The sequence below is a fragment of the Pseudomonas sp. W5-36 genome, from assembly GCF_046540455.1.
Classification (GTDB): Bacteria; Pseudomonadota; Gammaproteobacteria; order Pseudomonadales; family Pseudomonadaceae; genus Aquipseudomonas; species Aquipseudomonas graminis_B.
This window is the reverse complement of sequence record NZ_JAXCIQ010000004.1, coordinates 230,687-461,372: the sequence shown is the minus strand read 5'-3', so window position 1 is coordinate 461,372 and position 230,686 is coordinate 230,687. Positions and strand designations below refer to the sequence as shown.

Genomic DNA, 230,686 nt, shown 5'->3' with positions numbered 1-230,686 from the left:
TCGGGCGGGGCGCAGCCGGCGAATTACCGCTCCATCGTCATCCTGCTCAACACGGCCCTGGCCGGCACCAGCCTGACCGTCGACAGCCCGCAGCCGTTGCGGGTCGGCAGTCTGCTCAGCGCCCAGGTGCAGAACAGTCAGGCGCTGAATTTCGTCGCCCTGCCCAATCGTCTGGATGAACTGGCCCTGGCGCAGCAGTTGTCGACACAACAAAGCCGCCAGGGCTCGCTGCAGGGCCTGATCACCTCCCTGCAGAACCTGCCGCCACCGGCCGATGGCGACAACCTTTCGCCGTCACTGCGGGCCAGCATCGAGCAACTGTTGGCCGATCTGCCGGACGTCCCACAGATGACCACTGCCAAGGGCGTGGCCCAGGCGCTGAATGCCAGCGGCCTGTTCATGGAACCGCGTTTGCTGGCCGGGCAGAACCCGACGCTGGTGCCGGACATGAAAGCCAACCTGCTGCGCCTGATCACGCAAATTCTGCCGGGCCTGCCGGACAGCGTCAGTTACAGCGCTGCCGCCGCCGGCAACACCCTGGCGCGGGCGATGCCCAGCGTGTTGCGCAGCGCCTTTGGCACTTTGGGGCTGGTGGCGCCGCCGAGCGAAACGATCAACTTCCCATTACCACCGCGCACCCTCGGCCATCCGGAAAACAAAGACGACCTGGAGATGCTGTTGAAACTGGCGGCGGGGGCGATATCGCGGCTGCAGAGCCATCAGTTGGGTGGCCTGGAGCAAACCCGCACCCATGCCGACGGCACCCAGGTGACCACCTGGCAGCTGGAGATCCCGATGCGCAACGCCCACGACATCGTGCCGTTGCAGGTCAAGGTTCAGCGCGAGGAGACGCCCGAGCGCGACGAGCATGCCGATGCGCCGGCGCAGGAAGCCAGGGAGCGAGAAAAACTCTGGCGGCTGGAGTTGGCGTTCGATCTGGAACCTCTCGGCCCGTTGCACGTGCAGGCGCAACTGATTGCCGGCAGCATCGCCAGCCAGTTATGGGCTGAACGCGAAGGCAGCGCCGAGCTGATTTCCAGCGAGCTGGGCAATCTGCGCGCGCGCCTGGTGGCATGCGGTCTGAACGTCAAGGAACTGGAATGCAATCGCGGCGTACCGCCCCAGGGGCCACGCGCCGTGCTCGAACAACGCTGGATCGACGAGAACGCCTGATGAGCAGACCCGAGCAGACACCGCGTCAGGCCATTGCCCTCAGCTACGACGGCCACCAGGCCCCGACGCTGACGGCCAAGGGCGACGACACCCTGGCGGAAGCCATTCTGGCGATTGCCAGGGAGTACAAGGTGCCGATCTACGAAAACGCCGAACTGGTGAAAATGCTCGCCCGCCTGGAACTGGGCGACAGCATTCCTCAGGAGCTGTACCTGACCATCGCGGAAATCATCGCGTTTGCCTGGCACTTGAAAGGCAAGTTTCCGGTGGGCTTTGACCCGAATGCAGGGCCGGTGGAGCGGGATGTCACGCCGCGTTGAAATATGCACGGCGCCTTAACGGACGCCTTTCCGGCTAAAGCCGGTCCCACTAAAAACCGCGTACCCGGCAGGAGCGGCTTCAGCCGGGAAGGCGTCAGTCGCAGCACCCGGAACCCGCGGTTTCCCGCCATTCAGGCGCCCCGATTGCCGCCATGCATCTTGGTCATCAGCTGCGCTTCGGCCTGGGTCAGGCCGCAGGATTGGGTGAGCTCGTCGATGCTGGCGCCCATCCCGACCAGGCGGGCGGCCTGGGCGAAGGACAGCGTGGAAGGATCGCGCTGCTCGAGGGCAGTGATCTTGTCCGGCAGCAGCGCGATGATGGAACGCAACTCGTGCAGTTCCTCACCCATTTTCACCGTGCCACCCTGGTAATTTTCCAGGCGCCGGGCCAGCTCACGGATGCGCTGATCACGCAGCGAATCCGCTTCCAGCTGCTGCACGGCCAGCGTGCGCAAGCGTTTGGTGTGGGCCATGAACATCGCGACGCTCGCGACCCACAACACCGCCAGAAAAATGACCGCTACATCAAGAATCAATCAGATGTTCTCCAGCTCGGACCACTCTTCCTCGGACATCATCTTGTCCAGTTCGACGAGGATCAGCAGTTCGCCGTTCTTGTTGCACACGCCCTGGATGAATTTGGCGGATTCGTCGTTGCCCACGTTCGGCGCGGTTTCGACTTCCGACTGACGCAGGTAAACCACTTCAGCCACGCTATCGACCAGGATCCCGACCACTTGCTTGTCGGCCTCGATGATCACGATACGCGTGTTGTCGCTGACTTCAACCGGCGGCAGACCAAAGCGCTGACGGGTGTCGATGACAGTGACGACGTTGCCGCGCAGGTTGATGATCCCCAGCACGTAGCTTGGCGCGCCCGGGACCGGTGCGATCTCGGTGTAGCGCAGCACTTCCTGAACCTGCATCACGTTGATGCCATACGACTCGTTGTCCAGGCGGAAGGTGACCCATTGCAGAATCGGATCTTCGGAACCCTGTGCTGACGACTTCTTCATACCCCTAACCCCTTGCGTGTTGTGCCGTGCGGTCGACGATTCGTACGCCGGCCTGTGTTTATGTGATGTGCGTGATGACTGATGCTATTTGCGCGTGTGCATGTGCTTGACCGCGCCACTGGCGATCAGCTCGGCCAGCTCGGAAACGTCCAGCAGCGCACACATGTGCTCGATCACCGTCCCGGCAAGCCAGGGCCGCTGACCACGGTGGGTGCGCCATTTGATTTCATTGGGGTCCAGGCGCAACGAGCGGCTGACCTGGTGCACGGCCAGCCCCCATTCATAGCCCTGAACCGAGATCACGTATTGCAGGCCCTGACGAAAATCATCGCGGTACCGGTCCGGCATGATCCAGCGCGCGGTGTCCAGTACCTTCAGGTTGCCCGCCTGGCTGGGCAGGATCCCGAGGAACCAGTCCGGCTGGCCGAACAGCGGCGTCAGATCATGGCCCGCCAGTGGGTAAATCGAACCCAGACACACCAGCGGCACCGCGAGGGTCAGACCGGCGACGTCGAACAGCAGGCATTCGAACGGCTCGGCAGCCCAGGCCGGGCGCTCATCGCCGGTGGGCGGAGGCGTCGGTGTGCGCTGGGCAGACAGATGCACGTCAACCACCGGCTCGACCAGGGCCACTGGTGGTTCTTCCACCACCCGGGCCTCAAGGGCCGGGCTCTCAACCGCAGGCTCGACCTCCGGCATGATAACCGGCGGCAGAATCACCGGTGGCAGCACCACTGGTCGTTCCATCACCCGCGCGGCGACCGGTTCAGGCTGAGCCGTATAGGCCAGCGATACCGGCGCAGGCCGGCTCATCGGAGCAGGCTGGGAGGCAGGCAGCGCAGGGGGCAACGCGGCAGCCACCGCCGCCGCTACCGCGGAACGCATGCGTGCGTCATGGGCCTGCTCTTCGAGCACGGCCGCTTGAAATTCATCGACGGACTCGACGACCTGCAACTCCTCGGTCGCGTCAAACAGCAACGCGTCCAGGTAGTTCTGCAGCGCCAGTTGTGGTCGTGTAGCGATGTCCAGGGGGCGGTTCATACGGGAGCCCGAAAAGTAGTGATGCGATTGCCGCCTGAAACAGATATCGGCTGCATAGCCGATGGACTTGAGCGTGCAGACGCGCCGCTCGACAAATAATGATCAGCGGACACTCAGGCCACCTGCCCGACAAGCTGTTCGGTGAGCATGTGTTTGAGCAACGCGCGGTAGGCCAGCACGCCACGGCTCTTGTTGTCGAACTGCGAAGGCGTCACGCCGGCGCGGCTGGCATCGCGCAACCGCGTGTCCACCGGAATGAATGCATTCCAGACGTGGTCCGGGTAACTGTCACGCAGCAGCTTGAGGGTGCTCATCGACGCCTGGGTGCGGCGGTCGAACAGCGTCGGGACGATGGTGTACGGCAGCGGCACCTTGCGCGAACGATTAATCATCGCCAGCGTATTGACCATGCGCTCCAGGCCCTTCACCGCCAGGAATTCAGTCTGCACCGGGATCGCCAGTTGCTGGCTCGCCGCCAGGGCGTTGACCATCAACACGCCAAGCAACGGCGGGCTGTCGATGATCGCGTAATCGAAGTCCTGCCACAGCTGCGCCAGACTCTTGGCAATCACCAGCCCCAAGCCGCTCTGCCCCGGCGACTGGCGCTCAAGGGTGGCCAGCGCGGTGCTCGACGGCAGCAGGGAAATACGTTTGTCACTGGTCGGCAGCAGCAACTGGCCAGGCAAGCCTTCAGGCACCACGCCCTTGTTGAGGAACAGGTCGAAGCTGCTGTGTTCCAGCGTATCGGGATCTTGCCCGAAATAGCTGGTCATCGAGCCATGGGGGTCGAGATCCACCACGACCACGCGCTTGCCCGCCTCTGCCAGCAAGCCGGCTAAAGCGATGGAGGTGGTGGTCTTGCCGACCCCGCCTTTCTGATTGGCTACTGCCCAGACTCTCATGTACTCGTTTTCCCCCCGACCAAAGCGACGACCGGGTTTAAGGGGCAGATGACGAAGATTTGACGCCTTGCGGCGGCTTGGCCGGGACCGGTGCAGTTTGTGTGCCAGCACGGCGTAGCGCAGCATCCGGTTTTGCATTGGCCGTGGTGCCCGAGCCCGTGAGGCTGCGGCGCACGTCCAGGTTGCGCGAGATCACCAGCACCACGCGGCGGTTGCGCGCGCGGCCGTCAGCGGTGGCGTTGGAGGTCAGCGGCTGAAATTCGCCGTAACCGACCGAGGCCAGCCGCGCCGGGTTGATCCCGTCCATGGCCAGCATGCGCACGATGCTCGATGAACGCGCCGACGACAGCTCCCAGTTGGTCGGGAACTGCCCGGTGTTGATCGGCTGGTTATCGGTGAATCCTTCGACGTGTACAGGGTTGTCGAACGGATTGATGATTTTCGCGACCTTGTCGATCAGGTCGAACGCCTGATTGCTCGGCATCGCGTCGCCGCTGCCGAACAGCAGGCTGGAATTGAGCTCGATCTCGATCCACAGCTCGTTGCCACGCACGGTCATCTGCTTGGAAGCGATCAGGTCACCGAACGCCGCGTTGACGTCATCGGCAATCGATTTCAGCGGGTCGTCCGCAGCCTGACCCAGGGCGGCGTCGGTCTGGTCGCTGTCCTGAACCAGCGGGTCGGCGGGTCGTACGGTCTGCGGTTTCTGCTCGCCGATGGGGATCGGCCTGACACTGCGCTCAGGCTCATTGAAGACCCCGACCAGCGCCTCGGAGAGCACCTTGTATTTGCCTTCGTTCAGCGACGAGATGGAATACATGACCACGAAAAAAGCGAACAGCAAGGTGATGAAATCCGCGTAGGACACCAGCCAGCGTTCGTGATTTTCGTGCTCTTCGTGGCGACGTCGGCGGGCCATCAGTCCATCACTCCATGAAGCCTTGCAGCTTCAGTTCGATCGAGCGCGGGTTCTCGCCTTCGGCAATCGAGAGCAGGCCTTCGAGGAGCATTTCGCGGTAGCGCGACTGGCGGATCGCCACGGCCTTGAGCTTGTTCGCCACCGGCAGAAGAAACAGGTTGGCAGACGCTACGCCATAAATGGTGGCAATAAACGCGACAGCGATACCGCTGCCCAGTTGATTGGGGTCGGCCAGGTTGCCCATCACATGGATCAGGCCCATGACCGCGCCGATGATGCCTATCGTGGGCGCATAGCCGCCCATGCTTTCGTAGACCTTCGCGGCCTGAATGTCGCGGCTTTCCTGGGTGATGAAGTCCACTTCCAGAATGCCGCGAATGGCCGCCGGTTCAGCGCCGTCGACCAGCAGTTGCAGGCCTTTGCGTGAATAGGCATCGGGCTCAGAGTCCGCCACGGCTTCGAGGCCCAGCAGGCCCTCTTTGCGCGCAGTGAGACTCCAGGACACGACGCGATCAATGCCGCCGGCCAGGTCGATGCGTGGCGGAAACAGAATCCAGATGAAGATCTGCATCGCCCGTTTGAACGCGCTCATAGGCGTCTGCACCAGGCAGGCCGCCAGCGTACCGCCAAGCACGATCAGCGCGGCCGGGCCGTTGAGCAAGGCGCCCAGATGCCCGCCTTCCAGGAAGTTGCCGCCAATGATCGCGACGAACGCCAGGATGATCCCTATTAGCGTCAAGACATCCATCAGCTGCAGGCCTCCACCAGGTGGCGCCCGATGTCGTCGAGGCTGTAAACGGCGTCGGCCAGTTCGGCTTTGACGATCGCCATGGGCATGCCGTAGATCACGCAGCTGGCTTCGTCCTGCGCCCAGATCTGGCTGCCGCTCTGCTTGAGCAGACGCGCGCCTTCACGGCCGTCAGCGCCCATCCCGGTGAGGACGACGGCGAGGACTTTGTCACTGTAGGACTTCGCCGCCGAGCCGAAGGTGATGTCGACGCACGGCTTGTAGTTCAGGCGCTCGTCGCCCGGCAGGATTTTCACCGCGCCGCGACCGTCGACCATCATCTGTTTGCCACCCGGGGCCAGCAGTGCCAGACCGGGACGCAGGATGTCGCCGTCCTCGGCTTCTTTAACGCTGATGCGGCAGAGCTTGTCGAGGCGCTCGGCGAAGGCTTTGGTGAACGCGGCCGGCATGTGCTGGATCAGCACGATGGGCGCCGGGAAGTTGGCCGGCAGTTGGGTCAGCACCCGCTGCAAGGCCACCGGGCCACCGGTGGACGTGCCGATCGCGACCAGTTTGTAGGCTTTGCGCTTGGGCGCAGCCGACGTCGGCGCGTGGTGATGGGACGCCGGTGCATGATGCTGCGGCGCTGGCGCGGCTGTACGTGCAGGCGCAGGGGCTGGCGCCGAACGTGACGGGCTCGGTGCGGCAGACGTGCTGCGCGGTGCCGGCGTTGAGGCGGAAGGTACCGCTGCCGGCGTTGCGGCAGGCGTGCTGGTGTAACCACCGAAACGACGGTTGCTGCGGGAAATGCTGTGTACTTTCTCGCACAGCATCTGTTTGACCTTCTCGGGGTTGCGCGAGATGTCTTCGAAGTTTTTCGGCAGGAAATCCACGGCGCCAGCGTCCAGCGCATCGAGGGTGACTCGGGCGCCTTCGTGGGTCAGGGAGGAGAACATCAACACCGGGGTCGGGCAGCGCTGCATGATGTGACGGACCGCGGTAATGCCATCCATCATCGGCATTTCGTAGTCCATGGTGATCACGTCGGGCTTGAGGGCCAGGGCTTGTTCAATGGCTTCCTTGCCATTGGTGGCGGTACCGACCACCTGAATCGTGGGATCTGAAGAGAGAATTTCCGAAACACGACGTCGGAAAAAACCCGAGTCGTCCACGACGAGAACCTTGACTGCCATAAACACTCCAAAGAGCGCGCGCCACCCCTGAGGGTCGGCGCGCCCTGAATCACGTAGCTTGGGTCACATTGGCGATACGGGACAGGCCAGTGAGACCGGTTTTCGCGCTTAAAACAGGACCGGGTCTATTTGTAGGACCGGCTTTAGCCGGGAAGGCGTCGGGTTTCACACCGATAAATCCACAGTGTTCATACCGGCCCTTTCCCGGCTAAAGCCGGTCCTACTGAGAAGGCGTCGGGTTTCACACCACAAAATCGAGGGTGTTCACCCTGCCCTCTTCCCGGCTGAAGCCGGTCCTACAGAACATCGAAAGCCGCCTGCCTAAGCCGATCCTGCCTAACCAATCCGTCGTGCCGCGTAGCGCTTGAGCATGCTCGGGACATCGAGAATCAGTGCAATGCGACCGTCACCGGTGATGGTGGCGCCCGACATGCCCGGCGTACCTTGCAGCATCTTGCCCAGCGGCTTGATGACCACTTCTTCCTGGCCGACCAACTGATCCACCACGAAGCCGATGCGTTGCGTGCCGACCGACAGGATCACCACGTGACCTTCGCGCTGCTCCTCGTGAGCCGCCGAACTGACCAGCCAGCGCTTGAGGTAGAACAGTGGCAGCGCCTTGTCGCGGACGATGACCACCTCCTGACCGTCGACGACGTTGGTGGTCGACAGGTCCAGGTGGAAGATCTCATTGACGTTGACCAGCGGGAACGCGAAGGCCTGATTGCCCAGCATGACCATCAGCGTCGGCATGATCGCCAGGGTCAGCGGGACCTTGATGACGATCTTCGAGCCCAAGCCCTTGGTCGAATGGATGTTGATCGAGCCGTTGAGCTGGGAGATCTTGGTTTTCACCACGTCCATGCCCACGCCACGCCCGGACACATCGGAAATCTCGGTCTTGGTCGAGAAGCCCGGTGCGAAGATCAGGTTGTAGCAGTCGGTGTCGCTGAGGCGATCCGCTGCGTCCTTGTCCATCACGCCACGCTTGACCGCGATCGCACGCAGGACCGCAGGGTCCATGCCTTTGCCGTCATCGGAAATCGACAGCAGGATGTGATCGCCTTCCTGTTCGGCCGAGAGAATCACACGACCGTTCCGGGCCTTGCCCGACGCCTCGCGCTCTTCAGGCGACTCGATACCGTGGTCGACCGCGTTGCGCACCAAGTGGACCAGCGGGTCGGCCAGGGCTTCGACGAGGTTTTTGTCCAGGTCGGTTTCTTCACCCACCAGTTCAAGGCTGATTTCTTTCTTCAGCTGACGGGCCAGATCGCGAACCAGTCGCGGGAAGCGACCGAACACCTTCTTGATCGGCTGCATGCGGGTCTTCATGACCGCGGTCTGCAGGTCAGCAGTCACCACGTCCAGATTGGACACGGCCTTGGACATGGCTTCATCGGCGCTGTTGGCGCCCAGGCGCACCAGGCGGTTACGCACCAGCACCAGTTCACCGACCATGTTCATGATTTCGTCCAGCCGCGCGGTGTCGACGCGCACGGTGGTTTCGGCTTCAGCCGGCGGTTTTTCGCTGGCCGCCGGAGCAGCAGCACGCGCCGGAGCAGGCGCAGAGGCAGGCGTCGCTTTGGCCGGTGCCGCCGCAGCAGGCGTCGGTTTGGCGGGTTCGGCTTTGGCCACGGGCTCAGGCTTGTTAACCGGTGCAGCAGGCGCAGCCGGTGCCGCGGCGGCCACCGCAGGTTCGAACTTGCCTTTGCCGTGCAACTGGTCCAGCAGGTCTTCGAATTCGTTGTCGGTGATTTCGTCCGAGGCCGCCGCTTTCGACGGGGCCGCAGGTGCAACCGGCGCGGCAGGCGCAGCGGCAGCAGGAGCAGCATGAGCCGCGGCGTCAGGAGCAGCAGTACCAACGGCATCCGGCGAGAACGAGCCTTTGCCATGCAACTGATCCAGCAGCGACTCAAATTCGTCGTCAGTGATTTCGTCACTGGCCGGTGCGGCAGACGGCGTCACGGCCGCCGGCGGTTGCACGGCATCGACGGCGAACTGGCCTTTGCCATGCAACTGATCGAGGAGTGATTCGAATTCAGCGTCGGTGATTTCATCGCTGGCCGCAGCGCCCGCCGGTGCAGCGGGAGCCGCTGCCGCCGGTGCTGCCGCGACAGGTGCGGCTGCCGCAGGGGCAGAGGCAACCGGTGCAGGACCGCCCGCCGCTTGGGCCTTGACGGCGTTCAGCGAATCCAGAAGCTGTTCGAATTCAAGGTCAGTGATGTCTTCGGACGGCGCTTCTGCCACCGGCTCTTCGACCACCGGGGCTGCAGCCACTTCCTCTTGCGAAGCAGGCTCGGCCAGGCGAGCCAGCGCGGCCAGCAATTCAGGTGTGGCGGGGGTAACGCTGGAGCGCTCGCGCACTTGACCGAACATGCTGTTGACGGTGTCGAGTGCTTCAAGGACCACGTCCATGAGCTCCGAGTCGACGCGGCGTTCACCCTTGCGCAGGATGTCGAACACGTTCTCGGCGATGTGACAGCATTCAACCAGCTCATTGAGCTGGAGGAAGCCGGCGCCCCCTTTTACAGTGTGAAAACCGCGAAAAATTGCATTGAGCAGGTCCGCATCGTCCGGCCGGCTTTCCAGCTCGACCAACTGCTCTGACAACAGCTCGAGAATCTCGCCGGCCTCTACCAGAAAATCCTGAAGGATTTCTTCATCGGCGCCGAAGCTCATTGGGGGGTGCTCCTAAAATTAACCGTCAAACCGATCCGGAGGCTGCACTGACGGCCTGCGCGCATTGCTTTCGTCGAAGCATTGGCGCGCGGGTCCAGCAGCCACTTTCACAGAAAACCTGAAGACCGAGACAGAATGACCGAATCAGAATCCGAGGCTGGATAGCAGATCGTCAACATCATCCTGTCCGGATACAACGTCTTCACGTTTATCGGCATGAATCTGCGGACCTTCACCCTTGGAGTGAAGTTTTTCTTGTTCTTTTTGCTGACGGAACATTTCCTGGTCGTGCTCGATGCCCGCGAAGCGGTCCACCTGGCTCGCCATGAGCACCAGCTTGAGCAGATTGCGCTCGACTTCGGTGACCAGCGTGGTCACGCGCTTGATCACCTGACCGGTGAGGTCCTGGTAATCCTGAGCCAGCAGAATGTCGTTCAGATGCGCGGAGACTTCGGTGGTCTCTTTCTCGCTGCGGGTCAGGAACACATCGACGCGGCGGGCCAGATCACGGAACTCTTCGGCGCTGATTTCGCGGCGCATGAAGCGTCCCCAATCGGCGCTCAACGCCTTGGCGTCATCACTGAGCCCGTGCATCAACGGCGTGCTCTGCTCCACCAAGTCCATGGTCCGGTTGGCCGCGTTTTCGGTCAGCCTGACCACGTACGACAGCCGCTCGGTGGCGTCGGTGATCTGGGAGACCTCCTCGGCCTGCGGCATGTTCGGGTCGATCTGGAAGTTGACGATCGCGCTGTGCAGCTCGCGCGTCAGTTTGCCGACTTCCTGATACAGGCCGCGGTCGCGGGTCTGGTTAAGCTCATGGATCAGTTGCACGGCGTCGCCGAACTTGCCTTTTTCAAGGCTCGCGACCAGCTCTTGTGCGTGTTTCTTCAGGGTTGACTCAAAGTCACCCATTGTCGAATCTTTGGAATCCATAGCGCCCTCGCAGCGGACATCAGCTATTGACGCGCTCAAATATTTTTTCGATTTTTTCTTTGAGCACTTGCGCGGTGAACGGCTTCACCACGTAGCCGTTCACACCGGCCTGAGCGGCTTCGATGATCTGCTCGCGCTTGGCTTCGGCAGTCACCATCAGCACCGGCAGACTGCGCAGACGCTCGTCGGCACGCACCTGACGCAACAGGTCGATGCCGGACATGCCCGGCATGTTCCAGTCAGTGACGAGGAAGTCAAAGGCGCCGCTTTGCAGCATGGGCAATGCGGTGAGTCCGTCATCTGCTTCGGCCGTGTTGGTGAACCCAAGGTCACGCAACAGGTTTTTTATGATCCGCCGCATCGTTGAGAAGTCATCAACGATGAGGATTTTCATGTTCTTGTCCAATTCGACCTCCAAGCAGTCTTTAACGCGTTCAGCACCTGAACGCGCGTCCAATCAATACCGTCTGTGCCGAACATGAAAAGGGGTTTCAATCGACCGGAACGAGCGCAGCGAAACCGGATCATCTACGACCCGGTTCGACCGACTCCTGCCGTGTCTCTTTTGCTTCCCGCTCACGTCTTGCACAGCCGGTCTTACAAGCAAAACACGCAGGCCTCATGGCCTGCGCCTGATTCACGAACGTGCGCGCCACTCGCCAAGACGACCGCGCAGCCGCGCCGCGCATTGACTGTGCAGCTGGCTGACACGCGATTCGCTGACCCCCAGGACCTCACCGATTTCCTTGAGGTTCAGCTCTTCGTCGTAGTACAGCGACAAGACCAGGCGTTCACGTTCGGGCAAGTTGGCGATCGCCTCGGCCAGCGCGGCCTGGAAGCGCTCGTCTTCCAGATCCCGCGACGGTTCGAGGGACTGGCTCGCGCCGTCCTCGTGCAGCCCTTCGTGTTCGCCGTCCTGCAACAGGTCGTCGAAACTGAACAGGCGGCTGCCCAGGGTATCGTTCAAAATCCCGTAGTAATCGTCGAGACTCAATTCAAGTTCGGCAGCAACCTCGTGATCTTTAGCGTCACGGCCGGTTTTTGCTTCGATTGCACGAATCGCGTCGCTGACCATGCGCGTGTTGCGGTGGACCGAGCGCGGTGCCCAGTCCCCCTTGCGCACTTCGTCGAGCATCGCGCCACGGATACGAATACCCGCGTACGTCTCGAAACTGGCCCCTTTGGTGGAGTCGTATTTGGTCGAGACTTCGAGCAAGCCAATCATGCCCGCCTGAATCAAATCCTCGACCTGCACACTGGCCGGCAGACGCGCCAGCAAGTGGTAGGCGATTCGTTTGACCAGCGGTGCATAACGCTCGATCAGCTCATACTGGGAGTCTTTGGACGATTTGCTGTACATGCGATAGCCACTTGCTGTCATGAGACGGGCCCTGCGCTGGTGTGATGCACGAGGCGTTCTACGAAAAATTCCAGGTGACCGCGCGGGTTCGCCGGCAGCGGCCAGGTGTCGACTTTCTGCGCGATGGCCTTGAACGCCAGGGCACATTTGGAACGCGGAAACGCTTCGTACACGGCGCGCTGTTTCTGCACGGCCTTGCGTACGCATTCGTCGTACGGCACGGCGCCTACATACTGCAGGGCCACGTCGAGAAAACGGTCGGTGACTTTCGTCAGCTTGGCGAAGAGGTTGCGCCCTTCCTGCGGACTCTGGGCCATGTTGGCCAGGACGCGGAAGCGGTTCATGCCGTAATCGCGGTTGAGCAGTTTGATCAGGGCGTAGGCGTCGGTGATCGACGTGGGCTCGTCGCACACCACCAGCAGCACTTCCTGGGCGGCGCGGACAAAGCTCACGACCGACTCGCCGATGCCGGCGGCCGTATCAATGACCAGCACATCGAGGTTGTCGCCGATGTCACTGAAAGCCTGAATCAGCCCGGCATGCTGCGCCGGGGTCAGGTGGACCATGCTCTGGGTGCCCGATGCCGCCGGCACGATGCGTACGCCGCCCGGGCCCTGCAGCAGGACATCGCGCAGCTCGCACCGCCCTTCGATGACGTCAGCCAGGGTGCGCTTGGGGGTCAGACCCAACAATACGTCGACGTTGGCCAGACCCAGATCGGCGTCCAGCAGCATGACGCGACGTCCCAGCTCGGCCAGCGCCAGTGAAAGATTCACTGAAACGTTGGTCTTGCCTACGCCACCTTTGCCACCGGTCACCGCGATAACCTGTACGGGATGCATGCTGCCCATGTTAATTGTTTACCTTGTCTTGCTTAGACCTAAGCCACATGTCGGGCTGCACGTTCAGTGCCTGAACAATGCCTGGCAGACCATCGATGCAGGAAAATTCCACTGTCATTTCTCTACCTAGCCCGCACGCTTGCCGGTGCTGTGATAAAGATCCGCAAACATATCCGCCATCGCTTCCTCGCTAGGCTCCTCCTGCATCTGCACACTCACAGCCCGGCTCACCAATTGGTGCCGACGCGGCAAATGCAGATCATCCGGTATCCGTGGGCCATCCGTGAGATAGGCCACAGGCAGTTCGTGTGTCACGGCCAGGCTGAGCACTTCGCCGAGGCTGGCCGTTTCGTCGAGCTTGGTCAGGATGCACCCGGCCAGGCCGCAACGTTTGTAACTGTGATAAGCCGCTGACAGCACCTGCTTCTGGCTGGTTGTTGCCAGCACCAGGTAGTTGCGCGCCTTGATGCCACGGCCGGCGAGGGTTTCCAGTTGCAGACGCAGTGCCGGATCGCTGGCTTGCAGGCCGGCGGTGTCGATCAACACCACGCGCTTGCGCAACAGCGGCTCCAGCGCCTGTGCCAGGGACTGGCCCGGGTCGACGTGGGTGACCGGTACATTGAGGATCCGGCCCAGGGTTTTAAGCTGTTCCTGAGCGCCAATGCGGAAACTGTCCATGCTCACCAGCGCGATATTTTGCGCGCCGTATTTCAACACATATCGGGCCGCCAGTTTAGCCAGCGTGGTGGTTTTACCCATGCCGGCAGGGCCGACCATGGCAATCACACCGCCCTCTTCCAGCGGCTCGATGTCCGGCGTGGCAATCATGCGGGCCAGATGGGCCAGCAGCATGCGCCAGGTGTGAGCCTGATCACCGGATTCCGGGACCATCGCCAGCAGATCGCGGGACAGTGGGCCGGAGAGGCCGACACGCTGCAGACGGCGCCACAGGTTGGCCTGTTGCGGACGGCTGCCTTGCAGCTGGTTCCAGGCCAGCGAGCCCAGCTGGACTTCCAGCAGTTCGCGCAGGCCGTTCAATTCGGAGCGCATCGCTTCGTAGGCACGGTCGCCGACGGCAGGCTCGGCGTTGCGTTCGGCACGCTCGGCGGCAACAGCGGCGTGGACCGACGGGCGAAACGGTTCTTCCAGGGTCGGTTCGATCTGCTTGCTGTCATCCATCGCCAGACCGACGAACAACTGGCGATTGGCGACAGTGTCCAGTTCGCTGCGGTGGGTCAGCTCCGCCTGAGCGGTGACGATGCGCGACTGAGTCTTGCGCAGCTCTTCTTCGAGTTCGATGTTCGGCACACGGGGGGCCAGCGCAGACAACTTGTAGTCCAGGGCCGCGGTCAGTTCCACGCCGCCGGCGATCCGCCGATTCCCGATGATGGCGGCTTCAGCGCCCAGCTCATCGCGAACCAGTTTCATGGCTTGTCGCATATCGGCGGCGAAAAAACGCTTAACTTGCATGACTCACTACCTCAGCCGTTAGGCCCGACAGTCGCTACGATGGTGACTTGCTTATTGTCAGGAATTTCCTGGTAAGCCAAAACATGCATATTCGGTACAGCCAACCGTCCAAAGCGGGACAACATGGCGCGAACCGGACCTGCGACCAACAAAATAACCGGCTGCCCCTGCATCTCCTGACGCTGCGCCGCTTCAATCAACGAGCGCTGAAGTTTCTCAGCCATGCTCGGTTCGAGGAGAACGCCTTCTTCCTGACCCTGACCTGCCTTCTGCAGACTATTTAGCAATATCTGTTCCAACCTTGGTTCAAGGGTGATCACAGGCAGCTCCGGCTCAATGCCGACAATGCTTTGGACGATTGCGCGGGACAATCCGACCCGTACTGCAGCCACCAGCGCGGCGGTATCTTGACTACGCGCAGCGTTGTTGGCGATAGCCTCGGCGATGGAGCGGATGTCGCGAACCGGTACCTGTTCGGCGAGCAGCGCCTGCAGCACCTTCAGCAGGGCCGACAGCGACAGCACACCCGGGACCAGCTCTTCCGCCAGTTTTGGCGATCCCTTGGCCAGCAGGGTCATCAATTGCTGGACTTCCTCGTGGCCGATCAGTTCATGAGAGTGCTTGTAGAGAATCTGGTTCAAGTGGGTCGCCACCACGGTACTGGCGTCCACCACGGTGTAACCGAGGGATTGCGCCTGGGCGCGCTGGCTGATTTCGATCCACACGGCCTCCAGGCCAAACGCCGGGTCTTTGGCAGTGATGCCGTTGAGGCTGCCAAATACCTGGCCGGGGTTGATGGCCAGTTCGCGGTCGGGGTAGATCTCGGCTTCGGCCAGGGTCACGCCCATGAGCGTCAGGCGATAGGCGCTGGGCGCCAGGTCGAGGTTGTCGCGAATGTGCACGGTCGGCATGAGGAAGCCCAGCTCCTGGGAGAGCTTCTTGCGTACGCCCTTGATCCGCGCCAGCAGTTGCCCTCCCTGGTTGCGGTCCACCAGCGGAATCAGGCGGTAACCGACTTCCAGGCCGATCATGTCGATCGGGGTGACGTCGTCCCAGCCCAGCTCCTTGGATTCCTGCGCGCGGGTCGGCGATGGCAGCAGCTCTTGTTGACGCTTGACCTCCTGCACCGCCGCGAGCTTGACCTGGTTCTCTTTCTTCCACAGCAGGTACGCGCCGCCGGCGGCGACCAGGCCGAGGCTGATGAAAGAGAAGTGCGGCATGCCCGGGACCAGGCCCATGACGATCATGATCCCGGCGGACACAGCGAGTGCCTTGTGGGAGGCGAACATCTGGCGGCCCACCAGCTTGCCCATTTCTTCCGAACCGGACGCACGGGTCACCATGATCGCGGCTGCGGTGGACAGCAGCAGTGATGGCAATTGCGCCACCAAACCGTCACCGATGGTCAGCAGCGCGTAGACCTTGCCGGCGTCGCCGAAGGTCATGCCGTGTTGCAGGATGCCCACCAGCATGCCGCCGATGAGGTTGATGAAGAGGATGAGCAGGCCGGCGATGGCGTCACCGCGGACGAATTTGCTGGCACCGTCCATGGAGCCGTAGAACTCGGCTTCCTGGGCGACTTCGAGGCGACGGCGTTTGGCTTCGGGCTGGTCGATGAGGCCGGCGTTGAGGTCGGCGTCGATGGCCATCTGTTTGCCGGGCATGGCGTCGAGGGTGAAGCGCGCGCTCACTTCGGAGATGCGCCCGGCACCTTTGGTGACGACGACGAAGTTGATGATCATGAGGATGGCGAAGACGACGATACCGACGACGTAGTTGCCGCCGATGACGACTTCACCGAACGCCTGGATGACTTTACCGGCGGCGGCGTGGCCGTCCTGGCCGTGGAGCATGACGACGCGGGTGGAGGCGACGTTGAGGGCCAGTCGCAGCAGGGTGGCGACGAGGAGGATGGTCGGGAATACGGAGAAGTCGAGGGGCCGCAGGGCGTAGATACAGACGAGCAGGACGACGATGGACAGGGCGATGTTGAAGGTGAAGAAGACGTCCAGGAGGAACGGCGGCATGGGCAGCATCATCATGGCGAGCATGACGAGGAGCAGTAGCGGTACGCCAAGTTGTCCACGGCCCAGGCCGATCAATCCGGTTCTGGCGTGGGAGATGAGTTGTGAGCGTTCCACCGATGGGCACCTGCGCGTTAAATCAATCTTTTGACGCCGAAGCGTTGTATCGGGGTTATTGCAAGAAGGGGTCCAACATTTGACAGTAGGTTGAAAATATCAGAGTGCCAGTATTTAGATTTGTGGTCGTCCGACGGTTTTGCATCGCTGCGGTGGGGATCAAGATCAAGAGCGTCGGCCTAACGGCCTCGGTTTCGCCTTCGGCGAGTTACTTGCAAAAGCACCCCAAGTAACCAAGGGTGCCTGCTCCTGGCTAGGTCCCTCCTCCGTCGGGATTCCCTCACTCCGACGACGCTCCGTGGGCCCGCGCCGAACGGACATCCATGTCCTGACGGCGCTCTCGCCGCATCCATGCGGCTCGGCCCACTGCGCGTCGTCTGCGTTCAGCCTGCACCCAAGTCGCGATGGGTGGTGTCTGGACTTTTTGTGCATGAAGATCAGAAGCGCGCTTACGCTTGGTAGGACCGGCTTTAGCCGGGAAGGCGCCAGGTGGGACACCGCAAGCCTGGCGTCCCGCACCCACGGCTGATCGCCTCGAAGGCGCCTTGAGGGGACTGATTTATTTACAGCGCTTCACCGTAAATTAATCTGTCCCCGCCAAGCGCTTGTCCCCACCAAGCGCTAGATCACTTTCACGGCCCGCCCGATGAATTGAATCGGCCCGGTGGGCTTGCCGGTCGGGGAGCCGTTGGGGGGCTCGAGGGGACTGATTTATTTACAGCGCTTCACCGTAAATTAATCTGTCCCCGCCAGGCGCTTGTCCCCACCAAGCGCTAGATCACTTTCACAGCGCGCCCGATGAATTGAATCGGCCCGGTGGGCTTGCCGGTCGGGGAGCCGTTGGGGTTTTCGAGGGTGAGTTCGAAGAGTTGGTTGGGTTGCAGGGGCGGCAGTTTGTTTACGGGGACGGAGAGGGTCTGGCCGGGTTTGACCAGGCCCAGGGACACGGGGCCCTGCCAGCCGTCGGCCTTGGTCCAGAACTGGAGGGCTTTGTCGGTCGGGACTGGGGTGGCGCCCAGGGGTATCAACTGGATTTCTTCCGGGTTGCTGGCCTGAATCACCCAGCCGGGGGCCTGGTTCTGTGGGGCGACGAGGACGACGAGGTAGGTCGTGGGGTTTACCGGTGCTGTCCGGGTCACCAGCATGGTGGCCAGCAGCAGCGTGGCAAAAAGACCGGCGCCGGCAAGTCCGCGCCACAACGGCAGAAGATCCCACCATGAATGCGGTTTCACGGGAGGCGCTACTTCAGGGGCTCGGCGGTCGTGGCTACTGACGCTGCGCGCGATTCGATCCCACAGTCGTGGGCTTGGGCTTTGCGGTTCGGCCAGCTCAGTCAAGGCCAGCAGGCGCCCTTCCCACGCGTCCACCGCTGCGCGCAAATCGGTGTCCGTGGCGAGGCGGCTCTGGACGTCGAGTCGTTGCTCGGCCGGCAGTGTGCCTAACACGTACTCGCTGGCCAGTGCGTCCAGTTCATTGGCGCTGTCTTTCGACGGATAGCCTGTCATCCCATGCACTCCCGCAATGCCACCAGACTGCGTTTGATCCAGGCTTTCACCGTGCCCAGCGGCGCGCCCACTTTCTGCGAGATCTCCGAGTGCGAATAGCCGTCGACGTACGCATGAAGAATGCAGTTGCGACGCGCCGGTTCCAGTTGTTCAAGGCATCCATAGACGCGCCCTGAGCGGGAGCGGTATTCAAAGGTGTCGACATCGGTTGTGACGTCCAATGCGGCGTCCGCCAGCAACGCGCTTTCGCTCTGCTCGCTGACCTGAACAATGTGCGCGCTATCACGCATGAAGTTCAGCGCCAGGTGCCGGGTCACGCTGAAGATCCAGCCACGGGCCGTGCCTCGCGCCGGGTCGAAACTGCCGGCGCGGGTCCAGATTTTGAGGAAGGCGTCGTGCACGATGTCCTCGGCCAGCGCGTCGGTGCGGACGATCCGCATGGCGACGCCGAGCAGGCGTGCGCTCTCCTGGGTGTAGAGGTCGTGCAAGGCCTGCTGCTCACCTCGGGCGCAGGCCGCCAGACAGGCTTCGTAGTCAAAACAGTCTTCAGGTAAGGACAAAATGCTCAACCGCCAACGAAAAGAAATACCCCGACCCAGAGGCCGGGGTTGCGTCGGTGCAGCGTAGATGACTTTGTGCGCCAGCGACGCTGCATGACGTGGGACGTTGGTCTACTTGGCAGCCCAGAAAATATAGTCCGCCTGGTATTTCACGATTTCTTGCTTGCCCTTGGTCGCCATCGAGCACTCCATCTTCGGCGCGACACCGCCTTTGGTCGCCACTCGCTGGATGTAACTGACCTTGCTCATCGCGCCCTTGCCTTCTGCAGGGTTGGCTTTCACCAACTGATACGGAATGTCGCCAGTGCCGGCGGGGGCCACGGCGAGTTGCGTACCGGTGATCTTCGAACCGTCAGCGGCCTGCCAGGTCGCCGGTGGCCCGAAGTACGTGCCGACCTGCTTGCCGCTGCGATCATTCAACACCGCTTTCGGACCGACAAACGTCCATTCGGTCTGGCCGGCAGCGTTGGGCTTGTCGCGGCACTCATAGGTGATCTCGCCCACGCCCACCGTCTCCATCGCAATCTTGTGACCGTCCGGAACCTTCACCGCGTCCGGCAACGCCATCTGTGCGTACGCCGCCGGCGCCGTGGCCAGCAGGCAAGTGGCTGCCAATGAAACACCGAACGAACCCAGCAATTTTTTAGCGTTCATGCCATCTCTCCATTAGATAAACAGGTCAGCAGCCATCGCCACTTCTTGTACTACCCGGGGGAGAACGAACTGGATGCAGGGATTTGAAAAAAAATTATCTGAGCGAGGATGAAAGTGTCCGCAAAGCGAGTGACGCGGAGCGTCAAGGGATGCATGCCCACGCGGAGCGTGGGAACGATCTGAATCAAAAGCTTCCCGGCTGAAGCCGGTCCTACAACGCGCGCTTTTGATCTGCTTTTGATCTGCTTGCGCAAATAGCTCAAACGCCGCCAAACGCGACTTGGGTGCAGGCTGAACGCAGGTTTCGCGCAGTGGGCCGAGCCGCAGGGATGCGGCGAGAGCGCCGTCAGGGCATGGATGCCCGTTCGGCGCGGGCCCACGGAGCGAGACCGGAGTGAAGGAACCCTGACGAAGGAAGGGCCCAACCAGGAGCAAGCACCCTTGGTTACTTGGGGTGCCTTTCCAAGTAACTCGCCGAAGGCGAAATGTCTGCCGTTAGGCAGACCTCTCCCAGCCGCTCCGCGCAATCGGGGACAGATTAATTTACGGTGAAGCGCTGTAAATAAATCAGTCCCCTTTACGTATGCCCTTTACGGTAATCCCCTTTACGAATCACGCCTCAAATCCGGCGGAATCGGCAAATTATCCCTCAACGGATCAGGCCGCTTGCCACGCCCCGCCCGGTACTGCCGAATCTGATACACATACGCCAACACCTGCGCCACCGCCAGATACAACCCCGCCGGAATCTCCTGATCCAACTCCGTGCTGTAATAAATCGACCGCGCCAGCGCCGGCGACTGCAACAACAAAATCTCATGCTGCGCCGCAATCTCCCGAATCTTCAGCGCCATGAAATCACTGCCCTTGGCCAACAGAATCGGCGCCCCGCCCCGCTCAGCGTCATATTTGAGCGCCACCGCATAATGCGTCGGGTTCGTGATAATCACATCCGCCTCCGGAATCGCCGCCATCATCCGCCGCTGCGACATATCCCGCTGCAACTGACGAATCCGCTGCTTGACCTCCGGCCGCCCCTCACTGTCCTTGTGCTCATCGCGCACCTCCTGCTTGGTCATCAGCAGCTTCTTGTGCGACTCCCACAACTGCACCGGCACATCGATCGCCGCGATGATCAACAGGCCCATCGCCATCCACAGCGTGCTCCAGCCCACCAGCTGCAAACTGTGCACCACCGCCATCTCCACTGGCTCCTTGGAGATGGACACCAGGTCGGCCTTGTCCTTCATCAGCACCACCAGCGCCACCGCCAGCACAATCAAAAACTTCGCAAACGACTTCAACAGCTCAATCAGCGCCTTGGGCGAGAACATCCGCTTGATGCCGGCGGCCGGGTTCATGCGGCTGAACTTGGGTGCCAGGGAGCCGGCGGCAAACAGCCAGCCGCCGAGGGAAATGGGGCCGACGAATGCCGCCACGGTCAACGCCAGCAGAATCGGCTGCACCGACAGCAACGCGGCTTTGCCCGAAGCCATCAGCATGATCGCCATGCTGCGCTCGTCGAGAATCGCCTCGCGGGTGATGGTGAAGTTGTCGCGCATCAGCTGCATCATCATTTCCGCCATGGAGCCGCCAAACGCCAGCAGCCCCGCCGCGCCCACAATCATCACCACAACCGTGTTCAGCTCCTTGGAGCGGGCGATCTCGCCCTTCTCCCGGGCGTCGCGTTTGCGTTTGTCCGTGGGGTCTTCTGTTTTGTCCTGACCACTCTCGCTTTCGGCCATGTCAGCGCGCCTTGACCAGGTCTCTGAGCAACTGCAGGGCGTCGACCGCCAGCGGTTGGTATTGATTGAGAATGTCGCCGAGGGTGATCCACAGAATCACCATGCCCAGCACCAGCGTCAGCGGAAAACCGATCGAAAAGATATTCAGCTGTGGCGCCGCGCGGGTCATCACGCCCATGGCGATGTTCACCACCAACAGCGCCGCGATGGCCGGCAGTACCAGCACCAGTGCCGCGCCGAGCACCCAGCCCAGACGCATCACCAGCAGCCAGATGTCCGAGGTACTGATGCCTTGCCCCACCGGCAAGGTGGTGAAGCTCTCGATGAGGATTTCGAACACCACCAGGTGGGCATTCATGGCCAGGAACAACAGGGTCACGAGCATGGTGAGGAACTGCCCGATGGTCGCCACCGACACGCCGTTGACCGGGTCGACCATGGACGCGAAGCCCATGCCCATCTGAATCCCGATGATCTGTCCGGCGATGACGAATGCCTGGAAAAACAGCTGCAGCGACAGGCCCATGCCGGCGCCGATGAGGATCTGCTGCGCGATCAGCAGCAGCCCACTGAGGTCCAGCGCATGCACGGCGGGCATGGGCGGCAGGCTCGGCGCGACAACGACCGTGATCGCCAGCGCGAAATACAGCCGAACCCGCTTGGGCACCAGCGTGGTACCGATGATCGGCATGGTCATCAGCAGCGCGCCGATGCGAAACAGCGGCAGCATGAACGCCGCCACCCATGTGCTGATCTGGGTGTCGGTCAACGCCAGCACAGGTTCCATCGAGGGGTCAGCCGATCACTTGGGGAATGCTGGTGTACAGATTGGTGATGTACTCCATGAAGGTGCGCACCATCCACGGGCCGACCACGATCAGCGTGACCAGCATGACCAACAGGCGTGGCAGAAAGCTCAAGGTCTGTTCGTTGATCTGCGTTGCGGCCTGGAACATCGAGACGATCAGGCCGACGATCAGGCTCGGCACCACCAGAATGGCGACCATGGTCGTGGTCAGCCACAGCGCTTCGCGAAACAGGTCGACAGCTACTTCCGGGGTCATGCTGCGCACTCCACGTCAGACGAATTCATACACCACCAAAGCTGCCGGCCAGGGTGCCGATGATCAGCGCCCAGCCATCCACCAGCACGAACAGCATGATTTTGAACGGCAGGGAAATGATCAGCGGCGACAGCATCATCATGCCCATGGCCATCAGGATGCTCGCCACCACCAGATCGATGATCAGGAAGGGGATGAAAATCATGAAGCCGATCTGGAACGCGGTTTTCAATTCCGAGGTGACGAACGCCGGCACCAGAATCGTCAGCGGCGCCGCATCAGGGGTCGCAATGTCGGTGCGCTTGGACAGGCGCATGAACAGCTCCAGGTCGCTGGAGCGGGTCTGCGCCAGCATGAAATCCTTGATCGGCACTTCGGCCTTGGCCACGGCGTCCTGGGCGGTGAGTTTTTCCGCCAGGTACGGCTGCAGGGCATCGTTGTTCACCCGGTCGAACACCGGCGCCATGATGAACAGGGTCAGGAACAGCGCCATGCCGGTGAGGATCTGGTTGGACGGCGTCTGTTGCAGGCCGAGGGCCTGCCGCAGGATCGAGAAGACGATGATGATCCGCGTGAAGCTGGTCATCAGCATGACGAACGCCGGGATGAAGCTCAGCGCGGTCATGATCAGCAGGATCTGCAGGCTGACCGAATATTCCTGCTGGCCGTTGGCGCCGGTGCCCAGCGTGATGGCCGGGATCGACAACGGATCGGCGCCGAACGCCAGCGGCGCTGCAAGCAACAGCAGCAGCGTCAAAACAATGCGCATCAGTTCGTGTCCTTCTGATCCGTAGTACGTGTCGCGCCCGTCGTGCCTGGCGTACCTGCTTTCTTACCTGCGCCACCGAAAATATTCTTGCCTGTGCGTTGCCCCGCTCCGCCCTTGTTGCCCAGCGCTTCCAGCAGGCGCTTTGCGAATTCCGGCTGGACGCTTTGTGGGTCAGGCACGTCAACCGGCTCGTTCATCACGTGCAACGCAGTGATGCTCCCGGGGGAGACGCCGAGCAGAACCTGTTCGTTGCCGACCTGCACCAGCACCAGCCGATCGCGAGTCCCCAGGGCGCGGGAGCCCACCAGTTTGATCACCTGATTGCCCGCCGGCCCGGCGCGCTGCACCCGACGCATCAGCCAGGCCAGTACGAAGATCAGCCCGATCACCAGCAGCAGACCCAGCACCAGCTGCAGCAGCTGGCCGCCGATCCCGCCGTTCAGGGTTCCGGCCACCGGCGCGGCGACCGCTGGCGTGGTGCTCGCCGCCGTCGTCGCTGTCGTCGCAGCAGGCGCGGCCGGCGTCGCCGGATCGGCCGCCATCACCGCCCAGGACAATGCCAGCAGCGGCAGGCTCGACAGGGTTCTGAACAGGCCGCGCACTTAACGCAGCTTCTTGATACGTTCGCTCGGGCTGATCACGTCGGTCAGACGGATGCCGAACTTTTCGTTCACCACAACCACTTCGCCGTGGGCGATCAGGGTGCCGTTGACCAGCACGTCCAGCGGCTCGCCAGCCAGACGGTCCAGCTCGATCACCGAGCCCTGGTTGAGCTGCAGCAGGTTGCGGATGTTGATGTCGGTGCTGCCCACTTCCATGGAAATCGACACCGGGATATCAAGGATCACGTCCAGGTTCGGGCCGTCCAGGCTGACCGCGCCGTTGCTTTTCGGCAGGCCGCCAAACTCTTCCATCGTCATGCGATTGGCGTTGTTGCCGGCGTCGGCCGCCAGCAGCGCGTCGATGTCCGCTTGCCCGTCCCCGGCCTCACCCAGTGCAGCCGCCCACTCGTCGGCCAGAGCCTGGTCGTCAGCGGAGTTCATTTCGTTGTCATTAGCCATGGTTGTCCTCGGGGAACTGTGATTCGTTTACGCAGCGCATTCGTTTTGCCGGCGACGGAGGGTCACCGGCGTTCTATGGGTTCGACGACTTGCAGGGCGAGGTTGCCCTTGTGCGAACCCAGTTTGACCTTGAAGGACGGCACGCCGTTGGCGCGCATGACCAAGTGTTCCGGGAGATCGACCGGAATCACGTCGCCCGGCTGCATGTGCAGGATGTCGCGCAGTTTGAGCTGACGCGTGGCGACTGCGACGCGCAACGGCACCGACACGTCGAGCACGTCCTGCTTGAGCGCGTTGACCCAGCGTTCGTCCTGATCGTCGACATCCGACTGGAAACCGGCATCGAGCATTTCGCGCACCGGCTCGATCATCGAATACGGCATGGTCACGTGAAGATCGCCGCCACCGCCGTCCAGTTCGATATGGAACGTGGACACCACGATGGCTTCGCTCGGGCCGACGATGTTGGCCATGGCCGGGTTCACTTCCGAGTTGATGTACTCGAAGTTGACTTCCATGATCGCCTGCCAGGCTTCCTTCAAATCAATGAAGGCCTGATCCAGCACGATGCGCACCACGCGCAGCTCGGTCGGGGTGAATTCACGCCCTTCGATCTTGGCGTGACGGCCGTCGCCGCCAAAGAAGTTGTCCACCAGCTTGAACACCAGTTTGGCGTCGAGGATGAACAGCGCGGTGCCACGCAGGGGTTTGATCTTGACCAGATTGAGACTGGTCGGCACGTACAGCGAGTGCACGTATTCGCCGAACTTCATCACCTGCACGCCCCCCACGGCCACATCGGCCGAGCGACGCAGCAGGTTGAACATGCTGATGCGGGTGTAACGGGCGAAACGCTCGTTGATCATTTCCAGGGTCGGCATGCGCCCGCGGACGATGCGATCCTGACTGGTCAGGTCGTAACTCTTTACGCTGCCGGGGTCGGCAACGCTATCGGTCTGTACCAGACCGTCGTCGACGCCATGCAACAGCGCGTCGATCTCATCCTGGGACAGCAGGTCTTGCACGGCCATGTCGTGGTCCTACTGCAGTACGTAGTTAGTGAAAAGTACCTGTTCGATCACGCTCTTGTTCAGCTCTTTCTGGCCCACTTCCTGGACCACGGCTGCCGCCTTCTGGCGCAGCATTTCCATGCCCACCGGCGTTGCGATGGTATCGAATGGCTGACCGGAGAACATCATCACCAGGTTATTACGGATGACCGGCATGTGCGCTTTCAACGCTTCGAGGTCGGCCTTGTCACGGGCCAGTAAGGTGATGCTGACCTGCATGTAGCGCTGACGGCCATTGACGTTGTAGTTGACGACGAAGGGTGGCGTCAGAGGTTCGAAGATCGCCTCTTTTTTGGCATTCGCCGCTTCGGCAATGGCAGCTGCATCCGGCTTGCTCTCGGCCTTGTGCATGATGAACCAGGTCGCGCCTACCGACACACCAACGGCCAGCAGCAGCCCCACCACGATGAGGATGATGACTTTCAACTTGCCCTTTTTTGCAGGGTCCGCCACTGCTGCGTCGTCACTCTTTGCCATGCCAATAATCCGTCACTATCCAAGGGGTTCGGTGTTGCGTGACAGAGGAAGAGCAAGGGTTGTGCCACATGGGCGGCTTCAAGCTGCAAGTAATGAGCGGCAAGTAACAGCAAAAAGCGGCAGCGCCCGAGAAACCGGGGTCTCCCACGCACTACCGCCTTTGATCTTGCCTTTACTTGCCGCTTGCCGCTAACCACTTGCCGCTACTGACAACGCCCAAGCGTTGGCAGGGCGTTTTCAAGCGTAGTAGTCGACCGCGCTGGACCCCACGACAGTCAGCGGTGCGTTGGCAGCGGCCGAAGCGGCATCCACCGGAGCTCCGTCGGCGATGAGGTCGCTGCCGCCGACACCGCTGCTGCGGTCACTGCCGCCGTTGCGTTGCCCGTCACCGCCCGACTGCTGTTGAGCCTGTTGCTGCCAGCCCTGGGACTGGTCGGAGACATTGACGTTGACCTGACCCATGCCCTGCTGAACGAAGGAATCACGCAGGCGCGACATCTGGCTTTCCAGCGCTTCGCGCACGCCGACATGGGCACTCATGAAGGTGACCTGGGTCTGCTGGTCCGCCGCCATATTGACGCGGATGTCCAGACGGCCCAATTCAGCGGGCTCCAGCTGAATGTCCGCCTGCTTGAGGTTCTGGCTCGACAGGTACATCACGCGGTTGACCACGCCTTCGGTCCATCCCCCCTGATTCATCGCCAGTGGCTGATTGAGCAGTGGCGTGGCCGGGGCCGACGCCGAGGTGTTCTTCACCTGAGCGGCCTGGGACAAGGCCGCCAGTCGATCGGCGAAGTTATCCATCCGCGTATCGCTGGTGGCGCCCTTCACGTCTTTCAGACCGTCAGCCAGCAGGCCGCTGAATGCTTTGTCGCCGCCGCCTTCGGTGGTGCTCTTGTCCACGGGCTGGTCACCCAGCGCCGCCAGGTTATTGGCCAGCAGCTGCGAAGGATCGGCGTTCGGGTCTTGCTTGCCCCCGCCTTTGCCGTCGCCATGCACGCCGTTATTCTGCGCCGTCTGCTGCGCCTTGTTTTCCAGGGCAACTTGCACGGCGGTCAAGCCTTCCAGCGGATCGGCAGAGGGATCGAAATCGTCGCCGGCTGCGTCGGTCGCGTCGGTCGTCGCTTGCACCGCAGGAGGCGGCATCACGGGCAGCGCGGAGGCGAGAAGCGCCGGATCCACCACGGGCTCAACGGCAGGCGCGACGGCCACAGGCTCTTGAACCGCCGGCGTCACGGCCAGTGTCGGGTCAAGCACGGGATCGACCGAAGGCGCATCCGCCACCGTCGGATCCTGGCCGGTGTCGGAGGCGTCGTCCTTATCGTCGGCGTGGCCCTTGCCCGCGCCGGGCTCATCGTCCGCTTTGCCGTTCACCGGCTTGGCAGGCAACCCATTGCCGTTATCGGCAACGGTCTTGTCATCGGCGGCAGACGTATGGCTGACGGCGGGCTTGTCGTCCGCTGCCGAACTCTTGGCGCTTGCCGCTTTTGCCGTCGCGTTGTCCGCGCTGTGGGACTTGACCGGCGCCTGCTTGGCGAACACGTCAGAGAAGCTGGAAGTGTTGTGCTTGACGGGGTCCGGCGCCTTTGCCGCCGAGGTATTCCCGGCTTTCTGGACTTTGGCCGCTGTCAAAGCCGTCAGTAATGGGTTGTTGGCGAGGGCCATGTGAATCTCCGCAAGAGCGCAATTACACAGAGACAAAGCAAATGGCGGGCCAAGTGCGCCGACTGGCTGGATTAAAGGTGGGTCAGAGGTTGAAAGCCGGGTTGGGGATACCCGGCTCAGTGGCTGGCATGGCAGAGCTGCAGTTCGTCTTCGAAAATCTTCCTGACGGCGCAGAATTCCTCCTTGATCTCGGACACCAGCCGCCTTATCCGGGCGTCGTCCGCGGCCACCAACCCGCGCCCCTGTTCTTCCAGTTGCAGGCAGAGTTCGGACAAGTGCGTGGCGCCCATGTTGCCGGTGCTGCCTTTGAAGCTGTGGGCCATGAGGCCGAGGCGTTGCAGCGAGGCGGTGGAGGCGGCAGTGAAGGAAGGGTCACGCAACAGCAGGGTCATGTCGTTGACCCGATTGACGGAATCGGAAATGAACACCTGCAGCAGCGCCGGGTATTCCGCTTCCATCACGTCACGCAGCGTGCTGAGCACGTTGAAGTCCACAGGATTATTCGACACTTGTTCACTCCTTGATCAAGACGCGCGGATTATGCCAGACCCTCCCACGCAAATTCCACGCTGGCCGTCCGCCCCTCATCGGACCACTGGCAGCGGTCGCTGAGCTGCCGGACCAGCGCAAGGCCGCGCCCGGACAATTGGGTGACCGCAGGCGGCAGCGCCAGCACCCGATCGGAATCGAAACCCGCACCGCTGTCCTGCACCCGCACTGTCAGGCGACCGCCCTCGCCGTCCGGGACGATCTGGAAATCGATGCGGATAAAACCCTCCACCAGACAATCCAGGCGTTCGGCGCGCTGCTGGTAGTAAAGCCCAAAACCTGCGGCGTCGCGCTTCAACGCCGAGTCGAGCCCGAGCACTCCGTGTTCCAGCGCATTGCTGTACAGCTCCGACAACACGATATACAGCTCGCTGCTCTGCATGCGCAAGCCATGGACTTCCTGCAGCAGTTGCAGCAGATAAGGCAGGGGATTGAAGCGCTTGAGCGTTGCCGCGCGGTACTCGAACGAAGCGCACCAATCCAGCGGACTGGAATCGCCGCTGTCGGTATAAATGACCGAGGGCGGGCCGAGCAAGTCAGGCTCGGTGAATGCCACCTCGACCATGCTCACGTCGTCCCGCGCCTGGCCGCGAAACCGCGCCAGGGCCCACTGCACTTCTTCGATCAGCAGCGCCGGGTTGCGATTGCTCACCAGCACATTTTGCAGACGCCGGGCGCCGAACAGCTCGCCGTCCTGACCGGTGCTGTCGACAACGCCGTCGGACAGCAGAAACACCCGACCCCCCGGCCCGAAGGGATACACCTGGGTGTTGTCGTCGAAACTGCCGGCGCTCAACACACCGAGGGGCACGTTCGCCGAAATCAGCGGCGTGTGCGGCCGGCCATCGCCATGCAGCAGGTAACCATCCGGCAGGCCGCCGTTCCACACCTCGACCAGCTGCTGCTTGAAGTTCAGGCACAGCAGCGCGGCGCAGCAGAACATGTCGACCGGCAGGATGCGTTTGAGCTTGGCGTTCATCTCCCGCAGGGTTTCGGGCAAACCGTACCCTTTGGCGGTCATGCCGTAGAACACCTCGGCCAAGGGCATGGCGCCTACCGCAGCGGGCAAGCCATGGCCGGTGAAATCCCCCAGCAGCAGGTGCATGTTGCCGGACGGCGACCACGCGGCCAGCAGCAGGTCGCCGTTGAACAGCGCGTAGGGCGATTGCAGGTAGCGGATGTTGCGCGAGCTCAGGCACCCGGAGTGGGCAATCTGATCAAACACGGCCTTGGCCACGCGCTGCTCGTTGAGCAGGTATTTATGGTGGCGGGTGATCAGGTCGCGCTGGTGCAGCACAGTTTCCTGCAACACGCGCAGGCGGTTCATGGCGTTGATCTTCGCCGCCAGCACCACTTGGTTGTAGGGCTTGGCAACGAAGTCGTCGCCGCCGGCGTCGAGGCATCGGGCGAGGTCTTCGCCTTCGGTCAGCGACGTCAGGAAGATGATCGGCACCAGCGCGTCACCCGCCAGCGTCTTGATCTGGCGCGCCGCTTCGAAACCGTCCATGACCGGCATCATCGCGTCCATCAGCACCAGTTGCGGCCGCCGACGCTCGAACAGCCCGACGGCTTCGGCGCCGTCACTGGCGGTCAGAACGTCGTGGCCCTGGCGGCTGACGATGGCGGACAGGAGCATCCGGTCGCTGACGTTGTCATCGGCGATGAGGACCGTCAGGCGATCGGAGGCAGACGAGATCATCAGGCGGTTATGACGATGTTGAAGAGTTTGGAGAAGTTGGAGATGTCGAGGATTTTCTTGACGTCGTTGTTGCAGTTGACCAGTTGGATATCGGCTCGTTCGCCGCCGGCGTGGTCACGCAGCAGCAGGAGCATGCCCAGCGCGGAGCTGTCGAGGTAGTGGGTGTCTTTCAGGTCGACCTTGTAGCGGCTGGCCTGTTTTTCTTTGGGTTCGTAGGCGCTCCGGAATTCCTGGTGCGTCGAAAAATCGAAGCGTCCTTTGATGGTGATGGTCAGTTCTTGGCCATCGGCGGAGCGTTCGGAGGTTACTGACATTGGCAAATTCCTTGTATGAAACAGCGCCAGACGCTTGAGTTTTAGCAGCCCTTGTGAGGCGTTGCAAATCGTTAGCTTTTACTTGGGTTTCAGGGGCTCTAGATCAAGAGCGTCTGCCTCACGGCAGACATTTCGCCTTCGGCGAGTTACTTGGAAAAGCACCCCAAGTAACCAAGGGTGCTTGCTCCTGGTTGGGTTCCTCCTTCGTCGGAATACCCTCACTCCGACGACGCTCCGTGGGGCCGCGCCGAACGGACATCCATGTCCTGACGGCGCTCTCGCGGCATCCATGCCGCTCGACCCACTCCGCGTAGTCTGCGTTCAGCCTGCACCCAAGTCGCGATTGGCGGTGTTTGGGATTTTTGTGTACGAAAATCAAAAGCAGATCAAAAGCAGATCAAAAGCTTCCCGGCTAAAGCCGGTCCCACTATGTCGTTGTCCTCGCCGTTGCCGTTGCCGTTGCCCTCGCTTTTGCTCTTCCTACACAAAAGGTCCAAACACCACAAAACGCGACTTGGGTGCAGGCCGAGCGCAGGTTTTGCGCAGTGGGCCGAGCCGCATGGATGCGGCGAGAGCGCCGTCAGGACATGGATGTCCGTTCGGCGCGGGCCCACGGAGCAAGACCGGAGCGAGGGAACCCGACGCAGGAGGGCCAAACCAGGAGCAGGCACTTTTGGTTACTTTTAGTGCTTTTTAAAAGTAACTCGCCGAAGGCGAAACAATCTGCCCCCAGGCAGATGCCCTTAAAACTGCTCGGTCCTAGGGAGTCGCTGAACCAACTCATCCAGCAATTTCTGCTCGCGTTTATCTTCCAGCGCGCGCGCCTCATCGATATACCGCTGCACCAACTTACGCAGCCCCTCCACCCGCGCATACGCCTTCTGCCACTCTTCGCGCGCCTTGTTCAAATTATTCTGATGCCACGCCAGACTCTGACGCTGCTGCGCCACCGCCGTCTCCAACTGATTGAGAAAGCGCTGATAATTCATCAGCCACTGACCCGACACCCCATGGGCGCCCTTGTCGATCCACTGCTGCTGATAATCAGAACGAAATTTATCCAGCTCACCCAACTTGGTTTCAGCCAGCCGCACCTGCCCCTGAAAATGCCCCAGACGCTGGACGGCAGCCTTCTCGACCTTTTCGGCCATCTCGACCACCGGCGCCAGACGGCCTGCGCGACTCAGAGCCATGGCCGATTAACCGCCGGCCTGAGGATTGAAAATCTTCGCCAACTGCTCCTCACTGCTCTGCATGCTCTCGTTCTCCTGCAAGCCCTGGCGCAAATACTTCACCAGCTGCGGCTGCAGCGAAATCGCCAGATCCGTCTCGCGATCGCCGCCGGCCACGTACGCGCCGACACTGATCAAATCGCGGCTCTGCTGATAGCGCGACCACAACTGCTTGAAATACTGCGCCTGCACCATGTGCTGCGGATCGACCACAGACGGCATCACCCGGCTGATCGACGCTTCGATATCGATGGCCGGGTAATGGCCTTCTTCGGCCAGCCGCCGCGACAGCACGATGTGGCCGTCGAGCACGCCCCGGGCCGAGTCAGCGATCGGGTCCTGCTGGTCGTCGCCTTCGGACAAGACGGTGTAGAACGCGGTGATCGAGCCACCGCCCGCCTCGGCGTTACCGGCGCGCTCCACCAGCTTGGGCAGCTTGGCGAACACCGACGGTGGATACCCTTTGGTCGCAGGCGGCTCGCCGATGGCCAGGGCGATTTCCCGCTGGGCCTGGGCGAAACGCGTCAGCGAATCCATCAGCAACAGGACGTTCTTGCCCTTGTCGCGAAAATACTCGGCGATACGCGTGCAATACATCGCGGCGCGCAGACGCATCAACGGCGCATCATCCGCCGGAGAGGCCACGACGACCGAACGCTTGAGGCCCTCCTCGCCCAGGCTGTGCTCGATGAATTCCTTCACCTCGCGGCCCCGTTCGCCGATCAGCCCGACGACGATGATGTCGGCCTCGGTGAAGCGGGTCATCATCCCCAGCAGCACACTCTTGCCCACGCCCGTACCGGCGAACAGGCCCAGACGCTGGCCGCGCCCGACCGTCAACAAACCGTTGATGCAGCGAATGCCCACGTCAAGCGGCTGGCTGATGGGGTTGCGCTTGAGCGGGTTAATGGTCGGGCCGTCCATCGGCACCCAGTCTTCGGCTTTCATCCCGCCCTTGCCGTCGAGAGGACGACCGGCGCCGTCGAGGACGCGGCCGAGCATGGTCATGCCCATCGGCAGACGGCCGGTGTCCGGCAGCGGCACGACGCGGGCGCCGGGCGCAATGCCGGAGACGCTGCCGACCGGCATCAGGAACACCTTGCTGCCGGCAAAACCCATGACTTCGGCTTCAACTTCGACCGGGTGATGACTGCCGTCATTGATCACCATGCAACGGCTGCCCATGGCGGCGCGCAGGCCCTCGGCTTCGAGGGTCAGGCCGACCATGCGCAGCAGCCGTCCTTCGACGATCGGCTGCGTAGGCAGGGAGATCGCGTCAGGGTACGTGCTCAGGCGCTTGGCGAAACTGGTGCGTTCAAGGCGCATCGACAGCACCCAGTGGGTAAGTGGTTTTCTCGGCGCTCTGGAGCGCCTCTTCCAGTTCGATCGTCACATCGGGCGGCGCCGGGTGCAGGGCCTGCTCGTGCAACTGGTCGAACATTTTGCCAAGGGCCTGACTGATCCGCGCCTCGACCGTGGCGTCGATGCGGCTGTGCTCACTCTCGACCCGGCAACCACCCGGCTGCAGCGTCTCGTCCTCGAGAATGCGCCAAGTTTCTTCGTGACGCTCGCGCATGGCCTTGACCAACGCGAAGTCCTGCGGATTGACCAGAATGCGCACGTTGGCCGCGCCCATCGGCAGCAGCCGCAAGGCTTCGCGTAGCACCGTGCCGATCTGGCTGGAGTCGGTTTTGAGCTCGCGCTGAATGACCTGGCGGACCACATGCTCGACCAGCGACACCATCGATTTCTCGATCTGCGCATCCTGATCGGCGATGGGTTCGAACAGATGCCCCATCAGGACTTCCATGCTGTCGAGCTTGGCCGCCAGCGCCACTTCCGCTTCCTGACGAACCTTGAGCTGAGTGCTGTGAAAACCCTCTTTTTCGCCGATGGCAAACCCCTCGTTGTAGGCGTCCTGACGGATGCTTTCCAACTCTTCCAGGGTCATCGGCTGGACTTCTTCCAGCGGTACTTCTTCGCTTTCGGCGAGCTCGGCTTCCTCGATAACCGGTTCCGGCTCGGGTGCTTCCACGTGCGGGTCGAAGCTGGGCAAGGCCCAGACGTCGATCCCGCGCAAATCCTGGGCGCGGATGAGCTCACTGGGTGGTGCTTTATCGGAGCTGGACATCAACGGCACCTACGCTTAAATCATTTCCTCGCCACCTTTGCCGCCAAGAACGATCTCCCCGGCCTCCGCCATACGACGGGCAATGGTGAGAATTTCTTTCTGGGCGCCTTCCACATCGCTGACGCGAACCGGGCCTTTGGCTTCCAGGTCGTCGCGCAGCAGTTCGGCGGCACGTTTGGACATGTTCTTGAAAATCTTTTCTTTGATGGCGTCGTCCGAGCCCTTCAGTGCCAGTACCAGCACATCGGAGGAGACTTCGCGCAGCAAGGCCTGAATCCCGCGGTCGTCGACGTCGGAGAGGTTGTTGAAGACAAACATGAGGTCTTCGATCTGCGTCGACAGGTCTTCGTCCACTTCGCGGATCGAATCCATGAGCTGGCCTTCGATCGAGCTGTCGAGGAAGTTCATGATATCCGCCGCACGCTTGATACCGCCCAGGGTAGTACGCGATGTGTTGGCGTTGCCCGAGAACTGCTTCTCGAGGATCTGGTTCAATTCTTTCAGCGCCGCCGGCTGCACGGTGTTCAACGACGACACGCGCAGGATGATGTCCAGGCGCACTTTGTGGTCGAAGTGGCTCAGCACTTCACCGGCCTGATCGGCGTCCAGGTAGGCGACGACGATGGCTTGAATCTGCGGGTGCTCGAAACGGATGACGTCGGCCACCGCGCGCGGTTCCATCCACTTCAGGCTGTCGAGACCGCTGGTGTTGCCGCCCAGCAGAATCCGGTCGATCAGGCCGTTGGCCTTGTCCTCGCCCAGTGCCTGGGTGAGCATCTTGCGGATGTAGCCGTCCGAGCCGATGCCGACACCGGTCTGATCGCCGACCACGTCGACGAACTCGCTCATCACCTGTTCGACCTGCTCGCGGTGCACATTGCGCATCTGCGCCATGGCCACGCCCACCCGTTGAACCTCTTTGGGTCCCATGTGACGCAAGACCTGCGCGGCGTCCGTCTCACCCAGGGTGAGGAGCAGAATCGCGGCCTTGTCCACGCGGGTCAATTTAAGTGCAGCAGCTCTATCACTCATCAGCGTTGATCCACTCTTTGACGACCTGGGCTACACGCGCCGGATCCTCGGCCACAAGGCTCTTGATTGCGTTGAGCTGTGCGTCATAACCCTCGGTAGGGCTCGGCAACAGAATACTTTGCGGACCGCCCAGACTGACGCGGTCGTTTGCCAATTCACCGTCCATCCCGACCATACCGCCCAGCTCGGAGTCGCCGTCGAGGCGCTTGCCTTGCGGATTGGTGATGCCCTTGAGCACCGGACGGAGCACACCGAACACCAGCACCAGGATGAACAGCACGCCCATGGCCTGTTTGACGATGTCCCAGAACCACGACTGCGAGTAGAACGGAATATCCGGGATGACTTCGCCGCGATCGGTGGAGAACGGCACGTTGATCACGCTGACGCTGTCGCCACGGCTGGCATCGAAGCCGACGGCGTCCTGCACCAGACGGGTGAAGCGCGCCAGTTGCTCGGCGGTCCACGGCACCATGGTGGTTTCGCCATTGGCCGGGTTGACCTTGACCTGATCATCGACCACCACGGCGACCGACAGGCGATTGACCTTGCCCTGCTGCTGCTTGGTGTGGCTGATGGAACGGTCGAGCTCGAAGTTCTTGGTCGACTGGTTACGCTTGTCCGCCGGGTACGGCGCCAGCATCGGCTGACCGGTGGCCGGGTCCATGATCTGTTGGCCGTTGGCGTCGAGCAGCGGTTGGCCCGGGGCGATGGCGCCCGCGGCTCCGGCAGCACCGGCGGCGGCGTTCTGTGGCGCCGTTGCCGGGCCTGGCGGCTGGTTGCTCAGCGCACCGGGTACGCCCCCTGAACCGCTGCTGCTGGAGCGCTGTTCGTTGACCGTCTGCTCACTGCGCAGCGCAGGCGTGTCCGGGTTGAAGCTTTCGGCGGTGGATTCGACGGCGCTGAAATCAACGTCTGCCGACACTTCTGCCTTGTAGCGGTCATTGCCCAGCACCGGCTGCAGAATGTTCTGCACGCGCTGAGTCAGCATGCTTTCCATGCGGCGGGTGTAATCGAATTGCTTGCCGGCCATGGACAGCTCGGAGTTCTCGGCCTGATCGGAGAGCAGATTGCCCTTCTGATCGACGACAGAAATCTGCGACTTGTTCAGTTCCGGGACGCTGGTGGCGACCAGGTTCATGATCGCCAGCACCTGACCCGGCTCCAGCGAACGGCCGGCATACAGCTCAACCAGAATCGAAGCGCTGGGTTTGCGATCGTCACGCACGAACACCGAGCTCTTCGGAATCGCCAGGTGAACACGAGCGCCCTTGACGTTGTTCAGGCTGGAGATGGTCCGCGCCAGTTCACCTTCGAGGCCACGACGGTAACGGGTGGCCTCCATGAACTGGCTGGTCCCCAGGCCTTGATCCTTGTCGAGAATTTCGAAACCGACGTTGCCGTCGGTCTGGGCAATACCGGCACCCGCCAGCTTGATGCGGGCACGGGAAAGGTCCTCGGACTTCACCAGCAGCGCGCCGGAATTGGGCTCGACGGTGTAGGGAATGTCGGCCTGGGCCAACGTGTCCATGACCTGCTTGGTATCGACACCCGACAGGCTGCCATAGAGCGGCTTGTAATCGGGCTGCTGCGACCAAAGCACGACGGCAAAACCAATCGCCACGCTGGCAGCCAGACCGACCATGAGGCCGACCTGACGCAGCATGGTCATCTCGGAGAGATTTTGCAGGAAGGCCAGCCCGAACATTGGCGGCTTGCTTCCTGGCGCACCCGTTTTGGCGGGTACGTTATCGACGACGGCTTCGGCCATGACTTAAATCGTCCTCAAACCGGCATTTGCATGATGTCTTGGTACGCCTGAACCAGCTTGTTGCGTACCTGGGTCAGCGCCTGAAACGACACGCTGGCTTTCTGCGAGGAGATCATCACGTCGGTGAGGTCCACGCCGCTCTTGCCCATCTCGAAAGCGGTCGACAGCTGATTCGACGCCTGCTGGGTGTCGTTGACCTTGTTCACCGCCATGCCGAGCATGTCAGCGAAACTGCTCGCACCGGCCTGTTCTGGCGCTGCGATGGCCTTGGGCTGAGCCATGGCGTCCATCTGCATGGAGCGCATGTCCAACATCAAGCGATTAAATTCAACACCTTGGGTCATGACGTTTCTCTCAAAAGGGCCGCAAATTTTTGACACGGATTCAGCGGTTACCTAAGCATTAGCAACAAGGGTGCCAGACCAATAGCGGCGATATGCCACGTTTGATGAAAGTGTTCGGATGGGTATTTAAACGGACACGTAAACGAAGAGGCGCTTCACGCATTGACACCGCGCGATGCCCTATCAGGCGCAGTCCCTGCGGGAGTGAGCTTGCTCACGAAGACGGCATCACACTCTCTGGAAAATCAGCAGGTTGTCGAATATCTGTCGTCAGCTCCAGTCAGGCAGGCATCCATCTCACCGACACGCGCGCCTGCTCAGGATGCAAACAGAAACCCTTCGACATCCATCCCCGCATCACGCATCTGCGCCAGCTTGTAGCGCAACGTACGCGGGCTGATACCGAGGCGTTCGGCGGCCTCTTTGCGACGGCCGCGCTCGGCACGAAGGGTGTCGATGATCATCTGGAACTCACGGCGACGCAGGTCTTCACCCAGGGCGCCCGCCCCTTCCCCGCTGCTCGCCTCGGGCGACGCTTCCATGGCGCCAGTCGCAACTGGCACCACCTGAGGCGTCGGCGCGGCGGCGAAGGTTACCGGGCCGGCCAGGCAGAAATCCTCAGCCTGAATGACACCGCCCTGCTGCAGGATCAGCGCCCGCTGCACGGCGTTATCCAGCTCGCGAACATTGCCAGGCCACGCATAGCTGATCAGACACGCCTGCGCCTCGGCCGACAGCCGCACCGGGGCATGCTTCATTTTATTGACGTGTTTGGCCAACAGACGCTCGGCCAGCGGCAGAATGTCGGCGGGACGCTGGCGCAAGGATTGCCACGCGAGCGGGAACACCGAGAGACGGTAAAACAGGTCTTCCCTGAAGCGCCCAGCGGCCACTTCGCCCGCCAGATCGCGGTTGGTGGTCGCCAGCACGCGGATGTCCAATTCGATGGGCTTGCGCGCACCAACCCGCTCCACTTCCCGCTCCTGCAACACACGCAACAGCTTGGCCTGCAAGCCCATGGGCATTTCGGAAATCTCGTCGAGCAGAATGGTGCCACCTTCGGCCTGCTCGAACTTGCCGGCCTGGGACGCAATGGCACCGGTAAACGAACCCTTCTCGTGGCCGAACAGCGTGGCCTCGAGCATGTTGTCCGGAATCGCCGCGCAGTTGATCGCGATGAAAGGCTTGCCGGCGCGGGGCGATTGCTCATGAATGAAACGCGCCAGCACTTCTTTACCGGTGCCGGACTCGCCTGAAATCAACACCGTCGAATCACTCTTCGCCACGCGGCTGGCGAGGCTGAGCAACTGCACGCTGGCAGGCTCGACCGCAATCGGACCCTCGCCATCGGCCGGGCCGAGGCGGCCCAGTGCATGGCGAGCCACCAACGCCAGCAACGCCTTGGGCTCGAAGGGCTTGACCATGTAATCAGCCGCGCCCTGACGCATCGCCTCCACGGCGCGGTCCACCGTGCCATGGGCCGTCATCAACAGCACCGGCAACTGGGGGTAGCGGCTGCGCAACTGGCCGAGCAATTGGTGGCCGTCCATGCCGGGCATATTGACGTCACTGACCACCAGGCTGAACGGCGAATCGGCAGCGGCAACCAACGCCTCTTCCGCCGACCCGACCGCCTGATAGCCATGCCCGGCCAGCGCCAGGGTTTCGCCCAGCGCTTCACGCAGAGAAGGGTCGTCCTCGACCAGCAGCACCTTGATGCTCATGAGCGCTCACCTGAAGCAATCGTCAACGGACCGGCCTCACTGCCAGTGGACGGCTCATTCCCAGCCCCCGGAACCAGCGGCAGCGACACGATGGCGCAGGTGCCACGACCCGGACGCGAGCGGAATTCGACACGGCCCTGATGCGCCCGCGCCACCGCAGTGACAACGGCCAGCCCCAGGCCGGTGCCGGTGGTTTTGGTGGTGAAGAAGGGCTCGCCGATGCGAGCCAGGGCCGCCGGCTCGATGCCGCTGCCACTGTCGCTGATACACAGACGCAGCGTATTGCCGCGGTTGTACGCATGAATCTTGATGCGCCGACGCCCGTCACGCTGGCCGGCACTGGCCTGGACGGCATTTTCAATAAGGTTGAGCAGCGCGCCGACCAGCGTGTCGCGGTTGCACAGCAATTCCCCCGCCGGGCTGTCGCACTGCCAGCGCACGGCCACGTCACGGACATGGGTCTGGGCGGCGGATTCTAGGGCAGCGACCAGCGCAGTCGGCGTCACCCGATCGGTGAGCGGCAGTTCGCCACGGGCAAACACCAGCATGTCGCGGACCTGATGCTCGAGCTCGTGCAGGCGCTCCTTGAGCCGGCCGGCGAAGCGCTGTTGGGTCTCGACGTTCAACGCCTGTTCGGCCAGATGGCTGGCGTAAATCATGGCGGCGGACAGCGGCGTGCGGATCTGATGGGCCAGTGATGCGACCATGCGCCCCAGGGACGACAAGCGCTCATGACGCGCCAGCTGACTTTGCAGATGGCGGGTTTCGGTCAGGTCATTAAGCAGCACCAGCTGGCCCGGCTCGGCGTCCAGGGAACGGGTGGCAATGGACAGCCGGCGCCCGTCCTTCAGGGAGATTTCGTGGCCGTCGTCTTCGCGCGGGGCAAAGCAGCGGGCGATGACGTGGCGCCAGAGCATGCCGATCAACGGTTCGCCCAGCAGATCCAGCGCGGCAGGATTGGCCTCACGGACCCTGCCGGTGCCGTCGATCACGATGACACCGCCGGGCAGCAGGTCGAGCAGGTTTTGAAGGCGATTCGCCAGACGCTCTTTCTCAGCAAGCTCCTCCATGCGCTGGGCACTGACCACGGCCAGCTCGCCCTTGAGCTCGGTGACCCGTGCTTCCAGCAGGCCGTAGGAATCGGTGAGCTGAGTCGACATCTGGCTGAACAGCGCGAAGGCCTGTTCAAGCCCTTGCCTGCTCGCCACTTCCGGGGACTGCTGCACTAACGAACCAATGGATGAACCGGGTTCGGAAGACATCTGAGCGGCCTGGGGCATAGTTGATCTCTCGGGTAGCGAACCGTCAGTAAACGGTATGTTCCCAGAGACATAGCAATCCTCGTGCCGAAAAAAAACCGCTGAGAAATCAGCGGTTTATTTTTGACGCGTCAAACGACAGTCAGTCGTCGACCTGCTCGTCGCCTTCGCGACGGCTCATGCCGTACTTGCGCATTTTCTCCACCAGCGTGGTGCGGCGTATACGCAGACGTTCGGCGGCGCGTGCCACGATCCCGTTGGCATCGTCCAGCGCCTGCTGGATCAAGCCCTGCTCCAGACCGCCGAGGTAGTCCTTCAAGTCCAGACCTTCAGGCGGCAGCAAGGCGCTGCTGGCGAAGTTCGGCGTATGGCCGTTGATGGCCACGCGCTCTTCCAGATCGCTGCGCAGGCTGTCGACCAGTTGCTCGTCTTCGTCGTCGACGTAGCGGAATTTTTTCGGCAGCTCCGAGACACCGATGACACCGTACGGGTGCATGATCGCCATGCGTTCGACGAGGTTGGCAAGCTCACGAACGTTGCCGGGCCAGCCGTGACGACACAGGGACATGATGGCGGCGGAGTTGAAGCGAATCGAACCGCGCTTCTCGTGTTCCATGCGCGAGATCAGCTCGTTCATCAGCAGCGGAATGTCTTCCACACGCTCACGCAGCGGCGCCATTTCGATCGGGAACACGTTGAGGCGGTAGTAGAGATCCTCGCGGAAACTGCCGATCACTATCATGTCTTCAAGATTTTTGTGCGTCGCGGCAATGATGCGCACATCAACGCTCTGGGTCTTGTTGCTGCCCACGCGCTCGAAGGTGCGCTCCTGCAGGACGCGCAGCAGCTTGACCTGCATCGGCAGCGGCATGTCGCCGATTTCATCGAGAAACAGCGTGCCGCCGTTGGCCAGTTCGAAGCGCCCTGCCCGGCTGGTGATGGCGCCGGTGAAAGCACCCTTCTCGTGGCCGAACAGTTCGCTTTCGAGCAACTCGGCCGGAATCGCGCCACAGTTGACGGGCACGAACGGCGCATCGCGGCGCTTGGAATGGTAATGCAGGTTACGGGCGACGACTTCCTTGCCGGTCCCGGACTCACCGAGGATCAGCACGCTGGCGTCGGTGTCGGCAACCTGCTGCATCATCTGGCGGACGTGCTGAATGGCACGGCTGGTGCCGACGAGGCTGCGGAAAAGATTGGGTTCGCGCTGACGCCCACGTTCACGGGCCTGGTCGTACATCTCGCGATAGACCTGGGCACGGTGCAGGGAATCCAGCAGTTTGCTGTAGCTGGGCGGCATCTCGACGGTGGAGAGGACCCGGCGACGCAGATCGTCCGCCAGTTCGGACGAGGAGTTCTCGCCCATCAGCAGGACCGGGAGAAACTCGTCCCACGCGGCCACGGTTTTGAGCAGGCCTTGAAGGCTGCCCGGGGCGTTCACGCTGCCGACCAGCACGCACAGCACTTCTCGGGTAGAGGTCAGTGAACCCACGACTTGCTGCCAGTCTGTGCTGGAGCAGGACAGGTTCTCATCACCCAGAAAATTCAGAATCACCGCCATGTCACGGCGGCGCTGGCTATCGTCATCGATCAGCAGGATTTTGATTTCACGCCACATGCAATAGCAACTTCCCTAGTCAACTCGATGCCCGATCACGGGCAAGCTTTGGCTTTTGTTTCGTCCGTTGAGACGTGTCAATCACCAGAAATTAGTGAACTTCACTAGTTAAGTCAAAAATCCGTACACAGTCAATTTTATGGCGTACATATTTTGGCTACCGACCAAGTGTCAACCGAACAGATGGTAAACCTTTGCCGCGCTTTTCGCTCGCTGGATCTGGGACATTTCGTCGACGATCGCCTGACGTTCGCCCACAGCGACGTCGATAAGCTTGCGATAGACGCCTAGCAGCTCTTCCAGATTTGTTCGCAACTCAGGCTCATCGTTGCTCGCCTGACTGATGACCTCATCGACGCAGGCCCGGCAGGCCATATCGAGCTGGCCGATTGCCTCCCAGTCACGCTGCTCGAGGGCATCGACCAAGGCTTCACGGGTTTCTTCGATTCGCTTGAGTGCAACGCTCATGGGGTTCTCCTTCAGAGCACGGGTTGCTGGTTGCCGATCCCGTCCCAGCCTTCCTTGACCGTGGTCAGCAGGCCGCTGACTTCATCGAGGATCTTCGGATCGGATTTGATGTTCGCTTCTGCCAGACGCTTCATCAGGTAGACGTAGAGGTTGTCGACGTGGGCCAGGGCTTCAGCCTGCTTTTCCATGTCCAGGCCTTCACGCAGGCCACCGACGATCTCAATCGCCTTGCCAATCAACAGCCCTTTGGCGGGGATGTCCTTGCGCTCGATGGCGCCCTTGGCCTGGGCGATACGGTCCAGGCCGGCTTCCATCAGCATCTGCACCAGACGGTGTGGCGTGGCCACGGCGGTCTGGGCTTGTGAGTTGACCTTCTGATACTGCCGAAGGGCTGCCATACGGTTCATTGTCTTACCTCGCGCAACGAAGTTTCTATAGTGAGGGTATCGACACGGCCCGGAAAAACTTTAAGGCCAGATGCCAAAAACCCGGCACTGGGAGCCGGGTCTTGATCAAGTCGTCAACGGTCAGCCACTTTGCTGGGCATTGAGCGAGTCGAAGAACGAGGTAATGCTTGTCGCGGAGGCTTTCAACTGCCCCACCAGCAAGTCCATCGCGTTGTATTTGGCAGTGAGCGTGGCGGTCAGCGTGGTCACACGCAGGTCGAGGGCTGACTGTTGGGCCGTCAGATCGGTCTGCTGCTTGTTGAGGCTGGTGGTGCGCGTGTCGAAAATACCGCCGGTCTGGGTGTAAGGCGTGATGGCAGCCTTCATCCGCGAGAGCAAGCCGTTGGTGCTGTCCGTGCCGCTGAAGAGTTGCTGCACGTCGCCCGCCAGGCCCTGATTCATCGCGGCGGTGAACTTGGTGGCATCCAGGCTGAGCGTACCGTCGGACTGACCGGTGGTGATGCCCAACTGAGAGAGCACGGAAAGACCGCCTGGCGCACCGGTTGTCACCAACTGGTCACGGATCGCCGAGAGGATCGAGCGCGGCATCGCATCGCCGGTCAATGCCGCAGCCGTCACAGTTGCGCCGGTGGTTTTGTCCGGGGTGTCGCTGACCGTCGCTTTGGTGACGCTGGACACGGCTTTGACGACGTTGTTGTAGGCATCCACGAAGGTTTGCAGCGAGGCCTTGAGGCCATCGTTGTTCGACGACACCGTCACAGTCGAAGTACCCGTTCCCCCCACCAGTGTCATGGACACGCCGCCGAGGCTCTTGTCGATGGTGTTGCTGGCACTGGTGATGCTCAGGCCGTTGACCGTCAGGCTAGCGTCGACAGCTTGCTTATCGATGTAGCCGGCGCTGGTGGTGCTTTTCGGGTCAAGCGCAGCGCCGGCGACAATGTTGAATTCGCTGGACGTCGTGCTGGAGGCCGTGATGTCCGTGCCCTTGCCCGTCACCGTGGAGCTGAATACCAGGCGTGAGCCGTTGTCATCGGTGATGATGTTGGCGCTTATGTTCGACGTCGCGGATTGCGCATTGATCTGCTTGGCGACCGACGCCAGCGTAGCGCCGGACGGAATGGTGATCTTGGTGTCAATGCCATTTTGAGTGAGGGTCAAATCGCCACTCGGAATAGCACTGGTGGACCCGCCTGAGAACGAAGCGCTCGCGACACTGGAGCTTGTGGCGAGGTTGCCTACTTTGATGGTGTAAGTACCGGGCACGGCCGAGTTGTCGGACGTAACGGTGAGCATGCTGGCGTCAGACGCTTTTGCCGCATAGCCGGCGAATGCAGGCGTATCGGTTTTGCCGAGGTTGGTCAGCGCGGTCTGGAATGCATTCATCGCACTCTGCAGCGTGCCGATGCCGGAAATCTTGGTGGTAACCAGCTTGGTCTGGGTGGTGATCTGGGTCTGCTTCGCCAGCTTGTCTGAGCTGACCAAGGCATCGACGATTTTGCTGATTTCCAGGCCCGAGCCGAGGCCGGTGGAGGGGGTGATTGGACTAGCCATGTGAGTCTCCTTTCAGTTGTAGTCGGCATTTTGACGAGCACGCCACACCGAAGTGCAGTGTTCACGTTTCATGCCATTTAAACTTTCGCTTCGAACAACAGGCTGTTTGCGTTCTTCAGACTGTCGGCGAGTTTCAACGCCTCAGCAGACGGCAGTTGCCGCACCACTTCTCCGGTTTCCGTGGCGATCACTTTCACTACCACTTTGCCCGACTTGTCGTCGATGGAAAATTCCAGGTTGCGATGAACCGACTGAAAAAACTTTTCCATTTGCTTGACGGCCGCTTGCAACTCTTCGGTTTTCTTTTCCGGATCTGAGTCTTTACTTGTCGATGTGCCTGACGGCGATGAATCGGCCGGAGCAGGAACGACTTGAGGCGCCACGGCTGGCTTGTCAGCAACCACAGGCACCGCGGGCAACGACTGGATCACTGGATAAGACACATTCATCCTGTTGCTTATGTCCATGTCCACTCACCTCTTGAAAGTAAAAAGCGGGAGAGCACGCAAGCATACTCCCCCGCCAAAACTCTAGCCGTTATTACTGAAGCAGTTTCAGAACAGCGGATGGCAGCTGGTTAGCCTGGGCCAGAACAGAGGTGGAAGCTTGTTGCAGAGTCTGTTGTTTGGTCAGGTTAGCGGTTTCAGCGGCGAAGTCGGTGTCTTGAATACGGCCCAGTGCAGCAGTGGCGTTTTCGTTAACGTTTTGCAGGTTGGAGATGGTGCTGGTCAGACGGTTTTGCGAAGCACCGAGGCTCGAACGGGTGCTGTTGATCGTTGCCAGAGCCGCGTCGATTGCCGAGATAGCGGCGTCAACGTTGGTGTGAGCAGTGGTGTTGTCGCCGCCGCTGATCGAGCTGCTGCCGCTGGAAACGCCCAGAGCCGAAGCAGTGAAGCTGCCAGTCAGAACCAGGTCGATGTGGTTAGAAGTACCGGTGTTCGAGCCAACTTGCAGAGTTACGGTGCTCGCCGAGCCGTCCAGCAGGTTCTTGCCGTTCAGGTTGGTGGACTGAGCGATACGGGTCAGTTCGTCGGACATCTGGCCGTATTCAGCGTTCAGCGAAGTACGGTCAGCAGTGCCGTTGGTGTCGTTTCGGGACTGAACAGCCAGTTCACGCATACGCTGCAGGATGTTGGTCGATTCTTGCAGAGCGCCTTCAGCGGTCTGAGCGATCGAGATACCGTCGTTGGCGTTCTTGATGGCAACAGTCTGGCCGCGGATTTGCGAAGTTTCGCGAGTTGCGATCTGCAGGCCGGCTGCGTCGTCTTTAGCGCTGTTGATTTTCAGACCGGAAGACAGACGAGTCATCGAAGTCGACAGTGCATCGGAAGCTTTGGACAGGTTCTTCTGAACAGCCAGGGAAGCTACGTTGGTGTTTACGCCTAAAGCCATGATGAATTCCTCGTGAGTTGTTTGCTGCGGCTATCCGGCCCTGGCAAGCGCCGGGTGTGGCCTAGAGAACCTACGTAATGTTTATCGTCGCGGTTGCCAGGAGCTTGAGGGCTTTTTCAAATTTATTTGCCACCAGAGCGCCACCCCCGCAGTTTGTTGTCCGGGGATACACAGCGTTTCGGCGCAACCCCTGGAAGCTTTAACCTGACCCGGCGATTTGTTAACCAGTTCTCAAAAGAAGGGCGCGCCCTGCGGCGCGCCCGGGTTTTGGTTGCTCCTATCTATAGAGGCGTGTGGGTTATTGCAGCAGCTTGAGGACGGCTGCCGGGAGTTGGTTGGCTTGGGCCAGGATGGCGGTGGAGGCTTGCTGGAGAGTCTGTTGCTTGGTGAGCTCGGCGGTTTCGGCGGCGAAATCGACGTCTTCGATTCGACCACGTGAAGCCGTCACGTTTTCCACGATATTGGAAATGTTAGAAATAGTAGATGTCAGCCGGTTTTGCTTGGCCCCAAGCTCAGCAGTGGCTGCAGAGACCGTGGCCAACGCCTTATCAATTTGAATAATCGCGTCATCGATATTTTTGGCCGTTACAGCGGACTCCAACTCAAGCTCTTCCTTGGTGGGCTGCAATGGGTTCGCTCGCGCCAGCCCTTCATAGATGCCGGTTCCATCAATTTTGGGGGTGATGTTATCTCCAACCTTTACATCCCTGTTACCCACCACCAGAGGCTTATTATTGGTGGGATCCGGGAGTGCCGCTGCAAGCACTGGAAGGTCTGCCTTTGCAGTAAACAGCGCTTTACCGGAAAAGTCTTCTGTAAGAGCGATATCAATCTGCTCATCAGGTCCAGTGTTCGCCCCTACATGGAAGGTGAGGATACCTGCACTTCCGTCAAGCAGCTTCAAGTCCTGCCCAAACTTCGTACTGCCGGCAAGACGATTGAGCTCGGCAACTTTCTCGTCAAATTCCTTATTGGATGCAGCACGATCGCTCGAGCTGTTTGTGCCATTTTTCGCCTGAACGGCTAGTTCGCGCATGCGCTGCAAGATCCCAATCGACTCTTGCAATGCACCCTCGGTTGTTTGAATTACCGAGATCGCATCATTCGCATTTCTCGCTGCGACAGTGAGCCCTCTAATCTGGGTTGTAAGCCGGGTCGCAATCTGCATGCCAGCTGCGTCATCTTTGGCACTGTTGATACGCAAACCCGAGGAAAGCCTAGTCATGGCAGTGCTTAGGGAGTCGGAAGAGCGGCCCAGATTCCGCTGAACAGACAGTGATGCAATATTGGTATTTACGGTTAAAGCCATTTTGAATTCCTCGTTGATAGAAACGGAGGGTTCTCTAACTTCGGGGAAGTCCATTTCTCCCGGAGAACCTACAGTCCAGCTATCGACGAACTGCAGAGTGGCTTTAACAACAAACAACGCACGCAGGCTGCGCCATCACGACAGTTGAAGGGTAATAAATTAGCTAAGTTATTAAATGGACTGGACATAAAAAAAAACTAAAAAAAAGGCCCATGCGGGCCGCTTGATTCAGATCAAACTGAAACTAATGTAGGAGTTTTCTTCAACTTCCCGACAACAGGAAAATGTTAGATTTCAAGAAACTCGACTTCAAGCCAATCCGCCACCCCCAACCAATCCTGCCGCTCCTGGCACGAGAGAATCGCACCCAGCACCCTCCCCCATTCAGCCTGTCTTTCCACAGAAGCCCCGTCCATCAGCGGCAGCGACCGGTCAATCAGTTCGACCATTTTCAAGGCCCCTTCAATATCGCGGCCCAGGCGAAACAGCTTCGCGCATTCGCGCGCTTCATCTACAACGTGTTCAGGCAGGGTCATGGCGCGGTCCAGTCAGGGTCGAAGTCGGCGCCGGCGATCAGCGCACCGTCGCGGCTGGTGTTGAGGAAGGTGACCTCGGGGTGGCGGGCGATGAAGCGTTCGAGTTCGATGAGGTAGCTGCGGAAATTGAGCTGCGTCTTGACCTTTTGGCCCCGCCCGTCGCGCACCCAGTGTTTGGCGATGCTCAGGGCAGGCCCCAGGTCGCCGTCCTGCCAGCCGGTGTGGGTCTTGCCGCCGGGGAAGGCGAAGTCGGCCCCGAACAGGGTGATCCGCGCGGCGCCCATTTTGACGGCGAGATCGACGGCGGGATGAATGACACTCCCGCCCACGTGCAACGTGGCTTTCGGGATTTCTTCGCGCAGCCGGGCATACAGCGGGCTGGTGGAATAACCCACGTAGCGCGGGCCTTGCCATGCCTCCAGCATTCCCGCGTCTTGGCCCGGCACATAGACCAGCGCGATGTGCGCCGAATCCTCGGTGGGGAGATGCCGGGGGGTGATGCGGTGGTCGATGCTCACCACCACGTCCGGCCTGATGCCTTGGTTGCGCAGGGGCACGTAGGCGGTGTCGACGCAGATAATCAGCTGCCGGTTGGCGCTGTTTGACGTGCTCAACAGGCGCGGCAAATGCTGTTGCAGACTCGGCCCCGTCGCGATGACGAACACGTCACACCCCGACTGCGTGGCAAACAACGCAGCGACATCGGTGTCCCGCTGCACAAGCGCCCTGCCCTGCTCCAGCAGGCGCGCGTTGTCGGGGGTGTCGGCGGCGAACGCCTGATTGTTGAAGTTGACGTGTACTTCGCTGACCAGCCGATCGCGGATCCGCGCGCTGCTGTCGTCGGCCAGCACCAGTTCGGCCGGCAGTGCGAAGAATGGCAGCTGAATCTCGCTGCAGGCGTCGGCATAGGCGAGGCTCACGCGGGGGTCGGACAGCCAGTCATCCTGTTCCAGCAGTTGCAGCACCAGGGCAAACAACGCGCCGTTGAGGATGTGGACGTGCAGCGGTTGCAGGGAAGCGTCGGCCAGCAATACCCGCTGCAGATCGCCGAGGGCGGTGCCGTAAAGATGAACGACGGGGCTGTTGGCGGGGAGGCTTTGCGCCTGGGTTTGCGCTTCGGCGAGGCGATCATGGCGGCTGGTGAGCTGAATGCCGCCAATGCTGAGGGTCGATTGTCGGCCTTCGATCAACTGCGCGGGAATGGATTCGACGTTTTCGGCCCGCAACCGCTGGGCCACGTCCGGCCAGCGCTGTTCGATCACGGCGAGGTTGTGCTGGAGAATCTCGCTCATGACGGCAATCCTTTTCCTGGGGGAAGTGCAGAAAGCAAAACGGCGACCTGAGTCATCAGCGTCGCCGTTGTGCAGGCTGGAGGCAGCCCGGTGATTCGCTGTCAGGGACGATAAAGGATCGCCGAGCCCCACGACAAGCCCACGCCGAAACCGCTGACCGCGATGCGCTTCCAGGTGGCGTTCATGACGTGTTTTTCCAGCAGCAGCGGAATGCTGGACGACACCGTGTTGCCGGTCTCGAGCATGTCCTTGACGAATTTCTCCGGCGACTTGCCGTCCTCGAACCGACGGGCGACCGCATCGACGATGGCCGCGCTGCCCTGGTGGATGCAGAACGCATCGACGTCGGAGGATTGCAGGCCGGAGTCTTCGAGCAATTCGTTGAGGTGCGAGGGCACTTTGACCAGCGCGAAGTTGAACACCTGACGCCCGTTCATGTAGAACGCGCCGTCGGTCGTCTTGAGGAACTCTGCGCCGGAGCCGTCGGTGCCAAACTTGGATTTGCCCAACTGCCACGGGGCGTCGTCGCTCATCCAAGTGGCGGTGGCGGCGTCGCCGAAGAGCATGGTGGTGTTGCGGTCTTCCGGGTCGACGATCTTCGAATACGGGTCGGCGGTGACCAGCAGGCCGTTTTTCAGGCCGGTCGCTTCCATGAAGCCTTTCAGCGCATAGATGCCGTAGACGTAGCCCGAGCAACCCAGGGAAATGTCGAACGCGGCGACGTGGGTCGGCAGGCCGAGTTTGTGTTGAACGATGGCGGCCGTGTGCGGCAGGCCTTCTTCGTCACCGTTTTGGGTGACGACGATCAGTGCGTCGATGGCGTCCCGCGAGAGACCGGGGTTGTTGGCGAACAGCTGGTTGACCGCTTCGACGCACAGGTCCGAGGTTTCCTGGGTGTCGTCTTTGCGCGGCAGAAAAGCAGAACCGATCTTGCCAAGGATGAAGTCTTCATCCTTTCCGAATTTGGCACCCTGGGCGTAATTGTCGACGCCGGCCGTGGGCACATAACTCGCTATGCTCTTGATGCCAATCATCATGGCTTCCCAATAAAAAACTGCTGAACATCACCCGGCGCGGTTAGGCGGGGCGTTGAAAATCCGGGGCTTGCGGCCTGAAAAAAAGGCAACGTACAGGTCAGGGCGACACCAGAATCGCTCTGGAATCAGCCCGAGGACGTCACGGACCGCCAACACGATACAGTGAAGATGCCCGTTATGACCCACAGGTCACCAAAAGTTTTACAAGCTTTTAGCTGACCGACGGGTGCCGCGCAACATCAGATCGCTGCTCAGACAGGTGATTGACATGAAGATGTCACGGGAATGTGGCGTGTGGTCGAGCTTCAACGCGCTGTTTAGTAGGACCGGCTTTAGCCGGGAAGAGGCCCTGATGTGCACTCTCAATTTTGCGGTGTGACGAATGCCGTCTTCCCGGCTGAAGCCGGTTCTACATTCGTGTTCACAGCCAATCTCACTGGCTACACGTTTAGTAGGTCTTCTCGGCTAAAGCCGGTCCCACATTCGTGTTCACAGCGCAATTCCCAAGTGATGCCGGTCCAGCCTTCACTTAACCCACCACATCCCAGCTCAACGCGGTCCCGCGGTTCAGTGCGTGTCGGGCTTCGCGCCCCAGCACGGCATCGATATGTTTCGGGGCCAAACCGAGGCCGGGGCGGATGGCGCGGATGTTGTCCGGGCTGAAGGCCTCGCCCTCGGCGATGTCTCGCACCACGTACAACGAGCGGCGATATTGCAGCGATTTCTGCTCGGCTTCGGTCGCGCCGTACTGCACGTGGCCCATGCCCTGCCAGGCCCGCTCGGTTTCGATGACCAGGCTGGCCATTTCCGCCGGTTCCAGGGAAAAACTGGCGTCGACCCCGCCATCAGCGCGGTCGAGGGTGAAGTGTTTTTCGATCACCGTCGCACCCATGGCCACTGCCGCCACCGACACGCCGACGCCCATGGTGTGATCCGACAACCCCACCTGGCAGCCAAATAAGCCGGCCATGTGCGGAATCGTGCGCACGTGGCTGTTGGCCGGGGTCGCCGGGTAGGTGCTGGTGCATTTCAGCAGCACCAGATCCTTGCAGCCCGCCGCCCGCGCGGCGCGCACGCTTTCATCGAGCTCGGCGATGCTGGCCATGCCGGTGGAAATGATCATCGGCTTGCCGGTGGCCGCCACTTTGCGGATCAGCGGGATGTCGGTGTTTTCAAAGCTGGCGATCTTGTAGGCCGGCACGTCGAGGCCTTCGAGAAAGTCCACGGCGGTCTCGTCGAAAGGCGTGGAAAACGCCAGCAGCCCTAATTCTTTGGCCCGGGCGAAGATCGGCGCGTGCCACTCCCAAGGCGTGTGCGCCTGTTCATACAGCGCATACAGCGAGGTCCCGGCCCACAAACTGTTGGGGTCTTTGATGAAGAACTCGCCGTCGGCGATGTCCAGGGTCATGGTGTCGGCGGTGTAGGTTTGCAGTTTGAGGGCATGGGCGCCCGCCCTGGCCGCCGCCTCGACGATGCGCAACGCCTGATCCAGCGACTGGTTATGGTTGCCGCTCATCTCGGCGATGATGAACGGCGGCGCGTCGGGGCCGATGGTTCGGGAACCGATCTTGAAAGAAGTCATCGTTGCTCACTCGCTGCTGTGACGTCGGTCGGCCCAAGGCCGGACGATAAAAATAGGAACGGGCAGCGGCTCATGCGCCCTGCCGCGTTACGACGGTAGCTGGAATGTCTGGGTTGACCAGGGCCGCCAATGCGTCAGCGATGCGCCGGGCACCACGGCCATCCACCAACCACCTCGACTGTTCGGCGAACGACCGGCGTAAAGCTGCATCACCACACAGCTGCCCGATCGCATCACGCAAACGCCCGGCCTCAAGCTGCACATGGGGCCCGAGGTACACATGCACACCGGCCTCGGCCAGCAATTGCGCATTGAGCTGCTGATTGTTCGCCACCGAAATACAGATCGTCGGCAACCCCAGCGCCGCGCGCTCCCAGGTGGTGCCGCCCCCGGCGCCGATAAACAGATCGGCCGCCTGCATCAGCGCGAAAAAATCACCGGTCAGCGTGTGCAAATGCCACTCAGGCCGAGAGGCTGCGAGATCGCTCATCGCCTCCCAGTGGGGGTTATGCAAACCGGCGACGAAATCCACCTGCAGATCATCGAAGCCTTGAAGCGCCAGCATCGTGGCGTACACCTGCCCGGCCGCATCGAAGCCACCGAAGTTGACCAGCACCCGTTCGACACGCGGCTTGATCGCGATGGGGTCGCACTGAAACTCGTCGCGCAGCAGGGCAAATCGCGGCCCCAGAAACGCCTGGCACTCACGGTCGATCCAGGGGGCGTAGGGCTGATTCAGCGCCTGCGCGCTGTAATTCTGGTCGAGCAACACTTCAACCGAATGGGGCCGGTTGGCCAAGTCGTCGATCGCCATCACTCGATCGGCGAGACCGCGCGCCGCCTTTTCCCAGCGTGCATCCAGGCCGTAATGATCAACGATCAGCCAGTCAAAGAGGGGCTCATCCTCAAGCTCTTCGGCCAGGGCAGACAGGTCCGCCTGCCAAGGCAACGCTGCTTCGATGTCCTGGTCTTCCTGCGCGCCATAGCGTGCCGGCAGGGCGTAGGCAACATAGCCCTGATCCGCCAGCCGCTGAAGCAGATGCCCCGGCAATTCGCGGCAGGCAAAGCGCACATCGGCGCCATCTGCACGCAGCGTGTTGGCGAGCGTGAGGCAGCGGGCGATGTGGCCGCTGCCTATGGTCACCGAGGCGTCGGCGCGGATCAGTACGCGCATCATTGCAGCTCCCCACCGGCCTTGAGCGCGGCGTACAGGTATTCCGCGTGCAACCAGTCTTCCGGGCTGTCGATGTCCTGCACCAGATGCCGGGGCAGAATCACCGGCAGGCTGAGCTCGGAAAACACCGTGTCGCCGCGCCGCCAGGCGTCGCTGCGGCCCCAGTAGAACTGGCCGGCGTCCTGATAGGCGACGGGCAGGTCCTGGGAGCGCACGCTGCTAAATTCCGGGTGCATCGCGCACAGGCTGCCGTCGCTGTCGATCAACAACGCACGCTGCACCGGGAAGCCAAAGCTGCACACCGAGAACGCATAGGATTTTGCCGCAGCGGCTTCGAGTACTTCCAGGCCATGACGCAGATAACGCGCCTGCAACAGCGGCGCAGTGGCGTAGATACAGCAAGCGTAATCAAAGCGCCGATCAAGTGCGCAAAGCGCGTGTTGAATCACTGCCGCCGTGCCAGTGAAAGCGTCGGCCAAGTCCGCCGGGCGCATGAACGGCACGTCAGCGCCACAATCGCGGGCAACGTCAGCGATTTCTTCGTCGTCGGTGCTGACCACGATCTGATCAAACACTCCGCTCGCCCGCGCAGCACGAATGGAATACGCGATCATCGGCTCGCCGTTGAACAGCTTGATGTTCTTGCGCGGGATGCGCTGACTGCCGCCCCGTGCGGGGATGATGGCGACGGCGCTCATGCTCGTGGGCCTGTCATGGGTTCGTCCGCATCAAGTGGCCGCCGGGCGCGTTTCGCCGAGCAAACGGTGAAGCTGTTCAACAACGTAATCCTGCTGCGCTTCGGTCAGCGCCGGGTACAGCGGCAGGCTGATGGCTTGGGCGTAATAAGCCTCGGCTTCGGGGAAATCACCGGGGTTGAAACCCAGGACGCGGTAATAGGGCTGCAGATGGACCGGGATGTAGTGCACGTTCACGCCGATGCCTGCCCCACGCAAACCTTCGAAGACTTGACGATGGCTCAGCGCAAGCAGGTCGGTCTGCAGGCGCACGACGTACAAGTGCCACGCGGAATCGGCCTCAGCCTGAAGGGTCGGCAAGGTCAGCGGCAGGTCGGCCAGCAGAGTCTGATAGCGCGCCACCAACTGCCGACGCCGGGCCAGAAAACCGTCGAGTTTGTTCAGCTGCGACAGCCCCAGTGCCGCCTGCATGTCGGTCATGCGGTAATTGAAGCCCAGCTCGACTTGCTGGTAATACCAGGGGCCGTGGCTGGGCTCGTCCATCTGCCCCGGGTCACGGGTCATGCCGTGGCTGCGCAGGCGGCGCAAATGTTCGGCCAGTTCAGGGCGATTGGTCAGCACCATGCCGCCTTCGCCGGTGGTGACGATCTTCACCGGATGAAAGCTGAACACCGTCATGTCGGCGAATTCGCCGCAGCCCACCGGGCGCCCGGCATAGTGCGCGCCCACCGCGTGGGAGGCGTCTTCGATCACCACAAAACCGTAACGCCGGGCCAGTTCGCCGATGGCGCGCATGTCGCAGCTCTGGCCGGAAAACGCCACCGCCACCAGCACCTTGGGGAGCGTGCCGTTGGATGCCGCCACTTCTAGCTTTCGCGCGAGGGCGTCGGTGTCGAGGTTCCAGGTCAGCGGGTCGATGTCGACAAAGTCCACATCGGCGCCGCAATAGCGCCCGCAGTTGGCCGAGGCCAGAAACGTATTCGGGCTGGTCCACAGCCAGTCGCCCTGCCCCAGTCCCGCCGCCAGACAGGCAATGTGCAGCGCCGCCGTGGCGTTGCACACGGCCACCGCGAAACCGGCTTCACAGCGCTCGGCCATGGCCGATTCGAAGCGCTCGAGGGTTGGGCCCTGGGTCAGCCAGTCCGATTTCAACACCTCGACAACGGCGTCGATGTCGGCCTGATCAACGCTCTGCCTGCCGTACGGAATCATGGCTGAACGTCAGCGTGCAGCTCGCCGATCTGGCGGATCGACAGGAAGTCCGGGTTGGTGTCGGAGCGGTACTCGAACTCGTCGTGAACCGCTTTGCCCTGCGCGCCGGTGGCGTCGACGGCGAAGTCGGTGTCGACGTTGTTGAAGCGAATCGACGGCACGATGGTGTAGTGGTCGTCGAATTCCAGGGTCATGCGCGCGTCGTCCTGGGGCACCATCAGCTCGTGGAGTTTTTCCCCGGGACGGATGCCGACGATCTTGTGCGGCAGGTCGGGGGCCATGGCCTGGGCCAGATCGACGATGCGCACCGACGGAATCTTCGGCACGAACACTTCGCCGCCGTGCATGCGCTCGAAGCTCTGCATGACGAAATCCACGCCGTGGTCGAGGGTGATCCAGAAGCGCGTCATGCGCGAATCGGTGATCGGCAATTCAGCCGCCCCACCCGCCAGCAGCTTGTTGAAGAACGGCACGATGGAGCCCCGGGAGCCGGCCACGTTGCCGTATCGCACCACGGAAAAACGCGTCTGCTCCTCGCCGCCGATGTTGTTGGCGGCGACGAACAGTTTGTCCGACAGCAGCTTGGTGGCGCCGTACAGATTGATCGGGCTGGCGGCCTTGTCGGTCGACAGCGCCACGACCTTCTTCACGCCGTTGGCGATCGCCGCCGAGATGATGTTTTCCGCGCCATTGACGTTGGTGCGGATGAACTCGGTCGGGTTGTATTCCGCCGCCGGCACATGCTTGAGCGCCGCCGCGTGGACCACGTAATCGATGCCGCGCATGCCCTGCTGCAAGCGATCGGCATCGCGCACGTCGCCGAGGAAATAGCGCATGCAGGGCGCGTTGAATTCCTGCTGCATTTCGTACTGCTTGAGTTCATCGCGGGAGAACACCACCACGCGCCGGGGCTGATAACGCGCCAGCAGCGTGCGGATGAACATGCGGCCGAACGAGCCGGTCGCGCCTGAGATGAACACTGATTTGCCGTTGAACATGACGTAGTCCTTTAACCCGGAGGCCTTAAGCGAGCAGCTCGGCCCAACTGGAACCGTCGGCCTGAGCGAGGGTGAAGCCCTTGCCGGTCAGTTGCAGATTTTTGTTGTACGCCAGGTCGTGCGCAAACGCCCCGGACCATTTGTCTTGCAGCGCGGTCAGCGCCTGTGGCGCGTCGGGCAATGCGCCCGAATGCACGAACTGCACGTGAGGCGTCCACACCGTCAGGTACCCGGCCTGGGCCACCTTCAGGCACAGGTCCACATCGGCGAAGGCGTCGGCAAAATGCCCTTGATCCAGGCCGCCGACGTCATCGAACAGCGACGAGCGCACCATCAGGCAGGCGTCGGACACCGCCGAATAATTCTGATCCAGCAACAGTCGGCTCATGTAGCCCGCGGCGTCTTTCGCTTCGCCGATGAAGGCCGAACCCACACCGCCGTCCATGCCGAGGATCAAACCGGCCTGACTGACCGTGCCGTTGCGTTCGATCAACTTGGCGCCAACCACACCGACTTCCGGGCGCATCGCCTGATTGAGCAAGGCGTCGATCCAGTTCGGGCTGATGACTTCACCGTGGGCCGAGAGCAGCGCCAGGTATTCGCCGGTGGCCTGTTCGCGCAGGGCGTTGACCCGCGCTGAATGACTCAACGGTTGATCCATGGCGATGACCCGGACGCGACCTTTGTGCTGGCGACCCAGCCATTCGCTGAGCTCCGCCGAGACACTGTGATCGTCCGCGATCAGCACTTCGTAATTCGCGTAGCGCGTGCGCAACAGGACACTCGCCAGGCAACGCTGCAGCACGGGCAGGTCGTCAACGCCATGGACGAGGATCGACACCAGCGGGCGCTGGATGTGGCGGTAGTCGATGCGCCAGGTACCCGGTGCTGCCGGACTGATCTGGGCCTTGAAGCCGCGATTGTTCAAGTGCCGGGTCAGGGCCAGGCGCTGCTGGGCGTTTTCTTCCAGCGGTTGCGCGTCGGTGACCAGCAGCGGCTCGTCCAGATGCGCCAGCCAGCCCATGCCGCCCTGCTCGATGATGCGCAGCAGGAGTTCGAATTCGGCGGCCTGGGCGAAGTCGGCGGAGTAACCGCCGGCCTCGACCAGCACGTCGCGGCGGACCAGCCAGTGGCGGGACATCAGCGTCGGGTTGCTCAGCAACAGGTCGAGGTTGAAGCCCGGGCGCATGACGTGGGTCAGCGCACCGCTGGCCTCACGTTGAACTTCATCGGCGAACACCGCGCGGCAGTCAGGCGCGGCCTGCAGTTCCAGCGAGGCGCGCAGCAGGCCGCCGGCGGTGAACGCATCACCGACTTCGGCCAGCATCAGCCAGTTGCAGGTGGATTGGCGGGCGATCTGATTGACCTTGTCGACCCAGTTGCTCTTGCTGACCTTGACGAAATGCAGGGTGTTTTGCGCGCTGGTCGCCGCCGGTGGCTCGCCGCTGGTGAACACCACGACCTTGAAGGTCTTGCAGTGGCCTTCGACCAGGCTGTCCAGGGTGACCTGAAGTTTGTTCATGTCATCGTCGAGGTCCAGCAACAGAATGCCGAACTGCGGTCCGCCGCCGAGGCTGTCGATGCGGCTGAGGATGGCTTGTGCGTCGCTCGGGCTCGGCTGGCGTGCGTCGAGCCACTGCAACAGCTGACCCGATGGCATGTTGGCGAGGGTCACACGATGGTCCTGGCGCTGGACCGAATTGAGGCGCTGCAACCAGCGCGACATTTCCAGCGCTTCTTCGGGGTCACCCTGGCGCGCCATGAGACCGGCGAGGGGCTCGACGATGTACGGGTTGAAGATGTTCAGGGCCATCGCTTCCCACATCCGGTTGGCGATGGTTTCGGGGTTGTCGTTACCGTGGCTGCGCAGCAGCACTTCGTGCTGAACCCAGGTCCCTTCGAGCTGTTCCATCTGCAGCTTGCCGGCCGGCAGCGCGTGGATCAGAAACTCGATCTCGGTCAGCACGTCGAAGAAGGCCTGGTTGTAAAACGGCATTTCGACGAACTGACGGGGACCGAACTGGCGGTCTGCGGGTTTGAACACATCGTTCCAGCGCGACACCACGATGCTGGTCAGGCCCAGGGAACGCTGGTCTTCGAGACAGGCCTGCAGGGCGGCGTAGGCCTTTTTGACCTGCTCGATGCCGTCGACTGCATTCAGCTCACCGTGGGTGGTGATCAGGGCTGCCAGAAAACTGGCGAATTCGTGGCGCTCGAGGACAGCTGACGGATCGCTGTCACTGAGCTTTTTCAGCATGTGAGTCGGGCGGTCGGAGAGCCGGTGGTTGAGCTCGCGGACCACGTAGGGGATCGGCAGGGTCCGCGCCTTGGCGGCCGAGAGCAGGAAGTAGGCGTGACCGAACTCTTGCAGCTCGCCACTGACGCCTTGGGGCAGCGCGGCGAACCATTGTTGTAGCAGCGCCGTGCGAGTGACGGCGTAGAACGGCGGAATGTAGTGGTCCATGAAGCTCAGGACGCGCTCGCCGCTGTTGTCGGCGGCGAAGTCTTCCTGGCCCTTTTTGTCGCGGCGGAAGTATTCGACCTTGTCGCCGTGGGCCTGGTACATCAGGCAATAGCCGTGGCAGAGGCCGTAGTCCGGGTGGGTAGCCAGAAATTCCACCGACTGGGCCAGCGCGTCATGCATCAGAAAATCTTCGTCGCCCACGAACGCCATGAACGGCGTGGTCACTTGGGTCACGCCATGGGCGATCCTGCTCAGGACCCCGGTTTCGGCGAACTGCGGCACGTGGCGGTAATCCACCTGCGGGAACAGCGCGGCGATGTCGGCGGCTGACTGCTGCGAAGCATCCAGCACCAGCACGTGGGCCGACGAGGAACTGTAGTACTGCAATGTCCGGCGCAGGAGTGCGGGCCGGTCATGGGTGAGGACCACAAGCGTCAGTTGGGCATCGAGCGGCATGGTGTTTCCCGGAGATGAATGAGGGTGCATTACGTTTTCCCTGTGATGCGGCCAAGCGTCAAAAAGATGATCAATGGCGATATCGGGGAGACGAAGCAGGAAGCACGCCAACTCTGGATGGCGGGGCTGCGCGCAATGGGCAGGATGGGCTTTAGCCGGGAAGGAGGCTGGCGATGATGCGGCGGACACCGGTCATGTGGGAGTGAGCTTGCTCACGAAGGAGACATCTCTACCGATGGATATTCGGCGGATGTGCCGGCTTATTCGCGAGCAAGATCGCTCCCACAAGTTCTTGACCTGCCGAAAGATCGGCGACGTCTGGATGTTCGACAAGCGCTGGTGGCCGTCCAGGCGTCACGCCGCGCAATTGAGGGTGCACATGCCGGCCCCTACCCTGCTGAAGCCGGTCCCACTAAAACAGCGCAGTTAATCCGCCAGCCAGCCGTTGACCCAGTGCTGAAGGTTGTCGCCGCGCAGGACGTAGTCGCGCATGACCACTTCTTTCAGCTCATCGCCCATGCGGTAGCTGGCGTCGGGGTCGGCCAGGTGCATGCGGATCGCTTCGAGCCATTCGGCGGTGCTGTTGGTCATAACACGAGTACATGGCAGGTAGCCGTCGTAGGCCCGGGTGTCGGTGCAGATCACCGGGTAGCCGCAGGCGCCGTATTCCAGCAGGCGCAGGTTGCTCTTGCAGTCGTTGAAAATGTGGTGCTCCAGCGGCGCCAGCGCGAGGTCGAGGTTCAACGCCGCCAGTTTCGCCGGATAGGCCAGCAAGCCCACGGACGGATGGAACTCGTGCACGTACGGGCGCAACGACTCGGGGCACATGCCGAAGAACACCCACTCGACCTGATCGGCGAGCTCGCGCACGACCTCGGCGATGATCTCCAGATCCCCGGCGTGGCTGGTCCCGCCACCCCAACCGACCCGAGGCTTTTTCGAAGTGCGGCGCTGGCTGCGCAGGCCGGTCCAGAGTTGCGACGCCAGCATGTTCGGCACCACGCGGATGTCGTGGTGCATCCCCGACAGTGCATCGGCCAGCGTCACCGTCGAGACCACCACCCGATCACAGAGGCTGATCCCCAGACGCACCATCGCTTCCATGTTCGATGGCATGCTGCGCAGATGGCCGTTCTTTTTCGGCACGCTGATCACGTAGTCGTCCAGCTCGTAGATGCGCCGGGCGTTGGAGTACGCCTTGAGGCTGGCGACCTGATCGATGGAATTCTGGCTGTAGCGGCACTGCACAATGATCACGTCGGGCGACTGACGCTCCAGCTCGATGATCGACGGCAGGTCGTAGCTCATCCGCCCGCCGATTCGGCCGTCGGCCTCCAGTTCCAGAAACGGCTGGGACACGCGGTAGTGACCCACCGCCGTGCTGTTGACCGGGATCGCCAGCACATTGGGCAAACGTCGCGATGAATAAGGGTTCCAGCCTTTCTTCAGGCCGGGTTCCAGGCTGTAAAACGAACCGGTCAGGCGCAGGTTGGGGTTGTAGGCCGGGTCACGGGCGAGGATCGGCAGCCAGCGTTTGTAGAAGGCATGCTGATCGTCGACCTGGGATTGTTTATCGCGCAGCTGTTCCGCCGGCGTAGAGGCGCCGATCGCCAACACCGCACGCGGTGCCCAGACCACCAGATGACCGGACTCCCGCACGCGCAGGCAGAAATCCACTTCGCTCAGGCTGCCGCTGAATTCGGTGCTGTTCAGGCCGCCGAGTTGCTCGAACAAGGCGCGGCGCACCAGTAGGCAGTGGCCGCCCACCGCGCTCAGGTCCTGGGCCGCTTGCAACCGCAGCAGATGACCGGGCGCGTGCAGCGGCTCGCCAAAAAACGCAGGGCCGGCAGGGCCGTGGTAACCCAGAATCAGCCCGGCCTGGAGAATGTAGCCTTCGGGGGTGAACAGCTTGGCGCCGACCACGCCCACTTCTTCGCGCCGCCCGTGATTGACCAGTTCGCCCAGCCACGCGGAGTCGGCGACCACCGCATACACACTGAGCATCAGCAAGTGCTCGCCCCGGGCATGGCCAGCGGCGAAGTTGCGCACGTCGGCGCCATTGCCCTGCCCTTCGTAATGCAGGACGCGCAGGGTGTCGCCACCGATCTGCTGCATGTCCGCCAGCCAGGACCGAGCCTCCGGCTGTTGACTGGCGCAGTCGACGATCAGCACTTCGAAATGATCGTAAGGGGTCTTCGACAGCAGCGACTCGACGCAGCGCTGCAACGCCGCCAACTGGTCCTGATGGACGATGATGATCGAGACGAGCGGACGCGCGTCACTCAGGTATTCCACGTGATTGAGCCACTGCCCTTCCACCTCGTGCAGCTGATGAGCAATGCCCATGCGCTGCAGATGTGCGCGGAGCACCGGGGCGTTTTGCGCCATGACCTCATCCAGCGCCAGCCACGCCTGAAACGGGAACTGCGACTCGACGAGGATTTCCGAAACGTGCTGAACCACCACGCCGTGGGCTTCAGTCAGGCGCCAAATGGCGTCATGGGCCGCGAGTTCGCCGTAGGCCGAATCGAAACCGCCGAGCCTGACCAGCGCATCGATCTGAAACGCCAGAACGCGACCGACGTAGGGATAACTGCGCAGCAGGTCGAGGTTGAAGTCAGGCCGGAACACCGGCTCGGCCGATTCGCCTTCGTGCAACGCGCCTTCGTCGCCGTACAGGCACAGCACGTCAGGCGAGTGGGCCGCGCGTTCGGCAAGGATCAGCAACGCACAGTCGGTCAGCCGATCCCCCGCCCGCAGCAGGTAACACCAGTCGCCGCGCTCAAGCTGGGGCAACAGGTCATTGAGTTGCGCCAGCCAGTCGGGCTGCAGCGGCAAAGTGAACACGCGGCCGTCGAGCACGGGCGTCTCGCAGGCGCTGGACAGCACCAGGGTCAGTTCGGCGGCATACAACTGTGCGTCGAGACTGCCAAGGGTCATGGCGACTCCGGCGGCGCTGGCATGCTCGTCGAGCACCACCGCCACCATCTTCGGCTGCGACGGCCAGGTGGCGACGTTATCCGCCACGCGCAGCCGATCGGCGCCAAACAGGGTGCGGAAGCTCAACCACTGCTGGTACAGCTCGGCAAAACTTTCGCTGTCGGTGCCGACTCGCCACGGCAAGGAGGCCTGTCGGTCACCGAGCATGCGGCTGAGGGGCAGCTCTTGCCAGACGCGAGGCTGCACCAGCGCCTCAGTCAGCGGCACAAAGCGCACCCAGCCATATTCGGGGGCGTCTTCGCCGGTCCGCGCCTTGAGCATCTTGCCCAGCCATTGCCGCTCGTCGCTGATCAGGTCCCTGACCCACTGCTGGCGGCTCAAACGGTCCGGGTGCAAACGTTCGGCGCTGAGGACATCGTTGAGCATGACCATGTTGCCGCGCTTGAGCAGGCACACGTAGAGCACGAAATCCACCAGCGCGGTGAAGCCATCGCCGACTTCCCTGAGCGCCGGCAGAATCACCTGCACGTCGCTGCGGCGCATCAGTGAGCTGCTGAACCCGCCGAGAAAGTTGGTGGGCGAGATATCGAACACCGAGAGCAGGTCGGCGCCGTAGAACACCGAACTGGACTCGGCGAGCGGCGCGTTCTCGATGCGCACCGGCAACTGAACGTCCTGGGGGTCGCAGAAATAACGCTGGGCCAGCACCAGGCTGACGTCGTCATGCTCCACCAGAATGCTCGCCTGACGCGCGACGGCCGCCGGAAACAGCCGATCGTCGTCGCAGAAAAATTTGATGAACTCACCCTGCGCTTCCTGCAGGCACATCAGCAAATTGCCGACGAAGCCCTGACGCTTGGGGTTGCGCACATAACGCAGCGTGACCGCGCTTGAGTCGAGGTATTTTTCGACCGTGCGCTGGATCTCGTCGGTCGCGCTGTCGTCGCAGACCACCACTTCAAGGGGCCGATAGGTCTGGGCCAGGGCGTCCAGCAGGGCTCGCTGGAAAAAGCTCGGGTTGTAGGCGGGAATGACGAGGCTGACGAGGGGAGCTGAATTCACGGGCGGGACTCACGAGCGGCGCCGCACCCCGGGGAGAGGATCGGCATAACCGCTGACAATACGGTTGACGCTCAACGGTGGCGACACCTGTTGGTCAGGTGTCGCGCGCCGCTGGGCCGATTACAGCTTGCTGAACAGGTTCAGCGCGGACAGTTGGGTGAACACCAGCTGCGAGGCTTGCAGCATGGTTTTCTGCAGGGTCAGACGGGCGATGGCATCGACCGGGTCGGACGCGGTGATCGTGCCCGATTCGGTGGTGCCGTTGTCGATCATGGTCTGGTTGGTCACGCTCTGATCGGTCGCGGTCTTGGCCCGGGCACCGCCTTCGCTGGTGGCATTGATGATCTGCTCGGCCGCACTTTTCAGGTTGCCGATGGTGGAGGTCATCGTCGCCTGCAGTTTCTGCTGGGCAATCGGGTCGCCATCGACCTTGCCGTTGAGCGCCGTGATGACCTTGGACAAGGTGTTCAGCACGTTCTGGCTTTGCTGGGTCGAAGACTGCGCGGTGAACTGGTCACCTGCCGCCATCGCCGGCGGCGTGCCGCTGAAGGTGAAGGTCACGCCGGAGGCCGTCGCCGTGTTACCGCTCAGCGTGCCGGTGGACACCGCTTTGCTGGTCGCCGGGTCATAGGGCGCTGCGTACAGATTGAAGTTGGTGGCATCCGTGAAGCGCACGACAGCGCCGCCCGACGGGAAGGTTTTGTCGAACGCGGCCTGATCGGTCACCACCGAGCTGGTGATCACATCGGTCGAGGTGTTGGCCGGCAGACGCGAAGTGCTCACGGTGCTGGGGGAAACACCCAGCTGGAAGGTGTGGTCCTTGACGGCCGCGTCGGCGGCGCTGGTGCTTGCGTACTGATCTTTGGTCAGGTTGATGTTCAGGTTCAGTTCCAGGCCCCGGAAGGTGATGGCCTGGTTCGCCGAATTGGTGGACGCAAACTTGCCCGCAGCCGACGCCTCACCTGTCACATCCTGGTTGTTCTTGTCCAGGATGGTATAGGCCGTGCTGCTGGTGAAGGAGATCTTGTAAGGCTGACCGGCGGTGAAACTGGTGTCGTAGGTGGCGGCATTGCTGACGCTGCCGCCGGACAACGAGATCACGCCGTCATCCGCGCCAGCGACCAGGGTCGTTGAGGTGCGCGTGGTGTTGGTCGCTTGTTCGAATGCATCCCAGCCGGTGGTGTTGCTGGCCATGGAGATGCCGGTGCCAACGGCCAGCAGGTTGCGCGTCTGGTCGCCCTGATAGCTGTAGGTGCCGTCGGAGCTGACGGCGTATGGCGCGGTGGTGCCCTTGGACCCGGAGAACAGGTAGGTGCCGTCGGCGTCCTGGCTGTTCATCAGGCCAAGAATCTGCCCCTGCAACTCCTTGAGCTCGGAGGCGTTGGCCTGGCGGTCCTTGTCGGTGAACGAGGTGTTCGCAGCGCCCAGTACCAGCTCTTGCGCGCGCTGAATCGCCGAGGTGATCGACGTCAAGGCCGTCTCGGTCTGCACGACGGTGGTATTGATCGTGTCGATGTTGGATTTGTACTGATTGAGCATCGTGCCCTGCTGCTGCAACTGCAGCACACGGCCCGCGCCGACCGGATCATCGCCGGCGGTGTTGAGCTTGACCTGGCTGGCCACTTCGTCACCGGTTTTGGTGACGTTGGCGTAACTGCGCGAGTAGTTCGTGGCGCTGGTTTCGTAAAACTGGGTCGTTGAGATACGCATGGATTACGATTCCTTAAAGACTGTTGATCAGCGTGCTGAAAATGGCTTGAGCGGCTTTGATGATCTGCGACGAAGCGGTGTAGTACTGCTGATACTTGACCAGGTTGGCGGCTTCTTCATCCAGCGAAACACCGGAAACGCTGTCGCGCGCACTCTTGGCCTGGGTAAGGACGGCGGTGGTGGCCGTCGAATCATTCTTGCCCTGCGCCGCCTTGCTGCCGACGGTGGTAATCATGTTGGCGTTGGCGCCGCTCAGGCTCATACCCGTGCCATTGCCGGCTGCGCTGTCGAGGGTCTGTTTGGTCTGCAGGGTACCGACCGAGGTCGCGTTGCGGTTGTCCAGAGACCCGGCGCCAGTCATGGCGATGCTGTAGGTGTCGCCACTGTTGGCCGAGCCGGCGAGGGTCATGCCGAACTTGAACGACTGCGCGGTGCCCGACGAGTCGGTGTAACCCACTTCCAGACTGATGTCGTTGGACTGGCCTGGAACAATTGAACCCTTGATCGCATTACCAGATTTGTCTTTGACCTCCGCGCCCTGTGCATCGACCAGCGAATAGCTCTGAGCACCATTGGTGACATCGCCCATGAGCAAACGCATCGGCGTCGAGGCCGTCAGCGCGTTTCGCAGATCGGCCGTCGCGGTCGGGTTGTAGATGTCGGCCTGGGTCGACAAGACAGGCTGGGTGAACGTGCCCGAGCCTTTGCTCACGATGGAGCTGCCGGTCAGCGGACTGGCCGAGGCGATGGCTTTCGGGTCGGTCATCACCACCTTGATACCGTCGGCACCGGTCTTGGTCGGGCTGATCTTGAAGCTGTCACCCTCGGTGGAGGTGCCATTGAATTTCAGCGAGAAGCCGTCGATGACCGGCGCAGTGGTGGCGCTGGTGTTGTACGAACCCATGTCCCTGCCGTCCGGCAGCCGCTTGACGCTGTACTGGCCGCTGGCATCGGTGAAGGTCACCTGATAATCGTTGGTCTGCAGCGCGCCGCTGTTGGCAATGGACACCGCGAAGTTGCCCGAAGACTGATCGTTGGTGGTGTTGGCAAGGCTGCGCTGGCTGGTCAGGCTCGGGTCATTGACGCTGATAAACAGGTTGCTGCCGAAGTTGCCGTTGGCGTCCACACCCTGGTTGAGCTGGCTGTTGATCTGGTCGGAAGCGACCACCGCCAGACGGCCCAGCTCGCTGGCGGCCGGCTGCAGCACGTCGCTGCGATAACGCAGCAACCCGCCAAGCGAGCCACCGGTTACCACACTGGAGACATCAACTTCGTTGTTCTGATATTTCAGTTTCAGCGCATACACGCTGGGGTCGCTGTCACTGGGCACGGCGCTCAGGGTATTGGCGGTGGTGCCGGTGACCAGCGGCTGGCCGGTGCCGATGTAAACGTCATAGCTGCCGTTGTTTTCAACGACCTTGGCGCCGACCAGTTCATTGAGCTGACGTACCGCTTCGGTGCGCGAATCGAGCAGCGTGTTGGGCTGACCGCCGGAAGCCTGGGTCTCGGTGATCTGCTTGTTGAGGACGGCAATGGACGACGCCAGTGCATTCACCTGCCCTGTTGCCGTGGTCAGCTGGGTATTGATGCTGGCGTTCTGGTCCTTCATCTGCGCCGAGATGGTGTTGAACTGACCGGCCAACGCCGATGCACTGGTCAGAAATGTCGTGCGCGCAGCCGTGTCAGTCGGCCCGGACGCCAGAGCGCTCAGGTCAGTGAAGAACTTCGCCAGCACCGTGCTCACGCCGGTCGAGCTGTCGGACAGCATCGAGTCGAGCTTGCTGGCCTGGCTCAGGTACGCGGTGGCGTCGGCGTTGAGCGATGTGCTGGTCTGCAATTGGTTATCGAGGTAGCCGTTGTAGATGCGGCGCACGTCGGACAACGTCGTACCGGTGCCGATGAAACCGACGCCGATGTTCTGCTGAGCCCCGGCGGCGGTCATCACTTGCTGACGCGAGTAGCCCTGCGTGTCGACGTTGGCAGTGTTGTTGCCGATCGTCGTCAATGCTGCGCTGCTGGCGGTGAGTCCCGAAAGCCCGATTGAGATCAGTGACATGGTTCAAACCTTATAAAGTCGTGGAAGAGCCCGAGGCGGATGCGTAGGTCTGGTAACTCTTCATCTGTTTCGCTATCTGAGAAATCTTGCTGGCATAAGACGGGTCGGTTGCGTAGCCGGCCTTCTGCAGCTCTTTCACAAACTGTTCCGGGTTATCGGCGGATTTCAGGGTTTCTTGATAGCGATTGTTGTTCTGCAGGAAGCTCACCAGGTCGTGGAAGCTGCTGGCGTACGAGTCGTAGGCGCGGAAGTCCGCGGTCTCCTTGACCATCTGGCCGTCGCGGAACTCGCTGGTGATCGCGCGGGCTTCCGGCCCTTTCCAGCCGCCCAGGGCCTTGATGCCGAACAAGTTGTGGCTGCTGCCGCCATCGGACTGACGCATGATCGATTTGCCCCAGCCGGTTTCCAGCGCCGCCTGGGCCACCAGCACGCTCGGATCGACACCGATGCGCGCAGCGGCGTCCTTGGCCAGCGGCATCATCGTGGCGACGAAGTCATCACGGTTGGCGAATGCACTCTTGCCCGGCGCGAGCGGCGTCTGCACGCGGCTGCGCACATAAGCGTCGGCGTCGGCGGCGTACTGCGGCCCGACCGTCCAGTCGCCATTTTCCTTGGAACCTGCGCTTTTCGCGGCGGCCACGGCATTGGAGACGGCAATGCGGTTCTTCAGTGTGGTAGCGCTGGTGCTCGCGTCCTGGCCGGCGGCGGTGGCGGTGGCGGTGTTCGGGACGATGCCGGCCATGATGCGGTCGCTGAGTTTGCTCGGCAGCGACAGGCGACGGGAATTGAGCGCCGCCACGTCGCTATGCACGGTACCGTCGCCGGCTTCCGGCGCGGTCACCGAACGGGTGGCCCACAGCGGACGCTGGGCAATGCGCGTGGCCAGGCCGGCCTGTGCAGGCGCGTCGGCTTTGCCGTCGGCCTTCGCCTCCGTTTTGCCGCCGGCGACAAGCCCGGTGCTGGCTGGGGCGATTTCGGCGCCTTTGTTTTTCGACAGCTGACGCATGAGCACGTCCTGCAGACCAATACCGCCACCCTCGCGTGACATGCTCACCGACAGTTGCTGGTCGTACATGTCCTGATACTGCCGCGTCGCCGCGGTGTTCATCGGGTTGTCCTTGGCCAGCACTTCGTTGGCCGAACGCATGGCCTTGAGCATCTGGCTGACGAACAGCGACTCGAATTCCTGCGCGACTTTCTTGAGGTTGCCCTCGCTGTCGCGATCACCGGTTTTCATGGCAGTCAGACGGTTGAGGTCGGTATACGCCCCTGAATCACCTGAACCTGCCTTTGAGACAGTCGTGCCGCCGCTTGGAATGCTCATTCAGTCTGCCTCTTAAATCACGATCAGGTCGGCTTGCAACGCGCCAGCCTGTTTCAGTGCTTCGAGAATCGCCATCAAGTCGCCTGGCGCTGCGCCCACCTGGTTAACCGCTCGGACAATTTCATCCAGCGTGGTGCCCGGACCGAACTTGAACATCGGGTGCATTTCCTGCTGGGCGTTGATCTTCGAACGCGGGACCACAGCGGTCTGGCCGTTGGAAAACGCGCCCGGCTGGCTGACCACCGGATCTTCAGTGATGGTCACGGTCAGGCTGCCGTGGGTGACGGCTGCCGGCGAGACCTTGACGTTCTGGCCGATAACGATGGTGCCGGTCCGCGAGTTGATGATGACTTTGGCCGAGGTCTGGCCCGGATCGATTTCCAGGTTCTCCAGCACCGACAGGTAATCAACACGCTGGTTGGGGTCCAGCGGGGCGGTCACCCGCACAGAGCCGCCGTCCAGCGCTTGAGCAACGCCAGGGCCGAGCATGTCGTTGATCTTGTCGACGATGCGCTTGGCGGTGGTGAAGTCGTTGCGATTGAGGTTCAGGGTCAGCGAGTTGCCCTGGTTGAAGCCACTCGGCACGGCACGTTCAACCGATGCGCCGCCCGGGATACGCCCGGAAGACGGAACGTTGACGGTGATCTTCGAACCGTCGCGGCCTTCGGCATCAAAGCCGCCGACCACCAGGTTGCCCTGGGCCACGGCATAAACGTTGCCGTCGATACCCTTCATCGGGGTCATCAACAGGGCACCGCCGCGCAGGCTTTTCGAGTTACCAATGGACGACACGGTGATGTCGATCTGCTGGCCCGGTTTGGCGAACGGCGGCAGGTCGGCGTACACGGCCACGGCCGCGACGTTTTTCAGCTGCACGGTGCCAGAACCTGACGGCACCTTGATGCCGAACTGCGAGAGCATGTTGTTGAAGGTCTGCAGGGTGAACGGCGTCTGGGTGGTCTGGTCACCCGTGCCGTTGAGCCCCACCACCAGACCGTAACCGATCAACTGGTTGGTCCGTACGCCGGAAATGCTGGCGATGTCCTTCAGGCGCTCGGCGTGGGCGCCCAGTGCGGTGGTGAACAGCAGCGCTGCCGCTATCAGTTGCTTGAACGTGATCATGGCTATCCCGCTATCAGAAAGGGAACAACGGGCTGAGGAAGAATCGGTCGAACCAGCCTGGCTGACTGGAATCGGCAAACGCGCCTGTACCGGAATAAGTGATGCGTGCATCGGCGATACGGGTCGACGACACGGTGTTGTCGGTGGCGATGTCGTCGGCGCGAATCAGGCCGGCGATGCGCACCAGTTCGTCACCGGTGTTCAGGGTCATCCACTTCTCGCCGCGCACCAGCAAAATGCCGTTGGGCATGACGTCAGCGACGGTCACGGTGATCGAGCCGGTCAGGCTGTTGCTCTGCGCGGCCTTGCCGTCGCCCTTGGTGGCGCGGTCGCCGGTGTAGCCGGCGTCCAGGCTGAGATTGCCGCCACCGACCGGGTTGTTGGTGCTGACGCCAGCGCCAAACAGCGAGGTCAGGCCAAGGCTGGTTTTACTGGACTTGCTGATCCCGGAGCTGGCGGCTTTGCTGGCGGCCATCTTCTCGGAGAGCGTGATGGTGATGATGTCGCCGACCCGATAAGCCTTGCGATCGCCATACAGGTTTTGCTCGAAACCGGCCTGATAAATCGATCCGTTGCTGGCCGCTGAAGGCAGCGGCGTGCGCGGCAACACCGGCGCGTAATAAGGGTCATTGGGTTTGGCCGCAGGCGCAACGCAGCCGGTCAGCAGCGCGATACCGCACACAGGAGCTGCCAACAGGGAAAGCCGCAATACAGAGAGCCGTTTCATGACACTTAAAACCTCGCGGTGTAGCAGGCGTTTTTCAGGCGCCCCTCGTAATTGATCAGGTGTTTCACAGCAGGACATCAGGCGTTTCAAGAGCGGCTTACAGGTTCTGGGTCACGTACTGGAGCATCGAGTCAGCGGTCGAGATCACTTTGGAGTTCATCTCGTAGGCACGCTGGGTGGTGATCATGTTCACCAGCTCTTCAACGGTGCTGACGTTGGAGTTTTCCAGGGTGTTCTGCTTGACCACGCCCAGACCGTTGAGGCCCGGAGTACCGACCTGCGGAGCGCCGCTGGAAGCGGTTTCCAGGTACAGGTTGCCGCCCTGGGATTGCAGGCCGGCCGGGTTGATGAAGTCGGCGGTCTGCACGTTGCCGATGATCTGTGGGGTCGCGGTGTTGGCCGAGGTGGTGATCGACACGGTGCCGTCTTCGCCAACGGTGAAGGTCTGCGAGTCTTGCGGCACGACGATCGCCGGCTCCAGCGCGTAGCCGTTGGCGGTCACGATCTGGCCGTTGCTGTCCAGGTGAAACGTACCGTCGCGGGTGTACGCCAAGGTGCCGTCAGGCTGACGGATCTGGAAGAAACCGCGGCCGTTGACCGCCATGTCCAGCGGCTGGTTGGTGGTCTGCAGGCTGCCGGCGGTGAAGTTTTTCTGGGTGCCGACGATGCGCACACCGGTACCCAGTTGCAGGCCCGATGGCAGCTCGCTGTCCTGAGTGGACTGGGCGCCTGGCTGACGCTTGATCTGGTAGAGCAAGTCCTGGAATTCCGCGCGGTCGCTTTTGAAACCGGTGGTCGAAACGTTGGCCAGGTTGTTGGAAATGGTCGTCAGGTTGGTGTCCTGGGCGGCCAGACCGGTTTTAGCAACATAGAGTGCCGGAAGCATGTTTGAATCTCCTCGAGCGCCTGTTTATCGGCGCAAGCTGTCAGTCATTAGCCCATTTGCAAGACGCGAGCCATCGACTCGTCATCCTGCTCGGCGGTCTTCATCATCTTGATGTGCAGTTCGAATTGGCGGGACAGCGCCAGCACCGAGGTCATCTCGTCAACGGCGTTTACGTTGCTGGCCTGCAGAAACCCGGACTCGACCTGCACGTCGGCATCGGCCTGGGCCGGCCTGCCGCTCTTGGTGTGCATGAGACCGTCAGGGCCTTTTTCCATGGTGGTCTGGTCGCCCTTGACCAGCTTGATGCGGTCAATCTGGGCCATGACCTGCGGGCTCTCGCCCAGCGAGCGAACGCTGATGATGCCGTCGGCGCCGATCTCGATCTGCTGCTGCGGAGGCACGGCAATCGGCCCGCTGTTGCCCATGACCGGCAAACCATTGCCATCACGCAACACGCCGAGGGCGTCGATGTTCATGCTGGAGGTGCGGGTGTAGGCTTCACCGCCGTCGGCTGTCTGCACCGCCATCCAGCCATTGCCTTTGACGGCGACGTCCAGATCACGACCGGTGTCGACCATCGCGCCCTGGCTGAAGTCGGTCCCGGGACGTTCGCTCATGGCGTACGCCCGGGACGGGTTGACCTCGCCGAACACGGGCATTGAGCGCGCCTGCTCGAGGTCGCGCTGAAACCCGTTGGTCGAAACGTTCGCCAGGTTGTTGGCATGGGCCTTTTGGGCGATGGCGTTTTCCGACGCTCCGCTCATGGCCACGTATAGCAACTTGTCCACAGTCTTCCTCCTCCGACAGACGCTTGCCGCCTGTAGCTGTACTGAACAGGTCATAGCAATAATCGAACCAGTTTTTCAGCAGTGATACAAAGCGTTGATTCTTCAATGATTCCGGCCGGATTTGGCGGACTGGGATCCGGTTTGAGCCGCTGCGCGACAGCGGACCGCCGGTTTCCTGCAAATCGACGGCAGCGAGCGCCAGAAAACTCTCCATGGGGTGCGAAACTTGCAGCGTTTTGTGAATTCGCTTCAGTCGCTACGGAAAACCGTCATGGGTCTGCGCACCGCCCTGCTCCTTACATTGATTGCCTGCTCGTTTGCCGCCTGGGCGGCGCCGGCACCTTATTTCCTCTGGCAAGGCGCCCACCGCACGGTCTGCGCCCAGACCAGTCCCGGCGAAGGCTGGACCCGGATCAGCGCCGCATATGTGAAGTCGGATTGCTCGATTTGAGTTGTTTCGTTTGGACCGTGACGGACTGATCGTCTGACACGCCGCCTTCCCGGCTAAAGCCGGTCGTACATTCGCGTTCACACCCAATCCCACTGACTGCGCGCATCGCTCTTGTAGGACCGGCTTCAGCCGGGAAGAGGCCGGTGAGGCTGCCGAGGTTCATTCCAACATCGTGATTTTCGGCGGGCGCGCAATCAAGTTGCGCGTATCAACGTCTGCATCAGTTCCGCCTCCGTCGACAGGGTTTTCGAGTTCGCCTGATACGCCGTCTGCGCCTGGATCAGCTCGACCAGCTCATTGGTCAACGTGACATTGGAGCCCTCCAGCGAGTGCCCGATGACACTGCCCAAGGTGCCGACACCCGGCATGTCGTAATTGGCCACGCCAGAGGCCAGGGTTTCGACCCAGCGCGTGTCGCTCACCGGCTGCAGCCCCTGGTTGTTGGCGAAGCTGGCGAGCATGACCTGACCGACGTTGCGGTGCAGGCCATTGCTGAAGCCGATCATCAGCATGCCGCTCTTGTCGATTGTCAGCTGGTTCGCCTGCCCTGCCGTGTGGCCATCGATCACGATGTTGCTGCTGCCGGTGGCGGCGTTGTGCTGACTGATCTTGTTGAAGTCCATGACAATGCCGTCGGCATTTCCCACCGCGCCATTCGCGCCCCAACGCCCGCCCGGTTTGTTGCCGTCCAGCGGTTTGGCCGGCACCCAGCCTTCGAGGGTCAGGGTGTTGTTGGCGGCGGTCAGCCATTGACTGCCGATCAGCGATTGCAGCGAGCCGCCGGAGTCGAACAGCATGCTCGCCGTCGAGGGCGCCGTGCTGGTCGGGTCCTGCGGGTTGCGCCCGTCAATCAGCGTATGCATCTTCCAGCTGTTGCTGCCATCTTTGACAAAATACTGGGTCATTTCGTGGCGCATGCCGAGGCTGTCGAACACGCCATAGGTGGACGCCTTGGTGTAGGTGGTGATGTCCGCAGGATTGAAGGTCGGCACGGGCCGCGGCATGAGCGGATCGGCCGGGTCGAGCACCGGCAGGCCGCCGTCCAGCAACGGCAGTGAGATCGGTCCTGGAGACGGCGCGGGGCTGGCAGTCCAACTGCCGTTGACGTTCACCGCCGGGCGCCATGTCTGCAGGGACAACTCGGTGTCGGAAATCATCTTCACCGCCGCCGTCGGGCCGGTGAGCGAAAGCCTCCCCGCCGCAGACACCTGCAAACCGATCTCCAGCGGCGCGGTGCTGGTCGGGTCCAGCGGATTGACGCCGTCGACGAGAATGTACGACGTCCAGTTGTCGTCTTCAGTCTTGACGAAGTACTGCTTGAGCTCGTGATCCGTTGGCGGAACGCCGGCATCCTGAATCAGCCGTCCCGTTACCCGCGTGTAGGTAGTCGGGTCGCCAGGGTCGAAGCGCGGAATGGCGCCAAGTGACGCCGACGCCGCGTTCAGGTTGAGGGTCTGCTCCATCTTGCCCGTGGCCTTGGGCGACATGTCGGCCGCGTCGATCTTCAGATCCGTACGAACGCCGCTGATCACCTCCCCGGCGTCTGTCACCCCGTAGCCTTGCAAGCGGCTGCCGTGGGCGTCGACGACAAAATTCTGCGCATCCTTGATGAACGCCCCGGACCGGCCGTAACTGATGGAACCGGCGTCACTCATGACAAAAAAACCGCTGCCCTGAATGCGCATGTCGAGCGCCCTGCCCTCGCTGGTGATGACCCCGCCGGGGGCAAAATTCTGCGAAACGTTGGCCACTTGCACCCCGTCGCCTGAGGCCGTGCGGCTGCCACCGAGCATAGAGGAGGAATAGACCGCCGAGAACTCGGCGCGAGAGGATTTGAAACCGGAGGTGTGGACGTTGGCGATGTTGTTGCCGGCCACTTCCATGCGCTTGTGCGCCGCGTGCAAACCTGAAACCGCTGTGTTGAATGACATGAACACTCCCTGAGTCGTTGTTCAACGACACGCTCGTCGATGCATCGAGATCGCGGGCAAATGAATGCAATCGAACGGGCCGCGTAAACGGCGCCGCTCAATGGCATTTATTTGTCAGCGAACTTGATTCTCGCAAAGACGAAAGTAGGAAGTTTCCAGTTGTAGAGTGGGATGGCTCTCGATATTTCCGTCAAAAAAAAACCATAAAAAAGCCCCTCAGAGAGGGGCTTCGTTGACCGTGTCCAGCGACCGTTATCAGGTCATCTGAATGATGGTCTGCATGATGGTGCTCTGGGTCGAAATGGTCTTGGCGTTTGCCTGGTAGTTGCTTTGCGCCTTGATCAGGTTGACCAGCTCACCGGTCAGGTCGACGTTGGATTCTTCCAGCGCCTGCCCGGTCAAGTAACCCAGCGTACCCGACTGTGGAGCGCCCGTGACCGGGATGCCCGACGAAGCCGATTCGCGCCAGTTGGTGCCGCCCGCCGGGGACAGGCCCTGAACGTTGGCGAAGTTGGTCAGCGACACCTGACCGATCACCTTGGACTGACCGTTGGTGTAGGTCGCGAACATGTTGCCGGTGGCGTCGATGTTCATGGCCGTGATCTGGCCGGTGGCGTAACCGTCCTGGGTCTTGCTGATCGCACCCGACACGGCGTTGGTCTGGGTGGTCGCCAGCATGTTGAGCTTGATCCCGCCCGCGTTCGCGGCCGCACCATTGCTCGCCCAGGTGGTGGTGCTGCCAACAGTTGTCTTGGCGGCCGGCACCCAGTTGTTGATGGAGAAAACACCGTCCGTACCAATGCTCACGTTGGGCGAGTTGGTGGTGTCCGGACTGCCGGTACCGCTGGTGATCAAGCCACCCGACGAATCGAAGGTCACTGCGGTCGCGTCAGCGGTAGTGGACGTTGGATCGTTGATGCTGCGGCCATCGACCAGGCTGTACATGGTCCAGGTATTGGTGCCCGTCTTCGCGAAATACTGGTCGAGGGTGTGCTGGTTACCCTGACTGTCGTACATCGGCGTGCTGTAGGTCGTGGTGTAGCTGCTGGTGTCCGACGGCGAAAATGTCGACACCGTCGGCACGGTCGACGAGGAGTTCAGGTTGGAGGCGACGGTGATCAAACTGGTGCTTTTCGGCGCAAGGTTCGACGAATCGACGCGCAGGTTGCTCAGCACGCCCGTGGCGACATTGCCCTGACCGTCAACGCTGTAGCCCTGCAGATTGTTGCCCGATTCGTTGACGATGTAGCCATCGGAATCGGTGTGAAATGCACCGGCGCGGGTGTAGAGCTTCTCGCCGTTGTTGCTCATCATGAAGAAGCCGTTGCCGTTGATCGCCAGGTCCAGGCTGCGACCGGTCCCGGTGTTCAGCGTGCCCTGGGTGAACTGCTGAGAAACGGCGGCGGTGGTGACGCCACTGCCGGTGTTGGTGCTACCGGAGGTGCCGCGAATCGATTGGGCGTACTGGTCAGCAAACTCCGCACGGGAAGATTTGAAACCGGTGGTCGCGACGTTGGCAATGTTGTTGCCGGTGACGTCCAGACTTTTGTTTGCGGCGTAGAGCCCACTAAGACCAACATTGAAAGACATGATTAACTCCTGCGCCGTCTAGTCGGCTCTAAATTCCGATTTGCTTGATTTTTGCCAGTGCCACCTGGGTGCCGCCGGCGAGGTTCAACGTCATGTCAGAGCCCGTTGTGCCCATGGTCACGCTGTTCACTGTCGCCGGCAGATAGGTGCTCAGCTGAGTGGCGGTGCCGTTGAGGCTGCCGTTGGCGACGAAACTGTAATTGCCCGCTGCCACCGCTGCGCCGCTGTCATCCGTGCCATCCCAGCTAAAGGAGGTGGTACCGGACGCTTGAGTGCCCAGGTCGATGGTGCGCACGACGTTGGTACCGGTGCTGTCGTAGACCTTCACCGTGGTGTCGGTGCTGGACGATGGCAGCACCACCGAACCTGTCATCGCCTTGCTGGTGTCGACGTAGGTAGAACCGGCGTCCACGGTCACCGAGCGGCCAACCAGGGACGAGGCCTGCAACGCCTGGGACGACTGATACATGGTGCTGATCGAGTCGACCGAGGTGCTCAGGTTCTGCATGGTTTCCAGGCTGCTGAACTGAGCCAGCTGGGCCACGAACTCGCTGTTGTCCTGGGGATCGAGCGGGTTCTGGTTCTGCATTTGCGTCACGAGCAATTGCAGGAATGAATCCTTACCCAGGGAACTTGAGCCGGTGAGGCTGCTGGTGTCGGTGCTGGATTTGGTGCTAGTGCCTGTGGTCCCGGGGGTCGTGCTTTGCAGCCCTTTGAGGAACGTCGAGGTAGCGTCTGTGCTTGAGACCGTCATGGATTTCGCCCTTTATCACTGACCCAGGGTCAGGACCTTCTGCATCATTGTTTTCGCGGTGTTCATGATTTCCGCGTTGGTCTGGAACGAACGGCTGGCCGAGATCATGTCGGCCATCTCGTTGACGACGTTGACGTTCGGGTAATAGACGTAGCCGTTTTTGTCAGCCGAGGGGTGGTTTGGCTCGTAACGTGCTTCGAGGTTTGAGGCGTCTTCGATGATGCCGGAAACCTGTACGCCGGTGCCGGCCTGGCCCTGGTCTTCGAACAGCGAGGCGCTGCCGCCGGATTCCTGACCCTGGAAGACCGTGGCGAACACCGGATGGCGGGCGCGGTAGGTCTTGTCCATGCTGGAGGACACGGTTTCGGCGTTGGCGATGTTGCTGGCCACGGTGTTGAGACGAGTGTTCTGGGCACTCATGCCGCTACCGGCAATATTGAAAACACTGGACAGGGACATGGATTACTCTCCGCGCAGGGCTGCAACGAGCCCTTTGAATTTGCTGTTGAGCAAGGTGAAGCTGGCCTGAAAACCGATGGCGTTTTCGGCGTAGTTGGCATTTTCGACCTGGGAGTCGACGGTGTTCTGATCCAGCGACGGCTGCGACGGGGTGCGGTAGAGCAGGCTGGCTTCGCCATCGCTCATGCCTTCGGCTTCGATGTGACGGCTGTTGGTCATGTCGAGGGCGAAGTGGCCGTTTTTGCTTTTGTCGCTTTCGGCGGCCAGGACTTTGGAGAAGTCGAGGTCACGGGCCTTGTAGTTGGGGGTGTCGGCGTTGGTGATGTTGTTGGCCAGCACTTCAGCACGCTGGGCGCGGAAGTTGAGCGCTTTTTCGTGGATGCCGAGGGCGTTTTCAAAACTGATGCTCATGTCGGGACCTTTGAGGGCTGACCAGATGTACGTGCAGGAGTTATAGCAAGGTGCGTGCCACTTGCTGAAAGTGCCGTTTTTAGCGGGCTGCAGGGGTCTTGGTGATGGGGGATGACAGAAAAGCGGCAAGGGATTTCCGCTCGATGGGAGAAAAGCGGCAAGGACGGTGCCGTTTTTTTGCCGTATTACGCGTCAGCCTCAGCTTGAGAAGATCAACAGCGTCTGCCTGGGGGCAGACCGTTTCGCCTTCGGCGAGTTACTTGGAAAAGCACCCCAAGTAACCAAGGGTGCTTGCTCCTGGCTTGGCCCTTCGTTCCTCAGGGTTCCCTCACTCCGACGACGCTCCGTGGGCCCGCGCCGAACGGACATCCATGTCCTGACGGCGCTCTCGCGGCATCCATGCCGCTCGGCCCACTCCGCGTCGTCTGCGTTCGGCCTGCACCCAAGTCGCGATTGTCGTCGTCTGGGCTGGCTGTGCACGAAGATCAAGAGCAGATCAAAGGCTTCCCGGCTGAAGCCGGTCCTACTAATACACCGCGTGCAGTCAGTGATGATCGTTCCCTCGCTCCGCGTGGGAATGCCGCTCCGGACGCTCCGCGTCCCGCAGACGACGCACATTCAGGCCGTGGAAGTGACGCAGAGCGTCACGGGATGCATACCCACGCGGAGCGTGGGAACGATCAGATATCTCTGACACGGCGCGCACGTCGTAGGACCGGCTTCAGCCGGGAAGCCTTTGATCTGCTTCTGATCTGCTTTTGATCTTGATCTTCATACGCAAAAGGCTCAAACACCGCAAAACGCGACTTGGGTGCAGGCTGAACGGAGGTTTCGCGCAGTGGGCCGAGCCGCAGGGATGCGGCGAGAGCGCCGTCAGGGCATGGATGCCCGTTCGGCGCGGGCCCACGGAGCGAGGCCGGAGTGAAGGAACCCTGACGAAGGAAGGGCCCAACCAGGAGCAAGCACCCTTGGTTACTTGGGGTGCTTTTCCAAGTAACTCGCCGAAGGCGAAATGTCTGCCACTAGGCAGACCAAACTCAGCGCCACCACAATTAACCCGCTGCCAAAAATACAAGCGCCAACACAAAACAAAAAACCCCGCCTAAGCGGGGTTCTCATCAAATCAAAAGCGCAGCCAATCACTTGGCCTGATAAATAATCCCGGGACTGCACTGCACCATCTGATAGTGATCCGGCAAGCCGTTCAACGCCTCAGACGCCCCAAGGAACAAATACCCCCCCGGCTTCAACGTCGAATGAATCCGCAACAGAATGTCCTTCTTCACATCCGCCGAAAAATAAATCAGCACGTTCCGACAGAACACGATATCGAACTTGCCCAACGCCGCATAACTGTCCAACAAATTGAACGAACGGAACTCCACACGGCTCTTGATCGGCGCCTTCACCGTCCAGCGCCCTGGCGTCTTCTGATCGAAAAAACGCTGCAGACGGTCCGGCGACAAACCCCGGCCGATGGCCAGACTGTCGTACTCACCCGTCTTGCAATTGTTCAACATCAAACCCGACAAATCCGTCGCCACAATCTGCACACCCGACTTCAACTGCCCCGGGTTACTGCGCTCGAACTCATCGATCGACATCGACAGCGAATACGGTTCCTGCCCCGAAGAACAGGCCGCCGACCAGATGCGCAAACGCTGGTTGGGGCTGGCCTTCATCGCCTCAGGCAAGACCTTGTTCTTCAGCACCTCGAAGGGGTACGTATCACGAAACCACAACGTCTCGTTGGTCGTCATCGCATCGACCACCTGCTCGCGCAAACCACTGCGCGGCTGGGTCTGAATACGCTGGATCAGCTCGCCCAACGACTTGATGGACTGCTGCTCCATCAACTTGTTGAGGCGGCTGGAGACCAGATACTGTTTATTTTCACCCAGCAAAATGCCACAGGCTTTTTCCAGGAATACCCGGAACTGATCAAAATCCAAATTACCTGTAGACATGCCGCCCCTCAAATCATGTGAACAGCAAGGAGGAAAATCCCTCCTCAGCTGATATCCGCCGCCTTGATACGATCCACTACCCTCGCCGCCAGATCATCCGGCCGGAACTTGGCCAGGAAATCATCAGCGCCGACCTTCTTGACCATCGCCTGGTTGAACACGCCCGACAGCGAGGTGTGCAACACGATATGCAGCTTCTGCATGCGCGGGTCGCTGCGAATCTCCGCAGTGAGGGTATAGCCATCCATCTCCGGCATTTCAATGTCGGAAATCATCATCAGGAATTCTTCTTCAGGCTTCTTGCCCTCTTCCACCAGTTTGCGCAGGTAATCGAGTGCCTGACGACCGTCATTCAACGCCGTGACTTCCACGCCGACGGTTTGCAGGCAACGCGTCACCTGTTTGCGCGCCACGGAAGAGTCATCGACCGTCAACACGCGCAAGGACAACGCCTTGTGCTGCACCTCCGCCGTGACCACGCCGACCGAGATGTTCTCGGAGACCGGCGCCACTTCGGCGAGGATCTTCTCGACGTCGATGATCTCCACCAACTGATTGTCGAGACGCGTCACCGCCGTGAGGTAGTGATCGCGGCCCGTGCCCTTGGGTGGCGGATGAATGTCTTCCCAGTTCATGTTGACGATGCGTTCCACCGCATGCACCAGGAAGCCCTGAATCTTGGTGTTGTACTCCGTGATGATCACGAATGAATTGGCAATGTCAGACAGCGGCTTGCCGCCGGTCGCCAATGCCAGATCGAGGATCGGGATGGTCCCGCCACGAATGTTTGCCACTCCGCGCACAATCGGACTGGATTTGGGCATGTGGGTAAGTTTCGGGCACTGAAGCACCTCTTTTACCTTGAACACGTTGATCCCATACAACTGCTTGCCATCCAACCGGAACAGCAACAGTTCAAGGCGGTTCTGCCCTACCAGTTGAGTGCGCTGGTTTACTGAATCCATCACACCAGCCATGCACCACTCCTCCCAAAACGACCAATTGCGCTACCGGATCGGTAAGCGGCACGGGCCTTGCTATTTACTCATCATGAACACACAAACGACAGTATCCCGACGCCCGGCACCCGCAACCCGCAGCTTTCTCTGCGTGCTGGTCGCGCTGTGTCTGTTGTGTGCTGCCAGCCTGAGCCGCGCAGACAACATGACCCTGCCTGAAACACTTATCGGCGTGACCCAGGGCTTTCTTGAATTCACAGTTGAAGACTACATGTCGACCAACCAAACCGCCGGCCGCTACGAGATCGAAGTCAAGCAGCTGGATCCGCGTCTGCGTATGCCGCTGTGTGACAAGGATTTGACAGCATCACTGGAAAGCCCGGCCCAGCCCATCGGCCGCGTCACCGTGAAGATACGCTGCGAAGGCACCTCGCCGTGGACGGTGTTCGTGCCGGCCCAGGTCCATCTTTACCGCAATGTGGTCACGGCCGTGCGGCCAATGAAGCGCGACGCGATCGTGACTGAAAACGATGTGGCGCTGCGCGAACGTGACGTAAGCCTGTTGGGGCAAGGCTTCCTGGATTCAGTCGATCAGGCAGTCGGGCAGAAAGTTGTCCGACCAACGGTCATCGACCAGATCCTGACGCCCGTCCACCTCGACCAACCGCAAATGGTCCACAAGGGCGATCAGGTCGTCATCAGCGCGCGCAGCGGTTCAATGAGCGTGCGCATGCCGGGCGAGGCGTTGTCCGACGGCGGTTTCAACGAGCAAATACGGGTGAAGAACCTCAATTCGCAACGGGTGATCAAGGCCAACATCGTTGCGCCCGGGCAAGTTGAGGTCGCTATGTAACTGACATGTATAGGTAAGACCTCTGGCGCTGCGCTTGCGCTTTTCCTACACTCGGAACCCCAGTGCTCCGCGCGACGTCCATTCGAGACTGTTTTCGCGCGAGCCCTAAAGTTATTCCGGGTATGGCCGAAACCAAGGCAAGCGTCCTAGAACCCAGAGGTTTTTCAATCATGGTCATCGACTTCAATCGTTTGAATAGCTCCACTCCCGTTGGCGGTACAGCACGTACTGCCAGCACCAAGGAAGCCAGCAAAACCGAAGCTACGGCAGCGGTCAGCGGCACCTCGAGCGTGCCCGGCAGTGGTGAGGCAGTACATTTGAGCAGCGAAGCTCAACAGTTGCAGAAGATCAGTGATTCGTTGCGTGATCAGCCTGTCGTCAACAGCGCCCGTGTGGCTGAGTTGAAGCAGGCGGTCGCCGACGGCAGCTATAAGGTCGACAGCAATCGTGTTGCTAGCAAACTGCTTAACTTCGAAGCCCAGCGCTAGCCCCAGGTCTGCGCAGGGGCTTCTGGACGCTTAAACACCAGGGCATGCGATGCAAGACACTACATTGCTTCAACTGATCACGGACGACATTGCGCCAACCCGGCATCTGCTGGACATCCTGAAGGCCGAGTCAGTGGCGCTTCATGGGCGCAATATGGTCGAGATGGAACACATCCTGGCGCAGAAACAGGCGCTGGTGATCGTGCTCGAGCAGCATGGACGCCGACGTACCCAGCTGATGACCAGCCTGGGTCTGCCCGCCAATCGTGCGGGACTCGAAGAAGTGGCGAAACATTCGTCAGTGGGTGAAGCCCTGTTAACCGCAGGTGATGAACTCAGCACACTGATGAGTGAATGCCAGGCCGCCAACGAACAGAACGGCAGCCTTATCCAGCTCCAGCAACTCACCACGGCACAGCAGTTGAGGATTCTCAACGGCGGCGATACCCCGACGCTGTATGACAGCCGCGGTTCGACGTCGGGCAAGGCCAGGCCACGTCCGCTCAGCCAGGCGTAAGTTCTTGTATCAAGGTGCGCACCGTGGTGGCAATATGCCGCACGCTGAACGCTGCCGTTATTTGCCTGGAGATGGATAGACCGTGAATGCCTCAAGCGCGGAAGATGTTCCGCAGCCCCCGAAGGTACTGACCACCCCGTTGGAAATCGCCGCCAATCTGCGGCTGCTGATGGAAAGTCATGACCCGTTGATCATCACGTTTCACGAGCGCACCCAGCGGTTTCAGAGCTACGTGATCGACGTCAATCGCGACACCAACGAGATGATTTTCGACGAGATGATCCCCCGTGACGGTGAGCGTTTCCTCGCCAGCGGTGAGCCCTTCCGGGTCGAAGGTTTTCACGACGGCGTGCGCATCGCCTGGGAAAGCAAAGACCAACTGACCGTCATTGCAGAGCCGCGCAGCTATCGCGGGCCTCTGCCCCAAGAAGTCGTTTATCACCAGCGCCGCAACGCGTTCCGCGCGGCGCTCAAACTCGCGTCCCTGATCGATGTCGAGATCGGTGGCGACCGGCTTAAATTCCCGTTGCGCGGTAAGCTGCTGGATGTCTCCGCCACCGGCTGCAAGCTACGGTTTGAAGGCGATGTCTCGGAGCGCATGCAATTGGGTCAGGTCTATGAGCGGTTCATCGCTTCCCTGCCCTTCGGCAACATGACCACCCCGGTGGAACTGCGCCATCTGCACTTCGAAGAAAGAATCAACACTACATTCGCCGGTGTGCGCTTTCACAACATGAGTGGATTGGTGCAGCGCCAGGTCGAGCGTTTTGTGTATCAACTGCAGCGCGAAGCGCGACGCTTCGACAAAGACGACGATTTCTGACCGTTGTCGGTGGCTCGGCTGGCGTGTTTCAGGGCGTGCCGGCGGGTGAAGCAGGACCGTCCTCAGACGGGAATAGACGCTTGAGTACACCCTCAATTTTGCGGTGTAAAGAAGGATGCCTTCCCGGCTAAAGCCAGTCCTACTGAGGGGACGCGGTGTGACAGTGGGACCGGCTCAGCCGGGAAGACGTCCTCGTGGCCACCCTCGGTTTTGCGGTGTCGCGGCGGTCTCGGGAGGGACCGCCCCCCCATCACAAAGGCCGATCCACCCCAACATCCCGACGCACCTCAACCGCCTCCTCCGGCCCAGCCGCACTAGGTTCAGCAGCCACTTCCTCATCCATAATCGCCACCGGCCGCACAACGCCCTCACCCGACGCCACAACCCGCTCCACCATCTCTGGCTGTACTTCTGCATCGGCCGCCGCATCCGGCGCAACCTCTGACGAAACCTCTGGCTCGGGCTCAACGTCCTGCATCTGATCCTGCACCACCTGTTCATCCACACGCGGGTCAAGGGCGACCACCAGGGGCGAGCTGGACATGCTGTCGGGCATTGCAATGTGGTGCAGCGGGGCGTCTTCGACCTGGTGCAGGTTGGTGACGGCTTTCGGACGGATACGCAGCACTAGCACCAGCGCCACGAAGCAGACAAAGGCATAGAGCATGTTGCTGCCGAACATCTTCATCAGCACGCCGGACACCAGCGGGCCGATACTCGCGCCGACGCCATAGGTCATCAGCAGCATGGCGGTCAGCGACACGCGCCGCTCGCCTTCGACGTGGTCGTTGGAAAACGCCACGGCCAACGGGTACAGCGAAAACTGCAACAGGGATGCCAGGAAACCCACCGCCAGCAGCAGCTCCATGGGCACACTCGGGAGGATCGCCAGGGGCAGCGATGCCAGCACCAGCAAGCCGGCCACGCCACGGATCAGCCAGGCACGGTCATAGCGGTCTGACAGCTTGCCCAGCGGGCCTTGCACGATAAGGCCCGCGCCGATGCAGCTGGCCATGAACAGACCGACATGCTCGGTGGACAGTCCCTGTTGCGCGGCATACAGCGGCGCCAGGCCGTAGAACGAGCCGATGATCATGCCGGCGCTCAACACCGTGGTCAGCGACTGCGGCACGCGGCGCATGAAGAACAGCGGCTCCAGCGGTGCCGGGTGCATGGGCGCCGGGTGAATGCTGCGGGTCATTGCCACCGGCACCAGGCACAGCGCAAAGCACATCGCCACGAGCATCAGCAGTTCAGGGCCGAGCTGCGGGTGGATGACCAGAATCAGCTGGCCGAGCACCAGCCCCAGGTACGAGGCGATCATGTAAAGGCTGAACACGGTACCGCGCTGCTTGGGCGAGGCCTGCTCGTTGAGCCAGCTCTCGATGACCATGTACTGACACATCATGCCCAGGCCGACGATCATCCGCAGGAAGATCCACGCCGGGAGATAGTCGAACAGCCCGTGGCCCAGCACCGCGGCGCCGACGATACCGGCGCACGTGGCGTACGCACGGATGTGCCCGATCCGGCCGATCAGCCGGTGGCCGATCTTGCCGCCCAGGGCCAGACCGACATAGTTCGCCGCCATCAACGCACCCACCCACAGGCCATCGACCTGATCGGCGGCCAGACGCAAGGCAAGGTAGGTGCTGAGCAGGCCCGAGCCGATCAACATCATCAGCGAGGCAAAATACAGCGCTCGAAAGGACTTCCAGATTTGGCGCATAGCTTTCCAAAAGACGGAAACCCTCGATTTCAGAGGATTTCCGAACAGCGATTCTTAAGCCTGAGCGGCCAGAACGCGGCGCTCCCAGGGGGTGATTTCGTTGAAGAAGCTGGTCAGTTCCAGGGTCTTCGACGCGACGTAGCCTTCGATGAATTCGGCACCAAACAGTTCCTTGGCCAGCGAGCTGCGAGTCAGACGTTCCAGAGCAGCGTGCAAGGTACATGGCAACGACAGATTATCGGGCACGACGAACTCACCTTGAATCGGTGGCGACGGTTCGAGCCTGTGCTCAATACCATGAAGCCCCGCAGCCAGACTGGCCGCAATGGACAGATACGGGTTGGCGTCGGCGCCGGGCAGACGGTTCTCTACCCGACGGGCGACCGGTGCGCTGGCCGGAATGCGCAGGCCCGCCGCACGGTTGTCGTGGGACCAGCAAGCATTGTTCGGCGAAGCAAACGGATGGCACAGGCGCTGATAGGAATTGACGTTCGGCGCGAACAGCGCGGTGAAGTCGGCCATCGCCGCCTGCTGCCCACCGATGAAGTGATGGAACAGCTCGGTGGCCTCGCCCTGATCGTCGCTGAAGATGTTCCGGCCGGTGACGGTCTCGACCACGCTCTGGTGGATATGCATTGAGCTGCCGGGGGTGTGCGCCAGCGGCTTGGCCATGCACACCACGATCAAGCCGTGCTTGAGCGCGACCTCCTTGAGCATGTGCTTGAACAGGAACGTCTGGTCGGCCAGCAACAACGGATCGCCGTGCAGCAGATTGATCTCGAACTGGCTGACGCCCATCTCGTGCATGACGGTGTCGCGGGGCAGACCCAGCGCCGCCATGCATGCATAGACCTCTTTGAAGAACGGCCGCAGGCCATTGTTGGAACTGATGCTGAACGCCGACTGGCCGTCTTCGCGACGACCGTCCAGACCGACCGGCGGCTGGAAGGGCTGGCTCGGATCGGAGTTGGGCGCGAAGACAAAGAATTCCAGTTCGGTGGCCACCACCGGTGACCAGCCATGGCGGGCATAGCGGGCAATCACCGATTTGAGCTGACCGCGGGTGGACAGCGGCGACGGTTGGCCGTCCAGCTCGTCGGCGTCGCAGATTGCGAGGGCGCGCGGCTCGTCGCTCCACGGCAGACGATGGGTCTGCTGCGGGTCGGCGATCAGGGCCAGATCGCCATCGTCGCTGCCGTAGAATTTCGACGGCGGGTAGCCGCCCATGATGCACTGCAGCAGCACACCCCGCGCCAGCTGCAACCGACGGCCTTCGAGAAAGCCCTCGCCGGACATCACCTTCCCTCGTGGCACGCCGTTCAGATCCGGCGTGACGCATTCAATCTCATCAATGCCCATCAGTCGCTGCGCGAGTGAATGGTGGTCATCGCTGCTCATGACTCAAATCCTTTTTCGTGGGGCACGCCGCAGTGCGGCAAGGCGTACAAAATAAGCGTCGGGCGTTCGGAATATCAAGCGCATCTTTGCAGCACGGCGGGTTGGCCGGGTTCTTGCTTTTTCGGTGCCATAGCGCCGCAAACGCCATTTCGATGACGGCGAGCGTTCGACGACGCCAGCCATCACAGCGCGGGCGTTCCGCCGTGCGTCCACGAGCACAGCCCGCAGCGCGTCAGAGAGCACAGGAAGCTTATGAGTAAAACGATCCCGGTCACCCAGCCTTTGCTGCCGCCGCTGGAAGAGTTCATGCCTTATCTGCAGCAGATATGGGACAGCAAGCGCCTGACCAACGCAGGCCCGTTCCATGAAAAGCTGGAGAAGGACCTGGCCGCGTACCTGGACGTCGATCATTTGTGCCTGTTTTCCAACGGCACACTGGCGCTGCTGACCGCATTGCAGGCCTTGCGCGTGACTGGCGAAGTCATCACCACGCCCTACTCGTTTGTCGCCACCGCCCATTCGCTGCTGTGGAACGGGCTCAAACCGGTGTTCGTCGACATCGCGCCGGGCACCTTCAACCTCGACCCAGACCGCATCGAAGAGGCCATCACCCCGGCAACCACCGCGATCATGCCGGTGCATTGCTATGGCATGCCGTGTGACGTCGACCGCATTCAGCAGATCGCCGACCGTTATGGCCTGAAAGTGATTTACGACGCCGCTCACGCCTTCGGTGTGCAGCACCAGGGGCAGAGCCTGTTGCGCAACGGCGACCTGTCGGTGCTCAGCTTCCACGCCACCAAAGTCTTCAACACCTTCGAAGGCGGCGCGATCGTCTGCCCGGACGCTAAAACCAAAAAACGCATCGATTACCTGAAGAACTTCGGTTTTGCCGATGAGGTGACCGTCGTCGCCCCCGGCATCAACGGCAAGATGAGCGAGATCAACGCCGCGTTCGGCCTGTTGCAGCTCAACTACATCGACGGCGCGCTGGAACGCAGAAAGCAGATCGACACGATGTACCGTGAAGCCCTGACGCAGATACCCGGCATCGATTTGCTCTGGAGCCCCGGCGAGCACCACAACTATTCCTACTTCCCGGTGCTGGTGAGCGACGCCTTCCCCATCAGCCGCGACGCCTTGTTCGAGCGCTTTCGCGAGCAGGACATTCTGGTCCGGCGCTATTTCTATCCGCTGATCTCGTCGTTCCCGATGTACCGCAGCCTGGAGTCGGCCAAACCGGACCGCCTGCAGGTGGCGAGCGATGTGTCGAATCGGGTTCTATGCCTGCCGATCTTCGATAGCCTGACCCCGGATGAATTCGCCCGCATTATCGCGATCATGCAGACGGTGCTGGCCGAGCACCGCTGAGCCGCGCCCACATTCACATCGCCGGTCCGCACCCATGAGCGCAAACCGGCGCCCGTCATCCGTCGCAAGGTAACCCGATGAGCGCTTCACGCCTGGTCAGCATCGTCATTCCCGCCTACAAACCCACTTACTTCGAGTTGGCGCTGCGCAGCGCATTTGCCCAGGACTACGATCAGCTGGAGATCGTGATCTGCGACGACTGTCGTGACGGCGGCATTCGCGCGCTGGTGGATCAGTTGACGCCGGAAAGCCCGTTCCCGATTCGTTATTTCTTCAACGAACATTCGCTGGGCGAAGCGCTGAACGTCGCGCGCGGCATCAAGGAGGCACGCGGGGCGTACATCAAGTTTCTCTACGATGACGACCTGCTGGAACCCGAGTGTGTCAGTGCGCTGGTCGAGCTGCTGCATGGCCATCCGGACATCACCCTCGCGGCGGCAACCCGTCGCCTGATCAACGAAAACGGCGAGTTCCTGCGGGAGAACATGCTGACGGTGTTCCCGTTCAAGGAAGACGTGGTCATCCACGGCCCGGAGCTGGTGGCCCTGCTGTCGGAACTGCCGTTGACGTTTATGGGCGAACCCAGTTCGGTCATGTGCCGGCGTGACAGCGCGCTGGCCTATGGTCAGGACCTGATGGCGCTCAAGGGTCTGCCGATCCATTGGCTTGGCGATATCACCCTGTACGTCAAACTGTTGCGTGAGGGCAATCTGGCATTCATCGGCCGCCCGCTGTCGCGCTTTCGCATGACCGACACCCAGAGCAGCAGCATTGTCAGGTCAACGCCGCAGATCGCCAAAGAAGGCCACGCCAACTATTACCGCATCACCAAAGAGCTTGAGTGGCTTCGCCCGCTGGCGGACAACGGCGACGTCAAGGTCGCGCCGCTGCATGATCGGGAGAACTTCGTCCCCTTCAATCTGCGTGCCTGGTTCTTGCAGAAGTCGGCAACGGAGGTCCGCCACGACCAGATCCAGGAGTGGGCCTGGCAGCGTCGCCCCGCCGGGCCGCAGAAGCCGCACATCGTGCAGTACTTCCAGCAGCACAACGGCGCGCCGACCTTCGCGATCATCGTCTCAGATCTGCATAACCGCCAGCAGGCACTGGTCAAGACCCTGGTCAGTGTCGAGGCGGCCACCCGCGGCTGGATGCCGCCACGGGTGTTCGTGCTCTACGACGGCAGCCGCGAGACGCCGCAACAAGTGGCGGACAACCCGGCTGTGTATGTGCCGGTCACGGGGCGCAACTGCGCGGCGCCGCTCAACCGGCTGATGGATGAGCAAGGCTTCGACTGGTTTCTGATGCTCGATGCCGGCGCGACAGTCAATGTCGCCGGGCTGTTCAAAGCGGCGGTCAAAATCAGCGAAGGGGCGACCACCCGCGCCCTGTTCGCCGATGAAATTGCCCAGACCCAGGACGACACGTCGGAAGTCATGCTGCGGCCGGACTTCAGCCTCGATTACCTGCTCAGCTGCCCGGGGGTGACCAGCAAGCACTGGATCTTCAACCGCTACTCGGTCATTGATGCCGGGCGGTTCGATGCGCACTACCCCCAGGCGCTTGAACTGGACCTGATCCTGCGCCTGATCGAGCACGATGGCATGGGTGGCCTCGAACACATTGCCGAGCCCCTCGTCACCCATCGACCGCAAGCGCGGGAGTCGAACCTCGATGAAGCGCGAACGCTGCAGCGCCACTTGCTCGCTCGAGGCTATGAAAACGGCCAGGTGATCGAGACACGCCCTCGGCAGTACCAGATCAAGTACGGCCACGCGGGTCAGCCCAAGGTCTCGATCATCATTGCCACTCGGGACCAGATCCTGCTCCTGCAGCGTTGCGTCGAGAGCATTCTGGAGAAAACCACGTACCCGAATTACGAGATCCTCATCGTCGACAACGACAGCCATACGTCTGAGGCCATTGACTGGCTGAACGGCGTCGCGGCCATGGGCCTGGAGCAGGTGCGGGTGTTGCGCCATCCCGGCGAATTCGACCGTTCGGCCCTCTACAACGGCGCCGCACGGCAAGCGACCGGCGAGTACCTGTTGCTGCTCGATAACAGCACCGCCGTGTTGCACGGGGACTGGCTCGACAACCTGCTCAATCACGCGCAACGGCCCGAAGTCGGCATCGTCGGCGCAAAACTGCTGGCGCCGGACAACACGATCCGCCACGCGGGCCTCATCCTCGGTTTACACGAGCCTGTCACCCCGATCTTCAGCGGCCAGAGCGGCGCCAGCGAAGGCTATATGCAGCGGCTGGCGGTGGATCAGAACTACAGCGCGGTCAGCGACGCCTGCCTGATGATCAGCCGGGCGCTGTTCGAAGCGGCGGACGGGCTGGACGAGGGTGAGCTGAACAACACTTATCGCGGCGTCGACCTGTGCCTGCGGGTGAAGGAGTCCGGGCGGTTGATCGTCTGGACGCCCCACGTGGTGCTGCTTCACGAGGCCGCGCAAATTCCAGAAGCGGTCCCGCCCGAAGCGCCAGACGACGAGGCCAGCGCTGCGCTGTACCGCAAATGGCTGAAGTACATCGCCCATGACCCGGCGTACAACGACAACTTTTCGGCCCGCGCCCAGGGCTTGCAGCTCGAAATCAATACGGCGTTGACCTGGCGGCCGCTGTCATGGCGGCCCGTGCCGATCGTGCTCTCGCACCTGAACGACCTCTGCCCGGCGAGCCAACGCCTGAACGGTGCGCTGGACACCCTCGCTGACGCACTGCTGATCGAGCCTGTGTCCGTGCCTGATGTCCTGACCCTCGGCGAGTTCGCCCGCCTGCGCCCGGAAGCAGTGATCCTCCAATGCCCCTTGAGCGAAGCGTCCCTTGACGACATCCGCACGATCAAGGCGCACACCCAGGCGCTGCGCCTCTGCGACATGGATCAATACCCGCCGTCAGCCGAGCGATTGCCCGGCGCGCCTTTAGCCCAACAACTGCGTGACGGTCTTCAGACCAGCCTTGCACTGATGGACAAGGTGGTGGTGTCCAGCCCAGGGCTGGCCAATGAACTGAGCGCGCTCCATCCGCACATCGAGGTCATCGAAACCCGCTTGAGCGAACGCTGGCAGCGGGTGCAGTGCCATTCGCTGCCCCATGACAAGCCACGGGTCGGCTGGGTCGGCACGCAGGCGGAAGTAAACGATCTGGCGCTGATTGCGGACGTGATCGAAGCATTCGCCGACCGGGTCGAGTGGATCATCATGGGCCCGTGCCCGCAGGCCCTGCGCCCTTATGTTCATGAATGGCGCAGCCCGGTGGAAGGTGTCCTGTATCCCGGCGTGCTGGCGTGTCTGGACCTGGACGTCGCCCTGATTCCCGCTGACCACGATGTGTTCGGCGAACACAGAAGCTGCCGCCTGGCGCTGGAGTTCGGCGCCTGTGGCTACCCGGTCATCGCCACCGACGTGCAGGGCCTGCGCAACCACCTGCCGCTGACGCGGGTGCAAAACACAACGGCCGCCTGGACCGACGCCATCGACCAGCACCTCAACGATCTGGACGAATCAAAACGACTCGGGCAGGCCTTGAAACAACGCGTGATGAGTGACTGGACGATGGATGAGGCGTATCTGCAGCGCTGGCGCCAGGTGTTGCTGGACCGCTGAATAAAAAGGGCTCCTTCGTGGAGCCCTTTTTGTACCGGTGACCAGGCACTTTACGCGCTTGAGGGTGACCCATTCGCTCACCAGCGAATCACGCACCCACCCCACGAATACCCCACGCCGAAACCCACCGCCGTGATCACGCTGCCGGGTTGCACCTGGCCTTTCTTCAGCGCCTCTTTCAGCGCGATGGGAATGCTGCACGACACCGTGTTGCCGCAGTGCTTGAACTCGGTGATGAATTTCTCCGGCGGCAGCTTCAGCCGGCGGCGCAGGGCTTCGAGCATGAACTGGTTGGCCTGGTGAAAAACGAACAGGTCGGAATGTTCGACCGTGAATTGCTCGTCGAACAGGGAGGCGAACAACGCCGGGACCCGCGTCATGGAGAATTCGAAGATCGCCGGGCCGTTCATGTACAGGTCCGCGTCCGAACGGACATTGCCGCTGTCGTCTTCGTACTCGACGGGCATGTGTTCCGCGTCGAACGGCCGGCGGGCAGCGCCCATGGGCACGATCAGGTTGTTCGCCCCGCCGCCGTCGCTGCCATAGCGAAAACGATCGAGGCAAGGCCCCTCCTCGTCCGACGCCTTGATCAACGTGGCGGCCGCCGCATCGCCAAACAGCGTGCGCACGCTCTTGTCCCGGGGGTTGATGTAGCGGCTGTAGGTTTCGGCGGTGATCAGCAGCACGTTCTTGCACTGTCCGGATTCGATGAAACCTTTGGCAATGCCCAGCCCGTAGATAAACCCCGAACAACCCTGATTGAAATCGAACGCGGCGCAGTGCTGCGGCAGTTGCAGCCGATGCTGCAGGATGCAGGCGGTGGCCGGGAGCATGTGATCGGGGCTTTGGGTGCAATAGATCAGGCAGTCGATCTGCTCGCGCGGCGTGGCGCTGGTGGCGAAGAGTTTTTCGCAGGCGCGAAACGCGAGGTCCGAGGCGGTCTCGTCGTCGGCAACGATGTGCCGCTGACTGATCCCGGTCTTCTGGAAAATCTTGTCGACGTCCCACTCCGGAAATGCGTCGGCCAGCATCTGGTTGTCGAGCACGCGCTCAGGCAGTTCGTATTCGATCTCGGCGATTCGAGCGTAGGTAGGCATGTCGTTTTTATCCTGAGATGCACTTGGCCGGCACACCGAAAACCACGCTGCCGGGTTTGACCGCCCGCAGCACCACGCTGCCGGCGCCGACCACAGCCCCTTTGCCGACGCGCACCTTGGGCAGCACGGAGGCGCGCGAACCGAGGAACACTTCGTCTTCCAGCACCGCGCCGCCGGTCAGATCACAGTGCCCGCTGAGGGTCGAGAACTGGCCGATGACGGTGTCATGGCCGACGGTACACAGCGAATTGATCGTGACGAAATCGCCAACGACCAGGTCCACCGACAACACTGAAAACGGGCACACCAGCACGCCCCGCCCGATGGTCACGTTCTCGCCGACGATCGCCGTGGGGTGAATCAGCGTGAAGAACGCCGCGCCTTTGACCAGCAGCTTTTCCACCACGTATTTCTTGTCAGCGGGCTTGCCGATGGCGCAGAGCAGCAGCTCATCGTCGGCCGGTTCGTAGGCGTCGATGGTCGAGATAATGTCGGCGTAATGACTGAAGCGATTGAGGGACAGGCTGCCATCATCGATGAAGCCGCCGATGACGTAATCCGGGTTGTGCTCGACCCAGTCCTTGAGCCAGGAATGGACCTCCCGGCCCAGACCGCCTGCGCCAACGATAAGGAGTTTTTTGGTGTTCATTCGGCCAGGTAACCTCCATCGACAACCAGCGAAGTACCCGTGACCCAGCGCGCGGCCGGTGACAGCAGATAATTGACGGCGTAGGCCACGTCCAGCGGATGACCGAGCCCCAGCGGATGTTTGCGTTCGATGGCGGCCATGGCGTCTTCGCCGACCAGGCCTTCGAGCTTCTGCGCCATTTCGGTCTTGATCACGCCAGGTGCGATGGCGTTGACGCGGATGCCTTCCCGCGCCAGCTCAAGGGCGGCGGCGCGGACCATGGATTCGACCGCGCCCTTGCTCGCGCAGTAACCGATCAACGCGGGTTGAGCGACCTGAGCCATGACCGAGGACAGCATGACGATGCTCGACGGGTTGCGGCACACGCCTTTTTGCCGGAACGCCTTGATCAGGGAAAACCCGGACGTGACGTTGGTGGCAAAGATGGTTTCCCAGTGGTCCAGGCCCATGGCCCGAATCGGCAACGGTAATTGCACGCCCGCGGCATGCACCAGACCGTCGAACGGCGAGCCGTTGCGGGACAGGCCTTTCAGCCAGGCGGAAACATCGCCGCCACCCAGAAAATCGAACACCTCGACCGAGTGACCTTCGCCGTGCAGCTGGCTGAGGGTTTCCTCCAGGCGCTGAGTGTCACGGGCCACGGCGACGATGCGCGCGCCCTGCCGGCTCAGCCAGATGGCGACTTCACGGCCGATCCCGGAGGACGCGCCCGTGACCAGGATGGACATGCCATCCAGTGAGAAAGGATTGCTCTGCACTTACGCCTCGCTACTGTCTGTGCCGACCAGGGTCAGCGGGCTGATCCACGTGTTGTCGAGATCGACGACGCACCCGGCCCACGAATACCCCACGCCGAAACCGGCGAGCAGGTGCTGGCCGTGCAGGGTCGATCCGCTGTCGGCCGTGGCCGCGTTGGCGCTGAGACTCAACGCCAGGGGAATCGACGCGCTGCTGGTGTTGCCGACGTTCTGCAGATTGAGCACGACCTTTTCCGCCGGCAATTTAGTCTTCTTCGCCAGGTGCTCGAGCATGAAGCGGTTGGCTTGGTGGAACACATAGTTGTCGATGGGGCGTTGCTGCTCCTCGGCGTGTTGTTCCAGCGTACGCACCAGCCCCGGCACGCGGGCCAGGGTGAAGGCGAAGATCTCGGTGCCGTTCATGTACAGGTCGAACGGCCCGCGCACGTTGTCTTCACGGGTGGAGCCATCGGCCCCCTTGCGGTCACGAAACCCGCCGCCGGGGACGATGAGGTTCTTCTCGCCACGGCCGTCGGTGCCGAGCACGAACGGTACGCCCGCAACAGTACTGTCGTGGTCGAGCAACGTGGCGGAACCGGCATCGCCAAACAGCGCGGCCACCGAGCGATCACCCGGCGCCACCAGTTTGCTGATGGTGTCGCCGACCAATAGCAACACCCGTCGGCTGCCGCCACCGGCGATCATCGCCGAGGCCATCCACAGCCCGTAGACGTAACCCGAACACCCCATGTTCACGTCGAGCGCTGCGGTGGTCACCGGCAATCCAAGGCGCCGCTGCAAGGTGCAGGCGGTGGCCGGGAGCACGTAGTCCGGGGTCTGGGTGATGAAGATCAGCGTGTCGATGGACGACTTGTCGATGCCCATATCAGCCAACAGACGCTCGGCCGCCTCGACACACAGGTCCGAGGTGCACTGGTCCTGCACCACATGCCGGCGTTCGATGCCGGTGCTGGCCATGATCTTGGCGATGCTCTCGTCGCCGAAGCGCCCGGCCAGGTCAGCGACATCTGCCACGGCCTTGGGCAGCGCGCAGGCGATGCCCCTGATTTTGACGTTGGCAATGCTGCGCACTGCGTCAGCGTTACTGCCCGTGACGCTACTCATACCCGTTCCTCGCCAACCGTTGTAGCGGCACCGGCCTGTCGTGCCCACTCCGCGCAGGACGCCCGAAAATGCAGAAGCTTGGCTTCCAGCGAGCTGTAATAACGCGGGGCATGCCAGGACCAGGTGTCGCCAGGAATTCTCTTGCAGATAGTGTGATCTTCTTCAAACACGGTCCGGTTGTTGTCGGCCGTGGAGGTCATGAACGTGGACACGATCTCGTCGTATCGCTCGGACGCGGCCCGCAGCGGGTACAGCTGGCTGGTGAACCAGGTCCGGTCGGGTTGGCCAGAAGGAAAGAAATTCTGCATCGACCACGAATAACCGTAGGTCGAGGACAGCATCGAAAACGGATACAGAAAAAGGCTCACGTACCCAGCGTAGACGTCCCGAGGGGCGAAAAAGCGCGACAGGCTTTCCAGCCGTCGGGCGACTTTTTCATTCTCTACCGGGGCGTACCAGATGGAGTTCTCGCCGTAGAACACATTCTCGCCGATGCCCAGTTTCAGGGTCGCCAGGGTGTCCCGGTGCACGAGGGGGATGTGGTACGGCTCGAGGGCGTTTTCCAGGGAAATCGGCCAGTCGGCTTCGAAAACGTAGCGATTGAAGTCCGCAGGCTTGTTCAAATTCGGCGTTGTCTGCTCAAGCAGCGTGAAGATGTGCTGACCCAACTGGTCAAGCAGCGACGCCCGAGGTTCGATGGCAAAAAACACCAGTTCGCCGCAAGTCGCCAGCTTGAAGAAATTCAGGCTGGCGCTGCCGATGTCACAGCCGACAAAACGCTTGGCATCCGGGATGCGCAGCTGTCCGGCGGCGTAGTTCCAGCCGTGGTAGGGACACAGGATCCGCTGCTGGCCGGCGTCTTCGGTGAAAAACCGCGTCCCTCGGTGGGGGCAGCGGTTGTCGAAGGCGATCAGATTGCCCGCATCGTTGAACACCACGACTTCGAAATCCAGCACGTTGAAGCGCACAAAATCCTTGTCGTCGGCCACTTGCGACTTCAGGCAAAGCGGATGCCAGTAGGCTTTCACCAGGTCCGGCGCGATCCGTTGTGAGGCTGTGCACGTCATGAGTCTGTCCAGAAAACGGGGCCACGCCGGGGGAGTTCCAGACGCAGAGCCCCATGGGCTGCCCTGCGTTGAAGCGCTTTCGAAAAACGAAAGACTTACTCGGAAACCAGCGTGATGACGTCCCGGACGGTTTCGCACTTGTTCAGGCGCGAAGCCGAAATGGTTTTCTCCAGGCGCTCGTCGACCAGGGCCATGAAGGTGACCAGGGCAATCGAATCCCAGTCCAGCGGCTGGTCAACCTTGAGGGTGCCCTCATCGGCTTCCATCGCTTCTTCGATCAGCGCGACGACTTGCTCTTCCAGTGCCACTGCTTGCTCTACCATCTCTCGCCACTCCACAGAACTTGATCGGACGCCTTCGCCGATGCGTGATGGGACTGAAGCAAGTTCCGAACCAGAACCCGAAAAGCAGGCGGCGGAGCCCTGAATACAAGGGCTGCAGGCCATGTGAGGAAAAACGCGGAATTCGGGCGAGACAAAAAAACGGCGCGCTCGATATGCGACCAGGCCGTTGTATCTGGATTGACTGCAGCCAACGACGTAGGTCAGGCGTTCTGCGATCAATTGTGGGAGCCAGCTTGCTCGCGAAGACGCCGGTACACCCCGTCAATCTCCAGCGGCGAAATGCCGTCTTTGCAGGCCACTATTGTGGCCCGCGCTGGATCAGCGCCCACCGTCATTACTCTGCAGTTCTTTCGTCACCGATTGTCCCGCCACGCATGTGGAACACCAGCATCGTGCCTTCGATGTGATACAGCTCCAGGCTGCTGGCCAGCTCTTCCAGGTAGCGAGTCAGCTCCGGGAATTGTGGGTTACCGTAGTCGTGCCAGACGATGCAACTGTTGTCGCCGCCCAGCATCTTCAGCGAATTTTCGGTGTCGCGCTTGACGTACTCATACTCGTGGTTGGCATCGACGAAGATGAAGTCGAACTTGCCCGCGTAGGGCGACGGATCGAAGGTCATGGAGTCCTGCAGAATCTGCCGAACCATTGCCTTCTTCGGCGACTGATTGTACTTGCGGCTCGACAGCACGGCCTTTTCGGCAAGCAGTTTGTCATCACCCTGGAACACGATGCCGTCGGTGTCCGGCAGGTCCAGCGTGTAAATGCGTGGCTCGCTGTCGCCGTTGTCCGGCAGGTCTTCCAGCACCAATCGGGTGGTGCGCCCGTCGAAGGTGCCGAACTCGAAGACGAACTCCGGGTTGATGGCGCGGACCAGCTTGAGCAGCATGACCGACTCAAATGCCGTCAGGCTGCCTGCGCCGTCGGCGGGGGGCATGAAGAATTTGACCTCTTCTTCCCGGCCGTCCTCGATGCTCAGCACACGGTAGGGCCGAATGTGCATCAGCGCTGAAGGGGCGTACGTCCGGGTCGCGAGACAGGTATCCATTTTCTCTCCTCAAGTCGGGTCTGGCGCTGAGCAATGCGCGGTGCGCAGAGGCCGATAAGCCTCGTCAGCTTTAACAATGTTCGGGGTCAATAACGACTGATCACGGCAACGCGCGAACCGTACGCCGCATTGAGTCATTCGGTGGTACCGCTCGCCCTGTGTACGGCGTCGGCCTTCAACTGCGCCAGTTCTTTCTCGTAGTTAACGATTTTCAGAATGCGCGAGTTAACGAAGTGGCGGGTGATGTCCTTCGGCGAAAAAAAGACATCGGTCTGCCATTCGCCGCAGATGAGTTCTTGCCCGGTAGGGTCGTCGGCCGGCTGAATAATCATGTCGGCCAAGATGCGATCAACCCCTGAAATGTTCGGTCCCGACTCATGCCACAGGCGACTGTCCATGATCACGAAATCGCCCGGCGCCAGTTCGGGGGTGACGGTCGGCCACTGCACATCGAAACTCGCTGGATTGATTTCACCGGCATCGCCGAGCGAGCCCAAGGCATGGGAGCCCACATGAAAAGTCATGCCGCCGTTGTCTTTGTTCACCGCACTGATTGCCACAAAAACGCTGCACTTGTTGCTATTGCCAGCGTGATAACAACTGTCCTGGTGCAGGAACACTTTGTTGGCACTCAGCGCGTCTTTGATGACAAAGCGATGGTTATACAACGCGATGTGCTCGCCCATGAGCGGTTTGAGCGTCGAGGCAAAAACCGGCTCGCGGTACATGTGCGCGAGGCCTTCAGGCAATTGTTCGTTGAGCGACACCGGGTTGGCGCGATTGACGTCCCGCCCCTTTTCCAGCACCTCCCTGTAAAAACGTTTCCACTCGTTCTGCCATGCATCAACCACGTCCCGGGGCACGGCATTACGCACCACAAAAACGCCCGTCTTGCGAAACACGTCAACGTCGAATGCCTCGGACGAGAGCCGGGGAATCAGCGCGTCGAGGGATTTCACGCTGTTGTGCACGGCGCTGTTCATATGAAGCGGAACGTCAGTTCGCTGTCTTTGGTTTCCTTGAACTTGTTGCAACGGGCAAGGACGTTATACCGAATCGGGAACAGTTCACGGTCCGGGGATTCAAGGATATCGATCTCGACGATATCGAAATCGCGCAGCAACGCATTCCAGCCATGTTCGGTGATGCGCCAGCAGTCCGGGCTCGGGCCATGGATGCGCCAGTTCAGCGGTGCGGAAATCAGCAAATAACCCTCGTGTTTGAGGATGCGGCGAATTTCCTTGATGGTGTCGAACGGGTTCAGCGTGTGCTCGATGACTTCCATACAGACGACGCAGTCATAGGCGCTGTCGGCAATGAATTCGTTCTTGCGGGTTATATCGCCAACAAGGGTCGGGCCATAAGTGTCAACGATGTCGAAGGTATCAACGGCAAACTGGGTGAAGCTTTCCCTGACCAGCGAACGTTCCTGGGGGCCGACTTCCAATAAACGTCCGGTCTGTTCGTGGAGCGACTCGGCGGTCTTCTTGACGAAGTGCTGCAGGTGATCACGGGCCAGCTGGAAGGTGTCGTTATCGAATTTCGAAGGTGTCGCCATGATAAGTCCCGCTGTCTGCCTGGGGCAGTGATTGGAAGATAACCGGCGTTAAGCAAAGACGCCTGTCTTTCGAGTATCGGCATGAATCCGACGATCATTAATCTACTCAAGCACGCTTTCCATCAGGCCTCAAGACCTATCACGCGAGCACAACTGGCCACCCCCACAGGGCCACTAATTGGCCAGTAACTTCGAGTTTTACGGCGAAACCTGATGCCCATCCGTTGGCCGGGATATTGCTTCACCGGATGTTCATGCCCGAGGCGTCATTTTCATGACGGGTCGCTTGCGCCCCCCGTTCTCCTGTCAATGCGCCGATGTTCGAGGCACGTTTTTTAACTACCGGATACCCCCATGGATTCTCAACGACTGGTTAGCGTCGTCATCGCCGTCTGCCGCACCGAGTTTTTTGAAACCGCGCTGAGAAGCGTGATCGGGCAGACCCACGATGCCATTGAAATCGTGATCTGCGACGACGCCACCGACGGTCTGGCAGAAACCGTGACGGATCTGTACCGGGCGTCGTGCCAGTGGCCGATTCGCTACCTGCGCAACGAATCTCCACTGGGCGCTGACGCCTGTTTCAACCGCGCCGTTGCCGACGCTTGCGGGCGGTACATCAAGTTCATGGCCGGTGACGCCGTGCTGGCGCCGGACTGCATTCAGCAGATGGTCGCGGCGCTGGAGGTCAATCCTCAGGCCTCACTGGTGGCGGCGCACCGCCAATGGTTGAACGCCGAGGGCGCGCCGCTGCAAGAGAATCTGGCGACCCGTTTTCGCGTCAGCGAGCCCACGGTATTCAACGGGCCTGACATCGTCGGGCTGCTGGGGGAGTTCACCTGCCATTTCATCGGTGAGTTGAGCAGCGTGCTGTGTCGCCGCGACGACCTGCTGGCGTTGGGCGCCGACCTGTTCGCCCTCAACGGCGAGTCCGTGGGTCCGCTGGGCAATCTGGCGCTGTACGCCACCTTATTGCACGACGCCGAATTGATCATGCTGCCCGCCACGCTGACGGGCACGCGCATCGCGCCGCAGCAGTTGACCCAGCAGGGCATCGAAATTGTTGGCACGGACAGCGATCATCTGCCCGCGTTTCACCGGCTGATCCGTGAAGCCGGGTGGGCCAGCACCTCGCTGGACAACGGCTGGGTCGGCGCTCGCCCGCTGTCGGCAACCCAAAGCTTTACCGATTTAAATCTGCTCGCGCAGTTGTCTGCGCCGTTGCCGCAACGGCTCAACCCGCAACAGGTCGAGGCCTGGCTCGGTCATCGCGTCCCGACGCCCGAACAGCAAACGCAGATCGACCGGCACCTGGCCGACGTCGGCGCGCCTTCGCTGTTGGTGGTGATCAAGGATTTTGGCGACGCCCCGGAGAAGGTTCAGCGCAGCCTCGACAGCCTCGCTTCCCACGGCGCCCTGCACGCCGCGATGAACGTGGTGGTGTTGACGGACGCGACCGTGCTCCCGACCCTCGCCCTCGGAGTTCGATTGAACACGGTGGCCATCGGCAACCTGAACACCGCCGCACTGCTCAACCAAGTGATTGAAACCCAGCGTTTCGACTGGCTCATCGTGATCGATGCGGGCACCCAATTCACACCGTTCGGCCTGACTGCCAGCGCGCTCAAGCTGCTCGAGTCCCCTGACGCCCGTGCTGCCTTCGCCGACGAAATGCACCGGCGGCCTCGGGGTGGTCTGAGTTCGGCCATGCGCCCGGACTTCAACCTCGACTACCTGCTGAGCTACCCGCTGCTGACGGCGGGTCATTGGCTGTTCCGACGGGAGACGCTGCTGGAGCTAGGCGGGTTCGATGAAGGCTTCGCCGATGCCGCGGAGTTCGACCTGATTCTGCGTTTATACGAGCGTGAAGGCGCCGGGCAGATCATCCACATCAGCGAACCCCTGCTGGTCTGTGACCTGCCGGAAGCGGTGGACAATCCCGACGAAATCGCGACGCTGCAGCGCCATCTGCAGGTGCGCGGCTACCCCCAGGCGACCATCGAACACACCCTGCCCCGCCGCTACCACGTGCAGTACGGCCACACCGATCAACCGTTGGTGTCGATCATCGTCCCGACCAAGGATCAGCTGCCGTTTTTGCAGCGTTGCGTCGAAACCCTGCTGCACATCACCCGCTACCTGAATTACGAACTGCTGATCGTCGACAACAACAGCGAAACCCCCGAAGCCCTCGAATGGCTGGCGCGCATCGACGCCCTGGGCTCGGCGCAGGTGCGCGTGCTGCGTTACCCGCACCCGTTCAACTATTCGCGCATCAATAACGTCGCCGCGGCCCAGGCCAGGGGCGAGTACCTGGTGCTGCTGAACAACGACACGGCCATTGTCCACAGCCGTTGGCTGGACGAATTGCTCAATCATGCGCTGCGCCCTGAAGTCGGCGTGGTCGGCGCCAAGCTGCTGTTTCCCAACGGGCGGATGCAGCATGCCGGCGTGCGCCTGGGCATGGACGGCCCGGCCGGTCATCAACACATCGGTGAGCCCTCGCACATTCAGGGCTACATGCAGCGCGTGCAGGTGGATCAGGATTTGAGCGCGGTGACGGCGGCGTGCCTGATGGTCCGCCGCTCGATTTACGAGGAGGTCGGCGGGCTGGATGAAGAAGCCTTCGTCGTGTCCTACAACGACGTCGATCTGTGCATGAAAGTCGGCGCCCGCGGCTACCTGAACGTCTGGACGCCCCATTCGGTGCTGATCCACGAAGGCAGCGTCAGCCAGACCCACGTCGACACCGCCACGCAGCAGGCCAAGCGCAAGCGCTTTGTCGGCGAGCAACTGGCGATGTACCGCAAATGGCTACCGACCCTGGCGAACGACCCCGCCTTCAACACCAATCTGTCGTTCGACCTGCAATCGGTCGAGCTCGAACTCAACATGCCGCTGGTCTGGCGGCCAATGGCCTGGCGCCGTGACCCGGTGGTGCTGGCCTACCCTGAAGGCCTTTGGGCCTCGCCCCACGAACGGGTGATCGCGCCGTTCGAGACGCTGCACGCCACCGGATGGGTGGACGGCATGCTCAGCAGCCAGCCGCTGTCGATTCCTCAGGAAGGACGGCTCAAGCCGAATGTCGTGGTGTTTCAGGCCCGGCTGGACGCCGACCACCTGCAAACCATCGCCCGCGCCCAGCTGCTGCCGGATGCCTTCGTCGTGCTCGACATCAATGACCTGCAACTGGGCTCCCGGACGCCGGGCGAAGACCCGTTCGCCTTCGATGCCGAGTGCGTTGACCTGCTGCAGAAGAGCCTCCATCAGGCCCATCGCGTAATCGCTTCGACCCAAGTGCTCGCTGATATCGCCGGGGAGTTTCACGCGGACGTTCGATTGCTGCCTTCGCGCCTGTCGCCGCAGATCTGGGGCAACCTCGTCTCGAGCCGTGGAGTGGGTGGCAAGCCGAGGGTCGGTCTGGTCAGTGATCGCTGGCAGCCACAGGATCTGCATATGATCCTTGCCGTGGTCGAGGCGCTGGCAGAAGAGGTGGAGTGGATCGTGCTGGGCGATGACCAGGGCGTGCTGCGCGGCCATGCCCATGAATCCCATGACCGGCCGCCCGCCGAGCATTACGCCACAGCCGTCGCCGGACTGAACCTCGACCTGGCCCTGCTTCCCGCCGTGGATAACCTGTTTGGCGCCTGCAAGAACAACATCACCCTGCTGCAACTCGGCGCCTGCGGTGTGCCGGTGATCTGCAGCGACGTTCGCGCCTACGCGGGGGATTTGCCGGTGACGCGGGTGCCCAACACGCTGGAGGCCTGGGTGAACCTGGTTCGCGCCCACACGATGGATCTGGCCAGCGCGGCGCTGCTGGGCGACGACTTACGCAAACAAGTGCTTCGCGACTGGATGTTCGACGAAGAGGCTGTTCAGGCCTGGCGCGAGGCGTGGTTGCCCTGAGACCAAAGGCGCCTCATCAGTCCTCAGTCATGGGTGATTGGCGGTGTGCTTTTTGCGGTAGCCGCCCGGACTCTCCCCCGTCCATTTCTTGAACGCCCGGTGAAACGCACTGGGCTCCTGAAAACCCACCAAGGATGCGATCTCCACGACGCTCAGTTCGGTGTCGCGCAGCTTCTGCTGGGCGATGCCGCGGCGGACGTCGTCCTTGATCCCTTGAAACGCACAGCCCTCACGCTCCAGTCGACGGCGGAAGGTGGTGGCGCTGAGTTTCAGCTCATCGGCCATTTCCAGCAGCGTCGGCCAGTACCCGTAATGGCTGTTGCGCAGGCGCTGATAGACCTGCGCCGCGAGCCCGCGCTGGTTGCGATAGCGAATGACCAGCCACTGCGGCGCGGTGCGCAAAAATGATTTGAGCGACGGCAACGACTGCACCACCGGCAGACGCAGATAGTGGCTGGAAAATTCGATCTCGGTGCGCGGCTCGCCAAAGCTCAGGTTGAACCCCCACAGCAGTGAGTCGTCGCTGAGGCGCTCACGGCGCTGGCGAAACTGCGCGCGGTCGATGCTGATGCGGCGCCCGCCGAGCCAGCACAACAGGCTGATCATCAGCAGCAGAAATGTCTCTTCACCGAAGCGCTGGCGGACCGGGTCTTCTGTCGTGGTGTCCACCGCGAGCACAGCCCGGGCGCCGCGAACGATGAGGCTGCCGCGAAAGTCGCGCAGGAACAGGCCGAAATTGCTCAGGCACTGGCGCAGGGCCTTCTCCAGAGTGGGTTCCTGAATCAGCCCCCGGCAAATCAGGGCGAAGCTGCCCAGGGGCATGCCGTGGGAATCGAGGCCGAAAAACTCGTCGCCCAGTTCCTTGATCTGAATCAGCCACAACGCCGCGAACGAACTGGCCGACACCCGCGCCGTGGGGTCGTCGAGCATTGCCATGTCGATGTCTGCTGCTTGCAACACGGACTGCAAGCGCAGCGGCTGGTCGCGTAGCCCGTGGACGATCAACTGGACGAAGTAGATCGACACTGAATCCTTTTCCCGCATGACCGCCTTTCCCTTTTTGAGTGGTGCACCACGGATCAGGCGCTGATGGTAAAGAACGCCAGCCCATCTGGACAGTTTCGGCATAGGCCCGTCCCGAACGCCGATCTAGACTTGCCCGCAGTCAGCACCGGCCGAAACGCCGTTTCGCGGTGCCGCCCCCATAAGTCCAATACCTGTCAGGAGTCCCCATGAGCACACCCGAAGTTTTCGTCGTCAGCGCACTGCGTACCGCCATCGGTGGATTCGGCGGTTCCCTCAAGGAGGTCTCACCCATCGAACTGGGCACCCAGGTCAGCCGCGCTGCGCTGGCCAAATCGGGGATCGCACCGGAACACATCGGCCATGTGGTCATGGGCCACGTGATCCCGACTGAAGTCCGCGACGCCTATCTTTCCCGCGTCATCGCCCTGGAAGCGGGCCTGACCCAAGAAACCCCTGCCATGAACGTCAACCGCCTGTGCGGTTCGGGCCTGCAGGCCATCGTGTCGGCGGCGCAATCGCTGATGCTCGGCGACGCCCAGGCCGTGCTGGCCGGTGGCGCCGAATCCATGAGCCGGGGCGCCTACATCATGCCCCAGGCCCGTTGGGGCGCGCGCATGGGTAACGTGCAGGCGTACGACTACATGCTCGGTGCGTTGCACGATCCGTTCGCCAATATTCACATGGGCATCACCGCCGAGAACATCGCCGAGCATTACGGCATCACACGCGCCGACCAGGACGCTCTGGCGCTGACCAGCCAGCAGCGCGCCGCCCACGCCATCGCCGAGGGCCGTTTCGAAAGCCAGATCGTGCCGATCGAAATCGCCACGCGCAAAGGCACCGTGACCTTCGCCCAGGACGAGCACGTGCGTGGCGACGTGACGGCCGAGCAGCTGGAGAAGATGAAAACCGCGTTCAAGAAGGACGGCACCGTCACGGCGGGCAACGCCTCCGGCCTGAACGATGGCGCAGCGGCGCTGGTCATGGCCAGTGGCGACATGGTCCGCGAGCACGGTCTCAAGCCGATGGCGCGTCTGGTGGCCTATGCCCATGCAGGGGTTGATCCGTCGATGATGGGCCTGGGGCCAATTCCCGCCAGCCGCAAAGTGCTGGAACGTGCCGGCCTGACGGTGGCGGATCTGGACGTGATCGAATCCAACGAAGCCTTCGCCGCCCAGGCCTGCGCCGTTGCCCGTGAGCTAGGCTTTGATCCGGCCAAGGTCAACCCGAACGGATCGGGCATTTCCCTCGGCCACCCGGTGGGCGCCACGGGCGCCATCATCGCCACCAAGGCGATCCACGAGCTGCACCGGATTCAGGGCCGCTACGCCCTGGTGACCATGTGCATCGGCGGCGGTCAGGGCATCGCCGTCATCTTCGAACGTGTGTAAGGAGGCTTGTCGATGAGCATGCAACACATCGCCGTGATCGGCGCCGGCACCATGGGCAACGGCATCGCGCAGGTCTGCGCGGTGGCGGGTTTCGACGTGACCCTGCTGGACATTTCCGACACCGCACTGGAGCGCGGCATGGCGACCGTGCGCAAGAATCTTGAACGGCAGGTGACCAAACAGACGGTGGCGGCCGATGTCGCCGAAGCGGCCCTGCGACGCATCAGCGTCACCACGGACTACGGCCAGTTGAATGGCGCGCAGCTGGTGATCGAAGCGGCCACCGAGAATCTGGAGCTGAAGCTGCGCCTGCTCAAGCAGATCGCCAGCCATGTCGACCGCGAGTGCGTGATTGCGTCGAATACGTCGTCGCTGTCGATCACGCAACTGGCGGCCAGCGTCGAGCACCCGGAGCGGTTCATCGGCCTGCACTTCTTCAACCCGGTGCCGATGATGAACCTGATCGAGGTCATTCGCGGTTTGCAGACGGCGGACACCACCCACATCGCGGCGATCAAGCTGGCCGAGCGGTTGAACAAGACCGCCATCACTGCCGGCAACCGGCCTGGGTTTGTGGTGAACCGGATTCTGGTGCCGATGATCAACGAGGCGATTCTGGTGCTGCAGGAAGGTCTGGCCACCGCCCAGGACATCGACGACGGCATGCGCCTGGGTTGCAACCAGCCCATCGGCCCGCTGGCGCTGGCTGACCTGATCGGGCTGGATACCTTGCTGGCGATTATTGAGGCGTTCCTCGAAGGCTTCAACGACAGCAAATACCGCCCTGCGCCGCTGCTCAAGGAAATGGTGGCGGCGGGGTATCTGGGCCGCAAGACCGGGCGTGGTTTTTTTGTTTATAACTGAGTGAACGCGGATGTGGGACAGCGTGCTTCTGGTAGGACTGGCTTTAGCCGGGAACGCGTCGGTCGCCACACCGTAAATTTTGCGGTGACAACACCGGCCTCTTCCCGGCTGAAGCCGGTCCTACCAGGGCACCGCACACTGAAAGGGGACTGATTTATTTACAAACACTGAAAGGGGACTGATTTATTTACAACGCTTCACCGTAAATTAATCTGTCCCCGATCCACAAGTTTTGCGTGTGCAATACCGGCCTCTTCCCGGCAGAAGCCGTTCCTACCAGGGCACCGGGTGTGGTCAATGGGAAAACAACGAGTTCCCGACCTTGCCCGCCATCTTCTCCGGTTTGATCAGGAACCGCGCCAGCGCTGGCAACAGCCACAGGGCGCCGAACATGTTCCACAGCAGCATGAAGGTCAGCATCAGGCCCATGTCGGCCTGGAACTTGATGGCCGAGAAGATCCAGGTGCACACCCCGATCGCCAGACACAGGCCGGTGAACAACACCGCTTTGCCCGTGGATTTAAGGGTCTGGTAATACGCTTCCTGCAACGGCAGCCCCGCCCGCAGGAAACTCTCCAGTCGGCTGTAGATGTAAATCCCGTAATCGACCCCGATCCCCACCCCGAGCGCCACCACCGGCAGGGTCGCGACTTTCACGCCAATCCCCATGAACGCCATCAGCGCGTTACCCAGCACCGACGTCAGCACCAGCGGCAGGACGATGCACAGCGTCGCCGCCCATGAACGGAAGGTGATCATGCACATCACCGCCACGCACACGTACACCAGAATCAGAATGGTCAGCTCGGCCTGCTTGATGACCTCGTTGGTGGCCGCCTCGATCCCGGCGTTACCCGCCGCGAGCAGAAACTCCAGGCCATCCTTGTTGTTCTGCTGAGCAAACTCCTGCACCGCATGCACGGCCCGGTCCAGAGTTTCGGCCTTGTGGTCATTGAGGAAAATCAGCAACGGCGCCAGGGAACAGGTGTTGTTGTACAAACCGTCAGCGCGGGAAATTGAGCTGTTGAGCACGTCCTTGTTGCGCGACAACGACTCCCATTTCAAATTGCCCTCGTTCATCCCCTTGATAACCTGTTTGGACACGGTCACCAGCGAAATCGCCGATTGCACCCCCGGCGTGTTTTCCATCTTCCACGACAGCTCGTTCATGGCCGACAGCGTCTGATACGCCGAACACCCCTCGGGCGGCGTCTTGACCATCACCACCAGCACGTCGGAGCTGGTCGAGTAATTGTTGATGATGAAGCTGTTGTCCTGGTTGTAGCGCGAGTCTGGCCGCAGTTCCGGCGCGCCCTGATCGAGGTCGCCGATCTTCAGGTTATGGCCGTACCATAGACCGCCGACCAGCGCGACAAGGGCCAATGTCACTGACACGCGGGCGACTTTTGGCGCGGCGAAGTTCGACAGCAGACGCCAGAACGGGTGCTCACGCACGGCATCCTCTTTACTGCGCACCACGGCTTTTTTGCTGATGCCAACGTAGGAAATCGCCACCGGGAGAAGGATCAGGTTGGTGAACACGATCACCGCCACGCCAATGGACGCGCCAATGGCCAGCTCGCGGATCACGCCGATGTCGATGATCAGCAACGTGATGAAGCCGACAGCGTCGGCAAGAATGGCGATCATCCCCGGCAGGAACAATTGACGAAAGGTGCGGCGTGCTGCGGTAAGCGCACTGTCGGCATCGCTGGATTGCAGGGCGATGCCGTTGATCTTCTGCACGCCGTGGGAAATACCGATGGCGAAGATCAGAAAGGGCACCAGCATCGAGTAGGGATCAAGCCCGAAACCCACTACATGCATCAGGCCCAGCTGCCAGATCACCGCGATCAACGTGGTGCTCAACACCGCGATGGTGCTGCGGGCGCAGCGGGTGAACCACATCAGCAGGACCAGGGTGATCAGGAAGGCGATGCCGAAGAACATCACCACCATGATCAGCCCGTCGATCAGGTCGCCGACCTTCTTGGCGAAACCGACGATGTGAATCTCGACGTTGGGGTTCTGTGCTTCGTACTTGTCGCGAATCTTCTCTTCGAGCTGGTGGGAGAACTGACGGTAATCCAGCGGCAGCAGTTTGCTCTGGTCGTTGGGGTCCGGGTAGAACTCCTGCAGCGGCACATCGACGATGCTCGACTTGAAGTTGTTGGAGACCAGTCGCCCGACCTGCCCGGACTTGAGGACGTTATTGCGCAGCTTGTCGAGGCTCTGTTGCGAACCGTCGTAGCTCTGCGGAATGACCTCGCCGCCGGCAAAGCCCTCCTCCGTCACCTCGGTCCAGCGGACGCTGGGGCTCCACAACGACTTGAGCCCGGAGCGGTCGACGCCGGAAATGTAGAAGACCTCGTCGTTGATCTGCCGCAGAGTCTCCATGTAGTCCCTGGAGAAGATGTCGCCCTGCTTGGCCTCCACCGAGATGCGCACGGTGTTGCCCAAGTTCGCCAGGTCGTTGCGGTGTTCCATCATGTTCTGAACGAACGGATGCCCCAGCGGGATCATTTTTTCGAAGCTGGTGGACGGGCGCACCAGCGTCGCTTGCCAGAACAGGAAGACGCTGACCAGCAGACAGATGCCGATCACCGTCTTGCGGTTGTTGAAAATCAGCTGTTCCAGGCGCGTCGGCTTGTCGTGGGGGTGTTGAAGGTTGCTCATGGAGACGTATCCTCGCCTGCTTGTTCTTATTGTTGAGCGCCGTCAGCGCCCGTTGGCGAGGTGACGCGAACGCCGCCCTGTCCCACCAGAACCAGATTGCCTTTGTCGTCCTCTGCTACGCCCGACAAGGAAAGCCGGTCCGGGCGATTGGCAACCGTGAAGCTTTGGCCATCGTCCGTACTGCGCATGACGCTGCCGCCGTTGCCCACCAGCACGATGGAGTGGTCGGGCATCAGCGAGGCATTGGCGATGCTGAACTCCAGCGGCCCGCGCTCACCCTCCAGCGGGACGGGCTCCCACGTGGTACCAAAATCGGTCGAACGAAACAGATTGCCGCGCAGGCCGTAAACCAGGAGCGTGTTGGATTCAGCAGTGCCTACCGCGCCGAACAACGAGCCCTGGTAAGGGCCTTCAAGTTTCTCCCAGGTCTGGCCATCGTCCGGGGACCGAAACATGCTGCCCTGTTCACCGACCACTAACAGGCCCGCGTCCTTCACGTACGCAATGCCGTTGAGGTGGAACTGGTCTTCGTTGTCCAGCCGGTCGCCGATGTCTTCCCAATGCTGGCCGCCGTCGGTGGTTTCCAGCACCGCGCCATAGGCACCCACGGCGATCCCGGTGGTCAGGTCCTTGAACCAGACATCCAGCAGCGGCGCTTCGCGCTTGAGGTCTTCGAACTGTTTGGTCCAGGTGGCGCCGGCATCGCTGCTGGCGAGGATCTGCGCATCGTGCCCTACGGCCCAGCCGTGCTGGTCATCGACGAAATACACCGCCGTGAGCATCTGGCGCGTCGGCACCTTGGCCTGGGTCCAGGTTTGGCCCTGGTCGTCGGAATAGAGAATGTGGCCGCGATCCCCCACCGCCACCATGCGCTTGCCGGCATGGGTCACGTCCAGCAGCAGACTGCGGGAGGCTTTTGCGGATTCGAGGGCATAGACGGCGGAATCGCCAGCGCTAGCATGGGCTTCAATGGGCGTGCTGTCAGCGGGCATGCCATTGGCGGGCGTGCCATCAGCGGCCAGGGCTGCGCCGCAGAAGATCGGAGAGATAAGGAGCGACAGAGCCGCATGGAGAGGCAGGTTCTTGAAAAGCGTCCGGGCGCTGAAATGGCCCCGGATGACCGCAAACCGAGTGCGCCGAATGACGGGCTCACGCATGGAGCTACCCCTTCCTTTATTTTTATTAGGTTCTTCTGACGGCCGTTTGAACCGCGCGGGCGCTCTAGCCTGCACGCGACGCTGGCTTACCGAAGCGACCCCATCCTAGTCAGCTTTGGAAACGTATGACAATCGACATGACGTTATCTTTTGTTAAGCCACGGAGCCCTGATTGGCGCGTTATCACTGGGACTGATTGAGCTCACCCACTGCGCGTAGCGTAGCTGAGCCGTGGCCCTTCAATTCAGGCGTAAACCGTGCCGGGGATCTCGGCGCCAGCACGGTGTGGGGCATGGCTCAGAAGGCGTAGGTGAGCGCCAGGGTGGACATCGTCGTCCTGGCGGACTGACTCCCCGCGTCACCCGCGATACGGAAGCGATCGCCGCTGTGAGTGTCCTTGATCAGCGTGCTGCCTTTCGCCTCGGCGTATACCTGATGATCCACACCCGCCCGTAACGAAAGCTGCGGACTCACGCGGTAACTGAGCGCAACCGCGAGGCTTTGCATACGGCCGTTGTTGCCATAATCGCCGTCGTAGGTGACGCCACGGACATGATGGCGGTCGTGATCTCGCGCCCGGACCCACTGGCTGTATTTGAACGTGCCTTCCAGCGTCCAGTTGCGGAACTGGTAGAGACCGACCAGCCCCAGGTAAGGCGTGTCGTAGGTCTGCTGATAGGAAATGCCTTTCTGCCCCGCCGGGAATTCACCCGACTCATCCCGAAACCCATCCTCTGAAGAGTAGGTATACCGCCCGCCTCTCGCCTGCCAGCCGAACTGGCTGCGCTGATAACCGAGCATCACGCCGAGGGCGAGAGCATCACGCTTGAGCGCCCAGGCGGTGGCGGCGAAATCGGCCTGCCAGGCTTTGCTGACCTGAGTGTCCGGGTGATCGGAGTAGTCACTCCAGCCGGCGTTCTCGTCATCCCAATCGTAATCCTTCAGATGCCCGTCACCCTTGGCCACCCGTGTCCAGCCGTTCAGGTCAAGGGACAGCCAATCTATGGGCTGATACTTCAGGCCCAGATGCAGCGTCGGTACCTGCTTCATGCTCCAGTTCAACTGGCTGAGCTTGCGACCGTTATCAGCGTCGTACACCTTTTCCCGCGCCTGACCATTCAGCAGACCGACACCCAGGCTCACCCCAACCGCCCCCAACTGAAACTGCTCCTCGCGGGTTGTCTGCGACTCGGCCAACACCTCGGTTCCGAACGCAGCGAGCCCCAGCCACAACAGCGTATTCCTGCCCTTCATCACCCACTCCGCATTCTTCTTATTGGGAATTTTGTCCAGCGCCGCACGCCGCTGGACAAGGAGCGAAAGGATGAAGCGCCGCGAAGGAAATCTCTGCCGGGCGGTTCTGAAGGAACTGCGTGAAAGCTAAACGTTGGTGTTGGGAAATTGCCTACAAGCGAGCTGGGGTGGCAGCGGTCCATAGTTGTCTGGAGCGCCGCTATTCAGACCTGTCACTCCTCCAGGCTGTTAAAGGTTCAGGTCTTTCACGATGGCCTCATCGACGATTTTCGAGATGCCATCCAGCGCGGTGCGTAAAAGCTCCGGCTCCGTGCGATAACGTTTGGGCTCGTAGCCGAACGTGTTGCCGCCATTGAATGCTGAGATGTATTCAGTTCGCTGCCAGATCAACTGGTCGCCACGCTTCATGCTGCCGGTGACAGTGATTGTCGGATAAACGACGCTGCTGTCCGTTTTCAAGATTGGCGTAGGAATCGGAACAAAAGGGGTCCGCCCCCTTTTATCCCTAAATCGTAATCAGCGACGCTACAACACTCGCTTCAGCGACCAACAGAAAACCATTTTTCCTATCATCAAAACAACCAACTCTTTTTAATAGTCCACCGACTCGAAGACCCTCAGAAAATACCGACACATCTCCATTGAGATCCCCTCCAAAAGGCCGAACTAATTTTTTCTGAACTTCAAAACTTTCAGGAACAAGGAGCACATAGGCACGACTTTCCTCGAAGAGCAACTCACTCACGGACTGAAGTGAGGCCTTCGATAAACGTTGTGCGCCAAAGAACCTTACCCCTCCCTCTTCCTCGAACAGTTTTTCGTAAGAGTTGTCCGCACCATAGATTTCCAGCCCACGAGATTTTAACCCTCCCCACAAGCCTCGATATCTAACAACCCTGTTGTCAGGTTGAAGCGCAGAATTGCCAAGTACCAGCCATGCCACATAACCGTCAAGATATTTAGTCATCGCTGAGTAAATGTATTCGAGGACCCGGCGCATTGATTCACGTGCGGGCGCTTCCATCAGCAAACTAACTGCTGAAAGCGATACATCACCGATCGATGGCTCTGGTGCCAGTAGCAGCACGTCATTTTCTTTAGAAATATCCTTAGCGATCGTAATATCGATATCAGTAGTCAAAATGATTACCCGTTTCATCGTTAAAATGTGACCCTCTGTTCTGAGGATCACCGGCACCGAAATTATGTCCGCCAGAGTCATCTCTAATACGAACTGTCCTCATACCACCACCCGACGTGGGCACCTCAAATTCATAAATCAAACCTGGCTGGAGGTTTCCCCGCTTATCAACGTTCAAAGTAACCTTACTCGGCTGCTGACTGGTAGGAATTCCAGACTGTCTCTTGGCTTCATTGAACGCACCCGAACGGCCGGCCCCTGCCGGACTCAAGTTTTCAGGGGCAGCACCCTTCGCACCTGAACTTCCACGCCCTGCCAGCATACCCATAGCTGCCATGGATGTCAGCTCAACGATAGCGCTTGCCTTCTCCTTTATAGTGAGTTGCTTACCCGCTAGTTGATTGAGCCAATCAGTATTCTTATCCCACTCGCCTAATTGTGCTTGTTCACTCTCAGTTAACCAACCTTCAGACAGGTATTTGGCGGTGGTAAGCTGGTCATCAGAGATGAAAATGCTGCCCCAGTGATCAATACCCTGCGATGGGATTGCTACCTGAGCGGGATTGCCAGTGAGCAGCCCATACATATCATATGATATCGAATTCTTGAACTGACCGAGTAATTGCTGGGCGACAGGGTCATCCATACTGATAGTCGCGGATCTGATGGACTCTACACATGCGCGTGTAGAACACTCGCCTATCGCTTGTGACCGATCCGCGGAAATTTTTTCATAGTCTCCCACTATCTCCCTGATCTTCTGCTCGCTGCACCCGGCAGTGGATTTACAAGTTTTAAGTTCATTTAATAATTTCTCCGCCGTAGGGTGATCAATAAAGGGGTCCGTCCCCTTTAATCACATCAAATTACTAACACTGGAGACACACCGAACCTTGTCGTAAGAACATAAGACTCCAAACCATTTAAATCTGGGACAATCATAAAAGACCCTGCACTTCCAAAATCAAGCGCCAATATCCCCCCTGCCTCAAGGCACGCACTCTCAACTTTGTGGTTCAAAAAATCAATAACTAGTAAGCTAGTAGCAGCCTCCTCGCCGTGCCCCCATCGCTCGCAGTCGTTACTAATGCTTTTAAAAGGACACTGAATTAACACGGTTACTCCATTTTCGAAAATCAGAACCTGCGAACCTATACCAATAGTGACACCTGTCAGCACTGCTGACCTCAACTCCGCCAAATCTAATTCATCAATCATATCTTCCTCTTAACGCTTAGGCGGCACGGTGTTGGGTGGCAGTGGCACATGCGTATCTCCCCTTGCACCAGTTCCACCCGTGGCCGGATTTATAGGTTGCCCATTTTTCACGGATATCCAGTATCCATTTTCCAAACCGGGAACAGGCGTAGAACCTGAAGGCATCAACCGAATATATGTGCTACCTGGAGCACTTGGGTCGGAACCGGATGGATAGTAGATTGTACTACCTTGCGTTTTACCTGGACGACTTACCCAGCCCGGAGGAATAACTGGCCCCTGAGGAGGATTCGATAGAGGTTGCAATTTTGGAGGGACTTTTGGGCCAGCACTGATGAAGCCCGCCTCTTTTGCCCCAGAACCCGAGCCGCCGACGATTGGCGGACCTTTTCCTGGCACCGGATCAAGGATATCAACGTGGTCCCCGACGGGATTGTGATCATCCAAAGGATGAAAAACATCAAACGTCTCTTTCAGCTCTTCCAGCGCTTCATCGGCATTATCAGGTGCCTCACCATGACCGCCAGCGTGGTGTCCTTGTTGGTTGTATTTTTCGCTCGCGCCCCCAATGAGGCTACCGGTAGCAGCGCTACCACCCGCCATACTCGAAGCGATTAAGCCTATGAGTTGCCCTGTTGTGATTTTTGCTTGGCTTCCGGCTTCTGTAAGGTCAGCTGCTGAGAATCGATCACTGACGTACTGGGCCAGATAATTATTCGCTAGCGGCGTGAGCCCTTCCGCCACCCCGCCTGCGATCGCCCCGCTTGCGAAGTCACCCCCGGTCGCCTTGGAAATTAACCCACCCAAGACGGCGTGCAGCACGACCTTTTGCACAAGTTCGGGCGCAATGTGCAGCTCCCCGGCTAAGTCTCCAACGACCTTGTTTCCCAAAGCGGAACCAAGATCGACGCCCTCGCCAACCACCGCGCCCGCCAGATTGGAACCGAAGTTACCTCCATTGATCGCTGTCGACACCCCGCCGTTGATCAGAGCGTGCGTGCCGCTGCGTGCCAGCGTATTCGCCCAACTGTCGGGCTGTAGCATGCTCGACGCATAGCCAGGATTTTGGGTCGGCCCGGCTGTAATGACTTTCGAACCGCCATTCGCCGCATCACCCGCGCTGGCGAACCAATTGTGGTCTGCGTAATCAATCATGCCCGCGGTTACGCTTGCGATGAGCGCATTCTTCAGGCTGTTGCTGCTAAAAGTATCTTTAACCGTGTTTCCGAGATTGCCTTTGTTGTTGATAACACTCACGGCGGCCGTACCCGCCAAGGAGGTCAGTGCAGCAGTTGCTGCAACATTGCCCCACCCTGCTGCTGCGGTCCCCACCGCAGTACCGGCTTCCACCATGGCGGTGCTACCACCCGCTGCCATTGCGGTCCCGCTTCCCACACCGGCACCAGCAGCGCTGCCAACTGCCGCGCTAGCGGCACCAGCCGTCAATACAGTCGCGACAATGATGATCGCCAGCATCGCGCCCTGACCCAGGCTAGAGCTGCTGTATTTGTAAGAGTCGTGAGTCTCCTTGATCAGCTTCCAGTCAACATCCCCCCGCTTCTCCGCATCCTTCAGCCAAGCCAGATCAGGATCAGCCTTGACCATCGCATCAATCGCCTGGCTAACCGTCTGCTGATTAACCTGCTTGACCTCGATATGCAGGCCATCCACCGCATTGATTGCCACAGCGCCTTTGGCGATCAGTTCACTCTGGCGCAAGGTTTCATCGGTCTTGCCCTTGCCTGACATGGAGTTCCACGCAAGGCTCGTATTGCTTTTTTCGTGGCTCTCTTGATGGAGGTCCTTAACCGCGTCAAACGCTATGGAGCCGCCACTCTTGATAATAAGATCATCGCCACTGTTGATCTTCGCGGCCTGGTAATGCTGGTTGCCTCCGCTCACCAAGACCATGTCACCGCCAGAGGTGATCTCGCTACTGATGTTGGTGACCTGCGTGACTTCGTCGTGCTTGGTTTTCTTGGCGCCGAAGTGACCTTTCTTCTTCATGTCATACAGCGAGTAATCGTTGTCCTGTGCCGCGAAAACGCCGAGTTTGTCTCCGGCGGCGAGGTACGCCTCATCACCCGCAGTGATCCGACTGGAGATCAGCGTCAGATCTTGCCCGGCACTCACAGCAACACTCCCGCCCGCCGTGATCTCGGTCTGGACCTGGCTGACGTGGTCTTCCTGGCGCTTGACCTTTTTGCTCTTGCTGTACGAGTGCTCTTCATCCGCCGCCGAGCTGATGGTGACGTCTTCGGTCGCGGCCATGGCGATGTCGCGTTTGGCGTCGATCTGGCTGGCGATGGCGTTGATGTCTCGTCCGGCCTGGACCGAGAGGTCGCGGCCTGCGCTGACGGTCGAGCCGATCTGGGTGATGTCGCTGCTGGTGTGTTTGCTGTTCAGCAAGAGGCTGTCAGTCAGTTGGGTTGCGGCGGTGTTGACATCTCGCCCGGCGTTCAGCGTCATGTCGCGACCGGCTTGCAAGGTGCTGCCGATGTTGTTGATGTCGCGGCCGGCGGAAACGCTCAGGTCGTTGGCGGCTTCGATGCGCGCTGCGTTGTCGGCGTACTCCTTATGCAGTTGGCCCCGCACGTCGCTGTCCAGCGAAGTGACCGTTCGCTCGTTGGTGACATCGCCGCCGATGGCGGTGACGGTGACGTCGCGACCGGCGATGATGCCGCCCGCTTTGTTGGTGACGTCGTTGCCCGCGAGCAGGTCCAGGCGGTTGCCGGCTGAAATCAGGCCGCTGTTGACGAGATCATTGCCGGCGGTGGCGGAAAGGTTGTTGGTCGCTTTAAGGGTGCCGACGTTGTCGAGGTTCTGGCCGGCGATGAGGGTCACGTCCTTACCGGCGATCACGGCACCGTTCGGGGCGAGACGGCCATTGGCCTGCGCCAGATACAGCACAGGCACCAGCACGTTTTCGCCATTCACTTCGCGCTCTTCGAGCCAGACGATGTCGTGGGTGAGCGCCGCCACTTGCTCGGACGTCAGCGAGACACCGACGGTCAGGTTGAGTTGGGTTTTGCTGGCGATGGCGTTGTTCATCAGGTACTTGAACTGATCCTCGTTGGAGGTCTGTCCGTCGATGAACGCCTGGCCGGTACGTGAGGTAACGGCTTGCTGCACCAGACGCTGTTCGTAAAGGCCGTCGCCCAGGCGCTTGGCGCTTTCGTCGGGGTTGTAGCCGAGGCCCGCGAGCAGGTAATCGGAGCTCATGAATTGCTTGAGGTCGGTGAGCACCGGGTTGGTCTCGATCAGGTATTTGCCGGGGCGCGCCGTGGCTGCGGTGGAGGGCAAGCCCTGAACCCTTTCGACCGTCTGGGCGGTTGCCGATTGGCCCGGGCTGATGCCGGTGGGGTTTGCGCCACTGATGACTTTGATGCCGGGAATGGGGGTAACGCCTGTAGAGCCCGGAACTTCCGAGACGCCAGTGACACCTGCTGCGCCTGTGACACCGGTAACACCGCGGACACCGGCTACGCCTCTGACACCTGTGACGCTTTCGACTCCTGCGACCTGCTCGACGGCGGCAATGCCGCCCGCGCTGGTCTGGTGGCTCGGAACCGAGAACCCGCCGCTGCCGGAATCGCCCGGTGTGGAGACGTTAAAGGCCGATGCATCGGCGTTGATGCCCGACGGATTTCGAGTGGAATCGCCGAGCTGCCGGCCGGTGCTGAGTGCCTGATTCGCGGAGGCGATTTGCAGGCTGCTGCCCTGCCCAACAGGAAGGGCTTGATCGCGTTGAGCGGTAGAAACACTGGCGCCTGTCATGGTCCAGCTTTGTGGTGCGGTGGTGGGTGCAGTGACAGCAGCGTTACTGCCGCCCTGCCCGCTCAGGCGGAACAGGCCGTTCTGCCCAGCAGGCAGACTGAATCCTGGGAGTGCGGTGGGGTCGACTTGCTTTTGCGCGAGGTCGGGCGGCAGTTGTGCGTTCAAGCGAACGACGACGGTCTGACCGGTGCCGTTGGCGTGGGTGTCGGCGACTTTGTTGGTGCCGCCGGCTGAGGCGTAGTCTTCGTGAATGACGCTGTTTTGCAGGTCTTTGGTGGCGGTGATCGCCACGTTTCCGCCCGCCTGGATGACGGCGCTGCGGCCGGCGTTGCCCGTGCCGTCTTTGGCGACTTCGACGTCGCTGACGAGCTGATACTTCGTAATTGAAGAAGGTAGCTGCACAAGATTATTACGGTCGTACTTGGACTTTGGGATTTTTTCCCAATTGTCTTTATAGGGTGCCAGGGCATCTTGAATGTACTGAAGAGTAATCGCATCTTTTACCCCCCAGGAATAAACTGTAGAAGGACTATCTCCACCGGATTGCCCCTCCTCAAGCACAATGACCCCTTTTCGTAAACTGCCCTGACTATCTGCATAATAAAAACCAGGAAAACCAGGGTCGTTACTTTGATTATAACTAGCTAGGGAATCAGATGAGCGGTAGTAGGTTCCGTCGGTAATATCACCAGAGAAATAAGTTCTAGTTCTTTCAATCGCACCACTCACAGCTCCGATATTTTTAACATTATCCGCTTGAATAGAGATGTTACCGCCCGCGCTCACAGTGCTTTTACTATTTAAAAATTTGCTGCCGTTAAAGCTGAAATTACCACCAGCAGTAATCAGCGACGAAGCACTTGTATCGCTGTCCTGGCCTGCATCGTAGTTCTCACGTGCAATGTAATTCACCCTGTAAGTGTCACCACTACAGTCAACACACTGCACCGCAATAAACCCGCTTACCAACGTGCGGCCGACCGCAAAGTTCTGCGCGCCCCCCGAACCCTCGGTGCGGTTTTCGAACACCGTGGCGCTGATAGTGAACTTGCCACCGCTCTCCATCGAACCGGAGACGTTGGAGACCTGGTCCGATCGGCCAGTCCCGTAGCCACCAATGGTGAGATCACGCAGGCTGTAGAAATCGCCTTTCGTGTTGGTCAGGGTCCCCGTGTTCAGCTGCATGTTCGCGCCGCTGAAGATCAGCCCCTGATTGTTGTTAAGCGAAGGCGTCGTGATCGTCAGGGATTGGCCCGCGCCCAACGTGCCATAGTTGGTGACGCTGCCCGCATTGACGAACAAGTCCGCACTTGAAGTCAGGCGACCGTAGTTGGTCACAGCCCCCGCCACATTGATATCCGTCCGCCCACCCCCTGCAATGGAGGTCGGCGCATTCAGATCCAGTCGATTCGCGCTCAGCCCCAACGTCCCCAGGCTGGTCAGTCGGCCATTACCGGAATACCCGCCCGACAACGAGACATTCATCGCCCCGTCACTGGCAATCAACCCATCGTTGATCCAGTTCCCGCCGGTCCCGACAAAGGCCGTCGACGCCAACAACTGCCCCGCCGCGGTCTGGGTGAAGTTGTTGACGTTGACGTTCAACGTGCCGGCCTGAAGGACGCTGCTGTTGGTCCAGGTGTCGGCGTTGAGGGTCAGCACGCCGCGGGTCACCAGGCTGCCACCGGCGTTCATGACGTTGTCGGTGGACACGCCGAAGTTGCCGCTGCCGACGTGCAGAATGCTGCCGCCGCCGTTGAGCAGGCTGCCGACGCCCACCGCGAGGTCGGTGTTGGCGGTTTCCAAAGCGCCGTTGCGGTTGTCGAACAGGCCGCTGATCTGCAGGTTGGTCAGGCCGCTGGTGCCGAGCGCACGCAGTTTGCCAGTCTGGTTGTCGAGGCTGGCGGCGCTGATGCTGAGGGTGCTGTCGCTCTCGATGATGCCCAGTCGGTTGTTCAGCGCGCCGGCGAGGCTGAGGTCGATTTGCTGACCGGCGATCTGGCCGTCGTTGTCGCCGCTGTTGTCGAAATTGTTGCCGGTGACGTTGATCCGCTGCCTGGCATACAGGCCGCCGTTGCGGTTGTCGAAGTTGCCGCTGCCGGTGTTGATCAGCGCGTCGCCGCCCTGAGCCGATACCCGGCCGCCGTAGTTGTCGATGCCGGCGAGTGCGCGAATATCGAGGCTTTGCGCCTGGGTGATGCCGCCCTGAAGATTGGCGTCGTAGCCGTTTCTCAGCACGCCGGTGATGCGCGCGACGAAAGCGTTCTGCAGGCTCGACAGCACGCCGCCACGGTTGTCGACGTTGTTGGCGGTCAGGTTGAGGTTGCCGGCCTGGGCGATGATCCGGCCGTTCGGGCCGTCGATGTCGCCGTTGACGGTCAGGTCCAGCGCGCCCTGGCTTTGTAGGGTCCCGCTGGCGTTGGCAAGGCTGGCGGCTTGCAGTCGGAGGTTGGCGTTTTTGCTGTAGATCAGGCCGTCGTTGCCGTTCTGCACGGCGCCGCCGGCGTTGACCTGAAGCTGGTCGTTGGCGGCCACGGTGCCGCGATTGCTGTTGTCGAGGCCACCGGTGGTGAGGGTCAGCGCCCGTTGGCTGGCCAGTTGACCGCCCTGGTTATTGATCTGGGCGGCGCGCTGGATCAGCAGATCCCCTGCGCTGGCGAGCTTGCCATTGCTGTTGGTCAGGGTGCCGAGCAGGTCAAGAGTGACGGCGGCGTTGCCCGCGACCGTGCCGGCGCTGTTGTCCAGATCGCTGCCGGTGAAGCTGATGTTCTGTTGCGCGTTGACCGTGCCTGCCGCGTTGCCGAGGCCGGCGGCATTGATGGTCAGGGCGGCGCCGCTGTCGATCAAGCCGTTCTGGCTGTTGTCCAGCACGCCGCTGACGTTAAACGTCTGGCCGCCGCCGCTGGACAGAATCCCGCCACGGTTATCGACGCTGGCGGCGCGAACACTGAGGGCTTTCTGGCTGACCAGCGCCCCGGCGGCGCCATTGAGCAGCGCGCCTGTCAGGTTGACACCGACGTCGCCGCTACGGCTGGAGAGTGTGCCGCTGTTGCGGTTGTCCAGCGTGGCGCCACTGACGCTCAGCCCTGCCCAACCGGAGATGAGGCCGGCCTGGTTGACCAGCGTAGTACCGTTGAGCACCAGGTTCTGGTTGCTGATCAGTCGGCCGTTGCTGTTGTCCAGCGTACGCCCGGTCAACGTGAAGCTCTGGGCGCTGGACATCTCGCCAGCCTGGTTGTTGAAGTCGCGCATCCGGTTAACGGTCAAGGCGCCTTTCGCGGTGATAAGCCCGCGCTGGTTGTTCAGGTCGGCGCCGTTGAGGTCCAGCGTCACGGCGCCGTCACCCAGCAGCCGTCCGCCGTTCTGGGTCAGGCTGTTGAGGGTGAGGGTCATGTCGCCCTTGGCCGAGACTTCACCGCCGTCGCTGGAATCCAGCGACGCAGCGTTCAGGTGCAGGGTGCCCTTGCTGTTGATCAGCCCGGTGGTGCGGTTGTCCAGCGAACCGGTGTGCAGGGTCAGGTCAGTGCCGGCCAGCAGCAGGCCGCCGCGGTTGTCGAGATCGACGGCGGTGGCGTCGAGCGCACCAGTCGCGTTGATGAGACCGTTGCTCTGATTGGTCAGCAGGCCGTGAACATTCAGGCCGAAGTCGCCGCGGCTGGTCAGGGTGCCGGCGCTGTTGTTAAGCGAGCCTGCACCGATGTTCAGGCTGGCGGCGGCGATCATGCCTTTGACGTTGGTCAACGCCTGGGCGACGCGGACGATCAGCGGCTGGTTGCTGAGCAGTTTGCCGTTGCTGTTGTCGAGGCTGTCGGCGCTGAAGGTGAAGCCCTGAGCGCTGGAAATTTCACCGCTCTGGTTGTTCACACCGGCCAGGTTTTTGAGCAGCAGAATGCCGGGGGCGTTGATCAGGCCGTTCTGGTTATTCAGCTGGCCGCGATTCACATCGAGGGTCAGGTCGGTGTTGCTGAATAGCATCCCGCCTTGTTGATCCAGCCCGGTGACGCTGGCCGAGAGCGCGCCGTTACTGCCGATGCTGCCGCCGTCGAGGTTGCTGACCTGAGCCGCCACCATCTCCAGCGTCGACGCACTGCTGACGCGGCCGTTCTGGCTGTTATTGAAGTCGCCGGTGCGCAACGACAGCGCGCCTTTGCCGCTGATGCTGCCGCTCTGGCTGTTGTCGAGACTGCTGCTGTTGAGGGTCAACCCGCCGTCGGTGACCAGCTTGCCGCCACGATTGCTGATCGCGCCGCTGGTGTTGACGGTCAACGCATCGGCACTGGAAAGACTGCCGCCGTTGTTGGCCAACGAAGCGCTGCGCACGTTCAGCGTGCCTTCGCTGTCGATCAGGCCCTGGCTGTTCAGCAGCGCGCCGCCGAGGCCCAGGTCAATTTTCTGCTGACTGACCAGGTTGCCGCCGCTGTTGTCCAGTTGCGTGCCCGAGACCGTCAGCAATGATTTGCCGGACAACACGCCTTTGGTGCGGTTGAGCAGTTGATCGACGGTCAGGGTCAGGGACTTCTGGCCGATGACGCGACCTGCATCGCTGTTGTCCAGACGCTGGCCGGTGACGCTGATGTCGTCCTGGCTGGACAGCTCGCCGCCGCGGTTGTCGATGCTGCCGACGTTCAAGGTCATGACGCCGTTGGCGCTGACCAGGCCGTCCTGGCGGTTATCCAGGCTTGCGCCGGTAAGGTTCAGCGCGCCCAGGGCGATCAACTGGCCGCCTTGCTGCTGCAGACCGCCGATGTTGGCGATCAGGTCCTGTTTGCTGGCGATCTGGCCCAGGCCGTTGTCAACGCTGGCGGCATTCAGAGTCAGCTTGCCGTCGGCCACCAACGTGGCGTTGTGGTTGTTCAGGGCGTTGCTGACGGTGAGATCAAACGCACCGCGGCTGCTGAGCAGGCCTTCGGTGTTGTCGAGGCTGTCGCTGCGGGCGTCGAGGGACGCGGCGGAAATCACGCCTTTGACGTTGTTGAGCGCCCTGGCGACGCGCACCATCAGCCCTTGATCGCTGAGCAGTTTGCCGTTGCCGTTATCGAGGCTGTCCGCGCCGAAGGTGAAGCCCTGCGTGCTGGAGATTTCGCCGCTCTGGTTGTTCACGCCTGCCAGGTTTTTCAGCAGCAGCGCGCCGGGGGAGTTGATCAGGCCGTTCTGGTTGTTGAGCTGGCCGTGGTTGAGGTCGAGGGTCAAGGCGCCGTTGCTGAACAGTTCACCGCCCTGTTGATCGAGGCCGGTCACGCTCGCGGTGACCGCTTTGGTGGCGGCGATGCGCGCGCCGTCCTGATTGGTGACCTGGCCTGCGCTGAGGGTCAGGGTGTCGGCGCTGGTGAGTTGGCCGCCGTGGCTGTTATCGAAGGCGCCGGTGTTCACGGCCGCACTGGTTTTGCCGGAGATCGCGCCTTGATTGCGGTTGTCGAGGCTGGCACTGGCGAGGGTCAGGCCGCCATCGGTGGTGATCAAACCGTGCTGGTTATTCACCGCGCCGGGGGTGGCGATCGTCAACGCGCCCGCGCTGGATACACTGCCTGCGGCGTTCGACAGCGATGCCGTCTTGAGGCTGAGCCCGGATTCGCTGCTGAGCAAACCGGCGTCGTTGAGCAACGCGCCGCCAAGGTCGACGGCCAGACCGTTCTGGCTCGCCAAGGTACCGGCGCTGTTGTCCAGCGTGGAACCGTTCAGTTGCAGGGTGTCGCCAAACAGCATCCCTTTGGCGCGGTTGATCAGACGATCAACGTTGAGCTGCAGCGCGGTGCCGGCGATGACTTTACCGGCATCGCTATTGTCCAGTTGCTGCGCGGTGATTGTCACGTCCTGCTGGCTGGACAGCTCGCCGCCACGGTTATTCACGTTGCCGACGGCGAGTTTCAGCGCTTTTGTCGCGCCGACCAAGCCTGCGCCGCTGTTGTCGAGGGTGTTGCCGGTCAGCGTCAGATTGCCCTGAGCGACAAACTCGCCACCCTGCTGAGCAAGGTCGCCGACGTTGGCGACCAGCTCGGACTGACTGGCGATACGACCGGCGCCGTTGCGCACGCTGTCGGCCTGGATCTGCAGCAAACCGGAGGCACTGAGCAGGCCGGTCTGGTTGTTCAATTGCTGGCCGAGAAACGCAATCCCGCCCTTGCCGCTGATCAAACCCTTTTGACTGTTATCCAGCGCATCGATGAAGAGCTGCATGTCCTGGGTGGCACGCACCGAGCCGCCGCGGTTGTCGACGGTGGCGCTGCGCAGGGTCAACCCGTTCTGCGTCGACACAACGCCGCCGCGGTTGTCCAGGGACAGGCTTTGCAGCGCCAGCGCACCTTTGGACTGAATGCTGCCGCCCGCCTGATTGTTCAGCGCGCCGGTCAGGGTGAGGGTGACATCGCCATCGGACACCACCGTGCCCGCATGGCTGTTGTCCAGACTGCTCGCGGTGACGGTCACGCCATCGGCGGCACCCAGTGTTCCGGCATGACTGTTAATCGCGCCGCTAACGCCCACGGTCAGGCGTTCATCGGCGGTGATCTGCCCGCCAGCGTTGTTCAGACTGGCCGCCGTGACGGTACCGATCTGCGCCGCCGACAGCTCGCCGTTCTGGTTCGACAGTGCGGCGTCGACGACCACATTCAACGCCGCATCACTGCTGACGCTGCCATCGTCGTTGAGCAGTGTGCCGGTTTTCAGGTCGATGCCCTTGCCGGAGATCAGTCCGCGCAGGTTGCTCAGTTGCCCATTAACCCGAACGCTCAACGCCTGTTTGCTGATCAGCGAGCCGTCGTCGTTTTGCAGGTCGTCAGCTGCGAGGGCAAACGCGTTGAGGCTGGAAATTTCGCCGGAGCGGTTGTCGACGCGGGTGAGGTTTTTCAGCAGCAACTGCCCCGGCGCCGTGATCACGCCGCCCTGGTTGTTGAGCAGCCCGCCGTGGAGGTCCAGGCTGACATCGCCGTTGCTGTAAAGATGGCCGCCGTTGTGCTGGTCCAGCCCGGTGACGGACGCCGTTAGTGCCTTCGCACTGGCAATGCGCCCTGCGTCGCTGTTATCGACCTGCTCTGCTGTGAGCAGCAGTGCCCCGGTGCTCGTGAGTGTCCCGTTGCGGTTGTTGAACGCGGCGGTGTTGAGGGTGACGCCCTCCCCTGCGATTCGACCGCCGTCGCTGTTGTCCGCCTCGCCGGTTTGCAGGTTCAGGTCACTGACGCTGGTCAGCTCTCCCCCGCGGTTATCCAGGCTGGCAGCGTTGATACGGGTGCTGCCGTTGGCGCTGACCGTTCCCGATCCGTTGAGCAGTTGCCCGGCAATGTCCGCCGACAGGGCGCCAACACTGGTTACCTTGCCCTTCTGGCTGTTGTCGAAGGTTTGCGCCGTGATTGCCAGGTTGCCGTTGCTGGTGATCAAGCCGCCGCTGGCGTTCCACAGCTGGTTGGTGGCGATGGCCAGATCGCCCTGGCTCAACACCTGACCGGCCTGGCGGTTATCAAGACCGGCTGCCTTGAGCTGCACACCGTTGGCAGTGATCACCCCGGCTTGATTGAGCAACTGGCCGGAAATGTCTGCAGACAAGGCGGCCACACTCGATACTTTGCCCTCTTGGCTGTTGTCGAGATCCTGCGCGGTGATCGACAGATTGCCGTTGCTCGTAATAAGGCCGCCGCTGGCGTTCCAGACCTGAGGGGCTGTAATGGTCAGACTGCCGAGACTCGCCACCTGACCGGACTGGCGATTATCCAGAGTGGTCGTGTTGATCTGCACACCGCTGGCAGTGATCAAGCCGCCGCCGTTATTCAGCAGTGGACCGGAAATGTTCGCGGTCAAGGCCGCGAGGCTCGACACCTTGCCCTGTTGGCTGTTGTCGAGGTTTTGCGCGGTAATCAACAGGTTACCGTTGCTGGTGATCACACCACCGCTGGCATTGCGCAGCTGACTGGCGACTATCGAGAGAATGCCCTGGCTCAACACCTGGCCACCCTCGTGGTTGTCCAGGGTCGTCGTGTTGATCTGCAAGCCATTGGCGGTGATCGACCCGCCGCCGTTATTGAGCAGCTGTCCGGCAATATCCGCCGACAACGCCGCCACGCTCGATATCTTGCCCTGCGTGCTGTTGTCGAGGTCTTGCGCGGTGATCGACAGATTGCCGTTGCTCGCAATGAGACCACCGCTGGCGTTCCATACCTGGGTGGCCGCGAGTGTCAGTGCGCCCTGACTCGACACCTGACCGCTCTGGCGGTTGTCCAGGCTGGCTGTTTTGACCTGCACACTGTCTTTGCCGGTGATCGACCCTGCGCGGTTGAGCAATGCTTCGGAAATGTCTGCGGTCAACGCCGCCGCACTCGACACCTTGCCCTGCTCGCTGTTGTCGAGATTTTTGGCGGTGATCGAGAGGTTACCGTTGCTGGTGATGACCCCACCGCTGGCGTTCCACACTTGAGTGGCCGCAAGTTTCATACCGCTCTGACTCAACACCTGACCCGCCTTGCGGTTGTCCAGGCTGGCGGCCTTGAGCTGCACGTCGCCGTTGGCGGTGATCAACCCGCCGGAGTTATTGAGGAGCTGTCCGGCGATATCCGCTGACAATGCCGCCACACTCGAGATCTTGCCCTGAGTGCTGTTGTCGAGATTTTGCGCAGTGATCGCCAAATTGCCGTTGCTGGCGATCACGCCACTGTTGGCATTCAACAGCTGACCTGACGCGATGGTCAGACCGCCCTGACTCAACACCTGACCGGCCTGGCGGTTGTCCAGTGTCGCCGCATTGATCTGCGCGCCGTTGGCGGTGATCACGCCAGCGCTGTTGAGCAGCTGCCCAGCAACGTCCGCGGACAACGCCCCAACACTCGAGATCTTGCCCTGAGTGCTGTTATCGAGATTTTGCGCAGTGATCGCCAGATTAGCGTTACTGGTGATCAGCCCGCCGCTGGCATTCCACAGTTGGCCCGCGTTGAGGGTCAGACCGCCCAGACTCACCACTTGACCGGCCTGGCGGTTGTCCAGAGTCGCCGCGTTGATCCGCGCGCCGCTGGCGGTGATCACCCCGGCGCTGTTAAGCAGTTGACCGGAAATGTCCGCCGTCAACGACGCCGCACTCGATATTTTGCCCTGCTGGCTGTTGTCGAGGTTTTGCGCGGTGATCGACAGGTTGCCGTCGCTGGCAATCTGGCCGCCGTTGGCGTTCAGCAACTGGCCAGCGGTGACAGTCAGATCGCCCTGACTCAGCACCTGACCGGCCTGACGGTTGTCCAGGGTCGCCGCGTTGATCCGCGCGCCGCTGGCGGTGATCACGCCAGCGCTGTTGAGCAGTTGACCGGAAATGTCCGCCGTCAACGCCGCCGCACTCGACACTTTGCCCTGCTGGCTGTTGTCGAGGTTTTGCGCGGTGATCGACAGATTGCCATTGCTCGCGATAAGCCCGCCGCTGGCGTTCCATACCTGAGTCGCGACGAGGGTCAGGCCACCCTGACTCAGCACGCGGCCGGCCTGGCGGTTATCCAGGCTGGCGGCGTTCAGTTGCGTGACGGCCTGGCCGCTCAATGTGCCGCCCTGGTTATTGATGGCTTGCCCGGCGCTGACTTGCAGCGTTCGACTGGCGACTACGTTGCCGGCGTTGCGCAGGTCCTGGGCGCTGATCGTCACATCGCCGGCGCCGTTGCGGCTGTTGTCGGCATTTACGCCCGCTTCAATGATGGCGCTGTTGGTCAGCTGCCCACTGGTGGACAGCCTGATCTGATCGCGGGCGGCGACGTTCTGCTGAATGTTCAGTCCATCACGGCCTTGCAGGTCGACGCTGCTGCCGTACACCGGGCCCTGAACCTGGACGTTGAGGGCCTTGACGTTGACGGCGCCGGTCGCGGCGGCCTGGGCCATGTTCAGCTGGCCATTGGCGTCGATCTGGATGTCGCCGGCGCTGGCCGCCAGATTACCGGCCACCTTCACGCCGACCCCGGCTTCGGTACCCACCAGACGAATGGCGCCGGCGTACATGCCGCCCAGCGCAGAGCTGTCGATGGCCAGTTGCGGTTTGGCGCTGCCGTCGTCAGCCAGTGCCGTGGCGTTCAGGGTCTGCGCGTCAACGTTGTTGCGACCGGCGATGATGTTGAGTTTGTTGGCGTGCAGCTCGGCGTTCACCTTTGCGCTGCGGGTGATGATGTCGAACTGGTCGAGGTTGGTGGCATCCAGCCCTCCCCCTTCGATGGACACGCTGCCGCCTTCGACGCGGAAATGATCAAGACGGCCGTTGTCCAGCACTGGCGTGCCGGTGGTGAGGGTCGCCCGCGGTGTGTTGATGAAGCCGCAGCCGTTGCAACTGATGCCATAGGGGTTGGCGACGATGACGTGGGCGGCCTGCCCGGCCACTTCGGTGTAGCCGTTGAGCTGGCTGGCGTTGGCGCCGGTGACTTCGTTGAGGATGATCGAGGCGGCCCGACCGTTGAGGTTCGGGTTGCCGACCACGATGCCGCCCAGCTGCGTACTCTGGGTACGGGCGGTGGCGTTGTTGAGGATCACGCCCTGGGTGCCGACGTTGTACTGCTGATACTGGTTGTGGGAGAGACCGCTGGCATTGGGCGCCGCGATGTTGACGATGGGCACGCCGTTCCCTGCCTGACCCAGGGTGGTGTTGGTGGTGCCGCTCACCGCGATGCCGTCGGCCTGGGCCAACAGCGGCTGCCAGAACATGGCGTTGGCCAGAATCAAGGCGATCCCGCGCTTGGGCATGCCCCAGAAACGGGGACGCTCAGTCAGCGCAGCCGAAGGCTGACGCACGAGAAAATCAAAGTGGCGAACGTCCATGTCAGGTATCTCGGTCAAACGTTAGAGAAAAAAGTCCATGCGGAAATAGATCGGCGACTCGCGCTCGATCAGGCCGCCAGGGCGCTCCAGAGAGTGAGCAAAAGTGACGGTCGCGGCGACGCGCTGGCCGCGGGCAAAGCATTCGAACGCATTGCTCGACAGGCGCCCGTGCGCGTCGTCGTTGTAGCGATCGTTGGCGATCACGCCCTGGTCGTAAGACGCTGCAATGCCGTAGTCGCTGAAGGCCGGGCGCAGCCAGTCGAGGGTGACGGGCCGGGTCAGGCGCAGCTCGTTGCGCCAGTAGCCGCCGCTGTCGCCGGCCAGGAGTTGGTCCTTATAGCCGCGCACCGACGATGAGCCGCCCAGGCTCATGCGCTGGGCGCTGAACAGCACGTCTTCGCTGCGCTGCCCGGTGGCGAGGCTGGTGAAGGTGAAGCTCTCGTCCCACAGTTTGAACGGCTGCAGGTAGCTCACGGTGCCGGTGTATTTGCGATAGCGCGCATTCGCTTCGCCTGGCCCGGGGTGGTGGTTGTCCTGGGCGCCGAACGCGCTGATGCCCTGTTGCATGCCGAGGTCAAGGTTGAGAAACGCCGAGCCCACGCGGCGCCCGTGGTTGATGCCGTACTGCACTTCGCTGATGCGGTTGCTGCTGTCGGCCAGCCGGCTGCCTTCGATGTAGTTGTTGCTGCGCAGGTTGGAGACGCCGAGGTTCAGCGAGGTCTTGCTCAGGGCGTCACGGTAGATGACCCGCTCGGCGCGCAACTGATGGGTCTGGCTGTCGCCGTTCTGCTTGAAATCGAAGCCGTTGGCCTGGGCCTGTGAGCGGTATTCGCTTTCGCTGTAGCTGTAACTGAAATTCCACCAGCCCCACGGCAGGTTGTAGGCCAGCCCGGTGTTGTGCGAGGTGTGCAGGTGATCGGTCATGGCGTCGTGACCGCCGCGCAGGCTCAGCTGATCCGCGAGACCCAGCGGGCTGTCCCACTCAAGCCCGGTGTTCCACTGTTGCTCGCCGGTGCTGCGCTGGCCGTCGTTGTTGCGCGACAGGCTCACGCGCCACGGCTTTTGCGGGGTGTTCTTGACCAGCACGTCGCTGCCGCCGACTTCCTGGCCCGGCGTCAGCTCCATTTGCGCCTGATTGGACGGCAGGCGATTGAGCTGATCGACCATCTGCTCGATCTCGCGCAGGTTGACCAACTGCCCTTCGCGCCCCGGAAACGCCATCGCCAGTTCACGCTTGCTCAGGCCGCCGTCGGCAGCGCTGCGCAGTTTTTCCAGCTGGCCTTCGACCACCAGCACCTGCAGCTGCCCCTTGGACAGATCTTGCTGCGGCAGGTAGGCGCGGCTGGTCACCAGCCCTTTCGCGATGTACAGGTTGGTGATGGTCTTGAGCAGTTCGTTGAGCTGGGACACGCCCATGCACGTGCCCAGGTAAGGCTGGGTCAGGCGCTGCCGCTCGTTATTGGACAGCGACGCGGCGCCTTTGAGCTCAATCGCCGTGATGGTGAAACAACGCGTATCGACAGGGGCCGCGGGCGTCACCGGCGCGGCCTGTTTGCCGGGCAGACTTTTGAGGTCTTCAAGGCGGCGCTGCTGATCCTTGAGCAGTTGCTCCTGGCGGTCGCGCAGCAAATCCTGATCACCCGGGTTCGGCGCCGCGAGGATAGTGAGCGGAATGGAGACGAGCAGGCAAAAAAGCCCAACTCTAGGTGCGGAGGAATCCACAGAGCATCCTTGCAATAGCACAGTGATATCAATAAACGGCGCGATAGTAATGAGCCATTAGAATGGCGTCAATAAGCCGGCTTTAAGTTTCGTGTTCAGTCAACGAGCCGTTCCATGGGCGCGAGCGTCCATGGGCGAGTCAGTGCCGAGGGGGCTAGTAACGAGTCAGGAGTATCGCGGGGTAGCGGTTGTTTAATCCGCGAGAGAATGCCCTTGATGGCGGGGTTGTGCTGCCGGGGGATTCCGAAGGAAGTCTGAGAAAACTAAACAACGGGGTTAGGAAATGACCGCAACCCCGCTCAGCGAACATTCAATGACGCAACAACTTGCGCAACGGCACCCCATCCTTCAGCACCGGCGACTTGATGACGATGTAGCTGAAGTACTTCGAAATCCCGATGTTTTTGTCGAGCAGGCTTTCCACCACTTCCTGATAGTGCTGGATGCTGCGGGTCATGAAGCGCACCAAGTAGTCGTAGCCGCCGCTGATCAGGTGGCATTCGAGGACTTCGTCGACCAGGCGGATGTTGGATTCGAACTTGGCGAAGTCTTCGCGCTTGTGGTCGCTGAGGGTGATTTCGGTGAAGACGGTGACCGAGTCAGTGATCTTGGCCAAATTCAGATGCGCTTTGTAGCTGGAGATATAACCCGCCGATTCCAGCCGCTTGACCCGTTGCAGGCACGGGCTGGCGGACAGGCCGACGGCATCGGCGAGGCTGACATTGGTCATCCGGCCGTCCTTCTGCAGTTCGACCAGGATGCTGATGTCGATCCGATCCAGTTTTACGAGCCCTTCCATCACGTACCTCTTGACTGCCGTTGTAAGACAATCTTCTAGCAAAATCAGCGCCGTAAAGACAGCTGATGCTGCGCCACCAAGTCGGCCATGCTGTTGATGCAGTACTCCGCCGCGCAGGGGGAAGGCTGACGTGCCCGGTGGCGGCCGATCAGGCAGCGGTCCAACGCGGCGTAAGGGTCGACCGATGGCCGGGTCACGTGCAGAACCGGTTGCACCTGATTACCCTGATCCGTGAGCCATTGCGGACCTTCGGCCAGGGAAATGAAATCTTCCGGTGCAATTCCCAGCCGCTCACAGAGCACGCCGCGATCCTCGGCATCGCGGTCGCCGCGCACCAGCAATCGATAGAATTTACGCAGGTACAGCATCGCCCCGGGCGCGTCTTCGAACAGCGACCAGTTGCCCGCCGAACGGGCGAAGCTCATGCCCTCCTCCCAACTGGCGTGCAGGCCCCACTTTTCCGCCAGTTGGCGATGGGCGAAACACAGCATGCCGCTGAAGCCCAGCTCGGCGAAGCGCGGATACAGGCTAGCGACGACCGCGTTGAATTCGGCCAGCACTTCGTCCCTGGCCGGTTGCCCGCCGCGGCTGTCGAGCAGCGGTTGCAGCGCTGCCCAGACACCGGAATCGCGATCCACCAGCACTTCATCGCAATCGATCAGCAACGCTCTGTATTCAGTCAGCCCCAATTCTGTCAGCCCCATGTGGATCGAACCTCCTGGATGCATCTGGCCCGTTGCGGGCAAAGCGTCACTTCACATTCGAGTTCAAGACCCGTGCCAAGGCGGCGTCGAGGATCTGCACGGCTTCGTCGACCTGAGCTTCTGTCGTCACCAACGGCGCGAGGAAGCGCAGCACGTTGCGGTAAACGCCGCATTTGATGACCAGCAAGCCACCGGCGCGGGCTTCGTCGATCACCCGTGAGTTGAGGTCGGCATCCGGAGTACGCGCCGCGTCATCCTTGATCAGTTCGATCGCCAGCATGAAACCGGTGCCGCGCACGTCGCCGATGCGCGGGTAACGCGCCTGCAGACCGATCAGGCCCCGGCGCAGGCGTTCGCCCAGGAGTTGGCTGCGCGCCAGCAGGTGTTCTTCCTCAAACGCATCGATCACCGCCAGCCCCGCCGCGCACGCCAGGGCGTTGCCGCCGTAGGTACCGCCGAGGCCGCCGGGCAGCGGCGCGTCCATGATGTGCGCCTTGCCGACCACGCCGGACAACGGCAAGCCACCGGCGAGGCTTTTGGCGACGGTGACCAGATCAGGCTGGATGCCAGAGTGCTGGTAGCCGAACCAGGTGCCGGTACGGCCAAAGCCGGTCTGGATTTCGTCGAGGATCAACACGATGCCGTGCTTGTCGGCCAACGCGCGCAGGGCCTGGAGAAACTCCGGCGGCGCGGTGAGGAAACCGCCGTCGCCCTGCACCGGTTCGATCAGAATCGCAGCCACTCGGTCCGGTGCCACTTGGGTGGCGAGCAATTCATTCAGCGCGGTGATTGCGTCAACACTGCTGACACCGCGATACGCGTTCGGGTACGGCGTATGGAACACCTCCGGCGCAAACGGCCCGAAGTTCTGTTTGTAGGGTTGGCTCATGCCGGTGAGCGTGGTGCCGAGCAAGGTGCGTCCATGGAAGCCGCCACGGAAGGCGATGACTGCCGAACGGTTGGTGTGGGCACGGGCGATCTTCACGGCGTTCTCCACCGCTTCAGCGCCGGAGGTGAAGAACGCGGCCTTGTAGGCTTCCTTTCCGCCGATCATTTCGCAGAGACGCTGTGCCAGGTCGAGGTAAGGTGTGTAAGCCGCCACCTGAAAGCAGGCGTGGGAGACTTTCTGCAGTTGCGCCTGCACGGCGGCGACCACTTTCGGGTGGTTATGGCCGATGTTGAGCACGCCGATGCCGCCGACGAAATCCAGGTAGCGCTTGCCGTCCACGTCCCACAATTCGGTGCCCTGGGCGCGGTCGATCACCAGCGGGTGCGCAGTGACCAGACCACGGGGCACGAATTGCTCGCGCTGACGGAGCAAATGAGGGGTTTCGTCGACTTTGCTGTTCATGGCATTTCCCATCGTGAGTCGGGCAACCCGGAGGCGGTTGCGATGCTGATCAGGTTACGGCGTGCGGGCAACGCACTTAGCCGAACTTGGCCCGTGAGAAATTCGGATCGACTGTTTTGGCCCCGCCTTTCAACAGATCCTGCGCCGGGCTTGGAGGATGATGTGGGCTAGCTCCCTACCCCTTCCCTTCAGCCTCCCTTTAGCAGGAGAAGCCCATGGCCTTGCTCTACAAAGCCGACCCCGCGCGCGCGCCACACTGGCAGAGACTCTTCGCCGAACATGCACCGGACATCGAATGGCGCGCCTGGCCGGACATCGGCAATCCCGAAGAGGTCGAGTACCTGGCGGCCTGGCAGGCACCGGATGACCTGACGCAGTTGCTGCCGAATCTGAAGGTGCTGTTCGCGCTGTCGGCCGGGGTTGATCAGCTGGATCTGTCGCGCTTGCCGGCGGATCTGCCGGTGGTGCGCCTGCTGGATCCGGGCATCAGGCGGGGGATGTGTGAATACGCGACGTGGGCGGTGTTGAGTCTGCATCGGGATATGCTGCGGTATCGCGAGCAGCAGGCGGCACGCTGTTGGCAGGCCCATCTGTTGCAACCGGCGGAGAAACGGCGCGTGGGGGTGATGGGGTTGGGCACCCAGGCGCAGCAGATTCTGGCGACGCTGGCGCCGTTCGGGTTTGCCTTGTCGGGCTGGGCGCGCAGTGTTCATGAGGTTGAAGGGGTGGACTGTTTTGCGGGTCAGGCGCAGTTGTCGGCATTTTTGGGGCAGTGCGATATTTTGCTGTGCGTACTGCCGTTGACGGAGCAGACGGAGGGGATTCTGGACCGGAACCTGTTTGCGTTGCTGCCACGGGGCGCAGGGCTGATCAATATGGGGCGCGGCGGGCATCTTGTTGAGGAGGATTTGCTGGAGGCGCTGGAGAGTGGGCAGTTGGGGGGCGCTGTGCTGGATGTGTTGCAGGTGGAGCCGGCGGCGGCTGATCATCCGTTTTGGGAGCATCCGCAGGTGGTGTTAACGCCGCATGTGGCGGCGATGACGCAGCCGGCGAGTGCGTTTGGGGTGTTGCTGGAGAACATTCGGCGGTTTGAGCGTGGGGAGCGGATGGTGGGGCAGATAGATCGAAATCGGGGTTATTAGCCGTTTTTCAAATCACACGCCAGGTCAAGATCTAAGGCGTCTGCCTAGGGGCAGACTGTTTCGCCTTCGGCGAGTTACTTGGAAAAGCACCCCAAGTAACCAAGGGTGCCTGCTCTCGGTTTGGCCCGACTTCGTCGGGTTCCCTCACTTCGACGACGCTCCGTGGGCCCGCGCCGAACGGACATCCATGTCCGCAACGGCGCTCTCGCCGCATCCATGCGGCTCGACCCACTCCGCGTCGTCTACGTTCGGCCTGCACCAAAGTCGCGATTGGTGTCGTCTGGGCTATTTGCGTATGAAGATCAAAAGCAGATCAAAAGCAGATCAAGGGCTTCCCGGCTGAAGCCGGTCTTACGAGGATCGCCGCCGGTCCCACTGACACAGCGCATGCTTTCACGCTTATAGGGGACTCGCTTATAGGGGACTGATTTATTTACAACGCTTCACCGTAAATTAATCTGTCCCCGGTCCGAGTGTGGCACCTGACGTCTTCCCGGCTAAAGCCGGTCCCACTGAAACAGCGCATGCTTTTAGTGGGACCGGCTTTAGCCGGAAAGACGCCATTCCAGTCGCCAACAATTATGTGATGTTCAACACGACACCTTCTCTGGGAAAGCTAGCACCACTCACAGCGGAAACTGTCCGCCCCGCAACATCCCGTAACCCCCGTGCCGTTGACCACCCGTCGACCCGACCGCATCCTCCGCCGCCTCAAATTGGCAGGCATCAACAAGGTCATGTTCAAGGACGACAAAAAAGATCCCTTTGGGGACGACTCGATTTTCAAAGGGCTTCCCAACGGAGGTGCGTCGTGGGCCGCATGGAACTCGCCTCCCGAACCCGTGCGGGTGCCCACTCCGATGCCAGAGCGCTGGCCGGCCCCGAAGGAGCGCACCGACAAGGTCTTCGCCAAATCCTGTACCGGGGAATGGTGCAGCACTGACGCCGGCACTGAGGTAGAACCCGCCTCCAACTTCGGCGCGATCATGATGGCGGGCGCCATGCTCCTGCCCTCCGCCTCCGACGCTATTGCCGCCGCACTCGGCGCAGACATGGGATTGGGCCGCATGGCCGGCGGCGGCATCATGCAGCGCAGCCACACGTGGCTGCTTCGAGGAGCCGGCGGCCCGGCGAGTCTGTTCATCGTAGGCATGCTCCCGGCGAAGATGGGCGACGGCACGCTCTACACCGATGACGAATTGCGCAACCTGGCCCAAGCGACAACGCGGGTGCGTTTCCAGTTGCGCCGTGATGCAGAAGGCGAGTTACAGATCTACGGCATCCATTCCAAGTCATCCGGCGATGACTCGGTCCGCACCGTGCAAGCCCGCTGGAACGCCGACAAAAGTGCGATGGAAGCCCATCTCAGCGGCGTAACCATTCTCATGACGCCCCGCCGGGGCCGACACGGGACGCTGGAACCGCTGGTCTACCCTGAAAATACCGACGCCCGTCTAGGCACCATCCTCGTCCACCCGATCCCGGAAGACACCGACAGCCAGCTCGAAGGTCTCCCCGGCGACGACATCACCGCTGAAGACTGCATCCTCGTCTTCCCCGCTGACTCGGGGCTGAGGTCGATGTATGTGGTGTATGCAAGGCCGTTTAATGGGGATCATGGGTATCATCCGCCTCCGCTGGACCTCCCAGGCTTTCCAGACGCCAAGAAAGCAGACAGTAAAACAATGGTCCAGGGTGGTGGAGCGAAGCGACGACGCTGGAAAGATCCCAAAGGCCGAATATTTGAGTGGGATAGTCAGCACGGGACTGTCGAAATGTATGACAAACAAGGCAAGCACTTGGGGGAGTTTGATCCTCAGACCGGCGAGCGAACCAAGCCGGCCAAGCCCGGCCGTAAAATTGAAAAGTGAGAGTTCTATGTTCCTCTATATATTTGGATTTTTGCTCGACAGCACCGAAGACGACTCGCTGAAATTTGAAATGAAGATAGATCCGTCGTTGAATGACGAAATCGTAGCGCGGCTCGGCCATGCAAGCCTAAACGCGATGGCGGAAGGTGACTGGCCGCTGACAAACGAGCAGGTCACAATGCTGTCTTCGATCACGGGACGCCAACTTCCGACCGATCTGAAGCTCCTGATAGGCGTCGTAGCGTGAGCACAGCACGGGGCCAACCACCCTCTGGATAACTTAATGATTGGTGAAGTCACCTCATATGGCATTCATGCTGATACCGGGCTTTTACCCTGAGCCGGACCCGGACAACTCGCTTCAGTACGAGAAGGTGGTACCACAAGCACTCGAAACAAACGTGCTTGCCGCGATGGGCTGGACGACAAAATCAGACGTACCCCCGGGCGTAACAGAGCTTAGCCAGGAGCAAGCAGTGATGGTGCTCAAAGCGTTAGATGAGCGAAAAAAGGCGCAATTGATTTACTGCATTGCGCTTTACAGAAATGAACCTGCCAGTTAGGCACTCAATGCGGGATTAATTTACGGTGCAGCGTTGTAAATAAATCAGTCCCCCTTAAGCCCACGCCAGGTCAAGATCTAAGGCGTCTGCCTAGGGGCAGACTGTTTCGCCTTCGGCGAGTTACTTGGAAAAGCACCCCAAGTAACCAAGGGTGCCTGCTCTCGGTTTGGCCCGACTTCGTAGGGTTCCCTCACTTCGACGACGCTCCGTGGGCCCGCGCCGAACGGACATCCATGTCCTGACGGCGCTCTCGCCGCATCCATGCGGCTCGGCCCACTGCGCGTCGTCTACGTTCGGCCTGCACCAAAGTCGCGATTGGTGCCGTCTGGGCTATTTGCGTATGAAGATCAAAAGCAGATCAAGGGCTTCCCGGCTAAAGCCGGTCTTACGAGGATCGCCGCCGGTCCCACTGACACCGCGCATGCTTTTAGTAGGACCGGCTTTAGCCGGGAAGCTTTTGATCTGATCGTTCCCCACGCTCCGCGTGGTAAAGCCGTCCGGGACGCTCTGCGTCCCTGTGGGACCGGCTTCAGCCGGGAAGAGGCCCGCGCAATCGCTATCAACTTCTCGGTGTGGCATCCGTCGCCTTCCCGGCTAAAGCCGGTCCCACAAACGTCGCCAGCCAGTCCTGCAGAAATCCCGGCCCTAAACCAATCTCCCGGCAATCGCCGCCCCGACGTCTTGCGTCGACCCCTTCCCGCCCAAATCCGGAGTGATCGGGCCTTCCGCAATCACGTCTTCAATCGCCTGCAAGATACCGTCATGGGCCGCGCGGTAGCGGTCGTCGCCGTTGCCGAGGAAGTCGAGCATCAGCGCGCCGGACCAGATCATCGCGATGGGGTTGGCGATGTTTTGCCCGTAAATGTCCGGCGCGGAGCCATGCACCGGTTCGAACAACGAGGGGAAGCGCCGTTCCGGGTCAAGGTTGGCCGAGGGGGCGATGCCGATGGTGCCGGCGCACGCCGGGCCGAGGTCGGACAGGATGTCGCCGAACAGGTTCGATGCCACGACCACGTCAAATCGGTCCGGCTGCAGCACGAACCTCGCACACAGGATGTCGATGTGCTGCTTGTCCCACTTCACCTCGGGGTAGTTCGCCGCCATGAGTGCCGTGCGTTCATCCCAGTACGGCATGCTGATGGAGATGCCGTTGGATTTGGTCGCGGCCGTCAGCTTTTTACGCGGGCGGGTCTGGGCGAGTTCGAAGGCGAATGTGAGGATGCGGTCGACGCCACGGCGGGTGAATACCGATTCCTGCAGCACGAACTCGTGTTCGGTGCCTTCGAACATCTTGCCGCCCACCGAGGAGTATTCGCCCTCGGTGTTTTCGCGGATGACCACGAAGTCGATGTCCCCCGGTTGGCGGCCGGCCAGCGGACAGGGCACGCCGGGGAACAGGCGCACCGGGCGGATGTTCACGTATTGGTCGAAGTCCCGGCGAAACTTGAGCAGCGAACCCCACAGGGAAATGTGGTCCGGCACCTTGTCGGGCCAGCCGACGGCGCCGAAGTAGATCGCGTCATAGCCCTTGAGCTGCTCGAACCAGTCGTCGGGCATCATCTTCCCGTGTTCGAGGTAGTAGTCGCAGTGGGCCCAGTCGAGCACGTCGATGCTCAGGTTCAGTTCCCATTTCCTGGCCGCCTGTTCCAGGACCCGCAGCCCCTCCGGCAGGACTTCCTTGCCGATGCCGTCGCCCGCCATCGCGGCGATTCTGAATGCCTTGCTCATGGTGCGCCCCTCGGGATGAATCAGTTCAAGCCGCCGATGTGGAAGGCTTTGACTTCAAGGTACTCGTCCAGGCCGTACTTGCTGCCCTCGCGGCCGAGGCCCGATTGTTTGATGCCGCCGAACGGCGCGACTTCCATCGAGATGATCCCGGTGTTGAGCCCGACCATGCCGAATTCCAGCGCTTCGCCGAAGCGCCACGAGCGCTTCAGGTCCTGGGTGAAGTAGTAGGCGCCCAGCCCAAAAGGCGTTGCGTTGGCCAGCGCCAGCGCTTCGTCTTCTGTAGTAAAGCGCATCAACGGCGCCACCGGGCCGAAGGTTTCTTCATTGGCCAGCAGCATGCCGGCATGGGCGTCAGCCAGCACGGTGGGTTGCACGAACTGGCTGTCACCTGAAGGAAGCCCGCCGCAGAGCAGTTTGGCGCCTTGACTCAGCGCGTCGTCGATGTGCCGCGCCACCTTGGCGACCGCCGCCGGGTTGATCAGCGGGCCGATGGTCACGCCTTCTTCCAGGCCATTGCCCACCTTGAGCTTCGCCACCTCCTCCACCAGCCGCGCGGCGAAACGGTCGTAGATGCCCGCTTGCACCAGAATGCGGTTGGCGCACACGCAGGTTTGCCCGGCGTTGCGAAACTTGCTGATCATCACCCCGGCCACGGCCTGTTCCAGGTCGGCGTCGTCGAACACCACAAACGGCGCGTTGCCGCCCAGTTCCAGGCTCAGGCGCTTGATGTGTTCGGCGCTCTGGCGCATCAGCAGGCGCCCGACGGCGGTGGAGCCGGTGAAGGAAATCTTGCGCACCGCCGGGTTGCCGGTGAGTTCCTCGCCGATGCCGGCGGGCAGCCCTGTGAGGACGTTGAACACGCCGGCCGGAATACCGACGCGCTCGGCCAGCACCGCCAGGGCGAGGGCCGACAGCGGCGTGAGGTCCGAGGGTTTGACGATGATCGGGCAACCAGCCGCCAGGGCCGGCGCGCATTTGCGGGTGATCATCGCGTTGGGGAAATTCCACGGGGTGATCGCGGCGCAGACGCCAACGGGTTGCTTGAGGGTCAGCAGCCGGCGGTCGCCACTGGGGGCCGGCATGGTTTCGCCGTAGACCCGGCGCGCTTCTTCGGCGAACCATTTGACGAAGCCGGCGCCGTAGCGGATTTCGCCCTTGGCCTCGTTCAGCGGCTTGCCCTGCTCGCTGGTCATGATCAGCGCGAGGTCGTCAAGGTTGTCGATCATCGCCTGAAACCATCGCTCCAGCAGCGCCGCACGCTCTGCCGCAGAACGCGCGCGCCATGCGGGCCAGGCACGTTCGGCGGCGTCGATGGCGCGGCGCGTGTCGACCGCGTCCATGGCCGGCACCTGGGCCAGAAGATCGCCGGTGGCGGGGGCGCGGACGTCGAGGGTGGCGCCGCTGTCGGCGGCGATCCACTCACCGTTCACGTAGGCGCGTTCAGCCAGCAGGCCGGGGTCTTGCAAGCGATTCTTGAGCATGGTCGAGTCCTGATCCGAGACAGATTCCAGTCTAGGGATCTGCCTTGAACGAGGATGCCGAAAGCGCCTTCAAACCAGCGTGCCGTGCTGAAATTCACGTCAGGACGGCAGGCTCTGCTACGCCTTCAGCGAACCCAGCAACCCTTGCAAAAAGCGCTCGCCGGCGTCCATCTGGCTCACCTCGATAAACTCGTCCGGCTTGTGCGCCTGCTCGATGGAGCCCGGGCCGCACACCACCACCGGAACGTCGAGGCGCTGCTTGAACAGGCCGCCCTCGGTGCCGAAGGAGACCTTGGTCATGCCGGTGTCCGGCGCGGCGAATTGCTTGAGGAAACTCACCGCTTCGACCGTCGGGTGCGTGTCGAGGCCGGGGTAGACGTTGATGGTCTCGATCTCGATGGCCGCGACGCTGGAAAGCTTCTGCGCCTCACGCACGATCACTTCGGCGCGCTCGCGCATCTGCTCGATGAACTGCTCGAGGTTGTCGGCGGGCAGGTTGCGCACCTCGAAATCCAGGGTGCACAGGTTCGGCACGATGTTCAGCGCCTTGCCGCCGCTGATCTGCCCGACGTGCACGGTGCTGTAGGGCACGTCGTAGTCGGTGTCTTGGGCGCCGTGTTGTTGCAAATGCTGCTGGCTCTCCCGCAGGGAGGCGATGAAGTCGCAGGCCACATGAATGGCGTTGACCGAGCGCGGCGCCAGGGACGAATGCGCCTCCTGGCCCCGGCAATAGGTCCGGTAGGAGCCCTTGCCCTTATGGCCCAGCACGAATTGCATGTTGGTCGGCTCGCCGATCACGCAGAGAAACGGACGCACCGGCGCCAGGTGCAGCACGTCGAGCAAGCGCCGCACGCCGACACAACCGATCTCCTCATCATGGGACAGGGCCAGTTGCAGCGGGCGGTTGAGTGGGCGTGTGAGTGAGTGCTCTGCCGCGTCGAGCATGGCGTCGATGGCCAGGGCGATGAAGCCCTTCATGTCGCAGCTGCCACGGCCATAGATGCGCCCGTCCTGCACAGTGGCGGCGAAGGCCGGAAAGGTCCACGCCTGCCCCGCCGCCGGCACCACGTCGGTGTGCCCGGACAGCAACACGCCGGGCTGGTCTTTCGGCCCGGTGCTGGCAAACAGGTTGGCCTTCTTGCCACTCTCGTCCTTGACGATCAGCGACTCGATGCCCTTGCTCAGCAGCAGGTCGCGAACGTAGTCGATCAGGGCCATGTTGGACTCCGACGACACCGTTTCGAAGGCCATCAGCCGTTTCAGAATCTCGAGAACGCGGGGTTTCATGAGGCGTGGCTCCGTTGCGCAGCAGGAAAGGCAAAACGTCTGATGGAGAATGCCTCGATCGGGGTCGTGGTGCGACCGGTGTCGAGCAGTTCGGCCATCACGTCACCGACGCCGGGGCCGAGCTGAAAGCCGTGGCCGCAGAAGCCGAAGGCGTAGAACAAGCCGTCGACGGTGCCGCTGGGGCCCATGATCGGCAGCGAATCCGGCAGGTAGCCTTCGATGCCGCTCCACACGCGGATGATGTTCAGGTTTCCAACGCCCGGCAGCAGCCGGCGCATCTGTTCGGCCTGATTGAGGATGCTGCGCGGCTCGACAGCAGCACGACGGTTGAGCATGTCGGGCTTGCTGCGAAAGCCGCCGCCGATGACGATGTTGCCACGGGGAATCTGGCGGAAGTAGATCACCTCTTCGGCGATCTTGGTGTACACGCCGATCACCGTCGGCAAGGCATAGGGCACCGGCTCCGTAACCGCCATCTGCGGGCCGTGGGTGTCCAGCGGCACCGGCTCGCCAAACTGCGCCGAGAGCTTCTGGCCCCAGGCGCCGGCGGTGATCAACAGCTGCGCGGCGTGAAACTGGCGGCCGTCGGTGGTGCTGACGTGAAAGTCTCCGCCGACCTTCTCGACCTCGGCCACTTCCGTACGCTCTTCGATCTGCGCGCCCAGACGTCGGGCCGCGCGGGCAAAGGCTGGCGCAGCGAGGCGTGGGTTGGCGTGGCCGTCGTGGGGAGCGTAAGAGCCGCCTTTGACGTCAGCGCCGAGAAAACCAAAGCGCTCGTGCAGCTCGGCGCCACGGTAGATTTTCAGGTCCAGTTGCTCGGCTTCCGGCGCGGCGGCGTAGGCCTCCAGCTCGGCTATTTCGTCTTCGCGGTAACACACGCGCATGTGTCCGCTGGGGATGAATTCGAGGTCGTCGTCGATCAGCTCCGGCAGGCGTTTCCACAGCGCCCACGAGCGGTTGGCCAGGGCCAGTTGGCCGAGAAAACGCCCTTGCCGGCGCACGTTGCCAAAGTTGACGCCGCTGGCGTACTGGCCGATCTGGTCGCGTTCCAGCAGGATCACCGACTGCCCGCGCCGACGCAGAAAAAACGCCGTGGCTGAGCCCATCAAGCCGCCACCGACAATCACCACATCTGCTTTTTGCACGCTCATGGCGACACCTCCTCGATGAGCATCGACAACGGTTTGACCGGCGCCTGCCCGCGCTGGCGACCGACTTCCTGCACCTGCACGCCGGCTTCTGCGGCGATCACTTCGGCACCCGCTTGCGAGCAATAACGCCCCTGGCAGCGGCCCATGCCGACCCGGCTGAAAGCCTTGGCGCGGTTGACTTCACAGGCGCCCTTCTCGTTGACCGTGCGGCGCAATTCGCCCGCCGTGGTCATCTCGCAGCGGCAGACGATGGCGCTGTCGGGCAAGGCCTTCGCTTGTTCGCCGGGCCAGGGAAACGCTTCGGCCAGGCCCAGACGAAACTGGTCCATCACCGCCAGCGCCTGCTGCTGTTCATCGCGCAGCCCGGCATTGAACGGCTGCTTGAGGTCTTCGAGCACTGCCAGGGCCACTCGGCGCCCGGCGTGCTCGGCGGCATCGGCGCCACGAATCTTCGCACCATCACCGGCGGCATACACGCCGTTCACCGAGGTACGGCCGGCCTCGTCCGTCGCCAGCCACCATTGGCTGGAGGCGTCATCGAAGGCCATGGCGCAACCGGCCAGATCACCGAGCTGGGTTTCCGGGCGCAAGTGATAACCCAGCGCGACGGCGTCGGCCTGCACGGTCACGGCCTTGCCACTACCGGTGGTGAAGCGCACGCCTGCCACGCCATTGGCGCCATCGCCCAGTACCTCTAACGGCTTGACGCCGAAATGCACGGGCACTTTCGCCCGGTACAGCTGCGCCAGAAATTTCATGCCAGTCCACAGCAAACCCGGTCGCGCCAACAGTTTGGGCAGGGCTTTGAGGCGCAGGCTGAAGGGCGAGGTATCAAGAACCGCCGCCACAGTCGCGCCGGCTTTGACGTACTGGCTGGCGACCAGGTACAGCAAGGGCCCGCTGCCCATGAACACCACGCGATGGCCGATGGACACGGCCTGATTCTTTAACGCGATCTGCGCCCCTCCCAGGCTGTAGGTGCCTGCCAGTTGCCAGCCTTCGGTGGGCATCAGGCGGTCGGTGGCGCCGGTGCAGAGGATCAGCGCGTCGTAGTCCAGCGTGCTGTGGCGGCCCTGATTGGCGCAGCACAATTGCCCCGGCGTGAGGTTCCAGACCAGGGTGTCGGGCCGGTAATCGATGGCGCCGCGCAGACGATCGAAGGTCTGGTGAAGGTCTTTGGCCTTGTCGGCTTCGCTGCCATACAAGGTGCTGTAATCGCGGGTGAAACCGTCCGGCTGGCGGCGGTAAATCTGCCCGCCGTCGCGGCGGTTTTCGTCCACCAGAATCGGTTTGATGCCGGCCGCCAGCAAGGTTTCGGCGCAGCGCACGCCGGCCGGGCCCGCACCGACGATGACGACGCGATGGGTGCTCAGCTGTGCAGTGGCCATGTCGCCTCCGGTTGTGTGGTGACGATGTCCAGGCCGTCGCGGACTTCGTTGGAGCAGGCGCGCAGGCGTTCACCGCTGCGGGTCCAGACCCAGCAGTCCTGGCACGCGCCCATCAGACAGAAACCGGCGCGGCGGGCGCTGTCGAATTCCGACTGGCGCAGCGCGGTGCCCTGGGTCAGCAACGCCACCATCAGCGTGTCGCCCTGCAACGCTTCGACCGGCGCGCCATCCACGGTCAGGTTGACCGTCGGCCGGCCTTGTTCGGCCAGCCTCAAAAAACGCCCTTTCATGCATACGCTCCAAAGCTTGTGGGGGTAACGCCGCGCTGGGTCGCCAGCAGATCGGCGGCGTCGCGGTGGCAGAGAATTTCGCTGCCGTTGTCCAGGGTGCGGCGGTTCGGCGCGGTGCGGTTGCACAGGCCGTCGACGCGCATCGGGCAGCGATTGAGAAAGGTGCACAGCTCCGGCAGGTTGGCCCGCTCGCCTATCGGCGGCAGCTCGCCATGGGTGGCGCCGCAGGTTTCCAGCCAGCCCTGACGCAGTTCCGGCACCGAGTGGATCAACAGGTCGGTGTAGGGATGGTACGGCGCTTCAGCAAAGGATTCGCGGCGGCCGGCGTGGACTTTGTGGCCGCTGTACATCACCACGATGTCGTCGCACAGCGCGCGCACCGTGGAAATGTCGTGGCTGATGAACAGGTAGGACACGCCCAGTTGCTGGCGCAGGTCGCGGAGCAGTTCGAGGATCGCCGCGCCGACCACGGTGTCGAGGGCCGAGGTCACTTCATCGCAGAGAATCAGGTCCGGCTTGGCTGCCAGTGCACGGGCCAGATTGACCCGCTGTTTCTGGCCGCCCGACAGTTCGTTGGGGCGGCGATCAGCCATGTCTCGCGGCAGGCGCACCAGGTCGAGTAGCTCGCCGATGCGCGCCTGCAGCGCTGCGCCCTTGAGCCCGAAATACATTTTCAGCGGACGGCTGAGAATGGTGGCCACACTGTGCATCGGGTTGAGCGCGGTGTCGGCGTTCTGGAAGACCATCTGAATCCGGCGAAACTGCTCCGGCGTGCGCTCCGACAAGTTGCCGCCCAACGGCTGGCCGTCGAAGGTCAGGCCGCCAAGGGCCGGGGTCAGCAGCCCCGCCACCACCCGCGCCAGGGTCGATTTGCCCGAGCCGGACTCACCGATCACGCCAATCGCCTGGCCCCGCCGCACGGTGAGGTCGATGTCCTCCAGCACGCGGATCGCCGGCATGCCGTGCAGGTTTTTGTTGCCGTAGCCGGCGGTCAGGCCGGTGATGGTCAGCAGCGGCGCCTCTTCAGCAACGCCACAGGGCGGGCGAATCCGCGTGTCAGGACGCGCGGCGGCGAGCAGGCTGCGGGTGTATTCGTGGGCCGGTGCCTTGAGCAGCGGCGCGGTGGCGCTTCTTTCGAGAATTTGCCCGCCGTTGAGCACGACAATCTGGTCGGCCATTTGCGCGACCACGGCGAGGTCGTGGGACACGTAGACCGCCGTGGCGCCGCGCTCACGCACCACACGCTTGAACGCCCGCAGCACGTCGATCTGGGTGGTGACGTCCAGGGCGGTGGTCGGTTCGTCGAGCACCACCAGCAGCGGGTCGCTGATCAGTGCCATGGCGGCCATCACTCGTTGCAGTTGCCCGCCAGAGACCTGGTGCGGGTAGCGACGCCCGATGCGTTCCGGGTTCGGCAGGGCCAGGTCGCGGAACAGGCCGATGGCCTTGGCTTCCAGTTCGGCGCGGGTGCCGAGGCCATGGATCAACGGCCCTTCGACCACTTGGTCGAGAAGTTTTTTCGCCGGATTAAAGGCGGCCGCCGCGCTCTGGGCAACGTACGAAACGCGATTGCCGCGCAAACCCTGAAGCTGTTTTTCGTCAAGGGCGAGCATGTCGTGTTCGCCGACCTGCACCACGCCGCCGGACAAGCGGCAGCCCCGTCGCGCATACCCGAGCAAGGCCAGGGCGATCGTGGTCTTGCCGGAGCCGGACTCGCCGATCAGGGCCAGTACTTCGCCCTTCTCCAGGGCAAAACTCACGCCCTTGACGATCTCCACTTCGCTGCCCGGATCACCGGCCACCACGCGCAAGTCTTCGACGCGAATCAACTGGGTCATATCAATGGCCTCCCGAGCGTCGACCGCGTCGCGATGACAGGTAGTCGATCAGCAGATTGACGCCGATGGTCAGCGTGCCGATGGCCAGCGCCGGAATGATGATCGCCATCGCGCCCTGATTGAGGCCGCCGATGTTTTCCCGCACCAGCGAGCCAAGGTCGGCGTCCGGCGGCTGCACGCCGAGGCCCAGAAAACTCATGCCGCTGAGCAACAGCACGATGTAGCCGAAACGCAGGCCGAGGTCGGTCAGCACCGGGTTAAGCATGTTCGGCAGGATTTCCCGGCATGCCACATACAGCTTGCCTTCGCCCCGGGTGCGCGCCACTTGCACGTATTCCAGCGCCTCGATATTGACCGCCATGCTGCGGGCCACACGGAACGAGCCGGGGATGTAACTGATGACCGCCGTGCAGATCAGCAGCGTGACCGACGAGCCGAACGCCGAGACCATGATCAGCGCGAGCATTTTGCTGGGGATCGAAATGAACGCGTCCATGATCCGGCTGATGATTTCGTCCAGCCACTTGGGCGAAACCACCGACAGCAGCGCGCAGCCGGTGCCGAAGAAGCTGGCCAACAGCGCCGCCACCAGCGACAGCCCGACGGTGAAGCGCGCGCCCACCAGCACCCGGCTGAGCATGTCGCGGCCCAGGTAATCGGTGCCAAAGGGATGCGCCAGGCTGAAGCCTTCGAAGATGTTGTCGGAGATCACTTCGCCGACCGGGTGCGGCGCCAGCCACGGGCCGAACAGCGCCACCAGCAGCCAGATGACGCAGACGGCAGCACCGACCAATCCCAGCCAGGACGGGTTGCCGGATACCTTGGCCAGTGCCAGGGCCGAAGACGCAGGCCTGGATTTCGCAATGAGCGGGTTCATTGGTTTCTCAGCCTCGGGTTGGAGAGGATGGCGCAGAGGTCGGCGAGCAACACCAACGCCAGATAGGCCGCGCAGAACAGCATGGTGCAGGCTTGCACCAGGGCCATGTCGCGGTTGGTCACGGCATCCACCATCAGGCTGGCAATGCCGGGGTAGTTGAAGATTGTTTCGACGATCACCACCCCGCCGAGCAGGTACGACAGGCTCAGGGCGATGGCGTTGGCAATCGGTCCGATCGCGTTGGGCAAGGCGTGGCGCAGCACGATGCGGATCGGGCTGACGCCTTTGAGCCGGGCCATTTCCACGTACGGGCTGTCGAGTTGGTCAATGACGGCGGCGCGGGTCATGCGCGCCATCTGCGCCACGATCACGCAGCACAGGGTCATCACCGGTAACGCGTAGGTGCGCAGAAATTGCAGCGGTGAAGTGATGTCGGTGGCGTAGGACAGCGCCGACAGCCAACCGAGGTTGACCGCGAAAATCAGCACCGCCAGGGTCGCCACCAGAAACTCAGGCACCGCGACCATGGCCAGGGTGATGAAGCTCAGGCAGCTGTCGATGCGCCCGCCCCTGCCCATGGCCGAACCGATGCCGAGGATCAGCGCCAGCGGCACCGACACCAGCGCGGTGGCGGCCGCCAGCATCAGCGTGTTCGGCACCCGGCCGGCCATCAGCTCGCCCACCGGCATGGCGTTGGACACCGACTGGCCCATGTCGCCGGTCAGCAGGTTCATCAACCAGTGCAGATAGCGCAACACGCCGGGTTGATCCAGCCCCAGTTTCAGGCGCAGCGCCGCCACCTGTTCAGGGGTGGCGAACTGGCCGAGGGATTGCTGCGCCGCGTCGCCCGGCAGCACGGCCGTGATCGCGAACACGACCATGGACACGATCAACAGGGTCACGACCCCGGCACCGAGCCGCCGGCAGATCAACCACAGCGTATGGCTATTCATTGCACTGCCTCCTCAAGCGTCCAGCCACACCTGCTCGGCGAACATGTAGCCCATGAAGCCGCCCAACGGGTTGGAGTCGTAGCCCTTGATGCGCTGGTCGACGCCGTCGATGTTGCTGATGAACACCGGCACGCCGATGCCGCAGTGATCGTGCACCAGGGTCTGCATGTCGCCGTACATCTTGGCGCGCTTGGCGTCGTCGGTTTCGCCCCGGGCCAGCATCAGCAACTGGTCGAACTGATCGTTCTGCCAGCCGGATTCGTTCCACGGCGCCTTGGACTGGAAGAACTGCGAGAACATCACGTCGGCGTTCGGTCGCGGGTTGATGTTGCCGAAGCTCAACGGGTGCTTCATCCAGTGGTTGGACCAGTAGCCGTCGCTGGGCAGGCGATTGACGTCCAGCTTGAGCCCGGCCTGTTTCGCCGATTGCTGCAGCAGCACGGCGATGTCCACGGAACCGGTCGCGGCAGGCGACGCCATGACGGGCATGGTGATGCTTTCCATGCCGGCTTTCTTCAGCAGGAACTTGGCTTTTTCCGGGTCGTAGACCGTCTGCGGCAGATCGGTGTTGAAGTAGCGCGAACCCGGCGCAATCGGGTGATCGTTGCCGACCACGGCGAAGCCACGGAAGACCGCGGACTTGACCTGTTCGCGGTCCAGCAGCAGTTTCATGGCCTGGGTGAATTCCGGGCTTTTGCCGGGGAGCTGGTCCTGGCGAATGATCAAGTCGGTGTAATTGCCCGACGGTGCATCGACAACGCGGTGTTTCGGGCTGGCGGCAATGCGCGTGGTGGACCGCGGGTTGACCTCGTTGATCATGTGCACGTCGCCGGACAGCAGCGCGTTGACCCGCGACGGTTCGTCGGCGATGGCGATGAATTCGATCTCGTCGAGGTACGGCAGGCCCGGCTTCCAGTAGTTCTTGTTGCGCACCGCCACCGAACGCACACCCGGCTTGAACTCGCCGACGGTGAACGGACCGGTGCCGATGCCTTTGTTGAAGTCGGTGGTGCCCTCCGGAACGATTAGCAGGTGCGACACGGCGAGAATGGACGGCAGTTCGGCGTTCGCGGCGCTGAGGCGAATCTGCACTTCGTTCGGGCCGGAGGCCTTGATTTCGGCGAACTGTTCCATCAGCGGCATGACTTTGGAACCGGTGAGCGGGTCCTTGTGGCGGCTGAGGGAGAACACCACGTCGGCGGCGCTGAGGCTTTTGCCGTTGTGGAAGGTCACGTCCTTGCGCAGCGTAATGGTCCACAGCGTGGCGTCAACGTTGTCGATGCGCTCGGCCAGTTCCAGCTGCGGCACCAGGTGCTTATCGAAACGGGTCAGGCCGTTGTAGAACATGTAGTGACGGGCATAGTCGGTGGACAGCGCGCCCTTGGCCGGGTCGAGGGTGTCGGCGGTGGAACTCGACATACCGGCCACACGAATCTTGCCGCCGGGCTTGCCCTTGCCGCCGGCGGTGGCTTCTTCGGCGAACAGTTTGCCGGCGCTGCCAAACAGGCTGCCCGCCCCCGCTGCGGCGACCCCGGCCAAGCCGAGCATCTGCAAGGCGTTGCGCCGCGACATGCCGCGATTGAGGCCTTCGAATACCCGCAGGCTGTCTGGGCCGGAGATAAGCTCGGGGGTGTCTTTGTGGTCAGTCATATCAAGGCTACCTGTCGATGATCGGGATATTCGAGTGCTCACGGATGTCCGGAGCGTCCTGGAAACGCAGACGACGGTGACGCTACAGCGGCGACTTAGTGCGGCTTCAGTGCAGATAGTCCTGCAAGCGGTAGTACGCGCCCACGAACGGCAAAAACCAGGGCTTGCCGAAGTGCCCGGGGATCGCCGGCCATTCCAGTTCACGCCACGGATTGGCCGCCGCGTTGCCGGCCATGACCTCGGCCATGACCTGGCCCATGTGCACGGACATCTGCACGCCATGGCCGCTGTAGCCCATGGAATGAAACACGCCGCCGTGCTGGCCGGCGCGGGGCAGACGGTCGGACGTCATGTCCACCAGGCCGCCCCAGCAGTAATCGATTTTCACGTTGGCCAATGCCGGGAACATGTTCAGCATCGCCGCCCGCAGCACCTTGCCGCTCTTGGCGTCGGACACGCCGTCGGACATGGCAAACCGTGCACGGCCGCCAAACAGCAGGCGGTTGTCCGGCGTCAGGCGGAAGTAATTGCCGATCATGCGGCTGGTCACGTACGCCCGGTGCTGCGGCAATAACTCGTCGATCAGCGCTTGGGGCAAGACTTCCGTGGCGATGACAAAACTGCCCACCGGCACGATTCGCCGGCGATACCAGCCGAGGTCACCGTGCTGGCAAGCGCCGGTCGCCAGCAACACTTGCCCGGCGTGCAGCGAGCCCTTGGCGGTGTTGACCTGATAACCGCCGGCCTGGGGCTTCCAGTCCTTGACCGGGGTGTGTTCGTAGACCATTGCGCCGCTCCGGGCAGCCGCTTCCGCCAGGCCGACACCAAAGCGGCCGACGTGCATCTGCACGCCATTGCGCTGCAACAACGCACCATGGAATTGCGTCGAGTTGACCTCGGCACGGGTTTGCTCGGCATTCAGCAGCTCGACGTCGGCGTCCACCTCTTGGCGGATCAGCTCGCAGGTGCGGGCCAGGCCTTCGTAATGCAGGGGTTTGGCCGCCAGCTTGAGCTTGCCGTTGCGCACCAGGTCGCAGGCAATCTTTTCCTGCTCGACCAGCGACACCACGGTCTGCACTGCGCGTTCATAGGCCTGGTAATAGGCACGCGCCTTGGCCGCACCGAGACTGGCGTGCAGACCGGCGTAGTCCTGCGCCACGCCGGTGTTGCACTGCCCGCCGTTACGCCCCGAGGCTTCGCCGATCACGCGACCGGCGTCCAGCACGACCACGCTGGCACCCTTGAGCGCCAACGCTCGCGCCGCGGACAGGCCGGTGAACCCGCCGCCGATCACCGCCACGTCGACCTGACCGGGCAAGCCGCCGAGTTGGGCACCGGTGAAGGCCGGTGCGGTGTCGAGCCAATAGGATTCACTGCCCATCTTTAACCCCTTATGTCTTAACCGGCATGCCGCAGCGTTTGACTTACAGGCCCACCAGCGCCGGCAGCCCGCCGATGTCGGTGATCTGCTGGTACTCAAAGAACGCGTTCGCCGGCACTTCATGACCGCGGGCCACGAACGCCTTGTGCTTGATCTTCATGTCATGGGCCGACATCAGGTCGTAACGGAAGCTCGAAGACACATGCAAGATGTCTTCCGGGCCGCAGCCGAGGTTGTCGAGCATGAACTCGAACGCGGCCAGACGCGGCTTGTAGGCCTGGGCCTGTTCGGCGGTGAAGACCTTGTGGAACGGCGCGCCGAGCTTGTCGACGTTGGACATGATCTGGCTGTCGCTGGCGTTCGAGAAGATCACCAGGGGAATCTTGTCGGCGATCTTCGACAGACCCGCCGGCACGTCGGCATGGGGGCCCCAGGTCGGCACCGCGTCGTAATACAGCTGGCCTTCATCGCGGTACTCGACGCCCCAACGTTTGCAGGTTCGGGCCAGGGCAGTCTTGAGGATGACGTCGTACGGCTGCCAGTCGCCCATGACTTGGTCGAGGCGATAGGCCGAAAAGTCTTTGACGAACTGGTCCATCTGTTCAGGCTTGACGCGGTCGGCGAAGAGCTCGCGGGTCATGGTGCCCATGTGAAAGTTGGTGAGCGTGCCGTAGCAGTCGAACGTGATGAATTTGGGACGAAGAAAGCTCATGGAGTGCGGTCCTGAAGTCAGTTGAGTGTGGCAAGCGTTCGCGGCCCTGACGGCGCGGCGGCCTCGTTGCAGCACAGCTTCATTACATCACTGTGAAATCAGCATATGCCGTCTAAAACGCCCCGTGCTCAATACAAACCACCGTTTTAGTGGCTGGCCTCAGCAGAGTTTGCGGTGCGCGCCAGCCTTGGGCAGGGCCAGTGTTTGTGCGCTTTTAGGGGGCTTTTTGTGATGAGGAGGCTCAAGGATGCGGGGTTGAAGCGGCAGAAAGTATGGCGTGGGGATCTTGAGTGCACTGATCGTTCCCTCGCTCCGCGTGGGAACGATCATCGGGGCTGAAACGATAAAATCCACCCTTGGCATTTGCTGCCGCCCTCGCCCCGGATTTAAGTACGAAGTAGGGTCGCGTCCCTCGGCGCGGGACGAATCTGCCGAATATCCCGAGCCCTCTTGTCAGCCCTTTAATCAGGTGGGATACAGGGCGCCAGTGCCACTTGAATACTGCATAACGGAGCCTCGCCATGTCCGCCCTGCCACACCCTTCTTATACCTACCGCCCCATGACCGTGGCCGACCTGACCGCCGCCCATGACCTGTCGGTGCAACTGAAATGGCCCCATCGCCTGGACGACTGGGCGATGCTGCACCGGGTCAGCGACGGTTTCGTGGTCATGGATGGCAAACGTCTGATTGGCAGCGCCTTTGTCTGCCCTCAAGGTGATTTCGCCACCATCGGCCTGGTGATCGTCAGCAACGATTATCAGGGCCAGGGCATTGGTCGCCGCTTGATGGAGAGGGCCCTCGCCGCGTGCGAGCCGCGCACGCCGATCCTCAATGCCACCGTCGCCGGCAAGCCGTTGTATGCCAGCCAGGGTTTTGTTGAGTTTGGTCGGGTGCAGCAGCATCAGGGCCAAGCGCAGGTGCCGGCGCTTGATGAGCTCGCCGACGGCGAAATCTGCCGAGCCCTTGGCGCTGACGATCAGACCGCCCTGCTCAACCTCGCCAGGAGCGCCAGCGGCCTCGACCGCCGCGATGTGTTGCGTGACCTGCAAGTCGAGCACGCCGTGGGCATCGAACGTGACGGTCAGCTGCGCGGTTTCGCCCTGCTGCGGCCATTCGGGCGCGGGCGCTGCATCGGGCCGGTGGTGGCGGAAAACATCCAGCAGGCCAAACACCTGATCGCCGTCTTGCTGGCACAGGTGCCTGACACCTTTGTGCGCATCGACATCCCCGTGTCCTGCGGCCTGAGCGACTGGCTCGAAGCCGCGGGCCTGAAGAACGTCGACACCGTGGTGCAGATGGCGCTGGGCACGCCGCCCGAGGCCAGCCAGGGCGTGCAACCTTTTGCGCTGATCACCCAAGCGATCGGCTGATTTTTCTTACGGAGCATTCACCATGTCATCTCCCGGTATTTTGCTGTTGGCGCGCGCTGATGCCAGCGGCGTTGCGACGTCTTTCACCACGGCGCCGTTGGGCGCGCTTGATCCCTTTGCCGAGGCACGACAGGTGGCGTGGCGCGGTGATGACGGGGTGTCGGCCGGGCTTGTGCGGTTCACCGGCGACGCGTTGATCGAGGACTTTCCCTACAGCGAGATGCTGGTGGTGCACGCCGGGCATGTGGTGTTGAGCAGCGCGGAGCAGACGCTGGAGTTGGGCGTCGGCGCGAGTGCGGTGATTGGCCGTGGCAGTCGGGTGGCGGTGCATGCGAGCAGTGGCAGTGAGTGGGCGTTTTGTGCGGTGGATGTGGAGAACGCCCCTGCGCGGCCCGGTTTGACGCTGTTGCCGGCGCATTTGTGGCTGGAGCCGTCTGCGACGCTGGAACCGCCGATTTTGATCGGGCCTGCGCCGCAGTGTCGGGCGTTGAGTCTGTTCGAGGATGAGGTGACGGCGCTGAAGGTGGGGATTTGGGATTCGACGCCTTATCAGCGCCATGGTCGTGCGCATCGGTTGCATGAGTTGATGCATCTGTTGGAGGGGAGTGTGACGCTGGCCGATGATCAGGGGGGTGAGGTGACGGTTCATCCGGGGGATACGGTGTTCGTGGTGAAGGGGGCGTTTTGTGCGTGGACGAGTACGGTTTACGTTCGCAAGGTCTATGCGGTGAAGTGAGCTTTTAAGGTCAAGATCAAGGGCGTCTGCCTGGGGGCAGACTGTTTCGCCTTCGGCGACTTACTTTTGAAAAGCACCAAAAGTAAGCAAAAGTGCCTGCTCCTGGTTGGGCCCCTCGTACCTCGGGGTTCCTTCACTCCGACGACGCTCCGTGGGCCCGCGCCGAACGGACATCCATGTCCTGACGGCGCTCTCGCCGCATCCATGCGGCTCGGCCCACTGCGCGTCGTCTGCGTTCAGCCTGCACCCAAGTCGCGATTGGTGTCGTCTGGGCTTTTTGCGTATGAAGATCAAAAGCGCGCTTACGCTTGGTAGGACCGGCTTTAACCGGGAAGCCTTTGATCTTGATCGTTTGATCGTTCCCACGCTCTGCGTGGGAATGCATCCCATGACGCTCCGCGTCACCGCTCTGGCTGAAAGAACGCCCACTCATTGTTGACCGGCTTCAGCCGGGAAGAGGCCAGTCTGGACGCCATCAATTGTGCGGTGTAACGCCTGACGCCTTCCCGGCTGAAGCCGGTCCTACTGCGCGCGCAGTGTTTCGTGTAGGACTGGCTTTAGCCGGGAAGAGGCCAGTGTGGACGCCATCAATTGTGCGGTGTAACGCCTGACGCCTTCCCGGCTGAAGCCGGTCCTACTGCGCGCGCAGTGTGTTTTGTGTAGGACTGGCTTTAGCCGGGAACAGGTCATTTGGGACGCCGGCGATTTTGTGGTGTATGCCTGACGCCTTCCCGGCTGAAGCCGGTCCTACTGGGCGCCCGCAGTGTTTTTTGTAGGACCGGCTTTAGCCGGGAACAGGTCATTTGGGACGCGGCGATTTCGTGGTGTAACGCCTGACGCCTTCCCGGCTGAAGCCGGTCCTACTGCGCGCGCAGTGTGTTTTGTGTGGGACCGGCTTTAGCCGGGAAGAGGCCAGTCCCAGCGCCGAGGATGTTGCGGCATGACGCCTGATCCCCGATCAAACCGACGCTCACACCTTCAACGCATCTTCCAGAAACGCCACCAACGCTTGCACTCTGGGGCTGCGGAGTTTGCGGGAGGGTACGAGGAGGTTAACGGGGGCGCTGTCGAAGTTCCAGTCGGCGAGGACGCGGACGAGGTTGCCGCTGGCGATGGCGTCGCTGACGTCCCATTGCGAGCGCAGCACCAGGCCCAGGCCTTGTTCGGCCCAGCGGCGGGCGACGCTGCCGTCGTTGGTGAGCAGGGCCGGTTCGACGCGCAGGGTTTTTCGGGCGGGGCCTTTGCGCAGGTGCCAGAGGGTGACGTCTTCGTCGTTTTCACGGATGCAGATGCAGCGATGGGCGCTGAGCTGGTCCGGCGCGGTCGGCTCGCCGTGTTCGTGCAGGTAGGCCGGGCTTGCGCACAGCCAGCGCTCGTTCGGTGAGAGTGGCCGCGCGGTCCAGAGGCTGTCGTTGAGGTGGCCGATGTGGATCACGGCGTCGCTGTCGTGCCGATCCGGCCAAGGGGTTTCGCGCAGGTCGAGGTGCAGGCACAGCTGCGGATGCAGCCGGATGAAGCGCGCCAGCAGCGGTGCCAGTCGCTGTCGTCCGAAACCGAAGGGCGCCGCCAGCCGCAGCGTGCCCACCAGCCTTTCGTCCTTTTGCCGGAAGGATTCCGGGAGCGCTTCCAGCTGCTCCAGCAACAGCGCGCTTTCCCGGGAGAAGCGTTCGCCATCGGCGGTCAGGCTCAGGCGGCGGGCGTCGCGGTTGGCCAGGGTCAGGCCCAGCAGGGTCTCCAGTTTCCGCAGGCGCATGGACAGCGCCGGCGGCGAAACATTGAGCGCTCTGGCCGCCGCACTCAGGGATTCGGCACGGCTCAATGCGACCGCCAGGCGCAAGTCTTCGATGGAGATCATTCACTTTTACTTAATGATTGATGAGGCTGGATTGAACCACACCTTAACGACAGCTGAGTAGAGTCCACCCTGTCCCTCGCCACCCGAGTTCCGTCATGTCTACGCCGATTGCCTCTCTCGACACGCCCGCCGCGCTGGTAGACGTCCCGCGCATGCAGCGCAATATCCAGCGCATGCAGCAGCGCATGGACAGCCTCGGCGTGCGCTTGCGTCCCCACGTCAAGACCAGTAAATGCCTGCCGGTGATTCAGGCGCAGATCGCTGCGGGTGCCAGCGGCGTGACGGTGTCCACCCTGAAGGAAGCCGAACACTGCTTTAACCAGGGCATTGGCGATGTGCTGTATGCGGTCGCCATCGCTCCGGGCAAATTGTTCCAGGCGCTGGCGTTGCGGCAGGCCGGTTGCAACCTGAGCGTGCTCACCGACAGCGTTCAGGGCGCACAGGCTATCGTCGCCTTTGCGCGTGAGCACGACGAATCCAACCCCGTCTGGCCCGTCTGGATCGAGGTCGACTGTGACGGCCATCGCTCGGGCCTCGCCGCTGAGGACCCCGCGCTGATCGACGTCGCGCGCATCCTCACCGACGGCGGTCTGCAGCTGCGCGGCGTGATGACCCACGCCGGTTCCAGTTACGAACTCGACAACCCTGAAGCCCTGCAAGCCCTCGCCGAGCAGGAGCGCGCCCTCTGCGTCCGCGCCGCTCAACGCATCCGTGAAGCCGGGATCGACTGCCCGGACGTCAGCATCGGCTCCACGCCCACCGCGCTGTCAGCTCTGCGCTTGGACGGCGTGACCGAGGTGCGTGCCGGCGTGTATGTGTTCTTCGATCTGGTCATGCACAACATCGGCGTCTGCCAGGCCGACGAGTTGGCCCTGAGCGTGCTGACCACGGTGATCGGCCATCAGCAGGACAAGGGCTGGATCATCACCGACGCCGGCTGGATGGCCATGAGTCGTGATCGCGGCACCCAGCGTCAGCGCCACGATTTCGGTTACGGCCAGGTGTGCACCGAAACGGGCGAATGGATCGATGGGGCGTTGGTTACCGGCGCCAATCAGGAGCACGGGATTATCACCCTGGGCGACGCCAGCCATGCCGACTTGGCCGCCCGCTTCCCCATCGGCCGCCGTCTGCGCATTCTGCCCAACCACGCCTGCGCCACCGGCGCGCAGTTTCCGGACTATCACGCACTCGACGCCGACGGCGCGGTGCACACCTGGAGTCGTCTGCATGGCTGGTGATCTCGACATTATTTTCACGCCAGACGCAGCAGCTCCGGGCGGGCATTATTCCCAGGCGGTAGCCTACGCCGGCTTGGTCTACGTGTCCGGGCAATTGCCGGTACGCGCCAATGGCGAGCACAGCGCCGACCAACCGTTCGAAGTGCAGGCCTCGATTGCCCTCGACAACCTCATGGCGATCCTTGCGCAAGCGGGTTTGAGCCCCAGCCATTTGCTGAAAGTGACGGTCTATGTCGTGGGCATTGAACACTGGCCGGCGTTTGACCGACTCTATGCGCGGTACCTGGGTGAGCATCGGCCCGCCCGCGCCGTGGTGCCGGTCCCGGTCTTGCATCACGGTTACCTGATCGAAATCGACGCCGTGGCGCGCAACCTGCAACCCCGTGGCCTGCAACCCCATAACCTGCGAGAGGACCCTTAATGAACCCGCAAAAAAGCGATGTGCTGGTGATTGGCGGCGGCGTCATGGGCACCTCGTCGACGTTTTTCCTGCAGCGGCGCGGCCGCTCGGTGACGCTGCTGGAGCGCGACCAGATCGGTCAGTACGCCAGCGGCGTGAACTTCGGCAATGTGCGGCGGCAAGGGCGCTATCTGGGCCAGCTCGAACTGGCGAACCGGTCGTGGGGTTTGTGGAAACGCTTGCCGGAGCTGATCGACGATGACTTGGAGTTCATCCCCAGTGGGCACATGCGTGTGTGTTACCGCGAGGACGAAATCGCCGAGCTGGAGGCTTACGCCGCGGCCCCGGAAGCCGAGCAGCTGGACCTGAAAATCTATCGCGGCGCCGAGTTGCACACGCGATTTCCTTTTCTTGGCGCAGAGGTCAAGGGCGGTTCCTACGCGCCCCACGACGGTCACGCCAATCCGCGTCTGGCGGCACCGGCCTTTGCCCGCGCGGCCCGTCGGCTTGGCGCACGCATCGAAGAACGCACCGAAGTCGCCGACGTGCAAAAAGTCGGCGGACAGTTCCACGTCACCACCACCGACGGGCAGTTGTTCGTCGCCGAGCAGCTGTTGATCACCGCCGGCGCGTGGGCGACCAAGCTGTCTCAACAGTTCGACGAACCCGTGCCGCTGGAGCCCAACGGCCCACAGATGTCGGTGACGGAACCTGTGCCCTACGCGCTGCCGACGGTGATCGGCGTGTTCACCAAGATCAAGGAAGAGGTGATCTACTTCCGGCAGATTCCCCGCGGCAACATCATCATCGGTGGCGGCGCCCGCTGCGCGCCGGACATGGTCAACCGTCGGGCATTTTTCAAGCCTGAAAGCCTGATCAATCAGATGCGCCAGATGAAGCGGCTGGTGCCCGGCGCCGAGAAACTCAACATCATCCGCACCTGGAGCGGCATCGAAAGCTACACGCCGGACTCGCTGCCGGTGATGGGCCCCAGCGGCATGGTGGACGGGCTGTTTTACGCCTTCGGCTTCTGCGGCCATGGCTTTCAGCTCGGCCCCGGGGTCGGCGACGTGATGGCCGAACTGATCAGCACCGGCAGCACCAGCACGTCCATCAGCCCCTTCGACATCCGCCGGTTTACTCAGCCATCACTCGTACCGCAATTGGCGACCAGCCTTCTCAGCACAGGAAAACTCATATGAGCGACGCCTACGTTTACCGCACGGCCAAAGCGGAGGATATGCCCGCCGCCCACGCGCTCTCGGTGCAGTTGAAGTGGCCCCATCGCGAGGAAGACTGGGCGATGGTGCAGCGCACGTCCGAGGGTTTTGTTGCTGAACATGAAGGGCAATTGGTGGGCGTGGGGTTTGCCTGCCATCAGGGGGCTTATTCCTCGATCGGGTTGGTGATCGTCAGTGATCAGCACCAGAGCAAAGGCATTGGCCGGCAGTTGATGAACCTGTGCCTGGACGCCGCCGCGCCGCGCACGCCGATCCTCAACGCGACTGAATCGGGGGCGCCGCTGTACGTGAGCATGGGTTTTGTCGAGTACGCGCGGATTCAGCAACATCAAGGCGTGCCGCACATGCCGCCGGTTCTGGCTGCGACGGGAGACGCGCTGTGTCGTGAGGTGACGCAGGCCGAATACCCGCAGGTGATTGAACTGGCCAATGTCGGCAGCGGGCTGGACCGCACGGCGGTGCTCGCCGATTTGCTGCCGACGGCGGAGTGCGTGGCGGGCGTTGAGGTGCAAGGGCAACTGAAGGGATGCGCCCTGCTCCGCCGGTTTGGTCGCGGGCATCTCATTGGGCCGGTGGTCGCGCAGGATCTGGCGCAGGCAAAACAGATGATCACGCACCTGCTGGGCCTGATCCCCGGCGCGTTTGTGCGCTTCGATATTCTGGCTGATTGCGGGCTGGTGGACTGGCTGGAGGGGATGGGGCTGCCGTGCGTCGATCGCGCGCCCCGCATGGTGCTGGGTGAGCCGCCGGAGTCACGGGATGGCATTGCCCAGTTTGCGATGGTGACCCAGGCGATTGGGTGAACGTTGCCAGGCACGCCGCGATGGGTAGGACCGGCTTTAGCCGGGAAAACGTCAGGCGGCACGCCGCAAAATTGAGGGTGCTCATACCGGCCTCTTCCCGGCTAAAGCCGGTCCTACAAAAACAGACCGCATGCATCCCGCCAATCAGGCAGCGCACGCAATCCCCTGTAGGACCGGCTTCAGCCGGGAAAACGTCAAGCGTCACGCCGCGAAATTGTGGGTGCTCATGCGGGCGTCTTCCCGGCTGAAGCCGGTCCTACAAAAACATATCGCGTGCATTCAGGGTATCCGGCATGACCTCGACTGTAGGACTGGCTTTAGCCGGGAAGACGTCAGGTGTCACACCGCAAAACGGATGGCGTGGACCCCGGCGGATTCAGCAGATTCTCCCTTGCAGACCGCAACAACGGCATCTTTTGCCTGGGCCGGTTTGTTAGCGTATCGAGACGTCAGGACTCGCTGTTCGCAGCCCTTATCACCGCTCCAGGGAGCTAGCTGGATGACCTCACACTCTTCAAATACCCACGGCATCGAGCTGCAAAACGCCGGAGCTTTCTACATCAACGGCGAGTGGATATCCCCCAAGGTCCCCGCCAGCTTGCCGGTGGTCAATCCCGCCACCGAAGAAGTGGTAGCCGAGGTCGCGCGGGGGTCGGCGGAGGACGTTGATCGGGCCGTCGCAGCAGCGCGCGCTGCCTTCCCTGGCTGGTCGGTAACGCCGGTCGTAGAACGCGCAGCGATCCTGAGCAAAATCCACGCATTGATCCTTGAGCGCAAAGAGCCCCTCGCCCGGGCCCTGTCGCTGGAAATGGGCGCGGCCATCAGTTTCTCCCGCGCCATGCAGGTGCCACTGGCCGCCGAACACGTGCGGGTCGCTCGCGATCTGCTGTCCACCTACCGCTTCCAAACCGTCGAAGGCACCACAGCCATCGAGCGCGAGGCCATCGGCGTCTGCGGCCTGATCACCCCGTGGAACTGGCCGCTGTACCAGATCACCGCCAAAGTCGCGCCGGCCCTCGCCGCCGGCTGCACCGTGGTCCTGAAACCCAGCGAGCTGTCGCCGTTGAGCGCCCTGCTGTTCGCCCAACTGGTCCACGACGCCGGCCTGCCGCCCGGGGTGTTCAATCTGGTCAACGGCAGCGGCGCGGACGTCGGTGCCGCCATCGCGGCCCACACCGACATCGACATGATTTCCATCACCGGCTCGAACCGTGCCGGAGCCCTCGTCGCACAAGCGGCGGCGGTCACGGTGAAGCGCGTGACCCAGGAACTGGGCGGCAAGTCGCCGAACGTCATGCTGCCTGACGCCGACTTTGCCAAAGTCGTGCCCTTGGGGGTGATGTCGGCCTTGCGCAACGTCGGCCAGTCGTGCAGCGCGCCGACCCGCATGATCGTGCCCCGCGCCCGCCTCGCCGAAGTCGAAGCGCTGGCCGCCGCCACCGCCAACGCGTTGATCGTCGGCGACCCGCAATCCCCCGACACCCAGCTCGGCCCGATTGCCAACGAAGCCCAGTTCAGCCGCGTCCAGGCGATGATCGAAGCCGGTATCAGTGAAGGCGCGAAACTGCTGTGCGGCGGGCTCGGCCGCGTGCCGGGGTTTGAAAAAGGCTATTACACACGGCCAACGGTGTTCTCCGAAGTCGGCTCAGCGATGCGCATCGCCCAGGAGGAAATCTTCGGACCGGTGCTGTGCATCCTGGCCTATGACTCCATCGACGAAGCCGTGGCCATCGCCAACGACACGGTCTATGGCCTGGGCGCCCACGTGCAGGCCCAGGACCTGGAACTGGGCCGCGCCGTCGCCTCGCGCATTCGCGCCGGGCAAGTCCACCTGAACCACCCGGCGTGGAATCCCATGGCGCCCTTCGGCGGCTACAAGCGCTCGGGCAATGGCCGCGAGTACGGCGTGATGGGCTTTGAGGAGTACCTGGAAACCAAGGCGATTATCGGTTTCAACGCCTGATCGCGCGCGCCGGGATCATTGGACAACTCGCATTGTGGGACCGGCTTCAGCCGGGAAGGCGTCATTCGTCACACCGCAAAATGGATGGCGCACAAACCGGCTTCTTCCCGGCTAAAGCCAGTCCTACCAAGGTGTCGCGTACAAGACAGCATCCGCAGCCGCTGAAACCATGAATCAGCCCCCACAAAAAAGGGCTGTCCGCGCAAACGGACAGCCCTTTTCAACAACCGCCCGATTTACGCCAGGCTTTTGCTCACCACTTCATACACGTCCGGCGACAGCGGGCCGGAGGCGAGGATGCGCTCCAGTTCCGCTTTCATCAGCGCTTGGCGGGCGCTGTCGTACTTGCGCCAGCGGGTCAGTGGCGCCAGTTGACGGGAGGCGATCTGCGGGTTGAAGCCGTTCAGCTCGATGACCAGATCGGCCAGGAAGCGATAGCCCGAACCGTCCGCCGCGTGGAAGTTGATCAGGTTCTGCCCGGCAAAGGCGCCGATCAGGGCACGCACCTTGTTCGGGTTCTTCAGGGTGAACGCCGGGTGCTGCATCAGCGCTTTCACTCGCTCCAACCCGCCCGGCAAGGTGCTGCCGGCCTGCACGCTGAACCACTGATCCATGACCAGCGCGTTGTCCTTGAAGTTCTCGGCGAACACTTCCAGCGCCTTGGCCTTCTCGGCCTCGAACGGCGAGTTCACCAGCACGGCCAGCGCGGTCAGGCGCTCGGTCATGTTGTCGGCGGTGTCGAACTGGTCGATGGCGGCGGCCAGGACTTCTGGCTTGCCGGTCTGCATCAGGTAAGACAGGGCGATGTTCTGCAGCGCACGGCGAGCGAAGTGCTCGGACGCGGCCACGTACGGCGTCTGCTTCGACAGCTCGCGATTGGTCTGGTAACGCTGCCACAGGGCGTCGCTCAGGCTGTCGGCCAATTGCTGGCGGGCAAACTCCCGCGCGGCGTGGATGGCGTCGACGTCAGCCACTTCGCTGATCTCGATCAGATACGCCTCGCCCGGCAGCGAGAGCATTTCCGCGACCATGGCCTGATCCAGACTCTCGTCCGTCAGCACCGTGTGCAGCGCGGTGATCAAACGCTGATCCATGACCAGCGATTCGCCTTTCTGGTGCTGGGTGATCAGGTCCTGCAGCACTTGCACGGACAGTTGCTGACCGGCATCCCAACGGTTGAAGCCATCGCTGTCGTGCTGCATCAGGAACATCAACTGATCGCGGTTGTACGGGAAGCTCAGTTTCACCGGCGCCGAGAACCCGCGCAGCAGCGACGGCAGCGGCTGTTCGTCGATGTCGATGAAGGTGAAGGTCTGCTCGGCTTCAGTCACCGAGAGCACGCGGGAGGTGTTCACCGCCGGTGCCTCGCCGTGCAGGCGCAGAGGGAGTTCCTGACCCTGGGCGTCCAGCAGACCCATGGCGACCGGGATCACGAACGGCAGTTTCTGATCGCCCGGCTGGCCCGGCGTGGTTGGCGTGCTCTGACGGAAGGTCAGGCTGTAGGTTTTCGCGGCAGCGTCGTAGGACTCGCTGACCGCCAGACGCGGCGTGCCGGCCTGGGAGTACCAGCGCTTGAACTGCGTGAAGTCGACACGGTTGGCGTCTTCCATGGCCTTGACGAAGTCGTCGCAGGTCACGGCGTGGCCGTCATGGCGCTCGAAGAACAGGTCGCTGCCCTTGCGGAATCCTTCCACGCCCAACAGCGTGTGGATCATGCCGACCACTTCCGCGCCCTTCTCGTACACGGTCAGGGTGTAGAAGTTGGAAATCTCGATGAAGCTGTCAGGGCGCACGGCGTGGGCCATGGGGCCGGCGTCTTCGGCGAACTGGTGGGTGCGCAGGTAAGCCACGTCCTGAATGCGCTTGACCGTGGCCGAGTTCATGTCCGCCGAAAAGCCGGAATCACGGAACACCGTGAAGCCTTCCTTTAACGACAGCTGGAACCAGTCGCGGCAGGTGACGCGGTTGCCGGTCCAGTTGTGGAAATATTCGTGGGCGACGATGGCTTCGACGCGCTGGTGGGCGGCATCGGTCGCGGTTTCGGCGCGGGCCAGCACGGCGCTGGAGTTAAAGATGTTGAGGCCCTTGTTCTCCATGGCGCCCATGTTGAAGTCGTTGACGGCGACGATCATGAAGATGTCCAGATCGTATTCGCGGCCGTAGACCTCTTCGTCCCAGCGCATGGACTTCTTCAGGCTGTCCATGGCGTGCTGGCATTTGTCGACGTTTTCCGGCTCGACGAAGATGCGCAGCGTGACCTTGCGCTGGCTCATGGTGATGAAGGTGTCTTCGATGCACCACAAGTCACCGGCCACCAGCGCGAACAGGTAGGCCGGCTTCTTGAACGGGTCTTCCCACGTTGCCCAGTGACGCTGGGTGTCGTCGGAAGGGCCGGCGGCGATCAAATTGCCGTTGGACAGCAGGATCGGGAAGGCCTGCTTGTTGGCGCTGACGGTCGTGGTGAACGTGCTCATCACGTCCGGGCGGTCGAGGTAATAGGTGATCTTGCGGAAGCCCTCGGCCTCGCACTGGGTGCAGAACATGCCGCTGGATTTGTACAGGCCTTCCAGCGCGGTGTTGGTTTCCGGGTGGATCTTCACGGTGGTGTCGAGGGTGAAGGTCTCGGACGTCGGCTGCACGGTGAGGCTGTCGGAGGTCAGCTGGTAGCCGTTCTTTGCAAGGTCGCCCTCGGACAGGTCGACATCCGCCAGCTTCACCGACAGCAGCTCAAGCTGCTGGCCGTCGAGTTCCAGCGGTGGCAATGCCGCGCCTTGAGCGAGCGCGGCGCGGTCCGGGTTGCGGCGCATCACCAACTGCGCGTGGACCAGCGAGTGGTCGTCGAACAATTCGAACGTCAGGTGGGTCTCGTCAATGAGGTACTCAGGCGCCTGATAATCCTTCAGGTAAATCATTTTCGGCTGGTCTGTGCGCATAGTGTTGTCCCTTCTTCTGCTAATACGGGCTACTGATGCACGGCGAGTTGATACGCCGTGTATTTGCGAATATTGATCACGCCGGTGTCGAAGATCAGGTACTGCCCTTTGACGCCCAACAGGGTGCCTTCGGCGACCGGATTCTTGTCCAGGTTGAAGCTGACGATCTTGGTCGGATAGGCCTCTACCGGGTATCGGATCTCGATGGGCTCGACATCGTTCATCACTTGAATGGCCTGCAAGCCAAAGCGCATTTGCAGCGCGACCAGGCCTTCGGCGCAGGACTCGAACAGTTGCTGACGAATCGCCGCCAGATCAACCGCCGGTGCGTCGCCCTTGAGCAGCGCGCGCCAGTTGGTGCGGTCTGCCACCTGGCTGCGGAACAGGTCTTCGACGAAACCGGACTGCTGGCGCGTGGCGCAGCGCACGATCGGCAACGCCTGACTGGCGCCCTGGTCCAGCCAGCGGGTGGGCAGCTGGGTGGCGCGGGTGATGCCGACTTTGACCCCCGACGAGTTGGCCAGATAGACCACGTGATCGGTCATGCAGAACTGCTCGCCCCAGGCCGGATCGCGGCAGGTGCCATGCTCGTGATGGCAGCGCTCCGGGCTCATGATGCACAGGTCGCACTGGGCCAGCTTGAGCATGCACGGGTAGCAATAACCCTGGCTGTAGCTGGTTTTGGTGCGCTTGCCGCAATGGCTGCAATGAATCGCACCCAGAAACTCCAGGCGCACGGTCTTGCCGATCAGCGGGTTGACCGGGATCTGTGAATCACCCAGCCGGAACGCATATTCCACCCGCGAAGCCTCAAGCCGCGCGGACATTTTGTTGACGGAGCCTCTGCCGATTTCAATCAATGAATGGAGTCCGATTTGAACAGGATATTGGGCACCGGCGCCGACTTCGACGCACACTCTTGCGGGCCCATGTAGCCGATGCGCTGGTCCTCGGGCACGTTGCGCACTTCCCAGGCAATCAACGCCTGCAGCGACAGCTCACGTTGTTCCTGGGTCAGCTTGCGGCCGTCGGACCATTTGCCGATTTCCACCGCCAGCTTCAGGCTTTCGTAGACGTCCGGGGTGATGTTTTCGATCATTTCGACAAAAGAGGACATTGGGTTCTCCCAGAATTAAGCGGGCGATTTTAATGTTTGCGGCGGGCCAGTGCACCGCCCACAAGACCTGTAGCACAACCGATGATCAGGCCGCCGACGTGGGCGCCGTTGGCGATTTCGCCAAACCCGAGCACACCGACGACGCCAGACAGGCACACCACCAGCCAGATCAGCATCATCCCCAGAACACCGCGTGGTAAACGATACATGGGGTTGGGGGCGAGCAATTGAAAGATCCAGCAGTGACCGAGCAGGCCATACAGCACGCCGGACAGACCGCCGAACAGACTCGGGCCGCTCCAGAAATACTGGACGTAATTGGAAAACGCGCTGAACGCCAGGGTCAGTCCGAGCAACTGCCAACTGCCCTGGCGCATTTCGATGCGTCGGCCCAGCTCCCAGAACCACAGCGCGTTCATCACCAGGTGCAGCAGGCCGAAATGAATCAGCATCGGCGTGACCACCCGCCACCACTGCCCCGCCCCCAGCGATGTTTCCACCGGCAGAAAGCTGATGTACTCGCCGTTGACGCGGAAGTCGTTGAAGGTCAACCAGCTCAAGGCTCCAAAATTGTCGCCGAGCAAGGTCACGCCGGCGACGATCAGGCACAGCAGCAAGATCACGCTGGTGACCGGGCTGTTGCGCACCTGGACCAGCGGACTCGGCCGGCTCACGGCCACCACCTCGCGTCCCGGCGGCAACTGCGCGGTCGGGTCGCCTTCAGGGTATTGCTGATACAACTGACGGACGTCATCGGCCAGTTGCGGCGCATCGGGCACCCACAGCACTTGCTCGCCGGCCTCTTCGCTGACCCGATGGGGCACGTTGAGGCGCCGCAGCAACTCGACGAAACCACTCAGGTCGGTTTGGAGGGGCAAACGCAATACAGCAACCGGACTCATTGACCAACCTCCGGTCGGGTGACGTCGACCCAGACGAACTTGTTCGGGTCGATCTGGGTTTCCTGATCCAGCCGATACGCGACGAGCTTGCCGTAGAGCACGGCGCTGTAGTCGAGGCAGGCCAGATTGGGGCGGATCGGGGCGGGAATGCCGCTGCGCCAGTAGTGGCCGACGAACAACAGCGGTTCATCGGCGCCGTACCGCAGCAGCGCGTTTTTCTCGCTGGGGGACAGCGGCCGCCGCGCCACAGGCTCGGGCAGCGCGTCAGGCTGAAACACCACGTCGCCGTAGGTCTGCGGGTCGTCTTCCCAGAACTTGGTGCGGAACGAGCCGCGGGTCAGGCCGTCGCCACCGGTCAGGGTCATGCCGTGGGGCAGGCGCATGTCGGTGCCGCGCAGCAGGCGATCAAACACCGCGCAGGCAAAACTGCCCGGCTCCGCCGACGCCTGCACGAAGGCCTGGTCGATGCGACCGTCGCCGTGAACGCTGCGCAACGGCTCGATCAGGCTGGCATCCCAGCAAGCGTGCACCACGCGGAAGCGCTCGGCGTCGATGAACAGCGGCAATTGGTAAAACCATTTGAGGAAGTCGTTCCAGTCACCGGGATGCTGCTCGAACTGCGCCAGGGTTTCGCCCAGCAGACGGGCATGGCGCGGCGTGTGCTCGCGCACCCATTCATGGCCGCTCTCAGGCGGTGCCGGGGTGCTCCAGCCCAGCGCGTTGAATTCATGGTTGCCCATGATGCAGAACGCCTGGCCGGCTTCGACCATGTCACGAACGATGTGCAGCGCTTCGCGAATGCGAGGGCCGCGGTCGATGATGTCGCCGAGGAACACGGCGATGCGTTCAGGGTGGCGCCACACGCCGGCCTGAAAGCGGTAACCAAGGGTGTCGAGCAAGTGCTCAAGGGTCTGGGCACAACCATGCACGTCACCGATCAGATCGTAGCCACGCGCGGGATCGAGCATCAGTCGCTCCCGCCGCCAAGCCGACTGCCCCAACCGAGTTTGGTCCGGCAGACTTCGTAGTAGTTGTGGTCGAGGGGGTGAATGAGGCGCAGCTTCTGCGGCTTCTTTTTCACGGTCACGGTGTCACCCGGCGCGCAGGTGAAGTGGTTCTGGCCATCGCAGGAAACCTGTGGGTAGATCGTCATGTCCTTTGAGACAACGATTTTCAGCTCACTGTTTCCGTCGACGACAATCGGCCGGCCGGACAGCGTGTGCGGGTACATCGGCACGATAACAATGGCGTCGAGTTTGGGGTGCATGATCGGCCCGCCCGCCGACAGCGCGTAGGCTGTGGAGCCGGTGGGCGTGGCGACGATCAGACCGTCGGCCTTCTGGCTGCAGACGAACTGGCCGTCGATGTAGATTTCGAATTCGATCATCCGCGTGGATTTGCCGGGGTGCAGCACGACGTCGTTGAGGGCGTCGCCCTGTCCGATCGCTTCGCCGTGACGGCGTACTTCGGCCTGTAACAGGAAGCGGTTTTCCACCAGATAGTGGCCGTCCAGCACTTCCGCGACTTTGACTTCCAGCTCGTCGGGGCGGATATCGGTCAGGAAGCCCAGGCTGCCGCGGTTGATGCCCAGCACCGGCACATTGTGCTTGGCCAGCGCACGGGCGGCGCCGAGCAGGCTGCCGTCGCCGCCGACGACGATGACCATGTCGCAGACTTCACCGAGCATCTTGCGCGAAGACGTCTGCAAACCATGGCCCGGCAAGACCTCGGCGATGGCGTCTTCGAGGATCACATGCAGGTGCCGCGATATCAGGAATTTCTTGAGTCGGCGAACGGTCTCCACCACCTGGGTACTGCCCAGGCGACCAATGATGCCGATATTTCGAAATTGCTCCATGGGGCTCCCGCAGGCTTGATGCGTGTAAAGAACGCGATTATGGGCGAAGGGGTCGGGGGCGGCAAATGGGCTCTTTGAGCGCACCCTTCAAGCAGCGCCTTTCAGGCATGCCTGAGCTGACCTGTCGCATCCGACGGCGACGATGAAGCGGTGGCTACAACCGCCCATCACCCGCTATTCTGCCTCGATGAATAACCCTTTCCCGACCCTGACCGCCCTGCCCCGTCAGCTGCATACGCACACCGTACGTGATCTGGCGTGGGTAATCCTGTCGCCGCCCCTGCTGACGGAAACCCAGTGGCCCCAGCAACACCCCCTCAGCGGCAGCGACTGGGTGCAGCAGCCCGAAGCGCTTGAAGCTTTTTTAACGCAGCTGGACCAGGACGACAGCGCACTCAGCGACTGGCTGGCGAGAAGCTCGACGCGGCGGCTGGGGCTGTATTACGAGCGGCTCTGGCAATTCGCAATCCAGCACGCGCCCGGCGTCGAGCTGCTCGCGGCGAACCTGCCGATTCAGGGCGAAGGCCGCACGCTGGGCGAGCTGGACCTGCTGCTGCGGGATAAGGGTGGCGTTCACCATATTGAATTGGCGATCAAGCTGTACTTGGGGCAGCAGGATCAGGACGGCGAAAACCCGGCCCACTGGCTCGGCCCCGGCGCCCTCGACCGGCTGGATTTGAAGCTCGCGCACCTGAATCAGCATCAACTGCCCATGTCAGCGCGCCCCGAGAGCAGCGCCGTTCTTGCTGCGCGGGGCGTGGACACCTTCAGCGCTTCGCTCTGGCTGGGGGGTTATCTGTTTTATCCATGGCCCGGTGCGAGCGCGTCGCCACAAGGGGCACACCCTGAGCATCTGCGGGGACAGTGGCTGCATCAAAAGGACTGGCCGGGCTACGCAGAACACGCTATGGAGGGCCGCTGGCAATGGCTGCCGCGGCCTGCCTGGCTGGCGCCTTCGCGCTGTGACGCGCCATGGACCCCTCGCCAGTTTAAGGACTGGCTGGAGGCCCTGGACCCGCTCGGGCCGGCGCAACTGCTGGTGCGCCTGACCCGCCATGCCGACGGCCACTGGCAAGAGGCCGAGCGGCTGTTTCTGGTGTCGGACCTGTGGCCGAACGTGCCAGACACGCGCCGCGTTACAGGCTCAGTCGCAGCACCAGCGCCGCGAGGGTGACCAACAGCACCGGCACGGTCAGCACGATGCCGACGCGGAAGTAATAGCCCCAGCCGATGGTCACGCCCTTCTTCGCCAGCACATGCAGCCACAACAACGTCGCGAGGCTGCCGATCGGGGTGATTTTAGGGCCCAGGTCGCTGCCGATCACGTTGGCGTAGATCATCGCTTCCTGCAGCAAACCGTGGGCCTGACTGGCCTCGATGGACAACAGGCCGATCAGCACCGTCGGAAGGTTGTTCATCACCGACGACAGCAGCGCCGTCAGCACGCCCGTGCCCATGGCCGCGCCCCACAAACCATGTTCGGCGAAACGATCCAGCCAGGTCGCGAGGTAGTCGGTCAGGCCCTGATTGCGCAGGCCATACACCACCAAGTACATGCCCAGGGAGAAAATCACGATCTGCCACGGCGCGTCTTTCAGCACCTTGCGCGTGGAAATGCGGTGGCCTTTGGCGGCAATGCCCAACAGGATCACGGCGCACACAGCGGAGATCGCACTGATGGGAATTCCCAGCGGCTCCAGGGCGAAGCAGCCCACCAGCAAGATCCCCAACACCCACCAACCGGTCATGAAGGTCGCGCGGTCCTTGATCGCCGAAGACGGCTCGGCCAGTTGCGAGGCGTCGAAGGTCTTCGGGATGTCGCGGCGAAAGAACAGCATCAGCACCGCCAGGGTGGCGGCAACGCTAACCAGATTGACCGGCACCATCACCGACGCATAGCGGTTGAAGCCGATGCCGAAATAGTCGGCAGAGACGATGTTGACCAGGTTGGAGACCACCAGCGGCAGGCTCGCGGTGTCGGCGATGAACCCTGCCGCCATCACGAAAGCCAGGGTGGTCGCCGGCGAAAAACGCAGGGCCAGCAGCATCGACATGACGATGGGGGTGAGGATCAGCGCGGCGCCGTCATTGGCGAACAACGCCGACACCAACGCGCCGAGCAGCACGATAAACGCGAACAGCCGCCGGCCCTTGCCGTTGCCCCAACGCGCCACGTGCAGCGCGGCCCAGTTGAAAAAACCGGCCTCGTCGAGCAGCAGGCTGATGATGATCAGCGCAATGAACGTCCCGGTTGCGTTCCAGATAATGTGCCAGACCTGAGGGATGTCACTCAGGTGCACCACCCCGAAAAGCAGCGCGAGCACGGCGCCAAACGTTGCACTCCAGCCGACACCAAGGCCCTTGGGTTGCCAGATCACCAGGGTGATGGTGACCAGAAAAATCGCGACGGCTATCAACATCTTTTTGAAGTTCTCGGAAGCAGGATGGCGAGGATGCCGAACAGCGGCAGGTAGGAACACAGCGTGTAGACATAGACGATGCCGTGAAGATCCGCGAGGTGACCCAATAAAGCGGCGCCGATGCCGCCGAAGCCGAACATCAGGCCGAAAAAGATGCCAGCGATCATGCCGACGTTGCCCGGCACCAGTTCCTGGGCGTAGACGACGATGGCGGAGAACGCCGAGGCCAGAATGAAACCGATGATCACGCTGAGCACGCTGGTCCAAAACAAGTCAGCGTAAGGCAGCGCGATGGTGAACGGCGCCACGCCCAGAATCGAGAACCAGATCACCGCCTTGCGCCCGATGCGATCACCGATCGGCCCGCCGAAGAATGTGCCCGCCGCCACCGCCGCCAGAAACATGAACAAATGCAGCTGAGAGCTGGCCACGGACAGCTGGAATTTGTCGATGAGGTAAAACGTGAAGTAGCTGGTGAAGCTGGCCATGTAGAAATATTTGGAGAACACCAGCAGCGCCAGCACCACCAGCGCGCTGGTCACCCGACGTTTCGACAGCCCGTGGGTCGCTGCTTGCCCGGCCTTGATCTTGAACAGCGCCAGGTGCGCCTTGTACCAGCGGCTGATGGCGTACAGCAGCCCTACGGAAAACAGCGCCACCAGCCCGAACCAGGCGATGTGGCCCTGACCGAACGGAATGATGATCGCCGCCGCCAGCAGCGGCCCGATGGCGGAACCGCTGTTGCCGCCCACCTGAAAGGTCGATTGCGCCAGACCAAAGCGCCCGCCAGAGGCCAGCCGGGCAATGCGCGAGGCTTCGGGGTGGAATGTCGACGAGCCGATGCCGATCAGGCCCGCGGCGAGCAGGATCAGCGGAAAACTGCCCACGGTCGCGAGCATCATGACGCCGCCCAAAATGCACAACGAACCGACCGGCAGCACCAACGGATTGGGATGGCGATCGGTGTAATAACCGACCCAGGGCTGCAGCAGGGACGCCGTGACCTGAAACGTCAGCGTGATCAAGCCGACCTGGGTAAAGCTCAGGCCGTACGAGGCCTTCAGCATCGGGTAGATCGAGGGCAGAATCGACTGGATCAAGTCATTGAGCAGATGCGCCAGGGCCACCGCACCAATGATGCGCATGACCAAGGGGCTTGATTGCGTAGATTGCGGGGCGGGAACGGGTTGGGTATCGGTCGCGGGCACGGTTGCAGGGCTGGTAACGGCCATCGGGTTCATCCATCGAACGTTGATGCGCCGTGGGACTCGTTACAGAACATGTCAGCGGCACAAGGGGCCGCCAATGTGCCATTTTTTGGGGCGCCGCTGCCATATTTTGTTGCTGATTTGTCTGATGGGTGACGTAGTGTCAGGACACTTGAAGCTTTTTGACACCACTCTCCTGTCAATCAAACGCAAACCCTGTGGGAGTGAGCTTGCTCACGAAGACGGCCTGCAATCCGCCCAACATCCAGCAGGCACACCGCCTCCTTAGCAAGCAAGGTGGAGCCTCCAGTCAAACCGCCGTCTGCAATCTCCCGCGCGCCGTCAACGAACCGTCCACCTCATGCAGCGACACTTTGGACGTCTCCGGCAATGCCAGTCCACCCGCCAGCGCCAGCAGCGCGATGACGATCAGGTAAAACGCCGGCGCCAGGTTGCTGCCCGTCGCGCCGATCAGCCAGGTCGCCATCAGCGGCGCCGTTCCGCCGAAGATTGTGTACGCCATGTTGTAGGTGATCGCCGAAGCGGTGTAACGGGTACGCGTGGGAAAGGTCTCCGACAACAAAGCCGCCGTCACCACGCCGCACAGGACGGCGCCGATCGCCAGCAACATCACACCGACGATCGAGGCCACAAAAGAACCGAAACTGGCCATCAAAAACGACGGATACACCACCACGATCAGCAGTACACAGGTGCTGAGCACCGTCTTGCGTCGCCCGACCTTGTCGGAAAACGCCCCGGCCACCGGGCAGATCGCCGCCGCGAACAGCAACGCAATTAACGACACCAGCAGCGCGGTCGCACGACTCAGCCCACCCGCCACCTGCAAGTACGTCGCGAAATAGGTGGTGAACATGTAGAACGACAGCGCCGTCAGCGACACGAACGCGCCGAGGCAGCAGATCGCCGCGCCATGGTTGCGCAGGGTTTCCTTGAGCGGCGAATGGGCGACCGCGTGTTCCTGCTTGACCGCTTGAAAGGCCGGGGTTTCGTCCAGTTTCCAGCGCAGGTACAGCCCGACCAGACCCAAGGGCGCTGCGATCAGAAACGGCAGCCTCCAGCCCCAACTGCCCATGGCTTCGGTGCTCAAAGAGGCTTCCAGCGCGTAGGCAATGATCGCCGCCGCCGCGAAGGCCGAAAAGGTCGACACCGGCACGAAACTGCCGTACCACGCCCGTTGCGTGCGCGGCGCGTGCTCCATCAAGTAAGCGCACGCCCCTGCGTACTCGCCCCCGGCGGAGAAGCCCTGGGCGCAGCGGATGAGGGTAAGCAAGACGGGCGCCATGACGCCGATTGCCGCGTAGGTCGGCAGCAGACCGATGATCGTCGTCGCCCCGGCCATCAACAGAATGGTGAACGCCAGCGTGCGCTTGCGGCCGATGCGGTCGCCCAGCATGCCGAAGAACACGCCGCCCAAGGGACGAAACGCGAAAGCCACGGCGAACACCGCGAAGGTTTTCAAGAGCGCGGCGCTGGCGTCGCCGCTGGGGAAGAACTGCTGGGCAATGGTCGTGGCCAGAAAGCCGTACACCGCGAAGTCGAACCATTCGACAAAATTGCCGATGGCGGCCGCCACGATGACTTTTCTCAGGGTGGCAGGATCGACCTGCTCAAGGACGGGAGTGGTCATGGAAACCTCGGCGCGCGTGGGAAAGATCCGATTATCGGCACAGCGCCCTGCCCGCCCGACTCCAGAAATGCCGCCGACGTACTCAGGACCGACCTGTCGGGGGTGTGGGCCGCAGGATTCGTGCCAGTGCCCGGATGCGCGCTCCGGCGTCAGGGATGTGCGTGCGCAGCATCGAAGGTTCGCTTGCCCTGCAGTCCGCCGGTGTGCAGGAAAATCAGCCGCGTGCCCTTGGCGATCCGGCCCGAGATCACTTCTTCGTGCAGCGCCAGCAATGCCTTGCCGGTGTACAGCGGTTCGAGGGGGATACCGGCTTCGGCTTCGTGCCGCGCAATGAAATCCAGCAACGCGGGATCGGTCTTCGCAAAGCCGCCACGACTGGCGTCGAGCAAGCGGTAACCCTGGGGCTTTTTGCGGTCTATCCCCACGTCCGAGCCTGTCGGTCGCGGACTCATTCTGCCCAAGGGCGCCACAGTCCCTGTGGGAGCGAGCTTGCTCGCGAAAGCTTCAACAATCCCCTCCACATTGCCCTCAACCCCATGAGCTTCGGGCACCGCCATCGCGCCAATCACCTCATGCTGGCCCGCCTCCGCCAGTACCAATCCCGCCAATGTGGTGCCGGTGCCACACGCCAGCCACCAGTAATCGTAATCCTCCCACCCCAAATCGCCGAGCTGGCTGCGCGCCTGTTCGACGATTTCAGCGCAGCCCAACGCGCCGTCTAGCCCGCCTCCGCCCTCGGGCACCGGAAACAGATGCGGATAACGCTCGCGCCACGGCACCCAGAAATCCGCGTCATGGCGCGCGCGATACCCGGCGTAACCCAGCCAGTGCAACTCCATGCCGAACGCCTGCAGATCCAGCACCGTCGGCGTCTCGACCGCATGCCCCCGCACCAGCCCGACCGTGGCAAAACCAAAGCGCTTGCCCGCCGCCGCCAGCGCATGCAGGTGATTGGAATGCGCGCCGCCCAGGCTGATAACACCCCGTGCACCGGCTCGCTCAGCCGCCGCCAGATGGTGCTTGAGCTTGAACCATTTGTTGCCGCTGATCAGCGGATCGACGAGGTCCAGCCGCAGGATCGCCGCCTCCACGCCCGCTGCCTGGAGCCAGTCAAAATTGAGCGGTTGCAGCGGTGCGGGAGGCAGCGGTGATGAGAGAGGAAACATGAAATCGGTCGGGCAATGGACGGTGCGGGAGTCTAGCACTCGTCGGGCGGGGGTCTCGATTTGGGGGGCTGTGTAGGGGGATTCTTGTTCTTCATTAGGACGCGTCCGGATCGTGTTTTGCCTATGGAATGACGGTGAGGAATGCCTCATCTTCGCCCGCTTCAGCCCCTGTCATGGATGAGTTGATCGGTTCTTTATGGAACGGTCGGGGGCGCATTCTCCTGCCAGGGACGCTCATTCATGCTCACGGTATTGCCGCCTCTCTTTGATCACAGTCGCCATAAACTGGTTGTCCATAATCTGCCCATTGCGCTCGATGTTCTTGCCTTCGAGGGTGAGGAACAGCTGAGTCAGCCGTTTCGTTACCGGGTGGAATTTACCTCGGTTGAACAGGACATCGGGGCTGAACGGGTGCTGGGGCAGGATGCCCAGTTCAGTCTGCATGCTGCGGCGCATACGTTGCCGGTGGCGATTCGTGGCTTGCCGGGGCCTAAGGTTGAGGCGCTGCGGACGCTGCATGGGGTGATTACCGGGTTCAAGCGGCTTTCCGGTTCCGCCGATGAAGCGCGTTATGAAGTGACGCTTGAACCGCGCCTGGCGTTGCTGGCCCGTGGGCGGCAGTTTCGGATTTATCAGCACCAGTCCGTGCCGCAGATTGTCGAGAGCATTCTGCGCACACGGCATGATTTTGAGGGGCAGGATTTTCTGTTTTCGCTGGTGCGGGAGTATCCGAAGCGTGAGCAGGTGATGCAGTACGGCGAGAGCGATCTGGCGTTTATTTCGCGGCTGCTGGCTGAGGTGGGGATTTGGTATCGCTTTAGCAACGACGAGCGATTGGGGATCGCGGTCGTCGAGTTTCACGATGATCAGCGGCATTACGTTCGGCCGCGTGTGAGCTTGCCGTTTCGGCCGCAGTCGGGATTGGGCAGCAGCGGCCAGGATGGGGTTTGGGGGCTGCAGGTCAGTCATGAGGTGGTGGAGCAGAGCGTTCACTTTCGGGCCTATCACCATCGGGATGCGAACGCATGGCTGGATGCGGATGTCGATCAGACGCGAGGTGACACCACGACCTATGGCGAGGCGTATCTCTATGCGGAGCCGTACAAGGTGCTCGGCGACAAGGTTGATCAGGATGAAGATTTAGAGAGTGAAAGCGGGTTTTTCTATGGACGGTTGCGGCATGAGCGGTATCTCAATAACCAGACTCGGCTGACCGGGATTAGCAGCAGCGCCTCGTTGGGATTGGCGCAGGTGCTGGCGATTTCCGGTGGTGCGCCTCAGGCGTTTGAGCCGGGTGCTGTGATCACGCGATTGCAATTGCGTGCAGCGCGGGATCGAAGCTTTGAACTGAGTTTTGAGGCGATTCCGTATTCCGAAAGCGTGTGTTTTCGACCGCCTTTGCTGGCAAAGCCTGCGATAGCCGGCACCGTTCCGGCCTGTGTCACCAGCTCGCTGGCCAATGATCCCTATAGCCACATCGACAGCGAAGGCCGCTACAAGGTCAGCTTTCTGTTCGACCGCGACAGCTGGAAACTGGGTGAGGAAAGCCTGTGGTTGCGCCTCGCCCGCCCCTATGCCGGGGATACCCACGGACTGCACCTGCCGCTGATCTGCGGGACCGAGGTGGCGATTGCCTTCGAGCAAGGCGACCCGGACCGGCCCTACATCGCCCATGCCCTGCATGACAGTAGACATCCTGACCATGTGACCCTGCTGCGCAGCGATTACAAACGCAACGTCCTGCGCACGCCCGCCAACAACAAGCTGCGCATGGAAGACGATCGCGGCAAGGAACACATCAAACTCAGCACCGAGCAGAGCGGCAAGAGCCAGCTCAACCTTGGGCATCTGGTCGACAACGATAAGGATAAGCGCGGCGAAGGGTTTGAGTTGCGCACGGATGGCTGGGGCGCGATTCGGGCGGGGCGCGGGCTGTTTATCAGTGCGGATGAACAGACCAAAGCTCACGGTCAGCAGCTCGACATGGACGCTGCGATCGACCAGCTTGAAACCGCGCTTTCCTTGGCCCGCACCATGGCCCAGGCCGCGCGAAGTGCGGGCGCTATCGCCGCAGACACCCGCAGCCATTCGCAACTAAACGACGCGCTGACTCACCTCACCGAACCCGGGCTTCTGCTGCACGCACCGGCCGGCATTGGAGTGGTCACCCCTGAAGCAATCTGCCTGTCCTCCGGTCGCGAAAGTGTCGCCATCACCTCGTCACGCTCAACCGACCTGAGCGCCGGACGCAACATCACCGGCACCGCCGAAGGTGCGATCAGCCTGTGTGCTGTGACCAAGGGGCTGCAACTCAAAGCGGTTCAGGGCGACGTTCAGCTTCACGCGCAAACCGGCGCGTTGCACTCACTGGCTAACAATGACATCAAGATCGAAAGCCTGGCTGGCCGGATCGAAATCAGCGCCCCGGAAGAGCTCCTCCTGAATTGCGGCGGCGCCTTCATCCGCATCAAAGATGGCGAGATCGAGCTGGGCGCGCCGGGGAACATCTATCACCGTGCCGTTTACGTGCTAAAGGGCGGTGCCACCACGCTGACCACCCCGGTGACGCCAATACCTTATGGCTATGGGGCAGGGTACACCCTGGTCGATGCGCAACAGGCCGCCGCCCGTTTCGTCCGTTACCGGATCACCACGCAGGCTGGCGAAGTGTTCAACGGCGTGACCGACAAGGACGGCAGAACCATGCCCATCCACACGATGCTGCCCGGACGCGTGGCGATCGACTTTCCGCAACCCGAAGAATGGCTGAAGCCGCGCCCCACACCTGAACCTGAGGAGGAAGAAGAGGAAGAAGAGGAAGAGGAAATCACCGAAGGCATCACCTTGCGAATCGGGTTGTTCTTTGACGGGACGGGAAATAACCAGAGCAATGCTGCGGCGACCGCACAGTGCCGACGGCAGGATCTTGAGAGCTTTAGCAGCAAAGAGCTTGAAAGCATTGCGGCGACGTGCAAGCAGTACGGGTTTGGAGAGTTTGACGGTAGTGCGTTTAACAGCGCGCCGAATAACAGTTATGGGAATGCGCCGAGTAATGTGGCGTATTTGTATCAGCTGTATCCGGACAACGCGGTGGATGGTATTTCGGCTGAAGCCAAAACCGCCTACATCAAAGCGTACGTAGAAGGTATCGGTACTCGCAGCGGTGGTAAGGATGCAACGGTCATTGGGCAGGGTCTTGGCCAGGGTGAGACGGGGGTAGTAGCGCGGGTCAAGCAGGCGCCAGCCTTAGTTAAAACACAGCTACTCTTTTTTGTACAAACCAACCCCGGCATTTCGATTAAAAAGATCGAGATCGATTTCTTCGGCTTCAGTCGTGGTGCAGCGGCCGCGCGTCACTGCGCAAATGAGTTTCTCAAACCCCAGTGCGGCGTATTTAGAGAACTCCTCACCGCCAGAAGTCTAGGTCTGCAACAAAGCTTCGACGCATCGACGGACGTATCCATCAACTTGATCGGGCTGTTCGATACCGTTGCAGCCATCTCAGATCCTGCGCACGGGGACTTCAGTCCTGGCGACGACGTTAATCGTGGCGTCAATCTCTATCTGCCACCCGACTGCGCGCGGCAGGTCATTCAGCTTCAGGCGCTCGACGAGTATAGAGCCGACTTTTCTCTAAATAACGTGCACCACACGCACCTCCAGATCGGACTGCCGGGCGCCCACTCCGATGTCGGCGGGGGCTACCTGCCACGCGCGCGAGAAAAGTTGTGGATGACGCAGCCTTGCAAGGCGAGCGTTCCGGACGGTCAAAGGGTTGAATCCAATGCCGCCTGGGTCCGCGCCGAGACGGACGCCAAGGTATTCCGCGAATCAGGCGTGGCCCGCGATGGCTACGTTGCGGTGAAAGCCTGGCCTGCAGCAACTAATCCTCGCGGCAAAGCCAATCAAGCGATGCAGGACTACTGGATAACCGTAATCCTTGAGCGCCCGGTGCATGGCGAACTTAGCCTGATTGCATTGCGTGTCATGCGTGAGATGGGTGTGCGTCATGGGGTGCCATTCGACGTTATCACCGAGACGGATAAACGCTTCAAGTTACCGGATGAGCTCCTGCCTATCGCCAAGCGAATCTTGCAGCGGGTAATGACAGACCGGCTGGTACGGCTTGAACCTGCGGAAGAGGCGCTATTACGAGCGAGGTACATCCACCTATCCGCGCACTGGACCCCACGAGGCCCCTTCTTGCTTAGCAAGCCGGCACCGATGAATCGCAGGAACGTGCACCTCAATAGTCCGCAAGAAGGTTATCCGGAATGAGGTGCCTGGGTTTTGCAGTCGGATTCCTACTCAGCTTGAGTGCCTGTGCCACGGGAGGCTCAGTACCACCACCTGTCAAGCTGCCATATCCGGCGTGGTATATCGGCTTCGCCGCGCCCAAACACATGGAAGTATGGGTTGAAAGCGTCGATGTGCTCGATCAGCGGGGATACGTTTTTTTTAACGTACACGCCGGAGTCGCCGGTTACACGCGAAAGCCCGAGGGCTGGCACAAGGGCACATCTGGCGGAAAACCCATCAACAACGTTGACTTACCAGACCAACTTCTTCTGCGCTGGCAGTCACTAGTGGAGCCTCAGGCTTACAAAATCAGCATCCGGATACCGCAGTGGGTACGCGATGAGATGGTGACGCCACAGCGCGTGTATTGCCGCAGTTCAAAAGAATGGATGAACGACTACCGTTTCGCGATTACGTTGGGAATGGCTCCGGGAGGTATCGTCAAAGTGTGGGTCGGTGGGCCATGCCTGGGCTTCAAAGAAGTTGGCCGCTACCAAGCCAAAGTCGAGTCCCTCGGACCCAACCAGGACGGAAAAGGGTTGTTTTACCGAGCACCCAATCCAGCGGCGCAAGCCTGGATAGACCAGCACGGCATTCCCTATGGCAGTTGGTAATGCTGCTGCGGATTCGCAACCATCACGCCACCGCACAAATGACTATCCCAGAACCCAGTGCGGCGCCCACTCAGATGTCGGCGGGGGCTATCTGCCACGCGCGCAAGAAAAATTGTGGATTACAAAACCCTGCATAGCCAGCGTTCCGACCGGTCAAAGGGTTGAATCTGATGCTGCCTGGGCCCGTGCAGAGGCGGACGCCAAAGCATTGCGCGAATCAGGCGTGGCCCGCGATGGATACGTTGCGGTGAAAGCCTGGCCTTCAGCAACTAACCCTCGCGACAAAGCTGCGTCGGTCATGGAGGACTACTGGATAACCCTGCTGCTCGAACGCCCCGTGCATGGCGAACTGAGCCTAATTGCACTACGGGTCATGCATAAGCTTGGGATACGTCACGGCGTTCCATTCGACGTCATAACCGATACGGATAAACGCTTCGAGTTACCAGATGAACTCGTGCCAATCTCCAAGCGAATCTTGCAGCAGGTAATGACAGACCGGCTTGTACGACTTGAACCTGCGCAACAGGAATTACTCCGAGCGCGTTACATCCACCTGTCCGCGCACTGGACCCCTGAGGGTCCCTTCCTATTCAGCAAACCGGCACCACTCAATCGTAGGAATGTGCATCTCAACCGTCCGCAAGAAGGTTACCCCGAATGAGGCATCTGATATTTGCGGTTGGTTTCTTGATCAATCTCAGCGCCTGCGCGAGTGGGCCAAGATTACCACCAGCCCCCAAGCTGCCGTATCCGGCCTGGTACATAGGTTTCGCTGCACCCAAGCACATGGAAGTCTGGGTGGAAACCGTCGATGTTCTGGATACGCGTGGACTCGCTTTCTTCAGGGTGCACGGCGGCGTCGCGAGTTATACAGGGAAAGTCGAGGGCTGGCACCAAGGGGTGTCGGGAGGAAAACCTATAAATAACGTCGATCTACCCGACCAGATTTTCCTGCGTTGGCAGTCACTGGTAGAGCCTCAGGCTTACAAGATCAAAATACAAATACCCCAGTGGGTACGCGAAGAGATGATTCGGCCAGAGCGAGCGTTTTGTCGATGGGCAGCCGAGTGGAAGGAAGACTATCGAGAGACGATCACGCTAAGCATGGCACCCGGCGGAATCGTCAAAGTGTGGGTAGGGGGATCTTGTTTGGATTTCAAGGAAGTCGGCCGTTACCAAGCTAAGGTCGAGCCGCTCGGCCCATACCTTGGCGCAAGCAAGGGCAAGTACATCCCGCTCGAACCTGAAAACCGCGCCTACGTAGACCAGCACGGAATCCCCTACGGCAGCTGGTAATCCCCCTCAAGCGCCAGAGCCCTCACAGACCCTGGCGGTACGCGATCCAACCCCGTCAAACCCACCCGCAACATCGCCCGTCAGAAACCAGCTCCTTACAACCCCGCCGCCAACCGCGACCCCTGCTCAATCGCCCGCTTGGCATCCAGCTCAGTCGCCACATCAGCCCCGCCAATCAGATGAACGCTCTGCCCCGCTGCCTGTAACCCGTCATACAGTTCACGCAGCGGATCCTGCCCCGCGCAGATCACCACGTTGTCCACCGGCAGCAGTTTCTCCTCGCCCTCCGCGCCAATCCGGATATGCAAACCGGCGTCGTCGATCTTCAAATATTCCACGCTGTTGAGCATCTGCACCTGTTTGTTCTTGAGCCCCGTGCGATGAATCCAGCCCGTGGTTTTGCCGAGGCCGTCGCCGACTTTGGTGGCCTTGCGCTGCAGCAGAAACACCTGACGCGCTGGCGCATGGGGATGAGGCTTGATCCCGGCCACGCCGCCCCGCGCTTGCAGCTGGGTGTCGATGCCCCACTCGTCCCAGAACGCGTCGCGATCCAGGCTGGTATAGACGCCCTGGTGCACAAGGTATTCCGACACGTCAAAGCCAATGCCGCCCGCGCCGATCACGGCGACGGACTTGCCCACCGGCTTGCGGCCCAGGATCACGTCGAGGTAGCTCAACACTTTGGGGTTGTCGACGCCGGGGATGGCGGGCGTGCGGGGCGCGATGCCGGTGGCCAGAATCACTTCGTCATAGCCCTTGCCAAGCAGGTCATCGACAGTGACGCGGGTGTTCAGGCGCAGGTCGACGCCGGTTGTCTGCAGCTTGCGGCCGAAGTAGCGCAGGGTTTCGAAGAACTCTTCCTTGCCCGGAATGCGCTTGGCGATGTTGAACTGCCCGCCGATTTCGCTGGCCAAGTCGAACAGCGTCACCTCATGCCCGCGCTGGGCCGCAACAGTCGCGGCAGCGAGGCCGGCAGGACCGGCGCCAATGACGGCGATTTTCCGGACCTGGGTGACCGGCAGGTAATTGAGCTCGGTTTCATGACAGGCGCGGGGGTTAACCAGGCAACTGGTGAGCTTGCCGCCGAAGGTGTGGTCGAGGCACGCCTGGTTGCAGCCGATGCAGGTGTTGATCTCGTCGCTGCGACCGGCCGCGGCCTTGTTGACGAATTCCGGGTCGGCGAGAAACGGGCGCGCCATGGAGACCATGTCGGCGTCGCCTTCGGCCAGCACCTGCTCGGCGACCTCGGGGGTATTGATGCGGTTGGTGGTGATCAGCGGGATCGACACCGAGCCGCGCATTTTCGCGGTCACTTTGGCGAACGCCGCGCGCGGCACCTTGGTGGCGATGGTCGGAATGCGCGCTTCGTGCCAGCCAATGCCGGTGTTAATCAGCGTGGCGCCCGAACGCTCGATGGCCTGGGCCAGTTGCACCACTTCTTCCCAAGTGCTGCCACCCTCGATCAGGTCGAGCATCGACAGGCGATAAATGATGATGAACTTCGGGCCGACGGCTTCACGCACGCGGCGCACGATCTCCACCGGCAGGCGCATACGGTTTTCGTAGCTGCCGCCCCAACGGTCGGTGCGATGGTTGGTGTGGGCAACGAGAAACTGGTTAATGAAATAGCCTTCGGAGCCCATGATTTCGACGCCGTCGTACTCGGCGGTCTGCGCCAGGGTCGCACAGGTGACGAAATCCTGAATCTGCTTTTCGATGCCCTCTTCGTCCAGTTCTTTGGGCTTGAAGGGGTTGATCGGCGCCTGGATCGCGCTCGGTGCCACCTGCTTGGGGCTGTAGGCGTAACGCCCGGCGTGAAGGATCTGCATGCAGATCTTGCCGCCTGCTTCGTGCACGGCGTTGGTGACAACCTGATGATTGGCCGCCTCCTCCGGCGTCGACAGCTTGGCCGCCCCCGAATACACCCCGCCTTCTGCGTTCGGTGCGATACCGCCGGTGACCATCAGGCCGACCCCGCCCCGTGCGCGCTCGGCGAAATACACCGCCATGCGCTCGAATCCGCCCGGCTTCTCTTCAAGCCCGGTATGCATGGAGCCCATCAGTGTGCGGTTGCGCAGCGTGGTGAAACCCAGGTCCAGGGGAGCGAGCAGGTGCGGGTAGTGGGGGGCGGCCATAAAAACTCCATCGAGCATCATCACGGGGTGCGGGCGCTCTGTGGCGCCCGTCGAATCAGTCAGGGCCTTGGACGAGCGCCTTGTACATGACGCAAACAGTAAACAGCCGCCCGGCCATGCTCAATGACTGGAAGTGACAAATCAATGACCAAGCGGTGCACCTCATCATTCGTCGGGCCACCCTCCAGACTTGCACTTCGCCGCCGATAGCCCCACGACGACCTTGCCGCACTTCCCCGATGTCTGAGCAATGTCCTTCTTCTCAACACCTCGGCAGGACGATCAATGAGCTGGATCAATGATGCAAAAATTTCGACCAAGTTGGTCACAGCCTTTGTGCTGTGCGCCTTCATCACCCTGGGCGTGGGTGTGCTCGGAAGCCGTGGCGTGTCCGACCTGTCGGAAAGCCTGAAACTGGTGTTCAGCAATAACCTGGTGTCCGTCGCAAAAACCGGCGGGGCCAGAACCAACGCCGTAGGGCAAAGCCGCGATCTGTATCGGTTATACACGGCCACTGCCGCCGGCATGCCCCAGGGCGTGAGGGACGAAGTGATTGCCTCAATGAACGCCAATCAGCAGCAGAGCGAAAAAGCGTTCGCCGAATACCGCAAGACCCCGCTCGCCGACGATGAGCGCGCGGCGGGCGATCAGATGGAAAAGGACTGGCCGATCTACCAGGCGCTGGTCCAGAAATACCTCGGCCTCATGAAGGCCGGCGACCTTGATAGCGGCCGCGCGTTGTTGTTCGGCGACCTTCAGACGGCCTACAACGTGGTGCTCGATGAGCTGACCCTCATAGTTAACTCCAATAACCGGCAGATTGGCGAAGGCGCCGAGGACGCCGCCCGCATGGAGTCCTCCGCCAAGACCGCGCTGTACATCGGCATCGGCATTGCCTTTCTGGCGGCGATTCTGCTGGGCATGTTCATCAGTCGTCTGATCAGCCGTCCTATTGCTTATGCGGTCGCAAGCGCGCGGAGCATCGCCGGCGGTGACCTGACGCAACCCGTTGTCAGCACCGGCCGCGATGAAGCCGGGCAATTGCTGACGGCGCTGGGCGAAATGCAGGGCAGCCTGAAAAGCACCATTCAGCAGATTGCCGATGCGTCCAATCAACTGGCCTCCGCCGCAGAAGAGCTGACCACCGTCAGCGATAACGGCAGCAGAGGGTTGGTCCGCCAGAACGACGAAATCCAGCAGGCCGCGACCGCTGTGACGGAAATGACTTCCGCGGTGGAAGAAGTGGCGCGCAACGCCGTGTCCACGTCCGACGCGTCCCGAACCACCAGCAAACAGGCCAGCGACGGCCGTGACCAGGCCCGTGGCGCGGTCGAAGCCATTAACAGCGCGACCACCGAAATCGCCACCTCGACCAACATGGTCCGCGACCTCGCCGTGCAGGTGCGGGACATCGGCAAAGTCCTGGACGTGATTCGCGGCATTGCCGAACAAACCAACCTGCTGGCCTTGAACGCCGCCATCGAAGCCGCCCGTGCCGGTGAACAGGGCCGAGGCTTTGCCGTGGTTGCCGACGAAGTCCGGGCATTGGCTGCACGCACCCAGGCCTCAACCGGTGAAATCGAAGGCATGATCAACAGCGTCCAGGCCAGCGCCGATCAGGCGGTGGGGGCGATGGGCAAAAGTCAGGCGCTGGTGACCGACACCCAGGCGCTGGCCCAGGCAACGGGCCGCGCACTGGAGCAGATCGCCGACGGCATCGCCCAGATCAACGAACGCAACATGGTCATCGCCACGGCCTCCGAAGAGCAGGCGAATGTCGCGCGCGAGGTGGACCGCAATCTGGTGAACATCCAGGATCTGTCTACCCAGACGGCGGCCGGTGCGCACCAGACCAACGCATCGACCCAGGATCTTTCCCGCCTGGCCGTTTCGTTCAACACGCTGGTCAGCCGCTTCCGCCTGTAAAACGCATCGCCCGTGATGCCTGCAAATCGCAGGCATCACGGTTGATCCATACAGCGCAGGCGGCCGCCGATGCCGCCTCGCTTGAACCCATTCGCCGAATGGCCGCTCTGGCCGTTGGCAAACCTTCTCCAAAGCAGCGTTTTGCCGTAGCCTTCCGGCAACGTCATCGCGCCCTGCGCGCTTTCTTCCCAGAGGCAGCTCTCCTTTCTTCATGCGCAAAGTTCTCGGCTCACTTACCGCTGCAGTGCTGGTGATTCTTCTCGTCAGCTACGGGCTGTGGACGGGCAAACGTCATGTCGGGCATTACCTGACAGACCTGCGCATTCAGCTGGTGATCAACGACGGGCAACCCGGTGAACGCGGCAACCTGCTGGGCATTCAGCCCGAGTTGTTCCCTTCCGATTATTCGAGTGCCAAACGCCTGTATCGCAAGCTGGCGTCGTACCTGGTCCAGGCCCGCGACCATGGGCTGCTCAACGATAAAACCATTGTGGTGCTGCCCGAGCACATCGGCACCTGGTTGTTGGCGGTGGACGAAAAAGCCCAGTTCTACCAGGCCACCACCTTCGACGAGGCGATGAACTGGCTGGCGTTCAGTAATCCGCTGCTGTTCATCGACGCAGTGATTCACGCGCGGGGCAGCAGCCGCTTCGAGGACGCACGCCTGCGCATGAAGGCGCACAGCATGGCGCAGGATTATCAGAACGTGTTCGGCGGGCTGGCAAAGGAATTCGGCGTGACGCTGGTGGCCGGCTCGATCGTGCTGCCCAGCCCGCACGTGGAAAACGGCGAACTGCACATCGGCCGCGGCGCGCTCTATAACAGCAGCCTGGTGTTCGGCCCCGACGGCCTGCCTTTGGGGCAACCGCAGCGTCAGTTGTTCCCGGGCTGGAACCAGCGGGGTTACATCCGTCCTGGCAAGGACGCGCCGCTCAACGTGATCGACACCCCGGCCGGCCGTTTGGCGACATTGATCGGCAGCGACAGCTGGTACCCCGACAATTACGGGCGACTCAACGCGAGCGGCGTCGAGCTGATTGCAGTACCGGCCTACGTCGCCGGCACGTACGGCTGGACGCAACCCTGGCGCAGCGACAAGCATGACGCGCTGGCGGCCCATTTGAATCTGGGGGCCAAACCGATCACCCAGGGTGAAGCCTGGCGCCGACTGGCCCTGACACCGGCCAGCACGGCGAAGGCCGGCGTCAGCGTGTTCATGCGCGGCCAGTTCTGGGACCAGGGCAGCGCCGGCCACAGTTTCGCCAGTCGCGGCGGGCAAAGCGTCGCCGAGCAGTCCATCAGCGCTGCCCCGAAAGGCGTTCGCCCCGGGCATGGCGCCCGCCTGATCAATCTGTGGTTGTAATCGATGACCTCCCCTCGTGTGCGTCTGGGCGATCTGTCCGTGGGGTTCGTCCACAGCCTCGCCGACGCTGTTCGCAACGAAGGCCAGGACCCGCAACCACTGCTGCAGCAATACGGCCTGGATGCCGCACGACTCGGTGAGGCCGGCGCCCGGCTGTCGATCCCGCGCTACATGCGCCTGGGCCATGGGGCCGTCGAGCTGACCGGCGTGCCTGCCTTGGGCCTGCGGATGGGCCAATCCAGCCGTCTGAGCCACGCCGGTCTGGCGGGCATCACGGCCGCGCAGGCGCCGACCGTGCGCGAAGCGGCGCGCACGCTGATTCGTTTTGAACCGCTGTACGGCTCGAATTATCGCGGCCAGTCGAGCCTGCACGAAGACAGCGACGGCGCCTGGCTGCGCTTCTATTCCATCAGCCCGTACAACGGCTACAACCGCTTCGTGGTGGATTCGATCCTCAGCGGCTGGCTGCACCAGCTGTCGACGCTGAGCGGGACGACGCTGATAGCCGAACGTCTGGAGATCGAGTTCGACGCCCCCGCCTACGCCGCTGAATACGCCGCGCTCTGCGAGCAGCCGGTCGGTTTCGCGGCGGGCGTCAATCAGCTGCGCCTCAACCAGCGTCAGCTGGGCCTGCGCAACCCCGACCACGTGCCGAGTACCTGGCGGCATCTGCTGCAGGTGTGTGAACGGGAACTCGAACAACTCACCCGAACCCGCAGCCTGCGCGAGCGCATCACCCAATTGCTGGGGCCGTTGTTGAATGGGGGGCGGGAGCCGGATCTCGAAGAAGTGGCCGCGCGACTGAAGCTGCCGACCTGGACCCTGCGCCGCAAGCTGGCGGACGAGGGCACACAGTTCCGTGCGATCCTCAATGACACCCGGCGCGACCTCGCCATGACCTACATCCGGGACACCGAACTGGCCTTTGGCGAAATCGCCTACTTATTGGGATTTGCGTCAGCAGAAGCCTTTCAGCGGGCCTTCAAACGCTGGACCGAACAGACGCCCGGTGCGTTTCGTCGCAGCCAGCGCCAGTCGCTCTGACTGGCAGGCGTGGGTTTTCCTACAACTCGGTGGCGTCTTCTGCGGGTTCCAGCGGGTCCATCTCGTACGCCTGGTATTCCAGCAGTTCTTCTTGGTACTCGTCCATTTTTGCGCCCTCGTGGCGGGTTCTTGTGATCGATGGTGTTCTTGTGTCGCTGAGTCATTCAGCTGCAGATTCACTGACTACGAACCCAACCCTAAAGTGCCCTCATGAACAAAAAATGAAAGCCGGTTGAACAGTAGACGCGCGCGGATAAACGGCGACGGCCCAAGGGATTGTTAGCCTTGCCTGGGTCTGGCATTTGTTTTTTCCTGACTGTCAGTTTTTTGAGCGATGACGGCGTCGCCCACTTGACGACTGCGCCGTGTTCGCCATAGTCTCGACGCCATGAACGCATCCCAGCATTTCTTCGGCCCGATAATTATTACCGCCATTCCAGTCATGGCGGGTTAGCCGACGTTTGCACCCAACCCGCCCTAGAGGCGGGTTTTTTCTCTCTGTCTCCCGGGCCAAAAACCACATCAGGAGCCAGACATGATCATTCGCCCTTCCCTCGCCTGCTTCGCCGCCCGCCTGATCATCCCAAGCCTTCCGACGAGGCCCTCACGATGAATCAGATGCCAGCCCGCCCGCTCGCTCAGGGCGACCTGCTCAATCACTACGTCAAAAAGATCCTGACCTCCCGCGTGTACGACGTTGCCGTGGAAACCCCGCTGCACGCCGCCCGCCAACTCTCCCAACGCCTGGGCAACAACGTGCTGCTCAAGCGCGAAGACTTGCAGCCGGTGTACTCCTTCAAGATTCGCGGCGCGTACAACAAGCTGGCGCAGCTGAGTCCCGAAGAACTGGCGCGGGGCGTGGTAACAGCGTCGGCGGGCAACCATGCCCAAGGCCTGGCGCTGGCGGCGAAGACGTTGGGCGTGTCGGCCACCATCGTGATGCCGAAGACCACGCCGGAGATCAAGGTCGAAGGCGTGCGCTCCCGGGGCGGAAAGGTCGTACTGCACGGCGACTCGTTTCCCGAAGCCCTGGCTTATTCGCTGAAGCTGGTCGAGGAACACGGCTACGTCTACGTCCACCCCTACGACGACCCTGACACCATTGCCGGGCAAGGCACCGTGGCGATGGAAATCCTGCGCCAGCATCAGGGGCCACTGGACGCGATCTTCGTGCCGGTCGGCGGCGGCGGGCTGATCGCCGGCATTGCCGCGTACGTCAAATACCTGCGCCCGGAAATCAAGGTGATCGGCGTTGAGCCGGACGATTCCAACTGCCTGCAACAGGCCATGGCTTACGGCGAGCGCGTGGTGCTGCAACAGGTCGGGCTGTTTGCCGATGGCGTGGCGGTAGCGCAGATCGGGCAGTACACCTTCGACATCTGCAAGGATTACGTCGACGAAGTCATCACCGTCAGCACCGATGAAATCTGTGCGGCGATCAAGGACATCTACGACGACACCCGCTCGATCACCGAGCCCGCCGGCGCGCTGGGCGTGGCCGGGATCAAGAAGTACGCCGAACAGTACGACGTCACCGGGCAGACGTTTGTCGCCATCGACTCTGGCGCCAACGTCAACTTCGACCGCCTGCGTCACGTCGCCGAGCGCGCCGAACTGGGCGAAGGCCGCGAGGCAATCATTGCCGTGACCATCCCGGAACAGGCGGGCAGCTTCAAGGCCTTCTGCGAAGCCATCGGCAAGCGGCAGATCACCGAATTCAACTACCGCTACCACACCGACCGCGAGGCGCACATCTTCGTCGGCGTGCAGACCCACCCCGACACGGACCCTCGCAAAGCGCTGATCGCGAGCCTGACAGAACAGGGTTTTCCGGTGCTGGACCTGACCGACAACGAACTGGCCAAGCTGCACCTGCGGCACATGGTGGGCGGGCATTCGGAGCGGGTCAGCGACGAGGTGGTGCTGCGCTTCGAATTCCCGGAGCGACCGGGAGCGCTGTTCAATTTCCTGAACAAGCTGGGCGGGAAATGGAATATTTCAATGTTCCACTACCGCAACCACGGTGCGGCGGATGGCCGAGTGGTGGCGGGATTGGTGGTGCCGGAGGATGAACGGCATCTGGTGCCACAGGCGCTGGGGGAGATTGGTTATCCGTACTGGGACGAAACCAGGAATCCGGCGTACAAACTGTTTTTAGGGTGACGCGGCTACGAATGACATCGAAGATCTGCAGGCCCAGCGCACCCTTGTGGGAGCGAGCTTGCTCGCGAAGAGTTCAGTACAGCCATTAAATCTCCAGTGGCCGAAATGCCCTCTTCGTGAGCAAGGTGGAGCGCCACCCCGGTCACTCCCACAGCTTTTGCGTTTGCTGCACGTGCGGTGTCAGCACGCGGGACCTCTGCTGGGAATTAGCAGATGACTCACTGCGCCGGCGTTGATTCTACCGCTGGCGCAGCGCTCGGCTCGATGGTCGTTGCCGACGCAGGCGCTGTGGCAGGCGCGGCCTCGGCAGGCGCCGCTGTTTCGGTTTTCAACGGTTCCGCCTCGGCAGGCGCAGGCATCGGTTCGCTGCTCTGCTCGGCAGCGGCCGCAGGTGGGGTCGCAGGGGTCGCCAGTGGCGCTGGTGCGACGGGCGTAGTGGGTGCAGGCGTGGCAGGCGCCGCTGCAGCAGGTGCAGCGGCCGGCTTTTGCTCCGTCAACGCCGCCGGCTTGCCTGGCACCGGCTCAGGCATGCCCAGATCGGTTTTAGGCTTCTCTTCAATGTGTGCAGCCTTCTTCAGTTCGGGCGGCAGGAAATTTTCCACCAGCGCGAAGAAGCGATCATAGAACTTGGACGACGCCACGGTTTCACTGGCGACCTTGACCATCGAGTCGTCGGTCGAACCAATCGGCATCGAGACCGAGCCCAGCACGCCAACCCCCAGGCTGGCGGAGTTATTGACCTTCTTCAACGCATAGCGATCCTGCAGCGCATTGGCGAACATCGTGGTCCGTTTATCAGCACTGCCGTCCGGCGCGCACACCACGTTGAAGCTGATCTCCATGTGTGTTTCGCCGGTTTGCTGAAAGCTCTTATGGCCGCTGATCACTTTGGGATCGCTGCTGGTAATGATGTAGCCCTGACTCAACAGCGCCCTTCGGGCCGCTTCGCAGGTGGCGGCATCCGAGACCGGGTAGCTGCGGGAGAATGTCCCGGCATCGTCGAAATTCTCATGCTCATAGACCGTCGGTTTCTTCGACGAGCAGCCTGCGGCAGCCAGCAGGGTGATGACCCAGCATGCGGTACGAAAGCTCAGTAATTTAGGCATCAAACATCCTGGGGCAATTGGTCGACTGAAAGTGGACCGGAGAAAACGCCGGTAAGTCTGCAACAAGCCTGCCATGGGATCAACGCAGAGTTTGCAACCGTGTGGATACATCGAAACGGCAACCATGAACGGGGCCTGTACGCGTGGGCCTGTCAAGGCAGCGCAGGTTGCGCTGATCAGACTGCAACGGGGTCGGAAAAGTCGCCCCACCGGGCCTGGCGTCCATCAGTCGACGGCTGCAGGCCCGGCATGCCCTGCGCCTCAGACCTCGCCGTGCACCAGTTTCACCCCGAGGAACTCCAGCGCCCGCCAATAGCCGGGGTAGGTTTTGCCGACGCACTCCGGATCCTGAATCCGCACCCCTGCCAACTTCAGACCGGCCAGCGCGAAACACATGGCAATGCGGTGGTCGGAATGGGTATTGATCAGCGCGTGACTGCTGGTGCCCGCCAGACTCGGATCAGCGGCAACCAACAGATCGTCGCCCTCTACCGAGGCCAGCCCGGCCCGAACCTGATTCAGGCCATCGTGCAGCGCCTGTACGCGATCGCATTCCTTGACGCGCAGGTTGGCCAAGTCAACGAAGCGCACAGGCGTCTCGTTGAAGGCCGCCAGCACCGCCAGCGTAGGAATCGCGTCCTGCATCTGTGAGCCGTTTATGACCGCAGGCATCTTCGGAAACTGCGCGATCACTTCCATGGCCTTGGCGTCTGGCTGAGTGAACGCCTCCCCCGCCACGCCCAGGTCGATCTTGCCGCCGGTCAGCGCCTCGGCAGCCCACAAATAGGTTGCAGCCGAGGCGTCGGGCTCGATCTGGTAATCGCAGGCGGTGTAACCCGTCGGTGCAACGCGCCACAACGCGTCATCCAGCACCTCGACCTCGGCACCGAACGCGCGCATGCAGGCGATGGTCAAGTCGATGTAACCGCGCGCGCCGATTTCCTTGCCGGTCAGCGCCACTTCAATCGGTGCATCGCCACAGGCCGCCACCATCAACAGCGCGGAGACGTACTGACTGGACAGGCCGCCGTCGATTTCGAAGCGTTTGGCGGTGATCAAACCCGTCCCGTGCACCGCCACCGGAGGGCAACCGGTGGCGCTTTCCGCGATCAGGCCGCCTTTGCGTAGCGCCTCCAGCAACGGGCCGATCGGGCGCTTCTGCATGTAGTGATCGCCGTCCAGCGTGACGCTGCCATTTACCGTGCCGACCGCCGCTGTCAGGAACCGCACCGCCGTGCCGGCATTGCCGAGGAACAGCGCGTCCTGGGGGACTTCAAGTTGCCCACTGCTGGTGACGACGAAGCTGGTGTCGTCCGGCTCTTCGATGGTCACGCCCATTTGCCGCAGGGCGTTGGACATATGGCGGGTGTCGTCGCTTTTCAGCGCGCCGCGCAAGTGGCTGGTGCCCTTGGCAAGGGCAGCCAGGAGCAGCGCGCGGTTGGTGATGGACTTCGAGCCGGGCGGCGACACATGGCCCGTCAGCGGTACGCCCGGCGGGATGACAGTGATGGTTTGGTTCATGCCCATGGTCCAGCTCTCCAAATTCGAAATCAGGCACCGCACAGCGCCGCGTTAACAGCCGGCGATCATGGCATTTATCGCCGAGCTCTGCAGCATCCAGCGCGACAGGCGAAGCGTTCGCCAAATCGCAGGCACAAAAAAAGCGATCCTGGGATCGCTTTCTCTGTTGCTTCAAGGCGTTCAAGGGCCTCGAAGCGATGTATGGCGCAGCGGACGGGACTCGAACCCGCGACCCCCGGCGTGACAGGCCGGTATTCTAACCGACTGAACTACCGCTGCTTGTCGCACAGACTTTCATCTGCTTAACGCTGTTGAAACCGACCCTTGGGCCTGCTTCGTAAAACACTGAATGAAAACCTAGGCTTTCAATCTCGAACCGGGAAGACCCGATTCGGAAAATATGGCGCAGCGGACGGGACTCGAACCCGCGACCCCCGGCGTGACAGGCCGGTATTCTAACCGACTGAACTACCGCTGCGCAGTGCGTGGACTTTCGTCCTGCTGAATCTCAGTATCCTTCAGCGTCTAGTGTTGCTGTGAAACACTCAACGATGGTGGGTGATGACGGGATCGAACCGCCGACCCTCTGCTTGTAAGGCAGATGCTCTCCCGGCTGAGCTAATCACCCTTGCTTCGCTGAGGCCGCGAAATTTACGCAGGTGATGAACCTAAGTCAATAGCCTGCTTGAAGTTTTTTTAAAAAGAGCCATTTTTCGCAGCAAGCACGAAGCTGCACATCGCAAACAAAAAAGCGAGCCCCAGGGCTCGCTTTCGTGTTCGGACACCCTGCTTACAAGGCAGCCAGACCCCGTGCGAGATCCGCTTGCAGGTCTGCGACGTCCTCCAGCCCTACCGCGACGCGGATCAGACTGTCACGAATGCCGGCCGCCTCACGCTCTTGCGGAGACAGCCGACCGTGGGAGGTGGTGCTCGGATGAGTAATAGTGGTCTTGGTATCGCCCAGGTTCGCGGTGATCGAGATCAATCGCGTGGCATCAATGAAACGCCATGCGCCGTCCTTGCCACCCTTCACCTCAAAACTCACCACCGCGCCGAACGCCGTCTGTTGACGCTTGGCCAATGCATGTTGCGGGTGACTCTCGAGACCGGAGTAATGCACCTTCTCGATGCCCTCCTGCTGTTCGAGCCACTGCGCCAGTTCCAGAGCGCTCTGGCAATGGGCACGCATGCGGATTTTCAGGGTTTCGAGCCCCTTGAGGAACAGCCAGGCGTTGAACGGGCTCAGGCTGGGGCCAGCAGTGCGCAGGAAGCCGACGACTTCTTTCATCAGCTCGCTACGACCGACCACCACGCCACCCATGGCGCGGCCTTGTCCGTCGATGAACTTGGTCGCCGAGTGCACGACCACGTCCGCCCCCATGCGCAGCGGTTGCTGCAGGGCCGGAGTGCAGAAGCAGTTATCGACCACCAGCAGCGTGCCCTTGGCATGGGCGATTTCCGCCAGCCCGTTGATGTCGACCAGCTCCGCCAACGGGTTGGAAGGCGATTCGACAAACAGCATTTTGGTGTTCGGCTTGATCGCCGCGTCCCAGCCGGACAATTCGGCGAGGGGGACGTAATCGACCTCCACCCCGAAGCGTTTGAAATACTTTTCAAACAGGCTGATGGTCGAACCGAACACGCTCTTCGACACCAGCACGTGGTCGCCGGCGCTGCAGAAGCTCATCACCGTGGCGAGGATGGCGGACATCCCCGTGGAGGTCGCCACCGCCTGCTCGCCGCCTTCCAGCGCGGCCATGCGCTCTTCGAACGAGGCCACGGTCGGGTTGGTGTAGCGCGAATAGACGTTGCCGGGGATCTCACCGGCGAAGGTCGCAGCCGCCTCGGCTGCCGTGCGGAACACGTAGCTGGACGTGAAAAACAGTGGATCGCTGTGCTCGCGTTCCGGCGTGCGGTGCTGACCGGCACGTACCGCGAGGGTGTCGAAACCGACGCCCTCGAGATCGCTGTCCAGTCGACCGGCATCCCATTCCTGAGTCATGCCGCCTGCTCCTTGTCTGGATTAATTGTTGTACAGATCGATGATCGCGCTCACCGCCTGAGTCTTGACCTTGGAGGCGTCGTTGCGCGCCTGCTCGATCTTGTTCAGGTAGTGCTCGTCGATGTCACCGGTCACGTACTTGCCGTCGAAGACCGAACAGTCGAAGTTGTCGATCTTGATCTTTTTGCTGCCACTCACCGCCTCGATCAGGTCATTCAGGTCCTGATAGACCAGCCAGTCGGCACCGATGAGGTCGGCCACGTCCTGGGTGGAACGGTTGTGAGCGATCAGCTCGTGGGCACTCGGCATGTCGATGCCGTAGACGTTGGGGAAGCGCACAGCCGGGGCCGCGGAACAGAAATACACGTTCTTGGCGCCGGCTTCGCGGGCCATCTGGATGATCTGCTTGCACGTAGTGCCGCGAACGATGGAGTCATCCACCAGCATCACGTTCTTGCCACGGAATTCCAGCTCGATCGCGTTAAGCTTCTGGCGCACGGATTTCTTCCGCGCGGCCTGGCCCGGCATGATGAACGTGCGGCCGATGTAGCGGTTCTTGACGAAGCCTTCGCGGAATTTCACGCCCAGGTGGTTCGCCAGCTCCAGCGCCGCCGTACGGCTGGTGTCCGGAATCGGGATGACCACGTCGATGTCGTGATCAGGACGCTCGCGCAGGATCTTGTCGGCCAGCTTCTCGCCCATGCGCAGACGCGCCTTGTAGACCGAGATGCCGTCGATGATTGAATCAGGACGCGCCAGGTAGACGTGCTCGAAAATGCACGGGGCGTATTTCGGGTTGGTGGCGCACTGGCGGGTGTGCAGCTTGCCGTCTTCGGTGATGTACACCGCTTCGCCCGGGGCGAGGTCACGAATCAGGGTGAAGCCGAGCACGTCCAGGGAAACGCTTTCGGACGCGATCATGTACTCGACGCCTTCGTCGGTGTGACGCTGACCGAAGACGATCGGGCGGATGGCATCCGGGTCGCGGAAGCCGACAATGCCGTAACCGGTGATCATCGCCACGACCGCGTAACCGCCACGGCAACGCTTATGCACGTCAGTGACGGCCGCGAAGATGTCTTCTTCGGTCGGTTGCAACTTGCCGCGCACGGCCAGCTCGTGGGCGAACACGTTGAGCAGCACTTCGGAATCGGAATTGGTGTTGACGTGGCGCAGGTCGGATTCGTATATCTCCTTGGCCAGTTGCTCGACGTTGGTCAGGTTGCCGTTATGCGCCAGGGTGATGCCGTAAGGCGAGTTGACGTAGAACGGCTGGGCTTCGGCCGACGTCGAGCTGCCCGCCGTTGGGTAACGTACGTGACCAATGCCCATGTGCCCGACCAGGCGCTGCATATGGCGCTGGTGGAACACGTCACGAACCAGACCGTTGTCCTTGCGTAGAAACAACCGGCCGTCATGGCTGGTCACGATACCGGCAGCGTCCTGGCCGCGGTGCTGGAGGACGGTGAGCGCGTCATAAAGCGCCTGATTGACGTTCGACTTGCCGACGATACCGACGATGCCACACATGCGACACAACCCCTACTTAGTGGAACTGGATTTACCGAGCACTTCCGGCGGCGTTGTAGGCGGCAGGAGGTGATCCTTGAACGGGATGTCAACAGGTACGCTGACTCCGCTGGCTAGCCACTTGCTGGACATCCCGAGAATCAGGTTTTTCGACCAGTCAGCGACCATGACAAATTGCGGGAGCAGCCTCGACTGCTGCCACCATTGATCCTGTTGCACCGGGCCCAGGCTCAACAGCCCGACCGCAACGACAACCAGCAAGGCTCCGCGCGCCGCGCCGAAGACCATGCCCAGAAAACGATCGGTCCCGGACAGCCCGGTGACGCGAATCAGTTCTCCAATCAGAAAGTTGACCATGGCGCCGACCAGCAGTGTGGCGACGAAAAGAATGGTGCAGCCCGCAATCACGCGCGCCGAAGGTGCTTCGATGTAGTTGACCAGATACTGGGCCAGCGATCCGCCAAACATCCAGGCGACGGCACCTGCGATGATCCACGTCAGCAAGGACAATGCTTCTTTGACGAAGCCGCGCTTGAGACTGATCAAAGCTGAGATGGCGACAATTGCAATGATCGCCCAGTCAACCGGAGTAAATGACACGTCGCAGCCTACAGACTGATAAGGCGGCGGATTTTAGCAGAGCACTCGCCTGCCGGTAAGCAGCGATTGCGGATGAAGGGCATTTAAGGCGAACTATTGGACTTTGTTGGGGATCGGCCGGGGTTAAACCCGAAATCGATGGCGTCAGATCCGGCCCTTCCCGGCCCCTTCCCGGCTGAAGCCGGTCCTACAACGACACCGCGGACATTTCGTAGGGCCGGCTTTAGCCGGGAAGGCGTCAGTTGCCACACTGCGAGATGGAGAGTGACTGATCCGCGCCCTTCCCGGCTGAAGCCGGTCCTACGGAGGGAAGGCGTCGGCCGGGGACGCTTACTTACGCTCCGGCTGGAAACGCACAACGATGCCTTTGATCTTCTGCTGTTTTTCCAGCGTGTCACGCAGACGATCAGCTTCGACGCGTTCGATCACCGGGCCGACGAAGACGCGGTTCACGCCATCTGAGGTGCGGATGTAGGCGTTGTAGCCCTGAGTGCGCAACGTCTTCTGCAGATTGTCGGCATTGGCGCGGTTGGAAAGGCTCGCCAGCTGTACCGCCCAGGTGACCGACAAACCATTGGCATCGACCCGGCTGGTCTCGGCTGCCGGTGTGACAGGCGCTGCCGCTTGAGCGGGTGCCGGCGTCGGTGCCGGAGCAGGCTTCGCGGGCGCGGTCTGAACGGGTTTCGGCGCAGCAGCCACAGGCTTGGAAGGCGCAGGGGCAATGGGCATGGACGGCGGCTGTTGACTGGTGCGCTGCTGAACGGGCTGGGCAGGACGCGCGGACTGAGCAGGCTGCGTCAGCTCGTCATCGCTTGGCACCGGCTCCTGCGGCAATGGCTGCTGTTCAGGCACGCTGACGGGTTCGACCTTGATCTGCGAGGTGGCCGGCGCTTGCGGCGCGGCAGGCGCATCGACCTGAACACGGCGGGCTTCGTCCTGACGCGAAAACAGCATCGGCAGAAAAATCACCGCGATGGCAATCAGCACCAATGCCCCAACCATCCGCTGTTTGTACGCTTTATCCAGCAAAGCCATGTGTCACTTCCTCCGTGACGCGCCAGCAAGCCATTCCAGGGCTTCGGCTACGCAGTAAAAAGACCCGAACAGAACAATCTCGTCGTCGGCTGTCGCGTGGGCGCACTGAGCTTCAAGTGCCAGCGCGATACTCGGGTGAGACGTCACGCGAGCGCCAAGGTTCTGCAACGCCTGTTCGATCTCTTGCGCCGGACGGCTGCGCGGCGTTGGCAGCGGTGCGACGGCCCAACTGCTGAACGTCTCGCTCAGTTCCGCCAGAACGCCCGGCAGGTCCTTGTCACTGAGCAAACCCAACACCGCCAGACGCTTGCCCGCCACCGGTCGCTGATTCAGGCGCTGGGCGAGAAACGTTGCTGCATGGGGGTTGTGGCCCACGTCCAGCAGCAGGCTTAGGGATTTCCCCTGCCAGTCGATGCTGCGACGGTCAAGGCGACCGGTGACGCGCGTATTGACGAGCGCATCGCGAAGGGTCGACTCATCCCACGGCAAATCCAGCAGCAGGTAGGCCTGCAGCGCCAGCGCGCCGTTCTGCATGGGGAGGTCGAGTAACGGCAGCGAATGCAGTTCGATTGTGCGGCCCTGTGCATCAGTGCCCGACCAGTCCCACCCCGTCGCGTTGATCTGCAGATTGAAATCGCGACCGCGCAGCGACAGCGGGCAATGCAGTGCCTGCGCTTTGTCGAGCAACGGCTGCGGCGGATCAAGATCGCCACACAGTGCAGGCCGTCCCTCACGGAATATCCCGGCCTTCTCGAATGCCACGGTCTCACGGGTATTGCCGAGGAATTCCGCGTGGTCAACGCCAATGCTGGTGACCAGCGCCATGTCGGCGTCGATCAGATTGACCGTATCAAGCCGCCCGCCGAGACCGACTTCCAGCACGACCGCATCCAGCCCGGCCTGCTCGAACAGCCAGAAGGCTGCCAGCGTGCCCATTTCGAAATAGGTCAGGGAAATGTCGCCGCGGCCGCGCTCGACCACCTCGAACGCCGCGCACAGCGCGGCGTCGGTGGCTTCGACGCCCTGCACCTGCACACGCTCGTTGTAGCGCAGCAGGTGCGGCGAGCTGTAAACGCCGACTTTCAGGCCCTGGGCCTGCAACAAGGAAGCAACGAATGCGCAGGTCGAGCCTTTGCCGTTGGTGCCGGTGACCGTGATCACTCTGGGCGCCGGCCGGGTCAGGCCCATCTGAGCTGCCACCTGCTGCGAACGCTCCAATCCCATATCGATGGCCGACGGGTGCAGGTGTTCCAGATAGCTGAGCCAGTCGCTCAACGAGCGTGCGGTCATAGGTTCGCCGGAACAGGCGGTACAACGATCGGCTCAACTGTCGGCGCCACGAATTTCGGCGTCGGCAGCCCCATCATCTGGGCCAATACGTTACCGAGACGCTGACGCAGTTCCTGACGGTGAATGATCATGTCGATCGCGCCGTGGTCGAGCAGGAATTCGCTGCGCTGGAAACCTTCCGGCAGCTTCTCGCGCACGGTCTGCTCAATGACGCGAGGGCCGGCGAAGCCGATCAGGGCCTTTGGCTCGGCGACAATGATGTCGCCCAGCATCGCTAGGCTGGCAGAAACACCGCCGTAGACCGGGTCGGTCAGCACGGAGATAAACGGCAGGCCCTCTTCACGAAGACGCGCCAGGACGGCCGAGGTCTTGGCCATCTGCATCAGCGAGATCAAGGCTTCCTGCATGCGCGCACCGCCGGATGCGGCGAAGCAGATCATCGGGCAGCGGTTTTCCAGGGCGTAGTTGGCAGCTTGCACGAAGCGCTCACCCACCACCGCACCCATCGAGCCGCCCATGAAGGAGAACTCGAATGCGCTGCACACCACCGGCATGCCCAACAGGGTGCCGCTCATGGAAATCAGCGCGTCCTTTTCACCGGTCTGCTTCTGTGCCGCGACGAGGCGATCCTTGTACTTCTTGCCGTCGCGGAATTTCAGACGGTCCACCGGCTCCAGATCAACGCCGATCTCCTGACGGCCTTCGGCGTCCAGGAAGATATTCAGACGGGCGCGGGCGCCGATGCGCATGTGGTGGTTGCACTTCGGGCAGACGTCCAGGGTCTTTTCCAGCTCCGGGCGATACAGCACCGCTTCGCAGGACGGGCATTTGTGCCACAGACCTTCGGGCACCGAGCTCTTCTTGACCTCGGAACGCATGATCGAAGGGATCAGTTTGTCTACCAACCAGTTGCTCATGCTTTCTCTCTCCAGTACCGATGGCTCGAACGCGATGGCAATAGGTGCCATGCGCATGCCCTTAAACCAATGTCATGTAAGGTGCCGCGAAATGCCGTACAACGATCGGCGCGAAGCCTGACCTGCCGAGACAACACTCGCAAACACCCCTCTCAACTTCCATCACGAGACGCAAGACGTCTTCGCTCAATCAATTCGGCCACGCGCATCAGCGGATGGCAGGCTAGTGGACGGCGACCGTTGGTCCGCCGTCACATCCCAGCCGATGTTGCCGGGCAAACGACCTAGGCGCCGTGTACTGCACTCATGAACGCACAGATCTTGTCGTGATCCTTCAGGCCTTTGGATTTCTCCACCCCGCCACTCACGTCCACGGCGTAGGGATGCACCTGCGCAATGGCCTGGGAAACGTTGGCCGAGGTCAGCCCGCCGGCGAGGATCACTGGCTTGCTCAAATGTTTTGGAATCAGTGCCCAGTCGAAGGTTTCCCCCGTCCCGCCCGGAATGCCGGCGACATAGGTGTCGAGGAGGATGCCGCAAGCGTTGGCGTAAGCATCGCAAGTGGCCGCGATGTCGTCGCCGGCCTGGACCCGCAGCGCTTTGATGTACGGGCGGCTATAGCCTTCGCACTGCTCCGGGGTTTCATCGCCGTGAAACTGAATGAGGTCGAGGGGAACGACGTCGAGCAGGGCTTTCAAGTCAGCGCGCTCTGCATTCACGAACAGGCCGACAGTGCTGACGAACGGCGGCAGCGCGGCAACGATTGCCTGGGCCTGCTCGACCGTCACGAAGCGCGGACTTGAGGGGTAAAACACCAGCCCGATGGCATCGGCTCCCGCGTCAACGGCGGCCAACGCGTCTTCTATGCAGGTAATCCCGCAGATCTTGCTGCGAACGGCTGACATGTAGTGGAGACCTCAAGCCTTGCGAAAGTCACGGATGGTAGCAAATGCAGTCACCCGCGTCAGCCGTCCAGTTCCGTGAAGCCGGTGAGAAAATGCGGGCCGATGTAGCGATCCGGTAACGGGAACTCGTCGCGGTATTCCACCTGAACCAGATACAGGCCGAAAGGATGAGCCGTCACGCCGCCGGTGCGTCGGACCCGACTTTCCAGCACCTCCCTCGCCCACTCGATTGGCCGCTCCCCTGCCCCGATGGTCATCAGCACACCGGCAATGTTGCGCACCATGTGATGCAGAAAGGCATTGGCGCGGACATCAATGACGATCATCTTGCCGTGGCGGGTGACGCGCAAATGATGAAGCTGCTTGATCGGCGATTTGGCCTGGCATTGACCGGCACGGAACGCGCTGAAATCGTGGGTGCCGACCAGATACTCGGCCGCCAGCGCCATGCGTTCGGCATCCAGCGGGCGATGGTTCCAGGTGATTTCCTGGCCCAGGTGCGCCGGACGGATCTGATCGTTGTAGATCACATAGCGATAACGTCGGGCGATGGCCTTGAAGCGCGCGTGAAAATGCGCGGGCATGACCTTGGCCCAAGTCACGCTGATGTCATGGGGCAGATTGATATTGGCGCCCATGGTCCAGGCTTTCATGCTGCGCTCGGCCTGGGTATCGAAGTGCACCACCTGACCGCACGCGTGCACACCGGCATCGGTGCGCCCTGCGCACATCAGCGACACCGGCGAATCCGCAACTTTCGACAGGGCGTTTTCCAGCGCTTCCTGGACGGTCAGCACACCGGTCAACTGGCGCTGCCAGCCGCTGTAGCGCGAGCCCTTGTATTCCACGCCCAGGGCGATTCTGGAAAAACCTTCGGCCGCCAGTTCGGCTGCCGCTGTTTCTGCCTCGGTGTCTGTAGTTGCCAAGAGCTTAAAGCCTGTCGATGTGCGCAAGGGCGGCCATTATACGGATCGAAAAAAAAGACGCCATCGGCAGCGCTGGTGAACCCGCACGCACGCGAAAAGCCGAAGGGCCCGACCCGGAAACGCAAACGACCGCCGAAGCGGTCGTTTTTTTGCAGCGGTGTATACCGTCAAACGAGGCGCGACAGCATGTCCCGCGCCTCTGTCTTCTGGCCATCGTCACCTTCGGCCACCACCTCATCAAGAATGTCGCGAGCGCCGTCGGCGTCACCCATCTCGATGTATGCCCGGGCCAGGTCCAGCTTGGTGGCCGCTTCATCGGTACCGGACAGGAAATCGAATTCCGGCTCGTCATCCGCCAGCAGCGCATCGTCTTCCGTGAAACGCGGCGACGCGTCCACCGGCTTGTCCAACGCCGTGTCGAACGGCTTTGCAATCGGCGGCTGTTCCAGGCTCTGGGAGAGACGGTCCAGCTCGGCATTCACGTCGTCGATCTCGGACGCAAATGCCTCGGACGCTTGCTCGGTCTCCATCTCGTCCGCCAGGGAGAGGTCGAAATCGGCAGGCAGCTCAATGTCGTCTTCCGGCCCCGGCTTGTCGGCGCCCAACGATGCAGGCTGTTCGAACGGGGGCAGATCACGCAGATCGTCCTCCATCCCCAGCAAATAATCGTCTTCGGCTTTCAACGCCGGCTGATCTTCCGCCAGGTTGAGGTCGAAATCGTCCAGGTCGGCGGGCTCAGCAGGGCCGGATGTCGCCTGTTGTTCGCGCAGAATCGCGTCGAAGTCCAAGTCATCAGACGCCGATCCGGCAAACGGCGCATCCAGGTCCAGATCGTCGAGGGCAGCGGTGTCCTGTGCCGCAGCGCGGGTCGGCGCAGCAGCAGGCGATTCGCTGTCCAGATCATCAAGGCTCAGGTCAAAGGCGTTGTCGAACTCTTCGTCCAGCGGCACTTCGGTCACTGTTTCTGCCACCGGAGCAGGCTGCGCCGAGACTTCAGCTTCGTCGTGAAGCAGGTCCTCGACGTATTTTGCGTCCATTTCCGCCGCCAAAGCCGCTGTGGCCGCCACCCCTGCTACCGCCGCAGCTGCTGCTGCCATGGACGGATAGCGGGATTTCAGCTCTTCGACTTCAGCGTGGTTCTTTCCCGTGGCCACCAGTTGCCGCTCCTGCGCGACAAACCCGGATTTGTTGTCCTGCTCGGCATAGACCTCCATGAGCTTGAGGCGCAGATCGCTGCGCTGCGGCTCATGCTTGATGGCCTCTTCAAGAACGGCAGCAGCCTGATTGCTCCGGCCGTAAGCAATGTGGATTTCGGCCTGAACGAGCGCGTCAGCCGGGTGCTCGCGGACCGGCTCGGCGACGGTCGGCGCCAGCGGCGTCTTTGCGTTGGGCACCGGCGCCTCCAGGCCTTCAAAGCTGCTGGCAGGCATATCCATGTCGGACGCGAAGTCCGACTCTTCGGCCAACGCACGCGCCATCTGGCGATGCCGTTCGGCTTCGATCAGCGCATTGCGTCGGCGAGCCATCAGCAACAGAAGCAGCAGCAAGACCAACAGCGCGCCGCCACCGATCAGGCCCATGAGCATCGGGCTGGCGAGGATCTTGTCGAGGGCGCTGCGGTTGTCTTCATCGACCACCGGCTCAGTCGGTACGATCAGCGCTTGATCAGGGGTTGCACTGGTCACCGCCGCACCGTCAACCGGCAATGCGTCTTCGGGCGCGATTTCGTCAGGTGCCTTCCCGGCAACATCAGGCGCCGCTGCATTCGGCACCACCTGGGCCTGCATCGCCGGGTTGGCGGCGTTGTTGGGGTTGGTCACGCTGTTGGGGCTGACAGCGGGATTGGCAGGATTGGCGGCATCAATGGGCGGCGGAACCGCTGCGCCGGACGCCTGCATTTTCGCCAGTTGGTCATTCTTCAGCTGAATCAGGCGCTGCAGTTTGTCGACCTGGCTTTGCAGATCAGTCATGCGGCTCTTCAGCTCGGCATTGTCCCGACGCGTGGTGTCCAGGCTTTCCTGAGTAGTCGCCAGCTGGTTGCTGATGTCGGCGTTGTCGCTGGCTTTGCCTTTCGCTCCAGCCTTATTGGCAGAGACAAGGCTGAGGTTGTCCTTGGCGTCGATCTGTGACGGCGCTGCGCCCGCACGGTCGCGACGGGTGGCATCGACCTGACGGGCGCCGCTCGGCAGGCGTCGGCCTTCGCGCCAGGCACGATTCTGCTCGGCCACTTCGGCCACCGCGCGAGGCTGAGCCAGCGCCGTTGATTCCTGCGGCGACGGCAGACGCAACACCTGGCCTTTTTTCAGGCGGTTGATGTTGCCGGCAATAAACGCATCAGGGTTCAACGCCTGAATCGCCAGCATGGTCTGTTGCACAGTGCCGCCATTTTTCACGCGCGCGGCAATTTCCCAGAGCGTGTCGTTATTGGCGGTGGTGTATTGGGTGAACTTGGGTTCCGGGGCAGGCGCTGGAGTTGGCGTCGAAGGTGCAGCCGCTGGCGTCTCGGCGGCAGGTGCCGGGGCAGGTGCGACGCTCGGTGCGGTCGACGGCAATTGCGCGGCGGCCGCAGCGGCCTGTGGCGAGAATTTTGGCGGGTCCAGCAACAGGCTGTACTCGCGCAGCGCCCGGCCGTTGGGCCAGAGCACTTGAACGAGGAATTTTACGTAGGGATCGCGGATAGGCTTGGTGGAGGTAATGCGCAACACACTCTTGCCGCCGGGATTTACGACCGGGGTAAAGGTCAGGTCATCCAGAATCGCCACCCGGCCAACGCCGGCCTGAGCGAACTCCGCAGAGGTCGCCAGACTCGGCACCACCTGGGAGGCATTGAGGTCCTGCACTTCTGTCAGCTCGATTTCGGCCAACAACGGCTGATTCAGGGTCGACTTCACGGTCAGACCGCCGAGGCCGAGCGCTTGTGCCATTCCCGATGACAGCGCCGAAGCCGCAGCGATTGCTAAAACGAGTTTACGAACCTGAACCATAGCCCATCCCTTGTTTGAAATTTCCCCGGCAATCGCGAAGATAATGCCTGCTCGGGTGTAAGGCGTATCGACACGCCGCAGCTAGAATGATTCTTCGAATTGTGGGCAAGTATCTTTTACGCAACATCTTTTATCAACAACTCAGCCACCTGCACAGCGTTCAACGCTGCGCCCTTGCGCACATTGTCCAGCGTGACCCAGAAATTCAGCTCACAACCGTCGTCGACGCCCCCGCGTAAACGTCCTACATAAACAGCATCCTGTCCTACGGCGTCGCCCACCGGCGTCGGGTAATCACCGGGCTCAACCAGCTCGATGCCCTCGGCCGTTTCGAGCGCGGCGTGGACCGCCTTGATGTCGACCGGTTCGCGGGTCTGCACCGACACGCTCAGGCTGTCGCCGAAGAAGACCGGCACCTGGATGCAACTCACGCCGACCTTGATTAAAGGCAGCGAGAGCAACTCGCGCAACTCGCTGACCAAACGTTTTTCCAATGGCACATGACCCTCGGCGTCAGGCTTGCCCACTTGGGCCAGCACGTTGAACGCCATCTGCCGGTCAAACACCTTCGGCTCCAGCGGGCGAACATTGAGCAGCTCGGCGGTCTGCCGAGCCAGTTCAGTGACCCCTTCTCGGCCCATGCTCGACACCGCCAGGCACGCCGTCACGGTGATCCGTTCGAGGTTCAGCAGTGCGCGCAACGGCGTCAGCACCAGCGCGAGGGCGGCTGCGCTGGAACTCGGGCATGCCACCTGCTGCGGCTTGGCCAGATCAGCCAGGCGGGGGCCATTGACCTCGGGCACTACATTGGGTGCCTGCTCCACGGACAATCCGGCGGACAGGTCGATCACCACACACCCGGCGGCGGTGGCGCGCTCGGCATAGCTGCGGGTGACCGTGGCGCCTGCTGCAAAGAACGCGATCTTCGCCTTGCTGAAATCAAAGGCGTCGACTTCACGCACGCGGACGTTCTTGCCACGGTACGGCACCGAGCTGCCGGCCGATTCGGCGCTGGCGAGCAGGTGCAAATCGCCAACCGGGAAGTCGCGCTCTTCGAGAATCTGGACGATGGTTTCGCCGACAGTACCGGTGGCGCCGATCACGGCGATATCAAAGGACTGACTCATGGAAAAACCTCAGGAAAAATCGGGGGGCGGCACTTTAACTGCCCTGTGGTAGTCAGGCAATTGGGGGCAAGCGGATAGCCAGTTTGACAGGGACCGATCAGGGCTCGAGACCGATGGGGAAATATTCGCCACCGCTCCACACCCCCAGCCAGCGCTGGCCGTCGATTTCCCGCACGACAGCCAGGTCAACCAGCTGATAGAAGACATTACGGTGGATCAGCGCTTCGAGGTTGTTGCGCACATGGATATAGGGCGCCGGCTCCTGGGTCTGCGGATCGAGGTCGATACGCAGCGGATGTTCAGCCCCCGCCTCTGCCACGTCTTCGACATTGGTGGTGAACCGCAACAACTGCGACTCCCCACTGCCTTCAACGTCCAGCAGCACCGCCACAAAAGGCGCGTCGTCGACCTTGATGCCAACCTTCTCGACTGGGGTAATCAGGAAATAATCGTCGCCGTCACGGCGAATGATGGTGGAAAACAGCCGAACCATCGGCTTGCGACCAATGGGCGTGCCCAGATAGAACCAGGTGCCATCACGGGCGATGCGCATGTCGATGTCACCGCAGAAATCCGGGTTCCACAAGTGCACAGGCGGCAAACCCTTGCCGCTCTTGGCAATCTGTGCCAACAGATCGTTGGCTTTGTCCTGCCCACTCATACGCCACTCCTCAGCGGGCTTCGACGCCCAGCAAACCCCGAGCGTAAGCTTCCATCGGGGGTCCTAGCAAATCCTCGGGCTTGGTGTCGTACAAAGTCAGCAGGCCACCACGGAGGTGAATGCGGGCCGAATCGATAAGGTAGCGGGTGTTGGTTTCGATCAGCATCAGCTGTATGACGCCGTTGTCGATGCCAAGACGGTCCACTGCTTCCTGATCCGACCACTCGTCAAACGTGCCGATGCGGTCATCAGCCTTGGCAAAACGGGTGTACAGCAGATAATGCGCGCCGGCAGCCCGAGCCTCGGTCATCGCGTCATCCAGACCTTCCGGGGCGCGGGCGCGGCGGACCATCGGGAAGTATTCGATAAAACCGTTGAAGGCTTCTTCAGCCACGACATTGGGACGCGGGTAGGCGCTGCCCGGGGGAGCAAAGGCGCCTTGGGCGATATAGATGAACGAGTCAGGTTGCACGCGAAAGTTGTTCAACCGGCGGGTCGAACTGTGATCCAGCAGCCCGGCGTCACTGAGTTCATCGTGAGCGCCTTGTGCCAGATCGCTGACGTGCATGCAGCCACTCAACGCCAGTAGAGCCAGCAGTAAAACCAGGCTACGCATGTTTATCTCCAAAGTCCGGCGACGGAAAACCGGCGAATGGCCGGTTAATGCAGCTTTTGCGCCATGTCGGAGCTGGAGAAGGCTTAGCTCGCGGAATCGGGTTTACGTGGCTTCGCTTTACCCAGCAGCGGGGTCGGGCTGAGCGTCGGGTTTGGTCTCGTGCCCATGATCGAGATCCCGCTTGCGTTTGTTGCCCATGCGCACACCGATGTCCATCAGGAACTGGAAGAAACCTTCCTGATCTTCAAGGACATTGCTCCAGAACGGCGAGTGGTACAGCGCCACCGCGCCGTGCACCAGCGCCCAGGCGGCACAGTAATGGAAGTACGGAGGGACGTCTTCGAGCTTGCCTTCGGAAATCCGGCCCTTGATCAGCAAGGTCAGGTGTTCAAAGTTCGAGGCGCGGATCTTGTGCAGCTCCTCGACCAGCTCCGGCACCTGATTGCCCTTGACGACCTTCTCTTCGAGCCGGTCGAACAGGCGATAGCGCTGGGGGTCGCGCATACGGAATTCAAAGTAGGCGCGGGACAGCGCTTCTTTGTCCTTGTCGACATCCGCCGAATGCAGCAGCTCGTTCAAATCCCGCTCGTAGTCGAGCATCAGGCGCAGATAAATCTCGGCCTTGGATTTGAAATGCTTGTAGATGGTGCCTTTGCCGATACCCACGGCGTCCGCGATCATCTCGACGGTGACGCTGTCTTCGCCCTGTTCGAGGAAAAGCTTGAGCGCGGTGTCGAGGATCTCCTGCTCACGGCGGCGAAACTCACGGACTTTACGAGGTTCTTTCTGCATAGGAGGGGACTGTGGATTCGGGAATCGGAAGCGGCACATTATGCCTATCCCGCAGCAGAATGCACGGATCATCCGACCTGTATCCGTTTTCTGACGGATTTAGCCGCCAGTACGCTAAAACGAAACGCAAAGTGGCCCACCAGTCTCTTTTTTTGCGGGACGGCCTGAGTGGTCAGAAACTCGGGACATCAGTGGGATTGCGGTATCAGCAGCGCGTCAGGTATTCCAAAACTGTTTAAAAATCGTACAGCGGTCGGCTGGACGCCTGCGGATTATAGCCAATACTTATATTCGCCAACGCAGCATCTCCCCCAAGTGCCAGCGTTGGCAAGGACACCAATGGATAGCGTGTCTTTGTTTTACTCCTAATGGTCTTAACCCGGATTCACCCCCCAGAACCCGGGTTTTTTTTGCCCGCGATTTGCGCAGCGCTCGGGGCCTGGCAAGCGGCGCTGCACACGGGGGGATCAGCTTTTAACGCGCGCCAGCGGGAACAGCCGCTTGAAGTTTTCGCTGGTCTGCTCGGCGAAACGCTCGTACGTCTCGCCACGTAGCATCGCCAGGAACTCGGCCACTTCACGCACGTATTGCGGCAGGTTGGGCTTGCCCCGATACGGGATCGGCGCCAGGTACGGCGAGTCGGTCTCGACCAGCAGCCGATCGGCGGGCACTTTACTGGCGACGTCGCGCAGCGCGTCGGCGTTGCGGAAGGTGACGATACCGGACAGCGAGATATAGAACCCCAGATCCAGCGCGGCTTTGGCCATGTCCCAGTCTTCGGTGAAGCAATGCAACACGCCGGCTTGAGGCAACGCGGCCTCGCGCAGCAGTGCCAGCGTGTCGGCCCGCGCGCCGCGGGTGTGGACGATCACCGGCTTGCCGGTCACGTTGGCCGCCTGCAAATGAAGCCGGAACGAGGCCTGTTGCAACTCGGCAGCCTCGGGTTCGTAGTGATAATCCAGACCGGTTTCGCCGATGGCCACGACGCGCGGATGATTCAGCTCGCCGAGCAGCCACTCCAGCGCAGGCGCTTCGCCGGGCTTGAGGTCCAGTGGATGGATGCCGACCGAGCAGTCGACGTCGTCGTAGCGGTCGGCCAGCGCTTTCACGGCACCGGCATTCTCGGCGCTGACGCCGATGCACAGAAAGTGCCCGACGCCCCGCTCTCTCGCCGCATGCAGCGCGTTGTCGAGGGAGCCGTCATGGGCACTGAGGTCGAGGCGGTCGAGGTGGCAATGGGAATCTACAAGCATGGCGGCAGGGGCAACTTACATCGTATGGGTAGGACGGTCGGATTTCAGGGCTCCGGCCAGGTAGTTTTCAATCATGTTGCGCGCGGTGTTGTCGCCGTCGTTGAACTGCACCCCAACGCCTGCGGCGCGGTTGCCCTGAGCGCCCTTCGGCGTGATCCAGGTGACCTTGCCCGCGACCGGAATCTTTTCAGGCTCGTCCATCAGGTTGAGCAACATGAACACTTCATCGCCCAGCTTGTAGCTTTTGCTGGTGGGAATGAACAGGCCGCCGTTCTTGATAAATGGCATGTATGCGGCGTACAGGACGGACTTGTCCTTGATGGTCAGGGACAGAATGCCGTTACGCGGACCTGGACTCGGTGGCACGCTCATCTCGTTTCCTCAGGCAATGCATGATGCCATGCAGAGGGCCAGTCTAACCTTGTCCGGTCAGGCCTGCCCACTGCACCAATAACGCTTCGAGCAACAAAACCCGGTTCAGGTTCGCTTTTGACATGACCTTCTGGCGCTGCAGCAGCACCCAGTCCTGAATCGCCAGCACATTGCGCTGGGACGATTTCTGCGCCAGATACTGCACAACCTTGCGCATGTCGGTCAGGCCCAGGCCCTCTTCGTCCTGGGTCAGTTGATAGCGCAGGATCAGGCTCGACCAGTCGCAGAACCAGTCAAACAGCAACAACAGCGGTATGTCTTTCCAGCCTTCGGCCAGCTGGGTCGGCGACTGCTGGCCCTTGAGCAGCTTTTTAACGCCTTCCACCACCAGCGCCCGTTGCTCATGAACGCCCTGGCCGTGCAGCTTGACCGCGACCAACGGCGAACCTGCTGCGAGGGTCAGCAGATCGACACGCTCCTGCTCGTCGCAATCTGGCAGTGCATCGGCCAGCCAGGCGATGCTCATGGCGTCGCTGGGCAGCGGACACGCCTGTTGCACGCAACGGCTCTTGACCGTGGGCAGCAGCCGGCTCGGCTGATGGCTGACCAGCAACAGAATGGTGTTGCCCGAAGGCTCTTCCAGACTTTTCAGCAGAGCGTTGGCGGCGTTGATGTTCATCGCCTCGACCGGCTCGATCAGCACCACCTTGCGCCCGCCCATCTGCGCGGTCTGCACCACGAAGCTGACCAGGTCGCGCACCTGATCGACCTTGATCGCCTTGTCGGCTTCTTCAGGCTCCAGCACGTAATGATCGGGGTGACTGCCGGCCACCAGCAGCGAGCAGGATTTGCATTGGCCGCACGCCTCAAGGCCTGTCGGGTGCTGGCACAACAGCAGGTACATCAAACGCTCGGCCAGCGCCCGCTTGCCGATGCCTGCCGGGCCGTGGAGCAGGTAGGCGTGAGCATGTTGCTTGCGGCCTGCCAGTTGCTGCCAAAGGCCGTGCTGCCAGGGATAAGCCTCAGCCATGCCGGCGAGCCGCCAGCAGAGCAATCAGTTCGGGAACCAGCCCATCAAGGGACGACTGGACTTCGGTCAGCGGCAGCGCCGCGTCCACCAGGCGATAACGCTCGGGGGCCGCGGCGGCGCGCGACAGGTAGGTGCTGCGCACGGCATCGAAGAACGCTCGGCCCTCCTGCTCGAAACGGTCCAGCTGACCACGGGCGGATGCGCGGGCCAGGCCTATCTCGATGGGCAGATCGAACACCAGGGTCAGATCCGGACGCAGCGCGCCCTGGACAAAATCTTCCAGCACGGCGATGCGCTCGATGGGCAGGCCTCGGCCGCCCCCCTGATACGCGTACGTGGCATCGGTAAATCGGTCGCAAAGCACCACGGCACCCCGCGCCAGCGCCGGGCGAATCAGGCCAGCGAGGTGTTGCGCGCGGGCGGCGAACATCAGCAGCAGCTCGGTATCCACAAACATCTGCTCGTCGCCGGGCGTCAACAGCAGCTCGCGAATGCGCTCGGCCAATGGCGTACCGCCGGGCTCGCGGGTCAGGACGACATCAATGCCTTCACTGCGCAGGCGCTCGGCCAGGTACTCGCGGTTGGTGCTTTTGCCCGCGCCTTCGGGGCCTTCCAGGGTAATAAACAAACCGGTCACGGGCAGTCCTTGGTGAGATTCATGGCGAGTGTGCTCGCGGTTGTCATTGGCCGGGGTCACTGGCCGGTGTCGACGGAGCCTCAGCGTCAGCCTGCGGCTTCGGCGGTTGCTCGCTCGCGCCCGGCTCTGCGTCCCTGGGTTCTGCCGCTTTGGATTCTGTTGGCTGCACATCACCAGGTTTCGGATCTGTGGGCTGCTGCTCGGACGCGGGCTTATCGACGGCGTCCACGGGCAGCGCCGGTGCAGCGACAGGCGCCGGGCTGGAGCGGTAGTCCGCGCGACGCTTGAGCTGGAACGCCTTCACCGCCGCGTTGTGCGCATCCAGATCGGCGGAGAATACGTGACTGCCGTCCCCTCTCGCCACGAAGTACAGGCTGTTGCCGGCCACCGGGTGCATCGCCGCACGGATCGCCTCACGCCCGACCATGGAGATCGGCGTTGGCGGCAAGCCGGAGATGACATAGGTGTTATACGGCGTAGGCTCCTTCAGCAACGCCCGGGTGATCTTGCCGTTGTACCGGTCGCCGAGGCCATAAATGACGGTCGGATCGGTCTGCAGCAACATGCCCTGCTGCAAGCGACGCACGAACACACCGGCAATCTGGCCGCGTTCCTGGGGCACACCGGTTTCCTTTTCCACCAGCGACGCCATGATCAGAGCCTGGTAAGGATCGGAGTACGGCACATCGGCAGCACGCTTCTCCCATTCCTCCTGAAGCACTTCATCCAGGCGGCTGTAGGCTTGTTTCAGCAACTCGACGTCAGTCATGCCGCGCACGTAGCGATAGGTGTCCGGGAAAAACCGGCCTTCGGGAAAGACGTCCGGATGCCCCAGCTTCGCCATAAGCTCCGGGTCGCTGAGATCGCTCGCCGTTTGCTCCAGCTTGACCTGTTTAGCCAGCGCCGCGCGCACCTGACGGAAAGTCCAGCCCTCCACCAGGGTGACGCTGTACTGAACCACTTCGCCTTTTTGCCAGAGATCGAGCAGTGACTCGGCGTTCATGCCTGGCGCCATACGGTATTCGCCACTGTGCAGCGACTGCCCTTGCAGATTGAAGCGCCAGTACAGCCGCAGCCAGAATGCATCCTTGATGACGCCGTCGGCCTGCAGCCGATTCAGCACGCCGGTGGGCGAAGAACCCGACGGCACATCCAGCAGTTTTTCCTGGGTCAGATTGAGGGGCTGCCGCAGCGCGCTGCTCTGCTCCCAATAAGCCAGTCCCAGCAATAGCCCTGCCAGAACCACACCTGTTTCCAGCAAGACGAGTAATTTTCGGATCACGAATCAGATATCCAGAAGCCCGCGAACAAGGTGTTGGAGTTTACGGGTCAGCGGCCCAACCGGCCAGTTCAGATGCTCGACGCCGCGCACCGGCCAGATGCCGTACACGCTGTTGCAGACAAACACCTCATCGGCCTTTTGCAGGTCGGACATTTGCAGCTCCAGCTCGCGGGCCGGCATGTTCTCGCGCTCCGCCAGCGCCAGAATCTCGGCCCGCATCACACCAGCCACGCCACAGCGGCGCAGGTCCGGCGTCAGCAACACCCCGCCCTTGACCATAAACAGATTGCTGTAGACCGCCTCGACGATCCGCCCCGACACGTCCCGCATCAGCCCTTCGGCGTACTCGGCACCTTGCCATTCCCCACGGGCCAGCACTTGCTCAAGGCGATTGAGGTGCTTGAGCCCGGCCAGCAGCGGCTGTTCGGCGAGACGGGTCTGACAGGCGAACAGTTTGACGCCCTGCTCTGCATGGGCCTCGGGATACACCGGCAGCGCACTTGCCTGGAGGATGCGTCTCGGCTGTGCGTCCGCAGCGGGTGCATAGCCACGTACGCCGTCGCCACGGGTGACGATGAGTTTCATCACGCCTTCACCCAATTGAGCGGCGAAGCGGCAGCACTCCTCCTCGACCAATGCCAGATCGAGGTTCAACGCCAGGCGCTGAGCACCCAGTGCCAGACGCTGCAAATGACGCTGGAAGAGCAATGGCTGTCCGGCCTTTACAAGGACAGTCTCGAAGAGACCATCGCCGTACGCCAACCCCCGGTCCTTGACGGCCAGGGAGTCAGCTGAAAGGCCATCGATCCAGCTCACGGTCATTCGGCGTACCGGCGGAAGACCAGCGAGCCGTTTGTGCCACCGAAACCGAAGGAGTTGGAGATCACCACGTCGATCGGCATTTTCCGCGGTTCGTGGGGAACGAAGTCCAGGTCGCAGCCTTCATCAGGCTCGTCGAGGTTGATCGTCGGTGGCGCGACCTGATCCTTGATCGCCAGCACACTGAAAATCGCTTCGATGGCCCCGGCGGCGCCCAACAGGTGGCCTGTCATCGACTTGGTCGAACTGACAGCCAGCTTGTAGGCGTGCTCGCCGAATACCTTCTTGATGGCGCTGACTTCGGCCAGATCGCCCGCAGGCGTGGAGGTGCCATGGGCGTTGATGTATTGCACGTCCTCGGGACGAATCTTGGCATCGCGCAGCGCGTTGGTGATGCAGCGCGCGGCACCGGCGCCGTCATCCGGCGGCGAGGTCATATGAAACGCATCGCCGCTCATGCCAAAGCCGATCAGCTCGGCGTAGATGGTCGCGCCACGCGCTTTGGCGTGCTCGAGCTCTTCGAGGACCATGGCGCCAGCACCGTTGGACAGCACGAAGCCGTCGCGGCCCTTGTCCCAGGGACGGCTGGCGCGCGCCGGCTCATCGTTGCGGGTAGACAGCGCGCGCGAGGCGCCGAAGCCGCCCATGCCCAGGCCGCAGGCCGCCATTTCAGCGCCGCCGGCGATCATCACATCGGCTTCGTCGTACGCGATGTTGCGCGCGGCCATGCCGATGCAGTGCGTGCTCGTGGTGCAGGCGGTGGCGATGGCGTAGTTGGGGCCCTGTGCGCCGAGGTGGATCGACAGGAACCCGGAAATCATGTTGATGATCGACCCCGGTACGAAGAACGGGGAGATCTTGCCCGGCCCCTGCTCATGCATCAGCCGGCTGGTGTTCTCGATGTTGGTGAGGCCCCCGATGCCTGATCCCATCGCCACGCCGACGCGCTCGCGATTGGTGTCGTCGATCTTGATACCGGAGTTGCGCACGGCCTGAAAGCTGGCAGCCAGCCCGTACTGAATGAACAGATCGAGTCTGCGGGCCTCTTTGGCCGACAGGTATTCCTCGACATTGAATCCCTTGACCGAACCGCCAAAGCGGGTGGTGTATTGGGACAGGTCCGTGTGTTCGATAGGCCCAATGCCACTCTGGCCAGCCAGAATGCCTTGCCAGGTGCTCGGCACATCCGTGCCCAAAGGCGTCAGCATACCCATACCGGTGACCACGACGCGTCTACGCGACACAGGACTCTCCTTTCTTCTATTGATGAAACGCTGCCCTATTCAAAGAAAAAACCGCACGCCAGGGGCAGTGCGGTTTCTCCAGGACAGCAAACTACGATTACAAAATCTTACGCCTGGTGGGCAGTAACGTAATCGATAGCCGCTTGAACAGTGGTGATCTTCTCGGCTTCTTCGTCAGGGATTTCGGTCTCGAATTCCTCTTCCAGAGCCATTACCAGCTCAACGGTATCAAGGGAGTCGGCACCCAGGTCTTCAACGAAGGAAGCACTGTTGGTGACTTCCTCTTCCTTGACGCCAAGTTGTTCGGCAACGATTTTCTTGACGCGCTCTTCGATGGTGCTCATACCGTGTTTTAACTCCTAGTGGACAAATTCAGGCAGCTGGCCGATGGGTAAGTGTATAGAAGAGGTTTTGCGCATTTCAAGCTAAACGCAATTCCCGCTACGCCCGACAGCCTTCTGCCCCTTAAAAGATTTCAGCTTTATAACGGATTTTAGACAGCCCGTATGACATTTTTTCGATACGACCGGTCACATGTACATGCCGCCGTTAACGGGGATTGTAGCCCCGGTCACGTAGCCTGCACCTTCCGAGGCAAGAAAAGCGACAACATGCGCGATCTCTTCTGCCTGCCCCAGTCGGCCCAGAGGAATCTGGGCCGTCAGGGAATCACGTTGCGCTTCTGGCAGCTCGCGGGTCATGTCGGTATCGATGAAACCCGGCGTCACCGAGTTGACCGTCACTGCACGCGACCCTACTTCACGTGCCAGGGCACGACTGAAGCCTTCCAGACCCGCCTTGGCGGCTGCGTAGTTTACTTGACCTGCGTTGCCCATGGCACCCACCACCGAGCCAATGCTGATGATCCGGCCCCAACGCGCCTTGGTCATCCCGCGCAGGACGCCCTTGGACAGGCGGAACAGACTGCTCAGGTTGGTGTTGATGACGTCGTGCCACTCGTCATCCTTCATGCGCATCATCAGGTTGTCACGGGTGATACCGGCGTTATTGACCAGGATCAACGGCGCGCCAACGCGCTCGGTGATCTGGGCGAGCGCGGCTGCAACGGATTCGTCGCTGCCCACGTCCAGCGCCAGACCGAAGCCTTCGATGCCGCTTTCCTTGAAATAAGCGGTGATTTTCTCGGCACCGGACTCGGAAGTCGCCGTGCCCACGACGATAGCGCCGTTACGACCCAGTTCAAGGGCGATCGCCCGGCCAATGCCACGGCTCGCGCCGGTGACAAGTGCAACTTTACCCTGACTCATGCAGGCGTCTCCTAATCAGGCCAGCGCCGCACGAGCGGCGGCGAAGGCGTCTGGGGTATTGAGGTTGTGGGTGGCCACGCCATCGGCGCAACGCTTGTTCAATCCGGCGAGAACCTTGCCCGGGCCGCACTCGACCAGTTGCAGGGAGCCCTGGGCGGCCAGCGTCTGGATCGATTCGACCCAGCGCACTGGCTTGTAGAGCTGCTGCAGCAGATCGGCTTTCAGCGTACCGAGGTCGGACACGACACTCGCGGTGACATTCTGCACCAGCGGGATCTGAGGCACCTGCCAGTCAATGGCAGCGATCGACTCGGCGAAGCGTTCCGCCGCCGGGCGCATCAGCTCGCAGTGCGAAGGCACGCTCACCGGCAACGGCAAGGCGCGCTTGGCACCCTTGGCCTTGCAGATTTCGATGGCGCGCTCCACGGCGGCCTTGGCGCCGGCAATCACGACTTGTCCGGGCGAATTGAAATTCACCGCGCTGACCACGTCTCCCTGAGCCGCTTCGGCACAGGCAGCAATGACCACCGCATCGTCCAGGCCGAGAATGGCCGCCATGCCGCCCTGCCCCGCAGGCACGGCTTCCTGCATCAACTGACCCCGGCGCTCGACCAGCTTCACCGCATCGGCAAGGGTCAGGCTACCGGCTGCGACCAGTGCGCTGTACTCACCCAGACTGTGCCCGGCGACATACGCAGGGCGCACGCCGCCTTCCGCCAGCCACAGACGCCACAAGGCAATCGATGCGGTGAGGATGGCAGGCTGGGTTTTATCGGTCTGGTTGAGGCTCTCTTCCGGGCCCTGCTGGGTCAGCGCCCAGAGGTCGTAGCCCAGAGCAGCGGAAGCTTCTTTGAACGTCTCCAGCACCAGCGGATGCTGCGCGCCCAGCTCGGCCAGCATGCCGAGGGACTGCGAGCCCTGGCCCGGAAAGACAAATGCGACGGAAGCAGACATTAACAAGCCCCTGATTATTCTCGTCAAAATGAGCGTCCGGCGGGCCGAACGCGAGGTAATTCAATGTGCTGCGGTGGACAGTTGGATGACCACACGGTCACAGGCGTCACATTCTAGCCCAAGACTCGCACTGAAGCCCTAAAGCAGATCCTCAAGACGACCGCGCAAGCGCTGGGGCAGGTTTTCCTGAATCTCGATCAGTGCCCGCTGTATTGCGCTCTGGAAACCCTGGGCATCGGCCGAACCGTGGCTTTTCACCACAATGCCCTGCAGCCCGAGAAAACTGGCACCGTTGTGACGCGCCGGGGCCAGGTCGGCCTTGAGCTGGCCGAGCACAGGCCTTGCCATCAACCCCACCAGCCGCGACAGCACGTTGCGACGAAACAGCCCCTCGATGCGCTCGCCAATCATCAGCGCCAGGCCTTCGCTGGATTTCAGCAGCACATTGCCCACGAAGCCGTCACAGACCACGACATCCGCTTCACCCCGATACAGGCCATCGCCTTCGACAAAACCGATGTAGTTCAGCCCCGGCGCAGCCTGCAACAGACCGGCAGCCAGCTTGACCTGCTGATTGCCCTTGATGTCTTCGGTGCCGACGTTCAGCAGTGCGACTTTGGGTCGCACCACGCCCAGCGCCTCGGCCGCCACCGAACCCATCACGGCAAACTGATAGAGATGCTCGGCGGTGCAATCAACGTTCGCACCCAGATCCAGCAGCTGGCAATAACCGCCCCTGGTCGGCATCGCTGCCACCATGGCCGGGCGGTCGATGCCCGGCAAGGTTTTCAACACGAATCGGGACAGCGCCATCAAGGCACCGGTATTGCCTGCACTGACACAGGCATGGGCCTTGCCCTCGGCGAGAAGCCCCAACGCGACACGCATCGACGAATCAGGTTTGCCCCGCAAGGCCTGGGACGGACGCTCGTCCATGGTGATGACTTCACCGGCGTGCACAACGTGCAGGCGCGAGCGATCGACACCGGAGTGGCGTGCGATGAGGTCTTCGAGAAGGGAGGATTGACCAACAAGGGTCAGGTGTAGCGAGGGGGTAGCAAGCAGGCAGGCGACGCAGGCCTGAACAATGCTGCGGGGACCGAAGTCCCCGCCCATTGCGTCGATCGCGATGACCGGAGCAGACAAGAAATTACTCGTCAGCGCCCTTGTCGATCACTTTACGGCCACGGTATACGCCTTCTGGCGATACGTGGTGACGCAGGTGAACTTCACCGGTGGTTTTTTCTACAGACAGAGTGCTAGCCTCGAGAGCGTCGTGGGAACGACGCATGTCACGGGCAGAGCGGGATTTTTTGTTCTGCTGAACAGCCATAATTGATTAACTCCTAAACGTTTGGGTCACGCTTTAACTGCGCCAATACACTGAACGGGTTGGACCGCGTTACCTCGTCCTCGCTCGGCTCGGACTCGTTGAGGTCCGCCGGCGGCTGGCATTCTTTCGGATCATGAGTTGGAACAATGGGCAAGGCGAGCAGAAGCTCATCCTCGATCAAAGCCAGCAGATCCATGGGATCTTCGCCGAGTTCCAGCACGTCATAGCCTTTCGGCAACGACTGGGTGTTTGCACCCTCCTTCACCACCGCATAACTGCATTCGCTGTGGATTGGAAAGGTGACCAGCTCAAGACAACGCTGGCAAACCATTTTGACTTCGACGTCAATTGCACTGTGGATAACCACAGCGCGCTGCTCGTCTCGCTCAAAAACGAATTTCGCCTGCACCGTACCGAGATTGTCAGCAAGCGGGTCGCAGAGTCTCTCCAAATCAGCCAGCAGCATCTCTCCCTGAAGAGTAGTGCCACGATCAGCTAATTTGCGCGGGTCAACGTGAGGTGGAATCGGGTCATTCAACATAGGCGCAGCATTCTAGGGACGACCCTTGCGACTGTCAAAGGAAATTCAGGCCTGTTCGCAACCTGAGCCGCTGATTACACTCGACTTTCATGTTACGGAGACACCCATGCTGCCTCTACTCCTTGCTTCCAGCTCGCCCTACCGCCGCGAATTGCTGAATCGCCTGCGGTTGCCATTCGTCTGCGCGTCGCCCGACATCGATGAAAACCGTCGGCCAGACGAGCCGGCAATCGACCTCGTGATTCGCCTGGCACGCGAGAAAGCCATGGCACTCGCTGAGCAATTCCCCGACCACCTGATTATCGGTTCAGACCAGGTGGCCGTGCTTGGCGAGCAGATCCTCGGCAAGCCGCACACGTTCGACCGCGCGCTGGCACAGCTGAAGGCGAGCAGCGGCAACAGCGTCAGCTTCCTCACCGGCCTTGCGCTCTTCAACAGCCGTACGGGTGAGTGCCAGGTTGATTGCGTGCCTTTCACCGTGCACATGCGCCAGCTCGACGACGCTCGCATCAGCCGCTACCTCCACGCCGAGCAGCCATACGATTGCGCAGGCAGCTTTAAGGCCGAGGGACTGGGCGTCAGCCTGTTCCGCAGCACCGAAGGCCCGGATGCGACCAGTCTGATAGGCCTTCCTTTAATACGCCTGGTGGACATGCTGATGAACGAAGGCATCGAGCTGCCCTGACCTCGATAAAAAATAGATGCGAAAAGCCCGACCAATGGCCGGGCTCTTCATCACATCAACACTGTAGCGATCAGCGCAGGGACGGCCCTTTGAAGCCTGCCCACATCGCGATCTGCTCAGCGACGCTGGCGCCCATCTTTTTCGAGAAGCGATCGAACGGCGACTCTTTAACCGTGTAATCGACCATCTCTTTCTCGCCAATGATGTCGCGCGCCACATAGCTGGCACTGCCAAGACCATCGACCAGCCCCAGGCCGACTGCCTGCTCACCGGTCCAGACCAGGCCCGAGAACAGCTCCGGATGGTCCTTATCTTTCAGGCGATCACCGCGGCCCGCTTTTACGCTGGCGATGAACTGGTTGTGGGTGGTGTCCAAGACACCCTGCCAGAAAGCGGTCTCGTCAGGCTTCGGCGGCTGGAACGGGTCAAGGAAGGCCTTGTGCTCGCCCGAGGTGTAGGTACGACGGTCAACACCCAGCTTCTCCATCGTGCCGACAAAACCGAAACCGGCCGCCGTGACACCGATAGAGCCCACCAGACTGGCCTTGTCCGCGTAGATCTGGTCGGCGGCGCTGGCGATGTAATACGCACCAGACGCGCCAAGATCAGTGATCACCGCATATACCTTGATGTTCGGCTTCTGCGCACGCAGACGGCGGATTTCATCGTAGATGTAGCCGGACTGCACCGGACTGCCGCCCGGGCTGTTGATGCGCAGAATCACGCCCTTGGTTTTTTCGTCTTCGAACGCGGCCCGCAGGCTGCCAACGATATTGTCGGCACTGGCGGCCTCGGTGTCGGCGATCATGCCCTTCACTTCGATCAGCGCGGTGTGGCTGGTGCTGCGTGAAGCGCCCTTGCCGACATCCATCAGCGGCGAGAACAACGCCAGCGCGCCGAACAGATAAAGAAAGGTCAGGGATTTGAAGAAGATCCCCCAGCGCCGCGACCGACGCTGCTCCTGCACGCTGGCGAGCAGGGTCTTTTCCAGCAGTTTCCAGCTCTTTGCATCCCCTGCGTCGTCGCGCTCTGGCGAAGACGGAGATTTCCATTCGTCCGACATAGATCAGTTACCCCAACAACGAAGTTTCAGCAGTCCGCGCACCCAACCAGGTGCGCAATTCGGAAAAGTGTTCGATCGCCAGACGCGGCCGGTATTGAAGCAGCGAGCCAAGCGCTTGCGCGCCGTACCCGACCGCCACCGAATCCATCCCGGCGTTGCGCGCCATGAGCAGATCGAACGAAGCATCGCCAACCATCAGCGCCCTTTCGGGCCTGACGCCGCAATGCTGCAGGATTTCATTGAGCATCAGCGGATCGGGCTTGCTGGCCGTTTCGTCCGCTGCGCGAGTGGCGTCGAAGAAGTCGAGCCAGCCGTGGGCCTTGAGGACCCGATCCAGACCACGCCGGGCCTTGCCGGTGGCGACCGCCAGGCGATAGCCCTCGGCACGAAACACCTCCAGCGACTCACGCACCCCGTCGAACAGCTTCGAAGGCTCAACGTCCATGGCCATGTAACCGTCAGCGTAGTGCTGGCGGAAAACGATCAGGTCGCTGTCGGTGATGTCCGGGTACAGCGTGCGTATCGCCTCCGGCAAACCCAGTCCGATGATGCCCTTGATTGCGTCATCATCACGCACCGGACGACCGGCAAGGCGCGCGGCGGCCTGCATCGAATCGACGATACGACCGACGGAATCGGACAGCGTGCCGTCCCAGTCGAAGATCAGCAGTTCGTAATCAGGGCGCAAGCAGCAGTCGCTCCACGGTCTTGGCCCACATCTCGTCGACGGGCGCTTCGAGCTTCAGCTCGCCGCCATCGGGCAGCGGCACCGTCAGGGCATACGCATGCAGAAACAGGCGCTTGCCGCCGAGGTCACGGATTTCGCGACTGAAATCCTCGTCACCGTATTTGGGGTCACCGGCAATACAGTGGCCTGCATGCAAAGCGTGAACGCGAATCTGGTGGGTACGGCCAGTGATGGGCCGGGCTTCGACCATGGTGGCGAAGTCTCCGAAGCGACGCAGCACCTTGAACAGGGTCAGCGCCTCCTTGCCTTCATCATTGACCTCGACCATGCGCTCGCCAGAGCGAAGGTTGCTCTTGAGCAACGGCGCACGGACCTGCTTCTGGGCGGTCGGCCAGTTTCCGCGGACCAGCGCCATGTAGCGCTTGTCCACGCCATCGCCGCGCAACTGCTCATGGAGGTGACGCAACGTGCTGCGCTTCTTGGCGATCATAAGCAGCCCGGAGGTGTCACGGTCCAGGCGGTGGACCAGCTCCAGCTCCTTCGCATCGGGCCGCAACTGACGGAAGGCTTCGATGACGCCAAAACTCAAGCCGCTGCCGCCGTGAACCGCGATGCCAGCAGGCTTGTTGAGGACGATCAGGCCTTTGTCTTCGTGGACAATGGCGGCCTCGAGGCGCTGCAGCAGACCCTGGGCAACCGGCACAGGCTCGTCGCGCTCAGGCACGCGAACGGGTGGCACGCGCACGACATCGCCTGCCTGAAGCTTGTACTCGGGCTTGATCCGCCCCTTGTTCACACGCACTTCGCCTTTGCGCAAAATGCGGTAAATCAAGGTCTTGGGAACGCCCTTGAGGTACGTGATCAGAAAGTTATCGATGCGTTGACCGGCAAATTCCGGCGCAACCTCTACCAGCCGGACGCCGGGGGTTGGGGGGGTGAGATTTGTCATGGCGCAAATCATAACAATTTTTTATGGATTTGAAGCACTTAATGATTGCTGCTATAGTCGCGAACGCCGCCAAAAGCGGCCTGGACAGCGGACAAACGGTATGACAGCCGGCCCTGCCCAACGCAATTCACGAGGGCGCGAGGCCGTCCTACGGGGCTTTCGGTGACAACGGAAGATATGCAAGCGTAACGAGCGCAGGTGACATGAGGCCTGAAACAAGCCCGATCGCAGAGTGAGTCACTCGCCATCGAGGCCCACGTTCAAGGCCAGTTCACAAAGTGCAGTCGCTGGCAGTCGCACCGGGCGAATGCTTCGGAAACCACGCCTTATTTGAGCCATGACGCGCGAACTTCCCATGGAAGCTTGCGATAAATGCAACCCGCTGCGGATTCAGCGCGCGGCAGCACCCGAATTATCAGGGATACGTGTGGGGTGGAGACGCACAACCGTCGGACTGTGTAGCACAAGGCTTTATTCAAGACGCTTCATATCGTCCGCTACCGATGGTTGATTCCTCCTCCTGACAAAGCTTTTGCTGACAGGGTGTCATTTGTCACCACAGCAAGCAGGAACGTCGTCGCGACTCGGCCCCGCTGGCCGAACCTCGTTAGACACTGGAGTGTTCAAGCACTCCTGACGTGCCCTGACACCGACCGTGAGAAGTCGTGTGTGCCGAACGCCGTTTCCGGCAGCCCGGAAACCGACGGTACTACATGAAAAGAATGCTGATTAACGCAACTCAACCCGAAGAGTTGCGTGTTGCGCTGGTAGACGGCCAGCGCCTCTACGACCTGGACATCGAATCCGGGGCCCGCGAACAGAAGAAGGCCAACATCTATAAAGGCCGGATCACGCGTATCGAACCCAGCCTTGAAGCCGCGTTTGTCGACTTCGGCTCCGAGCGTCACGGCTTTCTGCCGCTGAAAGAAATCTCCCGCGAATACTTCAAGAAGTCGCCTGAAGGCCGCGTCAACATCAAGGACGTCCTGAGCGAAGGCCAGGAAGTCATCGTTCAGGTCGAGAAAGAAGAACGTGGCAACAAGGGCGCAGCCCTGACCACGTTCATCAGCCTCGCAGGCCGTTACCTGGTCCTGATGCCGAACAACCCGCGCGCCGGCGGCATTTCCCGTCGTATCGAAGGCGAAGAGCGCAACGAACTGCGTGAAGCGCTGAACGGCCTGATCGCCCCTGCCGACATGGGTCTGATCGTTCGTACTGCCGGCCTTGGCCGCAGCAGCGAAGAAATGCAGTGGGACCTCGATTACCTGCTGCAGCTGTGGACCGCGATCAAAGAGGCTTCCCTCGACCGCTCCGCGCCGTTCCTGATCTATCAGGAAAGCAACGTCATCATCCGCGCCATCCGCGACTATCTGCGCCAGGATATCGGCGAAGTGCTGATCGACAGCGTCGAAGCCCAGGAAGAAGCGCTGACGTTCATCCGTCAGGTGATGCCGCAGTACGCCAGCAAGATCAAGCTCTACGAAGACAGCGTTCCGCTGTTCAACCGTTTCCAGATCGAAAGCCAGATCGAAACCGCCTTCCAGCGCGTCGTCGAACTGCCTTCCGGTGGGTCCATCGTCATCGATCCAACCGAAGCCCTGGTGTCCATCGACATCAACTCGGCGCGCGCCACCAAAGGCAGCGACATCGAAGAGACCGCCCTGCAGACCAACCTTGAAGCGGCTGAGGAAATCGCCCGTCAACTGCGTCTGCGTGACATCGGCGGCCTGATCGTCATCGACTTCATCGACATGACCCCGGCCAAGAACCAGCGCGCCGTGGAAGAAAAGGTCCGTGAAAGCCTGGAGGCCGATCGTGCCCGCGTTCAGGTCGGTCGCATCTCGCGCTTCGGCCTGCTGGAAATGTCCCGTCAGCGTCTGCGCCCCTCCCTGGGCGAGAGCAGCGGCATTGTCTGCCCGCGCTGCAACGGTACCGGCATCATCCGTGACGTTGAATCGCTGTCGCTGGCCATCCTGCGCCTGATCGAAGAAGAAGCGCTGAAGGACCGCACTGCCGAAGTGCGCGCTCAAGTGCCGATCCCGGTCGCTGCGTTCCTGCTCAACGAAAAGCGCAACTCGATCACCAAAATCGAACTGCGTACCCGCGCGCGCATCATCATTCTGCCGAACGATCATCTCGAAACTCCGCACTTCGAAGTGCAGCGTCTGCGTGATGACAGTCCGGAAGCGCATAGCCTGCAGACCAGCTATGAAATCGCTGCCGCTGCTGCTGAAGTGGAAGAAGTTGCACCGCCTGCCGCCGCTACCCGCACCCTGGTTCGCCAGGAAGCCGCAGTCAAAACCGCACCGGCCCGCGCCAACGCACCGGTTCCGGTTGAAGCCGCTGCGCCGGTTGCCGCTGCGCCTGCACCGGTCGCCCATGAGCCAAGCCTGTTCAAGGGTCTGGTGAAATCGCTGGTCAGCCTGTTCGCTTCCAAGGAAGAGCCTGCTCCTGCGCCTGCCGCCGTGGTCGAAAAACCGGCTGCCGAGCGCCCTGCGCGCAACGACGAGCGCCGTAACGGCCGTCAGCAGAGCCGCAGCCGTAACGGCCGTCGTGACGAAGAACGCAAGCCGCGTGAAGAACGTGCGCCGCGTGCCGATCGCGAAGAACGCGCACCTCGTGAAGAACGTGCCCCACGTGAGGAGCGCGCGCCTCGTGAAGAGCGAGCAGCGCGCGAGCCGCGTGAAGCCCGTGACGAAACCACTGCACCGCGCGAAGAGCGTGCAGCACGTGCTCCTCGCGAAGAGCGTCAGCCACGTGCCGGGCGTGAAGACCGCAAGCCGCGTGAAGAGCGTGTGCGTGAACTGCGTGAGCCGATCGACGCCGCACCGGCTGTCAACCTGCCCCGCGAAGAACGCCCTGAGCGCGCCCCGCGTGAAGAGCGTCAGCCGCGTGCACCCCGTGAAGAGCGTCAACCACGGACCGAGCAGGTTGCAGTGGCTGCGGAAGACGAAACCCTGCTGACCACCGAAGAGCAACAGGATGACAACCAGGAGCACGCCGAAGGCGATCGCCCTCGTCGTCGTTCACGCGGTCAGCGTCGTCGCAGCAACCGTCGCGAGCGTCAACGTGATGCCAACGGTAATGAAATCGAAGGCAGCGAAGGCGTTGAGGGTTCGGAAGGTTCTGAAGCACTCCACGGGGAAGGCAACGAGCCGGGTCATGAATCCCGTGACGAAGTGCACGCGAACGCTGACCGTGGCAACGTTGCCGCCAGTGCAAGCGTTGCTGCTGTAGCGGAGCGCGTCATCAGCGCCACTGCCGAAGCCGATGCCCACCGCCAGGCTGAACGTGCGAACACGCCCGTTGAAGCCAGCGCAACTGAAGCGGCACCTGTCGCTCAGGCCTCCGAAGCAGCGCCTGAAGCGCCGGTTGTCGAAAACCCTGCGCCTGAAGCCAAGCGTTCGGTGATGCCGGAAGTGGAAGTGGCAACCTTCGACGCCTCGTTGAGCCCGTTCGAGCGTCAGGTGAAAGCAGCCGCTGAAGCCGAGTCGACCGACGCGCCAGCCAGTGCCGAGATCCCGGTCGCTGTTGAAGCGCCAGCGGTTGTGGAAGCCCCTGCGTTTATGCCAACTCCTGCGCTGGAGCATGAGGCGGTTGAGGTAGCCGTCGCTGAGCCGGTTCACGTCGTTGAGCCTGTCAAAGCGGCTGAGCCTGTTCAGGCTGCCGAGCTTGCCAAGGCACCTGAGCTTGTTCAGATTACTGAACCGGCTCAGGCCGCAGAGCCAGAGCACGCCAAGGCGCCGGCAATCGAAGCACCGAAAGCCGTCGAGCCCGTTGCTCAGCAGCCAGTGGTCGCTGAACCGGTCATTGCGCCAGCCGTCGAAGCAGCTGCTAAGACCGCGGCACCGGAGATCGTCGCCGCGCCAGTGGCGGTCGAACCTCCTCAGGCGCCGGTTGCAGAACCTGTCGCTGAAGAGGCGCCTGCGCTGCCGGTTGCCAGCAATGGCCGTGCACCGAACGATCCTCGTGAAGTGCGCCGCCGTCGTCTGGAAGCCGAGCGTCAGCAGAAAGAGGCGCAAGCCTCGGATGAGCCTAAACCGCTCGTTTAATCGGCCGTGACCAAAAAGCCCCACCTGTGTGAGCAGGTGGGGCTTTTTTGTGCTTGACGGTCAGGACCGCGGCATGGAGGGCGGTTCGGCCGGGTTGAGATCACCGCGGTTGAAAGGTCAACGCCGCAGGCACGTCCACATCCCATAACACACCCGGGTCGTCGACCTCGATTTCCTTGATGCGCGCACCCTGGAAAAGCCGCTTGGCGCCCTTCTCCCCGGCCAGTGCCATGAGCGCTGGCCCGAACGCACGACCAAAGGCGACGGGATGCCCATACTGTCCGGCATGGACCGGCACGCTGATGGCGTCGTCTTCCACCGAGCGGGCCACGCGTTCGAGTGTGTCAGCATGAATGAAGGGCATGTCGCCCAAGGCAATCAGCCAGCCGCGATGGGCGGGCTCGGCGGAAACGGCAGCGGCGATGCTGTCGCCCATGCCGGGGGAATCCAGCACCACCACTTCATAGCCATGGCGCAGGCCCGACTCGGCCACACTGCAGTAATCGGCTCGGGTCAGCAGGACGGTTTTATCGGCAAGGGCGCTGACGTTGACCAGCACCTGCTCCAGCACCGAACGCTCCGTGCCGTCACGCCCGAGGCATTGCGCCAGCAGCTTGTTGCGGTGCTGACCGGCAACCGCTCGGTAGCGGCTGCCGAGACCCGCTGCCAGCACGATGGCACACAGGGTTTCACTCATGCTCAACCCTCACTGAGTACAGGCGAAGTGGCGCTCAGACCGGAAGACGACGCAGCCGGTCAATAAAGGTTGGGTTCCATTTCCAGCGCAACACCGAAGCGCTCCAGAATGTCCGCCTGAATCCGCTGCGCGAGGCCGAGCAACTGTCCGCCGGATGCTTCGCCATAGTTGACCAGCACCAGCGACTGCAACGCATGGACGCCGGCGTCGCCGTCACGAAAGCCTTTCCAGCCCGCCTGCTCGATCAACCAGCCGGCCGCCAGCTTTACCTGGCCATCGGCCTGAGGGTAGCCGACCACGTCTGGGTGCGTGAGTTTGATCACGGCAACCTGCTCAGCGGACACCAGCGGGTTCTTGAAGAAGCTCCCCGCATTGCCCAGCGTCGCGGGGTCCGGCAGTTTTTCGCTGCGAATGGCGCAGATCGCCCGACTCACGTGCATCGGCGAAGGTTCTTTGATGCCCTGCTCTTCCAGCCGCTGCCGCACCGGACCGTAGTCCAGATGCAGACTCGCAGAATAGCTGAGCTTGAAGCGAACCCGCAGGATCAGCCAACGGTTTGGCTGACGCTTGAACAGGCTGTCTCGATAACCGAATTCGCAGTCAGCCAGGGTAAATTCCCGCAGCTCGCCGCTGTGTCGATCCATCGCGGTCAGGCTGTGGAAAATATCCTTGAGCTCAACGCCGTAAGCGCCGATGTTTTGCATCGGTGCAGCGCCGACGGTGCCGGGGATCAGGCTGAGGTTTTCCAGCCCGGCCAGCCCCTTGGCGAGGGTGTCCAGCACGAAAGGATGCCAGGGCTCGCCCGCCTCCGCTTCAACAATGGCGCCGCCGCAGTCCTCATGGGTGATGCGGATGCCACGGTTGGCCATGCGCAACACGAGGGCGTCGACATCACGGGTCAGCAGCAAGTTACTCCCGCCGCCGATGACCATCAGCGGCACGTCGTGGCCAGACGAATACGCCAAGGCCTCGCGCACGTCGTCGTCGCTGAACGCCTCGGCAAATCGCCGGGCGCGCACCGCCACGCCGAACGTGTTGTAGGGCTTGAGTGGCACGTCGTGCTGTACATTCAGCGTCATGGGTGCATCCGCGAAAACAGTGGAAGAACGGCCAGACCCATGCTCATCACACCTCCAGCAGACGACGAACGCGTTCCAGGTCTTCAGCGGTGTCGACGCCGGCCGGTGGCGCTTCAAGGGCGTCGGCCACATGGATGCGCACGCCATGCCAGAGCGCACGCAATTGCTCCAGGTTTTCGGTGTTTTCCAGCCAGCAAGGACCCCAGCTGACGAAATCGTGGAGGAACCCGGCGCGGTAGGCATAGATGCCGATGTGACGGCGGTACGGCACGCCTTCCGGCAGTACGTCGCGGGACTTCGCCAGCGCATCGCGAGCCCAGGGCAGCGGCGCGCGGCTGAAGGTAAGGGCCAGGCCGTTGAGGTCCGAGCAGACCTTGACCACGTTGGGATTGAACAGCGATGCCACGTCCTCGATCGGCTCGGCGAGGGTCGACATGCGCGCTTCAGGGTGTGCGGCGAGGTTGTCGGCAACCTGATCGATCACGGCCGGCGGGATCATCGGTTCATCGCCCTGAACGTTGACCACGATGGCGTCGTCGGCCAGACCCAGCTGGGCGGCGACTTCAGCCAGGCGATCGGTCCCGGAATTGTGGTCGTCGCGTGTCATCAGTACTTCGGCGCCGAACGCCTGGCAGGCCTCGACGATTCGCTGATCGTCAGTGGCAACCACGACACGCTCTGCGCTGCTTTTGCGCGCCTGTTCCCAGACGTGCTGGATCATCGGCTTGCCGGCGATGGTTTTCAGCGGCTTGCCGGGAAAGCGACTCGACCCATAGCGCGCCGGAATGACAACGGTAAACGCTGCGGTCATTTGTCCAGACGCTCGTCGGTGGTGAGGGTGCGCGCTTCGCTCTCCAGCATCACCGGGATGCCGTCGCGGATCGGGTAGGCAAGGCCGGCGCCTTTGCTGATCAGCTCGGTTTTGTCGGCGCTGAGCTTGAGCGGACCCTTGCAGATCGGGCAGGCAAGAATGTCGAGCAATTTGGTGTCCATAAGAGATCCTGAGCGAGTCATGGCAAAAGACGGGTTAACTGCGAATCAAACCAACTGACGAACGCCGGCGAAGGCACGGCTTCCACGGCCAGGTACCACCAGTCCGACGCAGCAAAGGACGCGCATTTGACGGCGTCCTTCTCGGTCATGACCACGGGCAATGCCGGGGTAAACGACAGGGCCTGGGCGCTGAACACGGCGTGGTCGGCGAACGCATGTGGAACAGGCCGCCAGTGTAGTCCTTCGAGGGTGTTGAAGAAACGTTGCGGATTACCGATACCGGCCACCGCGTGGACCTGCTGCCCCGGCGGGAAATGATCGACCGGCCGGCGTTCACCGCTGACCAGGTTGACCAGCGCCGAGGGCTTGAGTTGAAACCCGAAGCCGTCTTCGCGTTCGGAGCCCGCGCCGTTGTACAGCAGCGCATCCACGCTTTGCAGCCGCTCGACCGGTTCGCGCAGCGGCCCCGCCGGCAGGCAACGGCGATTGCCAAGGCCGCGGACGGCATCGATCAGCACCAGTTCGAGGTCGCGGTTCAGGCGATAGTGCTGCAGGCCGTCGTCCGAGAGAATGAGATCGAGGGGCTCTTCAGCCAGCAAGGCGCGCACGGCCTGCGAGCGGTCCGGGTCGATCATCAGCGGCACGCCAGTGCGATTGACGATCAGCAGCGGTTCATCGCCCGCGTGCGCAGCGGCCTGTTGCGGCAGCACGCGCCAAGGCAGGCTTGGCGGTTTGGCGCCGTAACCGCGACTGACCACACCGACGCGCAGCCCGCGGGCCCGGCAATGGTCGATCATCCACAGAATCAGCGGCGTCTTGCCGGTGCCGCCAATGGTGATATTGCCGACGACCACGACCGGAACAGGCGCTTTATAAATGCTGCCCTGCCCGGCGAGAAAACGCGCGCGTTTGCCGTTCACCACGCGCCGGTACAGGCATTCGAGCGGGCGCAGCAGCACCAGCGCCGGATGGCCGTTGTACCAGGCGTCGAGCAGTCGGTCGGTGAATGCCATCAGTTAGCCGATGCGGCCTCGACCGTGGTCATGCGCAAATGAGCGAAACCGAGTTTGCCGGCGGCGTCCATGGCGGTAATCACCGCCTGATGGGGGGTCTTGCCGTCAGCGCTGATCGACAGCGGCAGACTGGTGTCGCCCTCGGATTCCTTTTGCAGGGCATCGATGAGGGTTTCCAGCTTGCTGTCACCCAGCAGCGTGTTGTTCACCGAATAAACGCCATCGGCGTTGATGGTGATGTCGAGGTGTTTTTTGTCGACGTCATCGGCTGAAGCGCCGGTCACCGCCTGGGGCAGGTCGACGCGCAGCTGAGTTTCCCGGGTGAACGTAGTGGTCACGACGAAGAACAGCAGCAGGATGAACACCACGTCGATCAGCGACACCAGATTGATGTCGATGGTCTCCCTGGGCTTGCGACGGCGGAATTTCACTTCTTCTTGCCCTCGCCACGCGCGGCAGCCTTGAGGTCCGGCTTGGCGTCGGTGAGATCGACGTCACGATCGCCCTGCACGACTTCCACCAGCTTGATGGCTTCCTGTTCCATGCCGACCACCAGCTCATCGACGCGGCTTTGCAGATAGCGGTGAAAGAAGATGGCGGGAATCGCAACGGTCAGGCCCGAGGCCGTACAGATCAGCGCCTTGGAGATACCGCTGGCGAGCATACCGGCGTTACCGGTCATGCCGCTGCTGGTGAACGAGCTGAAGATGTCGATCATGCCGAGCACCGTCCCCAGCAGACCCAGCAACGGCGCCATGGCAGCGATGGTGCCGAGTGTTGCCAGATAGCGTTCCAGCTCGTGAATGACCCGGGCCGCGGCTTCCTCGATGCACTCCTTCATGATCTCGCGACCATGGCGGGAATTGGCCAGACCGGCGGCGAGGATTTCACCCAGCGGCGAGTCGGCGCGCAGCTCCTTGAGCTTTTCGGCGCTCAGCTGTTTGTCCTGAATCCAGCGCCACACCTGACCGAGCAAATGCGGCGGCGTGATGCGGCTCGCGCGCAGGGTCCAGAGGCGTTCAATGATGATTCCGACGGCGGCAATGGAACTCAAAATGATCGGTAGCATCATCCAGCCACCTGATTTGACCAGCTCCCACACAGCGACCACCCCCTGAAAAAAAGTGGCGCCACTCTAACATAGCGTCAGCGCCTCGCCGAACGTGTCGATGAATAACCCTCCCTTCAGTCACGCCAGAAGCGTCGTGTCCTGCGTTCAGCCCGGGCGTCTTCGTAGGCGCCCAGTTGCAAGGTGATGGCACCCAGCACGGCACTGTCGTGAACCTCCATGGCGGACCACGCGTAACGCGACATCACCAGCGGATGGGGATGACCGAACGCATTATTGCGGCCTCGGGAAATCAGCACACCGCGTGCACCCACCGCGCGCAGAAACGCCCGTGACGAAGAACTGCGGCTGCCGTGGTGAGGGGACTGAAGCCAGTGGGCGCTGACGTCGAAGCCGTCGTCGAGCATCGCGCGTTCTGCCGCCACGTCGATATCTCCGGTGAGCAACAGCCGCTCGCCATTGGCCTCGACGCTCAGCACGCAGGAGGCCTGGTTGCCTTCGGCGGCTTGCTCCCATATCCAGGTGGAGAAAATGACTTCATCCCACGTCCATGTTTCCCCGTTACGACAGGACTCGGCCGACAACTCGGCAGGCATGCGCCCTACGTCACCCGCCAGCACCCGTGCAACCGGCAGGCCTTTGCGAACGGCGGCGGCACCACCGGCATGGTCGGAATCGGCATGACTGAGCAGCAGCGTATCAAGCCGTCTGATTCCGGCGCGCCGAATGGCCGGCAATACCACGCGCTCGCCGATATCGAAATCACCGAAGCGCGGCCCCGCGTCATACAGCAATGCGTGGTCGCGGGTACGCAGTAGAATGGCGAGGCCCTGCCCCACGTCCAGCTGCAGCACGTCGACTTGCCCGACGGGCACGGATTTCTGCGGCGGGAAGATGCACAGCAACAGCAGGGGCCAGCCCAACGGGCGCATCGGCAGGCCTTTGGGCAGCAACAGCAGCAAAGCGCCGAGCAGGCTCAGCGGCCAGACCCACATCGGCACCTGCGGACCGGTCCAGGCGGGAGCGAGACCGGCCATGAACGTCAGCCAGCGAAACAGCCCGTCCATTGCGCCGCCTGCCAGCCACAGCAGGCTTTCCCCCAGTGGCGGAATCGCCAGTAGCAGCGTACCAATCAACGCCAGGGGCAAAATCAGCACGCTCACCCACGGCACCGCGAGCAGATTGACGACCGGGCCGCTCACGCTCACCGGCAGGCTCAGCGCCAGCAGCACCGGCAACAGGCCCAACGCGATCAGCCATTGTGCGCGGGTCCAGCTTTGCAACCAGCTCCACCGCCCGAGTCGCCCGCTGAAAATCAGCATCAAGATACCGACCGCCAGGAACGACAGCCAAAAGCCGGGGCGTAGCGTGATGAGCGGCTCGGCGATCAGCACCAGATTCAGCGCCAGCAACAGCGGCCACGTGGTGCCCAGATGACGGAAGCGCAGACGCCACAGCAGCACCAGACCCAGCATGATGACGGCCCGCTGGACCGGCACTTCAAAACCTGTCAGCACGCCGTACGCCAGCGCCCCCGCGAACGCCGCGATGCAGGCCGAGGGCAGCCAGGGCAGAAACGGCGGCCATACCCCCCATCGAGCCAGTCCTGCGACGAGGCCGTAAAGCAAACCGGCGAGTAAGCCGATGTGCGTCCCGGAAATGACCAATAGGTGAACGGTGCCGGTGTCCTGAAGGACTTGCCAATCGGCGGCGCTCAGTCCGGAATCGTCGCCCAACACCAGGGCGGCCAACCCGCCCTGTCGGCCCCGAGCATCCACACTGAGCAGGCGCTGGCGAATCCCGTCGCGCCAGTTGTCCCGCGCCGGCTCAAGCAGCTGGCCGTCCACCACGGTGCCGGTGGCGCCAATGCGCTGGGCCAGCAGCCATGCCTGGTAATCAAACGCGCCGGGATTGACCAGCCCGCCCGGCCGCTTGAGTTTGACGGCCAGACGCCAGCGCTCGCCGCTGCTGATCGGCGGACCGCCGTACCAGCCAACGCGGATCTGCTCCGGCAGCCGCGCGCGCCGTGAAACCGGATCCTCCAGCTGAAACCGCACCACGCCGTCGAGGGTCTGGGGCAGGCCGACGACGCGTCCTTCCAGCCAGAGTGTCTGCCCGTCGAGGCGCTCGGCCAGCCGATCGTCCAGCGCGGACGAGGCCGAGACACAGGCCCATGTCAGGCCGAACAGGTAAAACGCCAGCGGGTAGGTGCGAAACGGCAGCAGCATCAGCGCGACCACTGGCATCATCAGCAGCAACCAGACCGGCGGTAATGCGGGCAAAAAACGCAACGTCAGCAATCCGAGTGCAAGCGCGAGCATCCCTGTGCGCATGAGGCTTTCCTTGTCTGCGGCCGAAATCGACTTCAATGGCTTAGCTGATGCCCGGGCCCTCGCGTTTATTAATTGTCACAAAGTCTGAATTTGCGTTTGCGCCTATCCGTGCATACTTCCCCGAATTTCCCGCCCACCTCGCCGGATTCCCGTATGCCACGCCACCTGATCAAGCGGTACATGCCCGATCCGAACAGCATCCGGGAACACAAATCCTTACGCTTTCTTGGCGCCCTTCTGCACGACCCCAACCTCTGGCACCTCAATCGACACTCCGTGGCGCGCGCAATGGGGATCGGGCTGTTCGCCGCCTTGATGCCGATGCCGTTGCAGATGCTGCTGGCCGCTGTGCTGGCGATCTGGATGCGGGCCAACATGCCGATCGCTGTCAGTCTGTGCTGGCTGACCAACCCGCTGACGATGCCGCCGGTGTTCTATTGCACCTATAAAATCGGCGCGCTGTTGATGGG

188 protein-coding genes, 3 tRNA genes and 3 pseudogenes (2 of these 194 cut by a window edge) are annotated in these 230,686 nt (G+C 61.8%); 36 read left to right on the top strand and 158 right to left on the bottom strand.

Translation table 11 applies throughout. The annotated features are described in order from the left end of the window. Together SLW74_RS10370 and SLW74_RS10365 are read left to right on the top strand one after the other, a co-directional pair. Positions 1–1,173 carry the 3' portion of a flagellar hook-length control protein FliK gene (locus SLW74_RS10370; protein WP_410928786.1) on the top strand. Its footprint begins 456 nt before the window's first position, so only the last 1,173 of its 1,629 coding nucleotides appear in the window; its start codon lies beyond the left edge, outside the window; its stop codon occupies positions 1,171–1,173. Further along, entirely contained in the window at positions 1,173–1,493 is a 321-nt protein-coding gene (locus SLW74_RS10365; protein ID WP_410928785.1) for an EscU/YscU/HrcU family type III secretion system export apparatus switch protein, read from the top strand. The genes SLW74_RS10370 and SLW74_RS10365 overlap by 1 nt, the downstream gene beginning before the upstream one ends. Before the next feature lie 131 nt (positions 1,494–1,624). On the opposite strand, the gene SLW74_RS10360 is transcribed toward SLW74_RS10365, so the two are convergent. The 61 genes and pseudogenes from SLW74_RS10360 to SLW74_RS10060 all read right to left on the bottom strand — a co-directional run bounded on the left by SLW74_RS10360 (position 1,625) and on the right by SLW74_RS10060 (position 70,147). Beyond that, positions 1,625–2,029 carry a DUF2802 domain-containing protein gene (locus SLW74_RS10360; protein ID WP_065987320.1) on the bottom strand — a complete coding sequence of 135 codons (405 nt, stop codon included), beginning with the start codon at positions 2,027–2,029 and terminating at the stop codon, positions 1,625–1,627. Beyond that, a complete protein-coding gene (locus SLW74_RS10355) occupies positions 2,030–2,509 on the bottom strand; it encodes a chemotaxis protein CheW (protein ID WP_065987319.1) in 480 nt (159 codons plus the stop codon). Between the two features lie 84 nt (positions 2,510–2,593). Further along, the gene (locus SLW74_RS10350) at positions 2,594–3,550 is read right to left on the bottom strand and encodes a chemotaxis protein CheW (RefSeq protein WP_410928784.1); all 957 of its coding nucleotides are present in this window, start codon (positions 3,548–3,550) and stop codon (positions 2,594–2,596) included. Between the two features lie 113 nt (positions 3,551–3,663). Further along, positions 3,664–4,452 (bottom strand): ParA family protein, encoded by a 789-nt coding sequence (locus SLW74_RS10345; protein WP_065987317.1) that lies wholly within the window; start codon positions 4,450–4,452, stop codon positions 3,664–3,666. A gap of 37 nt (positions 4,453–4,489) precedes the next feature. Then, complete coding sequence (gene motD / locus SLW74_RS10340) at positions 4,490–5,371, bottom strand: flagellar motor protein MotD (RefSeq protein ID WP_410928783.1); 882 nt, start codon at positions 5,369–5,371, stop codon at positions 4,490–4,492. A gap of 7 nt (positions 5,372–5,378) precedes the next feature. After that, positions 5,379–6,119 carry a flagellar motor protein gene (locus SLW74_RS10335; protein ID WP_065987315.1) on the bottom strand — a complete coding sequence of 247 codons (741 nt, stop codon included), beginning with the start codon at positions 6,117–6,119 and terminating at the stop codon, positions 5,379–5,381. After that, on the bottom strand, positions 6,119–7,291 hold the full coding sequence (locus SLW74_RS10330) for a chemotaxis response regulator protein-glutamate methylesterase (protein WP_065987314.1): 1,173 nt from the start codon (positions 7,289–7,291) through the stop codon (positions 6,119–6,121). Before SLW74_RS10330 ends, SLW74_RS10335 begins: the two co-directional genes overlap by 1 nt. Before the next feature lie 336 nt (positions 7,292–7,627). Then, positions 7,628–9,970 (bottom strand): chemotaxis protein CheA, encoded by a 2,343-nt coding sequence (locus tag SLW74_RS10325; protein ID WP_065987313.1) that lies wholly within the window; start codon positions 9,968–9,970, stop codon positions 7,628–7,630. Positions 9,971–10,114: 144 nt separating this feature from the next. Beyond that, entirely contained in the window at positions 10,115–10,903 is a 789-nt protein-coding gene (locus SLW74_RS10320) for a protein phosphatase CheZ (protein ID WP_065987312.1), read from the bottom strand. Between the two features lie 19 nt (positions 10,904–10,922). Continuing rightward, positions 10,923–11,297, bottom strand: a complete 375-nt coding sequence (locus tag SLW74_RS10315; protein ID WP_172612850.1) for a chemotaxis response regulator CheY — start codon at positions 11,295–11,297, stop codon at positions 10,923–10,925. 243 nt (positions 11,298–11,540) lie between these two features. Next, complete coding sequence (gene fliA / locus SLW74_RS10310; RefSeq protein WP_065987311.1) at positions 11,541–12,284, bottom strand: RNA polymerase sigma factor FliA; 744 nt, start codon at positions 12,282–12,284, stop codon at positions 11,541–11,543. Continuing rightward, positions 12,281–13,114, bottom strand: a complete 834-nt coding sequence (gene fleN, locus SLW74_RS10305; protein ID WP_037011520.1) for a flagellar synthesis regulator FleN — start codon at positions 13,112–13,114, stop codon at positions 12,281–12,283. The genes fliA and fleN overlap by 4 nt, the downstream gene beginning before the upstream one ends. Positions 13,115–13,231: 117 nt before the next feature. Then, positions 13,232–14,575 (bottom strand): flagellar biosynthesis protein FlhF, encoded by a 1,344-nt coding sequence (gene flhF / locus SLW74_RS10300; RefSeq protein WP_065987310.1) that lies wholly within the window; start codon positions 14,573–14,575, stop codon positions 13,232–13,234. A gap of 11 nt (positions 14,576–14,586) precedes the next feature. Beyond that, the gene (gene flhA, locus SLW74_RS10295; protein ID WP_065987309.1) at positions 14,587–16,716 is read right to left on the bottom strand and encodes a flagellar biosynthesis protein FlhA; all 2,130 of its coding nucleotides are present in this window, start codon (positions 16,714–16,716) and stop codon (positions 14,587–14,589) included. Between the two features lie 773 nt (positions 16,717–17,489). After that, on the bottom strand, positions 17,490–18,221 hold the full coding sequence (locus SLW74_RS10290) for an anti-sigma factor domain-containing protein (RefSeq protein ID WP_410928782.1): 732 nt from the start codon (positions 18,219–18,221) through the stop codon (positions 17,490–17,492). After that, positions 18,218–18,781, bottom strand: coding sequence for a sigma-70 family RNA polymerase sigma factor (locus SLW74_RS10285; RefSeq protein WP_410928781.1), 564 nt, complete (start codon positions 18,779–18,781; stop codon positions 18,218–18,220). Before SLW74_RS10285 ends, SLW74_RS10290 begins: the two co-directional genes overlap by 4 nt. Before the next feature lie 111 nt (positions 18,782–18,892). Beyond that, positions 18,893–19,435, bottom strand: a complete 543-nt coding sequence (locus SLW74_RS10280; RefSeq protein ID WP_369319323.1) for a DUF3455 domain-containing protein — start codon at positions 19,433–19,435, stop codon at positions 18,893–18,895. 605 nt (positions 19,436–20,040) lie between these two features. Then, positions 20,041–21,180: a flagellar biosynthesis protein FlhB gene (gene flhB / locus SLW74_RS10275; protein WP_065987306.1), complete on the bottom strand. Its 1,140-nt coding sequence runs from the start codon at positions 21,178–21,180 to the stop codon at positions 20,041–20,043. 1 nt (position 21,181) lies between these two features. Beyond that, complete coding sequence (gene fliR, locus SLW74_RS10270; protein ID WP_065987305.1) at positions 21,182–21,967, bottom strand: flagellar biosynthetic protein FliR; 786 nt, start codon at positions 21,965–21,967, stop codon at positions 21,182–21,184. A 7-nt stretch (positions 21,968–21,974) separates the two neighbouring features. Further along, positions 21,975–22,244 carry a flagellar biosynthesis protein FliQ gene (gene fliQ, locus SLW74_RS10265; protein WP_065987304.1) on the bottom strand — a complete coding sequence of 90 codons (270 nt, stop codon included), beginning with the start codon at positions 22,242–22,244 and terminating at the stop codon, positions 21,975–21,977. A gap of 25 nt (positions 22,245–22,269) precedes the next feature. Continuing rightward, the gene (fliP, locus tag SLW74_RS10260) at positions 22,270–23,013 is read right to left on the bottom strand and encodes a flagellar type III secretion system pore protein FliP (RefSeq protein WP_065987303.1); all 744 of its coding nucleotides are present in this window, start codon (positions 23,011–23,013) and stop codon (positions 22,270–22,272) included. Positions 23,014–23,132: 119 nt separating this feature from the next. After that, positions 23,133–23,615: pseudogene (fliO, locus tag SLW74_RS10255) on the bottom strand (flagellar biosynthetic protein FliO); the annotation flags it as partial. Next, positions 23,616–24,074, bottom strand: a complete 459-nt coding sequence (gene fliN, locus SLW74_RS10250) for a flagellar motor switch protein FliN (protein WP_192130035.1) — start codon at positions 24,072–24,074, stop codon at positions 23,616–23,618. It abuts the pseudogene before it with no gap. Positions 24,075–24,136: 62 nt separating this feature from the next. Further along, entirely contained in the window at positions 24,137–25,105 is a 969-nt protein-coding gene (gene fliM / locus SLW74_RS10245) for a flagellar motor switch protein FliM (protein ID WP_065987300.1), read from the bottom strand. A 9-nt stretch (positions 25,106–25,114) separates the two neighbouring features. Next, positions 25,115–25,621 carry a flagellar basal body-associated protein FliL gene (gene fliL, locus SLW74_RS10240; RefSeq protein WP_192130034.1) on the bottom strand — a complete coding sequence of 169 codons (507 nt, stop codon included), beginning with the start codon at positions 25,619–25,621 and terminating at the stop codon, positions 25,115–25,117. Between the two features lie 237 nt (positions 25,622–25,858). Next, the gene (locus tag SLW74_RS10235) at positions 25,859–27,286 is read right to left on the bottom strand and encodes a flagellar hook-length control protein FliK (RefSeq protein WP_410928780.1); all 1,428 of its coding nucleotides are present in this window, start codon (positions 27,284–27,286) and stop codon (positions 25,859–25,861) included. A 116-nt stretch (positions 27,287–27,402) separates the two neighbouring features. After that, positions 27,403–27,795 carry an Hpt domain-containing protein gene (locus tag SLW74_RS10230; protein ID WP_369319327.1) on the bottom strand — a complete coding sequence of 131 codons (393 nt, stop codon included), beginning with the start codon at positions 27,793–27,795 and terminating at the stop codon, positions 27,403–27,405. Positions 27,796–27,824: 29 nt separating this feature from the next. Further along, positions 27,825–29,534 carry a SpoIIE family protein phosphatase gene (locus SLW74_RS10225; RefSeq protein WP_410928779.1) on the bottom strand — a complete coding sequence of 570 codons (1,710 nt, stop codon included), beginning with the start codon at positions 29,532–29,534 and terminating at the stop codon, positions 27,825–27,827. Beyond that, on the bottom strand, positions 29,534–29,848 hold the full coding sequence (locus tag SLW74_RS10220; RefSeq protein WP_065987296.1) for an STAS domain-containing protein: 315 nt from the start codon (positions 29,846–29,848) through the stop codon (positions 29,534–29,536). The genes SLW74_RS10225 and SLW74_RS10220 overlap by 1 nt, the downstream gene beginning before the upstream one ends. A gap of 743 nt (positions 29,849–30,591) precedes the next feature. Further along, positions 30,592–31,041, bottom strand: coding sequence for a flagellar export protein FliJ (gene fliJ, locus SLW74_RS10215; protein WP_065987295.1), 450 nt, complete (start codon positions 31,039–31,041; stop codon positions 30,592–30,594). A gap of 6 nt (positions 31,042–31,047) precedes the next feature. Continuing rightward, positions 31,048–32,406: a flagellar protein export ATPase FliI gene (gene fliI / locus SLW74_RS10210; RefSeq protein WP_065987294.1), complete on the bottom strand. Its 1,359-nt coding sequence runs from the start codon at positions 32,404–32,406 to the stop codon at positions 31,048–31,050. After that, positions 32,396–33,211: a flagellar assembly protein FliH gene (gene fliH, locus SLW74_RS10205; RefSeq protein ID WP_065987293.1), complete on the bottom strand. Its 816-nt coding sequence runs from the start codon at positions 33,209–33,211 to the stop codon at positions 32,396–32,398. Before fliH ends, fliI begins: the two co-directional genes overlap by 11 nt. 15 nt (positions 33,212–33,226) lie before the next feature. Next, complete coding sequence (gene fliG, locus SLW74_RS10200) at positions 33,227–34,243, bottom strand: flagellar motor switch protein FliG (protein ID WP_065987292.1); 1,017 nt, start codon at positions 34,241–34,243, stop codon at positions 33,227–33,229. Beyond that, positions 34,236–36,014: a flagellar basal-body MS-ring/collar protein FliF gene (gene fliF / locus SLW74_RS10195; RefSeq protein WP_065987291.1), complete on the bottom strand. Its 1,779-nt coding sequence runs from the start codon at positions 36,012–36,014 to the stop codon at positions 34,236–34,238. Before fliF ends, fliG begins: the two co-directional genes overlap by 8 nt. A gap of 14 nt (positions 36,015–36,028) precedes the next feature. Further along, the gene (gene fliE / locus SLW74_RS10190) at positions 36,029–36,358 is read right to left on the bottom strand and encodes a flagellar hook-basal body complex protein FliE (RefSeq protein WP_065987290.1); all 330 of its coding nucleotides are present in this window, start codon (positions 36,356–36,358) and stop codon (positions 36,029–36,031) included. A 317-nt stretch (positions 36,359–36,675) separates the two neighbouring features. Continuing rightward, positions 36,676–38,082 carry a sigma-54-dependent transcriptional regulator gene (locus SLW74_RS10185; protein WP_410928778.1) on the bottom strand — a complete coding sequence of 469 codons (1,407 nt, stop codon included), beginning with the start codon at positions 38,080–38,082 and terminating at the stop codon, positions 36,676–36,678. Then, positions 38,079–39,344 (bottom strand): sensor histidine kinase, encoded by a 1,266-nt coding sequence (locus SLW74_RS10180; protein ID WP_244160314.1) that lies wholly within the window; start codon positions 39,342–39,344, stop codon positions 38,079–38,081. The genes SLW74_RS10185 and SLW74_RS10180 overlap by 4 nt, the downstream gene beginning before the upstream one ends. A 139-nt stretch (positions 39,345–39,483) precedes the next feature. After that, on the bottom strand, positions 39,484–40,959 hold the full coding sequence (locus SLW74_RS10175; RefSeq protein ID WP_065987287.1) for a sigma-54 dependent transcriptional regulator: 1,476 nt from the start codon (positions 40,957–40,959) through the stop codon (positions 39,484–39,486). Between the two features lie 171 nt (positions 40,960–41,130). After that, a complete protein-coding gene (fliT, locus tag SLW74_RS10170; RefSeq protein WP_065987286.1) occupies positions 41,131–41,427 on the bottom strand; it encodes a flagellar protein FliT in 297 nt (98 codons plus the stop codon). 11 nt (positions 41,428–41,438) lie between these two features. After that, entirely contained in the window at positions 41,439–41,834 is a 396-nt protein-coding gene (fliS, locus tag SLW74_RS10165; RefSeq protein WP_065987285.1) for a flagellar export chaperone FliS, read from the bottom strand. Between the two features lie 120 nt (positions 41,835–41,954). After that, entirely contained in the window at positions 41,955–43,385 is a 1,431-nt protein-coding gene (fliD, locus tag SLW74_RS10160) for a flagellar filament capping protein FliD (RefSeq protein WP_410928777.1), read from the bottom strand. A 77-nt stretch (positions 43,386–43,462) separates the two neighbouring features. Next, a complete protein-coding gene (locus SLW74_RS10155; protein WP_410928776.1) occupies positions 43,463–43,852 on the bottom strand; it encodes a flagellar protein FlaG in 390 nt (129 codons plus the stop codon). 73 nt (positions 43,853–43,925) lie between these two features. Next, entirely contained in the window at positions 43,926–44,777 is an 852-nt protein-coding gene (locus SLW74_RS10150; protein WP_065987282.1) for a flagellin domain-containing protein, read from the bottom strand. A gap of 298 nt (positions 44,778–45,075) precedes the next feature. Then, positions 45,076–46,086 (bottom strand): flagellin, encoded by a 1,011-nt coding sequence (locus tag SLW74_RS10145; protein WP_410928821.1) that lies wholly within the window; start codon positions 46,084–46,086, stop codon positions 45,076–45,078. 287 nt (positions 46,087–46,373) lie between these two features. Beyond that, positions 46,374–46,622 carry a hypothetical protein gene (locus SLW74_RS10140; RefSeq protein WP_410928775.1) on the bottom strand — a complete coding sequence of 83 codons (249 nt, stop codon included), beginning with the start codon at positions 46,620–46,622 and terminating at the stop codon, positions 46,374–46,376. Then, positions 46,619–47,914, bottom strand: a complete 1,296-nt coding sequence (locus tag SLW74_RS10135; RefSeq protein WP_410928774.1) for a motility associated factor glycosyltransferase family protein — start codon at positions 47,912–47,914, stop codon at positions 46,619–46,621. The genes SLW74_RS10140 and SLW74_RS10135 overlap by 4 nt, the downstream gene beginning before the upstream one ends. A 101-nt stretch (positions 47,915–48,015) precedes the next feature. Beyond that, a complete protein-coding gene (locus tag SLW74_RS10130; RefSeq protein ID WP_192130025.1) occupies positions 48,016–48,948 on the bottom strand; it encodes a ketoacyl-ACP synthase III in 933 nt (310 codons plus the stop codon). A 532-nt stretch (positions 48,949–49,480) separates the two neighbouring features. Next, positions 49,481–50,533, bottom strand: coding sequence for a pseudaminic acid synthase (gene pseI, locus SLW74_RS10125; protein WP_410928773.1), 1,053 nt, complete (start codon positions 50,531–50,533; stop codon positions 49,481–49,483). Between the two features lie 70 nt (positions 50,534–50,603). After that, positions 50,604–51,710 carry a UDP-2,4-diacetamido-2,4,6-trideoxy-beta-L-altropyranose hydrolase gene (pseG, locus tag SLW74_RS10120; protein ID WP_410928772.1) on the bottom strand — a complete coding sequence of 369 codons (1,107 nt, stop codon included), beginning with the start codon at positions 51,708–51,710 and terminating at the stop codon, positions 50,604–50,606. Next, positions 51,707–52,405: a pseudaminic acid cytidylyltransferase gene (pseF, locus tag SLW74_RS10115; RefSeq protein ID WP_410928771.1), complete on the bottom strand. Its 699-nt coding sequence runs from the start codon at positions 52,403–52,405 to the stop codon at positions 51,707–51,709. Before pseF ends, pseG begins: the two co-directional genes overlap by 4 nt. Before the next feature lie 30 nt (positions 52,406–52,435). Further along, positions 52,436–53,614 (bottom strand): UDP-4-amino-4,6-dideoxy-N-acetyl-beta-L-altrosamine transaminase, encoded by a 1,179-nt coding sequence (gene pseC, locus SLW74_RS10110; RefSeq protein ID WP_410928770.1) that lies wholly within the window; start codon positions 53,612–53,614, stop codon positions 52,436–52,438. Continuing rightward, entirely contained in the window at positions 53,611–54,612 is a 1,002-nt protein-coding gene (gene pseB / locus SLW74_RS10105) for a UDP-N-acetylglucosamine 4,6-dehydratase (inverting) (RefSeq protein ID WP_192130021.1), read from the bottom strand. The genes pseC and pseB overlap by 4 nt, the downstream gene beginning before the upstream one ends. Before the next feature lie 25 nt (positions 54,613–54,637). Then, on the bottom strand, positions 54,638–57,562 hold the full coding sequence (locus SLW74_RS10100; RefSeq protein WP_410928769.1) for a glycosyltransferase family 2 protein: 2,925 nt from the start codon (positions 57,560–57,562) through the stop codon (positions 54,638–54,640). Between the two features lie 396 nt (positions 57,563–57,958). Further along, the gene (locus SLW74_RS10095) at positions 57,959–61,534 is read right to left on the bottom strand and encodes a glycosyltransferase (RefSeq protein ID WP_410928768.1); all 3,576 of its coding nucleotides are present in this window, start codon (positions 61,532–61,534) and stop codon (positions 57,959–57,961) included. Positions 61,535–61,654: 120 nt separating this feature from the next. After that, a complete protein-coding gene (locus SLW74_RS10090) occupies positions 61,655–63,244 on the bottom strand; it encodes a flagellar hook-associated protein 3 (RefSeq protein WP_065987271.1) in 1,590 nt (529 codons plus the stop codon). Between the two features lie 13 nt (positions 63,245–63,257). Then, positions 63,258–65,300, bottom strand: coding sequence for a flagellar hook-associated protein FlgK (gene flgK, locus SLW74_RS10085; protein ID WP_065987270.1), 2,043 nt, complete (start codon positions 65,298–65,300; stop codon positions 63,258–63,260). Positions 65,301–65,310: 10 nt separating this feature from the next. After that, complete coding sequence (gene flgJ, locus SLW74_RS10080; protein WP_410928767.1) at positions 65,311–66,624, bottom strand: flagellar assembly peptidoglycan hydrolase FlgJ; 1,314 nt, start codon at positions 66,622–66,624, stop codon at positions 65,311–65,313. 12 nt (positions 66,625–66,636) lie between these two features. Continuing rightward, positions 66,637–67,746 carry a flagellar basal body P-ring protein FlgI gene (locus SLW74_RS10075; RefSeq protein WP_065987268.1) on the bottom strand — a complete coding sequence of 370 codons (1,110 nt, stop codon included), beginning with the start codon at positions 67,744–67,746 and terminating at the stop codon, positions 66,637–66,639. 13 nt (positions 67,747–67,759) lie between these two features. Further along, positions 67,760–68,473, bottom strand: coding sequence for a flagellar basal body L-ring protein FlgH (gene flgH, locus SLW74_RS10070; protein WP_410928766.1), 714 nt, complete (start codon positions 68,471–68,473; stop codon positions 67,760–67,762). A gap of 97 nt (positions 68,474–68,570) precedes the next feature. Continuing rightward, the gene (gene flgG / locus SLW74_RS10065; protein WP_065987266.1) at positions 68,571–69,359 is read right to left on the bottom strand and encodes a flagellar basal-body rod protein FlgG; all 789 of its coding nucleotides are present in this window, start codon (positions 69,357–69,359) and stop codon (positions 68,571–68,573) included. Positions 69,360–69,406: 47 nt separating this feature from the next. Next, positions 69,407–70,147, bottom strand: coding sequence for a flagellar basal body rod protein FlgF (locus tag SLW74_RS10060; protein WP_410928765.1), 741 nt, complete (start codon positions 70,145–70,147; stop codon positions 69,407–69,409). A 271-nt stretch (positions 70,148–70,418) separates the two neighbouring features. Here SLW74_RS10060 and SLW74_RS10055 point away from each other — a divergent pair, with 271 nt between their 5' ends. Beyond that, positions 70,419–70,598 carry a hypothetical protein gene (locus SLW74_RS10055; protein ID WP_065987264.1) on the top strand — a complete coding sequence of 60 codons (180 nt, stop codon included), beginning with the start codon at positions 70,419–70,421 and terminating at the stop codon, positions 70,596–70,598. 194 nt (positions 70,599–70,792) lie between these two features. On the opposite strand, the gene SLW74_RS10050 is transcribed toward SLW74_RS10055, so the two are convergent. The 7 genes from SLW74_RS10050 to SLW74_RS10020 all read right to left on the bottom strand — a co-directional run bounded on the left by SLW74_RS10050 (position 70,793) and on the right by SLW74_RS10020 (position 78,687). Continuing rightward, complete coding sequence (locus SLW74_RS10050; RefSeq protein WP_410928764.1) at positions 70,793–72,529, bottom strand: flagellar hook protein FlgE; 1,737 nt, start codon at positions 72,527–72,529, stop codon at positions 70,793–70,795. A 255-nt stretch (positions 72,530–72,784) separates the two neighbouring features. Then, on the bottom strand, positions 72,785–74,119 hold the full coding sequence (gene flgE / locus SLW74_RS10045) for a flagellar hook protein FlgE (RefSeq protein WP_065987262.1): 1,335 nt from the start codon (positions 74,117–74,119) through the stop codon (positions 72,785–72,787). A 28-nt stretch (positions 74,120–74,147) separates the two neighbouring features. Continuing rightward, positions 74,148–74,873, bottom strand: coding sequence for a flagellar hook assembly protein FlgD (locus SLW74_RS10040; protein ID WP_065987261.1), 726 nt, complete (start codon positions 74,871–74,873; stop codon positions 74,148–74,150). Between the two features lie 15 nt (positions 74,874–74,888). Then, positions 74,889–75,332 carry a flagellar basal body rod protein FlgC gene (gene flgC / locus SLW74_RS10035; RefSeq protein WP_065987260.1) on the bottom strand — a complete coding sequence of 148 codons (444 nt, stop codon included), beginning with the start codon at positions 75,330–75,332 and terminating at the stop codon, positions 74,889–74,891. Positions 75,333–75,335: 3 nt separating this feature from the next. Next, the gene (gene flgB / locus SLW74_RS10030; protein ID WP_065987259.1) at positions 75,336–75,743 is read right to left on the bottom strand and encodes a flagellar basal body rod protein FlgB; all 408 of its coding nucleotides are present in this window, start codon (positions 75,741–75,743) and stop codon (positions 75,336–75,338) included. Positions 75,744–76,882: 1,139 nt separating this feature from the next. After that, the gene (gene cheR / locus SLW74_RS10025; RefSeq protein WP_065987257.1) at positions 76,883–77,710 is read right to left on the bottom strand and encodes a protein-glutamate O-methyltransferase CheR; all 828 of its coding nucleotides are present in this window, start codon (positions 77,708–77,710) and stop codon (positions 76,883–76,885) included. A gap of 44 nt (positions 77,711–77,754) precedes the next feature. Beyond that, positions 77,755–78,687 carry a chemotaxis protein CheV gene (locus tag SLW74_RS10020; protein WP_065987256.1) on the bottom strand — a complete coding sequence of 311 codons (933 nt, stop codon included), beginning with the start codon at positions 78,685–78,687 and terminating at the stop codon, positions 77,755–77,757. 73 nt (positions 78,688–78,760) lie between these two features. Here SLW74_RS10020 and flgA point away from each other — a divergent pair, with 73 nt between their 5' ends. The 4 genes from flgA (at position 78,761) to SLW74_RS10000 (ending at position 81,350) form a co-directional block, all read left to right on the top strand. Then, positions 78,761–79,522: a flagellar basal body P-ring formation chaperone FlgA gene (flgA, locus tag SLW74_RS10015; RefSeq protein WP_192130015.1), complete on the top strand. Its 762-nt coding sequence runs from the start codon at positions 78,761–78,763 to the stop codon at positions 79,520–79,522. Between the two features lie 170 nt (positions 79,523–79,692). Beyond that, positions 79,693–80,010: a flagellar biosynthesis anti-sigma factor FlgM gene (flgM, locus tag SLW74_RS10010; protein ID WP_410928820.1), complete on the top strand. Its 318-nt coding sequence runs from the start codon at positions 79,693–79,695 to the stop codon at positions 80,008–80,010. 49 nt (positions 80,011–80,059) lie between these two features. Next, on the top strand, positions 80,060–80,527 hold the full coding sequence (locus SLW74_RS10005; RefSeq protein WP_065987254.1) for a flagella synthesis protein FlgN: 468 nt from the start codon (positions 80,060–80,062) through the stop codon (positions 80,525–80,527). 82 nt (positions 80,528–80,609) lie between these two features. Beyond that, entirely contained in the window at positions 80,610–81,350 is a 741-nt protein-coding gene (locus SLW74_RS10000) for a flagellar brake protein (protein WP_141695117.1), read from the top strand. 250 nt (positions 81,351–81,600) lie between these two features. Here the strand turns inward: SLW74_RS10000 and SLW74_RS09995 are convergent, their stop codons facing one another. Beyond that, positions 81,601–83,079 carry an MFS transporter gene (locus SLW74_RS09995; protein WP_369318571.1) on the bottom strand — a complete coding sequence of 493 codons (1,479 nt, stop codon included), beginning with the start codon at positions 83,077–83,079 and terminating at the stop codon, positions 81,601–81,603. A 54-nt stretch (positions 83,080–83,133) separates the two neighbouring features. Then, positions 83,134–84,375, bottom strand: a complete 1,242-nt coding sequence (locus tag SLW74_RS09990) for a glutamine synthetase family protein (RefSeq protein ID WP_410928819.1) — start codon at positions 84,373–84,375, stop codon at positions 83,134–83,136. A gap of 354 nt (positions 84,376–84,729) precedes the next feature. Here SLW74_RS09990 and vioA point away from each other — a divergent pair, with 354 nt between their 5' ends. Next, entirely contained in the window at positions 84,730–85,848 is a 1,119-nt protein-coding gene (gene vioA, locus SLW74_RS09985) for a dTDP-4-amino-4,6-dideoxy-D-glucose aminotransferase VioA (protein WP_410928763.1), read from the top strand. Between the two features lie 77 nt (positions 85,849–85,925). Next, positions 85,926–89,459: a glycosyltransferase gene (locus SLW74_RS09980; protein ID WP_410928762.1), complete on the top strand. Its 3,534-nt coding sequence runs from the start codon at positions 85,926–85,928 to the stop codon at positions 89,457–89,459. Positions 89,460–89,536: 77 nt separating this feature from the next. On the opposite strand, the gene SLW74_RS09975 is transcribed toward SLW74_RS09980, so the two are convergent. The 9 genes from SLW74_RS09975 to SLW74_RS09935 all read right to left on the bottom strand — a co-directional run bounded on the left by SLW74_RS09975 (position 89,537) and on the right by SLW74_RS09935 (position 97,081). Beyond that, a complete protein-coding gene (locus SLW74_RS09975; protein WP_410928761.1) occupies positions 89,537–90,556 on the bottom strand; it encodes a ketoacyl-ACP synthase III in 1,020 nt (339 codons plus the stop codon). Positions 90,557–90,563: 7 nt separating this feature from the next. Further along, positions 90,564–91,205, bottom strand: coding sequence for an acetyltransferase (locus tag SLW74_RS09970; RefSeq protein ID WP_410928760.1), 642 nt, complete (start codon positions 91,203–91,205; stop codon positions 90,564–90,566). After that, the gene (locus tag SLW74_RS09965; RefSeq protein ID WP_296311675.1) at positions 91,202–91,963 is read right to left on the bottom strand and encodes an SDR family NAD(P)-dependent oxidoreductase; all 762 of its coding nucleotides are present in this window, start codon (positions 91,961–91,963) and stop codon (positions 91,202–91,204) included. Before SLW74_RS09965 ends, SLW74_RS09970 begins: the two co-directional genes overlap by 4 nt. Beyond that, positions 91,964–93,067, bottom strand: a complete 1,104-nt coding sequence (locus SLW74_RS09960) for a 3-oxoacyl-ACP synthase III family protein (RefSeq protein ID WP_192130009.1) — start codon at positions 93,065–93,067, stop codon at positions 91,964–91,966. It lies immediately after the preceding gene. Then, complete coding sequence (locus SLW74_RS09955) at positions 93,064–94,134, bottom strand: aromatic ring-hydroxylating oxygenase subunit alpha (protein WP_410928759.1); 1,071 nt, start codon at positions 94,132–94,134, stop codon at positions 93,064–93,066. The genes SLW74_RS09960 and SLW74_RS09955 overlap by 4 nt, the downstream gene beginning before the upstream one ends. Positions 94,135–94,229: 95 nt before the next feature. Then, on the bottom strand, positions 94,230–94,457 hold the full coding sequence (locus SLW74_RS09950; protein ID WP_237254702.1) for an acyl carrier protein: 228 nt from the start codon (positions 94,455–94,457) through the stop codon (positions 94,230–94,232). A 355-nt stretch (positions 94,458–94,812) separates the two neighbouring features. Then, entirely contained in the window at positions 94,813–95,523 is a 711-nt protein-coding gene (locus SLW74_RS09945) for a class I SAM-dependent methyltransferase (protein WP_410928758.1), read from the bottom strand. Between the two features lie 134 nt (positions 95,524–95,657). Then, the gene (locus SLW74_RS09940; protein ID WP_410928757.1) at positions 95,658–96,506 is read right to left on the bottom strand and encodes a phytanoyl-CoA dioxygenase family protein; all 849 of its coding nucleotides are present in this window, start codon (positions 96,504–96,506) and stop codon (positions 95,658–95,660) included. After that, the gene (locus SLW74_RS09935) at positions 96,503–97,081 is read right to left on the bottom strand and encodes a class I SAM-dependent methyltransferase (RefSeq protein WP_065987244.1); all 579 of its coding nucleotides are present in this window, start codon (positions 97,079–97,081) and stop codon (positions 96,503–96,505) included. The genes SLW74_RS09940 and SLW74_RS09935 overlap by 4 nt, the downstream gene beginning before the upstream one ends. A 354-nt stretch (positions 97,082–97,435) precedes the next feature. On the opposite strand from SLW74_RS09935, the gene SLW74_RS09930 reads away from it, so the two are divergent. Next, positions 97,436–100,990: a glycosyltransferase family 2 protein gene (locus SLW74_RS09930; protein ID WP_410928756.1), complete on the top strand. Its 3,555-nt coding sequence runs from the start codon at positions 97,436–97,438 to the stop codon at positions 100,988–100,990. A 27-nt stretch (positions 100,991–101,017) separates the two neighbouring features. On the opposite strand, the gene SLW74_RS09925 is transcribed toward SLW74_RS09930, so the two are convergent. Further along, on the bottom strand, positions 101,018–102,034 hold the full coding sequence (locus tag SLW74_RS09925) for an AraC family transcriptional regulator (protein WP_410928755.1): 1,017 nt from the start codon (positions 102,032–102,034) through the stop codon (positions 101,018–101,020). A gap of 188 nt (positions 102,035–102,222) precedes the next feature. Between SLW74_RS09925 and SLW74_RS09920 the strand changes: the two genes are divergently transcribed. Both SLW74_RS09920 and SLW74_RS09915 read left to right on the top strand, forming a co-directional pair. Next, positions 102,223–103,407 carry an acetyl-CoA C-acyltransferase family protein gene (locus SLW74_RS09920; protein WP_410928754.1) on the top strand — a complete coding sequence of 395 codons (1,185 nt, stop codon included), beginning with the start codon at positions 102,223–102,225 and terminating at the stop codon, positions 103,405–103,407. A 12-nt stretch (positions 103,408–103,419) separates the two neighbouring features. After that, on the top strand, positions 103,420–104,271 hold the full coding sequence (locus SLW74_RS09915) for a 3-hydroxybutyryl-CoA dehydrogenase (RefSeq protein ID WP_369318581.1): 852 nt from the start codon (positions 103,420–103,422) through the stop codon (positions 104,269–104,271). Positions 104,272–104,565: 294 nt separating this feature from the next. Here SLW74_RS09915 and SLW74_RS09910 read toward each other — a convergent pair whose 3' ends face one another. The 12 genes from SLW74_RS09910 to gabT all read right to left on the bottom strand — a co-directional run bounded on the left by SLW74_RS09910 (position 104,566) and on the right by gabT (position 130,828). Beyond that, the gene (locus tag SLW74_RS09910; RefSeq protein WP_065987240.1) at positions 104,566–106,947 is read right to left on the bottom strand and encodes an efflux RND transporter permease subunit; all 2,382 of its coding nucleotides are present in this window, start codon (positions 106,945–106,947) and stop codon (positions 104,566–104,568) included. A gap of 26 nt (positions 106,948–106,973) precedes the next feature. Beyond that, a complete protein-coding gene (locus SLW74_RS09905) occupies positions 106,974–108,104 on the bottom strand; it encodes a WD40/YVTN/BNR-like repeat-containing protein (RefSeq protein ID WP_410928753.1) in 1,131 nt (376 codons plus the stop codon). Between the two features lie 297 nt (positions 108,105–108,401). After that, positions 108,402–109,358: an omptin family outer membrane protease gene (locus SLW74_RS09900; protein ID WP_410928752.1), complete on the bottom strand. Its 957-nt coding sequence runs from the start codon at positions 109,356–109,358 to the stop codon at positions 108,402–108,404. Between the two features lie 228 nt (positions 109,359–109,586). Next, positions 109,587–109,817 carry a hypothetical protein gene (locus SLW74_RS09895; RefSeq protein WP_410928751.1) on the bottom strand — a complete coding sequence of 77 codons (231 nt, stop codon included), beginning with the start codon at positions 109,815–109,817 and terminating at the stop codon, positions 109,587–109,589. A gap of 46 nt (positions 109,818–109,863) precedes the next feature. After that, the gene (locus SLW74_RS09890; protein WP_410928750.1) at positions 109,864–110,499 is read right to left on the bottom strand and encodes a hypothetical protein; all 636 of its coding nucleotides are present in this window, start codon (positions 110,497–110,499) and stop codon (positions 109,864–109,866) included. Continuing rightward, a complete protein-coding gene (locus tag SLW74_RS09885) occupies positions 110,489–111,145 on the bottom strand; it encodes an HNH/endonuclease VII fold putative polymorphic toxin (RefSeq protein WP_410928749.1) in 657 nt (218 codons plus the stop codon). Before SLW74_RS09885 ends, SLW74_RS09890 begins: the two co-directional genes overlap by 11 nt. Before the next feature lie 215 nt (positions 111,146–111,360). Further along, a complete protein-coding gene (locus SLW74_RS09880; protein ID WP_410928748.1) occupies positions 111,361–111,717 on the bottom strand; it encodes a hypothetical protein in 357 nt (118 codons plus the stop codon). 9 nt (positions 111,718–111,726) lie between these two features. Continuing rightward, on the bottom strand, positions 111,727–126,252 hold the full coding sequence (locus SLW74_RS09875) for a filamentous hemagglutinin N-terminal domain-containing protein (protein ID WP_410928747.1): 14,526 nt from the start codon (positions 126,250–126,252) through the stop codon (positions 111,727–111,729). Positions 126,253–126,273: 21 nt separating this feature from the next. Then, positions 126,274–127,938: a ShlB/FhaC/HecB family hemolysin secretion/activation protein gene (locus SLW74_RS09870; RefSeq protein WP_410928818.1), complete on the bottom strand. Its 1,665-nt coding sequence runs from the start codon at positions 127,936–127,938 to the stop codon at positions 126,274–126,276. Between the two features lie 346 nt (positions 127,939–128,284). Further along, positions 128,285–128,773: an Lrp/AsnC family transcriptional regulator gene (locus tag SLW74_RS09865; RefSeq protein ID WP_003174918.1), complete on the bottom strand. Its 489-nt coding sequence runs from the start codon at positions 128,771–128,773 to the stop codon at positions 128,285–128,287. A 44-nt stretch (positions 128,774–128,817) separates the two neighbouring features. Further along, a complete protein-coding gene (locus SLW74_RS09860) occupies positions 128,818–129,462 on the bottom strand; it encodes a 2-haloalkanoic acid dehalogenase (RefSeq protein WP_410928817.1) in 645 nt (214 codons plus the stop codon). Between the two features lie 61 nt (positions 129,463–129,523). Then, the gene (gabT, locus tag SLW74_RS09855; protein ID WP_065987234.1) at positions 129,524–130,828 is read right to left on the bottom strand and encodes a 4-aminobutyrate--2-oxoglutarate transaminase; all 1,305 of its coding nucleotides are present in this window, start codon (positions 130,826–130,828) and stop codon (positions 129,524–129,526) included. 215 nt (positions 130,829–131,043) lie between these two features. On the opposite strand from gabT, the gene SLW74_RS09850 reads away from it, so the two are divergent. The 4 genes from SLW74_RS09850 (at position 131,044) to SLW74_RS09835 (ending at position 134,404) form a co-directional block, all read left to right on the top strand. Beyond that, positions 131,044–131,970, top strand: coding sequence for a 2-hydroxyacid dehydrogenase (locus SLW74_RS09850; protein ID WP_410928746.1), 927 nt, complete (start codon positions 131,044–131,046; stop codon positions 131,968–131,970). A gap of 668 nt (positions 131,971–132,638) precedes the next feature. Next, positions 132,639–133,841, top strand: coding sequence for a colicin E3/pyocin S6 family cytotoxin (locus tag SLW74_RS09845; protein ID WP_410928745.1), 1,203 nt, complete (start codon positions 132,639–132,641; stop codon positions 133,839–133,841). 7 nt (positions 133,842–133,848) lie between these two features. Then, positions 133,849–134,088 (top strand): pyocin S6 family toxin immunity protein, encoded by a 240-nt coding sequence (locus SLW74_RS09840; RefSeq protein WP_065987231.1) that lies wholly within the window; start codon positions 133,849–133,851, stop codon positions 134,086–134,088. Positions 134,089–134,146: 58 nt separating this feature from the next. After that, positions 134,147–134,404, top strand: a complete 258-nt coding sequence (locus SLW74_RS09835) for a pyocin S6 family toxin immunity protein (protein WP_410928744.1) — start codon at positions 134,147–134,149, stop codon at positions 134,402–134,404. A gap of 645 nt (positions 134,405–135,049) precedes the next feature. Here the strand turns inward: SLW74_RS09835 and SLW74_RS09830 are convergent. The 12 genes from SLW74_RS09830 to SLW74_RS09775 all read right to left on the bottom strand — a co-directional run bounded on the left by SLW74_RS09830 (position 135,050) and on the right by SLW74_RS09775 (position 149,140). Next, positions 135,050–136,132, bottom strand: coding sequence for a tartrate dehydrogenase (locus SLW74_RS09830; protein WP_410928743.1), 1,083 nt, complete (start codon positions 136,130–136,132; stop codon positions 135,050–135,052). A gap of 20 nt (positions 136,133–136,152) precedes the next feature. After that, the gene (locus tag SLW74_RS09825) at positions 136,153–137,613 is read right to left on the bottom strand and encodes an NAD-dependent succinate-semialdehyde dehydrogenase (protein ID WP_410928742.1); all 1,461 of its coding nucleotides are present in this window, start codon (positions 137,611–137,613) and stop codon (positions 136,153–136,155) included. Positions 137,614–137,730: 117 nt separating this feature from the next. Continuing rightward, on the bottom strand, positions 137,731–138,900 hold the full coding sequence (gene argE / locus SLW74_RS09820; RefSeq protein ID WP_410928741.1) for an acetylornithine deacetylase: 1,170 nt from the start codon (positions 138,898–138,900) through the stop codon (positions 137,731–137,733). Further along, positions 138,897–140,051, bottom strand: a complete 1,155-nt coding sequence (locus tag SLW74_RS09815; RefSeq protein WP_065987225.1) for an NAD(P)/FAD-dependent oxidoreductase — start codon at positions 140,049–140,051, stop codon at positions 138,897–138,899. Before SLW74_RS09815 ends, argE begins: the two co-directional genes overlap by 4 nt. Continuing rightward, positions 140,048–141,439 carry an FAD-dependent oxidoreductase gene (locus tag SLW74_RS09810; protein ID WP_410928740.1) on the bottom strand — a complete coding sequence of 464 codons (1,392 nt, stop codon included), beginning with the start codon at positions 141,437–141,439 and terminating at the stop codon, positions 140,048–140,050. Before SLW74_RS09810 ends, SLW74_RS09815 begins: the two co-directional genes overlap by 4 nt. Beyond that, entirely contained in the window at positions 141,421–141,729 is a 309-nt protein-coding gene (locus SLW74_RS09805) for a (2Fe-2S)-binding protein (protein WP_410928739.1), read from the bottom strand. The genes SLW74_RS09810 and SLW74_RS09805 overlap by 19 nt, the downstream gene beginning before the upstream one ends. After that, positions 141,726–143,567, bottom strand: coding sequence for an ABC transporter ATP-binding protein (locus SLW74_RS09800; protein WP_410928738.1), 1,842 nt, complete (start codon positions 143,565–143,567; stop codon positions 141,726–141,728). The genes SLW74_RS09805 and SLW74_RS09800 overlap by 4 nt, the downstream gene beginning before the upstream one ends. Before the next feature lies 1 nt (position 143,568). Continuing rightward, positions 143,569–144,444: an ABC transporter permease gene (locus tag SLW74_RS09795; protein ID WP_108123039.1), complete on the bottom strand. Its 876-nt coding sequence runs from the start codon at positions 144,442–144,444 to the stop codon at positions 143,569–143,571. Continuing rightward, a complete protein-coding gene (locus tag SLW74_RS09790; protein ID WP_065987220.1) occupies positions 144,441–145,397 on the bottom strand; it encodes an ABC transporter permease in 957 nt (318 codons plus the stop codon). The genes SLW74_RS09795 and SLW74_RS09790 overlap by 4 nt, the downstream gene beginning before the upstream one ends. Before the next feature lie 12 nt (positions 145,398–145,409). Beyond that, a complete protein-coding gene (locus SLW74_RS09785) occupies positions 145,410–147,047 on the bottom strand; it encodes an ABC transporter substrate-binding protein (protein ID WP_296309972.1) in 1,638 nt (545 codons plus the stop codon). Positions 147,048–147,153: 106 nt separating this feature from the next. Further along, positions 147,154–148,428, bottom strand: a complete 1,275-nt coding sequence (locus SLW74_RS09780) for an NAD(P)/FAD-dependent oxidoreductase (protein WP_410928737.1) — start codon at positions 148,426–148,428, stop codon at positions 147,154–147,156. Positions 148,429–148,471: 43 nt separating this feature from the next. Beyond that, the gene (locus SLW74_RS09775; RefSeq protein WP_037011693.1) at positions 148,472–149,140 is read right to left on the bottom strand and encodes a haloacid dehalogenase type II; all 669 of its coding nucleotides are present in this window, start codon (positions 149,138–149,140) and stop codon (positions 148,472–148,474) included. Positions 149,141–149,661: 521 nt separating this feature from the next. Between SLW74_RS09775 and SLW74_RS09770 the strand changes: the two genes are divergently transcribed. Together SLW74_RS09770 and SLW74_RS09765 are read left to right on the top strand one after the other, a co-directional pair. After that, positions 149,662–150,513 carry a GNAT family N-acetyltransferase gene (locus SLW74_RS09770; protein ID WP_192135802.1) on the top strand — a complete coding sequence of 284 codons (852 nt, stop codon included), beginning with the start codon at positions 149,662–149,664 and terminating at the stop codon, positions 150,511–150,513. 22 nt (positions 150,514–150,535) lie between these two features. After that, the gene (locus tag SLW74_RS09765; protein ID WP_410928736.1) at positions 150,536–151,249 is read left to right on the top strand and encodes a cupin domain-containing protein; all 714 of its coding nucleotides are present in this window, start codon (positions 150,536–150,538) and stop codon (positions 151,247–151,249) included. Between the two features lie 970 nt (positions 151,250–152,219). Here the strand turns inward: SLW74_RS09765 and SLW74_RS09760 are convergent. Next, positions 152,220–153,104 carry a LysR family transcriptional regulator gene (locus SLW74_RS09760; protein WP_296309964.1) on the bottom strand — a complete coding sequence of 295 codons (885 nt, stop codon included), beginning with the start codon at positions 153,102–153,104 and terminating at the stop codon, positions 152,220–152,222. 95 nt (positions 153,105–153,199) lie between these two features. Here SLW74_RS09760 and SLW74_RS09755 point away from each other — a divergent pair, with 95 nt between their 5' ends. From SLW74_RS09755 to SLW74_RS09735, 5 genes are all read left to right on the top strand, one after another. Further along, positions 153,200–154,345 (top strand): DSD1 family PLP-dependent enzyme, encoded by a 1,146-nt coding sequence (locus tag SLW74_RS09755; RefSeq protein WP_410928735.1) that lies wholly within the window; start codon positions 153,200–153,202, stop codon positions 154,343–154,345. Further along, a complete protein-coding gene (locus SLW74_RS09750) occupies positions 154,335–154,766 on the top strand; it encodes a RidA family protein (protein WP_410928734.1) in 432 nt (143 codons plus the stop codon). The genes SLW74_RS09755 and SLW74_RS09750 overlap by 11 nt, the downstream gene beginning before the upstream one ends. After that, a complete protein-coding gene (locus SLW74_RS09745; RefSeq protein ID WP_410928733.1) occupies positions 154,766–155,947 on the top strand; it encodes an NAD(P)/FAD-dependent oxidoreductase in 1,182 nt (393 codons plus the stop codon). Before SLW74_RS09750 ends, SLW74_RS09745 begins: the two co-directional genes overlap by 1 nt. After that, positions 155,944–156,789, top strand: a complete 846-nt coding sequence (locus tag SLW74_RS09740) for a GNAT family N-acetyltransferase (protein ID WP_410928732.1) — start codon at positions 155,944–155,946, stop codon at positions 156,787–156,789. Before SLW74_RS09745 ends, SLW74_RS09740 begins: the two co-directional genes overlap by 4 nt. Before the next feature lie 499 nt (positions 156,790–157,288). Beyond that, positions 157,289–158,752, top strand: coding sequence for an aldehyde dehydrogenase family protein (locus SLW74_RS09735; RefSeq protein WP_410928731.1), 1,464 nt, complete (start codon positions 157,289–157,291; stop codon positions 158,750–158,752). Positions 158,753–158,988: 236 nt separating this feature from the next. Here the strand turns inward: SLW74_RS09735 and pepN are convergent, their stop codons facing one another. Genes pepN through SLW74_RS09705 form a run of 6 tightly spaced genes read right to left on the bottom strand, consistent with a single transcriptional unit; the run spans position 158,989 to position 165,562 of the window. Further along, a complete protein-coding gene (pepN, locus tag SLW74_RS09730) occupies positions 158,989–161,685 on the bottom strand; it encodes an aminopeptidase N (RefSeq protein ID WP_410928730.1) in 2,697 nt (898 codons plus the stop codon). Between the two features lie 29 nt (positions 161,686–161,714). Further along, a complete protein-coding gene (locus SLW74_RS09725) occupies positions 161,715–162,545 on the bottom strand; it encodes a DUF2797 domain-containing protein (protein WP_192135784.1) in 831 nt (276 codons plus the stop codon). Further along, complete coding sequence (locus tag SLW74_RS09720) at positions 162,542–162,802, bottom strand: YeaC family protein (RefSeq protein ID WP_074888021.1); 261 nt, start codon at positions 162,800–162,802, stop codon at positions 162,542–162,544. The genes SLW74_RS09725 and SLW74_RS09720 overlap by 4 nt, the downstream gene beginning before the upstream one ends. A 29-nt stretch (positions 162,803–162,831) precedes the next feature. Then, a complete protein-coding gene (locus tag SLW74_RS09715) occupies positions 162,832–163,704 on the bottom strand; it encodes a rhomboid family intramembrane serine protease (RefSeq protein WP_410928729.1) in 873 nt (290 codons plus the stop codon). Further along, a complete protein-coding gene (locus SLW74_RS09710) occupies positions 163,701–164,672 on the bottom strand; it encodes a metallophosphoesterase (protein WP_410928728.1) in 972 nt (323 codons plus the stop codon). Before SLW74_RS09710 ends, SLW74_RS09715 begins: the two co-directional genes overlap by 4 nt. Next, positions 164,672–165,562: an NAD(+) kinase gene (locus tag SLW74_RS09705; RefSeq protein ID WP_037011709.1), complete on the bottom strand. Its 891-nt coding sequence runs from the start codon at positions 165,560–165,562 to the stop codon at positions 164,672–164,674. The genes SLW74_RS09710 and SLW74_RS09705 overlap by 1 nt, the downstream gene beginning before the upstream one ends. A gap of 187 nt (positions 165,563–165,749) precedes the next feature. On the opposite strand from SLW74_RS09705, the gene SLW74_RS09700 reads away from it, so the two are divergent. Then, positions 165,750–166,736 (top strand): DUF1853 family protein, encoded by a 987-nt coding sequence (locus SLW74_RS09700; RefSeq protein WP_410928727.1) that lies wholly within the window; start codon positions 165,750–165,752, stop codon positions 166,734–166,736. On the opposite strand, the gene SLW74_RS09695 is transcribed toward SLW74_RS09700, so the two are convergent. The 4 genes from SLW74_RS09695 to SLW74_RS09680 form a co-directional block, all read right to left on the bottom strand. After that, positions 166,699–167,982: an arsenic transporter gene (locus SLW74_RS09695; RefSeq protein WP_296308705.1), complete on the bottom strand. Its 1,284-nt coding sequence runs from the start codon at positions 167,980–167,982 to the stop codon at positions 166,699–166,701. The genes SLW74_RS09700 and SLW74_RS09695 overlap by 38 nt on opposite strands. Next, positions 167,976–169,214, bottom strand: coding sequence for an MFS transporter (locus tag SLW74_RS09690; RefSeq protein WP_410928726.1), 1,239 nt, complete (start codon positions 169,212–169,214; stop codon positions 167,976–167,978). Before SLW74_RS09690 ends, SLW74_RS09695 begins: the two co-directional genes overlap by 7 nt. Positions 169,215–169,500: 286 nt before the next feature. Then, the gene (locus SLW74_RS09685) at positions 169,501–170,841 is read right to left on the bottom strand and encodes an MFS transporter (protein WP_410928725.1); all 1,341 of its coding nucleotides are present in this window, start codon (positions 170,839–170,841) and stop codon (positions 169,501–169,503) included. A gap of 149 nt (positions 170,842–170,990) precedes the next feature. Beyond that, positions 170,991–172,007, bottom strand: coding sequence for a 1-aminocyclopropane-1-carboxylate deaminase/D-cysteine desulfhydrase (locus SLW74_RS09680; RefSeq protein ID WP_410928724.1), 1,017 nt, complete (start codon positions 172,005–172,007; stop codon positions 170,991–170,993). Positions 172,008–172,247: 240 nt separating this feature from the next. Between SLW74_RS09680 and SLW74_RS09675 the strand changes: the two are divergent. The 5 genes and pseudogenes from SLW74_RS09675 to SLW74_RS09655 form a co-directional block, all read left to right on the top strand. Further along, positions 172,248–174,500 (top strand): annotated as a pseudogene (locus SLW74_RS09675) (type VI secretion system Vgr family protein); the annotation flags it as partial. A 210-nt stretch (positions 174,501–174,710) separates the two neighbouring features. After that, a complete protein-coding gene (locus SLW74_RS09670; protein ID WP_410928816.1) occupies positions 174,711–176,285 on the top strand; it encodes a T6SS phospholipase effector Tle1-like catalytic domain-containing protein in 1,575 nt (524 codons plus the stop codon). A 125-nt stretch (positions 176,286–176,410) separates the two neighbouring features. Continuing rightward, entirely contained in the window at positions 176,411–176,920 is a 510-nt protein-coding gene (locus SLW74_RS09665; protein ID WP_410928723.1) for a DUF2931 family protein, read from the top strand. After that, positions 176,907–177,584 carry a hypothetical protein gene (locus SLW74_RS09660; RefSeq protein WP_410928722.1) on the top strand — a complete coding sequence of 226 codons (678 nt, stop codon included), beginning with the start codon at positions 176,907–176,909 and terminating at the stop codon, positions 177,582–177,584. Before SLW74_RS09665 ends, SLW74_RS09660 begins: the two co-directional genes overlap by 14 nt. Next, positions 177,581–178,219: a DUF2931 family protein gene (locus SLW74_RS09655; protein WP_410928721.1), complete on the top strand. Its 639-nt coding sequence runs from the start codon at positions 177,581–177,583 to the stop codon at positions 178,217–178,219. The genes SLW74_RS09660 and SLW74_RS09655 overlap by 4 nt, the downstream gene beginning before the upstream one ends. 95 nt (positions 178,220–178,314) lie before the next feature. On the opposite strand, the gene SLW74_RS09650 is transcribed toward SLW74_RS09655, so the two are convergent. Beyond that, positions 178,315–180,354 (bottom strand): FAD-dependent oxidoreductase, encoded by a 2,040-nt coding sequence (locus SLW74_RS09650; protein WP_410928720.1) that lies wholly within the window; start codon positions 180,352–180,354, stop codon positions 178,315–178,317. Between the two features lie 285 nt (positions 180,355–180,639). Between SLW74_RS09650 and SLW74_RS09645 the strand changes: the two genes are divergently transcribed. From SLW74_RS09645 to ilvA, 4 genes are all read left to right on the top strand, one after another. Continuing rightward, positions 180,640–182,280 (top strand): methyl-accepting chemotaxis protein, encoded by a 1,641-nt coding sequence (locus SLW74_RS09645; RefSeq protein WP_065986134.1) that lies wholly within the window; start codon positions 180,640–180,642, stop codon positions 182,278–182,280. Positions 182,281–182,491: 211 nt separating this feature from the next. After that, on the top strand, positions 182,492–183,643 hold the full coding sequence (locus SLW74_RS09640; RefSeq protein WP_410928719.1) for a carbon-nitrogen hydrolase family protein: 1,152 nt from the start codon (positions 182,492–182,494) through the stop codon (positions 183,641–183,643). A gap of 3 nt (positions 183,644–183,646) precedes the next feature. After that, a complete protein-coding gene (locus tag SLW74_RS09635) occupies positions 183,647–184,687 on the top strand; it encodes an AraC family transcriptional regulator (protein WP_410928718.1) in 1,041 nt (346 codons plus the stop codon). Between the two features lie 618 nt (positions 184,688–185,305). Further along, a complete protein-coding gene (gene ilvA / locus SLW74_RS09630; RefSeq protein ID WP_410928815.1) occupies positions 185,306–186,850 on the top strand; it encodes a threonine ammonia-lyase, biosynthetic in 1,545 nt (514 codons plus the stop codon). A gap of 218 nt (positions 186,851–187,068) precedes the next feature. Here ilvA and SLW74_RS09625 read toward each other — a convergent pair whose 3' ends face one another. The 31 genes and pseudogenes from SLW74_RS09625 to SLW74_RS09475 form a co-directional block, all read right to left on the bottom strand. Continuing rightward, a complete protein-coding gene (locus tag SLW74_RS09625; RefSeq protein ID WP_410928717.1) occupies positions 187,069–187,956 on the bottom strand; it encodes a DUF2242 domain-containing protein in 888 nt (295 codons plus the stop codon). Positions 187,957–188,217: 261 nt separating this feature from the next. Beyond that, positions 188,218–189,483 (bottom strand): 3-phosphoshikimate 1-carboxyvinyltransferase, encoded by a 1,266-nt coding sequence (locus tag SLW74_RS09620; RefSeq protein WP_410928716.1) that lies wholly within the window; start codon positions 189,481–189,483, stop codon positions 188,218–188,220. A 196-nt stretch (positions 189,484–189,679) separates the two neighbouring features. Further along, a tRNA-Asp gene (locus tag SLW74_RS09615) sits at positions 189,680–189,756 on the bottom strand. 122 nt (positions 189,757–189,878) lie between these two features. Then, positions 189,879–189,955, bottom strand: a tRNA-Asp gene (locus SLW74_RS09610). Positions 189,956–190,029: 74 nt separating this feature from the next. Beyond that, a tRNA-Val gene (locus SLW74_RS09605) sits at positions 190,030–190,105 on the bottom strand. 162 nt (positions 190,106–190,267) lie between these two features. Then, positions 190,268–191,479 carry an O-succinylhomoserine sulfhydrylase gene (locus SLW74_RS09600; RefSeq protein WP_065986404.1) on the bottom strand — a complete coding sequence of 404 codons (1,212 nt, stop codon included), beginning with the start codon at positions 191,477–191,479 and terminating at the stop codon, positions 190,268–190,270. Between the two features lie 21 nt (positions 191,480–191,500). Then, positions 191,501–193,009, bottom strand: a complete 1,509-nt coding sequence (purF, locus tag SLW74_RS09595) for an amidophosphoribosyltransferase (protein WP_065986403.1) — start codon at positions 193,007–193,009, stop codon at positions 191,501–191,503. A 12-nt stretch (positions 193,010–193,021) separates the two neighbouring features. Next, positions 193,022–193,609: a CvpA family protein gene (locus tag SLW74_RS09590; RefSeq protein ID WP_065986402.1), complete on the bottom strand. Its 588-nt coding sequence runs from the start codon at positions 193,607–193,609 to the stop codon at positions 193,022–193,024. Positions 193,610–193,939: 330 nt separating this feature from the next. After that, on the bottom strand, positions 193,940–194,644 hold the full coding sequence (locus tag SLW74_RS09585) for an SPOR domain-containing protein (protein WP_065986401.1): 705 nt from the start codon (positions 194,642–194,644) through the stop codon (positions 193,940–193,942). Then, a pseudogene (gene folC, locus SLW74_RS09580) lies at positions 194,628–195,934 on the bottom strand (bifunctional tetrahydrofolate synthase/dihydrofolate synthase). Before folC ends, SLW74_RS09585 begins: the two are co-directional and overlap by 17 nt. Beyond that, on the bottom strand, positions 195,931–196,851 hold the full coding sequence (gene accD / locus SLW74_RS09575; RefSeq protein ID WP_065986414.1) for an acetyl-CoA carboxylase, carboxyltransferase subunit beta: 921 nt from the start codon (positions 196,849–196,851) through the stop codon (positions 195,931–195,933). Before accD ends, folC begins: the two are co-directional and overlap by 4 nt. A gap of 284 nt (positions 196,852–197,135) precedes the next feature. Then, the gene (locus tag SLW74_RS09570; protein ID WP_410928715.1) at positions 197,136–197,756 is read right to left on the bottom strand and encodes a phosphoribosylanthranilate isomerase; all 621 of its coding nucleotides are present in this window, start codon (positions 197,754–197,756) and stop codon (positions 197,136–197,138) included. Between the two features lie 59 nt (positions 197,757–197,815). Further along, positions 197,816–198,640 carry a tRNA pseudouridine(38-40) synthase TruA gene (gene truA / locus SLW74_RS09565; RefSeq protein ID WP_410928814.1) on the bottom strand — a complete coding sequence of 275 codons (825 nt, stop codon included), beginning with the start codon at positions 198,638–198,640 and terminating at the stop codon, positions 197,816–197,818. 209 nt (positions 198,641–198,849) lie between these two features. Beyond that, the gene (locus SLW74_RS09560; protein WP_410928714.1) at positions 198,850–201,666 is read right to left on the bottom strand and encodes a FimV/HubP family polar landmark protein; all 2,817 of its coding nucleotides are present in this window, start codon (positions 201,664–201,666) and stop codon (positions 198,850–198,852) included. 116 nt (positions 201,667–201,782) lie between these two features. Continuing rightward, on the bottom strand, positions 201,783–202,793 hold the full coding sequence (locus SLW74_RS09555; RefSeq protein WP_410928713.1) for an aspartate-semialdehyde dehydrogenase: 1,011 nt from the start codon (positions 202,791–202,793) through the stop codon (positions 201,783–201,785). 97 nt (positions 202,794–202,890) lie between these two features. After that, positions 202,891–203,454: a DUF1285 domain-containing protein gene (locus SLW74_RS09550; RefSeq protein WP_410928712.1), complete on the bottom strand. Its 564-nt coding sequence runs from the start codon at positions 203,452–203,454 to the stop codon at positions 202,891–202,893. 10 nt (positions 203,455–203,464) lie between these two features. Beyond that, a complete protein-coding gene (locus SLW74_RS09545) occupies positions 203,465–204,070 on the bottom strand; it encodes a DUF4823 domain-containing protein (protein ID WP_065986396.1) in 606 nt (201 codons plus the stop codon). A 117-nt stretch (positions 204,071–204,187) separates the two neighbouring features. Then, positions 204,188–204,862 carry a TetR/AcrR family transcriptional regulator gene (locus tag SLW74_RS09540; RefSeq protein WP_410928711.1) on the bottom strand — a complete coding sequence of 225 codons (675 nt, stop codon included), beginning with the start codon at positions 204,860–204,862 and terminating at the stop codon, positions 204,188–204,190. 467 nt (positions 204,863–205,329) lie between these two features. Continuing rightward, positions 205,330–206,115: a TatD family hydrolase gene (locus SLW74_RS09535; protein WP_192136070.1), complete on the bottom strand. Its 786-nt coding sequence runs from the start codon at positions 206,113–206,115 to the stop codon at positions 205,330–205,332. Positions 206,116–206,130: 15 nt separating this feature from the next. After that, positions 206,131–206,487 (bottom strand): PilZ domain-containing protein, encoded by a 357-nt coding sequence (locus SLW74_RS09530; protein ID WP_065986393.1) that lies wholly within the window; start codon positions 206,485–206,487, stop codon positions 206,131–206,133. A 43-nt stretch (positions 206,488–206,530) separates the two neighbouring features. Further along, positions 206,531–207,517, bottom strand: a complete 987-nt coding sequence (locus tag SLW74_RS09525; RefSeq protein WP_410928710.1) for a DNA polymerase III subunit delta' — start codon at positions 207,515–207,517, stop codon at positions 206,531–206,533. Beyond that, a complete protein-coding gene (gene tmk, locus SLW74_RS09520) occupies positions 207,510–208,154 on the bottom strand; it encodes a dTMP kinase (RefSeq protein WP_192136068.1) in 645 nt (214 codons plus the stop codon). The genes SLW74_RS09525 and tmk overlap by 8 nt, the downstream gene beginning before the upstream one ends. Before the next feature lie 43 nt (positions 208,155–208,197). Further along, on the bottom strand, positions 208,198–209,436 hold the full coding sequence (gene mltG / locus SLW74_RS09515) for an endolytic transglycosylase MltG (RefSeq protein ID WP_410928709.1): 1,239 nt from the start codon (positions 209,434–209,436) through the stop codon (positions 208,198–208,200). Positions 209,437–209,439: 3 nt separating this feature from the next. Further along, positions 209,440–210,258 carry an aminodeoxychorismate lyase gene (pabC, locus tag SLW74_RS09510; protein WP_410928708.1) on the bottom strand — a complete coding sequence of 273 codons (819 nt, stop codon included), beginning with the start codon at positions 210,256–210,258 and terminating at the stop codon, positions 209,440–209,442. Continuing rightward, on the bottom strand, positions 210,255–211,499 hold the full coding sequence (fabF, locus tag SLW74_RS09505) for a beta-ketoacyl-ACP synthase II (protein ID WP_065993132.1): 1,245 nt from the start codon (positions 211,497–211,499) through the stop codon (positions 210,255–210,257). The genes pabC and fabF overlap by 4 nt, the downstream gene beginning before the upstream one ends. Before the next feature lie 107 nt (positions 211,500–211,606). Then, positions 211,607–211,843 carry an acyl carrier protein gene (gene acpP, locus SLW74_RS09500; RefSeq protein ID WP_016973676.1) on the bottom strand — a complete coding sequence of 79 codons (237 nt, stop codon included), beginning with the start codon at positions 211,841–211,843 and terminating at the stop codon, positions 211,607–211,609. A 186-nt stretch (positions 211,844–212,029) separates the two neighbouring features. Then, complete coding sequence (fabG, locus tag SLW74_RS09495) at positions 212,030–212,767, bottom strand: 3-oxoacyl-ACP reductase FabG (protein ID WP_065993130.1); 738 nt, start codon at positions 212,765–212,767, stop codon at positions 212,030–212,032. A gap of 15 nt (positions 212,768–212,782) precedes the next feature. After that, positions 212,783–213,721 (bottom strand): ACP S-malonyltransferase, encoded by a 939-nt coding sequence (fabD, locus tag SLW74_RS09490; protein WP_410928707.1) that lies wholly within the window; start codon positions 213,719–213,721, stop codon positions 212,783–212,785. A gap of 138 nt (positions 213,722–213,859) precedes the next feature. Further along, positions 213,860–214,867, bottom strand: a complete 1,008-nt coding sequence (plsX, locus tag SLW74_RS09485; protein WP_410928706.1) for a phosphate acyltransferase PlsX — start codon at positions 214,865–214,867, stop codon at positions 213,860–213,862. A gap of 4 nt (positions 214,868–214,871) precedes the next feature. Further along, complete coding sequence (gene rpmF, locus SLW74_RS09480; protein ID WP_003179396.1) at positions 214,872–215,054, bottom strand: 50S ribosomal protein L32; 183 nt, start codon at positions 215,052–215,054, stop codon at positions 214,872–214,874. Between the two features lie 13 nt (positions 215,055–215,067). After that, a complete protein-coding gene (locus SLW74_RS09475) occupies positions 215,068–215,595 on the bottom strand; it encodes a YceD family protein (protein WP_065993122.1) in 528 nt (175 codons plus the stop codon). A 106-nt stretch (positions 215,596–215,701) separates the two neighbouring features. Here SLW74_RS09475 and SLW74_RS09470 point away from each other — a divergent pair, with 106 nt between their 5' ends. Next, positions 215,702–216,280, top strand: coding sequence for a Maf family protein (locus tag SLW74_RS09470; protein ID WP_065993121.1), 579 nt, complete (start codon positions 215,702–215,704; stop codon positions 216,278–216,280). A gap of 70 nt (positions 216,281–216,350) precedes the next feature. Here SLW74_RS09470 and sppA read toward each other — a convergent pair whose 3' ends face one another. Genes sppA through rluC form a run of 3 tightly spaced genes read right to left on the bottom strand, consistent with a single transcriptional unit; the run spans position 216,351 to position 218,980 of the window. Continuing rightward, positions 216,351–217,343 (bottom strand): signal peptide peptidase SppA, encoded by a 993-nt coding sequence (sppA, locus tag SLW74_RS09465; protein WP_410928705.1) that lies wholly within the window; start codon positions 217,341–217,343, stop codon positions 216,351–216,353. Between the two features lie 7 nt (positions 217,344–217,350). Next, the gene (locus SLW74_RS09460) at positions 217,351–218,031 is read right to left on the bottom strand and encodes an HAD-IIIA family hydrolase (protein ID WP_065993119.1); all 681 of its coding nucleotides are present in this window, start codon (positions 218,029–218,031) and stop codon (positions 217,351–217,353) included. Then, positions 218,021–218,980 (bottom strand): 23S rRNA pseudouridine(955/2504/2580) synthase RluC, encoded by a 960-nt coding sequence (rluC, locus tag SLW74_RS09455; RefSeq protein ID WP_410928704.1) that lies wholly within the window; start codon positions 218,978–218,980, stop codon positions 218,021–218,023. The genes SLW74_RS09460 and rluC overlap by 11 nt, the downstream gene beginning before the upstream one ends. Positions 218,981–219,693: 713 nt before the next feature. On the opposite strand from rluC, the gene rne reads away from it, so the two are divergent. Further along, positions 219,694–223,032 carry a ribonuclease E gene (gene rne, locus SLW74_RS09450; RefSeq protein WP_410928703.1) on the top strand — a complete coding sequence of 1,113 codons (3,339 nt, stop codon included), beginning with the start codon at positions 219,694–219,696 and terminating at the stop codon, positions 223,030–223,032. Between the two features lie 100 nt (positions 223,033–223,132). Here rne and SLW74_RS09445 read toward each other — a convergent pair whose 3' ends face one another. The 8 genes from SLW74_RS09445 to SLW74_RS09410 form a co-directional block, all read right to left on the bottom strand. After that, a complete protein-coding gene (locus SLW74_RS09445; RefSeq protein ID WP_410928702.1) occupies positions 223,133–223,729 on the bottom strand; it encodes a nucleotidyltransferase family protein in 597 nt (198 codons plus the stop codon). A 59-nt stretch (positions 223,730–223,788) separates the two neighbouring features. Continuing rightward, positions 223,789–224,808 carry a UDP-N-acetylmuramate dehydrogenase gene (gene murB, locus SLW74_RS09440; RefSeq protein ID WP_410928701.1) on the bottom strand — a complete coding sequence of 340 codons (1,020 nt, stop codon included), beginning with the start codon at positions 224,806–224,808 and terminating at the stop codon, positions 223,789–223,791. 46 nt (positions 224,809–224,854) lie between these two features. Further along, complete coding sequence (gene kdsB, locus SLW74_RS09435) at positions 224,855–225,619, bottom strand: 3-deoxy-manno-octulosonate cytidylyltransferase (protein ID WP_192133670.1); 765 nt, start codon at positions 225,617–225,619, stop codon at positions 224,855–224,857. Beyond that, positions 225,616–225,801, bottom strand: a complete 186-nt coding sequence (locus SLW74_RS09430; protein ID WP_003174668.1) for a Trm112 family protein — start codon at positions 225,799–225,801, stop codon at positions 225,616–225,618. Before SLW74_RS09430 ends, kdsB begins: the two co-directional genes overlap by 4 nt. A 17-nt stretch (positions 225,802–225,818) precedes the next feature. After that, positions 225,819–226,814 carry a tetraacyldisaccharide 4'-kinase gene (gene lpxK, locus SLW74_RS09425; RefSeq protein WP_410928700.1) on the bottom strand — a complete coding sequence of 332 codons (996 nt, stop codon included), beginning with the start codon at positions 226,812–226,814 and terminating at the stop codon, positions 225,819–225,821. Next, positions 226,814–227,245, bottom strand: coding sequence for an ExbD/TolR family protein (locus SLW74_RS09420; protein WP_065993112.1), 432 nt, complete (start codon positions 227,243–227,245; stop codon positions 226,814–226,816). Before SLW74_RS09420 ends, lpxK begins: the two co-directional genes overlap by 1 nt. Beyond that, positions 227,242–227,916, bottom strand: coding sequence for a MotA/TolQ/ExbB proton channel family protein (locus SLW74_RS09415; protein WP_410928699.1), 675 nt, complete (start codon positions 227,914–227,916; stop codon positions 227,242–227,244). Before SLW74_RS09415 ends, SLW74_RS09420 begins: the two co-directional genes overlap by 4 nt. 83 nt (positions 227,917–227,999) lie before the next feature. Continuing rightward, positions 228,000–230,216: a DNA internalization-related competence protein ComEC/Rec2 gene (locus SLW74_RS09410; RefSeq protein WP_410928698.1), complete on the bottom strand. Its 2,217-nt coding sequence runs from the start codon at positions 230,214–230,216 to the stop codon at positions 228,000–228,002. Positions 230,217–230,369: 153 nt separating this feature from the next. Here SLW74_RS09410 and SLW74_RS09405 point away from each other — a divergent pair, with 153 nt between their 5' ends. After that, positions 230,370–230,686 carry the 5' portion of a DUF2062 domain-containing protein gene (locus tag SLW74_RS09405; RefSeq protein WP_410928697.1) on the top strand. 199 nt of this gene lie beyond the right edge of the window, so only the first 317 of its 516 coding nucleotides appear in the window; it begins with the start codon at positions 230,370–230,372; its stop codon lies beyond the right edge, outside the window.

Excerpts from the sequence above, each read along its gene's own strand:
- fliN (WP_192130035.1), bottom strand. The coding sequence starts at position 24,074 with ATGGCTAATGACAACGAAATGAACTCCGCTGACGACCAGGCTCTGGCC.
- SLW74_RS09815 (WP_065987225.1), bottom strand. The coding sequence starts at position 140,051 with ATGAGCGTGCAAAAAGCAGATGTGGTGATTGTCGGTGGCGGCTTGATG.
- fliE (WP_065987290.1), bottom strand. The coding sequence starts at position 36,358 with ATGACCCAAGGTGTTGAATTTAATCGCTTGATGTTGGACATGCGCTCC.
- SLW74_RS09935 (WP_065987244.1), bottom strand. The coding sequence starts at position 97,081 with ATGGCGACACCTTCGAAATTCGATAACGACACCTTCCAGCTGGCCCGT.
- SLW74_RS09635 (WP_410928718.1), top strand. The coding sequence starts at position 183,647 with ATGACCTCCCCTCGTGTGCGTCTGGGCGATCTGTCCGTGGGGTTCGTC.
- SLW74_RS09410 (WP_410928698.1), bottom strand. The coding sequence starts at position 230,216 with ATGCGCACAGGGATGCTCGCGCTTGCACTCGGATTGCTGACGTTGCGT.
- flhF (WP_065987310.1), bottom strand. The coding sequence starts at position 14,575 with ATGCAAGTTAAGCGTTTTTTCGCCGCCGATATGCGACAAGCCATGAAA.
- SLW74_RS09625 (WP_410928717.1), bottom strand. The coding sequence starts at position 187,956 with ATGCCTAAATTACTGAGCTTTCGTACCGCATGCTGGGTCATCACCCTG.
- fliQ (WP_065987304.1), bottom strand. The coding sequence starts at position 22,244 with ATGACCCCGGAAGTAGCTGTCGACCTGTTTCGCGAAGCGCTGTGGCTG.
- fliT (WP_065987286.1), bottom strand. The coding sequence starts at position 41,427 with ATGAGCGTTGCACTCAAGCGAATCGAAGAAACCCGTGAAGCCTTGGTC.
- SLW74_RS10075 (WP_065987268.1), bottom strand. The coding sequence starts at position 67,746 with ATGATCACGTTCAAGCAACTGATAGCGGCAGCGCTGCTGTTCACCACC.
- SLW74_RS09975 (WP_410928761.1), bottom strand. The coding sequence starts at position 90,556 with ATGCCTACCTACGCTCGAATCGCCGAGATCGAATACGAACTGCCTGAG.
- SLW74_RS09470 (WP_065993121.1), top strand. The coding sequence starts at position 215,702 with ATGCTGCCTCTACTCCTTGCTTCCAGCTCGCCCTACCGCCGCGAATTG.
- fliI (WP_065987294.1), bottom strand. The coding sequence starts at position 32,406 with ATGCGCCTTGAACGCACCAGTTTCGCCAAGCGCCTGAGCACGTACCCT.
- SLW74_RS10180 (WP_244160314.1), bottom strand. The coding sequence starts at position 39,344 with ATGTCTTCCGAACCCGGTTCATCCATTGGTTCGTTAGTGCAGCAGTCC.
- fliJ (WP_065987295.1), bottom strand. The coding sequence starts at position 31,041 with ATGGCTCTGAGTCGCGCAGGCCGTCTGGCGCCGGTGGTCGAGATGGCC.
- SLW74_RS09790 (WP_065987220.1), bottom strand. The coding sequence starts at position 145,397 with ATGAATAGCCATACGCTGTGGTTGATCTGCCGGCGGCTCGGTGCCGGG.
- fliA (WP_065987311.1), bottom strand. The coding sequence starts at position 12,284 with ATGACAGCAAGTGGCTATCGCATGTACAGCAAATCGTCCAAAGACTCC.
- SLW74_RS10055 (WP_065987264.1), top strand. The coding sequence starts at position 70,419 with ATGGGTCTGCGCACCGCCCTGCTCCTTACATTGATTGCCTGCTCGTTT.
- SLW74_RS09680 (WP_410928724.1), bottom strand. The coding sequence starts at position 172,007 with ATGTTTCCTCTCTCATCACCGCTGCCTCCCGCACCGCTGCAACCGCTC.
- SLW74_RS09910 (WP_065987240.1), bottom strand. The coding sequence starts at position 106,947 with ATGAGCAACCTTCAACACCCCCACGACAAGCCGACGCGCCTGGAACAG.
- SLW74_RS09840 (WP_065987231.1), top strand. The coding sequence starts at position 133,849 with ATGTTCCTCTATATATTTGGATTTTTGCTCGACAGCACCGAAGACGAC.
- fleN (WP_037011520.1), bottom strand. The coding sequence starts at position 13,114 with ATGGGCAGCATGCATCCCGTACAGGTTATCGCGGTGACCGGTGGCAAA.
- SLW74_RS10020 (WP_065987256.1), bottom strand. The coding sequence starts at position 78,687 with ATGGCTGGTGTGATGGATTCAGTAAACCAGCGCACTCAACTGGTAGGG.
- SLW74_RS09795 (WP_108123039.1), bottom strand. The coding sequence starts at position 144,444 with ATGAACCCGCTCATTGCGAAATCCAGGCCTGCGTCTTCGGCCCTGGCA.
- SLW74_RS09700 (WP_410928727.1), top strand. The coding sequence starts at position 165,750 with ATGAATAACCCTTTCCCGACCCTGACCGCCCTGCCCCGTCAGCTGCAT.
- fliR (WP_065987305.1), bottom strand. The coding sequence starts at position 21,967 with ATGGAACCTGTGCTGGCGTTGACCGACACCCAGATCAGCACATGGGTG.
- flhB (WP_065987306.1), bottom strand. The coding sequence starts at position 21,180 with ATGGCCGAAAGCGAGAGTGGTCAGGACAAAACAGAAGACCCCACGGAC.
- SLW74_RS09540 (WP_410928711.1), bottom strand. The coding sequence starts at position 204,862 with ATGCAGAAAGAACCTCGTAAAGTCCGTGAGTTTCGCCGCCGTGAGCAG.
- SLW74_RS09560 (WP_410928714.1), bottom strand. The coding sequence starts at position 201,666 with ATGGTTCAGGTTCGTAAACTCGTTTTAGCAATCGCTGCGGCTTCGGCG.
- pseC (WP_410928770.1), bottom strand. The coding sequence starts at position 53,614 with ATGATTCCGTACGGCAGGCAGAGCGTTGATCAGGCCGACATCGACGCC.
- SLW74_RS10335 (WP_065987315.1), bottom strand. The coding sequence starts at position 6,119 with ATGGATGTCTTGACGCTAATAGGGATCATCCTGGCGTTCGTCGCGATC.
- SLW74_RS09620 (WP_410928716.1), bottom strand. The coding sequence starts at position 189,483 with ATGGGCATGAACCAAACCATCACTGTCATCCCGCCGGGCGTACCGCTG.
- SLW74_RS09830 (WP_410928743.1), bottom strand. The coding sequence starts at position 136,132 with ATGAGCAAGGCATTCAGAATCGCCGCGATGGCGGGCGACGGCATCGGC.
- SLW74_RS10280 (WP_369319323.1), bottom strand. The coding sequence starts at position 19,435 with ATGAACGCTAAAAAATTGCTGGGTTCGTTCGGTGTTTCATTGGCAGCC.
- SLW74_RS09770 (WP_192135802.1), top strand. The coding sequence starts at position 149,662 with ATGTCCGCCCTGCCACACCCTTCTTATACCTACCGCCCCATGACCGTG.
- accD (WP_065986414.1), bottom strand. The coding sequence starts at position 196,851 with ATGAGCAACTGGTTGGTAGACAAACTGATCCCTTCGATCATGCGTTCC.
- SLW74_RS09750 (WP_410928734.1), top strand. The coding sequence starts at position 154,335 with ATGGCTGGTGATCTCGACATTATTTTCACGCCAGACGCAGCAGCTCCG.
- SLW74_RS10150 (WP_065987282.1), bottom strand. The coding sequence starts at position 44,777 with ATGGCTTTAGGCGTAAACACCAACGTAGCTTCCCTGGCTGTTCAGAAG.
- SLW74_RS10345 (WP_065987317.1), bottom strand. The coding sequence starts at position 4,452 with ATGAGAGTCTGGGCAGTAGCCAATCAGAAAGGCGGGGTCGGCAAGACC.
- SLW74_RS09940 (WP_410928757.1), bottom strand. The coding sequence starts at position 96,506 with ATGAACAGCGCCGTGCACAACAGCGTGAAATCCCTCGACGCGCTGATT.
- SLW74_RS09645 (WP_065986134.1), top strand. The coding sequence starts at position 180,640 with ATGAGCTGGATCAATGATGCAAAAATTTCGACCAAGTTGGTCACAGCC.
- SLW74_RS09775 (WP_037011693.1), bottom strand. The coding sequence starts at position 149,140 with ATGAGCTTTCTTCGTCCCAAATTCATCACGTTCGACTGCTACGGCACG.
- pabC (WP_410928708.1), bottom strand. The coding sequence starts at position 210,258 with ATGACCGTGAGCTGGATCGATGGCCTTTCAGCTGACTCCCTGGCCGTC.
- SLW74_RS10130 (WP_192130025.1), bottom strand. The coding sequence starts at position 48,948 with ATGATTGGCATCAAGAGCATAGCGAGTTATGTGCCCACGGCCGGCGTC.
- flgJ (WP_410928767.1), bottom strand. The coding sequence starts at position 66,624 with ATGAGCATTCCAAGCGGCGGCACGACTGTCTCAAAGGCAGGTTCAGGT.
- fliH (WP_065987293.1), bottom strand. The coding sequence starts at position 33,211 with ATGTCCAGCTCCGATAAAGCACCACCCAGTGAGCTCATCCGCGCCCAG.
- SLW74_RS09915 (WP_369318581.1), top strand. The coding sequence starts at position 103,420 with ATGAGCATGCAACACATCGCCGTGATCGGCGCCGGCACCATGGGCAAC.
- purF (WP_065986403.1), bottom strand. The coding sequence starts at position 193,009 with ATGTGTGGCATCGTCGGTATCGTCGGCAAGTCGAACGTCAATCAGGCG.
- flgH (WP_410928766.1), bottom strand. The coding sequence starts at position 68,473 with ATGAAACGGCTCTCTGTATTGCGGCTTTCCCTGTTGGCAGCTCCTGTG.
- SLW74_RS10005 (WP_065987254.1), top strand. The coding sequence starts at position 80,060 with ATGCAAGACACTACATTGCTTCAACTGATCACGGACGACATTGCGCCA.
- flgK (WP_065987270.1), bottom strand. The coding sequence starts at position 65,300 with ATGTCACTGATCTCAATCGGGCTTTCGGGACTCACCGCCAGCAGCGCA.
- SLW74_RS10175 (WP_065987287.1), bottom strand. The coding sequence starts at position 40,959 with ATGTGGCGTGAAATCAAAATCCTGCTGATCGATGACGATAGCCAGCGC.
- SLW74_RS10220 (WP_065987296.1), bottom strand. The coding sequence starts at position 29,848 with ATGTCAGTAACCTCCGAACGCTCCGCCGATGGCCAAGAACTGACCATC.
- SLW74_RS09760 (WP_296309964.1), bottom strand. The coding sequence starts at position 153,104 with ATGATCTCCATCGAAGACTTGCGCCTGGCGGTCGCATTGAGCCGTGCC.
- fliG (WP_065987292.1), bottom strand. The coding sequence starts at position 34,243 with ATGAGTGATAGAGCTGCTGCACTTAAATTGACCCGCGTGGACAAGGCC.
- SLW74_RS09685 (WP_410928725.1), bottom strand. The coding sequence starts at position 170,841 with ATGACCACTCCCGTCCTTGAGCAGGTCGATCCTGCCACCCTGAGAAAA.
- SLW74_RS10040 (WP_065987261.1), bottom strand. The coding sequence starts at position 74,873 with ATGACGGTCTCAAGCACAGACGCTACCTCGACGTTCCTCAAAGGGCTG.
- SLW74_RS09530 (WP_065986393.1), bottom strand. The coding sequence starts at position 206,487 with ATGAGCGTGCCACCGAGTCCAGGTCCGCGTAACGGCATTCTGTCCCTG.
- SLW74_RS10050 (WP_410928764.1), bottom strand. The coding sequence starts at position 72,529 with ATGTCATTCAACACAGCGGTTTCAGGTTTGCACGCGGCGCACAAGCGC.
- flgG (WP_065987266.1), bottom strand. The coding sequence starts at position 69,359 with ATGCTTCCGGCACTCTATGTTGCTAAAACCGGTCTGGCCGCCCAGGAC.
- fliD (WP_410928777.1), bottom strand. The coding sequence starts at position 43,385 with ATGGCTAGTCCAATCACCCCCTCCACCGGCCTCGGCTCGGGCCTGGAA.
- pseG (WP_410928772.1), bottom strand. The coding sequence starts at position 51,710 with ATGATGCGCGTACTGATCCGCGCCGACGCCTCGGTGACCATAGGCAGC.
- SLW74_RS10145 (WP_410928821.1), bottom strand. The coding sequence starts at position 46,086 with ATGGCTTTAACCGTAAATACCAATATTGCATCACTGTCTGTTCAGCGG.
- SLW74_RS09650 (WP_410928720.1), bottom strand. The coding sequence starts at position 180,354 with ATGGCCGCCCCCCACTACCCGCACCTGCTCGCTCCCCTGGACCTGGGT.
- SLW74_RS09550 (WP_410928712.1), bottom strand. The coding sequence starts at position 203,454 with ATGAGTGGGCAGGACAAAGCCAACGATCTGTTGGCACAGATTGCCAAG.
- SLW74_RS09745 (WP_410928733.1), top strand. The coding sequence starts at position 154,766 with ATGAACCCGCAAAAAAGCGATGTGCTGGTGATTGGCGGCGGCGTCATG.
- SLW74_RS10185 (WP_410928778.1), bottom strand. The coding sequence starts at position 38,082 with ATGAGCATCAAGGTGCTGCTGGTCGAGGACGACCCTTCTCTGCGTGAA.
- SLW74_RS09810 (WP_410928740.1), bottom strand. The coding sequence starts at position 141,439 with ATGGCCACTGCACAGCTGAGCACCCATCGCGTCGTCATCGTCGGTGCG.
- fliL (WP_192130034.1), bottom strand. The coding sequence starts at position 25,621 with ATGGCAAAGAGTGACGACGCAGCAGTGGCGGACCCTGCAAAAAAGGGC.
- SLW74_RS10155 (WP_410928776.1), bottom strand. The coding sequence starts at position 43,852 with ATGGACATAAGCAACAGGATGAATGTGTCTTATCCAGTGATCCAGTCG.
- acpP (WP_016973676.1), bottom strand. The coding sequence starts at position 211,843 with ATGAGCACCATCGAAGAGCGCGTCAAGAAAATCGTTGCCGAACAACTT.
- fliP (WP_065987303.1), bottom strand. The coding sequence starts at position 23,013 with ATGCGCATTGTTTTGACGCTGCTGCTGTTGCTTGCAGCGCCGCTGGCG.
- SLW74_RS09980 (WP_410928762.1), top strand. The coding sequence starts at position 85,926 with ATGAGCGCTTCACGCCTGGTCAGCATCGTCATTCCCGCCTACAAACCC.
- SLW74_RS09430 (WP_003174668.1), bottom strand. The coding sequence starts at position 225,801 with ATGGACACCAAATTGCTCGACATTCTTGCCTGCCCGATCTGCAAGGGT.
- cheR (WP_065987257.1), bottom strand. The coding sequence starts at position 77,710 with ATGTCTACAGGTAATTTGGATTTTGATCAGTTCCGGGTATTCCTGGAA.
- SLW74_RS09735 (WP_410928731.1), top strand. The coding sequence starts at position 157,289 with ATGACCTCACACTCTTCAAATACCCACGGCATCGAGCTGCAAAACGCC.
- SLW74_RS09945 (WP_410928758.1), bottom strand. The coding sequence starts at position 95,523 with ATGGATACCTGTCTCGCGACCCGGACGTACGCCCCTTCAGCGCTGATG.
- SLW74_RS09995 (WP_369318571.1), bottom strand. The coding sequence starts at position 83,079 with ATGCGCCAAATCTGGAAGTCCTTTCGAGCGCTGTATTTTGCCTCGCTG.
- murB (WP_410928701.1), bottom strand. The coding sequence starts at position 224,808 with ATGACGCTGAATGTACAGCACGACGTGCCACTCAAGCCCTACAACACG.
- SLW74_RS09875 (WP_410928747.1), bottom strand. The coding sequence starts at position 126,252 with ATGGACGTTCGCCACTTTGATTTTCTCGTGCGTCAGCCTTCGGCTGCG.
- vioA (WP_410928763.1), top strand. The coding sequence starts at position 84,730 with ATGAGTAAAACGATCCCGGTCACCCAGCCTTTGCTGCCGCCGCTGGAA.
- sppA (WP_410928705.1), bottom strand. The coding sequence starts at position 217,343 with ATGTCGGACGAATGGAAATCTCCGTCTTCGCCAGAGCGCGACGACGCA.
- SLW74_RS09900 (WP_410928752.1), bottom strand. The coding sequence starts at position 109,358 with ATGAAGGGCAGGAATACGCTGTTGTGGCTGGGGCTCGCTGCGTTCGGA.
- SLW74_RS09925 (WP_410928755.1), bottom strand. The coding sequence starts at position 102,034 with ATGCGGGAAAAGGATTCAGTGTCGATCTACTTCGTCCAGTTGATCGTC.
- SLW74_RS09545 (WP_065986396.1), bottom strand. The coding sequence starts at position 204,070 with ATGCGTAGCCTGGTTTTACTGCTGGCTCTACTGGCGTTGAGTGGCTGC.
- motD (WP_410928783.1), bottom strand. The coding sequence starts at position 5,371 with ATGGCCCGCCGACGTCGCCACGAAGAGCACGAAAATCACGAACGCTGG.
- SLW74_RS10330 (WP_065987314.1), bottom strand. The coding sequence starts at position 7,291 with ATGGCAGTCAAGGTTCTCGTCGTGGACGACTCGGGTTTTTTCCGACGT.
- SLW74_RS09835 (WP_410928744.1), top strand. The coding sequence starts at position 134,147 with ATGGCATTCATGCTGATACCGGGCTTTTACCCTGAGCCGGACCCGGAC.
- SLW74_RS10325 (WP_065987313.1), bottom strand. The coding sequence starts at position 9,970 with ATGAGCTTCGGCGCCGATGAAGAAATCCTTCAGGATTTTCTGGTAGAG.
- SLW74_RS09920 (WP_410928754.1), top strand. The coding sequence starts at position 102,223 with ATGAGCACACCCGAAGTTTTCGTCGTCAGCGCACTGCGTACCGCCATC.
- SLW74_RS09705 (WP_037011709.1), bottom strand. The coding sequence starts at position 165,562 with ATGGAGCAATTTCGAAATATCGGCATCATTGGTCGCCTGGGCAGTACC.
- SLW74_RS09710 (WP_410928728.1), bottom strand. The coding sequence starts at position 164,672 with ATGCTCGATCCCGCGCGTGGCTACGATCTGATCGGTGACGTGCATGGT.
- SLW74_RS09720 (WP_074888021.1), bottom strand. The coding sequence starts at position 162,802 with ATGTCCTCTTTTGTCGAAATGATCGAAAACATCACCCCGGACGTCTAC.
- SLW74_RS09660 (WP_410928722.1), top strand. The coding sequence starts at position 176,907 with ATGGCAGTTGGTAATGCTGCTGCGGATTCGCAACCATCACGCCACCGC.
- SLW74_RS09960 (WP_192130009.1), bottom strand. The coding sequence starts at position 93,067 with ATGAGTAGCGTCACGGGCAGTAACGCTGACGCAGTGCGCAGCATTGCC.
- SLW74_RS09785 (WP_296309972.1), bottom strand. The coding sequence starts at position 147,047 with ATGACTGACCACAAAGACACCCCCGAGCTTATCTCCGGCCCAGACAGC.
- SLW74_RS10135 (WP_410928774.1), bottom strand. The coding sequence starts at position 47,914 with ATGAGCGAGATTCTCCAGCACAACCTCGCCGTGATCGAACAGCGCTGG.
- SLW74_RS09475 (WP_065993122.1), bottom strand. The coding sequence starts at position 215,595 with ATGTTGAATGACCCGATTCCACCTCACGTTGACCCGCGCAAATTAGCT.
- SLW74_RS09555 (WP_410928713.1), bottom strand. The coding sequence starts at position 202,793 with ATGAGTCAGTCCTTTGATATCGCCGTGATCGGCGCCACCGGTACTGTC.
- gabT (WP_065987234.1), bottom strand. The coding sequence starts at position 130,828 with ATGAACAGCAAAGTCGACGAAACCCCTCATTTGCTCCGTCAGCGCGAG.
- fliF (WP_065987291.1), bottom strand. The coding sequence starts at position 36,014 with ATGGCCGAAGCCGTCGTCGATAACGTACCCGCCAAAACGGGTGCGCCA.
- SLW74_RS09535 (WP_192136070.1), bottom strand. The coding sequence starts at position 206,115 with ATGCTTGTAGATTCCCATTGCCACCTCGACCGCCTCGACCTCAGTGCC.
- SLW74_RS09670 (WP_410928816.1), top strand. The coding sequence starts at position 174,711 with ATGCCCATCCACACGATGCTGCCCGGACGCGTGGCGATCGACTTTCCG.
- SLW74_RS09765 (WP_410928736.1), top strand. The coding sequence starts at position 150,536 with ATGTCATCTCCCGGTATTTTGCTGTTGGCGCGCGCTGATGCCAGCGGC.
- SLW74_RS09825 (WP_410928742.1), bottom strand. The coding sequence starts at position 137,613 with ATGCTCAAGAATCGCTTGCAAGACCCCGGCCTGCTGGCTGAACGCGCC.
- SLW74_RS10315 (WP_172612850.1), bottom strand. The coding sequence starts at position 11,297 with ATGAAAATCCTCATCGTTGATGACTTCTCAACGATGCGGCGGATCATA.
- rpmF (WP_003179396.1), bottom strand. The coding sequence starts at position 215,054 with ATGGCTGTTCAGCAGAACAAAAAATCCCGCTCTGCCCGTGACATGCGT.
- SLW74_RS10140 (WP_410928775.1), bottom strand. The coding sequence starts at position 46,622 with ATGACCCTGCCTGAACACGTTGTAGATGAAGCGCGCGAATGCGCGAAG.
- SLW74_RS09850 (WP_410928746.1), top strand. The coding sequence starts at position 131,044 with ATGGCCTTGCTCTACAAAGCCGACCCCGCGCGCGCGCCACACTGGCAG.
- SLW74_RS09970 (WP_410928760.1), bottom strand. The coding sequence starts at position 91,205 with ATGAACACCAAAAAACTCCTTATCGTTGGCGCAGGCGGTCTGGGCCGG.
- pseF (WP_410928771.1), bottom strand. The coding sequence starts at position 52,405 with ATGAGCGCCGTCGCCATCATCCCCGCACGGGGCGGCAGTCAGCGCATC.
- fabD (WP_410928707.1), bottom strand. The coding sequence starts at position 213,721 with ATGTCTGCTTCCGTCGCATTTGTCTTTCCGGGCCAGGGCTCGCAGTCC.
- SLW74_RS10365 (WP_410928785.1), top strand. The coding sequence starts at position 1,173 with ATGAGCAGACCCGAGCAGACACCGCGTCAGGCCATTGCCCTCAGCTAC.
- flgM (WP_410928820.1), top strand. The coding sequence starts at position 79,693 with ATGGTCATCGACTTCAATCGTTTGAATAGCTCCACTCCCGTTGGCGGT.
- lpxK (WP_410928700.1), bottom strand. The coding sequence starts at position 226,814 with ATGGCATTCACCGACCGACTGCTCGACGCCTGGTACAACGGCCATCCG.
- SLW74_RS09585 (WP_065986401.1), bottom strand. The coding sequence starts at position 194,644 with ATGGCTTTGCTGGATAAAGCGTACAAACAGCGGATGGTTGGGGCATTG.
- SLW74_RS09905 (WP_410928753.1), bottom strand. The coding sequence starts at position 108,104 with ATGCGTGAGCCCGTCATTCGGCGCACTCGGTTTGCGGTCATCCGGGGC.
- kdsB (WP_192133670.1), bottom strand. The coding sequence starts at position 225,619 with ATGACCGCAGCGTTTACCGTTGTCATTCCGGCGCGCTATGGGTCGAGT.
- rluC (WP_410928704.1), bottom strand. The coding sequence starts at position 218,980 with ATGACAAATCTCACCCCCCCAACCCCCGGCGTCCGGCTGGTAGAGGTT.
- SLW74_RS09990 (WP_410928819.1), bottom strand. The coding sequence starts at position 84,375 with ATGTCCGGCGAGGGCTTTCTCGAAGGCCGTCGGTTGCAGCTGGCGCGG.
- SLW74_RS09805 (WP_410928739.1), bottom strand. The coding sequence starts at position 141,729 with ATGAAAGGGCGTTTTTTGAGGCTGGCCGAACAAGGCCGGCCGACGGTC.
- SLW74_RS09930 (WP_410928756.1), top strand. The coding sequence starts at position 97,436 with ATGGATTCTCAACGACTGGTTAGCGTCGTCATCGCCGTCTGCCGCACC.
- SLW74_RS10235 (WP_410928780.1), bottom strand. The coding sequence starts at position 27,286 with ATGGCCCTCGCCAACAACCCATTACTGACGGCTTTGACAGCGGCCAAA.
- SLW74_RS09600 (WP_065986404.1), bottom strand. The coding sequence starts at position 191,479 with ATGACTCAGGAATGGGATGCCGGTCGACTGGACAGCGATCTCGAGGGC.
- SLW74_RS09640 (WP_410928719.1), top strand. The coding sequence starts at position 182,492 with ATGCGCAAAGTTCTCGGCTCACTTACCGCTGCAGTGCTGGTGATTCTT.
- SLW74_RS09695 (WP_296308705.1), bottom strand. The coding sequence starts at position 167,982 with ATGTTGATAGCCGTCGCGATTTTTCTGGTCACCATCACCCTGGTGATC.
- SLW74_RS09800 (WP_410928738.1), bottom strand. The coding sequence starts at position 143,567 with ATGACCCAGTTGATTCGCGTCGAAGACTTGCGCGTGGTGGCCGGTGAT.
- ilvA (WP_410928815.1), top strand. The coding sequence starts at position 185,306 with ATGCCAGCCCGCCCGCTCGCTCAGGGCGACCTGCTCAATCACTACGTC.
- SLW74_RS09865 (WP_003174918.1), bottom strand. The coding sequence starts at position 128,773 with ATGGAAGGGCTCGTAAAACTGGATCGGATCGACATCAGCATCCTGGTC.
- SLW74_RS10225 (WP_410928779.1), bottom strand. The coding sequence starts at position 29,534 with ATGATCTCGTCTGCCTCCGATCGCCTGACGGTCCTCATCGCCGATGAC.
- pseI (WP_410928773.1), bottom strand. The coding sequence starts at position 50,533 with ATGACTTCTTTCAAGATCGGTTCCCGAACCATCGGCCCCGACGCGCCG.
- SLW74_RS10320 (WP_065987312.1), bottom strand. The coding sequence starts at position 10,903 with ATGGATTCCAAAGATTCGACAATGGGTGACTTTGAGTCAACCCTGAAG.
- pepN (WP_410928730.1), bottom strand. The coding sequence starts at position 161,685 with ATGCGCACAGACCAGCCGAAAATGATTTACCTGAAGGATTATCAGGCG.
- SLW74_RS10090 (WP_065987271.1), bottom strand. The coding sequence starts at position 63,244 with ATGCGTATCTCAACGACCCAGTTTTACGAAACCAGCGCCACGAACTAC.
- flgA (WP_192130015.1), top strand. The coding sequence starts at position 78,761 with ATGAACACACAAACGACAGTATCCCGACGCCCGGCACCCGCAACCCGC.
- SLW74_RS09955 (WP_410928759.1), bottom strand. The coding sequence starts at position 94,134 with ATGACGTGCACAGCCTCACAACGGATCGCGCCGGACCTGGTGAAAGCC.
- SLW74_RS09570 (WP_410928715.1), bottom strand. The coding sequence starts at position 197,756 with ATGTCAGCCGTTCGCAGCAAGATCTGCGGGATTACCTGCATAGAAGAC.
- pseB (WP_192130021.1), bottom strand. The coding sequence starts at position 54,612 with ATGTTCAACGGCAAATCAGTGTTCATCTCAGGCGCGACCGGCTCGTTC.
- SLW74_RS09665 (WP_410928723.1), top strand. The coding sequence starts at position 176,411 with ATGGAAGTATGGGTTGAAAGCGTCGATGTGCTCGATCAGCGGGGATAC.
- SLW74_RS09950 (WP_237254702.1), bottom strand. The coding sequence starts at position 94,457 with ATGGTAGAGCAAGCAGTGGCACTGGAAGAGCAAGTCGTCGCGCTGATC.
- SLW74_RS09885 (WP_410928749.1), bottom strand. The coding sequence starts at position 111,145 with ATGGATGACCCTGTCGCCCAGCAATTACTCGGTCAGTTCAAGAATTCG.
- rne (WP_410928703.1), top strand. The coding sequence starts at position 219,694 with ATGAAAAGAATGCTGATTAACGCAACTCAACCCGAAGAGTTGCGTGTT.
- SLW74_RS10100 (WP_410928769.1), bottom strand. The coding sequence starts at position 57,562 with ATGCACCCTCATTCATCTCCGGGAAACACCATGCCGCTCGATGCCCAA.
- flgE (WP_065987262.1), bottom strand. The coding sequence starts at position 74,119 with ATGTCTTTCAATGTTGGTCTTAGTGGGCTCTACGCCGCAAACAAAAGT.
- SLW74_RS09690 (WP_410928726.1), bottom strand. The coding sequence starts at position 169,214 with ATGGCCGTTACCAGCCCTGCAACCGTGCCCGCGACCGATACCCAACCC.
- SLW74_RS09525 (WP_410928710.1), bottom strand. The coding sequence starts at position 207,517 with ATGGCTGAGGCTTATCCCTGGCAGCACGGCCTTTGGCAGCAACTGGCA.
- flgC (WP_065987260.1), bottom strand. The coding sequence starts at position 75,332 with ATGTCCCTGTCCAGTGTTTTCAATATTGCCGGTAGCGGCATGAGTGCC.
- SLW74_RS10355 (WP_065987319.1), bottom strand. The coding sequence starts at position 2,509 with ATGAAGAAGTCGTCAGCACAGGGTTCCGAAGATCCGATTCTGCAATGG.
- SLW74_RS09445 (WP_410928702.1), bottom strand. The coding sequence starts at position 223,729 with ATGAGTGAAACCCTGTGTGCCATCGTGCTGGCAGCGGGTCTCGGCAGC.
- SLW74_RS09740 (WP_410928732.1), top strand. The coding sequence starts at position 155,944 with ATGAGCGACGCCTACGTTTACCGCACGGCCAAAGCGGAGGATATGCCC.
- SLW74_RS10350 (WP_410928784.1), bottom strand. The coding sequence starts at position 3,550 with ATGAACCGCCCCCTGGACATCGCTACACGACCACAACTGGCGCTGCAG.
- SLW74_RS09655 (WP_410928721.1), top strand. The coding sequence starts at position 177,581 with ATGAGGCATCTGATATTTGCGGTTGGTTTCTTGATCAATCTCAGCGCC.
- argE (WP_410928741.1), bottom strand. The coding sequence starts at position 138,900 with ATGAAACCCCGCGTTCTCGAGATTCTGAAACGGCTGATGGCCTTCGAA.
- flgB (WP_065987259.1), bottom strand. The coding sequence starts at position 75,743 with ATGAGCATCAGTTTTGAAAACGCCCTCGGCATCCACGAAAAAGCGCTC.
- fliM (WP_065987300.1), bottom strand. The coding sequence starts at position 25,105 with ATGGCCGTGCAAGACCTGCTGTCCCAGGATGAGATCGACGCGCTGTTG.
- SLW74_RS09755 (WP_410928735.1), top strand. The coding sequence starts at position 153,200 with ATGTCTACGCCGATTGCCTCTCTCGACACGCCCGCCGCGCTGGTAGAC.
- SLW74_RS09715 (WP_410928729.1), bottom strand. The coding sequence starts at position 163,704 with ATGAGTCCGGTTGCTGTATTGCGTTTGCCCCTCCAAACCGACCTGAGT.
- SLW74_RS09880 (WP_410928748.1), bottom strand. The coding sequence starts at position 111,717 with ATGATTGATGAATTAGATTTGGCGGAGTTGAGGTCAGCAGTGCTGACA.
- SLW74_RS10290 (WP_410928782.1), bottom strand. The coding sequence starts at position 18,221 with ATGACAGGCTATCCGTCGAAAGACAGCGCCAATGAACTGGACGCACTG.
- fliS (WP_065987285.1), bottom strand. The coding sequence starts at position 41,834 with ATGAACCGTATGGCAGCCCTTCGGCAGTATCAGAAGGTCAACTCACAA.
- SLW74_RS09780 (WP_410928737.1), bottom strand. The coding sequence starts at position 148,428 with ATGGGCAGTGAATCCTATTGGCTCGACACCGCACCGGCCTTCACCGGT.
- fabG (WP_065993130.1), bottom strand. The coding sequence starts at position 212,767 with ATGAGTCAGGGTAAAGTTGCACTTGTCACCGGCGCGAGCCGTGGCATT.